The 223639-nt window shown below is 65.0% G+C and carries 223 protein-coding genes and 1 tRNA gene (1 of these 224 cut by a window edge); 114 read left to right on the top strand and 110 right to left on the bottom strand.

The window, feature by feature from the left end; genetic code table 11:
• The 21 genes from ftsH to DFR40_RS06490 form a co-directional block, all read left to right on the top strand.
• On the top strand, positions 1 to 1775 hold the 3' portion of the coding sequence (gene ftsH / locus DFR40_RS06590) for an ATP-dependent zinc metalloprotease FtsH (RefSeq protein ID WP_121457686.1). It extends 106 nt beyond the left edge of the window; only the last 1775 of its 1881 coding nucleotides appear in the window; its start codon lies off the left edge, out of view; it ends in the stop codon at positions 1773 to 1775.
• Positions 1776 to 1820: 45 nt separating this feature from the next.
• A complete protein-coding gene (folP, locus tag DFR40_RS06585) occupies positions 1821 to 2651 on the top strand; it encodes a dihydropteroate synthase (RefSeq protein ID WP_121457685.1) in 831 nt (276 codons plus the stop codon).
• A gap of 22 nt (positions 2652 to 2673) precedes the next feature.
• Positions 2674 to 4029, top strand: a complete 1356-nt coding sequence (gene glmM / locus DFR40_RS06580; protein WP_121457684.1) for a phosphoglucosamine mutase — start codon at positions 2674 to 2676, stop codon at positions 4027 to 4029.
• Between the two features lie 75 nt (positions 4030 to 4104).
• The gene (tpiA, locus tag DFR40_RS06575) at positions 4105 to 4854 is read left to right on the top strand and encodes a triose-phosphate isomerase (RefSeq protein WP_121457683.1); all 750 of its coding nucleotides are present in this window, start codon (positions 4105 to 4107) and stop codon (positions 4852 to 4854) included.
• 12 nt (positions 4855 to 4866) lie between these two features.
• Positions 4867 to 5238, top strand: a complete 372-nt coding sequence (secG, locus tag DFR40_RS06570; protein WP_121457682.1) for a preprotein translocase subunit SecG — start codon at positions 4867 to 4869, stop codon at positions 5236 to 5238.
• Between the two features lie 52 nt (positions 5239 to 5290).
• Positions 5291 to 5375 (top strand) — tRNA-Leu (locus tag DFR40_RS06565).
• Between the two features lie 64 nt (positions 5376 to 5439).
• Entirely contained in the window at positions 5440 to 5814 is a 375-nt protein-coding gene (ndhC, locus tag DFR40_RS06560) for an NADH-quinone oxidoreductase subunit A (protein ID WP_076094849.1), read from the top strand.
• Between the two features lie 9 nt (positions 5815 to 5823).
• The gene (locus tag DFR40_RS06555; RefSeq protein WP_121457681.1) at positions 5824 to 6300 is read left to right on the top strand and encodes a NuoB/complex I 20 kDa subunit family protein; all 477 of its coding nucleotides are present in this window, start codon (positions 5824 to 5826) and stop codon (positions 6298 to 6300) included.
• An 18-nt stretch (positions 6301 to 6318) separates the two neighbouring features.
• Positions 6319 to 6924, top strand: coding sequence for an NADH-quinone oxidoreductase subunit C (locus DFR40_RS06550; protein WP_121457680.1), 606 nt, complete (start codon positions 6319 to 6321; stop codon positions 6922 to 6924).
• Positions 6917 to 8170 carry an NADH-quinone oxidoreductase subunit D gene (locus DFR40_RS06545; RefSeq protein ID WP_121457679.1) on the top strand — a complete coding sequence of 418 codons (1254 nt, stop codon included), beginning with the start codon at positions 6917 to 6919 and terminating at the stop codon, positions 8168 to 8170. The genes DFR40_RS06550 and DFR40_RS06545 overlap by 8 nt, the downstream gene beginning before the upstream one ends.
• Entirely contained in the window at positions 8170 to 8643 is a 474-nt protein-coding gene (gene nuoE, locus DFR40_RS06540) for an NADH-quinone oxidoreductase subunit NuoE (protein WP_121457678.1), read from the top strand. Before DFR40_RS06545 ends, nuoE begins: the two co-directional genes overlap by 1 nt.
• Positions 8643 to 9971, top strand: coding sequence for an NADH-quinone oxidoreductase subunit NuoF (gene nuoF, locus DFR40_RS06535; protein ID WP_245985621.1), 1329 nt, complete (start codon positions 8643 to 8645; stop codon positions 9969 to 9971). The genes nuoE and nuoF overlap by 1 nt, the downstream gene beginning before the upstream one ends.
• A 44-nt stretch (positions 9972 to 10015) precedes the next feature.
• Positions 10016 to 12349 (top strand): NADH-quinone oxidoreductase subunit NuoG, encoded by a 2334-nt coding sequence (nuoG, locus tag DFR40_RS06530; protein WP_121457677.1) that lies wholly within the window; start codon positions 10016 to 10018, stop codon positions 12347 to 12349.
• Positions 12350 to 13399, top strand: a complete 1050-nt coding sequence (nuoH, locus tag DFR40_RS06525) for an NADH-quinone oxidoreductase subunit NuoH (RefSeq protein WP_121457676.1) — start codon at positions 12350 to 12352, stop codon at positions 13397 to 13399.
• Between the two features lie 10 nt (positions 13400 to 13409).
• Positions 13410 to 13898 (top strand): NADH-quinone oxidoreductase subunit NuoI, encoded by a 489-nt coding sequence (gene nuoI / locus DFR40_RS06520; protein ID WP_121457675.1) that lies wholly within the window; start codon positions 13410 to 13412, stop codon positions 13896 to 13898.
• A 12-nt stretch (positions 13899 to 13910) separates the two neighbouring features.
• Entirely contained in the window at positions 13911 to 14507 is a 597-nt protein-coding gene (locus DFR40_RS06515) for an NADH-quinone oxidoreductase subunit J (RefSeq protein ID WP_121457674.1), read from the top strand.
• Between the two features lie 12 nt (positions 14508 to 14519).
• Positions 14520 to 14831 (top strand): NADH-quinone oxidoreductase subunit NuoK, encoded by a 312-nt coding sequence (gene nuoK, locus DFR40_RS06510; protein ID WP_028994591.1) that lies wholly within the window; start codon positions 14520 to 14522, stop codon positions 14829 to 14831.
• Positions 14831 to 16852 (top strand): NADH-quinone oxidoreductase subunit L, encoded by a 2022-nt coding sequence (nuoL, locus tag DFR40_RS06505; RefSeq protein WP_121457673.1) that lies wholly within the window; start codon positions 14831 to 14833, stop codon positions 16850 to 16852. Before nuoK ends, nuoL begins: the two co-directional genes overlap by 1 nt.
• Positions 16853 to 16884: 32 nt before the next feature.
• On the top strand, positions 16885 to 18369 hold the full coding sequence (locus DFR40_RS06500; RefSeq protein ID WP_121457672.1) for an NADH-quinone oxidoreductase subunit M: 1485 nt from the start codon (positions 16885 to 16887) through the stop codon (positions 18367 to 18369).
• A gap of 12 nt (positions 18370 to 18381) precedes the next feature.
• Positions 18382 to 19860 (top strand): NADH-quinone oxidoreductase subunit NuoN, encoded by a 1479-nt coding sequence (gene nuoN / locus DFR40_RS06495; RefSeq protein WP_121457671.1) that lies wholly within the window; start codon positions 18382 to 18384, stop codon positions 19858 to 19860.
• 63 nt (positions 19861 to 19923) lie between these two features.
• Positions 19924 to 20463, top strand: a complete 540-nt coding sequence (locus DFR40_RS06490; RefSeq protein ID WP_121457670.1) for an NUDIX domain-containing protein — start codon at positions 19924 to 19926, stop codon at positions 20461 to 20463.
• 61 nt (positions 20464 to 20524) lie between these two features.
• Here the strand turns inward: DFR40_RS06490 and DFR40_RS06485 are convergent, their stop codons facing one another.
• The 5 genes from DFR40_RS06485 to DFR40_RS06465 all read right to left on the bottom strand — a co-directional run bounded on the left by DFR40_RS06485 (position 20525) and on the right by DFR40_RS06465 (position 25454).
• Positions 20525 to 20710 carry a hypothetical protein gene (locus DFR40_RS06485; protein WP_121457669.1) on the bottom strand — a complete coding sequence of 62 codons (186 nt, stop codon included), beginning with the start codon at positions 20708 to 20710 and terminating at the stop codon, positions 20525 to 20527.
• A gap of 262 nt (positions 20711 to 20972) precedes the next feature.
• Positions 20973 to 22406, bottom strand: coding sequence for an ATP-binding protein (locus DFR40_RS06480; protein ID WP_121457668.1), 1434 nt, complete (start codon positions 22404 to 22406; stop codon positions 20973 to 20975).
• Positions 22393 to 23097 carry a winged helix-turn-helix domain-containing protein gene (locus DFR40_RS06475; protein WP_121457667.1) on the bottom strand — a complete coding sequence of 235 codons (705 nt, stop codon included), beginning with the start codon at positions 23095 to 23097 and terminating at the stop codon, positions 22393 to 22395. The genes DFR40_RS06480 and DFR40_RS06475 overlap by 14 nt, the downstream gene beginning before the upstream one ends.
• Positions 23098 to 23106: 9 nt before the next feature.
• Complete coding sequence (locus DFR40_RS06470) at positions 23107 to 23328, bottom strand: hypothetical protein (protein ID WP_121457666.1); 222 nt, start codon at positions 23326 to 23328, stop codon at positions 23107 to 23109.
• Positions 23325 to 25454 carry a putative bifunctional diguanylate cyclase/phosphodiesterase gene (locus DFR40_RS06465; RefSeq protein WP_147431294.1) on the bottom strand — a complete coding sequence of 710 codons (2130 nt, stop codon included), beginning with the start codon at positions 25452 to 25454 and terminating at the stop codon, positions 23325 to 23327. Before DFR40_RS06465 ends, DFR40_RS06470 begins: the two co-directional genes overlap by 4 nt.
• A 134-nt stretch (positions 25455 to 25588) precedes the next feature.
• Here DFR40_RS06465 and DFR40_RS06460 point away from each other — a divergent pair, with 134 nt between their 5' ends.
• Positions 25589 to 26089, top strand: coding sequence for a disulfide bond formation protein B (locus DFR40_RS06460; RefSeq protein ID WP_121457892.1), 501 nt, complete (start codon positions 25589 to 25591; stop codon positions 26087 to 26089).
• Positions 26090 to 26148: 59 nt separating this feature from the next.
• Here DFR40_RS06460 and rpmG read toward each other — a convergent pair whose 3' ends face one another.
• From rpmG to radC, 3 genes are all read right to left on the bottom strand, one after another.
• On the bottom strand, positions 26149 to 26319 hold the full coding sequence (rpmG, locus tag DFR40_RS06455) for a 50S ribosomal protein L33 (protein WP_028994601.1): 171 nt from the start codon (positions 26317 to 26319) through the stop codon (positions 26149 to 26151).
• Between the two features lie 17 nt (positions 26320 to 26336).
• A complete protein-coding gene (gene rpmB / locus DFR40_RS06450; RefSeq protein ID WP_121457664.1) occupies positions 26337 to 26570 on the bottom strand; it encodes a 50S ribosomal protein L28 in 234 nt (77 codons plus the stop codon).
• A gap of 78 nt (positions 26571 to 26648) precedes the next feature.
• The gene (radC, locus tag DFR40_RS06445; RefSeq protein WP_121457663.1) at positions 26649 to 27329 is read right to left on the bottom strand and encodes a RadC family protein; all 681 of its coding nucleotides are present in this window, start codon (positions 27327 to 27329) and stop codon (positions 26649 to 26651) included.
• Between the two features lie 50 nt (positions 27330 to 27379).
• Between radC and coaBC the strand changes: the two genes are divergently transcribed.
• The 3 genes from coaBC (at position 27380) to DFR40_RS06430 (ending at position 29700) form a co-directional block, all read left to right on the top strand.
• On the top strand, positions 27380 to 28570 hold the full coding sequence (coaBC, locus tag DFR40_RS06440; RefSeq protein WP_121457662.1) for a bifunctional phosphopantothenoylcysteine decarboxylase/phosphopantothenate--cysteine ligase CoaBC: 1191 nt from the start codon (positions 27380 to 27382) through the stop codon (positions 28568 to 28570).
• Complete coding sequence (gene dut, locus DFR40_RS06435) at positions 28570 to 29019, top strand: dUTP diphosphatase (protein ID WP_121457661.1); 450 nt, start codon at positions 28570 to 28572, stop codon at positions 29017 to 29019. Before coaBC ends, dut begins: the two co-directional genes overlap by 1 nt.
• Positions 29020 to 29094: 75 nt before the next feature.
• Positions 29095 to 29700 (top strand): c-type cytochrome, encoded by a 606-nt coding sequence (locus tag DFR40_RS06430; RefSeq protein ID WP_121457660.1) that lies wholly within the window; start codon positions 29095 to 29097, stop codon positions 29698 to 29700.
• Positions 29701 to 29758: 58 nt separating this feature from the next.
• Here DFR40_RS06430 and DFR40_RS06425 read toward each other — a convergent pair whose 3' ends face one another.
• Together DFR40_RS06425 and DFR40_RS06420 are read right to left on the bottom strand one after the other, a co-directional pair.
• Positions 29759 to 31036 carry an FCSD flavin-binding domain-containing protein gene (locus DFR40_RS06425; RefSeq protein ID WP_211329742.1) on the bottom strand — a complete coding sequence of 426 codons (1278 nt, stop codon included), beginning with the start codon at positions 31034 to 31036 and terminating at the stop codon, positions 29759 to 29761.
• Positions 31037 to 31048: 12 nt separating this feature from the next.
• Positions 31049 to 31354: a c-type cytochrome gene (locus tag DFR40_RS06420; protein WP_121457659.1), complete on the bottom strand. Its 306-nt coding sequence runs from the start codon at positions 31352 to 31354 to the stop codon at positions 31049 to 31051.
• A 206-nt stretch (positions 31355 to 31560) separates the two neighbouring features.
• Here DFR40_RS06420 and DFR40_RS06415 point away from each other — a divergent pair, with 206 nt between their 5' ends.
• From DFR40_RS06415 to DFR40_RS06365, 11 genes are all read left to right on the top strand, one after another.
• Positions 31561 to 31896 carry an ArsR/SmtB family transcription factor gene (locus DFR40_RS06415; protein ID WP_121457658.1) on the top strand — a complete coding sequence of 112 codons (336 nt, stop codon included), beginning with the start codon at positions 31561 to 31563 and terminating at the stop codon, positions 31894 to 31896.
• Positions 31897 to 31922: 26 nt separating this feature from the next.
• Positions 31923 to 33269: a sulfite dehydrogenase gene (gene soxC, locus DFR40_RS06410; RefSeq protein ID WP_121457657.1), complete on the top strand. Its 1347-nt coding sequence runs from the start codon at positions 31923 to 31925 to the stop codon at positions 33267 to 33269.
• Positions 33253 to 34044 carry a c-type cytochrome gene (locus DFR40_RS06405; RefSeq protein ID WP_121457656.1) on the top strand — a complete coding sequence of 264 codons (792 nt, stop codon included), beginning with the start codon at positions 33253 to 33255 and terminating at the stop codon, positions 34042 to 34044. Before soxC ends, DFR40_RS06405 begins: the two co-directional genes overlap by 17 nt.
• Positions 34045 to 34069: 25 nt before the next feature.
• On the top strand, positions 34070 to 34537 hold the full coding sequence (soxY, locus tag DFR40_RS06400) for a thiosulfate oxidation carrier protein SoxY (protein ID WP_121457655.1): 468 nt from the start codon (positions 34070 to 34072) through the stop codon (positions 34535 to 34537).
• A gap of 36 nt (positions 34538 to 34573) precedes the next feature.
• The gene (gene soxZ, locus DFR40_RS06395; RefSeq protein ID WP_245985620.1) at positions 34574 to 34888 is read left to right on the top strand and encodes a thiosulfate oxidation carrier complex protein SoxZ; all 315 of its coding nucleotides are present in this window, start codon (positions 34574 to 34576) and stop codon (positions 34886 to 34888) included.
• A 106-nt stretch (positions 34889 to 34994) separates the two neighbouring features.
• Positions 34995 to 35801, top strand: coding sequence for a sulfur oxidation c-type cytochrome SoxA (gene soxA, locus DFR40_RS06390; protein ID WP_245985619.1), 807 nt, complete (start codon positions 34995 to 34997; stop codon positions 35799 to 35801).
• A 10-nt stretch (positions 35802 to 35811) separates the two neighbouring features.
• Positions 35812 to 36417, top strand: coding sequence for a sulfur oxidation c-type cytochrome SoxX (soxX, locus tag DFR40_RS06385; RefSeq protein ID WP_121457654.1), 606 nt, complete (start codon positions 35812 to 35814; stop codon positions 36415 to 36417).
• Positions 36418 to 36476: 59 nt separating this feature from the next.
• Positions 36477 to 38198 carry a thiosulfohydrolase SoxB gene (gene soxB, locus DFR40_RS06380; RefSeq protein WP_121457653.1) on the top strand — a complete coding sequence of 574 codons (1722 nt, stop codon included), beginning with the start codon at positions 36477 to 36479 and terminating at the stop codon, positions 38196 to 38198.
• A complete protein-coding gene (locus DFR40_RS06375; protein ID WP_121457652.1) occupies positions 38198 to 38806 on the top strand; it encodes a rhodanese-like domain-containing protein in 609 nt (202 codons plus the stop codon). Before soxB ends, DFR40_RS06375 begins: the two co-directional genes overlap by 1 nt.
• Positions 38807 to 38919: 113 nt before the next feature.
• Entirely contained in the window at positions 38920 to 40272 is a 1353-nt protein-coding gene (locus tag DFR40_RS06370; protein ID WP_121457651.1) for an NAD(P)/FAD-dependent oxidoreductase, read from the top strand.
• 18 nt (positions 40273 to 40290) lie between these two features.
• Complete coding sequence (locus tag DFR40_RS06365; protein WP_121457650.1) at positions 40291 to 40638, top strand: DUF5368 domain-containing protein; 348 nt, start codon at positions 40291 to 40293, stop codon at positions 40636 to 40638.
• Positions 40639 to 40642: 4 nt separating this feature from the next.
• On the opposite strand, the gene DFR40_RS06360 is transcribed toward DFR40_RS06365, so the two are convergent.
• The 6 genes from DFR40_RS06360 to aceK form a co-directional block, all read right to left on the bottom strand.
• Positions 40643 to 41701: a YeeE/YedE family protein gene (locus DFR40_RS06360; protein WP_121457649.1), complete on the bottom strand. Its 1059-nt coding sequence runs from the start codon at positions 41699 to 41701 to the stop codon at positions 40643 to 40645.
• 55 nt (positions 41702 to 41756) lie between these two features.
• The gene (locus DFR40_RS17480; RefSeq protein ID WP_281270058.1) at positions 41757 to 42986 is read right to left on the bottom strand and encodes a methyl-accepting chemotaxis protein; all 1230 of its coding nucleotides are present in this window, start codon (positions 42984 to 42986) and stop codon (positions 41757 to 41759) included.
• A 75-nt stretch (positions 42987 to 43061) separates the two neighbouring features.
• The gene (locus DFR40_RS06350; protein ID WP_121457647.1) at positions 43062 to 44432 is read right to left on the bottom strand and encodes an NAD(P)(+) transhydrogenase (Re/Si-specific) subunit beta; all 1371 of its coding nucleotides are present in this window, start codon (positions 44430 to 44432) and stop codon (positions 43062 to 43064) included.
• A gap of 2 nt (positions 44433 to 44434) precedes the next feature.
• Positions 44435 to 44716: an NAD(P) transhydrogenase subunit alpha part 2 gene (locus DFR40_RS06345; protein WP_211329741.1), complete on the bottom strand. Its 282-nt coding sequence runs from the start codon at positions 44714 to 44716 to the stop codon at positions 44435 to 44437.
• Positions 44716 to 45843 (bottom strand): NAD(P) transhydrogenase subunit alpha, encoded by a 1128-nt coding sequence (locus DFR40_RS06340; RefSeq protein ID WP_121457646.1) that lies wholly within the window; start codon positions 45841 to 45843, stop codon positions 44716 to 44718. The genes DFR40_RS06345 and DFR40_RS06340 overlap by 1 nt, the downstream gene beginning before the upstream one ends.
• Positions 45844 to 46010: 167 nt before the next feature.
• Entirely contained in the window at positions 46011 to 47789 is a 1779-nt protein-coding gene (gene aceK / locus DFR40_RS06335) for a bifunctional isocitrate dehydrogenase kinase/phosphatase (RefSeq protein ID WP_121457645.1), read from the bottom strand.
• A gap of 197 nt (positions 47790 to 47986) precedes the next feature.
• On the opposite strand from aceK, the gene DFR40_RS06330 reads away from it, so the two are divergent.
• From DFR40_RS06330 to DFR40_RS06310, 5 genes are all read left to right on the top strand, one after another.
• Positions 47987 to 50224 carry an NADP-dependent isocitrate dehydrogenase gene (locus DFR40_RS06330; RefSeq protein WP_121457644.1) on the top strand — a complete coding sequence of 746 codons (2238 nt, stop codon included), beginning with the start codon at positions 47987 to 47989 and terminating at the stop codon, positions 50222 to 50224.
• A gap of 192 nt (positions 50225 to 50416) precedes the next feature.
• Positions 50417 to 51658, top strand: a complete 1242-nt coding sequence (gene icd / locus DFR40_RS06325) for an NADP-dependent isocitrate dehydrogenase (protein WP_121457643.1) — start codon at positions 50417 to 50419, stop codon at positions 51656 to 51658.
• Positions 51659 to 51720: 62 nt separating this feature from the next.
• A complete protein-coding gene (locus tag DFR40_RS06320) occupies positions 51721 to 51981 on the top strand; it encodes a hypothetical protein (protein ID WP_211329740.1) in 261 nt (86 codons plus the stop codon).
• Positions 51982 to 51999: 18 nt separating this feature from the next.
• On the top strand, positions 52000 to 52800 hold the full coding sequence (gene murI / locus DFR40_RS06315) for a glutamate racemase (RefSeq protein WP_121457641.1): 801 nt from the start codon (positions 52000 to 52002) through the stop codon (positions 52798 to 52800).
• Positions 52790 to 53989: a CaiB/BaiF CoA transferase family protein gene (locus tag DFR40_RS06310; protein ID WP_121457640.1), complete on the top strand. Its 1200-nt coding sequence runs from the start codon at positions 52790 to 52792 to the stop codon at positions 53987 to 53989. The genes murI and DFR40_RS06310 overlap by 11 nt, the downstream gene beginning before the upstream one ends.
• Here DFR40_RS06310 and DFR40_RS06305 read toward each other — a convergent pair.
• Positions 53986 to 55614: a methyl-accepting chemotaxis protein gene (locus DFR40_RS06305; RefSeq protein ID WP_121457639.1), complete on the bottom strand. Its 1629-nt coding sequence runs from the start codon at positions 55612 to 55614 to the stop codon at positions 53986 to 53988. The two genes, DFR40_RS06310 and DFR40_RS06305, sit on opposite strands and share 4 nt — an antisense overlap.
• A gap of 111 nt (positions 55615 to 55725) precedes the next feature.
• On the bottom strand, positions 55726 to 56259 hold the full coding sequence (locus DFR40_RS06300; RefSeq protein ID WP_121457638.1) for a TonB family protein: 534 nt from the start codon (positions 56257 to 56259) through the stop codon (positions 55726 to 55728).
• 38 nt (positions 56260 to 56297) lie between these two features.
• On the opposite strand from DFR40_RS06300, the gene DFR40_RS06295 reads away from it, so the two are divergent.
• Both DFR40_RS06295 and DFR40_RS06290 read left to right on the top strand, forming a co-directional pair.
• Positions 56298 to 57341 carry an ankyrin repeat domain-containing protein gene (locus DFR40_RS06295; RefSeq protein WP_121457637.1) on the top strand — a complete coding sequence of 348 codons (1044 nt, stop codon included), beginning with the start codon at positions 56298 to 56300 and terminating at the stop codon, positions 57339 to 57341.
• A 64-nt stretch (positions 57342 to 57405) separates the two neighbouring features.
• Complete coding sequence (locus DFR40_RS06290; protein ID WP_121457636.1) at positions 57406 to 57735, top strand: hypothetical protein; 330 nt, start codon at positions 57406 to 57408, stop codon at positions 57733 to 57735.
• Here DFR40_RS06290 and DFR40_RS06285 read toward each other — a convergent pair.
• From DFR40_RS06285 to DFR40_RS06255, 7 genes are all read right to left on the bottom strand, one after another.
• Positions 57722 to 58345, bottom strand: a complete 624-nt coding sequence (locus tag DFR40_RS06285) for a response regulator transcription factor (protein ID WP_121457635.1) — start codon at positions 58343 to 58345, stop codon at positions 57722 to 57724. The genes DFR40_RS06290 and DFR40_RS06285 overlap by 14 nt on opposite strands.
• Complete coding sequence (locus DFR40_RS06280) at positions 58338 to 60698, bottom strand: PAS domain S-box protein (protein WP_121457887.1); 2361 nt, start codon at positions 60696 to 60698, stop codon at positions 58338 to 58340. The genes DFR40_RS06285 and DFR40_RS06280 overlap by 8 nt, the downstream gene beginning before the upstream one ends.
• Before the next feature lie 48 nt (positions 60699 to 60746).
• Positions 60747 to 61472: an LrgB family protein gene (locus DFR40_RS06275; RefSeq protein ID WP_121457634.1), complete on the bottom strand. Its 726-nt coding sequence runs from the start codon at positions 61470 to 61472 to the stop codon at positions 60747 to 60749.
• Entirely contained in the window at positions 61469 to 61819 is a 351-nt protein-coding gene (locus DFR40_RS06270) for a CidA/LrgA family protein (RefSeq protein WP_121457633.1), read from the bottom strand. The genes DFR40_RS06275 and DFR40_RS06270 overlap by 4 nt, the downstream gene beginning before the upstream one ends.
• A 95-nt stretch (positions 61820 to 61914) precedes the next feature.
• Complete coding sequence (locus tag DFR40_RS06265) at positions 61915 to 63777, bottom strand: sensor domain-containing diguanylate cyclase (RefSeq protein WP_121457632.1); 1863 nt, start codon at positions 63775 to 63777, stop codon at positions 61915 to 61917.
• A gap of 220 nt (positions 63778 to 63997) precedes the next feature.
• Entirely contained in the window at positions 63998 to 65596 is a 1599-nt protein-coding gene (aceB, locus tag DFR40_RS06260) for a malate synthase A (protein WP_121457631.1), read from the bottom strand.
• A 38-nt stretch (positions 65597 to 65634) separates the two neighbouring features.
• Positions 65635 to 66342: a haloacid dehalogenase type II gene (locus DFR40_RS06255; RefSeq protein ID WP_245985618.1), complete on the bottom strand. Its 708-nt coding sequence runs from the start codon at positions 66340 to 66342 to the stop codon at positions 65635 to 65637.
• A 75-nt stretch (positions 66343 to 66417) separates the two neighbouring features.
• Between DFR40_RS06255 and DFR40_RS06250 the strand changes: the two genes are divergently transcribed.
• Both DFR40_RS06250 and DFR40_RS06245 read left to right on the top strand, forming a co-directional pair.
• Positions 66418 to 67320 carry a LysR family transcriptional regulator gene (locus DFR40_RS06250; protein WP_121457630.1) on the top strand — a complete coding sequence of 301 codons (903 nt, stop codon included), beginning with the start codon at positions 66418 to 66420 and terminating at the stop codon, positions 67318 to 67320.
• Positions 67321 to 67327: 7 nt separating this feature from the next.
• Positions 67328 to 67681 (top strand): YbaN family protein, encoded by a 354-nt coding sequence (locus DFR40_RS06245; RefSeq protein ID WP_121457629.1) that lies wholly within the window; start codon positions 67328 to 67330, stop codon positions 67679 to 67681.
• On the opposite strand, the gene DFR40_RS06240 is transcribed toward DFR40_RS06245, so the two are convergent.
• The 3 genes from DFR40_RS06240 to aceA all read right to left on the bottom strand — a co-directional run bounded on the left by DFR40_RS06240 (position 67644) and on the right by aceA (position 70682).
• Positions 67644 to 68867 (bottom strand): GGDEF domain-containing protein, encoded by a 1224-nt coding sequence (locus DFR40_RS06240; RefSeq protein WP_121457628.1) that lies wholly within the window; start codon positions 68865 to 68867, stop codon positions 67644 to 67646. The two genes, DFR40_RS06245 and DFR40_RS06240, sit on opposite strands and share 38 nt — an antisense overlap.
• A 128-nt stretch (positions 68868 to 68995) precedes the next feature.
• The gene (locus DFR40_RS06235) at positions 68996 to 69223 is read right to left on the bottom strand and encodes an HP1242/YdcH family protein (protein ID WP_121457627.1); all 228 of its coding nucleotides are present in this window, start codon (positions 69221 to 69223) and stop codon (positions 68996 to 68998) included.
• A 148-nt stretch (positions 69224 to 69371) separates the two neighbouring features.
• The gene (gene aceA, locus DFR40_RS06230) at positions 69372 to 70682 is read right to left on the bottom strand and encodes an isocitrate lyase (protein WP_121457626.1); all 1311 of its coding nucleotides are present in this window, start codon (positions 70680 to 70682) and stop codon (positions 69372 to 69374) included.
• 303 nt (positions 70683 to 70985) lie between these two features.
• Between aceA and DFR40_RS06225 the strand changes: the two genes are divergently transcribed.
• A complete protein-coding gene (locus DFR40_RS06225) occupies positions 70986 to 72782 on the top strand; it encodes a methyl-accepting chemotaxis protein (RefSeq protein ID WP_121457625.1) in 1797 nt (598 codons plus the stop codon).
• 61 nt (positions 72783 to 72843) lie between these two features.
• Here DFR40_RS06225 and rraA read toward each other — a convergent pair whose 3' ends face one another.
• The 3 genes from rraA to clpS all read right to left on the bottom strand — a co-directional run bounded on the left by rraA (position 72844) and on the right by clpS (position 75970).
• Positions 72844 to 73335, bottom strand: coding sequence for a ribonuclease E activity regulator RraA (gene rraA, locus DFR40_RS06220; protein WP_121457624.1), 492 nt, complete (start codon positions 73333 to 73335; stop codon positions 72844 to 72846).
• 65 nt (positions 73336 to 73400) lie between these two features.
• The gene (clpA, locus tag DFR40_RS06215; RefSeq protein WP_121457623.1) at positions 73401 to 75662 is read right to left on the bottom strand and encodes an ATP-dependent Clp protease ATP-binding subunit ClpA; all 2262 of its coding nucleotides are present in this window, start codon (positions 75660 to 75662) and stop codon (positions 73401 to 73403) included.
• Positions 75662 to 75970 (bottom strand): ATP-dependent Clp protease adapter ClpS, encoded by a 309-nt coding sequence (clpS, locus tag DFR40_RS06210; RefSeq protein WP_121457622.1) that lies wholly within the window; start codon positions 75968 to 75970, stop codon positions 75662 to 75664. The genes clpA and clpS overlap by 1 nt, the downstream gene beginning before the upstream one ends.
• Before the next feature lie 272 nt (positions 75971 to 76242).
• On the opposite strand from clpS, the gene DFR40_RS06205 reads away from it, so the two are divergent.
• On the top strand, positions 76243 to 76446 hold the full coding sequence (locus tag DFR40_RS06205; protein WP_028994647.1) for a cold-shock protein: 204 nt from the start codon (positions 76243 to 76245) through the stop codon (positions 76444 to 76446).
• A 69-nt stretch (positions 76447 to 76515) separates the two neighbouring features.
• Here DFR40_RS06205 and soxZ (DFR40_RS06200) read toward each other — a convergent pair whose 3' ends face one another.
• Genes soxZ (DFR40_RS06200) through moaC form a run of 3 tightly spaced genes read right to left on the bottom strand, consistent with a single transcriptional unit; the run spans position 76516 to position 77799 of the window.
• Entirely contained in the window at positions 76516 to 76827 is a 312-nt protein-coding gene (gene soxZ, locus DFR40_RS06200) for a thiosulfate oxidation carrier complex protein SoxZ (RefSeq protein WP_121457621.1), read from the bottom strand.
• A 1-nt stretch (position 76828) separates the two neighbouring features.
• Positions 76829 to 77305, bottom strand: a complete 477-nt coding sequence (soxY, locus tag DFR40_RS06195) for a thiosulfate oxidation carrier protein SoxY (protein WP_121457620.1) — start codon at positions 77303 to 77305, stop codon at positions 76829 to 76831.
• 11 nt (positions 77306 to 77316) lie between these two features.
• Positions 77317 to 77799, bottom strand: coding sequence for a cyclic pyranopterin monophosphate synthase MoaC (gene moaC / locus DFR40_RS06190; RefSeq protein WP_121457619.1), 483 nt, complete (start codon positions 77797 to 77799; stop codon positions 77317 to 77319).
• Positions 77800 to 77865: 66 nt separating this feature from the next.
• On the opposite strand from moaC, the gene DFR40_RS06185 reads away from it, so the two are divergent.
• The 3 genes from DFR40_RS06185 to pabB are packed head-to-tail and all read left to right on the top strand — an operon-like array spanning position 77866 to position 81322.
• Positions 77866 to 79314: a beta-barrel assembly-enhancing protease gene (locus DFR40_RS06185; protein ID WP_121457618.1), complete on the top strand. Its 1449-nt coding sequence runs from the start codon at positions 77866 to 77868 to the stop codon at positions 79312 to 79314.
• A 38-nt stretch (positions 79315 to 79352) separates the two neighbouring features.
• Complete coding sequence (locus DFR40_RS06180) at positions 79353 to 79580, top strand: sulfurtransferase TusA family protein (RefSeq protein WP_121457617.1); 228 nt, start codon at positions 79353 to 79355, stop codon at positions 79578 to 79580.
• Complete coding sequence (gene pabB / locus DFR40_RS17355; RefSeq protein ID WP_342767610.1) at positions 79577 to 81322, top strand: aminodeoxychorismate synthase component I; 1746 nt, start codon at positions 79577 to 79579, stop codon at positions 81320 to 81322. Before DFR40_RS06180 ends, pabB begins: the two co-directional genes overlap by 4 nt.
• A 37-nt stretch (positions 81323 to 81359) precedes the next feature.
• On the opposite strand, the gene DFR40_RS06170 is transcribed toward pabB, so the two are convergent.
• The 5 genes from DFR40_RS06170 to DFR40_RS06150 all read right to left on the bottom strand — a co-directional run bounded on the left by DFR40_RS06170 (position 81360) and on the right by DFR40_RS06150 (position 87144).
• Entirely contained in the window at positions 81360 to 81848 is a 489-nt protein-coding gene (locus tag DFR40_RS06170; RefSeq protein WP_121457615.1) for a hypothetical protein, read from the bottom strand.
• Positions 81848 to 84802, bottom strand: coding sequence for a valine--tRNA ligase (locus DFR40_RS06165; RefSeq protein ID WP_121457614.1), 2955 nt, complete (start codon positions 84800 to 84802; stop codon positions 81848 to 81850). The genes DFR40_RS06170 and DFR40_RS06165 overlap by 1 nt, the downstream gene beginning before the upstream one ends.
• A 65-nt stretch (positions 84803 to 84867) precedes the next feature.
• On the bottom strand, positions 84868 to 85221 hold the full coding sequence (locus tag DFR40_RS06160) for a hypothetical protein (protein WP_121457613.1): 354 nt from the start codon (positions 85219 to 85221) through the stop codon (positions 84868 to 84870).
• Between the two features lie 7 nt (positions 85222 to 85228).
• The gene (locus tag DFR40_RS06155) at positions 85229 to 85651 is read right to left on the bottom strand and encodes a DNA polymerase III subunit chi (RefSeq protein WP_121457612.1); all 423 of its coding nucleotides are present in this window, start codon (positions 85649 to 85651) and stop codon (positions 85229 to 85231) included.
• Entirely contained in the window at positions 85648 to 87144 is a 1497-nt protein-coding gene (locus DFR40_RS06150) for a leucyl aminopeptidase (RefSeq protein WP_121457611.1), read from the bottom strand. Before DFR40_RS06150 ends, DFR40_RS06155 begins: the two co-directional genes overlap by 4 nt.
• Before the next feature lie 72 nt (positions 87145 to 87216).
• On the opposite strand from DFR40_RS06150, the gene lptF reads away from it, so the two are divergent.
• Together lptF and lptG are read left to right on the top strand one after the other, a co-directional pair.
• Positions 87217 to 88302 carry an LPS export ABC transporter permease LptF gene (gene lptF, locus DFR40_RS06145; RefSeq protein ID WP_121457610.1) on the top strand — a complete coding sequence of 362 codons (1086 nt, stop codon included), beginning with the start codon at positions 87217 to 87219 and terminating at the stop codon, positions 88300 to 88302.
• Complete coding sequence (gene lptG, locus DFR40_RS06140) at positions 88299 to 89387, top strand: LPS export ABC transporter permease LptG (RefSeq protein ID WP_121457609.1); 1089 nt, start codon at positions 88299 to 88301, stop codon at positions 89385 to 89387. Before lptF ends, lptG begins: the two co-directional genes overlap by 4 nt.
• Here lptG and DFR40_RS06135 read toward each other — a convergent pair.
• From DFR40_RS06135 to DFR40_RS06120, 4 genes are read right to left on the bottom strand one after another with little or no spacing between them, the layout of a single operon-like run.
• Complete coding sequence (locus DFR40_RS06135) at positions 89337 to 89801, bottom strand: RDD family protein (protein WP_121457608.1); 465 nt, start codon at positions 89799 to 89801, stop codon at positions 89337 to 89339. The genes lptG and DFR40_RS06135 overlap by 51 nt on opposite strands.
• Before the next feature lie 15 nt (positions 89802 to 89816).
• Positions 89817 to 90329: a DUF3106 domain-containing protein gene (locus tag DFR40_RS06130; RefSeq protein ID WP_121457607.1), complete on the bottom strand. Its 513-nt coding sequence runs from the start codon at positions 90327 to 90329 to the stop codon at positions 89817 to 89819.
• Positions 90299 to 90682 carry a DUF3619 family protein gene (locus DFR40_RS06125; protein WP_170160169.1) on the bottom strand — a complete coding sequence of 128 codons (384 nt, stop codon included), beginning with the start codon at positions 90680 to 90682 and terminating at the stop codon, positions 90299 to 90301. Before DFR40_RS06125 ends, DFR40_RS06130 begins: the two co-directional genes overlap by 31 nt.
• 5 nt (positions 90683 to 90687) lie before the next feature.
• The gene (locus DFR40_RS06120) at positions 90688 to 91248 is read right to left on the bottom strand and encodes an RNA polymerase sigma factor (RefSeq protein WP_121457605.1); all 561 of its coding nucleotides are present in this window, start codon (positions 91246 to 91248) and stop codon (positions 90688 to 90690) included.
• 119 nt (positions 91249 to 91367) lie between these two features.
• On the opposite strand from DFR40_RS06120, the gene ilvB reads away from it, so the two are divergent.
• From ilvB to DFR40_RS06095, 5 genes are all read left to right on the top strand, one after another.
• Positions 91368 to 93068: a biosynthetic-type acetolactate synthase large subunit gene (ilvB, locus tag DFR40_RS06115; RefSeq protein ID WP_121457604.1), complete on the top strand. Its 1701-nt coding sequence runs from the start codon at positions 91368 to 91370 to the stop codon at positions 93066 to 93068.
• 18 nt (positions 93069 to 93086) lie between these two features.
• The gene (ilvN, locus tag DFR40_RS06110; protein ID WP_076095010.1) at positions 93087 to 93578 is read left to right on the top strand and encodes an acetolactate synthase small subunit; all 492 of its coding nucleotides are present in this window, start codon (positions 93087 to 93089) and stop codon (positions 93576 to 93578) included.
• 25 nt (positions 93579 to 93603) lie between these two features.
• The gene (ilvC, locus tag DFR40_RS06105; RefSeq protein ID WP_121457603.1) at positions 93604 to 94620 is read left to right on the top strand and encodes a ketol-acid reductoisomerase; all 1017 of its coding nucleotides are present in this window, start codon (positions 93604 to 93606) and stop codon (positions 94618 to 94620) included.
• Positions 94621 to 94800: 180 nt separating this feature from the next.
• Positions 94801 to 95553 (top strand): CDP-diacylglycerol--serine O-phosphatidyltransferase, encoded by a 753-nt coding sequence (gene pssA, locus DFR40_RS06100; protein WP_121457602.1) that lies wholly within the window; start codon positions 94801 to 94803, stop codon positions 95551 to 95553.
• 15 nt (positions 95554 to 95568) lie between these two features.
• Positions 95569 to 97116, top strand: coding sequence for a 2-isopropylmalate synthase (locus DFR40_RS06095; protein WP_121457601.1), 1548 nt, complete (start codon positions 95569 to 95571; stop codon positions 97114 to 97116).
• A 45-nt stretch (positions 97117 to 97161) separates the two neighbouring features.
• On the opposite strand, the gene DFR40_RS06090 is transcribed toward DFR40_RS06095, so the two are convergent.
• Together DFR40_RS06090 and DFR40_RS06085 are read right to left on the bottom strand one after the other, a co-directional pair.
• The gene (locus DFR40_RS06090; RefSeq protein ID WP_121457600.1) at positions 97162 to 97512 is read right to left on the bottom strand and encodes a DUF2069 domain-containing protein; all 351 of its coding nucleotides are present in this window, start codon (positions 97510 to 97512) and stop codon (positions 97162 to 97164) included.
• A gap of 64 nt (positions 97513 to 97576) precedes the next feature.
• The gene (locus tag DFR40_RS06085; protein ID WP_121457599.1) at positions 97577 to 99088 is read right to left on the bottom strand and encodes a hypothetical protein; all 1512 of its coding nucleotides are present in this window, start codon (positions 99086 to 99088) and stop codon (positions 97577 to 97579) included.
• A gap of 148 nt (positions 99089 to 99236) precedes the next feature.
• Between DFR40_RS06085 and rpsP the strand changes: the two genes are divergently transcribed.
• The 4 genes from rpsP to rplS are packed head-to-tail and all read left to right on the top strand — an operon-like array spanning position 99237 to position 101169.
• Positions 99237 to 99488 carry a 30S ribosomal protein S16 gene (gene rpsP, locus DFR40_RS06080; RefSeq protein WP_121457598.1) on the top strand — a complete coding sequence of 84 codons (252 nt, stop codon included), beginning with the start codon at positions 99237 to 99239 and terminating at the stop codon, positions 99486 to 99488.
• Positions 99489 to 99501: 13 nt separating this feature from the next.
• Positions 99502 to 100014, top strand: a complete 513-nt coding sequence (gene rimM, locus DFR40_RS06075; protein ID WP_217350402.1) for a ribosome maturation factor RimM — start codon at positions 99502 to 99504, stop codon at positions 100012 to 100014.
• The gene (gene trmD / locus DFR40_RS06070) at positions 100011 to 100775 is read left to right on the top strand and encodes a tRNA (guanosine(37)-N1)-methyltransferase TrmD (RefSeq protein ID WP_281270057.1); all 765 of its coding nucleotides are present in this window, start codon (positions 100011 to 100013) and stop codon (positions 100773 to 100775) included. The genes rimM and trmD overlap by 4 nt, the downstream gene beginning before the upstream one ends.
• A gap of 22 nt (positions 100776 to 100797) precedes the next feature.
• Positions 100798 to 101169: a 50S ribosomal protein L19 gene (gene rplS / locus DFR40_RS06065; RefSeq protein ID WP_121457597.1), complete on the top strand. Its 372-nt coding sequence runs from the start codon at positions 100798 to 100800 to the stop codon at positions 101167 to 101169.
• 128 nt (positions 101170 to 101297) lie between these two features.
• On the opposite strand, the gene folE2 is transcribed toward rplS, so the two are convergent.
• The 4 genes from folE2 to xseB are packed head-to-tail and all read right to left on the bottom strand — an operon-like array spanning position 101298 to position 105074.
• Positions 101298 to 102092 carry a GTP cyclohydrolase FolE2 gene (folE2, locus tag DFR40_RS06060; RefSeq protein WP_121457596.1) on the bottom strand — a complete coding sequence of 265 codons (795 nt, stop codon included), beginning with the start codon at positions 102090 to 102092 and terminating at the stop codon, positions 101298 to 101300.
• Positions 102089 to 103975, bottom strand: coding sequence for a 1-deoxy-D-xylulose-5-phosphate synthase (gene dxs, locus DFR40_RS06055; RefSeq protein ID WP_121457595.1), 1887 nt, complete (start codon positions 103973 to 103975; stop codon positions 102089 to 102091). The genes folE2 and dxs overlap by 4 nt, the downstream gene beginning before the upstream one ends.
• Before the next feature lie 2 nt (positions 103976 to 103977).
• Positions 103978 to 104838 (bottom strand): polyprenyl synthetase family protein, encoded by an 861-nt coding sequence (locus tag DFR40_RS06050; RefSeq protein WP_121457883.1) that lies wholly within the window; start codon positions 104836 to 104838, stop codon positions 103978 to 103980.
• A gap of 20 nt (positions 104839 to 104858) precedes the next feature.
• Complete coding sequence (gene xseB / locus DFR40_RS06045; RefSeq protein WP_245985617.1) at positions 104859 to 105074, bottom strand: exodeoxyribonuclease VII small subunit; 216 nt, start codon at positions 105072 to 105074, stop codon at positions 104859 to 104861.
• A 126-nt stretch (positions 105075 to 105200) separates the two neighbouring features.
• On the opposite strand from xseB, the gene DFR40_RS06040 reads away from it, so the two are divergent.
• From DFR40_RS06040 to DFR40_RS06025, 4 genes are all read left to right on the top strand, one after another.
• Positions 105201 to 106337, top strand: a complete 1137-nt coding sequence (locus tag DFR40_RS06040) for an aromatic ring-hydroxylating oxygenase subunit alpha (RefSeq protein WP_121457594.1) — start codon at positions 105201 to 105203, stop codon at positions 106335 to 106337.
• Positions 106338 to 106444: 107 nt separating this feature from the next.
• Positions 106445 to 107296 (top strand): DMT family transporter, encoded by an 852-nt coding sequence (locus DFR40_RS06035; protein WP_121457593.1) that lies wholly within the window; start codon positions 106445 to 106447, stop codon positions 107294 to 107296.
• A gap of 30 nt (positions 107297 to 107326) precedes the next feature.
• Positions 107327 to 107677 (top strand): SpoIIAA family protein, encoded by a 351-nt coding sequence (locus DFR40_RS06030; protein WP_121457592.1) that lies wholly within the window; start codon positions 107327 to 107329, stop codon positions 107675 to 107677.
• The gene (locus DFR40_RS06025) at positions 107674 to 108510 is read left to right on the top strand and encodes a sulfurtransferase (RefSeq protein WP_245985616.1); all 837 of its coding nucleotides are present in this window, start codon (positions 107674 to 107676) and stop codon (positions 108508 to 108510) included. Before DFR40_RS06030 ends, DFR40_RS06025 begins: the two co-directional genes overlap by 4 nt.
• 7 nt (positions 108511 to 108517) lie before the next feature.
• Here the strand turns inward: DFR40_RS06025 and DFR40_RS06020 are convergent, their stop codons facing one another.
• Positions 108518 to 109606: an EAL domain-containing protein gene (locus tag DFR40_RS06020; RefSeq protein WP_121457590.1), complete on the bottom strand. Its 1089-nt coding sequence runs from the start codon at positions 109604 to 109606 to the stop codon at positions 108518 to 108520.
• A gap of 52 nt (positions 109607 to 109658) precedes the next feature.
• Entirely contained in the window at positions 109659 to 110723 is a 1065-nt protein-coding gene (gene queG / locus DFR40_RS06015; protein ID WP_121457589.1) for a tRNA epoxyqueuosine(34) reductase QueG, read from the bottom strand.
• On the opposite strand from queG, the gene tsaE reads away from it, so the two are divergent.
• The 3 genes from tsaE to DFR40_RS06000 are packed head-to-tail and all read left to right on the top strand — an operon-like array spanning position 110718 to position 113142.
• Positions 110718 to 111233 carry a tRNA (adenosine(37)-N6)-threonylcarbamoyltransferase complex ATPase subunit type 1 TsaE gene (gene tsaE, locus DFR40_RS06010; RefSeq protein ID WP_121457588.1) on the top strand — a complete coding sequence of 172 codons (516 nt, stop codon included), beginning with the start codon at positions 110718 to 110720 and terminating at the stop codon, positions 111231 to 111233. The two genes, queG and tsaE, sit on opposite strands and share 6 nt — an antisense overlap.
• Complete coding sequence (locus DFR40_RS06005; protein WP_121457587.1) at positions 111167 to 112480, top strand: N-acetylmuramoyl-L-alanine amidase; 1314 nt, start codon at positions 111167 to 111169, stop codon at positions 112478 to 112480. Before tsaE ends, DFR40_RS06005 begins: the two co-directional genes overlap by 67 nt.
• Complete coding sequence (locus DFR40_RS06000) at positions 112480 to 113142, top strand: hypothetical protein (protein WP_121457586.1); 663 nt, start codon at positions 112480 to 112482, stop codon at positions 113140 to 113142. The genes DFR40_RS06005 and DFR40_RS06000 overlap by 1 nt, the downstream gene beginning before the upstream one ends.
• Here DFR40_RS06000 and DFR40_RS16930 read toward each other — a convergent pair.
• Complete coding sequence (locus DFR40_RS16930) at positions 113139 to 114182, bottom strand: GGDEF domain-containing protein (RefSeq protein WP_170160168.1); 1044 nt, start codon at positions 114180 to 114182, stop codon at positions 113139 to 113141. The two genes, DFR40_RS06000 and DFR40_RS16930, sit on opposite strands and share 4 nt — an antisense overlap.
• A 129-nt stretch (positions 114183 to 114311) precedes the next feature.
• Between DFR40_RS16930 and DFR40_RS16925 the strand changes: the two genes are divergently transcribed.
• The 12 genes from DFR40_RS16925 (at position 114312) to rpsT (ending at position 126616) form a co-directional block, all read left to right on the top strand.
• The gene (locus DFR40_RS16925) at positions 114312 to 115232 is read left to right on the top strand and encodes a bifunctional riboflavin kinase/FAD synthetase (protein WP_147431292.1); all 921 of its coding nucleotides are present in this window, start codon (positions 114312 to 114314) and stop codon (positions 115230 to 115232) included.
• Positions 115233 to 115241: 9 nt separating this feature from the next.
• Positions 115242 to 118058: an isoleucine--tRNA ligase gene (gene ileS / locus DFR40_RS05990; protein WP_121457584.1), complete on the top strand. Its 2817-nt coding sequence runs from the start codon at positions 115242 to 115244 to the stop codon at positions 118056 to 118058.
• Positions 118051 to 118527 (top strand): signal peptidase II, encoded by a 477-nt coding sequence (gene lspA, locus DFR40_RS05985; protein ID WP_121457583.1) that lies wholly within the window; start codon positions 118051 to 118053, stop codon positions 118525 to 118527. Before ileS ends, lspA begins: the two co-directional genes overlap by 8 nt.
• Before the next feature lie 2 nt (positions 118528 to 118529).
• Positions 118530 to 118961 (top strand): FKBP-type peptidyl-prolyl cis-trans isomerase, encoded by a 432-nt coding sequence (locus tag DFR40_RS05980; protein ID WP_121457582.1) that lies wholly within the window; start codon positions 118530 to 118532, stop codon positions 118959 to 118961.
• Positions 118961 to 119884 carry a 4-hydroxy-3-methylbut-2-enyl diphosphate reductase gene (gene ispH, locus DFR40_RS05975; protein WP_121457581.1) on the top strand — a complete coding sequence of 308 codons (924 nt, stop codon included), beginning with the start codon at positions 118961 to 118963 and terminating at the stop codon, positions 119882 to 119884. The genes DFR40_RS05980 and ispH overlap by 1 nt, the downstream gene beginning before the upstream one ends.
• Positions 119885 to 120039: 155 nt before the next feature.
• Positions 120040 to 123480, top strand: a complete 3441-nt coding sequence (locus tag DFR40_RS05970) for a pilus assembly protein (protein WP_121457881.1) — start codon at positions 120040 to 120042, stop codon at positions 123478 to 123480.
• Positions 123480 to 123986: a GspH/FimT family pseudopilin gene (locus DFR40_RS05965; RefSeq protein ID WP_121457580.1), complete on the top strand. Its 507-nt coding sequence runs from the start codon at positions 123480 to 123482 to the stop codon at positions 123984 to 123986. Before DFR40_RS05970 ends, DFR40_RS05965 begins: the two co-directional genes overlap by 1 nt.
• Positions 123987 to 123996: 10 nt before the next feature.
• Positions 123997 to 124521, top strand: a complete 525-nt coding sequence (gene pilV, locus DFR40_RS05960; RefSeq protein WP_121457579.1) for a type IV pilus modification protein PilV — start codon at positions 123997 to 123999, stop codon at positions 124519 to 124521.
• The gene (locus DFR40_RS05955; RefSeq protein ID WP_170160167.1) at positions 124521 to 125324 is read left to right on the top strand and encodes a PilW family protein; all 804 of its coding nucleotides are present in this window, start codon (positions 124521 to 124523) and stop codon (positions 125322 to 125324) included. The genes pilV and DFR40_RS05955 overlap by 1 nt, the downstream gene beginning before the upstream one ends.
• Before the next feature lie 10 nt (positions 125325 to 125334).
• On the top strand, positions 125335 to 125835 hold the full coding sequence (locus DFR40_RS05950; protein ID WP_170160166.1) for a pilus assembly PilX family protein: 501 nt from the start codon (positions 125335 to 125337) through the stop codon (positions 125833 to 125835).
• 25 nt (positions 125836 to 125860) lie between these two features.
• Positions 125861 to 126274 carry a type IV pilin protein gene (locus tag DFR40_RS17475; protein WP_121457576.1) on the top strand — a complete coding sequence of 138 codons (414 nt, stop codon included), beginning with the start codon at positions 125861 to 125863 and terminating at the stop codon, positions 126272 to 126274.
• A 66-nt stretch (positions 126275 to 126340) separates the two neighbouring features.
• Positions 126341 to 126616, top strand: a complete 276-nt coding sequence (gene rpsT / locus DFR40_RS05940) for a 30S ribosomal protein S20 (RefSeq protein ID WP_121457575.1) — start codon at positions 126341 to 126343, stop codon at positions 126614 to 126616.
• Positions 126617 to 126701: 85 nt separating this feature from the next.
• Here the strand turns inward: rpsT and DFR40_RS05935 are convergent, their stop codons facing one another.
• The 8 genes from DFR40_RS05935 to DFR40_RS17470 all read right to left on the bottom strand — a co-directional run bounded on the left by DFR40_RS05935 (position 126702) and on the right by DFR40_RS17470 (position 135006).
• Complete coding sequence (locus tag DFR40_RS05935; RefSeq protein WP_121457574.1) at positions 126702 to 127001, bottom strand: DUF3579 domain-containing protein; 300 nt, start codon at positions 126999 to 127001, stop codon at positions 126702 to 126704.
• Positions 127002 to 127188: 187 nt separating this feature from the next.
• The gene (locus DFR40_RS05930) at positions 127189 to 130083 is read right to left on the bottom strand and encodes an adenosylcobalamin-dependent ribonucleoside-diphosphate reductase (RefSeq protein WP_121457573.1); all 2895 of its coding nucleotides are present in this window, start codon (positions 130081 to 130083) and stop codon (positions 127189 to 127191) included.
• 200 nt (positions 130084 to 130283) lie between these two features.
• A complete protein-coding gene (locus DFR40_RS05925) occupies positions 130284 to 131474 on the bottom strand; it encodes an acetate/propionate family kinase (protein WP_121457572.1) in 1191 nt (396 codons plus the stop codon).
• Entirely contained in the window at positions 131471 to 132889 is a 1419-nt protein-coding gene (locus DFR40_RS05920) for a bifunctional enoyl-CoA hydratase/phosphate acetyltransferase (protein WP_121457571.1), read from the bottom strand. Before DFR40_RS05920 ends, DFR40_RS05925 begins: the two co-directional genes overlap by 4 nt.
• A gap of 28 nt (positions 132890 to 132917) precedes the next feature.
• The gene (locus tag DFR40_RS05915) at positions 132918 to 133400 is read right to left on the bottom strand and encodes a hypothetical protein (RefSeq protein ID WP_121457570.1); all 483 of its coding nucleotides are present in this window, start codon (positions 133398 to 133400) and stop codon (positions 132918 to 132920) included.
• Positions 133401 to 133431: 31 nt separating this feature from the next.
• Positions 133432 to 134010 (bottom strand): hypothetical protein, encoded by a 579-nt coding sequence (locus DFR40_RS05910; protein ID WP_121457569.1) that lies wholly within the window; start codon positions 134008 to 134010, stop codon positions 133432 to 133434.
• Positions 134011 to 134095: 85 nt separating this feature from the next.
• Positions 134096 to 134884, bottom strand: a complete 789-nt coding sequence (gene fabI / locus DFR40_RS05905) for an enoyl-ACP reductase FabI (RefSeq protein WP_121457880.1) — start codon at positions 134882 to 134884, stop codon at positions 134096 to 134098.
• Positions 134881 to 135006, bottom strand: coding sequence for a hypothetical protein (locus tag DFR40_RS17470; RefSeq protein ID WP_281270056.1), 126 nt, complete (start codon positions 135004 to 135006; stop codon positions 134881 to 134883). The genes fabI and DFR40_RS17470 overlap by 4 nt, the downstream gene beginning before the upstream one ends.
• A gap of 286 nt (positions 135007 to 135292) precedes the next feature.
• Here DFR40_RS17470 and DFR40_RS05900 point away from each other — a divergent pair, with 286 nt between their 5' ends.
• The 5 genes from DFR40_RS05900 to DFR40_RS05880 are packed head-to-tail and all read left to right on the top strand — an operon-like array spanning position 135293 to position 140359.
• Positions 135293 to 137089, top strand: a complete 1797-nt coding sequence (locus tag DFR40_RS05900) for an NAD(P)H-dependent oxidoreductase subunit E (RefSeq protein WP_245985615.1) — start codon at positions 135293 to 135295, stop codon at positions 137087 to 137089.
• Positions 137086 to 137847 carry a 2Fe-2S iron-sulfur cluster-binding protein gene (locus tag DFR40_RS05895; RefSeq protein ID WP_121457567.1) on the top strand — a complete coding sequence of 254 codons (762 nt, stop codon included), beginning with the start codon at positions 137086 to 137088 and terminating at the stop codon, positions 137845 to 137847. The genes DFR40_RS05900 and DFR40_RS05895 overlap by 4 nt, the downstream gene beginning before the upstream one ends.
• Entirely contained in the window at positions 137844 to 138395 is a 552-nt protein-coding gene (locus DFR40_RS05890; RefSeq protein WP_121457566.1) for an NADH-quinone oxidoreductase subunit B family protein, read from the top strand. The genes DFR40_RS05895 and DFR40_RS05890 overlap by 4 nt, the downstream gene beginning before the upstream one ends.
• 12 nt (positions 138396 to 138407) lie before the next feature.
• Positions 138408 to 139874 (top strand): Ni/Fe hydrogenase subunit alpha, encoded by a 1467-nt coding sequence (locus tag DFR40_RS05885; RefSeq protein WP_121457565.1) that lies wholly within the window; start codon positions 138408 to 138410, stop codon positions 139872 to 139874.
• The gene (locus DFR40_RS05880; protein WP_121457564.1) at positions 139871 to 140359 is read left to right on the top strand and encodes a hydrogenase maturation protease; all 489 of its coding nucleotides are present in this window, start codon (positions 139871 to 139873) and stop codon (positions 140357 to 140359) included. The genes DFR40_RS05885 and DFR40_RS05880 overlap by 4 nt, the downstream gene beginning before the upstream one ends.
• Here the strand turns inward: DFR40_RS05880 and DFR40_RS05875 are convergent.
• The gene (locus tag DFR40_RS05875; RefSeq protein ID WP_147431291.1) at positions 140356 to 142938 is read right to left on the bottom strand and encodes an ATP-binding protein; all 2583 of its coding nucleotides are present in this window, start codon (positions 142936 to 142938) and stop codon (positions 140356 to 140358) included. The two genes, DFR40_RS05880 and DFR40_RS05875, sit on opposite strands and share 4 nt — an antisense overlap.
• Positions 142939 to 142995: 57 nt before the next feature.
• On the bottom strand, positions 142996 to 143439 hold the full coding sequence (locus DFR40_RS05870; RefSeq protein WP_121457562.1) for a universal stress protein: 444 nt from the start codon (positions 143437 to 143439) through the stop codon (positions 142996 to 142998).
• A gap of 83 nt (positions 143440 to 143522) precedes the next feature.
• Here DFR40_RS05870 and DFR40_RS05865 point away from each other — a divergent pair, with 83 nt between their 5' ends.
• The 8 genes from DFR40_RS05865 (at position 143523) to DFR40_RS05830 (ending at position 150531) form a co-directional block, all read left to right on the top strand.
• The gene (locus tag DFR40_RS05865) at positions 143523 to 144935 is read left to right on the top strand and encodes an MBL fold metallo-hydrolase RNA specificity domain-containing protein (protein WP_121457561.1); all 1413 of its coding nucleotides are present in this window, start codon (positions 143523 to 143525) and stop codon (positions 144933 to 144935) included.
• 33 nt (positions 144936 to 144968) lie between these two features.
• Positions 144969 to 146714: a PHA/PHB synthase family protein gene (locus DFR40_RS05860; RefSeq protein ID WP_121457560.1), complete on the top strand. Its 1746-nt coding sequence runs from the start codon at positions 144969 to 144971 to the stop codon at positions 146712 to 146714.
• The gene (locus DFR40_RS05855) at positions 146711 to 147331 is read left to right on the top strand and encodes a chemotaxis protein (RefSeq protein WP_121457559.1); all 621 of its coding nucleotides are present in this window, start codon (positions 146711 to 146713) and stop codon (positions 147329 to 147331) included. Before DFR40_RS05860 ends, DFR40_RS05855 begins: the two co-directional genes overlap by 4 nt.
• A gap of 13 nt (positions 147332 to 147344) precedes the next feature.
• On the top strand, positions 147345 to 148085 hold the full coding sequence (locus DFR40_RS05850; RefSeq protein ID WP_121457558.1) for an oxygen-binding di-iron domain-containing protein: 741 nt from the start codon (positions 147345 to 147347) through the stop codon (positions 148083 to 148085).
• 90 nt (positions 148086 to 148175) lie between these two features.
• Entirely contained in the window at positions 148176 to 148619 is a 444-nt protein-coding gene (locus DFR40_RS05845; RefSeq protein ID WP_121457557.1) for a hemerythrin domain-containing protein, read from the top strand.
• The gene (locus DFR40_RS05840; RefSeq protein ID WP_121457556.1) at positions 148619 to 148843 is read left to right on the top strand and encodes a DUF2249 domain-containing protein; all 225 of its coding nucleotides are present in this window, start codon (positions 148619 to 148621) and stop codon (positions 148841 to 148843) included. The genes DFR40_RS05845 and DFR40_RS05840 overlap by 1 nt, the downstream gene beginning before the upstream one ends.
• A 9-nt stretch (positions 148844 to 148852) precedes the next feature.
• Positions 148853 to 150154, top strand: a complete 1302-nt coding sequence (locus DFR40_RS05835; RefSeq protein WP_121457555.1) for a hypothetical protein — start codon at positions 148853 to 148855, stop codon at positions 150152 to 150154.
• The gene (locus tag DFR40_RS05830) at positions 150151 to 150531 is read left to right on the top strand and encodes a SirB2 family protein (protein WP_121457554.1); all 381 of its coding nucleotides are present in this window, start codon (positions 150151 to 150153) and stop codon (positions 150529 to 150531) included. The genes DFR40_RS05835 and DFR40_RS05830 overlap by 4 nt, the downstream gene beginning before the upstream one ends.
• Here the strand turns inward: DFR40_RS05830 and gdhA are convergent.
• Positions 150528 to 151871, bottom strand: a complete 1344-nt coding sequence (gene gdhA / locus DFR40_RS05825; protein ID WP_121457553.1) for an NADP-specific glutamate dehydrogenase — start codon at positions 151869 to 151871, stop codon at positions 150528 to 150530. The two genes, DFR40_RS05830 and gdhA, sit on opposite strands and share 4 nt — an antisense overlap.
• A gap of 28 nt (positions 151872 to 151899) precedes the next feature.
• On the bottom strand, positions 151900 to 152274 hold the full coding sequence (gene rnk, locus DFR40_RS05820; protein ID WP_121457552.1) for a nucleoside diphosphate kinase regulator: 375 nt from the start codon (positions 152272 to 152274) through the stop codon (positions 151900 to 151902).
• A gap of 137 nt (positions 152275 to 152411) precedes the next feature.
• Between rnk and DFR40_RS05815 the strand changes: the two genes are divergently transcribed.
• The gene (locus tag DFR40_RS05815; RefSeq protein WP_121457551.1) at positions 152412 to 153347 is read left to right on the top strand and encodes a LysR family transcriptional regulator; all 936 of its coding nucleotides are present in this window, start codon (positions 152412 to 152414) and stop codon (positions 153345 to 153347) included.
• Positions 153348 to 153359: 12 nt separating this feature from the next.
• On the opposite strand, the gene fnr is transcribed toward DFR40_RS05815, so the two are convergent.
• Positions 153360 to 154103 carry a fumarate/nitrate reduction transcriptional regulator Fnr gene (fnr, locus tag DFR40_RS05810; protein WP_121457550.1) on the bottom strand — a complete coding sequence of 248 codons (744 nt, stop codon included), beginning with the start codon at positions 154101 to 154103 and terminating at the stop codon, positions 153360 to 153362.
• Positions 154104 to 154188: 85 nt separating this feature from the next.
• On the opposite strand from fnr, the gene hemN reads away from it, so the two are divergent.
• The 13 genes from hemN (at position 154189) to DFR40_RS05745 (ending at position 168477) form a co-directional block, all read left to right on the top strand.
• Positions 154189 to 155592, top strand: a complete 1404-nt coding sequence (gene hemN, locus DFR40_RS05805) for an oxygen-independent coproporphyrinogen III oxidase (RefSeq protein ID WP_121457549.1) — start codon at positions 154189 to 154191, stop codon at positions 155590 to 155592.
• A gap of 73 nt (positions 155593 to 155665) precedes the next feature.
• Complete coding sequence (locus tag DFR40_RS05800) at positions 155666 to 156337, top strand: sulfite exporter TauE/SafE family protein (protein ID WP_121457548.1); 672 nt, start codon at positions 155666 to 155668, stop codon at positions 156335 to 156337.
• Position 156338: 1 nt separating this feature from the next.
• Entirely contained in the window at positions 156339 to 158546 is a 2208-nt protein-coding gene (locus DFR40_RS05795; protein WP_121457547.1) for a heavy metal translocating P-type ATPase, read from the top strand.
• Positions 158543 to 160234, top strand: a complete 1692-nt coding sequence (locus DFR40_RS05790; protein ID WP_121457546.1) for a putative bifunctional diguanylate cyclase/phosphodiesterase — start codon at positions 158543 to 158545, stop codon at positions 160232 to 160234. Before DFR40_RS05795 ends, DFR40_RS05790 begins: the two co-directional genes overlap by 4 nt.
• Before the next feature lie 3 nt (positions 160235 to 160237).
• A complete protein-coding gene (locus tag DFR40_RS05785) occupies positions 160238 to 160444 on the top strand; it encodes a heavy-metal-associated domain-containing protein (protein ID WP_121457545.1) in 207 nt (68 codons plus the stop codon).
• A gap of 9 nt (positions 160445 to 160453) precedes the next feature.
• Positions 160454 to 160738, top strand: coding sequence for a hypothetical protein (locus tag DFR40_RS05780; RefSeq protein ID WP_121457544.1), 285 nt, complete (start codon positions 160454 to 160456; stop codon positions 160736 to 160738).
• Positions 160739 to 160840: 102 nt separating this feature from the next.
• On the top strand, positions 160841 to 161515 hold the full coding sequence (locus DFR40_RS05775) for a PepSY-associated TM helix domain-containing protein (RefSeq protein WP_211329739.1): 675 nt from the start codon (positions 160841 to 160843) through the stop codon (positions 161513 to 161515).
• 22 nt (positions 161516 to 161537) lie between these two features.
• Positions 161538 to 162050 carry a DUF2271 domain-containing protein gene (locus DFR40_RS05770; RefSeq protein WP_121457543.1) on the top strand — a complete coding sequence of 171 codons (513 nt, stop codon included), beginning with the start codon at positions 161538 to 161540 and terminating at the stop codon, positions 162048 to 162050.
• A gap of 23 nt (positions 162051 to 162073) precedes the next feature.
• On the top strand, positions 162074 to 162877 hold the full coding sequence (locus DFR40_RS05765; RefSeq protein ID WP_121457542.1) for a DUF4198 domain-containing protein: 804 nt from the start codon (positions 162074 to 162076) through the stop codon (positions 162875 to 162877).
• A 6-nt stretch (positions 162878 to 162883) separates the two neighbouring features.
• Positions 162884 to 164242 (top strand): sulfite reductase subunit alpha, encoded by a 1359-nt coding sequence (locus DFR40_RS05760; RefSeq protein WP_121457541.1) that lies wholly within the window; start codon positions 162884 to 162886, stop codon positions 164240 to 164242.
• Positions 164243 to 164419: 177 nt separating this feature from the next.
• Positions 164420 to 166642, top strand: a complete 2223-nt coding sequence (locus DFR40_RS05755) for a catecholate siderophore receptor Fiu (protein WP_121457878.1) — start codon at positions 164420 to 164422, stop codon at positions 166640 to 166642.
• A 66-nt stretch (positions 166643 to 166708) separates the two neighbouring features.
• Complete coding sequence (locus DFR40_RS05750; protein ID WP_121457540.1) at positions 166709 to 167386, top strand: Fe2+-dependent dioxygenase; 678 nt, start codon at positions 166709 to 166711, stop codon at positions 167384 to 167386.
• Positions 167383 to 168477, top strand: coding sequence for an alpha-hydroxy acid oxidase (locus DFR40_RS05745; RefSeq protein WP_121457539.1), 1095 nt, complete (start codon positions 167383 to 167385; stop codon positions 168475 to 168477). Before DFR40_RS05750 ends, DFR40_RS05745 begins: the two co-directional genes overlap by 4 nt.
• Before the next feature lie 13 nt (positions 168478 to 168490).
• Here the strand turns inward: DFR40_RS05745 and DFR40_RS05740 are convergent, their stop codons facing one another.
• From DFR40_RS05740 to DFR40_RS05630, 23 genes are all read right to left on the bottom strand, one after another.
• A complete protein-coding gene (locus tag DFR40_RS05740) occupies positions 168491 to 168694 on the bottom strand; it encodes a (2Fe-2S)-binding protein (RefSeq protein ID WP_121457538.1) in 204 nt (67 codons plus the stop codon).
• A gap of 216 nt (positions 168695 to 168910) precedes the next feature.
• Positions 168911 to 169393, bottom strand: a complete 483-nt coding sequence (bfr, locus tag DFR40_RS05735; RefSeq protein ID WP_121457537.1) for a bacterioferritin — start codon at positions 169391 to 169393, stop codon at positions 168911 to 168913.
• A gap of 10 nt (positions 169394 to 169403) precedes the next feature.
• The gene (bfr, locus tag DFR40_RS05730) at positions 169404 to 169889 is read right to left on the bottom strand and encodes a bacterioferritin (protein WP_121457536.1); all 486 of its coding nucleotides are present in this window, start codon (positions 169887 to 169889) and stop codon (positions 169404 to 169406) included.
• A gap of 128 nt (positions 169890 to 170017) precedes the next feature.
• Positions 170018 to 170218: a hypothetical protein gene (locus DFR40_RS05725; protein WP_121457535.1), complete on the bottom strand. Its 201-nt coding sequence runs from the start codon at positions 170216 to 170218 to the stop codon at positions 170018 to 170020.
• Positions 170215 to 171330, bottom strand: a complete 1116-nt coding sequence (locus DFR40_RS05720) for a PepSY-associated TM helix domain-containing protein (protein WP_121457534.1) — start codon at positions 171328 to 171330, stop codon at positions 170215 to 170217. The genes DFR40_RS05725 and DFR40_RS05720 overlap by 4 nt, the downstream gene beginning before the upstream one ends.
• Entirely contained in the window at positions 171330 to 173765 is a 2436-nt protein-coding gene (locus DFR40_RS05715) for a TonB-dependent receptor (protein ID WP_121457533.1), read from the bottom strand. The genes DFR40_RS05720 and DFR40_RS05715 overlap by 1 nt, the downstream gene beginning before the upstream one ends.
• 82 nt (positions 173766 to 173847) lie before the next feature.
• Positions 173848 to 174789: a FecR domain-containing protein gene (locus DFR40_RS05710; RefSeq protein WP_121457532.1), complete on the bottom strand. Its 942-nt coding sequence runs from the start codon at positions 174787 to 174789 to the stop codon at positions 173848 to 173850.
• The gene (locus tag DFR40_RS05705; protein WP_121457531.1) at positions 174786 to 175292 is read right to left on the bottom strand and encodes a sigma-70 family RNA polymerase sigma factor; all 507 of its coding nucleotides are present in this window, start codon (positions 175290 to 175292) and stop codon (positions 174786 to 174788) included. Before DFR40_RS05705 ends, DFR40_RS05710 begins: the two co-directional genes overlap by 4 nt.
• Positions 175293 to 175430: 138 nt before the next feature.
• The gene (locus tag DFR40_RS05700) at positions 175431 to 178163 is read right to left on the bottom strand and encodes an insulinase family protein (RefSeq protein WP_121457530.1); all 2733 of its coding nucleotides are present in this window, start codon (positions 178161 to 178163) and stop codon (positions 175431 to 175433) included.
• Positions 178163 to 179251 (bottom strand): cytochrome-c peroxidase, encoded by a 1089-nt coding sequence (locus DFR40_RS05695; RefSeq protein WP_121457529.1) that lies wholly within the window; start codon positions 179249 to 179251, stop codon positions 178163 to 178165. Before DFR40_RS05695 ends, DFR40_RS05700 begins: the two co-directional genes overlap by 1 nt.
• A 55-nt stretch (positions 179252 to 179306) precedes the next feature.
• Positions 179307 to 182159 (bottom strand): TonB-dependent receptor, encoded by a 2853-nt coding sequence (locus DFR40_RS05690; protein WP_121457528.1) that lies wholly within the window; start codon positions 182157 to 182159, stop codon positions 179307 to 179309.
• Positions 182160 to 182316: 157 nt separating this feature from the next.
• Positions 182317 to 183312, bottom strand: a complete 996-nt coding sequence (locus DFR40_RS05685; RefSeq protein WP_121457527.1) for a FecR family protein — start codon at positions 183310 to 183312, stop codon at positions 182317 to 182319.
• Positions 183309 to 183821, bottom strand: a complete 513-nt coding sequence (locus DFR40_RS05680; protein WP_121457526.1) for a sigma-70 family RNA polymerase sigma factor — start codon at positions 183819 to 183821, stop codon at positions 183309 to 183311. Before DFR40_RS05680 ends, DFR40_RS05685 begins: the two co-directional genes overlap by 4 nt.
• Positions 183822 to 183840: 19 nt before the next feature.
• Complete coding sequence (locus DFR40_RS05675; protein WP_121457525.1) at positions 183841 to 184083, bottom strand: ferrous iron transport protein A; 243 nt, start codon at positions 184081 to 184083, stop codon at positions 183841 to 183843.
• 7 nt (positions 184084 to 184090) lie between these two features.
• Positions 184091 to 186037, bottom strand: a complete 1947-nt coding sequence (gene feoB / locus DFR40_RS05670) for a ferrous iron transport protein B (RefSeq protein ID WP_121457524.1) — start codon at positions 186035 to 186037, stop codon at positions 184091 to 184093.
• Between the two features lie 12 nt (positions 186038 to 186049).
• On the bottom strand, positions 186050 to 186547 hold the full coding sequence (locus tag DFR40_RS05665) for a TlpA family protein disulfide reductase (protein WP_121457523.1): 498 nt from the start codon (positions 186545 to 186547) through the stop codon (positions 186050 to 186052).
• On the bottom strand, positions 186547 to 188676 hold the full coding sequence (locus DFR40_RS05660; protein WP_121457522.1) for a TonB-dependent receptor plug domain-containing protein: 2130 nt from the start codon (positions 188674 to 188676) through the stop codon (positions 186547 to 186549). Before DFR40_RS05660 ends, DFR40_RS05665 begins: the two co-directional genes overlap by 1 nt.
• Positions 188677 to 188708: 32 nt before the next feature.
• A complete protein-coding gene (locus DFR40_RS05655; protein ID WP_121457521.1) occupies positions 188709 to 189131 on the bottom strand; it encodes an ExbD/TolR family protein in 423 nt (140 codons plus the stop codon).
• A 1-nt stretch (position 189132) separates the two neighbouring features.
• Complete coding sequence (locus DFR40_RS05650; protein ID WP_121457520.1) at positions 189133 to 189879, bottom strand: MotA/TolQ/ExbB proton channel family protein; 747 nt, start codon at positions 189877 to 189879, stop codon at positions 189133 to 189135.
• 1 nt (position 189880) lies between these two features.
• Entirely contained in the window at positions 189881 to 190525 is a 645-nt protein-coding gene (locus DFR40_RS05645) for an energy transducer TonB (protein ID WP_121457877.1), read from the bottom strand.
• A 101-nt stretch (positions 190526 to 190626) separates the two neighbouring features.
• Complete coding sequence (hemP, locus tag DFR40_RS05640) at positions 190627 to 190803, bottom strand: hemin uptake protein HemP (protein ID WP_121457519.1); 177 nt, start codon at positions 190801 to 190803, stop codon at positions 190627 to 190629.
• Positions 190804 to 190896: 93 nt separating this feature from the next.
• A complete protein-coding gene (locus DFR40_RS17555) occupies positions 190897 to 191193 on the bottom strand; it encodes a DUF2325 domain-containing protein (protein WP_425453937.1) in 297 nt (98 codons plus the stop codon).
• A 1107-nt stretch (positions 191194 to 192300) separates the two neighbouring features.
• Positions 192301 to 193266, bottom strand: coding sequence for a helix-turn-helix transcriptional regulator (locus tag DFR40_RS05630; RefSeq protein WP_121457517.1), 966 nt, complete (start codon positions 193264 to 193266; stop codon positions 192301 to 192303).
• 113 nt (positions 193267 to 193379) lie between these two features.
• Between DFR40_RS05630 and DFR40_RS05625 the strand changes: the two genes are divergently transcribed.
• From DFR40_RS05625 to DFR40_RS05605, 5 genes are read left to right on the top strand one after another with little or no spacing between them, the layout of a single operon-like run.
• On the top strand, positions 193380 to 195578 hold the full coding sequence (locus tag DFR40_RS05625; RefSeq protein ID WP_211329737.1) for a TonB-dependent siderophore receptor: 2199 nt from the start codon (positions 193380 to 193382) through the stop codon (positions 195576 to 195578).
• Complete coding sequence (locus DFR40_RS05620; RefSeq protein WP_121457515.1) at positions 195578 to 196510, top strand: alpha/beta hydrolase; 933 nt, start codon at positions 195578 to 195580, stop codon at positions 196508 to 196510. Before DFR40_RS05625 ends, DFR40_RS05620 begins: the two co-directional genes overlap by 1 nt.
• 31 nt (positions 196511 to 196541) lie before the next feature.
• On the top strand, positions 196542 to 196826 hold the full coding sequence (locus DFR40_RS05615) for a hypothetical protein (RefSeq protein ID WP_121457514.1): 285 nt from the start codon (positions 196542 to 196544) through the stop codon (positions 196824 to 196826).
• Entirely contained in the window at positions 196823 to 197125 is a 303-nt protein-coding gene (locus DFR40_RS05610) for a hypothetical protein (RefSeq protein WP_121457513.1), read from the top strand. The genes DFR40_RS05615 and DFR40_RS05610 overlap by 4 nt, the downstream gene beginning before the upstream one ends.
• 4 nt (positions 197126 to 197129) lie before the next feature.
• A complete protein-coding gene (locus DFR40_RS05605; protein WP_121457512.1) occupies positions 197130 to 198755 on the top strand; it encodes a PepSY-associated TM helix domain-containing protein in 1626 nt (541 codons plus the stop codon).
• Here DFR40_RS05605 and DFR40_RS05600 read toward each other — a convergent pair.
• The 22 genes from DFR40_RS05600 to DFR40_RS05495 all read right to left on the bottom strand — a co-directional run bounded on the left by DFR40_RS05600 (position 198689) and on the right by DFR40_RS05495 (position 222512).
• On the bottom strand, positions 198689 to 199903 hold the full coding sequence (locus DFR40_RS05600) for an NnrS family protein (RefSeq protein WP_121457511.1): 1215 nt from the start codon (positions 199901 to 199903) through the stop codon (positions 198689 to 198691). The two genes, DFR40_RS05605 and DFR40_RS05600, sit on opposite strands and share 67 nt — an antisense overlap.
• Positions 199900 to 200595: an ABC transporter ATP-binding protein gene (locus DFR40_RS05595; protein ID WP_245985614.1), complete on the bottom strand. Its 696-nt coding sequence runs from the start codon at positions 200593 to 200595 to the stop codon at positions 199900 to 199902. Before DFR40_RS05595 ends, DFR40_RS05600 begins: the two co-directional genes overlap by 4 nt.
• 38 nt (positions 200596 to 200633) lie before the next feature.
• Positions 200634 to 201437, bottom strand: a complete 804-nt coding sequence (locus tag DFR40_RS05590; RefSeq protein WP_121457510.1) for an ABC transporter permease — start codon at positions 201435 to 201437, stop codon at positions 200634 to 200636.
• Positions 201434 to 202417: an ABC transporter substrate-binding protein gene (locus DFR40_RS05585; protein WP_121457509.1), complete on the bottom strand. Its 984-nt coding sequence runs from the start codon at positions 202415 to 202417 to the stop codon at positions 201434 to 201436. The genes DFR40_RS05590 and DFR40_RS05585 overlap by 4 nt, the downstream gene beginning before the upstream one ends.
• Positions 202417 to 204474 (bottom strand): TonB-dependent receptor, encoded by a 2058-nt coding sequence (locus tag DFR40_RS05580; protein ID WP_121457508.1) that lies wholly within the window; start codon positions 204472 to 204474, stop codon positions 202417 to 202419. Before DFR40_RS05580 ends, DFR40_RS05585 begins: the two co-directional genes overlap by 1 nt.
• A 246-nt stretch (positions 204475 to 204720) precedes the next feature.
• Entirely contained in the window at positions 204721 to 205155 is a 435-nt protein-coding gene (locus DFR40_RS05575; protein WP_121457507.1) for a hypothetical protein, read from the bottom strand.
• Complete coding sequence (locus DFR40_RS05570) at positions 205139 to 205342, bottom strand: hypothetical protein (protein ID WP_121457506.1); 204 nt, start codon at positions 205340 to 205342, stop codon at positions 205139 to 205141. The genes DFR40_RS05575 and DFR40_RS05570 overlap by 17 nt, the downstream gene beginning before the upstream one ends.
• A 253-nt stretch (positions 205343 to 205595) precedes the next feature.
• Positions 205596 to 205826 carry a hemin uptake protein HemP gene (hemP, locus tag DFR40_RS05565; RefSeq protein WP_121457505.1) on the bottom strand — a complete coding sequence of 77 codons (231 nt, stop codon included), beginning with the start codon at positions 205824 to 205826 and terminating at the stop codon, positions 205596 to 205598.
• A gap of 20 nt (positions 205827 to 205846) precedes the next feature.
• Complete coding sequence (gene rpsD / locus DFR40_RS05560) at positions 205847 to 206464, bottom strand: 30S ribosomal protein S4 (RefSeq protein ID WP_121457504.1); 618 nt, start codon at positions 206462 to 206464, stop codon at positions 205847 to 205849.
• 18 nt (positions 206465 to 206482) lie between these two features.
• Positions 206483 to 206749 carry a hypothetical protein gene (locus DFR40_RS05555; RefSeq protein WP_245985613.1) on the bottom strand — a complete coding sequence of 89 codons (267 nt, stop codon included), beginning with the start codon at positions 206747 to 206749 and terminating at the stop codon, positions 206483 to 206485.
• A 127-nt stretch (positions 206750 to 206876) separates the two neighbouring features.
• A complete protein-coding gene (locus DFR40_RS05550) occupies positions 206877 to 207647 on the bottom strand; it encodes an EAL domain-containing protein (protein ID WP_121457503.1) in 771 nt (256 codons plus the stop codon).
• An 18-nt stretch (positions 207648 to 207665) separates the two neighbouring features.
• Complete coding sequence (locus tag DFR40_RS05545; protein WP_211329735.1) at positions 207666 to 207995, bottom strand: DUF2149 domain-containing protein; 330 nt, start codon at positions 207993 to 207995, stop codon at positions 207666 to 207668.
• The gene (locus tag DFR40_RS05540; RefSeq protein ID WP_121457502.1) at positions 207992 to 208474 is read right to left on the bottom strand and encodes a MotA/TolQ/ExbB proton channel family protein; all 483 of its coding nucleotides are present in this window, start codon (positions 208472 to 208474) and stop codon (positions 207992 to 207994) included. Before DFR40_RS05540 ends, DFR40_RS05545 begins: the two co-directional genes overlap by 4 nt.
• 33 nt (positions 208475 to 208507) lie before the next feature.
• Positions 208508 to 210631: a TonB-dependent receptor plug domain-containing protein gene (locus DFR40_RS05535; RefSeq protein ID WP_121457501.1), complete on the bottom strand. Its 2124-nt coding sequence runs from the start codon at positions 210629 to 210631 to the stop codon at positions 208508 to 208510.
• Positions 210628 to 214551, bottom strand: coding sequence for a cobaltochelatase subunit CobN (gene cobN / locus DFR40_RS05530; RefSeq protein WP_121457500.1), 3924 nt, complete (start codon positions 214549 to 214551; stop codon positions 210628 to 210630). Before cobN ends, DFR40_RS05535 begins: the two co-directional genes overlap by 4 nt.
• A gap of 35 nt (positions 214552 to 214586) precedes the next feature.
• Positions 214587 to 215549: a ChaN family lipoprotein gene (locus tag DFR40_RS05525; RefSeq protein ID WP_121457499.1), complete on the bottom strand. Its 963-nt coding sequence runs from the start codon at positions 215547 to 215549 to the stop codon at positions 214587 to 214589.
• A gap of 55 nt (positions 215550 to 215604) precedes the next feature.
• Entirely contained in the window at positions 215605 to 217884 is a 2280-nt protein-coding gene (locus tag DFR40_RS05520) for a TonB-dependent hemoglobin/transferrin/lactoferrin family receptor (protein ID WP_121457498.1), read from the bottom strand.
• Positions 217885 to 218072: 188 nt separating this feature from the next.
• The gene (locus tag DFR40_RS05515; protein ID WP_121457497.1) at positions 218073 to 219893 is read right to left on the bottom strand and encodes a DEAD/DEAH box helicase; all 1821 of its coding nucleotides are present in this window, start codon (positions 219891 to 219893) and stop codon (positions 218073 to 218075) included.
• A 192-nt stretch (positions 219894 to 220085) separates the two neighbouring features.
• Positions 220086 to 220880 carry a ferritin-like domain-containing protein gene (locus DFR40_RS05510; protein ID WP_121457496.1) on the bottom strand — a complete coding sequence of 265 codons (795 nt, stop codon included), beginning with the start codon at positions 220878 to 220880 and terminating at the stop codon, positions 220086 to 220088.
• Positions 220877 to 221923, bottom strand: a complete 1047-nt coding sequence (locus DFR40_RS05505) for an aldo/keto reductase (RefSeq protein WP_121457495.1) — start codon at positions 221921 to 221923, stop codon at positions 220877 to 220879. The genes DFR40_RS05510 and DFR40_RS05505 overlap by 4 nt, the downstream gene beginning before the upstream one ends.
• 30 nt (positions 221924 to 221953) lie before the next feature.
• Entirely contained in the window at positions 221954 to 222277 is a 324-nt protein-coding gene (locus tag DFR40_RS05500) for a hypothetical protein (protein WP_121457494.1), read from the bottom strand.
• Positions 222278 to 222290: 13 nt separating this feature from the next.
• A complete protein-coding gene (locus DFR40_RS05495; protein WP_121457493.1) occupies positions 222291 to 222512 on the bottom strand; it encodes a YdcH family protein in 222 nt (73 codons plus the stop codon).
• A 67-nt stretch (positions 222513 to 222579) separates the two neighbouring features.
• Between DFR40_RS05495 and DFR40_RS05490 the strand changes: the two genes are divergently transcribed.
• Entirely contained in the window at positions 222580 to 222888 is a 309-nt protein-coding gene (locus tag DFR40_RS05490) for a hypothetical protein (RefSeq protein ID WP_121457492.1), read from the top strand.
• On the top strand, positions 222888 to 223445 hold the full coding sequence (gene greB, locus DFR40_RS05485) for a transcription elongation factor GreB (RefSeq protein WP_121457491.1): 558 nt from the start codon (positions 222888 to 222890) through the stop codon (positions 223443 to 223445). Before DFR40_RS05490 ends, greB begins: the two co-directional genes overlap by 1 nt.
• Positions 223446 to 223639 lie beyond the last annotated feature (194 nt).

Below are 223639 nucleotides of genomic sequence, written 5' to 3'. Positions count from 1 at the left end.
AGTATTCGCAGTTTCTCGAGGAAGTGAAGCAGGGGCGAATTTCCAAGGTGGTCATGGAAGGCCGCACGCTGAAAGCAACCACCAACGACGGCAAGCGCATCACCAGTTACGCACCGCCCGACCTGTGGCTGGTTTCCGACCTGCTCAAGTACGACGTCAAGATCGAGGCCAAGCCGGAAGAAGAGCCGTCCTTCCTGATGAACATCTTCGTCAGCTGGTTCCCGATGCTGCTGCTGATCGGCGTCTGGGTCTTCTTCATGCGCCAGATGCAGGGCGGCGGCAAGGGCGGCGCCTTCTCCTTCGGCAAGTCGAAGGCTCGGATGATGGACGAAGCCCAGAACACCATCACCTTCGCCGATGTTGCCGGTTGCGACGAGGCCAAGGAGGAAGTCCAGGAACTGGTCGACTTCCTGCGCGATCCCTCCAAATTCCAGAAGCTCGGCGGGCGGATTCCGAAGGGCGTGCTGATGGTCGGCAACCCGGGGACCGGCAAGACCCTGCTGGCCAAGGCGATCGCCGGCGAGGCCAAGGTCCCGTTCTTCTCGATTTCCGGTTCCGACTTCGTCGAAATGTTCGTCGGTGTCGGCGCTGCGCGTGTCCGCGACATGTTCGAAAATGCCAAGAAGCACGCCCCCTGCATCATCTTCATCGATGAAATCGACGCCGTTGGTCGCCATCGCGGCGCCGGCCTCGGTGGTGGCAACGATGAACGGGAGCAGACGCTGAACCAGTTGCTGGTCGAGATGGACGGCTTCGAGGGTCACTCGGGCATCATCGTCATCGCCGCCACCAACCGCCCGGACATCCTCGACCCGGCACTGCTGCGCCCGGGCCGCTTCGACCGCCAGGTCGTGGTGCCGCTGCCGGACATCCGCGGTCGCGAGGAAATCCTCAAGGTGCACATGCGCAAGGTGCCGATTGCCGGCGACATCAAGGCCGATATCATCGCCCGCGGTACCCCCGGTTTCTCCGGTGCCGACCTGGCCAACCTGGTCAATGAAGCCGCGCTGTTCGCGGCCCGTGCCAGCAAGCGGCTGGTGGACATGGAAGACTTCGAGAAGGCCAAGGACAAGATCATGATGGGGGCCGAGCGCCGCAGCATGGTGATGACCGAGGAAGAGAAGATGAACACGGCCTACCACGAGTCCGGTCACGCCGTCGTCGCCAAGCTGGTGCCGAAGTCCGATCCGGTACACAAGGTCACCATCATTCCGCGCGGTCGCGCCCTCGGTCTGACCATGCAGTTGCCCGAGCAGGACCGCTACGCCTACGACAAGCAGTACCTGCTGTCGCGCATCGCCGTCCTCTTCGGCGGGCGCATTGCCGAAGAGCTGTTCATGGACCAGATGACCACCGGTGCCTCGAACGACTTCGAGCGCGCCACCGCGATGGCACGTGACATGGTCACCCGCTACGGCATGTCCGATCTCGGGGTGATGGTTTACGGCGAGAACGAGGGTGAAGTTTTCCTCGGTCGCTCGGTGACCCAGCACAAGAACGTGTCGGAAGCGACGATGCAGAAGGTCGATGCCGAGATCCGCCGCATCCTCGACGAGCAGTACGCGCTGGCGCGCCGCCTGCTTGAGGAGAATCGCGACAAGGTCGAGGCCATGACCAAGGCGCTGCTCGACTGGGAAACCATCGATGCCGAGCAGATCGACGACATCATGGACGGCAAGCCGCCGCGTCCGCCGAAGCCGTCGCAAAGCCTGTCGCGTCCGAACCCACCGGGCGAGAAGCCCGGTGCCGAGCCGAGCGCCCCGGCGACGGCCTGAGCCTGAAACCAGGATAGCCGGGAGTTCTCTCCCGGCTTTTTTCATATGCAAAGCATTCAATGTGGAAAATTTCGCCTGTCGACCGAGCGTCCGCTGGTCATGGGCATCGTCAACCTGACGCCCGACTCGTTTTCGGGTGACGGGCGCGGCGGCGATATCGTTGCTGCCATCGCGCATGCCCGGCGACAGTTGGCGGCCGGTGCCGACATCCTCGACATCGGCGCCGAATCGACCCGACCCGGCGCCCAGCCGACGCCGGAGGACGAAGAGCTGCGGCGCCTGTTGCCGGTGCTTGCCGAAATCACCACCTGGGGGGTGCCGGTCTCGGTCGACACCTACAAGCCGGCGGTGATGCGGGCGGCGCTGGCGGCCGGTGCGAGCATGATCAACGACATCGCCGGCCTGGCCTCGGCGGAATCGCTGGCGGCCGTCGCCGACAGCGACTGCGGTCTGTGTCTCATGCACATGCAGGGGCGGCCGCGCGACATGCAGCAGGCGCCGGTTTATGGCGACGTCGTTGGCGAGGTTGCCGGTTGGCTGGCGGCAGCGGTTGAGCGATGCCAGGCGGCGGGTATTGCGCGCGAGCGCATCGTCCTCGATCCGGGATTCGGTTTTGGCAAGACGCTGGCGCACAATTTGGCCCTTTTTCGCGGGTTGACCGCAAAAGTCTGGTCCGGGCTGCCGCTGCTGGTCGGTGTCTCGCGCAAGACGATGCTCGGTCAGATCACCGGCCGTCCGGTCGAGGCCAGGCAGGCGGCGAGCGTCGCCGCGGCGTTGCTGGCGGCCCAGCGCGGTGCTGCCATCCTGCGCGTGCACGACGTTGCCGAGACCCGGGATGCACTGGCCGTGTGGGCGGCGATCGAAGACGCAAAATGAGCGGCATATCAGGGAGAGTGAAATGAGTAGAAAATATTTCGGCACCGATGGCGTGCGCGGCCGGGTCGGTCAATCGCCGATCACCCCGGAATTCGTCATGCGTCTTGGCTATTCGGCCGGCAAGGTGCTTTTGCAGCGCAACACGATGCCGGCCGGCGAACGGCCCAGCGTGCTGATCGGAAAGGACACCCGGGTTTCCGGCTACATGCTCGAATCGGCCCTGGAGGCCGGCTTCTCCGCGGCCGGCGTCGATGTCTGCCTGGTCGGGCCGATGCCGACGCCGGCGATTGCCTACCTGACCCGGGCGCTGCGCCTGCAGGCCGGAATCGTCATCTCGGCCTCGCACAACCCCTATTACGATAACGGAATCAAGTTCTTCTCGGCGCAGGGCACCAAGTTGCCGGACGAGGTTGAGCAGGAGATCGAGGCTGGTATCGATCGCGAGATCGTCTGCGTCGGGTCGGCAGAGCTCGGGCGGGCGCGGCGCATTGACGATGCGCGCGGGCGCTACATCGAATTCTGCAAGAGTACCTTCCCCAACGAACTCGACCTGCGCGGCCTGAAGATCGTCGTCGATTGCGCCCACGGCGCGGCCTATCACATTGCCCCGGATGTCTTCCACGAACTCGGAGCCGAGGTGGTCAGCATCGGCGTCCAGCCGAACGGGCTGAACATCAACGACGCAGTCGGCGCCACCGCGCCGCTGGCGTTGCGCGATGCGGTGCTGGCGCAGCGCGCCGATCTCGGCATCGCTCTCGATGGCGATGCCGATCGCATTCAGATGGTCGATGCCGCCGGTAATCTCTACGACGGTGACCAGTTGCTGCTGGCGATCGTCCGCAGCCGGGCGCGCAAGGCGCCGGTCCAGGGCGTGGTCGGGACCTTGATGAGCAATCTGGCGCTTGAACACGCCCTCGCCGACCTGAAAATTCCTTTCGCCCGGGCTGCGGTCGGTGACCGTTATGTGGTCGAGATGCTGCACCGGAATGGCTGGCTGTTTGGCGGCGAAAATTCCGGTCATATCCTGGCGCTGGATCGGCACTCGACTGGCGACGGCATCATTGCCGGTCTGCAGGTGCTGGCGGCGATGCGTGAGGCGGCTTGTGACCTGCGTACGCTGCTTGGAGCCCTGGTGCTCTACCCGCAGAAGCTGATCAACGTTCCGGTGGCCAAGGGCTTTGTCTGGCAGGACTGCCCGGCGATCCAGGCGGCCCGCGAGGCGGTCGAGGCGCGCCTGCTCGGGCGTGGTCGGGTGCTGCTACGTCCATCGGGCACCGAGCCGTTGCTGCGGGTGATGGTCGAAGGTGGTGATGCGGCCGAAGTCGCCGCTGCAGCCGAGGAAATCGCTGCCGCGGTTCGTGCTGCGGTTGCTGCTTGAAGCCGCTCGAGCATTGACCTCGGCTTGCCGCGCTGGCTATAATCCTTCGGTTTTTCCTTCGGAATCATCGCGCTCATGCGTCGCAAGCTCGTCGCCGGAAACTGGAAGATGCACGGCAGTCTCGACTTCAATGCCGGGCTGGTCGGGCGTCTGCGCGACGGTATCGGCGAAGTGGCGTGCGATGTCTTCGTCTGTCCGCCGTTTCCTTATCTAGCCCAGCTGCAGCAATTGCTGGCTGGGTCGGAGATCGGTCTCGGGGCCCAGAATGCCAGCGAGCAGCAGCAGGGCGCGTTCACCGGCGAGGTGTCGCTGGCGATGCTCCGCGATTTTGGTTGCCGCTACGTCCTGCTTGGGCATTCCGAGCGGCGTACCCTGTATGGTGAGTCGGATGCGCTGGTCGCCGCCAAGTTCGAAGCGGCCTTGGCGGCCGGGCTGGTCCCGGTGTTGTGCGTCGGCGAAACCTTGGCCGAGCGCGAAGCGGGGCTGACCGAGACGGTGGTTTTTCGCCAGTTGCGTGCGGTATTCGAGCGGGTTAGTGTCAAGGCGATGGCTGCTGCTTTGCTGGCTTATGAGCCGGTCTGGGCGATTGGCACTGGCGTGACTGCGACCCCGGTGCAGGCGCAGGCGGTGCATGCGGCGATTCGTGGTTTTGTCGGTGCTGGTGATGCCGCGGTGGCCGAGGGAGTGCGTATTCTGTACGGTGGCAGCGTCAAGCCGCAGAATGCGGAGGAGTTGTTTGGGCAGCCGGATATCGATGGTGGTTTGATCGGTGGAGCTGCGCTCGTAGCAGATGATTTTTTGGCGATTTGTCGCGCCGCAAACTGATAGGCATACAAAATGAACTGGTTGTTTTCCGTGGTTTTGACGGTCCATATCCTGGTGGCGCTGGCCATCATTGGTCTTGTGCTGATGCAGCACGGCAAGGGGGCGGACATGGGGGCGGCTTTCGGTAGCGGTGCCTCGGGCAGTCTTTTTGGTGCCTCCGGTTCCGCCAACTTCCTCAGTCGGACGACCGGAATTCTTGCTGCCGTCTTCTTTGCGACCAGTCTCTCGCTGGCCTACATTGCGTCGGAAAAGCCAAAAACGTCTGGCAGTCTGATGCAGGATTCGGTACAATCTCAGCCTGTTTCGCCGGCCGTTCAGGCTGGTGGCGAGGCGTCGAATGTTCCGGCTGGTGCGGGTTCCAAGGCGCAAGACGTACCTAAGTAACGCAAGGCGGCCGGCCCGGCATGAATCCCTCGCCGGGTGGGTCAAAAGAAGTGCCGACGTGGTGAAATTGGTAGACACGCTATCTTGAGGGGGTAGTGGCGCAAGCTGTGCGAGTTCGAGTCTCGCCGTCGGCACCAAAAATAACTGGGCTGCTCGTCGCAATCCGACTGCCCGTATAAAAAACTGACAACTTGGCGGCGGATTATGGAAGCTTACTTTCCGATCCTGATGTTCGTGCTCGTGGGGGTTGCTGTCGGCGTCCTGCCGGTTGCAATGGGCTTCATGCTCGCTCCGCGTCGCCCGGACCCTGAAAAGCTCTCGCCCTATGAATGTGGCTTCGAGGCTTTTGAAGATGCGCGCATGAAATTCGATGTGCGCTATTACCTGGTTGCGATCCTTTTCATCCTGTTCGATCTCGAAATCGCCTTCCTCGTGCCGTGGGCGACCGTCTTCTCGGACATGGTGGCCATCGATTCGCTCAAGGTCTTCGGTTTTGTCGAAATGTTGATCTTCATGGGCATTCTTGCGCTGGGCGACATCTACGCCTGGGCCAAGGGTGCGCTCGAGTGGGAATGAGGGCGTTAAATGGCAATCGAGGGAATTCTTCAGGAGGGCTTTGTCACCACCACGGCTGACAAGCTCATCAACTACATGCGCACCGGCTCGATGTGGCCGATGACTTTTGGTCTGGCCTGCTGTGCGGTCGAAATGATCCATGCCGGCTGTTCGCGTTACGACCTCGATCGTTTCGGTGTCGTCTTTCGCCCGAGTCCGCGCCAGTCCGATGTGATGATCGTTGCCGGAACGCTGACCAACAAGATGGCGCCGGCTTTGCGCAAGGTGTACGACCAGATGGCGGAACCGCGCTGGGTCATCTCCATGGGCTCCTGTGCCAACGGCGGCGGCTACTACCACTATTCGTATTCCGTCGTGCGCGGCTGTGATCGCATCGTTCCGGTCGATATCTACGTCCCGGGCTGTCCGCCGACGGCCGAGGCGCTGCTCTACGGGATCATTCAGCTGCAGAACAAGATCCGCCGCACCAACACCATTGCCCGCTAACTTTCGAGGCTGATCCCTATGTCTGCCAAGCTGGAAACGCTTAGCCAAAAATTGCAGGATCGTTTCGGGGACAAGCTGCTGTCGAAAAAGCTTGCCCTGGGCGAGTTGACCGTGGAAGTCGCCGCGGCCGATTACTTTTCGTTGATGCAGTCGCTGCGTGACGAGGTCGATTTTTCCTTCGAGGAGTTGATCGACCTCTGTGGCGTCGATTATTCCACTTACGGCGATGGCGCATGGCAGGGCAAACGTTTTGCCGCCGTCGTGCATCTTCTGTCGATTGCCCACAACGTTCGCCTGCGCGTCCGCGTTTTTGCCGACAGCGACGAGTTCCCTGCGGTCGATTCTGTGACGTCGCTATGGACCAGTGCCAACTGGTTCGAACGCGAAGCCTTCGATCTCTATGGCATCGCTTTCATTGGGCATGAAGACCTGCGCCGCATCCTCACCGACTACGGTTTCATCGGCCATCCTTTCCGCAAGGATTTCCCGATTTCCGGGCATGTCGAGATGCGCTACGACCCGGATCAAGGACGGGTGGTCTATCAGCCCGTTACCATCGAACCGCGTGAAAACACGCCGCGCATCGTCCGCGAAGATACCTACGGGGACCCGGCTCATGGCTGATATTCGCAATTACACCCTCAACTTCGGTCCGCAGCATCCGGCGGCCCACGGCGTTCTGCGCCTGGTGCTGGAAATGGACGGCGAAGTCGTCCAGCGCGCCGACCCGCACATCGGCCTGCTGCACCGGGCGACCGAAAAGCTTGCCGAAACCCGGACCTGGGTCCAGTCGGTGCCGTACATGGATCGCCTCGACTACGTGTCGACGATGTGCAACGAGCACGCCTACTGTCTTGGTGTGGAAAAACTCCTGCAACTCGAAGTGCCGGAGCGTGGCAAGTACATCCGCACGATGTTTGACGAAGTCACCCGCATCCTCAATCACTTGTTGTGGATCGGCTGTCACGCCCTCGACGTCGGCGCGATGACCATGGCGCTGTACACCTTCCGCGAACGCGAGGATCTGATGGACGCCTACGAGGCAGTCTGCGGCGCGCGCCTGCATGCGGCCTACTACCGTCCCGGTGGCGTCTATCGCGACCTGCCTGACCGGATGCCGCAGTACCGCGAGTCCACCTGGACCAGCGCCAAGAAGGCCAAGGAACTCAACGACAATCGCAGCGGCTCGCTGCTCGATTTCCTCGAAGATTTCACCGAGCGTTTCCCGAAATACCATGCCGAATACCACACGCTGCTGACCGACAACCGGATCTGGAAGCAGCGTCTGGTTCATGTCGGCATCGTCAGTCCGGAGCGGGCCATGCAACTCGGCTTCACCGGCGCGATGTTGCGCGGCTCGGGAATTGCCTGGGATCTGCGCAAGAAGCAGCCCTACGCAGCCTACGACAAGGTCGACTTCGATGTGCCGGTTGGGGTCAATGGCGACAGCTATGACCGCTACCTGGTGCGGATGGAGGAAATGCTCCAGTCGAACCGCATCATCAAGCAGTGCATCGCCTGGCTGCGTGCCAATCCGGGGCCGGTCATCACCGATAATCACAAGGTGGCGCCGCCGAACCGCGAGGCGATGAAATCGAACATGGAAGAACTGATCCACCACTTCAAGCTGTTCACCGAAGGCATACACGTGCCGCCGGGCGAGGCTTATGCGGCGATCGAGCATCCCAAGGGCGAGTTCGGTATCTACTTCGTCTCCGATGGGGCCAACAAGCCGTACCGAATGAAGATCCGGGCCCCCGGCTTCGCTCATCTGGCCGCGATGGATGAAATGGCCAATGGTCACATGCTGGCCGATGTCGTCACGATCATCGGCTCCCAGGATATCGTTTTTGGCGAGATTGACCGCTGATGTTCTCCTCCGAAACCCTAGACAAGTTCGCCCGCGAGGTCGCCAAGTACCCTGCGGATCAGAAGCAGTCGGCCGTCATGGCCTGCCTGGCGCATGCCCAGGAGGAAAAGGGCTGGTTGCCGGCTGAGGCGATCGAGGCCGTGGCCAACTATCTCGGCATGCCGCCGATCGCGGCTTACGAGGTGGCTTCCTTCTACAACATGTACGACCTCAAGCCGCTCGGCAAGTACAAGATCACGGTCTGCACCAACCTGCCGTGCGCGCTGTCCGGTGGCTATCACGCCGGCGAGTACCTGCAGCAGAAGCTGGGCATCGGCTACAACGAGACGACAGCCGACGGCAAGTTCACGCTCAAGGAAGGCGAATGCATGGGCGCCTGCGGCGATGCGCCGGTATTCATCGTCAATAACCGCTCGATGTGCAGCCACATGCATCCGGAACAGATCGACAAGCTCCTCGAGGAGTGCAAATAATGGCCATGATGGGGGCAATCAATCCGGTCCTGATGGCCGGCCTGAATGGTGACGATGGCTGGCGTCTCAAGGATTATGTCGCTCGCGGCGGCTACGAGCAGCTCAAGCGCATCCTGCAGACCGGCCTGACCCAGGAAGACGTCATCGGCGAAGTCAAGAAGTCGGTGCTGCGCGGTCGCGGCGGGGCCGGTTTCCCGACCGGGCTCAAGTGGTCGTTCATGCCGCGCTCCTTCCCCGGCGACAAGTACGTCGTCTGCAATACCGACGAAGGCGAGCCGGGAACCTTCAAGGATCGCGACATCATGCGCTACAACCCGCATGCGGTCATCGAAGGGATGATCATCGCCGGTTTTGCGATGGGGGCCAGTCGCGGTTACAACTATGTGCACGGCGAAATCTGGGAAATCTACAAACGCTTCGAGGAAGCTCTCGACGAAGCCCGTGCCGCCGGTTTCCTTGGTCAGAACATCCTGGGAACTTCGTTCGGTTTCGAATTGTTCGCACATCATGGTTACGGCGCCTATATCTGTGGCGAAGAAACCGCCTTGCTCGAATCGATCGAAGGCAAGAAGGGGCAGCCGCGCTTCAAGCCGCCTTTCCCGGCTTCGTTCGGCCTCTATGGCAAACCGACGACGATCAACAACACCGAAACCTTCGCCTCGATCCCCTTCATCCTGAAGATGGGTGGCGAGGAGTTCCTCAACCTGGGCAAGCCGAACAACGGCGGCACCAAGCTGTTCTCGGTGTCCGGCCACGTCAATCGTCCGGGCAACTACGAGATTCCGCTTGGTACCTCCTTTGCCCAACTGCTTGAAATGTGCGGCGGCATGCGTGGCGGTCGCAAGCTCAAGGCGGTGATTCCCGGTGGTTCGTCGGCGCCCGTTCTGCCGGCCGACGTGATCATGGATTGCACCATGGATTACGACTCGATCAGCAAGGCAGGGTCGATGCTGGGTTCCGGCGCCGTCATCGTGATGGACGAAACCGTCTGCATGGTCAAGGCGCTCGAGCGTCTATCCTTCTTCTATCACGAAGAGTCCTGCGGACAATGCACGCCCTGCCGCGAGGGGACTGCCTGGATGTACAAGGTGGTGCATCGCATCGAAAACGGCCTGGGCAAGCCCGAGGATCTCGATCTGCTCAACAGCGTGCTCGGCAATATCGCCGGCCGGACCATCTGTGCGCTCGGCGATGCTGCGGCCTTCCCGGTGCAGAGCTTCATCAAGCACTTCCGGGGTGAATTCGAGCATCACATCGATCACAAGACCTGTCTGGTCCCGAAGGATGTTCAGTGGGCCGGTAGCGGTTTCCACAAGATTCCGGCCTGACACGGTTGCAGATTAGTTAAGAAAACTGGCTACAAGGTAGCGACATGCTAGAAATCGAAATCGACGGCAAGAAAGCGCAAGTGCCCGACGGCAGCACGGTGATGGATGCCGCGCAACAGTTGGGCGTCTACATCCCGCACTTCTGCTACCACAAGAAATTGTCCATCGCCGCCAACTGCCGGATGTGTCTCGTCCAGGTCGAAAAGGCGCCGAAACCGTTGCCTGCCTGTGCGACGCCGGTGACCAACGGGATGAAGGTGTTTACGCACTCCGATCTGGCGGTCAAGGCCCAGAAGGGTGTGATGGAGTTCCTCCTGATCAATCACCCGCTCGACTGTCCGGTCTGCGATCAGGGCGGCGAGTGCCAGTTGCAGGACATGTCGGTTGGCTACGGCCCGATGAAGAGCCGTTATACCGAGGAAAAGCATGTTGTTTTCCACAAGGACGTAGGTCCGCTGATCTCGATGCAGGAGATGAGCCGTTGCATCCACTGCACCCGTTGCGTGCGCTTCGGCCAGGAGATCGCCGGGGTCATGGAACTCGGCATGGCGAACCGCAACATGCACTCCGAAATCATGACTTTCGTCGGTCGCACGGTCGACTCCGAATTGTCCGGAAATATGATCGACCTGTGCCCGGTCGGCGCGTTGACCTCGAAGCCTTTCCGCTACACCGCCCGTTCTTGGGAGTTGCAGCGGCGCAAATCGGTCAGCCCGCATGATTCGGTGGGGGCCAATCTGGTCGTCCAGGTCAAGCACGACAACGTGATGCGCGTACTGCCCCGGGAAAACGAGGCAGTGAACGAATGCTGGATTTCCGACAAGGAACGTTTCGCTTACCAGGCGCTCAATTCCGAGGCTCGCCTGACCAGGCCGATGGTCAAGCAGGGCGGCGAATGGCGTGAGGTCGAGTGGAATGTCGCGCTCGATTACGTCGCCCATGGTCTCAAGGATGTCGCCCGCGAGCACGGCGGTGATGCTGTCGCTGCGCTGGCTGCACAATCTTCGACGGTCGAGGAACTTTATCTGCTGGGCAAGGTGATGAAGGGCCTGGGCAGCGGCAATGTGGACTTCCGTCCCCGCCAGGCTGATTTCGGCACCGATTTCAAGCGCGCCGGCACGCCGTGGCTGGGCATGCGCTTGGCCGATATCAAGGATCTCGATGCTGCGTTGGTCGTCGGTTCCTTCCTGCGCAAGGATCATCCGCTGATCGCCCAGCGCCTGCGCCAGGCCGCCAAGAAATTCACCAAGGTGAGCATGCTTTCGGTGACGGCCGATGACCAGCTGATCAACCTGCATGCCAGCCTGAGCGTCGCACCATCGCAGTTGGTGTTCGCGCTGGCGGGCGTGGTCAAGGCTGCGGCTTTGGCCAAGGGGCTGGCCGTGCCGGACGGACTGGAGGCGGTCGCCGTCTGCGAGACAGCCCAGCGTATCGCGACAAGCTTGCTGGCTGGCGAAAAGCGCGCAGTATTCCTTGGCAACGTCGCCACCCAGTCTGCCGATGCAACCCAGTTGCACCTGCTGGCACTCGAGCTTGGCCGTTTGACCGGTGCCAGCGTCGGCTTCCTGGGTGAGGGCGCCAACACCGTCGGCGCCCATCTGGCCTGGGCTTTGCCGAATGGGGCCAACGCTCGCCAGATGTTCGCCCAGCCGCGCAAGGCTTATGTCCTGATGGGGGTTGAGCCGGAATTCGATTGTGCCAATCCGCAACAGGCGCTGGCAGCCCTGAAACAGGCGGCGCTGGTTGTCTACATGTCGGCATTCAAGCACGATCCGGCGCTCGAATATGCTGACGTGATGCTGCCGATCGCGCCTTATACCGAGACTTCGGGGACTTTCGTCAGCACCGAGGGGCGCATTCAATCCTTCAACGGCGTCGTCAAGGCGCGTGGCGAAACCCGTCCGGCCTGGAAGATCCTGCGTGTGCTCGGCAATGTCCTCAATTTTGCAGGCTTCGACTATCAGTCGAGCGAAGAAATCCGCGACGCAGTGCTTGGGCAGTCCGGTGAATTCGCAAGCGGCCTGAGCAATGACCTTGGCGGTCTGGTGCTGGCCATGCCGGCACAGCCGGCAGCGGGTTTGCAGCGCATTGCCGATGTGCCGATTCACTTTGCCGATCCGATGGCCCGACGTGCGCCTGCGCTGCAGCAGACGGCGGATGCGCGTCCGCCGGCACTGCGCGCCAGTGCCGGCACGCTGGCAGCGCTCGGCCTCGCGGCCGGCGGTCAGGCCCGTGTGCGCCAGGGCGATGGTGTTGCCGTGCTCGACGTGCAACAGGACGATAACGTGCCGGCCGACTGCGTACGCGTCGCCGCTGCCCATCCGACCACCGCCCAACTCGGCGAGATGTTCGGCGAGATCACCGTGGAGCGTGCATAAATGGACGCAGTGATGAATTTCGGACAAGGGATTTTCGGCGGCGCCTGGATCGCCGTCTGGACCCTGCTCAAGATCGTGCTGATCGTCGCACCGCTGATGCTTGGCGTTGCCTACCTGACCTATTTCGAGCGCAAGGTGATCGGTTTCATGCAGCAGCGCATCGGGCCGAACAGGGTTGGGCCTTTGGGCCTGATCCAGCCGATTGCCGATGGCCTGAAGCTGTTGCTCAAGGAAATCATTGTCCCCAGCGGTTCAAGCAAGGCGGTTTTCATCATTGCCCCGATGCTGGCCATCGCACCGGCGCTGGCAGCCTGGGCGGTCGTGCCTTTCACTGACACGCTGGTGCTGGCCAACATCGATGCCAGTCTGCTCTACATCCTGGCGATCACCTCGATGGGCGTTTATGGCGTGATCCTCTCCGGTTGGGCGTCGAACTCCAAATACGCCTTCCTCGGGGCGATGCGCTCGGCGGCGCAGATGGTCTCCTACGAAATCGCCATGGGTTTCGCCCTGATCACCGTGCTGATGATCGCAGGCAGCCTGAATTTCGTCGAAATCGTCAACGGCCAGAACAAGGGCATGTTTGCCGACATGGGGCTCGGCTTCCTGTCTTGGAACTGGCTGCCGCTGCTGCCGATGTTCCTGGTGTACCTGATTTCCGGGACGGCAGAACTGAACCGTGCGCCCTTTGACATCGCCGAGGGCGAGTCGGAAATCGTTGCCGGCTTCCACGTCGAGTATTCGGGCATGGCCTTCGCGCTGTTCTTCCTGGCCGAGTACGCCAACATGATCCTGGTTGCCGCACTGACCTCGATCCTGTTCCTCGGTGGCTGGCTGTCGCCGGTGGGTTTCCTGCCCGACGGCATCTGGTGGATGTTCGCGAAGATGTCCTTCGTGCTCTTCCTGTTCCTGTGGTTCCGCGCCACCTTCCCCCGCTATCGCTACGACCTGCTGATGCGCCTTGGCTGGAAGGTCTTCCTGCCGCTGTGTTTCTTCTGGGTCATCATCGTCGGCGTGTGGATGATCACCCCGCTGAACATCTGGAATTGAGGAGAGAAGAATGGGTTCGATGAAGGAAGTCTTCAACAGCCTCTTCCTCAAGGAGCTGCTGAAAGGCATGTCGGTGACGGGCAAGTATTTCTTCGCCCGCAAGATCACTGTCCAGTATCCGGAAGAAAAGACACCCCAGTCCTTCCGTTTCCGTGGCCTGCATGCCTTGCGCCGCTACGACAACGGCGAGGAACGCTGCATTGCCTGCAAATTGTGCGAGGCGATCTGTCCGGCCATGGCCATCACCATCGAGGCAGAGCCGCGCGACGACGGTTCGCGCCGGACGACGCGCTACGATATCGATCTGACCAAATGCATCTTCTGCGGTTTCTGCGAGGAGGCCTGCCCGGTCGACGCCATCGTCGAGACGCGCATTTTCGAATATCACGGCGAAAAGCGCGGTGATCTCTACTACACCAAGCAGATGCTGCTGGCCAACGGTGATCGCTACGAAAAGCAGATCGCTGAAGACCGCGCACTCGATGCGCCCTACCGCTGACAGGTGCCTGTAATGGATTTTCAGACCGCAGTCTTTTTCTTTCTCTCGGCGATCCTGATCTTCGCCGCCCTGCGCGTGATCACCGCCCGCAACCCGGTCTATGCCGCGTTGCACCTGATGCTCGCCTTCTTCACCACAGGCGGTATCTGGCTGATGCTGCAGGCCGAGTTTCTGGCGATCGCGCTGATCGTCGTCTATGTCGGCGCGGTGATGGTGCTCTTCCTGTTCGTCGTGATGATGCTCGACATCAATATCGACCGCATTCGCGAGGGGTTCTGGCGTTACCTGCCGCTGGGTGCAGTGCTCGGCCTGCTGATGGTTCTTGAAATGGGGCTGGTGCTTGGCAGCAAGTATTTCCAGGTACCGCTCGCCGAAGCGACGGTTCCCGCAGGTGTATCGAACACCCGTGAAATCGGCGCGCTACTGGTCACCGATTACGTCCTGCCGTTCGAGCTTGCCGCGGTGATCCTCCTAGTTGGCATGATCGCCGCCGTGGTTCTGACCTTCCGCGGGGTCAAGAAATCGAAGATATCGAATCCGAACACGCAGGTTTTCGTCAAGGCCAAGGATCGCATCCGCGTCCTGCAGATGCCTGTTGAAAAAGATTAATCCGGGGCGCCCATGCTGACACTTTCCCTTTCGCACTTCCTGATCCTCGGCGCGATCCTCTTCGCGATCGCCGTGGTCGGCATCTTCCTCAACCGGAAGAACCTGATCGTGCTGCTGATGGCTATCGAACTGATGCTGCTTGCGGTCAACATGAATTTCGTGGCGTTTTCCCACTTCCTCGGCGATCTCTCCGGGCAGGTCTTCGTCTTCTTCATCCTCGCCGTCGCGGCAGCCGAGGCAGCCATCGGTCTGGCCATCCTGATCGTGCTGTTCCGCAACCTCAAGAGCATCCATGTGGATGACCTGGGCAGCCTGAAGGGTTAATCATGGACATGCAAAAACTCTATCTGCTGATTCCGCTGGCGCCGCTGTTCGGCGCCATGATCGCCGGTCTGTTCTGTCGGGTCATTCCGCGCTGGCTTGCCCACACGGCGACGATCGCGGGTGTTGCCATCGCCTTCGCTGCGTCGGTCGTGGTCTTTCAGGACGTGATGGCCGGCAACACCTTCAACGGAACGGTCTACACCTGGATGACTTCCGGCGACTACATCTTTGAAGTCGGTTTCCTGATCGATACGCTGACTGCGACGATGATGCTGGTCGTCACCTTCGTCTCGCTGATGGTGCACATCTACACGATCGGCTACATGCAAGAAGATCCCGGCTACAACCGTTTCTTCAGCTACATCTCGCTGTTCACCTTCTCGATGCTGATGCTGGTGATGGCCAACAACTTCATGCAACTGTTCTTCGGTTGGGAAGCGGTCGGCCTGGTCTCCTACCTGCTGATCGGCTTCTGGTACACGCGGCCGACGGCGATTTTCGCCAACATGAAGGCCTTCCTGGTCAATCGCGTCGGCGACTTCGGCTTCATCCTTGGCATTGGTCTGGTGCTGGCCCACTTCGGTTCGCTCGATTACGCCACCGTCTTCGAGAAGGCGCCCGGGTTTGCCAGCGCAACGATCAACCTCTGGGGCGATCAGCAATGGTCGCTGATGACGGTTACCTGCATCTGCCTGTTCATCGGTGCCATGGGCAAGTCGGCCCAGGTCCCGTTACATGTCTGGCTGCCCGACTCGATGGAAGGTCCGACCCCGATCTCGGCGCTAATTCACGCCGCGACCATGGTTACCGCCGGCATCTTCATGGTCTCGCGGATGTCGCCACTGTTCGAATTGTCGACGACCGCGCTGTCCTTCGTCATCGTCATCGGCGCGATCACGGCCCTGTTCATGGGTTTCCTCGGCATCATCCAGAACGACATCAAGCGCGTCGTCGCCTACTCGACGCTGTCGCAACTCGGCTACATGACCGTTGCGCTCGGTGCGTCGGCCTATTCGGTGGCGATCTTCCACCTGATGACGCACGCCTTCTTCAAGGCGTTGCTGTTCCTCGCAGCCGGCTCGGTGATCATCGGCATGCATCATGATCAGGACATCCGCAACATGGGTGGTCTGCGCAAGTACATGCCGATCACCTGGATCACTTCCCTGATCGGTTCGCTGGCCCTGATCGGCACGCCTTTCCTGGCTGGCTTCTATTCCAAGGATTCGATCATCGAGGCCGTCAAGTTCTCCAGCATCCCGGGCGCCGGTTTCGCTTATTTTGCCGTACTGGCCGGCGTTTTCGTCACCGCCTTCTATTCCTTCCGGATGTATTTCCTAGTGTTCCATGGTGAGGAGCGTTTTGGCAAGGACGATCACGGTCACGACGCACACCATGATGATGACCACGGCGACCACCATCATGGGCTGGCACCGGGTCAGAAGCCGCACGAAACGCCATGGGTGGTCACCCTGCCGCTGGTGTTGCTGGCCATCCCCTCGGTAATCATCGGTTACATCGGTATCGGTCCGATGGTGGCAGGCGATTACTTCAAGGGGGTCATCCATGTCGATGCCGCTGCGCATCCGGCGCTGTCGCACTTCCTCGAGCACTTCCATGGCGCTGCCGCGATGGGCCTGCACGCATTCTCGACGCCGCCGTTCTACCTGGCGCTCGCCGGTGTGGTGTTGTCCTGGTTCTTCTACATGAAGCGTCCGGACATCCCGGCCGCCATCCAGCGACGCTTTGCCGCGGTCAACACGCTGCTCGAGAACAAGTACTACTTCGACAAGATCAACGAATTCGTTTTCGCCGGCGGAGCCCGTGTCCTTGGCAAGGCGCTGTGGCGAGGCGGTGACATCGGGATCATCGACGGCCTGATCGTCAATGGCTCGGCCAGGCTGGTCGGCTGGGTGGCTACAGTCAGCCGCATGTTCCAGACCGGTTACGTTTATCACTACGCCTTCACGATGATCATCGGCCTGCTGGTCCTGATGACCTTGTGGATCAACCGCGCATAGCCTGAATAGCTCGCAGAAAAGCAAGGAATAACATGTCTAATTACCCGCTGCTATCTCTCGCCATCTGGGTTCCCATCGTCGCAGGCGGCATCGTCCTGCTGACCGGTGGCGACCGCAATGCGCCCCTGGCCAGGATGCTCGCCCTGATCGGTGCGGTCCTCGGTTTCCTCGTCACCATCCCGTTGTGGACGGGCTTCGACGTTACCCATGGCGGCATGCAGTTCGTCGAACTGCATGGCTGGATCCCCCGCTTCAACATCAACTACCACCTTGGGGTCGACGGCATTTCGATGCTCTTCGTCCTGCTCAATGCCTTCATCACGATCATCGTCGTGGCGGCCGGCTGGGAAGTGATCCAGAACAAGGTTGCCCAGTACATGGCGGCCTTCCTGATCATGTCGGGCTTGATGAACGGCATCTTCAGCTCGCTCGATGGCATCCTGTTCTATGTCTTCTTCGAAGCTTCGCTGATTCCCCTTTACCTGATCATCGGCGTGTGGGGCGGCGCCAACCGCGTGTACGCGGCGTTCAAGTTCTTCCTCTACACGCTGTTCGGTTCGCTGCTCTTTCTGGTCGCCCAGATGTACCTCTTCTTCCAGTCGGGGGGAAGTTTCTCGATCCTCGACTGGCACAAGCTTCCGATCGAACTGGGACCGCAGATCTGGATTTTCCTGGCTTTCCTCATCGCTTTTGCGGTGAAGGTGCCGATGTGGCCGGTGCACACCTGGTTGCCGGATGCCCACGTCGAAGCGCCGACCGGCGGTTCGATCGTTCTTGCCGCCATCGGCCTCAAGCTTGGCGCCTACGGTTTCCTGCGCTTCTCGCTGCCGATCGTGCCCGATGCTGCCCAGGAACTGGCTGGTCTGGTCATCGCGCTGTCGCTGATCGCCGTCGTCTATATCGGTTTTGTTGCCCTGGTCCAGGCTGACATGAAAAAACTGGTTGCCTATTCGTCGATCGCACACATGGGGTTCGTGACGCTGGGCTTCTTCATGTTCAGCCCGCTGGCGATCGAAGGGGCGCTGGTCCAGATGATCTCGCACGGTTTCGTTTCCGGCGCGATGTTCTTCTGCATCGGGGTCATGTACGACCGCGTGCATAGCCGCCAGATTGCCGACTACGGCGGTGTGGTCAACACGATGCCGAAGTTCGCAGCGCTGTTCATGCTGTTCTCGATGGCCAATGCCGGTCTGCCGGCCACTTCCGGTTTCGTTGGCGAGTTCATGGTCATTCTGGCTGCCGTCAAGTTCAATTTCTGGGTCGCCTTCCTGGCCGCGACGTCGCTGATCCTCGGGGCCGCCTACTCGCTGTGGATGTACAAGCGGGTGATCTTCGGCGACGTCGCCAACAAGCACGTCGAGGAACTGAGCGACGTCAATGGCCGCGAGTTCCTGATTCTCGCCGTTCTCGCCTTGTGCACCCTGTGGATGGGCCTCCACCCGCAGCCTTTCACCGATGTCATGCACGCCTCGGTCAACGACCTGCTGCGTCACGTGGCCGTCAGCAAGATTCAATAAACGGTAGCCGACATGTTCGACAATTTCGTTATCCCTGACTTCCTGCCCGCCGCGCCGGAGATTTTCCTGGCGACGATGGCGATGGCCATCCTGATGATCGATCTGTTCATCAAGGACAGCCGGCGTACCGTTACCTTCGTGCTGGCGCAGGCCACCCTGGTCGCTTGTGCCGCGATCCAGGTATTCACTAGCACCGGTGAGATCACCTACACCTTCAGCAACATGTTCGTCGATGACATGATGGCGGACCTGCTGAAGCTGTTCGTCTACATGACCATGGTCATCGTCCTCTTCTACTCGCGCGCCTATCTGTTCGAACGCCCGAACATGAACAAGGGCGAGTACTACGTATTGGCACTGTTTGCGACACTGGGCATGCTGGTGATGATCTCGGCCAACAACTTCGTGACCGTCTATGTCGGTCTCGAACTGCTGTCGCTGTCGCTGTATGCGATGGTTGCGATGAATCGCGACTCGCTGGCCTCGACCGAAGCTGCAATGAAGTATTTCGTGCTTGGCGCACTGGCTTCCGGGATGCTGCTCTACGGCATGTCGATGATCTACGGTGCCACCGGTACCCTGGAAATCACCGAGCTTGCCGAGGCGCTCTACAACGGGGAAAACAATCGTACGGTGCTGGTCTTCGGCCTGGTGTTCCTGGTCTCCGGTCTGGCGTTCAAGCTCGGTGTCGTTCCGTTCCACATGTGGATTCCCGACGTTTACCATGGTGCCCCGACCCCGGTCACCTTGCTCATCGGTTCGGCTCCGAAGCTGGCTGCTTTCGCGCTGGTGATGCGCCTGCTGGTCAGTGGTCTGATCACCCTGGCGCAGGACTGGCAGCAAATGCTGATCATCCTGTCGGTGCTGTCGATGGCGGTCGGCAACCTGGCTGCCATCGCCCAGACCAACCTCAAGCGCATGCTCGCCTACTCGGCGATCTCGCACATGGGCTTCATGCTGCTCGGCATCGTCACCGGTGTCGTCAGCGGTGACGCCCGTTATGCACTCAACGCCTACAGCTCGGCGATGTTCTATGTGATCGCCTATGTCCTGATGACGACCTGCGGTTTCGGCGTGATCCTGATGATGTCGAAGGCTGGTTTCGAGGCCGACAACCTCGATGACTACAAGGGTTTGAACAAGCGCAGCCCGTGGTTTGCCGGCGTGATGCTGATCGTGATGTTCTCGATGGCGGGGGTGCCGCCGTTCATCGGCTTCTTCGCCAAGTTCTCGGTGCTCCAGGCCGTCGTCGCTTCGGGGCAGATCTGGTTGGCGATCGTCGCCGTCGTGTTCTCGCTGATCGGCGCCTTCTACTACCTGCGCGTCGTCAAACTGATGTACTTCGATGCACCGCAGGATGACTCCGTGATCGTCGCCCCCAATCACATCCGCATCCTGCTCTCGGCCAACGGGCTTGCCGTCGCAGCACTGGGACTGGCGCCGCAAGTGATCATGTCGCTTTGTGCCTACGCTTTGTTGCGTTCGCTCTGATCGCCCCGGATCAATTTGAAAACGCCCCGCCAAGTCGGGGCGTTTTTGCATGAGGAGAGATAAATGTCCGACGATTCCCATCTGCGCGAAGCGGAAATTGCTTCCGAATCGGTTTTCGACGGAGTCCTGCTCAAGGTTCGCCGCGACAGCGTGCGTCTACCCGACGGCAATACCTCGCTGCGCGAATACATCCGGCATCCCGGGGCGGTTGTCGTCCTGGCTTTCCTGCCCAACGGCAATCTGCTGTTCGAGCGACAGTTCAGATATCCCCTGCGCCAGGTATTTCTCGAACTGCCCGCCGGCAAGATCGATTCCGGTGAAGCCCTGATCGATACTGCCCAGCGCGAGTTGCGCGAGGAAACGGGTTACCTTGCCGACACCTGGGAGCACCTGGGGGTGATGCACCCGTGCATCGGCTATTCCGATGAGCGGATCGAGATTTTTCGCGCCACCGACTTGCACGGCCTCGGTGCCCAGGAACTCGATCACAACGAGTTCCTTGAACTGATTGAATTGTCTCCTGAAGCGGCGCGGCAAGCCGTGTTCGATGGGCGGATTACCGACGCCAAGACGATCACGGCGCTGTACTGGCTGACGCGATAGGTAAAAAAAAAGCCCGCCGGCAGGCGGGCAAGACTTCGAACGGTGGGTTCGAGGGAGGGATTCAGTGTTGCTGTCGCTTGCGTCGCATCCGGTAGCGCCGGATGGCAAGGATGGCGATGCCGCTCGCTGCAGCCAGCGACAGCGGTAGCAGGAGGCCGGCTCGACCTTCGGTCAGCCATTGAAAGCCGGTTACGCCGAGAAATACGGCAAGGCTTTCGCTGACCGGCAGGTCGTCGGGCAGGGACATCAGCGACGGTCGCCGTTGCGTACGGGAATGGTTGCCAGGCGCGGCTCCGGGGCCGGCATCAGCTCAAGCAGGTAGGCGCGGGCGGCGGCCAGGAATTCCTTGATATTTTTTTCGATCATCATCTTCTCCTCTTGTTCTGACGGTTGCGTTGTCATGGGAGTCATTCTAGGGATGCATGCGGCGCATGACTGTTGCGTGTGCGTTGCCTGCAGGTAACGCGCTGCAAGCTTCCCTGACGATCTGTAACGACGGCGCTGGGAGCTTACTGGTGGGCGCGCCAGCACAGCGTGAAGCGGGCGCCGCCCAATGGCGAATTGCCGGCGAAAGCGGTGCCGCCGTGCAGTTCCAGGACGCGGCGGGCAATCGCCAGGCCAAGCCCATAGCCGCCGGTCGAACGGTCGCGCGAACGATCGAGCCGGGTGAAGGCGGAGAAGATGTGTTCGCGCTCTTCGGGAGGAATGCCGATGCCGTCGTCGTCGACGTGGATCGACAGCTGCTCGCCGATCAGTTCGGCGCTGACGCGGATGTCCTTGCTGGCATACTTGAAGGCGTTGCGCAGCAGGTTGCGCAGGGCGTAGGGCATGGCCTTGCGGTCGAGATCGACGCACAGGTTTTCCGGCAGTTCGCTGGTGTCGACCGTGACATTCAGCTGGCGTCCGAGCAGGCGCACGCTATCGACCTCGTCGGCCAGCCATTCGGCGAAACGGACGCTGGAAAAGTGTGCTTCCGGTGCTTCCCGCTCGAAGCGGGCATAGGTCAGGCTGGTGTCGATCAGTTGGTCGAGTTCGTCCAGGTCGCCTTCCATCATTGCCCACAGGCGTTGTCTTTCGGACAGTTCGGAGGTTTCGGAAAGCATCTCGAGGGCGAAGCGCATGCGGGCGATCGGGGTGCGCAACTCGTGCGAGATGCCGCAGGAGAGCTCGCGGTGCGTCGCCAGCAACTGGCGCACACGCTCGGTCATGCTGTTCAGCGTGTCGGCCAGCGGCGCGAAAAGTTGCGTCTGGACCGCAGGCGCCGGTGCATCGAAATTGCCGTCGCCGAGATGGCGTGCCGTCTGGCGCAGGCTTTCGAGGTCGCGCCAGACCGGGCGTACCCAGAACCACAGGGCGATGGCGAAGATCACCCCGATCAGGCTCCAGGTCAGCAGGCGCAGACGCAGGTCGAGCGGCAGTCGCTCATCGCTTTCCGGGTTGCGGCTGGCCGACAGCGGGCCGACGACGAGCACCTTGCTGGTCGTGCCGAGGCGGTGGTACATGACGTCGTGATCGTGGGCGATGGCGATATCGCCAGCATCGAGTTTTTCGACCTGGGCGCTGGTCAGGCGGACATCGAGCGTGCGCCGCTCGACGATGCCGAGACGGTAGTAGAACTTGCCGTCGATCTCCTTGATCTTGCTTTCCCACTGTCGTCGCGGGTAACGGAACAGTTCATCCTCGATCAGCGTGATCGTGCCGCGCATGAAACGCCGGGCGTAATCGTCGGTGATGCCTTGCTGGGCGGTCGAGATGATGAAGTCGGCGATGAAGGCGATGGCCACGAAGGAGCCCATCGCCAGCAGGTAGAAGTTGAGGAACAGCTTGGACAGGCTGTAGCGGCCGCCGCGCCAGCGCGGCAACGAGACCCGGAAGAGCGAGCGGGCCAGTCCCTGGCGGCCGGGTTTGCCGGCCTCGCCGGTGTCCGGCTCAGTTCCAGTCATGCTTGCTGAACAGGTAGCCCTTGCCGCGTACGGTCTTGATCCGCGTCGGGTTCTCCGGATCGTCGTTGAGTTTCTTGCGCAGCCGCGAGATGCGGGCGTCGATCGAGCGGTCGAGGCCGTCGAAGCCGATGCCGCGCAGTTCCTGGAGCAGGTCGTCGCGTGACAGGACGTTGCCGGCATGGCTGGCGAGCAGCCAGAGCAGGTCGAACTCGGCGGTGGTCAGGTCGATCGGCTGGCCGTTCAGGGTCGCCGTGCGGGTCGCCTGGCTGATCCGGAACTGGCCGAAGACCTGCGAGTCGCTGTCGCCGGCGTCGTTGTCGCCGGCCGCCGGCAGGCGGCGGAGCAGGGCCTTGATCCGGGCCAGCAGGACGCGCGGCTGGACTGGCTTGGCAATGTAGTCGTCGGCGCCGAGTTCGAGGCCGAGAATCTGGTCGAAATCCTCGTCACGGGCAGTGAGCATCAGGATCACGCCGCGGTATTGCTGGCGCACGGCGCGGCAGACCTCGAAGCCGTCCTTGCCCGGCAGCATCACGTCGAGGATGACGAGGTCGGGGTGTTCGGCGAGGATGCGGGCCTCGGCGCTGTCGCCACGCGGTTCGATGCTGACGCTGAGGTCGTTGCGCGTGAGGTACTCGGCCGTCAGCCCGGCCAGGCGTTCGTCGTCTTCGACAAGCAGGATACGGGTAGTCATGGCCGCAGTTTAGCGAGGCGGGCGGCGGCGGTCCAGTGGCGCTGCCGACTCGCCGCTGACGATCAGCCCCTGGCCGTTGGCCAGGGCGATCACCAGCGATTCCTGCGCGCCGCGCCGGCAGCGGTAGATGTGGGTGCCGTCGCTGGCTTCGGCGGCGAGGATTTCCTGCTCGGCGAGGTGGGCCGCAAGTCGTTCACGGTCGACCAGCAAATATTGCAGTTTTTGCTTCATCCGCGTTCCAGGTCGGCGAGCGAGCGCGCTTGCCGGAGCATCAGCGTGAACTCCTCGACCGGCACCGGCCGGCTGAAATAGTAACCCTGCAGTTCGTCGCAGCCGAACTCGCGCAACAGGTCGAGCTGCGCCGGGCACTCGACGCCTTCGGCGATGACCTTGATGCCGAGCTTGTGCGCCATGGCGATGACGGCGTGGGCGATTGCCGCGTCGTCGCCGTCCTGGTGGATGTCGCGAACGAAACTGCGGTCGATCTTCAGAGTGTCGATCGGGAAGCGCTTCAGGTAGGACAGGCTCGAGTAGCCGGTGCCGAAATCGTCGAGCGAGATCGTCGCGCCCAGCGCCTTGAGTTCGCGCAGGGTGTCGAGCGTGTTCTCGACATCGTGCATGACCATGCTCTCGGTCAGTTCGAATGCCAGCAGCCGCCCTTCCACGCCGGTTTCGTCGAGAACCTCGCGGATGCAGGCGGAGAGATCGTCCTGGCGGAACTGGCGGGCCGACAGGTTGAGCGATATCTTGATCGGCGGCAGGCCGCTGGCCTGCCAGTCGCGGATGTCGGTGCAGACGCGGCGCAGCACCAGCTGGCCGAGCGGGATGATCAGGCCGGTGTCCTCGGCGAGCGGGATGAATTCGCCCGGCTGGATCATTCCGATGCGCGGATGGCTCCAGCGGACCAGCGCCTCGGCACCGACGATCGCGCCGCTGCCGAGGTCCACCAGCGGCTGGTAGTAGACCTGCAGTTCGTCGCGCTCGAGGGCGCGGCGCAGGTTGCCTTCCATGTCGAGGCGGTCGATCGCCATGTGCGTCATTTCCGGCGTGTAGAAGCGGTAGTTGTTGCGGCCGTGCTCCTTGACCCGGTACATCGCGACGTCGGCATTGCGCAGCAGGATTTCGCCGTGGTCGCCGTCGCGCGGGTAGAGCGCGGCGCCGACCGAGGCGGTGACGAAGATCTCCTTGCCTTCCATGATGAAGGGCTGGTTGAGCGAGCGCAGGATCTTGCCGGCGACGATCGACAGGTCGTCGGCCGACTGCAGGCGGCCGATGACTACGACGAACTCGTCGCCGCCGAGACGGGCGACGGTGTCGGTGTCGCGCACCGTCTGGCTGAGGCGATGGGCGACCGACTTGAGCAGTTCGTTGGCCGGCGAATGACCGAAGCCGTCGTTGATCAGCTTGAAGCGGTCGAGATCGAGCAGCAGCACGCCGACCATCAGGTTGTCGGCGCGCGCCTGGGCCAGCGCCTGGGCGATCCGGTCGTTGAGCAGGTTGCGGTTGGCCAGGCCGGTCAGGGCGTCGTGGTTGGCGTGGAACTCGAGTTGCTGCTCGTAGCTGATGCGTTCGCTGACGTCGTTGAGGATGCTGACGAAATGCGTCGTCATGCTGCCGCTCTCGTCGCGCACCGGGGCGATGAACAGTTCGTTCCAGAACAGCGAGCCGTCCTTGCGGTAGTTGCGCAGGATCGCATGCGCTTCGCGCCGGCTGCGCAGGGCTTCGCGGATGGTGCCGAGACCGCGCTGGTTGAGGTCGTCGCGGACGAGGAAGCGGCCGCTTTCACCGATCACCTCCTCGGCCGAGTAACCGGTGATCCGCTCGAAAGCCGGATTGACATAGACGATCGGGTGGTCGAGCTGGGTCGACGACGTGATCATCACCCCGTTCAGGCTCGACTCGAGGGCCCGCGACAGCTGGCGCAGGCTCGACTGGAGCTGGTCGTTGGCGGCCGTCTGGCGAAGATCATGAAGCGTTTCGCCGATATTCTTGGCGATGATGTCGAGGGCGATCCGCTCCTCGGCGGTGAAATCGGCGTCGCCATCGACCGCCAGTTCGCCCACCGGATGCGCACTCGCATCGAGGCCCAGGCTCAGCTTGGCCGAGGCTGGCTGAGCGCGGTTTTTGCTGTTTTTTGCCGGTTGACCGTCAATGCCGTGTTCGGCCACACCTTGCCAGCCGCCTGCCGGCAGGGCCAGTCGGATCTTGGCGCTGCGATAGCCGCCGAACTCGACGAGCAGGCGGCACTGCTGCTGCAGCATCGTCGCTTCGTCGACGCAGGCCAGGCGCTGGCGGTTGCTGGCGGCGAGCAACTCCAGCACGCGCGCGAGGGGCGGCGGGCAGTGTGGATCGGGCAAGGATTGTCTCCGGGTATTGTTGGCCGCTGGGCGGCTTTTTTTGACATTCTGCCGGGCGGGGTTACGATCTTGCAAGGTTTTTGTGGCGCATTGGCCGCTACCGCCGTTTTTGGAGATTGTGGATGTTCCGGATCATGACCAAGTGTTTCTCGTATTTTCCTGTCCGTGCCTGGTTCTCGGCGCTGAGTGCCGGCACCTTCGGCGTTGCTGCTGCCGGCATGCAGTTGCAGCAGTTGCTGTCGCTTTCCCCTTGTCCTTACTGCATCTTCCAGCGTCTGCTTTATCTGGTGATCGGTGCGCTGGCGCTGGCCGGCTTCCTGTTGCCGGTTGCCGCGCCATTGTGGGCCGGCCTGATTCTGCTGCTGGCCTTGGGGGGCTTCGGGGTCGCTGCCTACCAGACCTGGATGCAGGCTTATCCCGACCTGGCGCCGGAATGCGGTTTCACCGATCCGGACCTGGTCGAGCGCCTGGTCGATCTGCTTGGCATGCAGTGGCCGTCGCTGTTCCTGGCCACCGGCTTTTGCTCGAGCAAGGAGTGGGTCTTCCTGGGCTTGTCGATGGCCAACTGGTCGATGCTGTTGTTCGCCGGTATCGCCGTCTACGCACTGATGCTGCTGCGTCGGCCGGCCGCCTGATCTGTCAGGCGAAAAAACAAAACCCGCCGGAAGGCGGGTTTTTGTCGGGAGGCTGAAGCTTACTTCAGCTTCACTTCCTTGTAGGCCACATGCTTGCGGGCCTTCGGGTCGTACTTCATGAATTCCAGCTTCTCGGGCGTCGTGCGCTTGTTCTTCGAAGTGGTATAGAAGTGACCGGTACCCGCGGTGGATTCCAGCTTGATTTTTTCGCGACCGCCTTTGCTAGCCATTTGTCAGTTCCTCTTGATTAGATTTCGCCGCGGGCGCGCAGGTCGGACAGGACGGCATCGATGCCGTTCTTGTCGATCAGGCGCAGGCCGGCGTTGGAAACGCGCAGGCGGACGAAGCGGTTTTCGCTTTCAACCCAGAAGCGGCGATACTGCAGATTCGGCAGGAAGCGGCGCTTCGTTTTGTTATTGGCGTGGGAAACGTTGTTCCCAACCATCGGGCCTTTACCCGTTACTTGGCAGACTCGCGCCATGATGGTGCTCCAGAATTTGCTAGAAGAAAGCCCGCGATTTTATCCGGAAGGCCTTCATTGATCAAGTGTTTTTTGTCGTCAGATCAGGCCGCGTTCAGCGAACGAGAGTGGCAGGGCGTTTCCGGCGACGATGAAGTGATCCAGCAATTTTACATCAATCATCGCCAGCGCCTGCTTGAGATTTTCAGTCAGCGATTCGTCGGCGCGCGAGGGCTCGGCGACGCCGGAGGGGTGGTTGTGGGCCAGGATGACGGCAGCGGCGTTGCGCTGCAGCGCGGTCTTGACCACTTCGCGTGGATAGACGGCAGTCTGGGTCAGTGTGCCGGTAAACAGTATGTCGCTGGCGAGCAGGCGGTTCTGCGCGTCGAGCCAGAGGGCCATGAAGACCTCCTGCGGACGGTGCGCCAACTGCAGGCGCAGCCAGTCGCGGACCTTGCCCGGTGAGCAGAAGTTGTCGCGTTCGGTCATTTCCTCGGCCAGTGCCCGCCGGGCCAGTTCAAAGCTGGCCTTGAGCTGGACAGCCTTGGCCGTGCCGATGCCCGGCACCGTGGCGATCTGCGCAATCGAGGCCCCAACCAGCGGCGCCAGGCGGTCGCCGTGGTGGCGCAACAGGTCGCGGGCGAGGTCCACCGCGCTTTTGCCGCGGATGCCGACACGCAGGTAGATGGCCAGCAACTCGGCATCGGACAGCGCTTCGGCGCCATGTGCCAGCAGGCGTTCGCGCGGCCGTTCGCCGCTGGGCCAGTCGGTGATCGCCATGGCGCCGTCTCCAGTAGAATGTGACGACTGCAACTTTAGCGAAAATGACGATGGAATTGAATGGCAAGCGCATCGTGCTCGGCGTGACTGGCGGCATTGCCGCTTACAAGGCGGCGGAGCTGCTTCGCCTGCTGGTTCGCCAGGGGGCTGACGTACAGGTGGCGATGACCGCCGGCGCAACCCGTTTCGTCACCGCGACGACCTTCCAGGCCCTGTCGGGCAAGCCGGTTTATGTTGACCAGTGGGACGAGCGGATGCCGAACGCGATGGCGCACATCGACCTGTCGCGCCAGGCCGACCTGATCGTTGTTGCGCCGGCTTCAGCCGATTTCCTGGCGCGCATCGCCAACGGCCTGGCCGACGATCTTCTGGCGACCATGGTCCTGGCCCGCGATTGCCCGTTGCTGGTGGCGCCGGCGATGAACCGCCAGATGTGGGAAAACCCCGCGACGCAACGCAATATCGCCTGTCTGGCCGGCGACGGCATCGGCATCCTTGGTCCGGCCAGCGGCGTCCAGGCTTGCGGCGAGACGGGGCCCGGTCGGATGCTCGAGCCCGAGGAACTGCTCGAGGCCGTGGTCGATTTCTTCGTGCCCAAGCTGCTCGCCGGGCGCCGGGTGCTGATCACTGCCGGGCCGACCTTCGAGGCGATCGATCCGGTGCGCGGCATCACCAACCTGTCGTCCGGGCGCATGGGTTATGCCGTCGCCCGGGCGGCGCGGCAGGCGGGGGCTGCCGTGACGCTGGTTTCCGGCCCGGTCGGTTTTTCGTCGCCGCAAGGCGTCGACCGTGTCAATGTGCGCAGTGCGCTCGACATGCACGCGGCGGTGATGAGCCGGGCTGCGTCGGCCGACATCTTCATTGCTGTCGCCGCAGTCGCCGACTACCGCGTCGCCAATGCCGCCGAGCACAAATTGAAGAAAGACCAGGGCGGGGTGCCGGCGATCGAACTGATCGAGAACCCGGACATCCTGGCCGAGGTCGCTGCCCTGAGCGACGGGCCCTTCTGTGTCGGTTTCGCGGCCGAGAGCCGTAATCTCGAGGATTACGCGCAGGCCAAGCGGCGGCGCAAGAATATCCCGTTGATCGCCGGCAACCTGATCCAGGACGGCTTCGGCGGCGACGACAACCGGCTGGTGCTGTTCGACGACAGCGGCAGCCATCCTCTTCCGCCGGCCGGCAAGGACGTGCTCGCCCGGCAACTGATCGAACATATCGCCAAACTCACAGGAACGCACTAATGCACCGCATCGACGTCAAGATTCTCGACTCCCGTCTCAAGGACAATCCGCCGCATTACGCGACGCCCGGCTCGGCTGGTCTCGACCTGCGCGCCTGCCTCGAGGCACCGCTCGAACTGGCGCCCGGCCAGACGGTGCTGGTACCGACCGGCATGGCCATCCATCTGGCTGACCCCGGCCTGGCGGCGATGATCCTGCCGCGCTCGGGGCTCGGTCACAAGCACGGGATCGTGCTCGGCAACCTGGTCGGCCTGATCGACAGCGATTACCAGGGGCAGTTGATGGTTTCGATGTGGAATCGGGGCCAGGCGGCGTTCACCATCGCCCCGCTCGAGCGGATCGCCCAGTTGGTCGTCGTGCCGGTGCTGCAGGTCGGTTTCAACGTGGTCGACGAATTTTCCGCCAGCGACCGGGGTGAGGGCGGCTTCGGCAGTACCGGGCACGCCTGAGCGGCGCAAGCCCGGCGTAAGCAATTCATGATTTAATGATTTTCTCGGGTTGATCACGATAACGGGGGAGACATCATGAATAGATTGATCGCCGGGCTGGCGTTGGCGACAGCCTGTATTTCGCCGCTGCAGGCGGCCGACAAGGTCGACCTGGCGCGGGCCGAGGAGATCGTTTCCGGGCGCTGCTTCCTGTGCCACGGCATGCAGGGCGAGGCGGCCAGTGCCGTTTTTCCGCGTCTGGCCGGCCAGCACTGGGAGTACATCGCCAAACAGCTGTCGGATTTCAAGTCCGGCAAGCGCAAGAGCGAGACGATGAAACCGCAGGTGGAAGACCTGCAGCCGGCCGAAATGAAGGCGCTGGGCATGTTCTTCCAGGGCAAGCAGGTGCCCGGACGGGAAATCCGCGATGCCGATCTGCTCGCCGTCGGCAAGTACATCTTCCAGCGCGGCAACCAGTTCAGCGGTCTGCCCGCCTGCGCCAGCTGCCACGGCCCGCAGGGCCACGGCACCCCCCTGCTGCCGCGTCTCGCCGGCCAGCACCCGCGCTATACCGAGGAACAGATCAAGCAGTTCAATACCCGCGAACGGACCAACGACAATGCGGTCATGCACACCGTCGCTTCCAAGCTCAGCGAGCTTGAGACGCACGCCGTTGCCGCTTACATCGCGACGCTTGACTGAGGCCTGAAGCAATAAAAAAAGGCCGCCAGCAAGGCGGCCTTTTTGCTGTCGTCGGCAATCAGGCGAGCATGTCGGCCCAGATGTTCCTGGCCCAGCCAAGTGCTGCCTTGCCTTCCAGTTCGTTGCGTGCGGCCGAGACGCCGCCGGCACCCTTGACCGGCTGGACCAGCTTGGTCGCCGTGTCGTACTGGTGGATCGAGGCGACGTGGATGGCGTTCTTCGCATCGACGAAGCTGTAGCAGGTGTTCATCACCACCGGTGCCGGATTTGGCTCCTCGCCGGCGAGCAGGTTGATGATCGCCGCTGCCGCGAGCTTGCCGTGCTGGTTGGCCATGTGCCCGGATTTCGGCATCGTCGGTGCCGGGAAAATGGCGTCGCCGATCACATGCACGCTCGGCGTGCCGGTCGATTCCATCGACAGCCAGTTGATGTCCACCCAGCGGTTGTTGATCAGTTTGAGGCCGGACTGGCTGGCGATGTTGCCGGCGCGGTGTGGCGGGATCACGTTGAGCACGTCGGCCTTGAACTTGTCGAACTCGAGGATGGCGGTGTTGCTGGCCACGTCGACGTCCTTGACCTCGCTGTTCGGCCTGTACTCGATCTGGTCCTTGTAGAGGTCGGCCCAGGCCTTGACGAACAGTCCCTTCTTCGACTGCACGTCCTCGTTGGCATCGAGGATGACGACCCGCGACTTGGGCTTGTTCTTCTTGAAGTAATCGGCGACCAGGCAGGCGCGCTCGTAGGGGCCGGGCGGGCAGCGGTAGGGCGCCTTGGGAATGGCGATGGCGAAGACGCCGCCGTCCTTCATCGACTCGAGTTGCTGGCGCAGCGCCACCGTCTGCGGGCCGGCCTTCCAGGCGTGCAGGATCTTCTGTTGGGCAGCGGCATTGTCGAGTCCGGGAATCTGGTCGAACATGAAATCGACCCCGGGCGAGAGCACGATGCGGTCGTAGCTCAGGCTGCCACCCTTGGCCAGCTTGACGCTCCGCTTGACGGCGTCGAGCGCGACCACGTCGTCCTGGATCACGCGCACGCCCCACTTGCTCTGCAGGTTGTCGTAGCTGACCGTGATGTCTTCCATGGTCTTGGTGCCGCCGATCACCAGGTTGGAGATCGGGCAGGAAATGAAGCTCGGGTTGCGTTCGACCAGGGTGACCTGGACGCTGCCCTGGCTCCACATGCGCAGGTATTTGGCGACAGTGGCGCCACCGTAGCCGCCGCCGACCACGACGACATGGCCACCGGCCTTGTTGCCGGCGGCGCAGCCGTAAAGCGAGGCCATCGTGCCGGCTGCCGCGCCGATCTTGAGGAAATCGCGTCGTTTCATCAGCATCATTTTCGTCTCCCCTTATTTCTGTGCCGCGTAGTAGTCGGCAATCAGCGTCAGCTGCGCTTCGGTATAGCCCTTGGCGATCTGGTGCATGATCGATGCCGGCTTGTCGCCGCTCTTGAAGTCGGCCAGCTTCTGCAGCAGGTTGGCCTTGCTTTCGCCGGCCAGCGAGCTCATGCCGGAACCGGGAACGGCCTTGCCGTTGGTGCCATGGCAGTTGGCGCAGGTAGCCGCAAGATTGCGGCCGAGATTGGCATCGGCGGCACCGGCGGTGCTGGCAGCCGCCAGCAGGCAGAGCGCAGCGGCGTGGGTGAATGCTTTCATCGAGACTTCTCCTTCCTCTGGGTTTGTCCGTTCGTGTGACCGTTATCGATCGGCTTCCGGCCTGATTTTATGGGAATGTGGCCGGTTGCGCAGTGCAAGGGTATAGCAGTTTTCCGGGAAACACATGCTGCGTCGCAACAATATTAGTTGTTGACTATATAAATACTCAGTTATACATTGTTGTTGACCTAGATCAAAAAAACGACATGGACGAGACAAGCCAAGTATTCGAGCAAGTGGCGCACTACTTCAGCCTGCTGGCTGATCCGACGCGCCTGCGCATCCTTTCCTGCCTGTGCGGCGAGGAGCGTCCCGTCCATGAGGTCGTCGATCAGGTCGGCCTGACGCAGGCGAACATCTCGCGCCACCTGAACATCCTCTACCGCGCCGGCGTCGTTGGCCGGCGGCGTGAGGGCAGTTCGGTCTACTACCGCGTCGTCGACCCGAATTTCGTCGATATCTGCAGGACCGTCAGCATCACGGTGGCCAGCCGTGACATTGGCGAGCACCTGGGGATAACGACCACGCCTGGCAGTCAGTGAATAAATCGAACGGAGGGGACAAGCTTATGGGTGATCTATCGAAACAGCCGGGGCGTCTGCGACCTGCGCCGGAGAGTTTTCTCAGCGAGGCGCAGGTCAAGGCGGTCGCCGCCGGACGGCGTGATTTCCTGCGCAAGAGCTTCATTGCCGCCGGTGCGGCACTGGCGGCGCCGGTTGCGGCCCGCGCCGGCGAGGGCGATCCGGCCATCCTCAATCTGCCGGACTGGTCGAAGACGCTGGGCATGCCGGTGGCGATGAATCCTTACGGGCAGCCGTCGAAATACGAGAGCCAGTTATTGCGTCGCGAATCGCCGGGACTGACCCGGGTCGGCCAGGCCTCGGTGTCGTTCACGCCATTGCAGGGGTTGTTCGGGATCATCACTCCCTCCGGCCTGCATTTCGAGCGTCATCACCAGGGCTGGCACGATGTCGATCCGGCGGTGCACCGACTGATGATCAATGCTTCCGATCCGGCCTTCCTGAAGCAGCCGAAGGTGTACACGATGGACGACCTGATGCGCCTGCCGTCGGTGTCGCGCATCCATTTCATCGAATGTGGTGCCAATACCGGCCTCGAGTGGGGCAACGTCGCCGTGCCGACCGTCCAGTACACCCACGGCATGCTGTCCTGCTCGGAGTTCACCGGGGTGCCGCTGCGTCTGCTGCTCGAGGATTGCGGTGTCGATTACAAGAAAGCGCGTTTCGTGCTCGCCGAAGGCGCCGACGGCTCGTCGATGACGCGGACGATTCCGATGGAGATGGTCGAGAACGGCGAGGTTTTCGTCGCCTACGGCATGAACGGCGAGATGCTGCGGCCGGAAAACGGCTATCCCCTGCGTCTGGTGGTGCCCGGCGTGCAGGGAGTCTCCTGGGTCAAGTGGCTGCGCCGCATCGAGGTTGGCGACAAGCCCTGGGCGACCAAGGACGAAGCGGTGCATTACATCGACCTGATGCCGGATGGCCTGCACCGCCAATACACCTCGATCCAGGAATGCAAGTCGGTGATCACCACGCCGTCCGGCGGTCAGCGTCTTCTGGAGAAGGGGTTCTACAACGTCTCCGGGATTGCCTGGTCGGGGCGCGGCAAAATCACCCGTGTCGACGTGTCGACCGATGGTGGCATCAACTGGCAGCCGGCACGCATCGAAGGACCTGTGCAGAACAAGGCGCTGACCCGCTTCAACATGAACTGGGTCTGGGACGGCAAGCCGGCGATGCTGCAGTCGCGGGCGGTCGACGAAACCGGTTATGTGCAGCCGTCCTACGGGCAGTTGCGCGCAGTGCGCGGCTCGAAATCGATCTATCACAACAACGCCATCCAGACGTGGAAGGTTGCCGAAAGCGGGGAGATCAGCAATGTCCAGGTTCTCTAAACCGATTTGCTTCGTGGTGCTGGCCGCGCTTGCCGGCAGTGCCCTGGCCTTCGAAGGCTACAAGGGGGTCGGGCGTCCGGCGACGGCGGCCGAGGTCAAGGCCTGGGACATCGATGTCCGCCCGGATTTCAAGGGCCTGCCCGCCGGGTCGGGCAAGGTGGCTGACGGCAACGACCTGTTCGAGAACAAGTGCGCCTCGTGCCATGGTTCCTTCGGCGAGTCGAACGAGGTGTTCACGCCCTTGATCGGCGGCACGACCAAGGACGACATCAAGGCCGGCCGGGTTGGCGGCTACCTCACCGACAGCATCCCGCAGCGCACCACCTTCACCAAGGTGGCGACGATCTCGACGCTGTGGGACTACATTTATCGGGCGATGCCCTGGACCGAGCCGAAATCCTTGAAGCCGGACGAGGTCTACGCGATCCTTGCCTACTTCCTGAATCTGGCGGAGATCGTTCCGGAGGACTTCGTGTTGTCCGACAAGAACATCGCCGAAGTCCAGAAACTGATGCCCAACCGCAACGGCATGACCACCGACCACGGCCTGTGGCCGGGGGCGCCGGCGGCCAGGGGCGGGATCGGCAACGGCGGCCGGCCGGATGTGCGGAACGTCGCCTGCATGAAGGACTGCAAGAAGGAAGTCAAAGTCGGTTCGGTGCTGCCCGGGTACGCCCGCACGGCACACGGCAACCTGGAAGAGCAGAACCGTACGTTCGGCCCGGTCCGCGGCGTTCGCACCGTGGACCAGCCGGCGGACAAGACCGGGCATTGAACCCCATTTCACCAGAGGAGAAATCATGAACAAGCAACGTCGCAACGTCCTGAAAACCGGTACCGGTGCCGCCGTCCTCGGCGCCCTGGCTGCCGCCGGCCTGATCGCGCCGGGGATTGCCCTGGCCGACTGGAACAAGGCGGCTTTCGAGGCCAAGAGCATGGCCGATACGCTGAAAGCCCTGGGCGCGACCCAGCCGGCCGACAGCAAGGATGTCCAGCTGACCGGCCCGGACATTGCCGAAAACGGCGCCGTGGTGCCGGTGGGCGTGACCTCGGCGATCGCCGGCACGACGATGATCGCGATCCTGATCGACAAGAACCCGAACGCGCTGGCCGGCAGCTTCAAGTTGCCCGAGGGCACCGAGGCGAATGTCCAGACCCGGGTCAAGATGGGTCAGACCTCGAACGTTTACGCGCTGGTCAAGGCCGGCGACAAGTTCTACATGGCGACCAAGGAAATCAAGGTCACCCTCGGCGGCTGCGGCGGCTGAGCGGTCATCAACTACACGAATTCAAGGAGATATCTTATGGCAACCAAGCCCATGCGCATCCGCGCCGCAGTCAAGGACGGCGTCACCGAAGTCAAGGCGCTGATCGCCCACGAAATGGAAACCGGCCAGCGCAAGGACGCCAACGGCGCCGTCATCCCGGCGTGGTTCATCACCGAACTGACCGCGACGCACAACGGCAAGCTGGTCCTGTCGTCGGAGTTCGGCACCGCGATCTCGAAGAATCCCTACCTGGCTTTCCGCTTCAAGGGCGGCGCCGCCGGCGACAAGGTCGCGATTTCCTGGAAGGACAACAAGGGCGAATCGCGCACCGACGAAGCCGCGATCGCCTGACCGGCATCGACCGTCTCGGGGGCGTCCTGGGAGGGGCGCTTCCGCTACCGGACAGACGGCGCCAGACCGTATCCGGTTGCAGCACCACAACATGGAGGAGTACATGGTGAACCCACAGAAATCCATCCGCCTGGCCCTGCTTGCCGGCCTGGCGGTCGTGCCGCTGGCCCAGGCCGGCGACGAACTGCTCGACGGCATCAACGCCTACCGCGAGGCGCTGGCCGACGGCAACCCCTCGGAACTGGTCGCGGCCGAGGGCGAAGAGCTCTGGAAAATGCCGCGCGGACCGAAAAACGCCTCGCTCGAGCAGTGCGACCTCGGCCTCGGTCCGGGCGTGATCAAGGGCGCTTCGGCCCAGTTGCCGCGTTTCTTCAAGGACACCGGCAAGGTCCAGGACCTGGAGACGCGCCTGATGACCTGCATGGAAACCCTGCAGGGCATCGATCCCCAGGCCGTGGTCAAGGCTGGCTGGCTGAAGGGCGAGAAGGAAAAGATGGCGGCGCTGGTCGCCTACGTCGTCACTGCGTCGAACGGTCACAAGATCCGCATCGACATGCGTCCGCCCGAAATGAAGAAGATGTACGAGATGGGCAAGCTGGCTTTCTATTACCGCACCGGGCCGATGGACTTCTCCTGCGCGACCTGTCACGGCGACCAGGGCAAGCGCATCCGCATGCAGGAGCTGCCCGACCTGCGCACCCAGGCAGGCGCCGCCTCTGGCTGGGGCAGCTGGCCCGCCTACCGGGTCTCGAACGGCCAGTTCTGGACCATGCAGCATCGTCTCAACGACTGCTTCCGGCAGCAGCGGACCGCCGAGCCGATCTACGGCTCCGACGCGACCATCGCCCTGTCCGTCTATCTGGCGGCGACCGCCAACGGCGGCAAGGTCGTGACCCCCGGTATCAAGCGCTGAGGAGGCGAACATGAAAAAGATCAGCACGCTGGCGTTCTGCCTGTTCGCCATGCCGGCCGCCTGGGCCGGCAGCGAGGACACCTACGCCGAGTTCAAGGCGATGATGGACCGTTCGTTCAAGACGACCGGCATCGCCGCCAAGCATCGCATGTACCAACTCGACTTCCAGAAGGCCTGCTCTCAGGACAAGCAGCCGGCGAAGGCGGAGATGGCGCGGATCGAGGCCGAGCAGTTGAAGACCATCCGCTATCCGGCCGACGGCAAGTACTTCGGCAACTGGAAGGAGGGCGAGAAGATCGCCGTCAGCGGCCGTGGCCTGACCTGGACCGACAAGACGCCGCACGACAACGGCGGTGGTTGCTACAACTGCCACCAGATGAGCCATCACGAGGTCTCCTACGGGACGATCGGGCCCAGCCTGCTCGAATACGGCAAGCTGCGCGGCAACGCCGACGATGTCGTCCGCTACACCTGGGGCAAGATCTATAACGCGAAGGCCTTCAACGCCTGCAGCAACATGCCCCGCAACGGCGACGCCGAGATTCTCACCGAGCAGCAGATCAAGGATCTGATGGCCTTCCTGTTCGATCCCGCGTCGCCGGTCAACAAGAAATGACGCTTGCGTGAACCTGCCCGGCCGGCGCCGTCCGGCCGGGTTTTCCTGAAGGATCCCCCATGAGCATGAATCGTCGCGAGTTTCTCCAGGTCATGGCTGTCGCCGCGGCCGGCGGCATGACCCTGCACAGCGATTTCGCCCGCGCCGAGAAAGGCGCCGCCCGGCTGTACGACCTGCCCCGCTTCGGCAACGTCAGCCTGCTGCACATCACCGACTGCCACGCGCAGCTGCAGCCGATCTATTTCCGCGAGCCGAGCGTCAACCTCGGTTTCGGCGAACAGTTCGGCAAGGTGCCGCACCTGGTCGGCGAGCACCTGCTCAGGCATTTCGGCTTCAAGCCGAACAGCCTGGAGGCGCATGCCTACAGCTACCTCGATTTCGCCCGGGCGGCCGAAACCTACGGCAAGGTCGGCGGCTTCGCCCACCTGGCGACGCTGGTCAAGCGTATCCGGGGGAGCCGTCCGGGAGCGCTGCTGCTCGACGGCGGCGACACCTGGCAGGGGTCCGGCACCGCCTTGTGGACCAACGCGCAGGACATGGTCGATGCCTGCAAGGCGCTCGGCGTCAATGTGATGACGCTGCACTGGGAAGCGACCTACGGCGAGGAGCGGGTCAAGGAAATCGAGGAGAAGGATTTCGCCGGTGTCGTCGATATCGTCGCCCAGAACGTCAAGACCACCGATTTCGGCGATCCGGTGTTCAAGCCCTACGTGATCAAGAACATCAACGGTGTGCCGGTGGCCATCGTCGGCCAGGCCTTTCCCTACACGCCGATCGCCAACCCGCGCTGGCAGGTGCCGAACTGGAGCTACGGCATCCAGGAGGAGAACATGCAGGCAGTGGTCGACGAGGCCCGCGCCAAGGGCGCCCAGGTCGTCGTCGTGCTGTCGCACAACGGCATGGATGTCGACCTCAAGATGGCCTCGCGCATCCGCGGCATCGACGCGATCATGGGTGGCCACACCCACGACGGCATGCCGGCGCCGGTGGTGGTGAAGAATGCCGGCGGCCAGACGCTGGTGACCAATGCCGGCTCCAACGGCAAGTATCTCGGCGTGCTCGACTTCGATGTCAGGAACGGCAAGATCGCCGGCTACCGCTACAAGCTGCTGCCGGTGTTCGCCAACCTGCTGCCGGCCGATCCGGCGATGCAGGCGCTGATCGACAAGGTCCGCGCGCCTTACCTCGACAAGCTCAACGAGAAGCTGGCGGTGACCGAGGGCCTGCTCTACCGCCGCGGCAACTTCAACGGCACCTTCGACCAGGTCATCGTCGACGCGCTGATCAAGGAGAAGGATGCCGAGATCGCCTTCTCCCCGGGTTTCCGCTGGGGCACCTCGCTGCTCCCGGGGCAGCCGATCCTGATGGAGCACGTGCTCGACCAGACGGCGATCACCTACCCGTGGACGACGGTGACGCAGATGAGCGGCGAGATGATCAAGACCGTCCTCGAAGACGTCTGCGACAACCTCTTCAATCCCGATCCCTACTACCAGCAGGGCGGCGACATGGTCCGCGTCGGCGGCCTGCAATACACCTGCAATCCGGCCGCCAAAGCCGGCCAGCGGATCAGCAACATGATGTTGCACGGTCGACTGCTCGATCCTGGCAAAAACTACAAGGTCGCCGGCTGGGCGCCGGTTTCCGAGGAAGCGAAGAACGCCGGCGAGCCGGTCTGGGAACTGGTTGCCCGTTACCTGCGCGACGTCCGCACGCTGAAGCCGGTCGAACTGAACATGCCGAAGCTGATCGGCGCCGACAACAATCCGGGGATCGCTTGATGAAACCACGTCAATTTGCCGCCGGCCTGGCCTTCTGCCTTGCCGCCACCGCTTTCGCCGCCGACTGGGCGCCAGGCACGGTCGACTGGCAGAAACTGCCGGAAATCAAGCAGACCCGGCTGGCGCTCTACCTGACCCCGCAGCAGGCCCATGACATGAAAGTCGCCAACCCGAGGGGCGTCGCGCTGTTCGACGTGCGCACCCGGGCCGAGGCCATGTACGTCGGCATGGCCGCCGGCGTCGACGCGCTGGTGCCCTTCGTCGAGCACCAGGAAATCATGACCGACTGGGACGACAAGCGGACGATGTACAAGCTCGAGCCGAACCAGGACTTCGTCGCCGAGATCGGTCGGCGCCTGCAGGAGATGGGGCTCGAGCGCACGGCGCCGGTGATCCTGATCTGCCGCTCCGGCGACCGCAGCTCGAAGGCCGCCGACCGCCTGCAGGCGGCCGGGTACACGCAGGTGTACAGCGTTCCCGAAGGTTTCGAGGGCGACCGCGCCGAGAGCGGTGCGAAGAAAGGGCAGCGCACGGTCAACGGCTGGAAGAACGCGGAATTGCCGTGGAGCTACAAGCTCGACAAGGCAAAGATGTATTTTCCGCGCTGAGCGGGGCAGAAGCGGCGAGGGGCCGCTTTTTCGGGTCTTGATATTAAGTATGTGCTAATTTTTTAATACAGCCGGCGCTCGTTCGTTCGCCGGTGCAATCAGGGAGGAAGACCATGGATCACCAGACACTTGCCAAGATTGTCGACGACGCCGGCCGCCAGGGGCTGAACCGGCGCTCGTTCCTGCGCCTCGGCGCCGCTGGCGCCGGCAGCCTGCTGCTGACGCCGGCCAGCGCACGGGCGGCGACGAAGACCAGATCGTCGGCGCGCATCGTCATCGCCGGTGCCGGCGCCGCCGGCCTGGCGGCCGCCTCGCACCTGGCGGCCCGCCTCGAGGGCGCCAGCATCACGCTGGTCGACGCACGCAAGGAGCATTTCTACCAACCCGGCTTCACGCTGGTCGCCGCCGGCATCAAGCCGATGTCCTACGTCGTCTCGGCGACGCGCGACTACCTGCCGGCCGGCGTCGAGCTGATCGAGGAAGCCGTTGCCGAGTTCGATCCCGAGGGCAACAAGCTGGTCACCGCCAGCGGCAAGCCGGTGCCCTACGACTACCTGATCGTCGCCACCGGCCTCAAGCTCGACTATGCCGCGATCGCCGGCATGGAAGTCGAGCAGATCGGCAACAACGGCCTCGGCAGCATCTACCACAGCCCGGCCAAGGCCGAGGCCACCTGGCGGGCGATGTCGAATTTCGCCGACACCGGCGGCGTCGGCGTCTTCCTCCGGCCGGGCACCGAGATGAAGTGCGCCGGCGCGCCGCTGAAATACACCTTCATCACCGACGACTACCTGCGTCGCCGCGGCAACCGCGGCAAGGCCGAACTGGTCTACAACGCCAACAACAAGGCGCTGTTCAGCGTGCCCATCGTCCATGAGAAGGTCCGCATGCTGTTCGAGGATCGCGGCGTCAAGGTCAATTACGAGCGCATCCTCGAGTCGGTGGATATCGGCCGCAAGCTGGCCGTGTTCAAGACGCCGATCGGCCCGGTCGAGCTGCAATACGACTTCATCAACGTGATCCCGCCGATGCGCGCCCCCGACCCGGTGCGCAACAGCCCGCTGCGCTGGCAGGAAGGCGGCTGGGCCAACGATGGCTGGATTGAGGTGGACAAGCACAACCTCCGTCACAAGCGTTTCGCCAACGTGTTCGCGCTCGGCGACGTCGCCGGTGTGCCCAAGGGCAAGACCGCCGCCAGCGTCAAATGGCAGGTGCCGGTGGCCGTCGATCACCTGCTGGCGAGCATCGAGGGGCGCGAATCGAGCGCGCATTACGGCGGCTACACCTCGTGCCCGCTGATTACCCGCCTCGGCCAGGCGATGCTGGTCGAGTTCGACTACAAGGACAACCTGGTCCCGTCCTTCCCCGGCGTCATCGCACCGCTCGAGGAGTTGTGGATCAGCTGGGTGATGAAGACGATGGCGCTGAAGCCGACCTACATCAGCATGCTGCGCGGCCGCGCCTGATTTCGGAGGAATGGAAAAATGAAAGAACTCGATCCGCTGGTCTTCCTGGCCGTTTTCCAGGAAATGCTCGGTCCCTTGCTGTGGCTGATGATCCTGGTCATCGTCGTCGGCACCGCGGCCTTCGTCGCCCTGCTGCTCAAGGAACGGACGATCAATTCGAAGCGCCTGGTACGCGCCGAGTTCGCCGGCCTCGCTGGCGGCGTGCTCGCCCTGGTGCTGATGGCCAAGGTCTCGTCGTCGGGATTCACCGATGCCGGCGGTCCGGCCGACTGGTTCCTGATCGCGCTGGTCTTCGGCCTCGGCCTGGCCGGCACGGCGATCCTGGTGTACACAGTGCTCGGCTGGCGGCAGCCGGCCAAGTCCTGAGCCTTCAGGGCCGGTGCCGGGGGCGGTCGAGCAGCGCGTCGGCCAGGCCGGCCCCGGCCCACATGCCGATCAGCGCCAGCCAGGCGGTGAGCGCGAAGATCGCCGCGCCCGAGACGCCGGCGCCGACCGCGCAGCCGCCGGCGAGCATGCCGCCGAAGCCCATGTACAGCGCGCCGGCGATGTAGCGGCGCATGCTCTGGCCGTCCTTGAAGCCTTCCAGCTTGAGTTCCTTGCCCCACAGCGCGGCGAGGAAGGAGCCGAGGACCACGCCGGGGACCAGGCCGATGTCGAAATCCCACGGCTGGCCGGGCGGCGACAGCACCAGCATCAGGACATCGGCGGAGGGGCCGGTGAAACTCAGGCTCTGCACCGGCAGCACGGCATCGAAGGCCTGGCTGCCGATCCGGTAGGTGACCAGCCAGGCGAGCGCGACGCTGAGGCCGACGCCGATGGCGCCGCTCCATTCGCGCACGGTCAACCGTGCCCGGCGGGCAAAAACCACGGCCGCGAGCAGCCAGGCCAGGCCGAACAGGAGCCCGCCGAGGTGGCCGAGATGGGCGCTGGCGAGCAGGTCGCGGCCGCCGCCGTCGATCGTCCACAATCCCGACAGCCACAGGCGCAGCGGCGACAGCAGGCCGTTCAGCGAGGCCTGGGCGGTGACCGCGAAGACCAGTCCGGTGAGCAGCGCGCGCAGGTTGCCGTTGGCCGCGAGCACGAGCATCCGCGACGAGCAGCCGCGGGCCAGGATCATGCCGGTGCCGAACAGCAGGCCGCCGATCAGCGCCCCGGACAGGCTGCCGCGCGCCGAGAGCTGGCGGGCCTGGGAGACGTCGAGCCAGTCGGCGAGGATCGCGGCCTGGGTGGCGCAGAGCGCGGCGGCGAAGGCGAACAGCCAGATCGCCAGGCGGCCGCCGTCCTCGCGCCGCCAGAAGGCGACCACTGCCGAACGCAGGCAGAAGCGCGAGCGTTGGGCGAAGATGCCGAAGGCGATCCCGATCAGCAGGCCGGCAACGGCGATCACCGTCTTGTCGCCGAAGCTTTCGAGGAGTTCGCCGAAGTCCATGATTTATTGCCGGATCTTGCGGTCGACCGTCAGATTCGGGCAATTCCGCATGGCGTCAGAACAGTTCGATGTCGCCGCCGCTGTCGCTGCCGGCGTGACTGTGACTGAGGCTGCGCTGGCGCAGCGCGTCCGACTTGACGTGCGAGTCGACGAGCAGTTCGACCAGGCGCTGGCTGCGCTTGCGGAAACGCTGGATGCCGTCGCTCTCGCCCTGGTCGTTGTGCAGGCTGAGGAAGGCGTGCATGTAGGTGCCGACATGCTCGGTGCGCTGGCCGATGCGGGCGATCATCTGGGTGACGATGTCCTCGAACTGCATCGCCATCACGCCTTCCTGGGTCAGGTCGCGCATCCGCTCGGTGATCGCGGTGATGCTGGCCGAGTGCTGGCGGGCCTTGTCGGTGAGGTCGATCAGTTCGTTGCCGAGTTCGCTCAGGGTGGCCCGCGAACGGTCGGCGACGCTGAGGTCGATCTGGCTGGCGGCCTCGACGCGCTGGCCGACGTCGCGCAGCGAGTCGAGGATGTCGTTGAGGGCGCTGCGGATGTCGATGTTGAATTCGCCGGTACGCGCCGCCAGCGTGCGTACCTCGTCGGCAACCACGGCGAAGCCGCGGCCGGCCTCGCCGGCGCGGGCCGCCTCGATCGCCGCGTTGAGGGCGAGCAGGTCGGTCTGCTTGGTGATCCCGGAAATGTCGTTGAGCGTGCCGGTGATGCGCGCGACCTTGTCCTGCATCTGGCCGAAGCTCTCGGCCACGCCCTGGCTGGTGCCGCGCAGTTGTTCCATCTTGCCGACGAACTCGGCGATCAGCGCGTTGGTCTCGTCGAAGAAGCGCTTCAGGCCGGCCTGTTCGGCGGCGTGACTGTCGTCGGAGCCGGTCATGCTGAGCATTTCCTCGATCAGCGAACGCAGGATCTCGCGCTGGTCGTTGGATTGCGATTCGAGGCCGGTCAGGCTGCCGTAGAGGCTGACCACCGAGTCGCGGATCAGCTTCTGCGCATCGTGCATCTCCTGTTCCAGCGACGAGAACTGCAGCTCGGCGTGGGCCATCGCCTCGTTGGAGAGCACGTGGTACTCGGACATGACGCTGGTCAGTTCATTGACGTAGCCTTTCTGCCGCGATTTCCAGCGTTCACGCTCGCGGATCGAGAACAGGCTGGCGACCACCAGCAGCACCGCGAGCACGCCGAACCAGTGCGTCGGCACCGGGGCGCCCGACAGCGACCAGGTCCACAGGATCAGCGCGAGCAGGGCGCAGCCCCGGGTCAGGAAATCGTCGATTCTTTTCATTGTGTTGCTTACGGACAGGCGGCAATCCCGCATTGTAAGGGGACTGCCGCCCGGCCGATTCTGCGCTGGATCAAATCAGCCCATGCTTTTCAGGTGCTGGATGATCTCGCCGGCCATCGGCTGCGCGTCGCCGTAGAGCATGCGGCAGTTGTCGGTGTAGAACAGCGCGTTCTCGACGCCCGAATAGCCGGTGCCCTTGCCGCGCTTGATGACGATGACGTTCTGCGCCTTGTCGGCGTCGAGGATGGGCATGCCGTAGATCGGGCTGGCCTTGTCGGTGCGCGCGCTCGGATTGACCACGTCGTTGGCGCCGATGACCAGCGCAACGTCGGCCTGGCCGAACTCGGCGTTGATTTCCTCGAGGTCGAAGATCTTGTCGTAGGGCACGCCGGCCTCGGCCAGCAAGACGTTCATGTGGCCCGGCATGCGGCCCGCCACCGGGTGGATGGCGAACTTCACCTCGACCCCGGCTTCCTCGAGGATCGAGGTCATCTCCCAGACCTTGTGCTGGGCGTGGGCGACGGCCATGCCGTAGCCGGGGACGATGATCACCTTGGCGGCATAGCGCATCATCGCTGCCGCGTCGATGGCGCCGACTTCCTTCATCGTGCCGCTGATCGCCTCGCCCGGCCCGCTCGCCACCATCGGCGTGAACAGGATGTTCGACAGCGGCCGGTTCATCGCCTTGGCCATCAGCTGCGTCAGCAGCGTGCCGGCAGCGCCGACGACGATGCCGGCGATGATCAGAGCCGGATTGCCCAGCACGTAGCCCTCGAAACCGACCGCCAGGCCGGTGAAGGCGTTGAACAGCGAGATCACCACCGGCATGTCGGCGCCGCCGATCGGCAGCGTGACGACCAGGCCGAGAACCAGCGCGACGACGAAGAAGGCGATCACCAGTTCCGGTTGCTGCGGCGCCAGGCCGATCACGGCCAGGCCGAGGCCGAGCGAAAGCAGCGCCAGGAGCACGTTGACCGCATTCTGGGCGGGCAGCCGCCAGGCTTTCTTGAGCACGCCCTGGAGCTTGGCCCAGGCGACGCAGGAGCCGGTGAACGAGACCGCGCCGATCAGCGCGCCGAGCGTCGCCAGCGTCGTCGCCACCAGGCCGTGGGCGTCGCCCTTGGCGAACTCGACGGCAGCGATCGCCGCCGCGGCGCCGCCGCCCATGCCGTTGTAGATGGCGACCATCTGCGGCATGTCGGTCATCTTGACCTTCTGCGCCGAGAGCCAGGCACCGCCGCCGCCGATGGCCAGCGCCAGGGCGATCAGGGCGAGGTTCTGCAGGCCGGGGATGAGGAAGGTGGCAGCGATCGCCAGCAGCATGCCGTAGCCGGCGACGACGATGCCGCGGCGGGCCGAGGCCGGCGAGCTCATGCCCTTGAGGCCGACGATGAAGAGCAGCGCGCCGCCGAACCAGGCGCCTTGAACGTAGAGCGGGAGCGTCATGGTCAGCCTTCCTTCTTCTTGAACATGCCGAGCATGCGCTCGGTGACGACGTAGCCGCCGGCCGCGTTGGCCGCGCCGAGGGCCACGGCGAAGAAGCCGATGGCCTGCTGCAGCGGCGTCTCGGCCAGGCCGAGGACGATCATCGCGCCGACGACGACGATGCCGTGGATGAAGTTGGAACCGGACATCAGCGGCGTGTGCAGGATCACCGGTACCTTGGCGATGATCTCGTAGCCGGTGAAGGCGGCGAGCATGAAGATGTAGAGTGCGAGCATGCCGTCCATCAGGCGTCTCCCATGACTTGTTTGACCAGGGTGTGGACCGTCGCGCCATCGCGACAGAGCAGCGTGCCGGCGACGATCTCGTCGGACCAGTCGATCGCCAGCGTGCCGTCCTTGATCCACGGCGAGAGGAAGTTGTAGAGGTTCTTGGCGTACAGCTCGGAGGCGTGGGTCGGCATCCGCGACGGCAGGTTGAGCGGGCCGTGGATGTTCACGTCGTTGGCGACGACATGTTCGCCGGGCTGGGTCAGGGCGCAGTTGCCGCCCGATTCGGCGGCCATGTCGACGATGATCGCGCCGTATTTCATGCGCCCGACCATCTCGTTGGTGATGATCACCGGCGCCCGCTTGCCCGGGATCGCCGCGGTGGTGATCACGACGTCGGCCTGGGCCACGGCCTTGGCCAGCTTCTCGGCCTGGGCCGCCTTTTCCTCGGCCGACAGTTCGCGGGCGTAGCCGCCGGCACCGTCGGCGGAAACGCCGGTATCGACGAACTTGGCGCCGAGCGATTCGATCTGCTCGCGCGCCGCGGCACGCACGTCGTAGGCCTCGACCATGGCGCCGAGCCGCTTGCAGGTGGCGATCGCCTGCAGGCCGGCGACGCCGGCGCCGATGACGAGCACGCGCGCCGGGCGGATGGTGCCGGCGGCGGTGGTCAGCATCGGGAAGAACTTGGTACACCGGGCGGCGGCGATCAGGCCGCACTGGTAGCCGGCGCAGGAACCCTGCGACGACAGCGCGTCCATGCTCTGGGCGCGCGAGACGCGCGGCAGCAGTTCGAGGGCGAAGGCGGTGATGCGCCTGGCATTGAGCGCGGCCAGCCGTTCCTTCGATTCGTAGGGTTTGAGCAGGCCGATCAGCAGCGCGCCCTCGGGTAGCGCGGCGATCTCCGCCGGCGACGGCGGCGTCACGCGCAGGATGACGTCGGCGCCGGCGTAGGTCTCGGCCAGGCCGGGGGCGAAATCGACGCCGACGTAGTCCGGGTCGAGGAAGTGGCTCTGCACGCCGGCGCTCTGCTCCATCCGGAGCCGGGCGCCGAGGGCGGCGAATTTCTTGGCTGTCTCGGGAACCAGTGCCGTCCGGCATTCGCCGTCGGCGGTTTCCCGGGCTGTCGCCAGGGTTAGCGGCATGTCGTTCTCCTGAATCAGGTTTATTGTTGAATTAAGTTTCGCGGGGAAAGATAAGGGATTCTTGATGACGTATCAGTCAGGATTTCTGATTGAAAGATCAGCGATTCCTTAACGCTGGCAGGGTTTTTCGGCGAATCTGACGGTAGACCGTCAGATTTTCCGGTTTTTCAGCCACCCCCAGCATCCGGCGGGTTGTGCGCGAAGCGCAGCGATTCCGGGTAGGGATAGAAGTCTTCGACGTGGCCGGCCCGGATCTTCGCCTGGGCGTCCTGCCAGAACGCCGGGGTGAGCAGGTCCTTGTGGTGCTTCATGAACAGCTTGCGCACCTGCGGCGAGCCGAGCAGGAAGGTGGCGAATTCTTCCGGGAAGACGTCGCCGCGCCGCACCGGGTACCACACCTCGCCCGACATCTCGGTCTCGAAATCCGGTGCCGGCGGGATCTGGCGGAAGTTGATGTCGGTCATGTATTCGATCTCGTCGTAGTCGTAGAAGACGACGCGGCCGTAGCGGGTGACGCCGAAGTTCTTCCACAGCATGTCGCCGGGGAAGATGTTGGCCTGCGCCAGTTCGCGGATGGCGCTGCCGTATTCGCGGATGGCGTGTTCGAGACCGTCGAGGTTGTTCGACTTGTCCATCCGCTCGAGATGGATGTTGAGCGGTTCCATCCGCCGCTCGATGTAGAGGTGCTTGATGATCAGCTGCTCACCGTCGATCTCGAATTTCGACGGGGCGAGCCGGCGCAGTTCGTCGAGGACCTCGTCGTCGAAGCGTTTCAACGGGAACATCACGTTGGAGAACTCGAGCGTGTCGGCCATCCGGCCGACCCGGTCGACCTGCTTGACCATCAGGAACTTGCGCTTGACGGTGGCCTGGTCCATTTCCTTGGAGCTGCCGAAGACATCCTTGATGATCTTGAAGACGTAGGGGAAGGAGGGCAGCGTGAACACCAGCATGACCAGGCCGCGGATACCCGGCGCCATGATGAAATGGTCCTGCGAGTGGTGCAGGTGGTAGATGAAGTCGCGGAAGAACATCGTCTTCCCCTGCTTGCCCAGGCCGAGCATGATGTACAGCTCGGAGCGCGGCTTGTTGGGCAGGATCGAGCGGAGGAACTGGACGTAGCCGGAGGGTACCTCCATGTCGACCATGAAGTAGGCGCGCGACAGCGAGAAGAGGATGCCGATGCGCCAGGCATCGAGCAGCACTGTGTCGAGATGGAGCTTGCCGTCGGCGTCGTGGAGCACGGGAATCGCGAACGGGTACTCGTGCACGCCGTTGATCGCCTTGCCGATGATGTAGGCGGCCTTGTTGCGGTAGAAGGCCGAGGCCAGCACCTGGATCTGGAAATTCACCTCGCGCTGCGGCATCTCGTGCAGGTGGCGGCGGATCGCGTGGTAAACATGGTTGACGTCGCGCTCGAGGTCGGCGAACGGCCGCTGCCAGTGGAAATCGCCGACGATCTCGCGGATCGTCCCGCGCAGGCCATCGGCCTCGGCGTAGTAGCTGCGGTAGGTGGCGTCCTCGTCGCCCTCGAGGTTCTCGGTCGAGATGGTCGGGCGGACGAAGAGGAAATCGTTGTGGAAGTAGGTCCGGTGCAGGATCTTGGTCGTCACCGAATTGAAGAAGGTTTCGGCCAGCTCGGGCTGCTTGTGGTTGAGCAGGAGTCCGATGTAGAGCAGCTTGACCTGCTGCCAGGTGGCGTCGTCGAGGTTCTGCGCGTCGAACTCGCTGCGCAGGCGGTCGACGCATTCGTCGACGCGGTCGTCGTAGAAGCGGATGCGCTCCTTGACCGCCCGGTGCACGCCCGGCCAGTCGCCGTTTTCGAAACGCGTCCTGGCCTCGCGACAGGTCTGGCGGAACAGCCGGTAGTGGCGATTGAAGCCCTGGATCAGCGCCAGCGCGATCTGGTGGGCATTCGTGCCATAGATGCCGACCGCAATCTTCATTGTCATGTCTCCCGGTGGTGCGCGGATTCTAGCACCGGCCCCCCGCCAAACCGCGCCGCTTCGCGATGTGAAACCGCGTTTCACCGGTTGACCGATGGCGTCGCGTTGCGGATACTCCCGAGGCTTTGTAAGCACCGCGCAAGGGTGTCGGCGTATCGTCCGACTCGCATATCAAAAACCATCTCCAAGGGGTTAGCATGTCCGCAGGCAAGTCCAAGATCATCTACACGCTCACCGACGAGGCGCCGCTGCTGGCGACTTGTGCCTTCCTCCCGATCATCCGCAGCTTCACCGGACCGGCCGGGATCGAGATCGAGAAGGCTGACATCTCGGTGTCCGCGCGCGTCATCGCCGAATTCCCCGAATTCCTGCGCGAGGATCAGCGCCTTCCCAACACCCTCGCCGAGCTGGGCAAGAAATGCCTGCTGCCCGAGACCAACATCATCAAGCTGCCGAACATCTCGGCCTCGGTGGCGCAGCTGAAGGCCTGCATCAAGGAACTCCAGGACAAGGGCTACGCCATTCCCGACTATCCGGAGAACCCGACCACCGACGCGGAAAAGGCACTCAAGGCGCGCTTCGGCAAGTGCCTCGGCTCGGCCGTCAACCCGGTCCTGCGCGAGGGCAACTCGGATCGCCGCGCCCCGGGCGCCGTCAAGAATTACGCCAAGAAGAACCCGCATTCGATGGGCGAGTGGAAGCAGTGGTCGCAGACCCATGTCTCGCACATGCACCACGGCGACTTCTACCACGGCGAAAAGTCGATGACCCTCGACAAGGCCCGTCGCGTGCGCATGGAACTGATCGCCAAGGGCGGCAAGATCACCATCCTCAAGCCGGAAGTGAAGCTGCTCGAAGGCGAGATCATCGACTCGATGTTCATGAGCAAGAAGGCGCTCTGCGACTTCTACGAAAAGGAACTGGAAGACTGCCGCCAGGCCGGCATCCTCTTCTCGCTGCACGTCAAGGCGACGATGATGAAGGTCTCGCACCCGATCGTCTTCGGCCACTGCGTCAAGATCTACTACAAGGAAGCCTTCGAGAAGCACGCCCGGACCTTCGAGGAACTGGGCATCAACGTCAATAACGGCATGGTCGACCTCTACGAGAAGATCAAGACCCTGCCGGAATCGAAGCGCGACGAGATCATCCGCGACCTGCACGCCTGCCAGGAACACCGTCCGCGCCTGGCGATGGTCGATTCGGCCAAGGGCATCACCAACTTCCACTCGCCGAACGACATCATCGTCGACGCCTCGATGCCGGCGATGATCCGCCAGGGCGGCAAGATGTGGGGCGCCGACGGCAAGCAGTACGATGCCAAGGCCGTCATGCCGGAGTCGACCTTCGCCCGCATCTACCAGGAGATGATCAACTTCTGCAAGTGGCACGGCAACTTCGACCCGCGCACCATGGGCACGGTCCCGAACGTCGGCCTGATGGCCCAGCAGGCCGAGGAATACGGCTCGCACGACAAGACCTTCGAAATCGCCGAAGACGGCATCGCCAACATCGTCGACCTCGACTCCGGCGAAGTCCTGCTCACCCAGAACGTCGAGCAGGGCGACATCTGGCGCATGTGCCAGGTCAAGGACGCACCGATCCGCGACTGGGTCAAGCTGGCTGTCACCCGCGCCCGGAACTCCGGCATGCCGGCGGTGTTCTGGCTCGACCCCTACCGTCCGCACGAGAACGAACTGATCAAGAAGGTCGAGAAGTACCTCAAGGACTACGACACCAGCGGCCTCGAGATCCGGATCATGAGCCAGGTCCGCGCCATGCGCTTCACGCTCGAGCGCGTCGCCCGCGGCCTCGACACGATTTCGGTGACCGGCAACATCCTGCGCGACTACCTGACCGACCTGTTCCCGATCATGGAACTGGGCACCTCGGCCAAGATGCTGTCGATCGTGCCGCTGATGAACGGCGGCGGCATGTACGAAACCGGTGCCGGCGGCTCGGCGCCGAAGCATGTGCAGCAGCTGACCCAGGAAAACCACCTGCGCTGGGATTCGCTCGGCGAGTTCCTGGCCCTGGCGGTGTCGCTGGAAGAACTCGGCATCAAGGAAAACAACGCCCGCGCCAAGCTGCTCGCCAAGACGCTCGACGCCGCCACCGGCAAGCTGCTCGACAACAACAAGTCGCCGTCGCCGAAGACCGGTGAGCTCGACAATCGCGGCTCGCAGTTCTACCTGGCCATGTACTGGGCCCAGGAACTGGCAGCGCAGAAGGACGACGTCGAACTGGCCGCCCACTTCGCCAAGCTGGCCAAGACGCTGGCCGACAACGAAGCGCAGATCGTTGCCGAAATGAAGACGGTCCAGGGCAAGCCGGTGGACATCGGCGGCTACTACAAGGCCGATCCGGAGAAGACCAAGCTGGTGATGCGGCCGAGCCCGACCTTCAACGCCGCGCTCAAGGCCATCGGCGCCTGAGTCCTCGCCACTCCAGGCCTGCAGGCCCGGCCGACCGGTTTCCGGTCGCCCGGGCCTTTTTGCTGGCGGCTGACACCGTCCGGGCTTTTGCCGCATAATCGTTCCGCCGCCGCCGGCCAGCGCGGAGCAGCGGCCCCGCTAGGGGGAGACCCGACGCCGATGCGTCACCGATAACAAGCAAGGAGTGTGGATATGGCTTCTCACATCAAGATTCCGCCCGCCGGGGCCAGGATCGTTCCCGGGCAGCCGGTGCCGGACAATCCGATCATTCCCTTCATCGAGGGCGACGGCATCGGCATCGACATCACGCCGGTCATGATCAAGGTCATCGATGCGGCGGTCGACAAGGCCTACGGCGGAAAAAGGAAGATCCACTGGATGGAGGTCTATGCCGGCGAGAAGTCGACGCGCATCTACGGACCGGACGAATGGCTGCCGCAGGAAACCTTCGCCGCGCTGAAGGAATACGCGGTCTCGATCAAGGGGCCGATGACGACGCCGGTCGGCGGCGGCATCCGCTCGCTCAACGTGGCCCTGCGTCAGGAGCTCGATCTCTACCAGTGCGTCCGCCCGGTACGCTACTTCAAGGGCGTGCCCAGCCCGCTCAAGCACCCGGAACTGACCGACATGGTCATTTTCCGCGAGAACACCGAGGACATCTACGCCGGCGTCGAATGGGCGGCAGGCTCGGAAGGTGTGCACAAGGTCGTCGATTTCCTGGTCAAGGAAATGGGCGTGCGCAAGATCCGCTTCCCCGAAAGCTCTGGCATCGGCATCAAGCCGGTCTCGATCGAGGGGACCGAACGGCTGGTCCGGGCGGCGCTGCAGTACGCCGTGGACAACGACCGCAAGTCGGTGACCATCGTGCACAAGGGCAACATCATGAAATTCACCGAGGGCCTGTTCCGCGACATCGGTTACAAGGTCGCCCAGGAGGAATTCGGTGCGCAGCCGATCGACGGCGGCCCGTGGTGCCATTTCACCAATCCGAAGAGCGGCCGCGAGATCACCGTCAAGGACTCGATCGCCGACGCCTTCCTGCAGCAGATCCTGCTGCGCCCGGCCGAGTACGACGTGATCGCCACCACCAATCTCAACGGCGACTACATTTCCGATGCCCTCGCTGCCCAGGTCGGCGGCATCGGCATCGCGCCCGGGGCCAACATTTCCGACCGCTATGCCTGTTTCGAGGCGACTCACGGCACGGCGCCGAAGTATGCCGGCCTCGACAAGGTCAATCCGGGGTCGCTGATCCTTTCGGCCGAGATGATGTTGCGTCACCTCGGCTGGAAGGAGGCGGCCGACCTGGTGATCAAGGCGATGGAAGCGGCCATCGGCGACAAGAAGGTGACCTACGATTTCGCCCGCCTGATGGATGGCGCCGACGAGCTGTCGTGCTCCGACTTCGGCGATGCGATGATCGCCCGGATGTAGCTTTTTCCGTTGTTCCCCCCGCTGCCGCGGGGGATTTTCATGTCATGCACAAGGAGATTTCAATGAACAAGATGATTGCCCTCGGTCTGTCCTGCCTGTTCGCCAGCTCGCTGGCCATTGCCGCCCCGGTCGATTGCGAGGCGCAGGCGCTGAGCAAGGATGGCAAGCCGCTGGCCGGCGCCGCCAAGACCGCCTCGATCAAGAAGTGCGAGCGCGAGAACAAGGCCGCCAGCTGCGAGGCCCGCGCCATCGACAAGAACGGCAAGCCGCTCGCCGGTGCGGCGAAGAATTCCTTCGTCAAGAAGTGCGAAGCCGAGAAATAAGGACCCCGCCGTCGTTTCGTGAGTCATTCCCAACCTGTTGCTGTCTTTGATTCCGGCCTCGGCGGTCTGACCGTGCTGCGCGCCTTGCGCGGTCGACTGCCGCAGGAGGACTTTTTCTACTTTGCCGACACCCGCTTCCTGCCCTACGGCGACCGCAGCGAGGCCTTCCTGCGCGAGCGCGGCGTGGCCATCGCCGAGGCGCTGGTGCGGCGTGGTGCCAAGGCGCTGGTGATCGCCTGCAATACGGCGACCGCGGCAGCAGCCGAGGCCATCCGGGCGGCGGTTGCCTTGCCCATCGTCGCCCTCGAGCCGGGCGTCAAGCCGGCCGCGGCGGCCAGCCGCAGCGGCACCATCGGCGTCCTGGCAACCACGCGGACCTTGAGCAGCGAGCGCTTCCGGCGCCTGGTCGGCAATCACGCCGGCGGTGCCCGGGTGATCGCCCAGGCCTGTCCGGGGCTGGCCGAGACGATCGAACGCGAAGGTCCCGACGGCCCGTCCGTCGGCACCCTGCTCGACGGTTTCGTGGCACCGCTGGCGGCTGCCGGCGCCGACGTCGTCGTCCTCGGCTGCACGCATTACCCCTGGGTCGCCGGCGATATCGCCCGCCGCCTGCCGGCCGGCGTCAGCCTGCTCGATACCGGCGAGGCGGTGGCCCGCCAGCTCGAACGGCTGCTGCTCGCCAGCCGCCTGCAGGGCGGCGGCAGCGGCCGGCTGACGGTGGCGACCAGCGGCTCGCCGGGCAGCGTGTCGACCACGGTCGACCGCCTCTGGGGCGAACATTTGCCGGTCGAACACTGGGAGCCGCACGATGTCCGCTAGCCCGAAACCGCTCGCCGGCCTGCGCGTCGTCGAGCTCGGGACGCTCATTGCCGGTCCCTTCTGCACGCGGATCATGGGCGAGTTCGGGGCCGAGGTGATCAAGGTCGAAGCGCCCGACGGCGGCGATCCGCTGCGCAAGTGGCGCAAGCTGCACGGCGACACTTCATTGTGGTGGTACGTGCAGGCGCGCAACAAGAAATCGGTGACGGCCAACCTGAAGCATCCGGACGGCCGTGATTTCGTCCGCCAGCTGATTGCCGGCGCCGACATCCTGGTCGAGAACTTCCGGCCGGGTGTGCTCGAGAAGCTGGGCCTCGGCTGGGAACAGCTCCAGGCCGACAATCCCGGGCTGGTCATGGTCCGCCTCTCGGGCTTCGGCCAGAGCGGGCCCTACCGCGAGCAGCCGGGTTTTGGCGCGGTCGGCGAGGCGATGGGCGGGTTGCGCTACGTCACCGGTTTTCCCGACCGGCCGCCGGTGCGTACCGGCATCTCGATCGGCGATTCGATCGCCGCGTTGTGGGGGGCCGTCGGTGCGCTGATGGCGCTGCGCCACAAGGAGGTCAACGGTGGTGCCGGGCAGGTCGTCGATGTCGCGCTGTATGAAGCGGTGTTCGCGATGATGGAGTCGCTGGTGCCCGAGTTCGACATCGGCGGCTTCGTGCGCGAACGCACCGGCAACATCATGCCCGGGATCACCCCGTCGAGCACGCACACCACCCGCGACGGCAAGCATGTCACCATCGGTGCCAACGGCGACGCGATCTTCCGCCGCTTCATGCGCGCCATCGGCCGTTGCGATCTCGCCGACGATCCGGGGCTGGCCGATAACGCCGGTCGCGATGCACGGCGCGACGAACTCTACGCGGTGATCGACGCCTGGTGCGCCGGGCGCGACGAAGCCGAGGTGCTGGCGGTGCTGGCGCAGGCCGAGGTGCCGTCGTCGCGCGTCTATTCGGCGGTCGACATGTTCGCCGACCCGCAATTCATCGCCCGCCGGATGTTCCGTTCGGCGACATTGCCCGACGGGAAGACGTTCCGGATGCCGGGCATCGTGCCGTTGCTTTCGGCGACGCCGGGGGATATCGGATGGATCGGGCCGGAGCTCGGCGAACACACCGATGCGGTGCTCGCCGAGCTCGGCTATGCGCCGGCCCGCATCGCCGCGATGCGGGCGGCCGGCGCGGTCTAGACGCGGAAGCGGCTGATCAGCTGCTTCAGGCTGACGGCGATGTCCTGCAGCTGGTGCGCGGTGGTTGCCGTGCCGCGGATGGTGTCGCTGGTCTCCTCGACCATGTTGGCGATCTGCTCGACGCGTTGGGCGATCGAGGTGCTGGCGGTGCTCTGCTCCTTGGTCGCGTCGGCGACCTCGCCGATCCGGCCGAGCGTGCGGCGGGCGCCTTCCTCGATCTCGCGCAGCGATTCCGACGCCGAGGCGGCCAGCTCGACGCCCTGCTGAACTTCCGGCAGCGCGGCATTCATCGCTTCGACGGCACCGACGGTGTCGCCCTGGATGCCGACGATCATCTGCTCGATCTCGGTCGTCGCCAGCGAAGTCCGTTCGGCCAGCTTGCGCACCTCGTCGGCGACGACGGCGAAGCCGCGCCCCTGTTCGCCGGCACGGGCGGCCTCGATGGCGGCGTTGAGGGCGAGCAGGTTGGTCTGGCCGGCGATGTCCTTGATCACGTTGGCGATGCTCGAAACCTGCTTGGCGCGTTCCTCGAGGGCGTGGATGCGGTTCGAGGCGTCGGCGACGGTGTCGGCGATCTGCTGGATCGCCTGCGCCGCCTGTTCGACCCGGGCCGACCCCTGGCCGGACAGCTCGACGGCAGCGATCGAATCCTGCGAGGTGTCGCGGGCGCTGTCGGAAATGTGGTTGGAACTGACCGTCAACTGCTCGATTGCCGCCGCCATCGCCGACGTCGCATCCGATTGCTGCTCGGCGGCGCGCGCGACATCGTCGGAGGCGCTGGTGATCTGCTCGGCGTTGCTGACCAGGCGGTTGGCGTCGCTGTTGATCTCGGTGACCATCTGGCGCAGCGCGCCGACCATGCCGCCGAGCGCGTGCAGCAGGCTGCCGGCCTGTGCCCGGTCGATGTTCGCGGTGAGATCGCCGCCGGCGACGCGTTCCATGATCTCGGTCGCGGTCCTGGGTTCGCCGCCGAGCTGGGTGAGCACGCTGCGGCTGACCAGGAAACCGAAGAAGACCAGCGCCGCGAGCAGGCCGGCGGAGATGCCGCCGAGCAGCCAGGCGCTCTTGCGGTATTCCTTGTCCACATCGTCGATGTAGATGCCGGTGCCGATGATCCAGTCCCACGGCGTGAACAGCGTCGTGTAGCCGAGCTTGGGTTCGGCTACCTTCTGACCGGCGCGCGGGAACCAGTAGTCGACGAAACCGCCGCCGGCCTTGGCGGCAGCGACCAGTTCGCGAATGATGTACTTGCCCTGGGTGTCCTGCAGGTCGAGCTTTTGCTGGCCTTCCATCTTCGGATTGCCGCCGTGCAGGAAATAGAGGCCCTGGCTGTCGAAGCCGAAGTAGTAGTCGTCCTCGCCATAGCGCAGGCCGCGCAGGCTGTCGCGCGCCGCCGCCTTGGCCGCTTCCTCGGAAAGCTTGCCGCTGGCGGCCAGCTGGTGGTGATGCTTGACGATGCCGACGGCGACGTCGACCAGGTCGCGGGTTTTCTGCTTGCGGTCCTCGAGCATGCTGTCCTTCAACTGGAACAGCGCAACCAGACAGAGGACGATCAGGCCGACCAGCGTCAGGCCGACCAGGAGTTGCATGCGGGTGGCGACCCGCAGGTTGGCTAATGCGCCCATCTTCTCTCTCCCCGTGAAGAATGTTATTCGCCACGACAGAATATCAGCGAATCAGCAAACCATGATACCCGGAACCGGGTAGTTTGTGAATTTTGATTATTTTGATATTTTCTAGCGCTGCAAACGGAAGCGCACCGGCAGCAGGGTTTCGCTCGGTGCGCCGGCCGGCAGCGTGCGCAGGCGGCGCACGGCGCGCAGCGCCGCCTCGTCGAGCAGGGCGTGGCCGCTGCCGGCCTCGACGCGGGCGGCAGCGACGTTGCCCTCGGCATCGAGCAACAGCAGGACCAGGACTTCGCCCTCGAGGCCCTGGCGGATCGCTGCCTCGGGATAGAACAGGCCGTCGCGCTGCTGTTCGGCAAATTGCTCGCGGATCGCCTGGGTCCAGGTTTTTGCCGTTTTTTTACGGTCGACCGTCGAATTCACCGGTTTTTCCGGTGTCGCGGCCGGCGCCCTGGCTTTTGCCGGCGGTTCCGGCAGCAGCAACTCGGCCTGGGCCACCGGCGCCGGCGGCGGTGTCAGGCGCGCCTGCAGCGGCGCGGCCGGCGGCCGCGGCAAGGGGCTGCGGCCGGCGAACAGGCCGGCGGCGAAGGGTAGTGCGTGGAGCAGCGCGGACAGCCCGAAGGCGACGGCGAGCGGTCGCGACATGAGAGAATGGACGCTGTTTGGTGAAGGCAAGGACGGTAATGAACGAAGCGCTCAGGAAGTTCGGTGCGGCAATGATAATCGCGATGGGCCTGGTCTGCCCGGCGCAGGCGCAATGGTGGTCGGGCGGCGAGGTTCGTCTGCCCGATCCGGTGACCTTCGTCAACCAGATGGAACTGGGCGACCTGAAGCTCGCCACGGCCTGGCTCGATGCCGGCCTGCCGCCGGATTTCATGGGCAGCCGTACCGGGACCGGCCTGATGATCGGCGCCTGGGAGGGCAACACCGCGCTGATGCGCTTGTTCATCTCGCGCGGCGCCGAGATCGACCAGGTCAACGCCAACGGCGAGTCGGCCCTGGCCCTGGCGGCCTGGCGCGGCCAGATGGAGGCGGTGCAATGGCTGGTCGAGCGTGGTGCCCGGATCAACGCCGGCGACCGCCAGTGGTCGCCGCTGCATTACGCGGTCTTCGGCGGCCACGAAGCGGTCGCCGACTACCTGATGGCGCGCGGCGCCGACATCGAGGCGCTCACCACCAACGGCTCGAGCGCCCTGATGCTGGCTGTCTACGAAGGGCGCGAGGGCTTGGCGCGCAAGCTGATCGAGAAGGGTGCCCGGCGCGACGTGCGCAACGACTGGGGCGACGGGGCGCTGGAGTGGGCGATGCGCGGCAACCGCCTGAACCTGGCGCGGATGGTCAGCAATCCCGAAGAATTCAACATCGCGGTCAGCCAGCCGAAGGAAAAATGGGGGCCGCCGCAACGCTCGCTGGCGATGAGCAAGGAACTCGAATCGCTGCTGGCGATGCGACGCACGCTCGAGGAACGCAAGATGTCCACCGAGACGATCGACCGCCGCATCGCCGCCGAACGTGTGCGCCTGGTCCGCGAGCAGGTCGACCGGCCGCCGGCGCAGCGGGCCACGACGCTCGAGGTGACGGCCAGCCGCGGCAAGCCGGCCGAGCAGTCGGTGCGGGTCCTGCGCGAGGGCGGCGAGGCGCCGGCCGGCAAGCAGTACAAGGTGCCGCCGGCGACCTATTTCGGTACGCCGAAGATGCCGCCGAAAGGGCCGGTGCGCAATTACTGAGCGATTGCCAAGGGCCGCCCCCTCGGGCAGACTGGCGGCCAACGATGATCCTGGAGTGACGGCCATGCTGTATGTTCAACGCGACGCGCAGGGGCGGATCTGCGAACTGCATCCGACCCCGGTCGGCAGCGCCGACGAGGCGCGCATGGCCGACGATCCGGAAGTCCTCCAGTTCATCCACGAACGCTGGCGGCAGAATGAACTGAGCGAGCTCGACCGGGATTTCGTCCGGGTCATCGAGGACACCATCGAACTGCTGATCGCCAAGGGCGTCATCCTGTTCACCGACCTGCCGCCGAAGGTCCAGGAAAAGCTGCTGCGGCGCAAGGAAGTCCGTCAGCTGACGGCGTTCGGCGGCCGCCTCGGCGGCGGCGACGACATCATTCCGCTGTAGAGGTCTGCATCACCGCGCGCACCAGCTCGGCCAGCGTGCGCGCGCCCATCTTGTCCATCACCCGGGCGCGGTGCGCCTCGACGGTCTTCATGCTGATCTCGAGTTCGTCGGCGATCTGCTTGTTGAGCTTGCCTTCGACGACCAGGTTCATCACTTCGCGTTCGCGCTGAGTCAGTTGCTCGAGGCGCTGGGTGATCGCGTCGGCGCGCTTGCGCCGGCTGGCGTTCTGGCAGTCCACGGCGAGCGCGCGGCGGATGCGGCCGAGCAGGTCCTCGTTGTGGAAGGGTTTCTCGATGAAGTCGCAGGCACCGCGCTGCAGCGCAGCGACCGCCATGGGCACGTCGCCGTGCCCGGTGACGAAGATCACCGGCAGCGCCGAACCGCGATCGGCGAGGTGTTCGTGCAGCTCGAGGCCGCTCATTTCAGGCATCCGCACGTCGAGCACCAGGCAGCCACGCATGCCGTCGTGGTGGGCGGCGAGGAAATGCTCGCCGGATTCGAAGCAGGCCACCGCATAGCCTTCGCCCTCGAGCAGCCATTGCATCGAGTCGCGCATCGCCTCGTCGTCGTCGACGACGTAGATCACCTGTTGTTGTTCGGCTTCACTCATCGTGTTCATCCTTGTTTTCCTGGGGGACGGTGAAATGGAAGGCGGTGCCGCCCTCGCGGCGGCGCTCGACCCACAGCCGGCCCTGGTGGAATTCTATGATGGATCGGCAGATCGGCAGGCCGATTCCCATGCCGTCCGGCTTGGTCGTGAAGAAGGGGGTGAAGATCCGGTCGAGGTCTTCGTCGGCCAGGCCGTGGCCGCGGTCGGTGACGACCACCTCGAGCGTGCGCGCGTCCTTGCTGCGCGCGCTGATGGTCAGCCGTCGCTGTTCCGGGGGCAGCCCGGTCATCGCCTCGATGCCGTTCTTGACCAGGTTGAGCAGCACCTGTTCGATCATGATGCGGTCGACGACGATGCGCGGCAGGTTTTCCGGGACGTCGACGAACAGCTGCGTGCTGTTGCGCTGCGCCTCGATGTCGGCAAAGGCGCGCGCCTCGTCGATCAGTTCGGGCAGGCCGACCGGTTGCCGGAAGGGCTCGCCCTTCTTGACCATGTCGCGCATCCGGCGAATGATCTTGCCGGCCCGTTCGGCCTGTTCCGAGGCCTTCTGCATCGCCGCCAGCAGGTCCTCGATCTGGTAGTTGCCGGCCTGCATGCGCTTGACGCAGCCGGCGCAGTAGTTGGCGATCGCCGACAGCGGCTGGTTCAGCTCGTGGGCCAGCGACGAGGCCATCTCGCCCATGGTGATCAGCCGCGAGGTCTGGTCGAGGCGCTTCTGCTGCTGCAGGTTGACCTCCTCGATGCGCTTGCGGTCGGTGATGTCGGCGGCGATCTGGACCTTGACGGTGCGTCCGTCGACCCAGCGGATGGCGCGCTCGTGCAGGTGGTACCAGTGGCCGGACAGCTGGTGGCGGATTTCGCCGTCGAACAGTTCGCAGGGCAGGTCGGCGGCCTTCAGCGATTGCGGATCGCAGTTCAGCTCGTCCGGGTCGGGGCGGCAGGCTTCGGTGATCACCGCCGAGTCGCGGCCGATCGTGTCGAAGCCGAAGATGTTCTGGAAGGCGCGGTTGGCGAACAGGATTTCGCCGCTGGCCAGATCGGCCACGTGCACCGCCGAGTCGAGGCCGTCGATCACCGTCTCGAAGCGCTCCTGGGCGCGTTCGAGTTCCTGGCGCGCCCGGCGCGGCTCGGTGATGTCGTTCATCGAGGCCATCCAGCCGATCTGGCGGCCCTGGGTGTCGATCAGCGGCGAGAAGTAGAGGCGGACGTCGAAACGTTCGCCGCTCTTGCGCATGATCCGCATCTCGAAGCCGCTGGCCGGCGCCTTGCCGGCCAGGGCCGTGTCGATGTTCCACTGCAGCCGCTCGAACTCCTCGGGCGGCCAGTAGGGATAGGGGGGGCGGATGCCGACCAGCTCGCTCTCGTCGAAACCGGTCATCCGGCAGAAGGCCGAATTGACGAAGGTGATCCGGCCGTCGAGGTCGATCGCGCGCAGGCCGGTGATCAGCGATTGCGACATCGCCTGGCGGAAGGCGTAGGCGGCGCGCAGCTGCTCCTCGGTCTCGGCCCGGCGGCGGGCGTGGCGGCGCAACTGGAGCAGCGTCACCGAGGTGATCGCGGTGAGGACGACGATCAGCAGCGTCGGCAGTACCGTCAGCCAGACATTGCTGCCACGGTAGGCGACGATCTCGAGGCCGAGGCGGTTGTTCGGCAGGTTCAGCGTGATCCGCCCGGAAATCTGCCGGTCGCTCGGCTTGACCGAGGTGTTGCTGTATACCAGCCGCTGCTGCGGATCGATCACGGCGAGGCTGTAGCGGGTCGTGAATGCCGTCGGCAGCGACGCGCGCAGCAGGGTTTCCAGCGACTGCAGGGCGACGAAGGCGCCGATGTCGGCGCTGCCGCGGCGGACCGGGACGATGATGTCGTGCAGCGGCTTGAGGTCGTGGTCGGGGTAGTCGCCGGAGACCACCTCGCGACGGATGCGCAGCGCCTCCTGCAGCGCCGTCCAGCGGACGCCGGCGAGCCGTTCGCCGACGAAGGTGGCGGTCGACTCGTTGGGGGCGACCCATTCGACGTAGCCCTCGGTGTCGACCCAGATGATCGCCTGGATCTCCGGGTTTTCGCTGACGTACTTGCTGGCCTTGACCTGGAAGGTCTCGTAGTCGAGCTGCATGAACTCCTGCTCGCGGCCGAGCTCGCCGAGGAAGTCGAGGTGGTTGAAGAGGCGGTTCTCGAGCGTCCGCTCGGCCCAGTGCATGTCGCCCTCGAGGGCCGATTTCGCGGTGTCGTGCTCGCGCCACTGGAGCAGGCCGGTGATCACCAGCATGGCCAGTGCGAAGATGCCGACGGCCAGATAGGGCGCGTTCCACAACCAGGGCTGGCGCGGCGTCGGGGCAAGAAGCGTGGGGAACATGACGGGATTCTTGGCCCCCGGCCGCGGATCGGCCATTGGTAGTTACCCTTACTTGACCAGCCAGCCGGCGATGGCTGGCAGCAGCAGCGCGGTGAGCAGGCCGTTGAGGCCCATCGCCAGCGCCGCGAAGGCACCGGTCTGCTCACTCACCTGGAAGGCGCGGGCGGTGCCGATGCCGTGGGCGGCGACGCCGAGCGCGAAGCCGCGCACCGCCGGATCGTGTACCCGCGCCAGCGACAGCACCTTGCCGCCGGCAATGGCGCCGAGCACGCCGGTGCAGATGACGAGGACGGCGGTCAACGAGGGCAGGCCGCCGATGCGCTCGGCGATGCCCATGGCGATCGGCGTGGTCACCGATTTCGGTGCCAGCGACGCCTGCGTCGCCGGGCTGGCGTCGAGCAGGCGGGCGATCAGCACTGCCGAGGCGATCGCCGTCGCGCTGCCGGCGAGCAGGCCGGCGGAAATCGGCAACAGCAGGCTGCGCACCCGGCGGAACTGCGTGTACAGCGGCACGGCCAGCGCCACCGTGGCCGGACCGAGGAGGAAATGCACGAACTGGGCGCCGGCAAAGTAGGTTTCGTAGGATGTTGCGGTCAACTGCAGTAAACCGACCAAAATGGCCACCGCGACGAGCACCGGGTTGGCCAGCGGATGGGCGCCGCTGCGCTGGTACAGCGCATGCGCCGCCTGGTAGGCGAGCAGGGTCACGGTCAGGCCGAGCAGCGGCGACGCCGACAGATAGACCCAGATCTCGCCGAACGGCTGCGTGCTCATGCGTCGCCGCCACCGAAACGGCGGCACCACTGCATCGTCCATGCGGTCACCAGCAAGGTCGCCAGCGTGCTCAGGACCAGTGCCAGCAGCAGCGCCAGCCATTCGTCGCCGACCCGCGCCAGGTGCAGGACGATGCCGGTGCCGGCCGGGACGAAAAGCAGCGAGAGGTGGCCGAGCAGCGTCTGGCTGGTCGTCTTCAGTTCGTCGCCGGGGCCGCCGCGGGCGAGCAGCAGGCAGAAGAGCAGCAGCATGCCGGCGACCGGGCCGGGCACCGGCAGTTGCAGCCAGCGCACGCAAACTTCGCCGGCGAGCTGGCAGAGCAGCAGGGTGGTGAGGGCGGCGAGCATGGCGGTCCTTGATGGCAAACAGGAACGCCAGTTTATTTTCGCCTTTTCCTTTTGTTAATGCGCTGAAAAGGCGAATGATCTTTTACTTCAGATCATCAATAGTCTTCGTTGTTCGACCACATCTCCGGCGTGAACCGGATCACCCGGTTGCGCCCGGTTTCCTTGGCCTGGTACAGCGCGATGTCGGCGAACTTGACCGCCTGCCAGAAAGTCGAGCTGTCGCCGGGGAAGTCGGCGATGCCGATCGAGATAGTTTTCTTGAGCACGGTCGAACCGATCTGGATCTTCAGTGCCTCGACCTCGGTGCGGATCTTCTCGGCGATGACGCAGGCCTGCTCGGCGGTACTGTCGAGCAGCACGATCAGGAACTCCTCGCCGCCGTAGCGGATGACCAGGTCGGAGGCGCGCACCGATTGCTTGAGGACGGTGGACAGCGCCTTGATCACCGCATCGCCGGCGTCGTGGCCGTAGGTGTCGTTGACCATCTTGAAGTAGTCGAGGTCGAGCATCAGCACCGCCGCATGGGCGCGCTTGCGCTGGACGCCGGCGACCAGCGTCTCGACGTATTCCTCGAGGAAGCGGCGGTTGTTCAGCCCGGTCATCGGGTCGCGCAGCGTCGAGTCGCGCAGGCTTTCCATCAGCCGCTTGGTCTCGAGCACCGGGGCCGTTTCGCGCAGGTAGACCTGGAGCAGCGGCGCGCATTCGTGCAGCTTGTTTTCCTCGTCCGGCGTGCACACGATCTGGACGATGCTGCCGACGGCGCCCGACTGGATGATCGGGAAACAGACATGGCGGCGCTCGCCGGCTTCGGCCGGCGGCTGGAAGGCGTAGCAGATGCCGGGGTTGTCGATGCTGTCGACGACGTGGCCGGTGCGGCGGACCCGGCAGGCTTCCGGGCGGACCAGGATTTCCGGGTCGCACCAGCGGCAGCCGTCGGCGGCTTCGCCGTCGACGATGATGCTCTTCATCTGTTTCTTGTTGCTGGCGATCTCGTAGAGCGAGAACTCGCCCCGGCCGAACTCCTGCTGCAGCGTCGTGGACAGGCGCTGGTAGATTTCCGACTTGGTTTCGTCTTCCTCGATCGCCTGCTTGAAGTGCGAGGCCTTGGACAGCCCGTCGACCATGTCGATAGTCGCCGTCAGCAGGTTCTCGCCTGGCGTCGCCGGGCGTTCGGTGAGGCGGGCGACGCTCATGCCGATGCGGTTGAGGCCGTTGTCGAGGAAGCGCAGCAGGCGGTTCATGTCGTTGGCGATCTGGCCGATCTCGTCGTTGGTCTGCTGCTCGACGTGGGCCTTGAAGTCGCCGTCGAGGGCGCGCTGGACGGCGTGCTCGACCGCCGTCGCGGTTTCCGAGATCGGGCGCAGCAGGCGGCGCAGCAGCAGCACCAGCAGCAGCGCGAACAGCGCCACCGCGCCGGTGATCCCGGCGACCGTCCACAAGGCCTTGTCGCGCAGGCCGTCGATCGACATGGTCATGGTCACCGCGCCGAGCACGCTGCCCTCGCTGACCTGGTGGCATTGCAGGCAGTTCGGCGTGCCGTGCGAGGTGGCGATGTAGGGAATGGTGCCGCGGAACATCGTCTCGCCGTCTTCCTCGAAAATCTCGAAGGTGGCGCGGCCGCCGGCCATCACCTGGCGCTCGATGGCGTCCGGGCGGCTTTCCATGTTCAGGCCCTGGCCGAACTGGCGCTCGAGTTCCGGCGAGCGGACGACGCGCGCCGAGCGCAGCCCCTGGACCTCGAGCATGCGCTTGAGGAAGCTCTCGCGGCGGTCGATGACGCCGTTGATCATCGATTCGGTGAGGTGGACGCGGACGACCTCGCCGGCGGTGCGGATGTGCTCGGTCGCCGAGGCGATCGAGAAACTGCGGAAGGCGTAGAGGCTGATCGCGACCAGCACCGCCATCAGCGTCACGGCGATGGCGATGAAGAACAGGGTGACCTTGGTGTTGAGATTCACGATGACCTTGCGGCAACAGGGTTACGGAAGTGCGTCATTATGTCCGAGGGGTAGGGGCTGACAAAGGTCATAGGAGAAATCCGAGGATCAATCTGCGCTTTTGTTGATCAAGGTCAATAATTTGGCGTCTTTTCTGCGGCGTGTTTGGCGAATCTGCGGTCAAAAAAAACGCCGGGCTGCCCCGGCGTTTTTGCGTGTTTTGCGCGGTCGACCGTCAGACTCAGGCCATTGCCTCGTACAGCGGCAGGGTCAGGAACTCCGGGTAATCCGGGGTCAGCGACATGCGGTCGAAGATCTCTGCGGCCTGGTCGTAGGTCGCGGTGGCTTCGCCCTGGGCGGTGACGGTGGCCTTCACCTTGGCCAGTTCCTCGGCGATCATCGGGCGGACCATCTCGACAGTGACCTTGCGGCCGTCGTCGAGGATGCCCTTCGGCGACACCACCCACTGCCAGACTTGCGAGCGGGAGATTTCGGCGGTGGCGGCGTCTTCCATAAGGTTGTGGATGGGCACGCAGCCGTTGCCGGCCAGCCAGGAACCGAGGTAGTGGATGCCGACGTTGATGTTGTTGCGCAGGCCGGCTTCGGTGATCGGGGTGGTCGGCTGGAAGTCGAGCCACTGGGCCGGGCCGAAGTTGCCGGAGACCTGCTTCTCGAACTGGTTCGGGCGGTCGCCGAGGACCTTGACGAACTCTTCCATGGCGATCGGCACCAGGCCCGGGTGGGCCACCCAGCCGCCGTCGAAGCCGTCGTTGGCGTCGCGGGTCTTGTCGTGGCGGATGCCGGCCAGGGCCTTTTCGTTGGCCACCGGGTCGTTCTTGATCGGGATCAGGGCCGACATGCCGCCCATCGCCGGGGCGCCGCGCTTGTGGCAGGCCTGGACGAGGGCCAGGGCATAGCCGCGCATGAAGGGCACTTCCATGGTGATGGCAGAGCGCTGGGCCAGGCAGAAGTCCTTGTTCTTCTTGAACTTCTTGATGCAGGAGAAGATGTAGTCCCAGCGACCGGCGTTGAGGCCGGCGGAGTGGTTGCGCAGTTCGTACAGGATTTCTTCCATCTCGAAGGTGGCGAGGATGGTTTCGACCAGCACGGTGGCCTTGATCGTGCCTTGCGGCAGGCCGACGTGGTCCTGGGCCATGACGAAGATGTCGTTCCACAGGCGGGCTTCGAGGTGGCTTTCCATCTTCGGCAGGTAGTAGAACGGGCCGGCGCCGCGGGCGATCTGTTCCTTGGCGTTGTGGAAGAAGACCAGTGCGAAGTCGAAAATGCCGCCGGAAACGCGTTGACCGTCAACCAGCACGTGCTTTTCGTCGAGGTGCCAGCCGCGCGGACGGATCTGCAGGGTGGCGATCTTGTCGTTGAGCTTGTATTCCTTGCCGGCTTCGTTCTTGAACGACAGTTCGCGGCGGATCGCCTTGTACAGGTTCACCTGGCCCTGGATCTGGTTTTCCCAGTTCGGGCTGTTGGAATCCTCGAAGTCGGTCATGTAGGAGTCGGCGCCGGAGTTGAAGGCGTTGATGATCATCTTGGCCTCGACCGGGCCGGTGATTTCAACGCGACGGCATTGCAGCGCGGCCGGCACCGGCGCGACCTTCCAGTCGCCGTTGCGGATGTGCGCGGTTTCCGGCAGGAAGTCCGGCATTTCGCCGGCGTCGATGCGGGCCTGGCGCTCGACGCGGGCCTTGAGCAGTTCCTGGCGGCGGGCCTCGAAGGCGCGGTGCAGCTTGGCGACGAATTCGAGCGCTTCGGTGCTGAGGATGGATTCCCATTCGGGCTTGATCGGGGCGGTGATTTGCACGCCGGCGGGCAGGTTGAGGCTCATGCTGTCTCCTGGAAGGTTGAGGGTTGACTGGAAAATGGTCAGCCGCGCAGTCCGCCGACCCAGGCGAGCAGGTCGGTCAGTTCGCGGCCGCTGGCATGCGGGGTGGCGTCGAGGACTTCCGCTGGCTGGTCGTTGCGGTTCACCCAGAAGGTGGTGAAGCCGAACCAGGTCGCGGCGCAGGCGTCCCAGGCGTTGGCCGAGACGAAGAGGATTTCGGTTTTGGGCAACTGGAAGGCGTCGACCGCCAACTGGTAGACCTCGGGCGCCGTCTTGAATTTGTGCACACTGTCGGCCGACAGGATGTGCGCGAACAGGTGGCCCATGTCGTTGTACTTGACCGCGATGTCGAGCATCGCGTGCGTGCCGTTGGACAGGATGGCCAGCGGCAGGCCCATCGCCCGCAGCGCTTCCAGCGTCGCGATGTTCTCGGGGAAGGGGCGCAGGCAGGCGTACTGGTTCATCAGGTGCTGGCGCTGGCTGTCGCTCATCGGCAAGGCCAGTGTCCGGGTGGCGTAGACCAGCGCGTCGCGGGTGACGTCCCAGAAGGTCTTGAACTGGCCGCTCATCGTCCGGATGCGCGTGTATTCGACCTGCTTCGCCCGCCACAACTGCGTCAGCGGCCGTCCCTGGCCGGGAAAATATTCCTCGGCCAGCGCTTCCATGCAGTAGACGTCGAACAGGGTCGCATAAGCGTCGAATGCGATCGCCTTGATCGGCGGGACGGTTTCCTGATTGATCATGGTCATGGAGTTTATTGTTACCAATAAGATAAGATAAGCGGCAAAACGGGCGTTTATTCTTTTACTTGAAGTAAAGAATCAATGGATACTTTCAAGCAGATTTCAGCCTTTGTAAACGTTGCCACGCGCGGCAGCCTGTCGGCCGCCGCCCGCATCGAAGGGGTCACGCCGGCGATCATCGGGCGCCGCCTCGATGCGCTGGAGGGGCGTCTCGGCGTCAAGCTGCTGATCCGGACGACGCGCAAGCTGACGCTGACCTTCGAAGGCCAGGCCTTTCTCGAGGATTGCCAGAAGGTGCTCAACGACCTGGCCAATGCCGAAGCCGCGGTATCGCTCGGCGGCGTGCAGGCGAGCGGCTACCTGAAGGTATCGGCGCCGGCCGGCTTCGGCCGCCAGCACGTGGCGCCGCTGGTTGGCGAATTCATGGGCGCCAACCCGGAGGTGCGGGTCAATCTCAATCTTTCCGATCGCCTGGTCGACCTGATCAACGAGAACATCGACTGCGCCATCCGCATCGGCGAGCTGACCGACTCCAGCCTGGTCAGCGTCCGCCTTGGCGAGATGCGCCGCATGGTCGTCGCCAGCCCGGCCTACCTGGTGGCCCACGGGGTGCCGCGGACGCCGGCCGATCTCGCCGCTCACAATTGCCTGTCGCTCGGCCAGCAGCGCGGCTGGGTGTTCCGCGATCCGGCCAGCGGCGAGGTGCAGACGCTGAAAGTCGGCGGCAATTTTGAATGCAACGACGGTGCGGTGCTGCATGAATGGGCGCTGGCCGGGCGTGGGCTGGCCTGGCGCTCGCTGTGGGAGGTCGGCGGCGACCTGCGCGAAGGCCGGCTGACCTCGGTCCTCGATGCCTGGCAGGCTCCGCCGATGGGCATCTACGCGGTATTCCCGCAACGTCGCCACCTGCCGCTGCGGGTCCGCCTGTTCATCGATCTGCTCAAGGACCACTACGGTCGGCCGAGCTACTGGGAACGGCGGTGAAAAACGCATGAAAAAACCGGTTTACCGTGCACTTGGCATCTGCTCGGTGGCACTCGGGCTGATCGGTGTCGTCCTGCCGCTGCTGCCGACGACGCCCTTCCTGATCCTTGCCGCCTATTTCTTTGCCCGCTCTCACCCGGAATGGGAGGCCCGCCTGCTCGCCCACCCGACCGCCGGCCCGGCGATTCGCGCCTGGCGCGAGCGTGGGGCGATTCCACTGCTCGGCAAGCGCCTGGCCACGCTGATGCTGGCGAGCAGCGCGCTGTTCGGCTGGTACGCGCTGCCCGGCGACTGGCGCTATCTGCCGGGAGCGATCGGGATGATCACGCTGTTGTGGATGTGGTCGCGGCCGTCGAGCTGATTTCCGCCGCCGGCGTCAGCGTCAGGCAGCTGCCGTCGGGCCAGACGACCGCATCGCGGCCTTGCTGCTTGGCCGCGTACATGCGCAGGTCGGCGCGCTGGATCAGGTTTTCCCAGCTGCCGGCCGCCGGCTCGGCACTGCTTGCGACACCGATCGAGGCGGTCAGCGGCTGGCCGTCCGGGCGTTCGCCGAGCCCGCCCTGGCGCAGGCGCTGGAGCAGCGCCGGCACTTTTTCCACCGGGGTGTCCGGCAGTGCCGCAACGAACTCCTCGCCGCCCCAGCGGATCAGGATGTCGCTGCGGCGCAGGCCGGCACGGACACTGTCGGCCAGCTGGCGCAGGCAGCGGTCGCCGGCCTCGTGGCCGTAGCGATCGTTGATGCTCTTGAAGCGGTCGAGGTCGAAGAAGGCCAGCGTCAGCGACTTGCCGCTCATGTGGTTGAGCCGGAACAGCAGCTTCAGCGCTTCCTCTCCCGATTGCCGGGTGTAGGCCCCGGTCAGCGGGTCGTGCATGGCGCGTACGACGAGCGTCGCCATGTAGTGGCACTGGCTCATCCCGGAGAACATCGCGACGCCGAGCATCATCACCATGAACCAGAGCGTGCCGCCGTACTGGGCCAGGGTCAGCGGCTGCTCGATCAGCAGTGCGCTGCCGAGGCCGAGGCCGATCACCGGTAGCGCGAAGAGCAGGGCTTCCAGTGCGGTCAGCGGAAAGATCGCCAGGCCGCCGAGGACGACGGTTGGCAGGTAGGCGTAGAGCTGGGCCACCAGTTGCTGGGCGTGGGTGGTGCTGGCACGGGCGAGCAGGTCGGCGGAGAGCAGGTGGAACAGCGACGGAACCAGCAGCAGCAGGAGCAGGGCAGCCAGCGCCTGGGTGTAGGGTCGGGTCAGCGACGCTTCGCGCGGCCAGGCGAGCGCAGCGAAGATGGCGGCCGAGAGCAGGCGCAGGCCGATCAGCTGGAAAGCCGTGTCGAGGTCGAAGACGATCAGATCGACGATGGCGCACAGCGGCACCAGGATCGCGAACAGCCCGGCGATCAGCTGGACCCGGGCCATGATCACCGAGGCCGCGTGGCGCCGCAGTTCGGCGCTGCGGCCGGCCGGGGTCAGCATGTCGACGATCTGGCCGCCGCTCAGTTGCGAGGGGGCGAGGATGTTGTCGCAGATCTTGCGCCAGAGACTGTGCACCGGTTTCTTTCCTGTCAGCGTAGGTCGCGCATTATCGCTGGCAGCGACGTCAGCGGATATTGATCTTTGTCGGTTGACATGAAAAAACCGCACCGGTTCGGGTGCGGTTTTTGCGGCGCCAGGTGGCTTCAGGCGGTCTGGGCGGCCTGGGCCTTGCGCAGGACTTCGTAGAGTTCGTCCTTGAGCGCCAGCTTTTCCTTCTTCAGCACTTCGATTTCAACCGGGGTACCCGGTTCGACGTGGCTTTCCATGTTCTTGATCTTCTGGTCGAGCTCGTTGTGCTTGTCGAACAGGTTCAGGAAGTGACGGTCCGTGGTCTTCAATTGGGTGATCAGGTCACGGTATTCGGGAAACATGATGCTCTCCTGTGTTGGTGTTATCGGGTCGACTCCATTCTACGCCCGCCGTGGAAAAGCGGCGCCACCCGGCCATGAAAAAGCCCGCCCCTCGTGAGGGCGGGCCTTTAAGAGTGCCGCGGATGTTGCGGCAATCGTAAGCGGTCGCTTAGTGGAACTGTTCTTCTTCGGTCGAGCCGGTGAGGGCCTTGACCGAGGAGGAGCCGCCCTGGATGACGGTGGTCACTTCGTCGAAGTAGCCGGTACCGACTTCCTGCTGGTGCGACACGAAGGTGTAGCCTTGTTCGCGAGCGGCGAATTCCGGCTCCTGAACCATTTCCACGTAGTGCTTCATGCCTTCGCCGCGAGCGTAGGCGTGGGCGAACTTGAACGTGTTGTACCAATTGACGTGGATGCCGGCCAGCGTGATGAACTGGTACTTGTAGCCCAGCGCCGACAGTTCTTCCTGGAAGGAGGCGATCTGCGAGTCGTTGAGGTTCTTCTTCCAGTTGAAGGACGGCGAGCAGTTGTAGGACAGCAGCTTGCCCGGGCAGGCGGCCTGAACGGCCTGGGCGAATTCGCGGGCGAAGCCGATGTCGGGCACGCCGGTTTCGCACCAGACGAGGTCAGCGTACGGGGCGTAGGCAACGCCGCGGGAGATCGACTGCTCGAGGCCGTTACGGACGCGGTAGAAGCCTTCCTGGGTGCGCTCGCCGGTCAGGAACGGCTTGTCGTTCTCGTCGTAGTCGGAGGTGATCAGGTTGGCGGCTTCGGCATCGGTACGGGCCAGGATCAGCGTCGGAACGCCCATGACGTCAGCGGCGAAACGCGCGGAGATCAGCTTTTCGACGGCTTCGCGGGTCGGCACCAGGACCTTGCCGCCCATGTGGCCGCACTTCTTGGCGGCAGCCAGCTGGTCTTCGAAGTGCACACCGGCGGCGCCGGCGGCGATCATGTTCTTCATCAGTTCGAAGGCGTTGAGCACGCCGCCGAAACCGGCTTCCGCGTCGGCGACGATCGGCAGGAAGTAGTCGATGAATTCCTTGTCGCCCGGATTGACGCCACGCGACCACTGGATTTCGTCAGCGCGCTTGAAGGTGTTGTTGATGCGGCGAACCATGGTCGGCACGGAGTCGTAGGCGTACAGCGACTGGTCCGGGTACATGGTTTCCGAGGTGTTGCCGTCGGCGGCGACTTGCCAGCCCGACAGATACACGGCTTCCAGGCCGGCCTTGGCCTGTTGCATGGCTTGACCGGCGGTGATCGCGCCGAAAGCATTCACGTAGCCCTTCTTGGCGCCGCCGTTGACCTTTTCCCAGAGAACCTTGGCACCGCGCTGGGCCAGGGTGTATTCCGGCTGCAGGGAGCCGCGCAGACGGACGACGTCGGCAGCGGTATAGCCGCGCTTGACGTTCTTCCAACGGGGGTTTTCGGCCCAGTCCTTTTCCAGGGCGGCGATTTGCTGTTCGCGAGTGCTCATGTCTGTTCCTTAAAAGTTGGGTTGGGTAATCAGCTTGTTGCGCCGAAACGTTTGGCGTTGGGCGATGTCGGAAAGTATAGAGAGAATCGTGCACGGCAGCAACACTCTTATATAAGACATAAGACAAAATGTTTTTCAATGAAAACATTGTTTTATACGCTTTGTTTCACGATGTAAAACGCGATTCGCGTCCGTGAAATGCAGTGCAGCATTTTTCGCCGGTGGATTTCTTGATCTGACCCCTTGACCTGCCGGAGTAACGCGGTTTGAATCCGACAAATTTAAAAAATTCGGGTGGATAGTATGGAATTCATCAAGCGGCTCTACGACTGGAACGAGCGGACCTTCTGGAACTCGCTGACCAAGAAGCTGATGAGCTTCCTGCTGCTGTTCTTCATCGATCTCGGCTACCTCGCCATCTACGTGCACCAGAAGCGGATGATCGCCGACGAACTGGCGCGGGCCGGCAGTTCGCCCGAACTGCTGCAGCGCATTGGCGACAGCCTCGACCACGGCCTGACGCTGATGATCGTGCTGACCGTGCTTGCCTTGTGCTGGAACGTGCTGCAGATCCTCTACATCCGTTACCTGATCCTGCGCCCGGTGCGCATGATCGCCACCATCTTCGACGAGATCGGCCGCGGTGAGGGCGACTTCTCGCGCAACCTGCCGACCATCACCCACGACGAACTGCGCTCGCTGGCCGAGGCCTACAACCGCTTCGCCGACAAGATGCGCGAGATCATCAGCGAAGTCCGCAAGATGAGCGTCAATATCGCCCGCGAGGCCGTCGTCGTCAGGCGTTCGGTCGGCGCCACGGCGCAGCGTGCCGACCAGCAGGGCGAGATCGCCAACTCGGTGTTTGCCGCGAGCAGCGAGGCGGTGCAGGCGATCCAGGAGGTGTCGTCGTCGACCGAGATGATCTCGCATTCCACCGACAGCAACCTGGCGACCGCGCGCAACTCGCTGGGCGAAATGCAGGAGATCGTGGCCAAGGTCCAGTTGGTCAGCGACAAGCTGCACCGCTTCAACGATACCGTCGGCCACCTCGCCGAGCGTTCCGACAGCATCCGGCAGATCGCCGGCCTGATCAAGGACATCGCCGACCAGACCAATCTGCTCGCGCTCAACGCGGCGATCGAGGCGGCGCGCGCCGGCGAGATGGGGCGCGGCTTCGCCGTCGTCGCCGACGAAGTGCGCAAGCTGGCCGAGCGGGTCAACGTGGCGACCCAGGAAATCACCGTCAACATCGGCGGCATGATCGACCTGGTCCGCGACACCCAGCGCGAGAACGAGGTCATCAACGCCGACATCCGCCAGACGCGCGCGGTGGTCGAGCGCTCGTCCGGCGAATTCCAGCAGATGGTCGGCAACTTCGAGCGGACCGGCGACCAGTTGAACCAGATTGCGACGGCGATGGAGGAACTGACGGCGACCAACGCCCAGGTGCACGATTCGGTCCGTCAGGTGCATGAACTGTCGGTCGAAGTCGCCGGCAGCATGCAGGATTCCGGGCAGACCACCGAGATGCTGAGCAAGGCCACCGAGAGCGTCCAGGAACTGGTCTCGCGCTTCAAGATCGGCCGCGGTGCCTTCGACGAGAACGTCGACAAGGCCCGCCTGTTCCGCGATCAGATTCAGGACAAGCTGGCGGCGCTGGCGGCTAGCGGCGTCGATATCTGGGACCAGAACTACCGGCCGCAGCCGAATACCAGCCCGCAGAAGTACGAGGTGAGCTACTGCGCCGCTTTCGAGCAGCAGGTCCAGCCGATCTTCGAAAGTGCGCTCGCCAGCCTGCGCGGCGGCGTCTATGCGCTGATCGTGGACAACCGCGGCTACGGCGCGATCCACAACCAGAAGTACTCGCGGCCGCTGACCGGCAACTACCAGGCCGACCTGGTCGGCAACCGCACGCGACGCATCTGGGACGACGTCACCGGCCAGCGCGGCGCGAAGAACACCCAGCCCTTGCTGGTCCAGACCTACGCTCGCGATACCGGCGAGATCCTCTCCGAGATCAACATGCCGGTGATCGTCGGCGGCCGCCACTGGGGGACCGTCCGCGTCGGCTGCGAGAGCGCGGTGCTGCTCGAGATCTGAGGGCGTTCACGGTCGACCGGCAGAAATCGGCAAAAACCGGGGCGCGCCCCGGTTTTTCATTTCAGCACAGCGGCCGGCTGGCGACCAGTACGCCGTCCTCGTCGGCGTAAAGCCATTCGCCGGGCGCGAAGCTGACGCCGCCGAAACTCAGCTTCAGGTTGCGCTCGCCGACGCCTTTCTTGACGGTCTTCTGCGGGTGCGTATCGAGCGCCCGCACACCGATGTCGATGCCGTTGATGTCGGCCGAGTCGCGGATGCAGCCATAGACGACGACGCCCTCCCAGCCATTCTTGTGGGCGAGGATCGCCAGCTGGTCGCCGACCAGCGCGCAGCGCAGCGAACCGCCGCCGTCGATGACCAGGACCTTGCCGTGGCCGGGCTCGTTGAAGATTTCGCGGACCAGCGTGTTGTCCTCGAAGATCTTGAGCGTGACGATCTCGCCGGCGAAGGCGGCGCGGCCACCGTAGCGCTTGAACATCGGCGCGACGACGCGCACCGCGCTGCCCAGTTCGGCTTCGTACTGGTCGCAGAGGTCAGGGGTCTTGAACTGCATGGGGATGTCTCCGGAATGAAAAAAGCCGTGCAATCTTGCACGGCTTTGCGTTGGGCAGGCAATCCTCAGACGACGACTTCGGCTTTTTCTTCCTCGAAGTCGAGGCGGATTTTTCCGTCCCCGTCGAGGTCGACCGTGACCTTGCCGCCACTGGCCAGGCGTCCGAACAGCAACTCGTCGGCCAGCGCCGAGCGGATCGTGTCCTGGATCAGCCGGGCCATCGGCCGCGCGCCCATGAGCGGATCGAAACCCTTGGCGGCGAGCATTTCCTTGACCGCGTCGCTGAAGTGCGCCTCGACCTTCTTCTCGTGCAGCTGTTCTTCGAGCTGCATCAGGAACTTGTCGACGACGCGCAGGATGATCTCGTGGTCGAGCGGGCGGAAGGAAATTGTGGCGTCGAGCCGGTTGCGGAACTCGGGCGTGAACAGCCGCTTGATCTCGGCCATCTCGTCGCCGGCTTCCTTGCTCGCGGTGAAGCCCATCGACGACTTCTGCAGGTCGGCGGCGCCGGCGTTGGTGGTCATGATGATGACGACGTTGCGGAAGTCGGCCTTGCGGCCGTTGTTGTCGGTCAGCGTGCCGTGGTCCATGACCTGGAGCAGGATGTTGAAGATGTCCGGGTGCGCCTTCTCGATTTCGTCGAGGAGCAGCACGCAGTAGGGCTTCTTGGTGATCGCTTCGGTCAGCAGGCCGCCCTGGTCGAAGCCGACGTAGCCCGGGGGGGCGCCGATCAGCCGGGAGACGGCGTGGCGTTCCATGTACTCGGACATGTCGAAGCGCTGCAGTTCGACACCCAGGCAGTAGGCCAGCTGCTTGGCAACCTCGGTCTTGCCGACGCCGGTCGGGCCGGAGAAGAGGAAGGAGCCGATCGGCTTGCCCGGATTGCCGAGACCGGAGCGGGCCATCTTGATCGCCTTGGCCAGCGCGTCGATGGCCTTGTCCTGGCCGAAGACGGTGGCCTTCAGGTCGCGGTCGAGGTTCTTCAGCGCGCCGCGGTCGTCCATCGAGACATGCTGCGACGGAATGCGGGCGATCTTGGCGACGATTTCCTCGATGTCGGTCTTGCCGATCGTCTTCTTCTGCTTCGACTTGGGCAGGATGCGCTGGGCCGCGCCAGCCTCGTCGATGACGTCGATCGCCTTGTCCGGCAGGTGGCGGTCGGTGATGTAGCGCGACGACAATTCGACTGCCGACGAAATCGCCGTGGTCGAGTACTTGATCCCGTGGTGCGCCTCGAAGCGCGCCTTCAGGCCCTTGAGGATCTCGATCGTTTCGGCGACCGAGGGCTCATTGACGTCGATCTTCTGGAAACGCCGCGACAGCGCGCTGTCCTTCTCGAAGATGCCGCGGAACTCGGTGTAGGTGGTGGCGCCAATGCACTTCAGCTGGCCCGACGAGAGCGCCGGCTTCAACAGGTTGGAGGCGTCGAGCGTGCCGCCCGAGGCCGAGCCGGCCCCGATCAGCGTGTGGATCTCGTCGATGAACAGGATCGCGTTCGGGTTGTCCTGCAGCGCCTTGAGGACGCCCTTCAGGCGCTGTTCGAAATCGCCGCGGTACTTGGTGCCGGCGAGCAGCGAACCCATGTCCAGCGAATAGACGTTGGCCTGCGCCAGGATCTCCGGGACGTCACCCTCGACCACCTTGCGCGCCAGGCCTTCGGCGATCGCCGTCTTGCCGACGCCGGCCTCGCCGACCAGCAGCGGGTTGTTCTTGCGCCGGCGGCAGAGGGTCTGGATGACCCGCTCGAGCTCCTTGTCGCGGCCGATCAGCGGGTCGATCTTGCCCTGCAGCGCGAGCGCGTTGAGGTTGATCGTGTATTGCTCGAGCGGACCGGCCTCGGCCTTCTCGCCTTCGGTCTCGACCTCGCCCTCCGGTGTCGCCTTCTGCTGTTGCGGTACCTTGCTGATGCCGTGCGAGATGTAATTGACCACGTCGAGCCGGGTGACGCCCTGCTTCTGCAGGAAGTACACGGCGTGCGAGTCCTTCTCGCCGTAGATCGCGATCAGCACGTTGGCGCCGTTGACCTCCTTCTTGCCGGACGACTGCACGTGCAGGATGGCGCGCTGGATGACGCGCTGGAAACCGAGCGTCGGCTGGGTGTCGATGTCGTCCTCGCCGGCGACCGTCGGCGTGTGTTCGTTGATGAAGTTGTTGAGGTCCTTGCGCAGGACATCCGGTTTGGCGCCGCAGGCGCGCAGTGCGTCGGCCGCCGACGGATTGTCGATCAGCGCGAGCAGGAGGTGTTCGACGGTGATGAACTCGTGGCGCTTCTGGCGCGCCTCGACGAAGGCCATGTGCAGGCTGACTTCGAGTTCCTGGGCAATCATCAGTTTTCCTCCATGATGCAGGCGAGCGGGTGTTGATGTTGGCGGGCGTATGCCGAGACTTGTTCCACCTTGGTCGCTGCGATGTCTCGCGGGAAAACCCCGCAGGTGCCGCGACCGTCGTTGTGAACTTTGAGCATGATTCGCGTCGCTTGTTCAGTGTCCAACGAAAAAAAACGCTGCAGAACGGTGATGACGAAATCCATCGGCGTGTAATCGTCGTTCAGCAACACCACCTTGTACATCCGCGGCGGCTGCAGCCTGCTTCGCAGGGCCTCCAGTTGTCCGCCTTCCTGAATCTTCGTAGCCATGCGTTCGATTCTATACAGTCCGTCCCAATCTGCAACCACGCTAGCTTCTGCCGGTGGCCGCATTCCTGCACCAGACCAAGCAATTCCCTTGCCCGTGGATTGCTGCGCTGCGGCATTCAAATTTGTTGACGGAAAAATTCAACTGGCGTAAAAAACGGCTGTGTTTGGATTCACGCTGCATCACGGGTACCACGCGTGCCGGGTCGTTGAGCTCAAACAGGGAGTCGGGGAGACCCGGAAATTCGTTAGCTTTTTGTAGGAAAGTAGCAAACATGGCAATCGGTACTGTCAAGTGGTTCAATGATTCCAAGGGCTTCGGTTTCATCACGCCCGATGATGGCAGCGAAGACCTCTTCGCGCATTTCTCCGCCATCAACATGAATGGCTTCAAGACCCTGAAGGAAGGCGAAAAGGTTTCCTTCGAAGTGGTGCAAGGCCCGAAGGGCAAGCAAGCTTCCAACATCCAGCGCGCCTGATCCGCGGATAGCCGGAAAGCAAAAAGCCCGTCGTTTCGACGGGCTTTTTTTCGTTGACCGTGCGCGCTGTCAGGCGACCGTTATCTCGTCCTGGCGCTGGGCGCCGGTGTTGTCGGTCCAATGCACCGACAGCTTGTCGCCGACCTTGACGTTGCGCGCCTTGAACGCGAACAGCGGATTCTTCGAGACCGAGGTGTTCAACTGGCCGTCGATCAGCGGCTGGCCGTTGAGGCGGACGGCAAAGGTCTGGATGAAATGCACGGCCACGGCCTTGCCGCCTTCGTCGCGGCGTTGCCCGGTTTCCATCGGGTGCTGCATGAGTACGCGGATGTCGGCGATGTCGCCCTGGATTTGTACGCGGATTCGACTGGCTTCGCTCATTTCAACCTCCACAGCCACCGAGGGTGACCTTGATTTCGCGGAATGCGACATGCGTCCGGCCATCGGCACCACGGGCGATGGCGCGGACGCGGGTGGTCTCGGCCAGCTTCAGCTGGATCCGCGCGTAGGGCAGGGCGTTGCCGGAAAAGCTGATCTCGGCGCACAGGGGCATCGGGTTCTTGTCGGCGAGAAGCAGCAGGCTGCGCGTGTTGGCCAGGTTGCTGAGGATGTCGACCTCAACCTTGGCACCGTTCTCGGCGATTTCCGGGGCGCTGATGACGATGTCGCGGGTCTCGGTGCTGCCGGCGATGTTCAGATGCTTGAGCGCGTCGGCCGAGCTGCGCGCGGCGAAGGCCTCGCGTTTCCAGGCGTCGGCGGCGAAGACCCGGCCGGGGGCGAGCAGGCCGCTGGCGAGCAGCGGCAGCAGGAGGCCGGCGGATGCGCCGCCGCGCAGGAGGTGTCTGCGGAGTTCGTTCATGGTGGTCCCTGTCAGTTGCCTTGCCAGTGTCCCGACTTGCCGCCCAGTTTCTCGATCAGGCGGACGTTGTCGATGCGCATGCCGCGATCGACGGCCTTGCACATGTCGTAGATGGTGAGCAGGCCGACCGAAGCGGCGGTCAGCGCTTCCATCTCGATACCGGTACGGCCGTGGCATTCGGCGGTCACCGTGCAATGGACGGCGCTGGCGGCGTCGTCGATGGTGAATTCGGCGGCGACCCGGGTCAGTGCCAGCGGATGGCAGAGCGGGATCAGCTCGCCGGTGCGCTTGGCGGCCTGGATCGCGGCGATGCGGGCGATGCCGAGGACGTCGCCTTTCTTCGCCGAACCGTCGCGGATCAGGGCCAGGGTGGCCGGCTGCATCGTGATGCTGCCGGCGGCACGGGCCAGGCGGGCGGTTTCGGGCTTGCTGCCGACGTCGACCATGTGGGCCTGGCCGGCGCTGTCGAAATGGGTCAGGGGGGAATCGGTCACGGTGGCTTACGGTTGGTTACGAAGTGCCCGGCAGTCGGCCGGGAAGGCTGCGCTATCATAGCATCCATGCTTCTGACCCGACGCCTCCCCGCTTTCCTGCTGGCCGCGCTGCTGGCGGTTCCGCCTGCCGGCGCGCAGAACCTGCCGGAACTCGGCGAGGTCTCGAGCGACGATCTTTCGGTGCTGACGGAGAAACGCATCGGCCAGCAGATCATGCAGGAAATCCGCCTGCGCGAAGCCAGCTATCTCGACGACTACGACGTCGAAGCCTATCTCAACCAGCTCGGCGGCCGGCTTGCCGGCTTCAGCCAGGATCCCGGCTTCGGCTTCGAGTTCTTCGCGATCAACGATCCGAGCATCAACGCCTTTGCCATGCCGGGCGGCTACATCGGCGTCCATACCGGCCTGTTGCTGGCGGCCCAGAGCGAATCCGAACTCGCCGGCGTGCTCGCCCACGAGCTGTCGCACGTGACCCAGCGCCACATCGCCCGCCAGTTGTTCCAGTCGAAGCGGATCGGCATCGCCTCGATGGTCGCGATGGGGCTCGGCCTGCTGGCTGCCCGGTCGAACTCGCAGGCGGCCAGCGCCGCGATCGCCACCGCCCAGGCCGGCGCGATTTCGGCGCAGCTTGCCTATTCGCGCGATTTCGAGCGCGAATCCGACCGCCTCGGTTTCGAGATGCTCGGCAAGGCCGGCTTCGACGAGCGCGGCATGGCCCTGTTCTTCGAGCGCCTGCGCCAGTCGGTGCGGCTCTACGAGAACAACGCCACCGCCTACCTGCGCACCCACCCGCTGACCACCGAGCGGCTTTCCGACATGCAGAACCGCGAGCAGGGGCTGGGTTACCGGCAGGTGCCGGACAGTCTCGAGTTCCATCTGGTCCGGGCGCGTCTGCGGGCGATGCAGGGGCGGCCGGCCGATGCGGTCAAGGAGATGGCGGCGCAGCTTGCCGAGCGCAAGTTCGCGGCCGAGGCGGCGGCGCGCTACGGCCTGGCCTATGCGTATTTCCGGGCGCGCGACTGGCCGGCGGCGCAGCGCGAGATCGACGCCGCACGCGGGCTCGGCCAGCCGGCGGCGATGCTCGAGCGGCTGGCGGCCGACGTCCGCGTCGCCCAGGGCAAGGCCGACGAAGGCCTGCGCCTGTACCGCGAGGCGATTGCCCGTTACCCGCTGAACAAGGCGCTGGTGCATGGCTATGCCGATGCCTTGCTGGAAAGCCGCCGTTTCCGCGAGGCGCTGCGTTTTGTCGACCAGCAGCTGGCAAGCAGCGCCACCGACATCCGCCTGCATCGCCAGCGCGGCGCTGCCTATGCCGGTCTGGGCCGGCAGGCGATGCAGCACCGTGCGCTGGCCGAGGTTTTCGCGCTGCAGGGGCAGACCGCCGGCGCCATCGAGCAGCTGGAGATTGCCCGCCGTGCCGGCGATGCCGATTTCTACGAAATGTCGTCGATCGACGCCCGCATGCGTGAGCTGAAGCTGCAGCGCCTCGAGGAACTCAAGGAAAAACGCAATTGAGGGTAAAATCGCCGGCTCGACCTCACTCTTGAACGACCATGGAATTTCACCGCGAACTCGACGTAAAGGGGCTGAACTGCCCGCTGCCCATCCTGCGCACCAAGAAGACCCTGGCCGAGATGGAATCCGGGCAGGTGCTGCGCGTGCTGGCGACCGATCCCGGCTCGCTCAAGGATTTTCCCGCCTTCGCCAAGCAGACCGGCAACGAACTGCTTGAGCAGCGCGAGGAAGAGCGCGTCTTCGAGTATTTCCTGAAGCGCAAATAAGCACCGGATTCACCGCGTTTTTCGAAGATCGGCGGGCGCCTGCGGGCGAACCCGCCGCTTGGCATTTCGCCGGCCATTTTTCGCTGCTGACGGCCGTCGACCGTGACAGCCTCGACGCGGCGCTGGCCGAACTGGAGCGGCTGCCGGCGTGGACCGTCGTCGCGCTCGATTACGAACTCGGCTACCTGCTCGAGCCGCGCTCGGCGCCGCCGGGCTGGCAGCCGGACGGGCGGCCGCTGGCGCGTTTCTGGCGTTTCCGTGAATGCCGGCAGCTCGACGGTGCTGCCGCCGAGGCCTGGCTGGCCGACCAGGCGCCGGGCTTGCCGGCCGGCGTCGGCGGCTGGCGCGAGACGCTCGACGCGGCGGCCTACCATGTTGCGGTCGACCGCATCCAGTCGCTGATTGCCGCCGGTGACTGCTACCAGGTGAATTTCACCTTCCCGGTCGATTTCGACTGGTTCGGCACCCCCATCGATCTCTACGCCCGGCTGCGCCAGCGGCAGCCGGTGCGCTACGGCGGCTTCGTCGGCGACGCCGGCGCCGGCATCGTCTCGTTGTCGCCCGAGCTGTTCGTCGAGCGCCGCGGCGACCGCCTGCGGACCCGGCCGATGAAGGGCACCGCGCCGCTGGCCGAGCCGCCGCAGGCGCTGCGCGATTCGGTCAAGGATCGTGCCGAGAACCTGATGATCGTCGATCTCCTGCGCAACGACCTCGGCCGCGTCGCCGCCGGCGGCAGCGTCCGCGTCGATCGCCTGTTCGACATCGAGGATTACCCGACGGTGCGCCAGATGGTCTCCGAGATCTCGGCCGAGGTTCCCGGCCGGCGCTTCGCCGAAATCCTGGCGGCGCTGTTTCCCTGTGGTTCGATCACCGGCGCGCCGAAGATCCGCGCCATGCAGATCATCGGAGAGCTGGAGCCGGCGGCGCGCGGCATCTATACCGGCGCCTTCGGCTGGCTGGCGCCGGACGGCGATTTCCGCCTCAACGTCGCCATCCGCACGCTCGCGCTCGAGGCCGGCGGGCGCGGCCGCATGGGCGTCGGCAGCGGCATCGTCGCCGATTCGCAGGCGGCCGCCGAATGGGCCGAATGCCGGCTCAAGAGCGGTTTCCTGCGCGGCTGCGAGCCCGGCCTGCGGCTGATCGAGACGCTGCGCCGCGAAGGCGGCATCTATCCGATGTGGGCCGGTCACCTGGCGCGCCTGCGCCGGTCGGCCGAGTGGTTCGGTTTTGCCCTCGACGAGCAGGCGCTCTGCCGCGAGCTGGCCGGCCAGCCGGCTGGCGGTGCCTGGCGGGTGCGGCTGACGCTCGGGCGCGACGGCGATCTCGAAGTCGCTTCCTTCCCGCTCGAGGCGACGCCGCCGACGCGCCAGCAGGCGCTGCTGGCGGCAACCCGGATCGCTGCCGATGATCCGCTGCGCCGCCACAAGACGACGGCCCGGGCCGACTACGACGCGGCCCTGCGCGATCTGCCGGCGGGCTGTTTCGACGTGATCTTCCTCAACCAGCGCGGCGAGGTGGCCGAAGGCGCGCGCAGCAACGTCTTTGTCGAGCGCGACGGCGTCCTGTTGACGCCGCCGGTGAGCAGCGGTGCCTTGCCCGGCGTGCTGCGCGCCAGCTTGCTGGCGAGCGGCCGGGCGCGCGAGGCGGTGTTGTCGCCGGCCGATCTGGCCGATGGCTTCTGGCTGGGCAACGCGCTGCGCGGCCTGGTTCCCGTCGACTTGCGGCCGGACGGCGAAATTTAGGCGAATCTGACGGTCGACCGTCAAATCCGGGGATTTTTCAGCCGGCAGCCTGGCGCCGCTTGTTCAGGTAGAGCAGGGCGAGCGAGACGAGGGCGCCGAGCAGCGCGTAGAGGAAGACCTTGCCGCCGATTTCCTGGTATTCGACGAGTACCGGCGTCTCGTTGTCGATCCGGTAGCGCACCGTGGTCTGGAAGTTCCAGGCCGAGGCCTTGACCTGCATGCCGCCGGGCAGCGTTTTCCACTGCACGTTGATCATCTCGTAGGCGGTTTCGCCGCTTTCCTCGGCGGGAAGCAGCGAGCTCACCCGGCCGTCGGCGCGGGCGGCGGCCAGCTGGCCGACCGGGACGGCGCAGGTCTGGCCGTCGGCGCAGCGCACGGCGATCGGGTAGTCGGGCAGCCATGCGCCGCCCTTCTGCCACGGCCACAGCATGAACAGCCCGAGGCCCCAGAGCCAGACCAGCACGCAGAACACCATCAGCGCGCTGAAGATCGCCGAGAAGCGTTCGCTGTGCTGCGGCGCGCCCATCAGCCGAGCTTCGCCAGTTGCGGCTTGAGTTTTTCCAGGGTGGCCGTGAACTCGGCGACGCGCTGGCGCTCCTGGTCGATCACCGCGGCCGGGGCGCGGGCAACGAAGCTCTCGTTGGACAGCTTGCCCTGGGCGATCGAGATCAGTTTTTCCAGCTTCTCGATTTCCTTGGCCAGGCGGATCTTCTCGGCAGCGACGTCGATCTCGACCTTGAGCATCAGCCGGGTTTCGCCGACGACGGCAACCGGCGCCATCGCGTCTTCCGGCATGTCGGCGACGATCTGGACTTCGGAAAGCTTGGCCAGGGCGGCCAGGATCGGGGCGAACTCGGCGATTTCCTCGCCGCCGCCGGCAACCAGCAGCGGCGTCCGTTGCGCCGGCGACAGGCCCATCTCGCCGCGCAGGTTGCGGCAGGCGTAGGCCAGCGCCTTGAGGCGCTCGACCTTGGCTTCGGAAGCCGGGTCGAGGCGCGCCAGGTCGGCACGCGGGTAGGCGGCGAGCATGATCGAGTCGTGCGTCTTGCGACCGGCGATCGGCGCCACGGTCTGCCACAGTTCCTCGGTGACGAAGGGGATCAGCGGATGGGCCAGGCGCAGGATGGCTTCCAGCGTGCGGATCAGGGTCCGGCGGGCGCCGCGCTGCTGGGCCTCGTTGCCGGTCTGGATCTCGACCTTGGCGATTTCCAGGTACCAGTCGCAGAACTCGTCCCAGACGAACTTGTAGATGGCCTGGGCGATCAGGTCGAAGCGGTAGTCGACGAAGTGGCGCTCGACTTCCTGCTCGACGCGCTGCAGCTGGCTGACGATCCAGCGGTCGGCGAAGCTGAAGGCGAGGCGCGCTTCGCCCTCGGGCACGGCGCAGGCGCCGCCCGCCAGTTGCTGGTGGTCGAGCGCCAGGTCGTGGCCTTCGACGTTCATCAGCACGAAGCGGGTGGCGTTCCACAGCTTGTTGCAGAAATTGCGGTAGCCGTCGCAGCGATTCAGGTCGAACTTGATGTCGCGGCCGGGCGAGGCGAGCGAGGCGAAGGTGAAGCGCAGCGCGTCGGTACCGAAGGCCGGGATGCCTTCCGGGAATTCCTTCTTCGTCTTCTTGGCGATGCTCTCGGCCTGCTTCGGGTTCATCAGGCCGAAGGTGCGCTTTTCGACCAGCGCGTCGACGCCGATGCCGTCGATCAGGTCGATCGGGTCGAGCACGTTGCCCTTCGACTTGGACATTTTCTGGCCTTCGCCGTCGCGGATCAGGCCATGCACATAGACGTGCTTGAACGGGATCTTGCCGGTGATCTGCTTGGTCATCATGACCATGCGCGCGACCCAGAAGAAGATGATGTCGAAGCCGGTGACCAGCACCGACGACGGCAGATATTGCTTGAGCAGCGGGTTGGCGGCGTCGACGGCTGCGTCGCCGGTCCAGTCCAGCGTCGAGAACGGCCACAGGGCGGACGAGAACCAGGTGTCGAGGACGTCCTCGTCGCGGCTCAGGGCGCCGGTGTAGCCCGACTTGACGGCGGCGGCGCGGGCTTCTTCCTCGCTGTGGGCGACGAAGGTCTCGCCGTTCTCGCCGTACCACGCCGGAATCTGGTGGCCCCACCACAGTTGGCGCGAGATGCACCAGTCCTGGATGTTGTTCAGCCACTGGTTGTAGGTGTTCACCCAGTTTTCCGGGTAGAACTTGATCTCGCCGGAATGGACAACCTCAAGCGCCTTTTCCGTGATCGACTTGCCGTCGTCGCCCGGCTTGGACATGGCGACAAACCACTGGTCGGTCAGCATCGGCTCGATGACGACGCCGGTGCGGTCGCCGCGCGGCACCTTGAGCTTGTGCTTGTCGACCTTGACCAAGTAGCCACCCTTTTCGAGGTCGTCCACAATTAGGTTCCGAGCCTCGAAGCGGTCCTTTCCAACGTAGGCGTCCGGAATTGCTTCAAGAATTTCCATGACTGCATAGCTCGGGGCTTGGTGAGCGACCCTGGTTTCGCCAACTGGAATCCTGGCTTGACCAAAAGCTTCACGGACTTGGCGCGCTTGGGGGAATTGATTCGTTTCAATCTTTCCATCCAGCGTCAAAATCGATGCCATAGGCAGGTTGTGGCGCTGGCCGACCGCGTAGTCGTTGAAGTCGTGCGCCGGCGTCACCTTGACGCAGCCGGTGCCGAATTCGAGATCGACGTAGGAATCGGCGATGATCGGGATTTCGCGGCCGGTCAGCGGCAGCTTCACCAGCTTGCCGATCATGTGCTTGTAACGTTCGTCTTCCGGATGCACCATCACCGCGGTGTCGCCGAGCATGGTTTCCGGGCGCGTCGTGGCGACGACCAGGCTATCCGAGCCGTCGGCCAGCGGATAGCGGATCTGCCACATGAAGCCGTCTTCTTCCTCCTGCACGACTTCCAGGTCGGAAACGGCCGTGTGCAGCTTCGGGTCCCAGTTCACCAGGCGCTTGCCGCGGTAGATCAGGCCTTCGTTGTAGAGGCGGACGAAGGTTTCGGTGACGACCTTGTTCAAGCCGGCATCCATCGTGAAGCGCTCGCGCGTCCAGTCCGGGCTGGTGCCCATGCGGCGCATCTGGCGGGTGATCGTGCCGCCCGAGTATTCCTTCCATTCCCAGACCTTTTCCAGGAACTTCTCGCGGCCGAGGTCGTGGCGCGAAATGCCCTGCGCGTCGAGCTGGCGCTCGACGACGATCTGGGTGGCGATGCCGGCGTGGTCGGTGCCCGGCTGCCACAGCGTGTTGTGGCCGCGCATCCGGTAGTAGCGGGTGAGCGCGTCCATGATCGTCTGGTTGAAGCCGTGACCCATGTGCAGCGTGCCGGTGACGTTGGGTGGCGGCAGCTGGATGCAGAAATTGTCGGTCTTGTTGCGGTCGACGCCGGCCGCGAAGTAATTTCTGGTTTCCCACTCGGGATACCAGCGACGTTCGATATCGGCGGGTTCGAAGGCTTTGGCGAGTTCCATGGACTTGGCGGAGAAAGGGGAAAACCGGCAATTATACCGGAGCCGCCAGCGCCTTCGCCGGGCGTTCAGTCGCGCTTGTTGCGGGCTTCCTGTTCGCCGAGCAGTTCGCTGACGGTCGACGCGACGATTCGGGGAATTTCCGCCAGCAGGCGGGCTTCGATGCGCCGGCCGAGTTCCTCGGCGAGGGCTTCGCCCCAGGCGGTGTCGAGCGTCGCCGCTGGGGTTGCCGGATCGGCCGCAGGCGTCGGCGTCGCAGGCGTGTCGGTCGCCGCCGGTTGCGGTGCGACATCGACGAGCACCGGGATGTCGTCGTCGATGTCGATGGCGTCGGTCAGGACCGGGACTTCCTCGCTGTCGCCCGCGGCCAGGTGGCGGCGTTGCATCAGGGCGTCGGCGCGGGCGAGGATGGGGCTGGGCATGGCCGGGTCAGCGGTCGCTGAGGTCGAAATAGCGGACTTCGCAGCCGAGCGACTTGTACTGGTGTACGCGCTCGCGGGCGGCCTGGCGTTCGTCGTCGGCCTGGCCGACCACCTCGATCAGGCTGGCAAAGCGTTCGAAACCTTGGGGAATGGCGTTGCCCAGGTTCATCAGGCGCTCGCCGCCGGCATCGGCGGCGAGCCGCTCGGCGATCAGGATCGGCGTTTCGGCGGCGAGCGGCGAGTCGGCCCGGCAATGCGGGATGAAGCTGAGCTGGTCGCGCGTCCACAGCAGGCGGTCGATGCTCTCGGCGACCGGTTTGTCCGGCGCATAGACCAGCAGCGGCTTGCGCTTGGCCCAGGCGCCGCCGATCAGCGCGCAGGCGGCGGCAATGCGGTCGGAGGCGCCGTGGTAGAAGAAAACCTGGGTCAATCGAGCTGTCCCGCGCGTTGCATCACGAAATGCGTCAGCAGCGGCACCGGCCGCCCGGTCGCCCCCTTGTCCTTGCCGGAGGTCCAGGCGGTGCCGGCGATGTCGAGGTGGGCCCAGTCGTATTTCTTGGTGAAGCGTGCCAGGAAGCAGGCGGCACTGATCGCCCCGCCCCAGCGGCCGCCGATGTTGGCCATGTCGGCGAAGGGGCTTTTCAGGAGATCCTGGTAATCGTCCCACAGCGGCATCTGCCAGGCGCGGTCGCCGGTTTCCTCGCCGGCCTCGAGCAGGTCGCGGGCAAGCCCGTCCTTGTTGGCAAACAAGCCGCTGGCGACATTGCCGAGGGCGACGACGCAGGCACCGGTGAGGGTGGCGACGTCGATGACGACTTCGGGATCGAAGCGTTCGGCGTAGGTCAGCGCGTCGCAGAGGATCAGCCGGCCTTCGGCGTCGGTGTTGAGGATCTCGATGGTCTGGCCGGACATCGAGGTGACGATGTCGCCCGGACGGGTGGCGTTGCCGTCGGGCATGTTCTCGGTCGCCGGCACGATTACCGTCAGGTTGATCGGCAGAGCCATCGCGGCCACGGCCTTGAGCGTACCGAGCACGCTGGCAGCGCCGCACATGTCGTATTTCATTTCGTCCATCTCGGCGCCCGGCTTGAGCGAGATGCCGCCGGTGTCGAAAGTGACGCCCTTGCCGACCAGGACGAGCGGGCGCGCCGACTTGCCGCCTCCCCGGTAGTGCAGCACGATCAGCCGCGGCGGCTGGGTCGCGCCGCGGGCGACGGCGAGCAACGAGTGCATGCCGAGTTCGGCCATCTCGTCGCGGCCGAGGATCTCGCAGTCGAGGCCGAATTCACCGGCCAGCGCCTGCGCCTGCTCAGCCAGGTAGGTCGGGTGGCAGATGTTGGGCGGCAGGTTGCCGAGGTCGCGCGTCAGCGCGATCCCTTCGCCGATGGCTATGCCCTGCTTCAGGGCGGTTTCGGCGGTCGCCAGCTCGTTGCGGCGCTCGACGATCAGCGTCAGCCGGCGCAGCGGGCGACGGGCATCATCCTGCTTGCTCTTGAACTGGTCGAAGCGGTATTGCGCGGTCAGTGCGTTCAGCGCCGCCTGGCGGATGCGCCAGGCGATGCTGCGCTTGCGCACGGTGATTTCGGTGAGGAACAGCGCCGCATCCTGGGTGCCGGTGTCGGCCAGCGCCTTGATCGCGTGACGGACGGCGGCACTGTAATCCTTCTCGCGGAATTCCTTTTCCTTGCCCAGGCCAACCAGCAGCACGCGGTCGCAGAGGGTGCCGGGCAGATTGTGCAGCAGCAGCGAGGTGCCAGCCTTGCCGTTCAGGTCGCCGCGTCGCAGGATGTCGCTGATCTGGCCGCCGCTGGCGTTGTCGAGCAGTTCGGCGGCCAGGCTGAGGCGGCGGTGCTCGAAGATTCCGACAATGACGCAGCCACAACGCTGCTTTTCCGGGCTTCCGCTTTTTATGCTAAATTCCACGCGCTGCTCCTGTCCCAGGGAAATATCGGCATCCCGTGGATTATCCACGTATTTTTTCGGTTTCGTCAAAGCATGATATTCGAGCGTGCCGCACGGCGCGAATTCGCCCAGGCAGCAGCTGGCATCAGCGTTGTCCTGCTGGCCATCGTCCTCTCCGTCCAGTTGATCCGCCTGCTCAAGGATGCTGCCGGCGGCTCGCTTGCGCCCGAGGGGGTGCTGGCGATGCTGGCTTTTGCGGCGGTGCGTTTCTTACCCATGCTGCTGACGCTGACGCTGTTCGTCGCCGTCCTGTTGTCGCTGTCGCGGATGTACCGCGACTCCGAAATGGTGGTCTGGCTGTCCAGTGGCATGCCGCTGACCCGCTGGTTGCGTCCGGTGCTGCGCTTCGCGATGCCGATCGTCATCGCCGTCGCTGCCCTGTCGCTGGTGCTTTCGCCCTGGGCCAACCTGGCGCAGGGCAATTTCGAGGCGGCATTGTCGGCGCGTTCCGAACTGTCCTCGGTGGCGGCAGGTGCCTTCAAGGAAGTACGCGGCGGTCGCCAGGTCTATTTCGTCGAGCGCATGGACGACAAGGCCGGGCGTATCGGCAACGTTTTCATCGCCTCGATGCAGGAAGGCAAGCTCGGGGTTGTCGTCTCCGATGCCGGTGGTGTCGAGGTGCGCGAAAACGGCGATCGTTTCCTGGTCCTCGAGAGCGGCCGGCGTTACGAGGTCGAGCCGGGGAGCGCTGCCTTCCGGGTGATGGACTTTGCCCGCTACGCGGTGCGCACCGAGGATGGCGATGCCCGTCCCATCCGTCAGATTCCACGGCGTGTCCCACTCCTCGACCTGGTTTCGATGCCTGAACCCGAGATGCGTGGCGAACTGCTCGGTCGCATCGCCATCCCGATATCGGCGGTGATTCTTGCCCTGCTGGCGATTCCGCTTTCCTACGTCAATCCGCGTGCCGGGCGCTCGGCCAACCTGCTGATCGCGATCATCGTCTATGCGATCTACAGCAATCTGATCTCGATCTCGCAGGCCTGGGTTACCGGCGACAAGTTGCCGTTTGCAGTCGGCCTGCTGCTGCCGCATCTGGTCATGTTGTTGCCGCTGCTGATCCTCTTCCGCGGCCGGTTGACCGGTTCGTTCATCTGGCAGAAAAGGCGGGTGGCATGATTTTCCGGGGCAATATCCACCAGCGCTACCTGGTACGTGAAACCTTGATGGCGATCGCCCTGGTGCTGCTTGCCTTCGTCGCCCTGTTCAGTTTCTTCGATTTCGTCGAGGAGTTGCGCAGTGTCGGTCGCGGACGCTACGACGCGATGGCGGCGGCGCTCTTCGTTGTCTTCTCGTTGCCCGGGCTGATCTACGAACTGATTCCGGTGGCCTGTCTGATCGGCACGCTGTACGCCCTGGCGACGCTGGCGCGGCATTCGGAAATCACGGTTTTGCGTGCATCCGGATTGTCGACCGGGCAATTGCTGACCACCCTTTACCGGGCGGCGGCGGCGCTGGTCCTGGTCACCTTTCTGGTCGGCGAACTGCTGGTGCCGGTTGCCGACCGCTACGAGCAGGAACTGAAAGCCGAAGCCCTGAACAAAACCTTTGCCCAGCAGGGTTTCCTCAGCGGCATCTGGGTCAAGGATGGGCGGAATTTCATCAATATTCGCAACGCGATCAGCGAGAGCTATCTGGAGAATGTCCGCATCTACAGTTTCGACGACCAGAATGCCTTGCAGTCAGTCGTCGAGGCCAAGGCGGCGGCGTTTGCCGAACGCAAGGGCTGGTTGATGAGCGAGGTGGTCAGGACGACCCTGGCCGGCGAGCGGGCGAGCGTCGAGCGTCTGGAAAGCGATGTCTGGCAGTCGTCGATCACGCCCGACCTGCTTTCGGTACTGATGGTGGCGCCGGAGCGGATGTCGCTCTACGACCTGTTCGGCTATACGCGTCACCTGTCGGATAACCGGCAGAGTACCGAGCGCTACGAGATCGCCATCTGGAAGAAAATCTTCTATCCGCTGGCTTCCCTGGTCATGGTCACGCTTGCCTTGCCGTTCGGTTACTCGCACGACCGGGTTGGCGGCGTCAGCCTCAAGATATTCGGCGGTGTCATGCTCGGCATCGCCTTCTATGCGCTCAACGGGCTGTTTTCCAATCTCGGCGTGATCAATGCCTGGCCGCCTTTCGCCAGCGCGGCCGCGCCATCGGCGCTATTTCTTCTGGCGGCCGGCGTGCTGATCTGGTGGGTCGAGCGGCGCTGAGTCGAGGACCCGGATGATGCGCGTACCGGCGATCCGGTCATGCAGGAACTGCCCTTCGCGGTCGAACAACGCCCACCAGATGCCGATGCCGAACAGCAGCAGGCTCGGCCAGGCAGCCATGTAGCGCAGCACTGCCTGCAGCGGTCGCAGCGGGCCGCCGGCGCTGTCAACGACGCGCAGCTTCCAGGTCTTCATCGGCAGGGTCTGTCCTCCGTGCAGCCAGCACCAGCCGAAATAGGCGAGAAGGACAAGAAACACGTGCAGCCACTGCAACCGGCCGGCGGGGTGGAAGCCGAAACCCTGCAGGATGGTTTGTGGAAACAGGAAAAATGCCAGCAGGATGGCGAAGACGACGAGGCTCTCGTAGAGCATCGCACCCAGGCGGCGGCCGAGGCTGGAGGAATCTTGAATCATCGGGTCGGGGCCGGCTTAGCGGGCGGCAGAGGCGGGTTCGTCGCTGTTCGCTGATTCCGGCGCAGGTGGCGGGGCGAGAAGGATAGCCGATTTGTGCCGCTCGCGAACACCCTGCTTGTCCTGATCGGGCAGGTTCTCGTAGGCCGACCATTTTTTCTTGATCGTTTCTTTCCTGGCTTCCGGCAGGTGTTTGATTCCCCGGTAGTTCTCGCGCGCTTTGGCGCGTTGCTCGGGGGTCAGACGTACCCAGTCGCGCATGCGCTTCTGGACGCGCTCCTTCTCTGTTCGGGTCATCGACGGGTAGCGTTCTGCCGTCATCAGCCACTGCTTGCGGCGGACGTGTTCCATGTGCGGCCACTCATCGGCCAGCGGTGCCAGGATTTTCTTTTGCCCTGGTTTCAGGGCTGTCCATTCCGGTTGCGGCGGTGTGCCAAGTACAGCCGTCGTTGGCGGCGTTGCCACCGTTGGCAGGGCGAATGCCAGCAGCAGGCCGAGCGCTAGTCGTCCGAGGAATCGTCGATCAACCATTCGAGGAGTTCCTTGTCGAGCAGGGCATCGGGCGGCAATTCGTCGGTCAGCAGCGCGTGGTCGGTTTCGGTAACTTCGCTGACATAGCGTTCGCCGTGCCAGTAGAACGAAAGCCACATGCCGAGCAGCAGCGCGCCGACTGCCAGCAGTTGACGCAAGCCGCCGCCATGTCCGAACGTCAGGCCTGTGCCACCATGGTTACCGAGGGCCAGCAGTCGCTGCTCCGGCGATTTCTGCTTGCTCAGCGCCAGGTGGCGGGCGGCCTCGAGCCGGCGCGCCGAGGCCGGTGCGATATCCTTCAGGCCATGGTCGAGGGCCAGTTTCAGCCGGTAGGCCTGTCTTTCTTCGTCCATTGCAGTCATAGTCTGATCCCCTTGGCTGCCAGTGCAGCAGCCAGCGTATGTGTTGCCCGCGAGCAGTGAGTCTTGACGCTTCCTTCGGAGCACCCCATGGCGATGGCTGTCTCGGCGACGTCCATTTCTTCCCAGTAACGCATGACGAAAGCCTCGCGTTGACGCGGTGGCAGTTTTTTCAGTTCGCCCTCGATCAGCGCCAGCGTCCGGCTTTGCAGCAGTTCGCTTTCGGGCGTCCAGGCCGGGCCCAGTGCCTGTGTTGCCTGCAGGATTTCGAGCGGGTCCTGGTCGTCGTCATCGGAAGCGAAAGCCGAGAGCGCTGTGGTCCAGAGCGCCCGGACCTTGCTGCGCCGATAAAAATCGCGGATGGTGTTTTGCAGAATCCGCTGAAAGAGCATCGGAAACTCTTCGGCCGGGCGGTCGCCGTACTTCTCCGCCAGTTTCATCATCGAATCCTGAACGATGTCGAGGGCAGCTTCTTCGTCGCGTACCGCGTAGATCGCCTGCTTGAATGCGCGGCGCTCGATGGTTTCGAGGAAGGCGGAGAGCTGGTGCGGTGCGGCCAGGACGGTGCTTTCGGCAGAGGAAGCGGGCGAGGGTGGGGGCGAGGGAGAAACCTTGACCGCCCCGGGGGCTGTCGATTATGGTTACGCCCTTTTAGGTTAACAGCTTTTTGGGCTCGAGTATGATGATCAGCGGTGCGGAAATTGTAATCAGGTGCCTGCAGGAAGAAAAGGTTGACTGTGTTTTCGGATACCCCGGCGGTTCCGTGCTGCACATTTACGATGCCCTTTTCAAGCAGGATGAGGTCAAGCACATCCTGGTCCGTCACGAGCAGGCTGCGGTCCATGCCGCCGATGCCTATTCCCGCTCGTCGCAACGGGTCGGCGTCGCCCTGGTGACCTCCGGTCCGGGCGTCACCAACACGGTGACCGGTATTGCCACCGCCTACATGGATTCGATTCCGATGGTCGTGCTCTGCGGTCAGGTTCCGACTGCCTACATCGGCCAGGATGCCTTCCAGGAGTGCGATACGGTCGGCATCACCCGGCCGTGCGTGAAGCACAATTTCCTGGTCAAGGATGTCAAGGATCTGGCGATCACGATCAAGAAGGCCTTCCACATCGCCGCAACCGGTCGTCCTGGTCCTGTCGTCGTCGATATTCCGAAGGACATCACGGCGCAGATGTGCGAATTCGACTACCCGAAGACGATCCAGATGCGTTCGTACAATCCGGTCGTCAAGGGACATCTCGGCCAGATCAAGAAGGCCGTGCAGATGCTGCAGGAAGCCAAGCGGCCGATCATCTACACCGGCGGTGGCGTGATCCTCTCCGATGCAGCCGACAAGCTGACGCAACTGGCCCGCAAGCTCGATTTTCCGGTGACCAACACGCTGATGGGTCTGGGCGGCTACCCCGCGACCGACCGCCAGTTCGTCGGCATGCTGGGCATGCACGGCACCTTCGAAGCCAACAATGCGATGCACTATGCCGACGTGATCCTGGCCGTTGGTGCCCGCTTCGACGACCGCGTCATCGGCAACCCTGAACACTTCGGTAGCGAGAAGCGCCGCGTCATCCATATCGACATCGATCCGTCGTCGATCTCCAAGCGCGTCAAGGTCGACGTGCCGATCGTTGGCAATGTCCCGGATGTCCTCGACGAAATGCTCAAGCTGCTCGACGCCGGTTGCAAGACCGATCCGGAAGTCGCCGACTGGTGGAAGCAGATCGACGAATGGCGCGGACGCAAGTCGCTGGCCTATCGCCAGTCGAATCACATCATGCCGCAGTTCGTCGTCGAGAAACTCTACGAAGTGACCGGTGGCGATGCCTTCATCACCTCCGACGTCGGTCAGCACCAGATGTTCGCCGCGCAGTACTACAAGTTCGACAAGCCGCGTCGCTGGATCAATTCCGGCGGTCTGGGCACCATGGGCGTCGGCCTGCCGTACGGCATGGGGGTGCTGATGGCCAATCCGGACGCGCAGGTTGCCTGCGTCACTGGCGAAGGTTCGATCCAGATGTGCATCCAGGAAATGTCGACCTGCAAGCAGTACGGTCTGCCGGTCAAGATCATCAACCTGAACAACGGCATGCTCGGCATGGTTCGCCAGTGGCAGGAGATGTTCTACTCGAAGCGTTATTCGCAATCCTACGTCACCTCGTTGCCCGACTTCGTCAAGCTGGCCGAGGCCTATGGCCACGTCGGCATGCGCATCGAGAAGCCGGAAGACGTCGAGCCGGCGTTGCGCAAGGCCTTCACCGAGCACAAGGACGACCTGGTCTTCATGGATTTCATCATCGACCCGGGTGCCAACGTCTTCCCGATGGTCGCTGCCGGCAAGGGTCTGACCGAAATGATCCTGGCCGAAGAACTGTAAGCAGGTAAGGAACAGAACATGCGACACATCATTTCCATCCTGATCGAAAACGAATCGGGCGCCTTGTCCCGAGTCGCCGGCCTGTTCTCGGCCCGCGGCTACAATATCGAATCGCTGACCGTGGCACCGACGGAAGATCCCTCGCTGTCCCGGATGACCATCCTGACCTCCGGCTCCGACGAGGTGCTCGAGCAGATCACGAAACAGCTCAACAAGCTGGTCGATGTCGTCAAGGTGGTCGATCTCTCCGAGGCCGCGCATGTCGAGCGCGAGCTGATGCTGATCAAGGTCCGGGCGACCGGCAAGGATCGCGAAGAGATGAAGCGGATGGCCGATATCTTCCGCGGCCGCATCATCGATGTCACCGAGTCGACCTATGTCATCGAGCTGACCGGGGCGAGCACCAAGCTCGATTCCTTCATCGCCGGCCTCGACGCTGGCCTGATTCTCGAAACCGTCCGTACCGGTGTCTGTGGCATCGGTCGTGGCGATCGTATTCTCAAAGTCTGATTACTGCTTTTCACAAGAGGGATTCATGAAAGTTTATTACGACAAGGACGCCGACCTCTCCCTGATCAAGGGCAAGAACGTCACCATCGTTGGCTACGGCTCGCAAGGCCACGCCCACGCCCAGAACCTGCGCGACTCCGGCGTCAACGTCACGGTCGGCCTGCGCAAGAGCGGTGCTTCCTGGGCCAAGGCCGAAGGCGCCGGTCTCAAGGTTGCCGAGGTCAAGGACGCCGTCGCTGCTGCCGACCTCGTCATGATCCTGCTGCCGGACGAGAACATCCCCGAGGTCTACAAGAACGACGTCGAGCCGAACATCAAGCAGGGCGCGACCCTGGCTTTCGCCCACGGCTTCAACGTGCATTACAACCAGGTCGTGCCGCGTGCCGACCTCGACGTGATCATGGTCGCCCCCAAGGGCCCCGGCCACACCGTGCGTTCCGAGTACCTGAAGGGCGGCGGCGTGCCGTCGCTGATCGCCATCTACCAGGACAAGTCCGGCAAGGCCAAGGACATCGCCCTGTCCTACGCTGCTGCCAACGGCGGCACCAAGGGTGGCGTGATCGAGACCAACTTCCGCGAAGAAACCGAAACCGACCTGTTCGGTGAGCAGGCGGTTCTCTGCGGTGGCGCCGTCGAGCTGGTCAAGATGGGCTTCGAGACCCTGGTCGAAGCCGGCTACGCGCCGGAAATGGCCTACTTCGAGTGCCTGCACGAGCTGAAGCTGATCGTCGACCTGATGTACGAAGGCGGCATCGCCAACATGAACTACTCGATCTCGAACAACGCCGAGTACGGTGAGTACGTGACCGGTCCGGAAGTCATCAACGAGCAGTCGCGCGAAGCCATGCGCAACGCCCTGAAGCGCATCCAGACCGGCGAGTACGCCAAGATGTTCATCCTCGAGGGCCGTACCAACTACCCGAGCATGACGGCGCGTCGTCGCCTGAACGCCGTCCATCCGATCGAGACGGTCGGTGGCCAGCTGCGCGACATGATGCCGTGGATCAAGAAGAACAAGCTGGTCGACCAATCCAAGAACTAAGGTTGGCGCTGGCTCCACGGGGCGTCGTTGCCCGGGCTTGCCGTACTGAGGTACTGGCTTCGCCCGCGCACCTGGCTCCGTGTTCGCTTTGACGCTTTGGGCGGTGTAGGTAACTGCACCGCCCGAATTGTTTGTGGGAAGGGTGTATCCTTGCACCGTTCCAGCTTTTCCTTGCTGCCCATGACCGAACTCAAACCTCGCAAAGCCCTGTTCAATCCTGAAGTCAAACGGCGCGGCATCTACCTGCTGCCCAACCTGTTCACCACGGCGGCGCTGTTCGCCGGCTTCTTCGCCATCGTGCAGGCGATGCAGGGCGATTTCGAGCGGGCGGCGATGGCGATCTTCATCGCCATGGTCCTCGATGGCCTCGACGGCCGCGTTGCCCGCCTGACCAATACGCAGTCGGCCTTCGGAGCGGAATACGATTCGCTGTCGGACATGGTCAGCTTCGGCGCCGCGCCGGCGCTGGTGATGTACGAATGGGCGCTGCGCGATCTCGGCCGGCTCGGCTGGATCGCCGCCTTCATCTATTGCGTTGGCGCGGCCCTGCGCCTGGCGCGCTTCAATACGACGCTGGAGGTGATGGACAAGCGCTTCTTTCAGGGCTTGCCGTCGCCGGCTGCCGCGGCGCTGGTTGCCGGTCTGGTCTGGGTGATGATCGTCGCCGGCGTGCCCGGTGAGGATGTCCGCTGGCTGGCCTGCGTGCTGACCATCTTTGCCGGCGTGACGATGATCTCGAACATCCGCTACTACAGCTTCAAGGATGTGAATCTGAAGAAGAGCGTGCCTTTCTTCGCCATTGCCGCGATCGCCCTGGTTTTCGCGCTGGTCGCCTACAGCCCGGAGATCGCCCTGTTCGGTTTCTTCGTCGTCTATGGTTTGTCCGGCTATGTGCTGGCCGCTGTCGGCCTGCTCAAGCGCAAGGCCCAGTAATTTCCGGAGTCGTCCATGAGCAAGCAGCATCTCGTCATTTTCGATACCACCCTGCGCGACGGCGAACAAAGCCCCGGCGCTTCGATGACCCGCGAGGAGAAGATCCGCGTCGCCCGCCAGCTCGAGAAGATGCGCGTCGACGTGATCGAGGCCGGCTTTGCCGCTGCCTCGCCCGGCGACTTCGAATCGATCCAGGCGATCGCTCAGGCGATCAAGGATTCGACGGTCTGTTCGCTGGCCCGCGCCAGCGAGAACGACATTGCCCGCTCCGGCGAGGCGATCCGCCCGGCCAAGTCCGGGCGCATCCACACCTTCATCGCGACCAGCCCGATCCACATGGAGAAGAAGCTGCGCATGAGCCCCGACCAGGTGGTCGAGCAGGCGGTCAGGGCGATCGGCTGGGCGCGGCAGTATACCGATGACGTCGAGTTCTCGGCCGAGGACGCCGGGCGTTCGGAAATCGACTTCCTGTGCCGCATCTTCGAAGCGGTGATCAAGGCCGGCGCGAAGACGATCAACGTGCCCGACACGGTCGGCTACAACATTCCCTCGCAGTACGCCGAAACCATGCGCCAGCTGATCGAGCGTGTGCCGAACTCGGACAAGGTGGTGTGGTCGGTGCACTGTCACAACGACCTCGGCCTGGCCGTGTCCAATTCGCTGGCTGCCGTGCTGGCCGGTGCCCGCCAGGTCGAATGCACGATCAACGGCCTCGGTGAACGCGCCGGCAACGCCGCGCTCGAAGAAATCGTCATGGCCGTGCGTACCCGTGCCGACGTCTTCCCGGTCGAGACGCGCATCGACACGACGCAGATCGTCGCTGCCTCCAAGCTGGTTTCGCAGATCACCGGTTACCCGGTGCAGCCGAACAAGGCCGTCGTCGGCGCCAATGCCTTTGCGCACGAGTCCGGCATCCACCAGGACGGCGTGCTCAAGCATCGCGAGACCTACGAGATCATGCGCGCCCAGGATGTCGGCTGGACGCAGAACAAGCTGGTGCTCGGCAAGCATTCCGGGCGCAATGCCTTCAAGTCGCGGCTGGTCGAGCTCGGCATCGAACTCGACAGCGACGAGGCGCTCAATGCTGCCTTCGCCCGTTTCAAGGAGCTGGCCGACCGCAAGCACGAGATTTTCGACGAGGACCTGCACGCGCTGGTCTCCGACGAGGTCGTGACGCCGGAGCAGGAGCATTACAAGCTGGTCTATTCGCGGGTCACCTCGGAAACCGGCGAGATGCCGCAGGCGACGGTCATCCTCAACGTCGGCGGCGTCGAGCAGAAGGCCGAGGCCAGCGGCGGCGGGCCGGTCGATGCGACCTTCAAGGCGATCGAAAGCATTGCCGGCAGCGGTGCCGAGTTGCTGCTTTACTCGGTCAATGCGATCACCACCGGCACCGATGCCCAGGGCGAGGTGACCACGCGCCTGGCCAAGGGCGGCCGCATCGTCAATGGCAACGGGGCCGATACCGACATCGTCATCGCCTCGGCGCGTTCCTACCTGAATGCGCTGAACAAGCTCGAATCGACGCTCGACAAGGTGCGCGCCCAGGGCGACGACATCTGAACCGGCGGGATGCGTGAAAAGCCGCGCCCGTGAGCGCGGCTTTTTTCATTTTTGCCCGGAAATGCGGGTCGACCGTATGAACATCACTGCGCCGGCGAAGACGACGATGGCGAGCAGCGTCTCGCCTACCGCCAGCCACTGCGACAGGCCGTGGTCGCTGCTTGCCCGGGTCAGGCCCTCGAGCAGGTAGAGCTGGATCAGCAGGGACAGCCACTTGTAGGTGTAGCGCTTGCCGCGCAGGATGCCGAACAGCGGCGCCAGCAGCACGACCGCCTTCAGCGTCAGCCAGGAGCCGCCCGGGCGCAGCGGCGCCAGCCAGGCCTCCCAGGCCAGGCAGAGGAAGATCAGGGCGATCAGCGCGATGCTGGTCAGGTTCTGGTAGAAGCGGGCGTTCACGGTCGACTCGGTGGCGGGGCGAAAAATGCCGGCGGCTGCCGGCGTCGCGATTATACGTGCCGCCTCATTCCTCGTCCGGTCGCATCGAGAAGATCTCGACCGAACTGGTCTGTTCGTCGATGCCGGTGGTCCGGACTTCGCGGATGGCCAGGTTGTCCTGCTCGACGAGCAGGACGATGCGCCGGCTGTTTTCGCCGAGCAGGCCGGGCGGCACGACCAGCGACTGGCTGCTGCGCAAAGGCGGCGTCTCCGGCAGGATCAGCGCGGCCACCTTGCCGGCGCCGAGGTTGTACGGCTGGGCGACCTGGGCGACGACCGCGCGCGAGGCGAGCAGCTGCAGGCCGACCTCGATGTGCTCGGGGTTCTCCGAGATCGCCCAGCGCACGATGCAGACGTGCCAGTGGGCGTCGCGGGCGATGTGCTCGTCCTGCGGCTGGATGGCGACGATGTCGCCGACCCGCAGCTGGGTCGTGTTGCCGGCCATGTGCATCAGCGCGAAACCGTCGGGGCTTTCGTTGGTGACCATCCATTCGCTGAGGTCGGTCGCTTCGTCGGGGTGGCGCAGCAGGTGGCAGAGCGTGCCCAGGCCGGCGCACAGGCGGGCCCGGTACGATTGGCGACGGCGCGAGAACTTGCGCTTGGCCGGCTGGCCCCAGAGCTTTTCCAGGCGGCGGAGTACGCCGATGCCGGCGCGGCTGCCGGCAAATTCCGGCAGGCCCAGACTTTCCGGTGTGCTGCCGCTGCCCAGGGCCTGGCGCAGGCCGGCAACGTGGGCGGCGATTCCGGCGCAGGAGAAGTACAGCGGCTGGATGTCGTCGCCCGGCGAGCGGCGGACCTGGGCGTGCGCCGGGAAGTCGCGGTCGAGATCGATCCAGAAGGCGCTCGCGGCAGGGCCCGCCGGTGTCGGGCTGAAGGCGAGCTGGCAGGGGCTGCCTTCAACCAGGGTGTTGATGAACTCCAGTTCGTCCGACGAAAAGGATGCCGGCTGCGCGATCGCCGTCAGCAGGATGTTGCCGTAGAGGCGTTCGATGCTGGCCGACTGGCGCGGGCCCTCGGCGCTCTCCAGGCCGAGCCGGCGGGCGGTGCGGAAGGCCGAGTGCAACTGCTGCCAGAGCCCGGGCCGGGGCGGCGAGGCGATCAGGTGGTGGATGTGGATCTGCCAGGCGATCGACAGCATCGCCCGGCGCAGCGAGATCTGCGGCGTGCTGCCGGCGGCCTGGGTATCCGGGTCGTAGAGTACGGCCAGGGTATTGAAATAATCCTGGGTCAGCGTTTCCAGCAATTCGAGGAGCAGGCGCACGCGCTGCCGGGTCTTGCGCGAGATGGGCAGTGACAGTTCGTTCAGGCGCGGCAGTTCGCTGCGCACGATTTCCTCGGCGTGGGCGTAGAGCAGGTCGAGCAACTTGACCCGCTGGCTGGTCGATACCGCCGCCTCGCGCAGGTAGAGGACCTGGCGCAGCAGCTCCTCGGTGTCTTCGGCGCTGGAGCGGCCGTGGGCGAGCGCCAGCCATTCGAGAATGCTCTTGATGCTGCCTTCGTTTTGGGCGGAATTGTTGTTTTGTGAAGATTTGCTCATGATTTTGAGAGAATAGCAAAAAAAGCCAGCGGCCCCCATCCTCGGCCGTTTCGCACCCTCTTCACCGGTCGTCCGGGTAAGTGGCTTGTTTTTTATCGATTTACAGATATAATCTCGCGTCTTTTTCCCAGCTAACGAAAGTATTCCAATGGTTGTTATCCGTCTTGCCCGTGGTGGCGCCAAGAAGCGCCCGTTCTACAGCATGGTCGTTACCGATTCCCGTAACCGTCGCGACGGCCGTTTCGTCGAGCGCATCGGCTTCTACAACCCGGTTGCTTCCGGCGCCGCCGAAACCCTGCGCATTGCTGCCGACCGCCTGGCCTACTGGCTGGAGCAGGGCGCCCAGCTGTCGCCGACGGCTGCCCGCCTGGTCAAGCAGAACGCCAAGCAGGCCGCCTGAGACCCTGTCGGCCTTGACCGGTAGCGACATCGTCGTCCTCGGACGGCTGGCCGAGCCTTACGGCATCCGTGGCTGGCTCCGTCTGCATGTGTTCGGCGACGATCCGCTGGCCTGGCGCGAAATCGCCGCCTGGCAGATCGGCAAGGAAGGTGGTCCGTGGCGTGCAATCGGCCTGAACGGGCTGAAGGCGCACGGCGACGGCATCGTCGTCGCGCTTGCCGGCGTCGATGACCGGACCGCGGCCGAAGCCCTCAAGGGCATGCTGATCGGGGCGGCGCGCGACGCGCTGCCGGCGACCGGCGATGACGAGTTCTACTGGGCCGACCTGGTCGGCCTCGCAGTCGTCAATGAAGCAGGCGAGACGCTCGGCACCGTTGCCGGGCTGCTCGAGACCGGTGCCAACGATGTGTTGCGCGTGGTTGCCGGGGACGGCACCGAACGGCTGCTGCCTTTTGTCGAGGCGGTGGTGCTGGCGGTGGAGAAGGAAGCAGGGCGCATTCGCGTCGCGTGGGGCAGCGACTGGTGATCCGGTTCGACTGCGTGAGCATCTTCCCGGAGATGTTCGCCGCCGTGACGCAAAGCGGTATTACCCGACGGGCGCTGGAAGAAGGGCGCTGGGCCTGGCAAGGCTGGAATCCTCGGGATTTCGCCGAAAACGCGTGGCGCCGCGTCGATGATCGCCCCTTCGGTGGCGGGCCGGGCATGCTGATGCAGCCGGGGCCGCTGGAAAAGGCGATTGCCGCCGCCAAGGCGCGGCAGCGGGAAGCGGGCCTGGCGGCGAGCCGGGTCATCTACCTGTCGCCGCAGGGCAAGCCGCTGACCCATCAGCGGGTGATGCAGCTGGCGAGCGGCGAGGCAGGATTGATCCTGCTCTGCGGTCGCTATGAAGGAATTGACGAGCGTCTGATCGAGCGCTGCGTCGATGAGGAAATTTCGATCGGGGATTTCGTGCTCTCCGGGGGCGAATTGCCGGCGATGGTGCTGATCGATGCCGTCGTCCGCCAGTTGCCCGGGGTGCTCGGCGATGCCGCTTCGGCGGTGGAAGATTCGTTTGTCGGTGGTTTGCTGGATTGTCCGCACTACACCCGTCCCGAGGTTTACGAGGGAATGCCGGTGCCCGAGGTGCTGATCTCCGGCGATCACAAGAAAATTCGTCGCTGGCGGCTCAAGCAGTCGCTGGCGCGGACCCGGAAGCGTCGCCCGGATTTGCTGGCGCACCGCAGTCTGACTGCGGAGGAAACGCAACTCCTCACGGAAATTTCCGGAGAGGAGCAATGCGGTGAGTAATGTTTTACAAGAAGGATCTCACATGAACCTGATTCAACAGCTGGAACAAGAAGAAATCGCCCGCCTGGGCAAGACCATTCCCGACTTCGCGCCGGGCGACACCGTCGTCGTCCAGGTGAAGGTCAAGGAAGGCAACCGCGAGCGTCTGCAGGCTTACGAAGGCGTCGTCATCGCCAAGCGCAACCGCGGCCTGAACTCGAATTTCATCGTCCGCAAGATCTCTTCCGGCGAAGGCGTCGAGCGTACCTTCCAGACCTATTCGCCGCTGGTCGCGTCGATCGAGGTCAAGCGCCGCGGTGACGTCCGTCGCGCCAAGCTGTACTACCTCCGCGACCGTTCGGGCAAGTCCGCTCGGATCAAGGAAAAGCTGCCGGCGAAGAAGGCTTCTGCCTGATCCGCGAAAAGCAGGAAACACAAAAAAGGGGCTGCGGCCCCTTTTTTTTCGTCCGGCGAAATCGGTGGCAATAAAAAAGGAGGCGTCGGCCTCCTTTTTTGCGGGAATCTGACGGTCGACCGTCAGATTCAGGCGTTTTTCTTGTCGCGCTCGATCAGGGCGTAGGCCGAGTGGTTGTGGATCGATTCGAAGTTCTCCGACTCGACCACGTAGCTGTCGATGCGGGCCTCGGCGTTGAGGCGGGCGGCGACGTCGCGGACCATGTCCTCGACGAACTTCGGGTTGTCGTAGGCGCGTTCGGTGACGTACTTCTCGTCGGGGCGCTTGAGCAGGCCGTAGAGCTCGCAGGAAGCCTCGGCTTCAACCAGCTGGACGAGTTCCTCGATCCACATGAAGTCGTTGGTGCGGGCGGTGACGGTGACGTGCGAGCGCTGGTTGTGGGCGCCGCGCTCGGAAATCTTCTTCGAGCAGGGGCACAGGCTGGTGACCGGGACGACGACCTTGACCGAGGTCACGATCTCACCGCCGCTGATGTCGCCGATGAAGGTGACGTCGTAGTCGAGCAGGCTCTGGACGCCGGAAACCGGTGCCGTCTTGTTGATGAAGAAGGGGAAGTTCATCTCGATGTGACCTGTTTCGGCCTCGAGGCGGACGATCATGTCCTGCAGCATGGCCGGGAAGTTCTCGACCGAGATCTCGCGTTCGTGCGAGTTCAGGATCTCGACGAAGCGGGACATGTGGGTGCCCTTGAAGTTGTGCGGCAGGCCGACGTACATGTTGAACGTGGCGATGGTGTGCTGGATGCCGACCGACTTGTCCTGGACCTTGATCGGGTGGCGGATCGACTTGATGCCGACCTTGTTGATCGCGATCTGGCGCGTGTCGGCGGAGCTTTGTACGTCGGGAATGCTGGTGGCGGTCATGGTCTGCTGTTCTGTCGGGATTCTGTCTGGTTGGGTTGGGTCAGGCGCTCGCGCACACTGCGCACGATGCCTTCCTTGTCGAGGCCGAGCTCGGCGAGGAGCTGACCTTGTTCGCCATGATCGACGAAGCGATCCGGCAGGCCGAGACGCAGCACGGCCACGTTCAACCCGCGTTCGCCGAGCACCCGCTCGATTTCCGAGCCGGCGCCGCCGATCACGGCATTCTCTTCGATGCTGACGAGCAGCGAATGGTTCCCGGCCAGCTCGACGATCAGGTCGATATCGAGCGGCTTGACGAAGCGCATGTTGACGACGGTCGCGTCGAGCGTCTCGCCGGCGGCTTCGGCGGCGGCGACCAGGCTGCCGAAGGCGAGCAGGGCGACGCCCTGGCCGCGGCGGCGGATTTCGCCCTTGCCCAGCGGCAGCGTGTCGAGCTCGCCTGATGGCTGCGCGCCGCAGCCGCTGCCGCGCGGATAGCGGACCAGGCTCGGCCCGGGATGGGCGAAGGCGGTGCTCAGCAGGCGCCGGCATTCGGCCTCGTCGGCCGGTGCCATGACCACCAGGTTCGGAATGCAGGCAGCGAACGACAGGTCGAAGGTGCCGTGGTGGGTCGGGCCGTCGGCACCGACCAGGCCGCCGCGGTCGACGGCGAAGACGACCGGCAGGTTCTGCAGCGCGACGTCGTGGATCAGCTGGTCGTAGGCGCGCTGGAGGAAGGTCGAATAGATCGCGACGACCGGTTTCAGGCCTTCGCAGGCGAGCCCGGCGGCGAAAGTGACGGCGTGCTGCTCGGCGATCCCGACATCGTAGTAGCGGTCGGCGAATTCGCTGGCGAAGCGGACCATGCCGGAACCTTCGCGCATGGCCGGGGTGATCGCCACCAGGCGCGAATCGGCGCGGGCCATGTCGCACAGCCAGTCGCCGAAGACCTGGGTGTAGGTCAGCTTGCCGCCGGATTTGCCGCTGGCGATGCCCTGGTCGGCCGAGAACTTGCCGACGCCGTGGTAGAGGATGGGGTCGCTTTCCGCCAGCTTGTAGCCCTGGCCCTTCTTGGTGATCACGTGCAGGAACTTGGGGCCCTTGAGCTTCTTCAGGTTCTCCAGCGTCGGGATCAGTGCGTCGAGGTCGTGGCCGTCGATCGGGCCGTAGTAATGGAAGCCGAACTCCTCGAACAGCGTGCCCGGGGCGATCATGCCCTTGACGTGCTCCTCGGCGCGGCGTGCCAGTTCGAGCAGCGGCGGCGCGAAACCGAGCATGTGGCGGCCGGCTTCGCGGGCGGCGTTGTAGGTCTTGCTCGAGGTCAGCCGGGTCAGGATGTGGTTGAGCGCGCCGACCGGCGGCGAGATCGACATCTCGTTGTCGTTGAGGATGACCAGCATGTCGGCGTCGGCGACGCCGGCGTTGTTCATTGCCTCGAAAGCCATGCCGGCCGACATCGCGCCGTCGCCGATGACGGCGACGACCTTGCGCCCCTCGCCCTTGTGCTTGGCGGCCAGGGCCATGCCCAGGGCGGCCGAGATCGAGGTCGACGAGTGGCCGACGCCGAAGGTGTCGTAGTCGCTCTCGCAGCGCTTGGGGAAACCGGCGATGCCGTGGCGCATGCGCAGCTTGCCCATGCCGGCGCGGCGGCCGGTGAGGATCTTGTGCGGGTAGCACTGATGGCCGACATCCCAGACCAGGCGGTCGGCCGGGGTGTCGTAGACGGCGTGCAGGGCGATCGTCAGCTCGACCGTGCCGAGGTTGGACGACAGGTGGCCGCCGGTCTGCGAGACCGATTCGATCAGGAATTCGCGCAGTTCGCCGGCGAGCTGGACCAGCTGCTTGCGGTCCAGCCGGCGCAGGTCGGCCGGGCTGTCGATGGTTTCCAGCAGCGATTGGCTCATGGTCAGAATTGGCGGTGGCAGATGAAATCGGCCAGCGCGGTCAGGCGGCTGGCGCGTTCGCCGAAGATGGACAGCGCCGACAGGGCTTCGGTTCGCAACGCCTCGGCGTAGGCCCGGGCGCGTTCGAGACCGAGCAGGGCGACATAGGTAGGCTTGTCGGCGGCTTCGTCCTTGCCGGCGGTCTTGCCGAGGGTGGCGGTGCTGGCGGTGCAGTCGAGGATGTCGTCCACGACCTGGAAGAGCAGGCCGGCGCGCTTGGCAAAACGGTCGAGCTGCTTGCGTTCGTCGGCCGACAGCGGCGTCCCGGCGAGGGCGCCGAGCAGGACCGCGGCGCGGATCAGGGCGCCGGTCTTGAGCGCGTGCATCAGTTCGAGTTCGGCCTGTTCGAGGGGCTTGCCGACCGAAGCCAGGTCGATTGCCTGGCCGCCGGCCATGCCGCACGAACCGCTGGCGTGGGCGAGCAGGGCGATCATCTCGAGCTGGCGCTCGCCGAGCGGCTGGCTGGCGAGCAGTTCGAAGGCCAGCGTCTGCAGGCTGTCGCCGACCAGCAGCGCGGTCGGCTCGTCGAATTCGACATGACAGGTCGGCCGGCCGCGGCGCAGCACGTCGTCGTCCATGCACGGCAGGTCGTCGTGCACCAGCGAATAGGTATGGATCAGCTCGACTGCGCAGGCGACCACGTCGAGGCGCGCCGGATCGGCGCCGGTCAGTTCGCCGGCGGCGTGTGCGAGCAGCGGGCGGACGCGCTTGCCGCCGGCCAGCGTCGCGTAGCGCATGGCTTCATGCAGGCGTTGCGGGATGCTGTCGGCGCAGGGCAGGTGGCAGGCCAGCGCGGCCTCGGTGCGGGCCTGGGTGGCGGCCATCCATTCGGCGAAGGGCGTGCTCACTGGTTCTCCAGGGTGTTGCGGTCGACATCGCGGATCTCGCCATTTTCGATGATCCGGATCTGTTCCTCGGCCTGCGCCAGCTGCTGCTGGCAGTGGCGGATCAGCGCCATGCCGCGCTGGTGGGCGGCGATCGAGGCTTCCAGTTCGAGCTGGCCGCCTTCCATGCCGGAGACGATGGCCTCGAGTTCAGCCACTGCGGTCTCGAATTTCATGTCGGCAATCGGCGTCTGGTCCATGAGCATCCGGGTTCGGGGAAACGCGTGAAAATACTCCATCCGGGGTATTTCGGTCAAATTCGGGTAAAATCAACGTCCTTTTTAACCCGCTGGAGGCTTGGAATGTCCGACATGGCGACGTCGTCCCGGTTGGCGCCCGCAGTTTCCCAACTGCCGGTGGACTGGTATTTCGATGAACGGATTCACGCGCTGGAGAAGAAACTCATCTTCGATGCCGGTCCGGGCTATGTCGGTCACCAGTTGATGGCCCCCACGGGTGGTGACTATCGCACGCTCGAGTGGAAGGATCACGGCCAGATGCTGCTCAACGGCGGCTCGGTCGGGCCGAATGCCGGCCTGTGGCAGATGTCGAACGTCTGCCGGCATCGCCAGGCGATCATGCTGCAAGGTTCGGGCAAGCTCGAAGGGCCGGTGGTCTGCCCAATCCATCGCTGGACCTATGAGCAGTCGGGCGAGCTGATCGGGGCGCCGCATTTCCCGCAGAATCCCTGCCTGAACCTCGACAAGGTCAGGCTGGAGAACTGGAACGGCCTGCTCTTCAAGGGCCCGCGTTCGGCCAATGCCGACCTGGCCGGCATGAACGTCGCCCGCGACCTCGATTTCACCGGCTACAAGCTCGACCACGTCGAGATGCACGAGTGCAACTACAACTGGAAGACCTTCATCGAGGTCTATCTGGAGGACTACCACGTCGTGCCCTACCACCCGGGCCTGGGCAATTTCGTCACCTGCGACGACCTGACCTGGCAGTTCGGCGACTGGTACTCGGTGCAGAAGGTCGGCATCACCTCGTTGATGAAGGACTCCACCTCGTCTGCCTACAACCGCTGGCAGAAGGTCGTCCGCGAGTACTACGGCGACCGTGGCGAGACGCCGCCGCAGGGCGCCATCTGGCTGACCTACTACCCGAACATCATGGTCGAGTGGTATCCGCACGTGCTGGTCGTGTCGACGCTGATCCCGATGGGCGTGGACAAGACGATGAACGTCGTCGAGTTCTACTACCCCGAGGAAATCGTCGATTTCGAGCGCGAGTTCATCGAGGCCGAACGCGCCGCCTACATGGAAACCGCGATCGAGGACGACGACATCGGCGAGCGCATGGACCGCGGCCGCAAGGCGCTGCTGGCCGCAGGCAAGAATGAGGTCGGTCCGTACCAGAGCCCGATGGAGGACGGCATGCAGCACTTCCACGAGTTCTACCGCCGGATCATGCAGAAGGAGATCGAGGCGCGCTGAGCGTTTTTGGCCTTTTTCGACGGTTGACCGTCAGACGCGGGGCGCCGGGCCAGACCGCCGCCCCGTTTTTTCGTCCCGCATTCCTTCTTCCTCCGAGTGTTCCGCCCATGCAATCCCTGTGGATGATCGTCGCCAGTTTCCTGTTTGCCTGCATGGGCGTCTGCGTCAAGCTTGCTGCCGCCAGCCATTCGGCGGTCGAGATCACCTTCTGGCGCAGCTTCCTGTCCTTGCTGCTGATGTTCGCCCTGGTCCGCCTGCGCGGCGTGCCGCTGCGCACCCCGCACTGGCGCTGGCATGTGTCGCGCGGCGTGGTCGGCTTCGTCGCGCTGTTCGCCTATTTCTATGCGATCACGCTGCTGCCGCTGGCGACCGCGGTGACGCTCAACTACACCTCGGCGATCTTCCTCGCGCTCTACCTGGCGCTGGCCGGCTGGCGGATGCGCACCGGCATGCTCGGCGCGCTCGCCGTCGGGCTGGCCGGCGTCGTCCTGCTGCTGCGCCCGACCTTCCACGCCGAGCAGTTGTTCGGCGGTCTGGTCGGGCTGGCCTCCGGCGTGCTTGCCGCGGGCGCCTATTTCAGCGTGCGCGAACTCGGCGCGCGCGGCGAACCGGAAACCCGCACGGTTTTTTACTTCGCCCTGGTGTCGACCGTCTGTGCCGGTGTCTGGCTGGTTTTCGACGAGATGCGCCCGGTCGACCGTGACAGCGGCCTGCTGCTGCTCGGCGTCGCCGGCTTCGCGACCTTCGCCCAGCTGGCGATGACCCGCGCCTACTCGCGCGGCAAGACTCTGATGTCGGCGGCGCTGGCCTACAGCACGGTGATCTTCTCCAGCCTCGCCGGCGTGCTGTTCTGGGGCGAGGTGCTGCCGGCATCGGCGTGGGCGGCGATCGGCCTGATCGTGCTGTCGGGCATTGCGGCGACGCATTTTTCGCGTGCCAGCCCGGTGGCGCAGGATTAAACTGGCCGTAAAACAACAAAGGAGCAAGCCATGATCGTCATCGACCACAAGAACCACCGCGTCAATGTTTCCGTGTTCGGCGAATTCACGCTGGCCGACTACCGGGAGTTCGAGGAAGTCGTCAATTACAAGATCAAGTTCGAAGGCCCGGTCGACCTTTTCTTCGACCTGACCAAGATGGGCACGCTGACGCTCGACGTCGCCTGGGAGGAAGTCAAGTTCTCGCGCGCCCACGCCAACGATTTCAACCGCATCGCCGTCGTCACCGACAGCGAATGGGTGACCTGGAGCGCCTGGATCTCGCAGACCTTCGTCAATGCCGACGTCCAGGTCTTCGACGAGGCGGCCGACGCCGATGCCTGGCTGGAGGAAGAGGCTTGAGCCTGGGGACGCTGGCCAGCGTCGACCAGTTGCGCGCCGGGCTCGATGCCGGCTGGTGCGTCGTCGATGTCCGCCACCAGTTGCTCGATACCGGCTACGGCGAGCGGGCCTACGCCGAGTCGCACATTCCCGGTGCCGTCTTCCTGCATTGCGACCGCGACCTGTCGGCACCGCTGAACGGCCGCAACGGTCGCCATCCCCTGCCCGAGCCGGCGCTGCTGGCGGCGCGCCTGGGGGCCATCGGCATCGCGCCGGCGACCCAGGTCGTCGTCTATGACGATGCCCAGGGCATGATCGCCGGCCGCCTCTGGTGGCTGCTTCGCTGGCTCGGCCACGACGCCGTCGCCGTCCTCGACGGCGGCTGGCAGGCCTGGCTCGCCGCCGGCGGTCCGGTCGATGCCGTGGTGCCGGCGCCGACGCCGGCGACCTTCGTGGCGCAGCAGCGCGATCTGACGGTCGACGCCGGTTTCGTGCAGGAAATGCTCGGCGCGTCGTCGCTGTGCCTGGTCGACGGCCGCGCCGCCGACCGCTTCCGCGGCGAGAACGAGACGATCGATCCGGTCGGCGGCCACATCCCCGGCGCGATCAACCGCTTCTTCCGCGACAACCTCGCCGCCGACGGCCGCTTCAAGCCGGCCGCCGAACTTGCCGCCGAGTGGCGCCGGCTGCTCGCCGGCCGTTCGCCGGCGCAGGTCGTGCACTATTGCGGCTCCGGTGTTTCCGCCTGCCACAACCTGCTGGCGATGGAAATCGCCGGTCTGCCCGGTTCCCGCCTCTACGGCGGCTCGTGGAGCGAATGGTGCGCCGACCCGCAGCGGCCGGTCGCCCGCTGAAGCGGGCCTAATCCGCGAAAGCGTCTTCGAGTGCCAGCGGCCGGCCGTAGAGCCAGCCCTGGCCGAGTTCGATGGCGCAGTCGGCGAGCGCCGCATGCTGGCTTTCGCTTTCCACGCCCTCGGCCAGCACTTGCGCGCCGAGCGCATGCAACTGGCCGACCGTGCGCCGGATCGCCTCGACGAAGGGATCGCCGCGTCCGGCGTTGCGGATCACCGTGATGCACAGCTTGACGATGTCCGGACGCAGGATTTCGACCGTGCCCAGGTCGGCGAAGCCGCAGCCGGTGTCGTCGAGGGCGATGCGCAGGCCGAGCTGGCGCAGGCGGCCGACGGCGCTGCGCAGGTCTTCGGCGGCGTCGAGCGGCAGGTGTTCGGTCAGTTCGACGACGACGTCGCTGCGTCCGGCCAGCGGCAGCGTGTCGGCGGCACAGGCGAGCGCCGCCGGGCCGAGGTTGATGCTGAGAAACTGGCCGGCAGCCAGCCGGCCGGCGGTGCGTTCGAGGGCCAGCCGGGCGCAGGTCAGTTCGGCGGCCAGCCCGAGGCCGGCCGCGTGGGCGGCGGCGAACAGGCGGTCGGGGCGGGCCAGCGGCGAATCCTGCGGGCCGCGCGAGAGGGCCTCGTAGCCGAGCAGGCGGCGGTCGCGCAGGTTGATGATCGGTTGGACGACGGTGCGGATGGCGTCGCCGGCGAGCAGCCGTTCGATTTCGTCGCTTGCGTTGTCGTCCGTCGGTGCCGGGGCGATCGCGGTGTCGCCGCTGCGGCAATGCAGGCGGGCCGGCAGGCGCATGCCGGTGCCGCTGCCGAAGATGGCGCCGAGTGTTTCCGGCAGCAGCTGCCGGCCGGCCGTCGCGATGCTGGCCAGTGTTTCGGCCGGGTCGCCGATGCCGGCAGCGAGCGCGAATTCGAATTGCCAGCAGGCTTGCGCCGGATCGTGCTCGCGGCCGGTGATCGTGTGCCGGGCCAGCAGGCGCTCGGCCAGGGCGGTGGCGGCACTGCCGAAGTCGGCTAGGGCGCGGGTGCTGGCGTCGTCGCCAAAAATTTCGCGGAGGCGTCGGGGTTCGTCGATGGCAATGACGAGGCAGGCGTTTTCGGGCATGGCAGGGTGTTTCGATGGGTCTATCAGCGAGCGCTGATGATAACCGCTGGCTTCAGTCGGCGGCAGCCTGTTTGCGCTCGAGTCGGGCCAGCGCCCAGGCGACGTGTTCGCGGACAAGCGGCGAGGGATCGTCGGCTCGCATTTTCAGTGCCTGCAGCGCGTCGACCGTGCACGGTCCGTTGCCGAGGCCGACGGCGATGTTGCGCAGCCAGCGTTCGTGGCCGATGCGGCGGATCGGATTGCCGGCCAGGCGGTCGTCGAACTGCTGCTCGGTCCAGGCGAACAGGGTCACCAGCGAAGCCGAGTCGAGTCCGTGGCGCGGCGCGAATTCGCGGTCACCGAGTTGGGCGAAGCGGTTCCACGGGCAGCAGCTCTGGCAGTCGTCACAGCCGTAGATGCGGTTGCCGAGCAGCGGCCGGAATTCTTCGGGAATGGCGCCGGCGAGTTCGATCGTCAGGTAGGAAATGCAGCGCCGCGCGTCCACCACGTAAGGGGCGACGATGGCGCCGGTCGGGCAGGCGTCGAGGCAGGCGCGACAGGAGCCGCAGTGCTCGTCGACCGGCGCGTCGGGCGGTAGCGGCAGGTCGCAGTAGATTTCGCCAAGGAAGCGCCACGAGCCCTGGCGCGAGAGCAGCAGCGTGTGCTTGCCGCGCCAGCCGATTCCCGCCTGGCGCGCGTATTCGACCTCCATCACCGGCGCCGAGTCGGAAAAGACGCGGTAGCCGTAGGGGCCGGCCAGTTCGCCGATGGCGCTGGCCAGCTTCTGCAGTCGACCGCGTACCACCTTGTGGTAGTCGCGACCCTGGGCGTAGCGCGAGATCGCCGCCTGGCCGGGGGCATCGGCCGATTTCGCATGCGGCAGATAGTCGACCGCCGCCGAGATGACGGTGAGCGTGCCCGGCTGCAGCAGCTGCGGGTCGGCGCGCAGTTCGGCGTGGCGCGCCATATAATCCATCTCCCCGTGCATGCCGGCGGCCAGCCATGCACGCAGGCGGTCGACCGCCGCGCCCGGTTCGGCGCGGGCGATCCCGATCTCGGCAAAGCCGAGTCCGCGGCCGAGTTCGCGAATGCGCGCCTTGAGCGCCGCAATGTCCACAGTGGAGTCCTGATCATGCATAGCCCGGATGTTACCGCCGTTTTCGATCTGCCCGACGAGGCGGCGACCCAGCGTCTCGGCGCCGACCTCGCGCTGGCGCTGCAACCGGGCCTGGTGATCTACCTCGAGGGCGACCTCGGCGCCGGCAAGACGACGCTGGCGCGGGCACTGATCCGGGCGCTCGGCCATGCCGGCCCGGTCAAGAGTCCGACCTATGCCTTGGTTGAAGTTTACGTGGTTTCGAGTTTATACTTGTATCACTTTGATTTTTATCGCTTCGAGTCACCAGAGGAGTTCCTCGATGCGGGGTTTGGCGAATATTTCAACGACGCTTCCGTCTGCCTGGTCGAATGGCCGGACAAGGCTGCCGGCTGCGTGCCTCCGCCCGATCTCCGCCTGGGGTTGCGCGCTGCCGCGTCGGCACGCGTCGCCGAACTCGCAGCAGCGTCCGCAAGGGGGGCGTCATGCCTGAAGACACTCGCCTCGATCCGAGCCGCCGGCGGCTCCTCCGTTACGCCGGTTCCGCACTAGTCCTCTCGGTCACACCGCTGAGCAGCCACGCTGCCAACCGGCCGGCGATCATCGCCGTGCGCATCTGGCCGGCCGAGGATTACACCCGGGTGACGCTGGAGCACGACGCGCCGCTCAAGTTCAACCACTTCACCGTCGAAGGGCCCGATCGTCTGGTCGTCGACATTGAAGGCGTCGAGTTCAACAGCGTCCTCGAGAGTCTCGCCGGCAAGGTCGCCGACAATGACCCCTACATCAAGCTGCTGCGCGCCGGCCGCTTCAAGCCGGGCGTCGTTCGCCTGGTCATGGAGCTGAAGACGCGGGTCGCGCCGCAGGTCTTCTCGCTGGCGCCGGTCGGCGAGTACGGCCATCGGCTGGTCCTTGACGTCTATCCCGAAAACCCGGTCGATCCCCTGATGGCCTTGCTCGAAGGGCGCAAGGAAGCAGTCGAGCCGCTCAAGCTCGACCAGGAACTGGCGGCCGGCAAGGACGCCAAGGCGCCGGCCGAGACGCCGACCGCCAAGCGCCCGGGCAAGGCGGTGGTCGAGCGGATGGTGACGATCATGCTCGATCCCGGTCATGGCGGCGAGGACCCCGGCGCGGTCGGCAAGCGCGGAACCTACGAGAAGAACGTGACGCTGGCGATCGCCCGCCGGCTGAAGGCACGCATTGATGCCGAACCGAACATGCGCGCGGTGCTCACGCGCGACGGCGATTTCTTCGTGCCGTTGCAGATGCGCGTGCAGAAAGCGCGGCGCATCCAGGCCGACCTCTTCCTGTCGATTCATGCCGACGCCTGGATCAAGCCAGACGCGCGCGGTTCGTCGGTGTTCGTGCTTTCCGAGAAGGGAGCTTCGAGTACCCAGGCGCGCCTGCTGGCGCAGAAGGAAAACAGCGCCGACCTGATCGGCGGCGTCAACCTGGCCAAGACCAAGGACGTCTTCCTTGCCCGTACGCTGCTCGACCTGTCGCAGACGGCGACGATCAACGACAGCCTGAAACTGGGCAAGTACCTGCTCGGCGAGATCGGTTCGATCAACCACCTGCACAAGGCCAGCGTCGAGCAAGCCGGTTTTGCCGTGCTCAAGGCGCCGGACATCCCGTCGGCGCTGATCGAGACCGCTTTCATCTCGAATCCGGAAGAAGAGCTGCGGCTCAAGGATGAGGCCTACCAGGACCAGATGGCCGAAGCGCTGATGCGCGGCATTCGTCAGTACTTCATCAAGCATCCGCCCGGTCCGAAGGCGCGCATGGCGAGCATCGGCTGATGCACGAGCGGCTGCGCAGCGAACTGCGACGCCTGAATTTCGTCGCCGGCGAAACGGCTGACGACGCGGTACGGGCCTTGCGCATCGATTTTCCGCGCGCCGCCGACTGGCCGGCGGTGGCCGCTCTGCTCGACCGTCTGTGCGGTGAACTGGATTTGCCGGTGCCGGCAGTCTCGGTTGGCGGGGAAGGTGGCTACAGTCTCTGGCTGGCGCTGGCCGAGGCGCAACCGCTGGCGGCGGCCACCGATTTTCTTGCTGCCGTGCAGCCGTGGCTGAGCGAATTGCCGGCCGAGCGCTACCGCTTGCGGGTCCTGCAAGGCGCTGACGCGATTCCGGAAGTCCCGGCGCGGCAGGCCAACGGCCGCTGGTCGGCGTTCATCGATCCGGGCATGGGCAGCATGTTCGTCGACGAACCGGGGCTGGAAATTGCGCCGAACATGGCCCGCCAGGCCGACATGCTGGCGGCGCTGCGGCCGATTGCCAGCGCCGATTTCCGGCGCATTGCCGGCGGTCGCGTCGAGTTGCCGGCGACGCCGGTTGCAGCGCCGCTTGCCCTGGTCGATCCGCGCACATTCCTGATGGCGGTGATGAACGATCCGGCAGTGGCCATCGGCGATCGCATCCGTGCCGCGCAGGTATTGCTCGCCGCTCCGCCGGCCTAGAAAAGTTCGACTTCGCCCTTGGCGATCTCGCGCGCGGCCAGGCTGCCGTTCTCGATCAGCGTTTCGTAGCAGGCGACCTGGTTGCGGCCGTTGCGTTTGGCGTAATAGAGCGCTTCGTCGGCGCGTTCGATGACGTCGGTTGGCGTGTCGCAGGCATGCAGGCGGCTGAAGCCGATACTGATGCTGACGTGGCCGACGCGGCTGAACAGGTTTTTCTCGACATCGGCGCGAAAGCGCTCCAGCGTCGCCGCCGCCGATTGCCGGTCGGTCGGCTGCAGCAGGGCAACAAACTCCTCGCCGCCGAAACGGAACAACTGGTCGTCGAAGCGGAAACTCTGGCGCATCACCTGAGCCAGCATGATCAGGACTTCATCGCCGATCAGGTGGCCGAACTGATCGTTGATCCGCTTGAAATGGTCGATGTCGCAGACGGCCAGCCAGTGGCTGCTGTTCGGTGCCAGCGTGCGCCGGGCGTAGCTCGGGTCGTTGCCGACCATTTCGTCCGAGGCGGCCTGGCCGAGCAGTTCGAACAGGTGCTTGTCGAAGGTCTTGCGGCTCGACAGGCCGGTCAGCGTGTCTGCCTCGCCGTAGTCGAGCAGGGCGATGTGGTTGCCGAAATATTCGATCAGCCCCATCAGCGTCACCCGCCGGTCGGCCGAGAACTCGTCGGAGAGCGTGAGATCGACGAAATAGACGGGCTCGTCGAGGCGAACGACGGGAAAGACGATGCGGTGCGAACCGTCGTCGAGAAAATCGATGACCGCCGACAGTTCCTTGCGGCACTGCTTGAGCAGCGGATCGCGATCGATCGGCTGGCAGAAATGGTGGTCGGGCAGGTAGGCATTGCGCAGGAAGTGTCCCTGCGGGCCATAGCCGGCACAGGCGAAGGCGACGGCCTTGCGCTTGCCCGTGTAGCAGCGGTGGATGGTCAGGCGCTGCGGGGAAAAGAGGTCCATCAGGGCATCGACCATTGCCGAATTGATTTCGGTCCGGTCGCGACGGGCCGAGATTCTGACGACATGGTTGATCAGGCTGAGCATGGCGGAGTGCGCTTGACGTTTTTGCCAGATTATAGCGACAGCCTTTCCGGCAAGGGGCTGTTTTTTCGTGGATTTGGCCGGAATTTCAGGGTGTCCCGGTATAATCGCGCTTTTTTGCAGCAGCATCCGATGCGCGTTTTTCGCGGTTATTCCCGTCCTGTTCCGGCACCGGTCGCACTGGCCATCGGCAATTTCGATGGCGTGCATCTGGGGCATGCCGCGCTGATCGCCCGGCTGGTCGCCGTCGCCGGCAGCAGCGGCGTGGTCCCGACGGTGCTCAGCTTCGAGCCGCATCCGCGCGAGTTCTTCGCGCCGGCATCGGCGCCGGCGCGGCTCAGTACCTTTCGCGAAAAGCTCGAACTGCTGGCCGAGAGCGGCGTCGCCCAGGCGATGATCTGCCCGTTCAACCGGGCTTTTGCCGCGCTGAGTGCCGAACAGTTCATCGAGGCAGTGCTGGTGCGCGGGCTGCAGGTCAGGCACCTGGTGATCGGCGACGATTTCCGTTTCGGGCGTGGGCGGCTCGGTGATTTTGCCTTGCTGCAGGCCGCCGGCGAGCGCCACGGCTTCACCGTCGAGGCGATGGGCAGCGTCGTCGTCGATGGCGAGCGGGTCTCCAGTTCCGGCGTGCGCCGGGCACTGGCCGACGGCGACATGGCGCATGCAGCGAAGCTGCTCGGGCGTCCGTACATGATGGACGGCCAGGTCGGGCACGGCCAGAAGCTCGGCCGCCAGCTCGGTTTCGCCACGGCCAACCTGCGCATCAAGCACAACCCGCTGCCGATGACCGGCGTCTTCGCCGTCGAGGTTGCCGGCCTCGGCGATAAGCCCTTGCCCGGCGTCGCCAACCTCGGCGTCCGGCCGACTGTCGGCGGTACGCGGCCGCTGCTGGAAGTGCATCTGTTCGATTTCGATCGCGACATCTACGGCGCCCACATTTCGGTGCGTTTCGTGCACAAGCTGCGCGACGAGCAACGTTTTCCCAATTTCGACGCCCTCAAGGCGCAGATCGCGGCCGATGCCGCGGCGGCGCGGGCTTTCTTCAAGCGGTGAGCAAGCAAAATGGCTGATTACAAAGATACGCTGAACCTTCCCGACACCCCGTTCCCGATGCGCGGCGACTTGCCCAAGCGCGAGCCGCAATGGGTCGCCCAGTGGCAGGAGAAGCAGCTCTACCGGAAGATCCGCGAAATCTGCGCCGGCCGGCCGAAATTCATCCTGCACGACGGCCCGCCGTATGCCAACGGCGACATCCATATCGGTCACGCGGTCAACAAGGTGTTGAAGGACATCATCGTCCGTTCGAAGACGCTGGCCGGTTTCGATGCGCCCTATGTGCCCGGCTGGGACTGCCACGGCATGCCGATCGAGATCCAGATCGAGAAGACGCACGGCAAGAACATCCCGCGCGAGCAGGTGCAGAAACTGGCGCGCGCCTACGCCGGCGAGCAGATCGAGCGCCAGAAGAAGGATTTCATCCGCCTGGGCGTGCTCGGCGAATGGGACAACCCGTACAAGACGATGAACTTCAAGACCGAGGCCGACGAGATCCGCGCCCTCGGCGCGATGGTCAAGCGCGGTTTCGTCTATCGCGGCCTGAAGCCGGTGAACTGGTGTTTCGATTGCGGTTCGGCGCTGGCCGAGGCGGAAGTCGAATACCAGGACAAGAAGTCGCCGGCGATCGACGTCGCCTTCGCCGCCGCCGAGCGCGACAAGCTGGCGGCAGCCTTCGGCCTCAAGGAATTGCCGGCCGGTGAAGCCTACGCAGTGATCTGGACGACGACGCCGTGGACCATTCCGGGCAACCAGGCGCTCAATGCCCATCCGGAAATCACCTATCACCTGGTGCAGACCGAAAGGGGTTGCCTGATCCTCGCCGCCGATCTGCAGGAAGCCTGTCTGACCCGCTACGGCCTCACCGGCACCACCGTTGCCGCCTGTAAAGGCGCGGCGCTGGAGCGCATCGCCTTCCGCCATCCGCTCTACGACCGCCTGTCGCCGGTCTTCCTCGGCGACTACGTGACGCTCGACGCCGGTACCGGCATCGTCCACTCGGCGCCGGCCTACGGTCTGGAGGACTTCCAGTCGTGCAAGAACTACGGCATGCACAACGAGCAGATCCTGACGCCGGTGCAGGGCGACGGCACCTTTGCCGCCGACCTGCCGTTCTTCGGCGGCATGAACGTTTGGAAGGCCAACCCGGTGATCGTCGAGAAACTGTCCGAAGTCGGCGCGCTGCTCAAGCACGCGACCATCGAGCACAGCTACATGCACTGCTGGCGCCACAAGACGCCGCTGATCTACCGCGCCACCAGCCAGTGGTTCGTGCGCATGGATGCGCCGGATGTCGACAGCCAGGGCGTCGCCGCCACCGAGCCGGCGGGCCACACGCTGCGCGAAGCCGCGCTGCAGGGCGTCGAGGACACCGCCTTCTATCCGGCCTGGGGCAAGAACCGCCTGCACGCGATGATCGCCAACCGCCCCGACTGGTGCATCTCGCGCCAGCGCAACTGGGGCGTGCCGCTGCCGTTCTTCACGCATAAGGCGACCGGCGAGCTGCACCCGAACACGCTGGAGTTGATGGAAGCCGTGGCCAAGCGTGTCGAGCAGGGCGGCATCGAAGCGTGGACGCAACTCGACGCCGCCGAACTGCTCGGCGCTGACGCCGCCGACTACGTCAAGACCACCGACATCCTCGACGTCTGGTTCGATTCCGGCACGACGCACATGAGCGTGATGCGCGGCTCGCACGGCAACCAGCTGGGCTGGCCGGCCGACCTCTACCTGGAAGGCTCGGACCAGCACCGCGGCTGGTTCCATTCCTCGCTCCTGACCGGCGCCGCGATCGACGGCCGGGCACCGTACAAGGCGCTGCTGACGCACGGCTTCGTCGTCGACGGCAAGGGCCACAAGATGTCGAAGTCCAAAGGCAATGTCATCGCGCCGCAGCAGGTCTCGGACAAGATGGGCGCCGACATCCTGCGCCTGTGGGTGGCGTCCACCGATTACTCGGGCGAGCTGACCATTTCCGACGAGATCCTCAAGCGCGTCGTCGAGGGCTATCGCCGCATCCGCAACACGCTGCGCTTCCTGCTCGCCAATATTTCCGATTTCGACGCGTCGACCGCAACATTGCCGGTCGAGCAGTGGCTGGAGATCGACCGCTACGCGCTGGCACTGACCCGCCAGCTGCAGCAGACCTGCCAGGGCGAATACGAGCGCTTCGAGTTCCACCGCGTCGTTCAGGCGTTGCAGACCTTCTGCTCGGAAGACCTTGGCGGCTTCTATCTCGACATCCTCAAGGACCGCCTGTACACCACGGCACCCAAGTCGGTCGCCCGCCGTTCGGCGCAATCGGCGCTGTGGCACATCACCCAGGCCTTCGTCCGCCTGCTGGCACCGATCACCGCCTTCACCGCCGAGGAAGTCTGGGCGGTGCTGACCGGCGACGCCGACGACTCGGTGATGTTCCAGCAATGGCATCAGCTGCCGGTGCAGTCCGGCGAGGCCGAGCTGCTGGCCAAGTGGGCGATCGTTCGCGAAGTGCGCAACGACGTGACCAAGGCCCTGGAAGCCCGCCGCGAAGCCGGCGAGATCGGCGCCGCGCTGCAGGCGGCGGTCGAGATCCGCTGTGCCGGCGACAAGTTCGCGGCGCTGTCGGCGCTTGGCGACGACCTGAAATTCGTCTTCATCTGCTCGTCGACCGTGGTCGTCGAGTCGGCTGAGGAGTCGGTCACGGCGACGCCGCTGGCGCACGCCAAATGCGAACGCTGCTGGCACGTGCGCGAGGATGTCGGCGCCGATCCGGCACACCCCGGCCTGTGCGGTCGTTGCGTCAGCAACCTGCACGGCGACGGCGAGGCACGCACGCATGCCTAAGGCGCAGCACTGGTATCTCCTGGCGGCGCTGATCGTGGTCCTCGACCAGGTCAGCAAATGGGTGGTCCTCGGCGCCATTGCGCCGGGCGAGGTGATCTACGTCGCGCCGTTCTGGAACTGGGTGCTGACCTTCAACCCGGGCGCCGCGTTCAGCTTCCTCGCGGACCAGCCGGGCTGGCAGCGCTGGTTCTTCACCCTGCTGGCGCTCGCGGTTTCCGCCTGGATCGCCGTCGAGCTGAAGAGGCATCCGCAGCCGAAGCGGATGGCGCTGGCGCTGACGCTGGTGATGGGCGGGGCGCTCGGCAACGTCATCGACCGCGTGCGCTTCGGGGCCGTCGTCGATTTCATCCAGTGGCACGCCGCCGGTCTCTACTGGCCGGCCTTCAACATCGCCGATTCGGCGATCAGCATCGGCGCGGTTTTGCTGGTTTTTGCGTCGTTGACCGTCAAAGACAAGAAAGAAGACTGAAAATGAGCAGCACCGTCCGCCCCGACAGCTACCTGACCCTGCACTACCGGATTACCGCGCTCGACGGCGAGGAATTCCTGTCCACCTTCGACATGAGCCCGGCGACACTGCAGATGGGCAGCGGTCAACTCGCCGAAAACCTCGAAAACGTGCTGCTCGGCCTGAATGCCGGCGAGCACTACGTCTTCGAGCTGGAGCCGGAACAGGCCTTCGGCGTGCATAACGAACGCCTGGTCGAGCGCATCGCCCGCAACGGCCTGCCCGCCGGCATGGAACTCAAGGAGAATTCGGTCGTCGAATTCACCGCGCCCAACGGCGCGACCTTTGCCGGTTTCCTGCGCGAGCTCGACGAAAGCAGCGCCCTGTTCGACTTCAACCACCCGATGGCGGGCAAGACGATCCGTTTCGAGGTGAAAATCATCGGAATCATGTAATGCAGGTCATCCTTGCCAATCCCCGCGGCTTCTGCGCCGGCGTCGAACGTGCCATCGCCATCGTCGAGCGTGCGCTGGAACGTTTCGGGGCGCCGATCTACGTCCGCCACGAGGTCGTGCATAACAAGTTCGTCTGCGACGATCTGCGCGCCAAGGGGGCCGTCTTCATCGAGGAACTCGCCGAGGCGCCGGCCGGCAGCACGGTGATCTTCAGCGCCCACGGCGTTTCACGGGCGGTTCGTGACGAGGCCGAGCAGCGCGGCTTGAAGATTTTCGACGCCACCTGCCCGCTGGTCACCAAGGTGCACCTGGAGGTCGGGCGCATGCGCAAGGGTGAGCGCGAGATCGTCATGATCGGCCACAAGGGCCACCCCGAGGTCGAAGGGACGATGGGGCAGAGCGACGGTGGCATGTACCTGGTCGAAACCGTCGACGACGTCGCCCAACTGCAGGTCCGCCTGCCCGAACAGCTTTCCTACGTGACCCAGACGACGCTGTCGATGGACGACGCCCGCCGCGTCATCGACGCCCTGCGCCAGCGCTTCCCGGCGATCCAGGGGCCGAAGAAGGACGATATCTGCTATGCCACGCAGAACCGCCAGGACGCGGTCAAGGCTTTGGCCGAACAGTGCGATCTGGTCGTCGTCGTCGGCAGTCCGAACAGCTCGAATTCGCGCCGGCTGAAGGAAGTCGCCGCCGGCCGCGGCATCGATGCCTACCTGATCGACAGTGCTGCCGAAATCGACGAATCCTGGCTCGTCGGTAAACGGCAGATCGGCGTCACCGCCGGCGCCTCGGCCCCGGAAATTCTTGTCCAGCAGGTGGTCGACCGTCTACGCGAACTGACCGGTGCACAGGTAGGACAACTCGCTGGCGTCGAGGAAGGCGTGTCCTTCGCCTTGCCGAGGGAATTGGCTGGCTAGCTGCGCTGCTTAGACAACTGACCGTTGGTGCGCTTGATTTATCCACCGGTCAGCTAGAGGACTGCGGCAGAGATGGTCCGGCGTATAGTGCATTCGTGGAATCTTGCTGACTTGGCCGTTGAATTTGCCAATGTCGTTCTCAAAGGAGTCTTGCGATGCGACGCAATCCCCGTCTGAAACAGTCCTATCTGGCCTTGCTTTTGGCGTTTCCTAATGCGCTTGCCTCGGTTTATGCCGCAGAACCATATCCGGCGCTGCCGCCTGCCATGTCAACTGCGGTGACGCCGAACATCATGCTCTATATCGATACTTCTGCCAGTATGTTGCAGAATGAATCGAATCAGTGGATGTGGCTGAACATCTGTAATCTTCGATCCCAGCCTGGATCATATCGTTATCGAACTTATTCCGGAGGCTGGTGGAGTGGTTGGACGAATTGGTCTTCAGCTAGCGGTAACGAAGAAGGGTTGTGGAGTCTGTGTGTTAATGGCACGCGTTTCCAAATAGATCGAAGTTTGACCATCGGTGGTGTTTACGAATACAACAGCGGTTCCGCTTACCGCAATGCAATTGACGCAACGGCCTCGACCAAAATGAGCGTCGCCAAACGAGTTGCTGTCAATTTGATAGACCAGAACAGGCATTTGCGATTCGGTTTGTTTTCTTTCCAGGATCAGGCGGCAAGTATTGGCGATGATGAGCGGGGGCAGGCTGCCGTGATGCGCAGTCCGATTCGCGAGGTTGCCAGCGATACTGAACGTAATGCCTTGGTTAACGCGATTAATGCCATCAACGGAAGAACTGCAACGCCGCTCGGTGAAGGGCTGCTGGAAATCGCTCAGTATTTCAAGGGAGGTCCATCTCTATATGGATTGAGCTATGGCTCGAGTAATCCTGGCTGGAATAACACCACCAAGAGATATGTCAGCCCTGTTCAGTATCGTTGCCAGAAAAATTTCACTATCGTCATTACTGATGGTGATGCAACGGATGACCAGAACTTACCAGGTTCTGGTCAGAAGGGAGGGGATGACAACGCAACGATTTCTTCCATTTCCTATACCGCACGTAACGAAAGCGGTGGTGCGGTGAGTAAATCTTTTTCGATATGCAAGAGTGCTTCAAGCACCGCTGATGACGGGTTCAATGTGACTTGTCCTGCGACGTATGAATCGGACGGCAGTAGTCGAGATTTTGGTTCTGATTCAAATCGACCAGCTGCTCTGCGCGATGTAGCGATGTATGCGTATCGAGCGGATTTGAGGGAAGGGGGAACGGATCTCGACAGCAAGAGTTTTGATGATCCGAAGTTTGCCCTGCAGAACATGTATACCTATACGGTTGGCTATAAGGTGGCCAATCAGGTTTTGCCTTCGGCTGCCAAAGCAGGCGGTGGAAAATATTACAGCGCCGATAATGAAACTCAACTTATGAACTCGCTAAACAATGCGATATCGAGTATCGGCGACATCACGTCAAATGCAGGGGGTATTGCAACGACTGGGGATGTGATTTCCTCTGGGAATAAGGTTTTTCAGCCGGTTTTTAATCCCAAGGGGTGGTATGGTGAATTGCGCTGTTTTGAGTTGTCTACGACATTGGGAAGCAGTACCAGTTTAGGGACTGCCTGCTCTCCTGCTAAAGCGCTGATTCCCTCTTCTGGACGCTCAGTGTTAACGAATAAAGTAGCGGCCTCGGGGGCTGTGACTCCCTTCTATTTTACCACGGCCAACAAAACTAACATGACTGCCGTTCAGTTAAGTGCGCTCGGTAGCGATTCTACTTCGCGAGATAACCTCATAAAGTTCATTCTCGGGGATGAAACAATTTCTGGTTTTCGTCGCCGCACAAATGGTTTGCTTGGGGATATCATTGGTGGGCGTCCTTTAACGGTAACCGCGCCAACTGGCTATTCCAATGATGGAACGTACGAGACTTTCAAAAATACCCATGCTCAGCGGGGAATGGTTTTTGTCGGAGCGAATGACGGCATGCTGCATGGTTTCAACATTGCTTCGATGAATGAAATCATGGGCTATATCCCGTCCCAGGTGTACCCACGCCTTGCTGCATTGAAAGAGACGGACTATGGGCAATCTGCCGGGACGCCTCATGTCTATCATGTGAATGGTCCTCTGCGTCAGGCAGATGTCAAACTAGGTTCAAATTGGACAACTTTGCTGGTGGGAGGGTTGGCTCAAGGTGGGCAAGGATATTTTGCACTTGATGTAAGTTCTGAGTCGGTCGCTAAAACAACTGATGCAGTGAAATGGGAGTGGTCTGACGCGATTACCGAGGGGGCTCAAATGGGGTATTCCTTTGGGGCTCCTATTATCTACAACGTACGTACATCGGCGACTACAGCCGTTCCCGCTGTGATTTTTGCCAATGGCTACGAGAACGACTTTGATGACACGGTGACGGGGGGGCAGAAAACCACTTCCAAAAGTTCTGCTCTTTATGTAGTTCGCGCCAGCGATGGTGTTTTACTTAAGAAAATTGTATTACCTGCGGGTAGCCAAGGGCTGTCTTCTCCAGCAGGTGTTGATTTTGGCCAGGATGGTGTTCTGGATTATGTTTATGCTGGTGATGTCAATGGAAATCTTTGGCGCTTCGATCTGACGTCAAGCAATCCAGCCAGCTTTAATTTCTCGTCGTCCCCAATATTTGTTGCTACTGATGCTTTGGGAAACCGTCAGCCGATCATTCAGAGGCCGGCGATAACACCAGTAAATGCAGGGGATGGTACAGCGTTGGGAAATTTGGTGTTGTTTGGCACCGGGAAGCTTTTGGTCGAGGCTGATCGTTCGGATACGAAAGTTCAGAGTTTTTATGCTGTTCTGGACGACATGACTTCAGCACCAGGAACGATTCAGAGGATGCAGTTGCTGCCGCGTACCATTGTCGCTACTGCGAGTGTTTCTGAGACAGGAAAGCGCGCGGGGACTTATCGAAAAATATCAACGGAAGCGCTTGATTTGACGTCGGATACAAATACCAAAAAAGGTTGGTATCTCGATTTCCCGGAAAGTACTGAACGTTTGGTGAGTTCGCCGTTATTACTAACGGATAAGCTTTTGTTTGGCACAGGAATACCTGCTGCAGACGAGAAGTGTGTTCCGGGAGGGAAGGGCTGGGTAATGGGGTTGAATCCCCTAACAGGCTCGGTAACAGCGAGCAATACCGGAAGGCAGTACAGTTTTCTGGATATAAAGCTTGATGGTGTATCTACCGATGCAGATAAGGTTGCATTTTCTGGAGGAACGGCATTTGTAAGTGGTTTTTCTACGGATGGGATTCCGACAGAATTGAGCTATATCTCGCAATCCACAAGAACTTCCGACCCAGGTACTACTGGTTCGCTTGGCGATGCAGGGGCCTCGATTGCGATGCAGGAAGCAAATTCGATGTCCGTGTATACCGGTAATGCCGCTTCTGGAACTTCGACAGGGAGGTCGATTGGACGGCCCGTACAGAATGGAAAAGGCAAGATCATCACCTGTGTCCAAGGACAGGCTGGTTGTTTGAGTGATACAGGTTTGCCTTCTTCTGCTGGGGTCAAGATAGAAACAACACTCTGGCGGGAAATCAAGTGATGACCAGATGGCGCATGATTGGGCAGGGGGCGGGCTTTTCCTTGCCGGAATTGGTGATCGTATTGGCAATTGTGGCGATTGTCATGCTCGTCGGGGTACCGGGTATGATCAATTTGAATCGTGACGCCAAATTGTCCGCACAGACCGATCAGATCGTTGCTCTTCTGAGTATGGCGCGTCAGGAAGCCATAAAGCAGCGGAGAGCTTTTGTTGTATGTCCGGCCACAACTCCGGATACCGCAACGGCTTGTTCGACTTCAGCCTCCGATTGGTCATCGGGGATTCTGGTTATGGATGGCAATACGGTTTTTCGTCGAATGCCAATTTCATCCGATGTGACGCTGACCTATGCCCAGACAACGATTAATTTTGCCGGAACATTGGGTAGTGTTGCAGCGGCAGCCACCATCAATTTGTGCTCTCCGGGGCGTTATCAGCAGCAGATCGCAGTGACGGTTTCAGGGCGCGCTGCCAAGCGGGTTAATACAGGAACCAGGTGCACATGAGGGCGAAGGAATGAAATCACAGCACGGTATGTCTCTCATAGAAGTGATGGTTGCCGTCGCCATACTAGGTTCGGGGCTGTTGGGGCTTGCCGCGATGCAAGGGCGTGCCTTGGCGCAGGTTCAGAGCGCACACTATCGGAGTGTGGCAGCTGATTTGGCGGCGGATCTGGGAGATCGGATTAGGGCAAACCGCTCTCCGTTTATCGTCATGGAAGCAGGTGCGTTGCACGCTTCGTTCGCTTTGCCCCCAAATTTTGCGAACTGCAGTCAGTCTACAGGGAGTCCTGCCTCCGTTACTTGCACGCCTCAGAGCGGTGGCCGGCAGAGCTACCGGGTTGCTGCCGAGATGGGGGAGTGGAATAGCGCTCTGCGCGAACAATTGCCAAATGGTCGCTTCACTCTGCAGTCAGTGGCTGCATCTAACGTGGCTAACACCCCCGGCTCGGGGTTGCTGCGTTATACCCTGACCATTACTTGGGCCGATGACCGGAAGTCGGCATCCCCTGATTTCAGTTACGTAACGGTGATCGAATGATGAGCAACCAGCTTCGGCAATCGGGTCTGACTTTGGTCGAGTTGATGGTGGGGATGTTGATAGCGTTGGTGGCGTTATCGGCTGGCGGAGCACTTTACCTGAGCTCTTCGCAGGCGAACAGAATGCTGCAAATGCAGAACCGATTAACGGAGGATGGGCGTTTTGTTCTGCAGATGATCCAGCGCGCGGTGGCTCAGGCTGGTTTTCGTAATGCGCCAGGTGAAGCTAGGGGGGTTGGGAATGCATATCTTGCGGCAACCTCGACGACATCCTTTACCGTTGGTTTTCAGGCGGACAATAGCTCTATGCTTGGTTGCACCGGAGCTGTTATTGCCGGCACGGGGAATCAGTCTTTGGTAATCGAACGGAATGGCAGTTGCTTGCAGTGTCGAAGTGCAGGGAGCGCACCAACCTGCCCCGCGCCAACGGATGTAAATACAGCCGTGGATTGGGTCGGCCCTTTTCCGAACGGGGGCGGTTTAGGTAGTGAAGTGGTCGATTTTCAAGTCTTGTATGGTATTGATACCGGCCCCAATCCGACTGCGCCAGAGATTAGTTGCGGTGCCGAAACCCGTGATTGTGTAGTTGACAGTTACGTCAGTGCATTACCGAATGGGGTGACAATTGATCAGGTTATGGCATTGCAAATCTGTTTGATTCTGCGCTCAGAGAACATTGCACCGGAGATGGGGAGTAAGGCTGCGGTTGCGAACTGCGCCCGCAATGGAACAATCAACGGATCGGCGACTGATAACAGGCTCTATCGGACTTTCCGGACAACGACGCAACTGCGAAATTTCTGAGGTGTTAGTCATGAACAGATTGCAGGGAGGGTTTGCCCTTGTTTTTTCGATGATGGTATTAGCGATTCTGACTGCAATCGTGATTGGTTCGGTAAGGTCTACTGTCTCCGGGGAGCGTGCCTCAGGTAGTCATATGGATCGTACTGCAGCATTTCAGGCGGCCGAACAAGCATTGATTCAAGGCAAGTCGTTGCTAATGGAGAATGCAGACACTTGTTTGACCGGTTGTGCAATTGCTTCCGACAAGTCAGCTTCGGCGTCGACTGCTCAAACGGCTTTCGCATCGGTGAATGCTTGGAGCGATGCAAACAAGATTGATGCCACATTGGCGTCCGGGCAGAATGGCTCTGCAGCTTATAGAATTGTCCAATTGTCCTCGGGAAGTCTTACCAGTCCAGCAACAGGGACAGCGCGTTCGGATTGTATTCCGTATAGTGTGATGGGACGGGGGGTCGGAGTAGCGGGTGGTGTTGTCGTCTTGCAGACGGTCGTTTGGGTGTGCCCGGTTTGATCTGGGCGGTTTTGAGAGCAAAATCATGAAGACAGTCAGTACTAAGAAATTGCGCGGCTTTACCCTGATTGAGTTGATGCTTGTTGTCGCTATTCTCGGAATTTTGGCGGCGGTCGCTTTGCCGGCCTACAACAGCTATCTCGTCAAATCGCGGCGTACTGATGCGCAAAGGATTCTTGTTGAATATAGCCAGTCGATGGAGCGTTATTTCACAGCTAACGGCCGTTATGCGACGGCTGCTGGAGGTACGACTTGCGGTGGTACTGCGCCAGCAACTCAGCAGGGCTTGCCCTACGCGATTTCTTGTGCGGTCAATGCTGGTACCGGGGTGTTTACTGTGACTGCAACCGTGACTTCTGGAAGTAGCCAAGCCGCCGATGGGAACTTGACGCTCGACAGTACTGGTGCACGTTCGCCTGCTGCAAAATGGAAGAATTGACTATTGTTTTTTTGTTTCTTGTGGTAGAATCGCCGGCTTAATTCAACACTAATCTGGATTTTATTCATGGCCAACAGCGCACAAGCCCGCAAGCGCGCACGTCAAGCTGACAAGCAGCGCGCCCACAACGCAAGCCTGCGTTCGACCCTGCGTACCGCGATCAAGAGCGTGCGCAAGGCGATCGTCGCCGGCGACAAAGCCGCCGCCCAGAGCGTCTTTCAGCAGTCCGTTTCGGTGATCGACCGGATCGCCGACAAGCAGATCGTTCACAAAAACGCCGTGGCTCGCACCAAGAGCCGTCTGTCCGCCCAGATCAAGGCGCTGGGTGTTGCTGCTGCCTGATCAAGCCAGCTGATCCCGTAAAAATGGCGCCTGCGGGCGCCTTTTTTGTTTTTGCCGGAATTTTGCGGTCGACCGCAAAATTCCCTTATTTTCTGTCGTCCAGCGAGCAGACGCCGTCGATGATCTGCAGGTCGTTGTCCTGGGCGAAGTTGAGCATGAAACGGTAGGCCATCGGTTCAATTTCGCCGAGCCGGCCATCGACGAAAACCGCCTTGTCGCCGTTGAAGTCGCCCGGGCCGACGTAGGGTGAGTACTTCATCTTGCGTTCCGCACCGAAGGCCGACATCACGCCGCAGAGGCGCTCGGCCCAGTCGCTCGGGCGAAATTTCCTGCCTTCCCTGGTGACGCCGATGATGATGAAGGTGGTCGATTCTTGAGTTGTCATTGTGTACTCTGCGCTTATGGGTATGCGACCTTGCGTGTCGCTGCATTCTAGCAGAAGCGGGTGGTCTTACCATAATTGCTAAACTTGGCGAACAGCCCCGCAGGCTGTCCTCGCCGGGTTTTCCGGACATGAAAAAGGCCCATCGACCGGCGTGGTCGATGGGCCTTTTTGCGGGTTTTCCTGCCGATCAGCCGCAGGTGCCGACGGCGCCGCAGGCGGTGCAGAAATCGCAGCCGTCCTTGCGGATCATCGTGTGGTTGCCGCATTCGCCGCACAGCTTGCCCTGGGTCGGCAGCACCTTGTTGCTGGTGGTGTCTTCGGGCGCTTCGAGAATGCCCATCTGCTGCAGCGGGAAGCCTGCCTCGTCGAGCACGCCGAGCATCGCGTAGCGGTGGATGATCAACTGGGCAATGTAGGCCACCGTGGACGGCCAGGTCTGCTGCTTGCGCGAGCCGGGGACGAAGGCCATGAAATCGCCGAGCGGCTCGGAATAGTCGAGCAGCTTGCGCAGCTTCATGCCGATCCAGGCCGGGTCGATCACGCGCATGTCGAGCGAGAGCAGCTTGCACAGGCCGTCGAGGGCGCGCGGGTAGTTGCCCGAGAGCCACATCGAGTAGGGGCGGGTGACGCCGTCGGGCAGGGTGATTTCCTTCAGGCCGAGGACGAAGTCCTCGCCGGTCGAGGGATTGTTTACATCGACGGTCCAGGACAGCGTGCCGTCGGTGCCGGTCTTCGGTTCCTTGGTCGAGAACAGCGCATCCTTGACCGGCGTCGGGCCGTCATGGCCGAGTGCGCCGAGTTGTTCGACACGCCAGTGGATGACCTGGGCCATCGCCGAGACGACGGACGGCATGCGCTTCTTTTCGCCGTGCGGGGGCATGTGCATTTCGAAGGCATCGCCCGGCGTCTTGGCCAGGGCTTCGAGCTTCATTTCCAGCCAGCCGTGGTCGTTGGCCCGCATGTCCATCGACAGCGTCTTGGCGACGGCGCCGAGGCCGCGCGGTTCGGCCGGGCCGTTGGCCCAGACTTCGAACGGCCAGGCGTGGCCTTCCTGCTCGACGTGACCGACGAAGAGCGCGAACTTGCCGATCGGCGAGTCGACCATGTAGGTCCAGCACAGGTTGCCTTCCGGCAGGCTCGGGCGGCCCGGCCAGCGCAGGCTGGAGAGCACCGGTGCCGGCAGGTTCTTGATCGACAGGCGACGGTTGGCGTCGGAGACGAAATCCTGCGGCGACTTGCTGTCGTCGCTCGGCGCAGCTTCCTTGGTCGGTTCGACCGACAGGACCGAGCCGAGGACGCTGTTCGGGCGGTAGGTGGCCAGGCCCTTGAGGCCGGCCTTCCAGGCCTGCATGTAGAGATCCTGGAAGTCTTCGTACGGATAGTCGGCGGGGACGTTGACCGTCTTCGAGATCGAGGTGTCGATGTACGGCGCGACGGCGGCAACCATGTCGGCGTGGGCCTTGGCCGAGATTTCCAGGGCCGTCACGAAGTAATCCGGCAGCTTGCTGACGTCGCCACCCTGATGCTTGTACAGGCGCCAGGCGTAATCCTCGACCGAGTATTCCTTGATCGTGCCGTCCTGCATCCGCTTCTTGCGGTTATAGGTCCAGGAGAACGGCGGCTCGATGCCGTTCGAGGCGTTGTCGGCGAAGGCCAGCGAAATGGTGCCGGTCGGCGCGATCGACAGCAGGTGGGAGTTGCGCAGGCCATGCTTGCGGATTTCCGCCTTGACCTCGGCCGGCAGGCGCGAGGCGAAGTTGCCGCCGGACAGGTAGAGCTCGGCGTTGAACAGCGGGAAGGCGCCGCGTTCCTTGGCCATCTCGACCGAGTACAGGTAGGCGGTGTCGCGCATGAACTCGCTGATCCGCGAGGCCATGGCGCGTGCTTCGGTCTTGTCGTAGCGCAGGCGGAGCATCGCCAGGGCGTCGCCGAGGCCGGTGAAGCCGAGGCCGACGCGGCGCTTGTTGGCGGCTTCCTGGGCCTGGCGCTCGAGCGGCCAGTGGGTCGCATCGAGGACGTTGTCGAGCATCCGGGTGGACACACGGACGACTTCGGCGAAGGCGTCGAAATCGAAACTGGCGGCGTCGGAGAAGGCGTCGCGGACGAACAGCGTCAGGTTGATCGAGCCGAGGCAGCAGCAGCCGTAGGGCGGCAGCGGTTGTTCCGCGCAGGGGTTGGTGGCCTCGATCACTTCGCAGTAATTGAGGTTGTTGTCCTTGTTCATCCGGTCGAGGAACAGGATGCCCGGTTCGGCGTGGTCGTAGGTGGACTTCATCACCTGATCCCACAGGTCACGGGCGCGCACCTTGCGGTAGACCCAGGTGCCGTCGTCGCGCTGGTAGGCGCCGGCCGACTTCATGTCGGCGTTGGGCTCGGCGCGGTGGGCCAGCTCGACATCGCCGTCGGTGTCGACGGCTTCCATGAAGGCGTCGGTGACGCCGATCGAGATGTTGAAGTTGGTCAGGTCGCCCTTGTCCTTGGCGTGGATGAATTCCTCGATATCCGGATGGTCGCAGCGCAGCACGCCCATCTGGGCACCGCGGCGGGCGCCGGCGGATTCGACGGTTTCGCAGGAGCGGTCGAAGACGCGCATGTACGAGACCGGGCCGGAAGCACGCGATTGCGTGCCCTTGACGCGGGCGCCCTGCGGCCGGATCGAGGAGAAGTCGTAACCGACGCCGCCCCCGCGGCGCATGGTTTCGGCGGCCTGGGCCAGCGCAGTGTAGATGCCGGGGCGGCCATCGACGTTCTCGACGATCGAATCGCCGACCGGCTGCACGAAGCAGTTGATCAGCGTCGCCTGCAGGTCGGTGCCGGCGGCGGAGTTGATCCGGCCGGCGGGGATGAAGCCGTTTTCCTGGGCCCACAGGAACTTGCCTTCCCAGTGGGCGCGGTCGGCTTCCTGCTCGACCTGGGCGAGCGCCCAGGCGACGCGCTTGCGCACGTCGTGGACATTGGTTTCCTTGCCCTTCGCGTACTTTTCAACAAGCACCTCGCCGGAGATTTCCTGCTCCGGCAGCGGGGCGAATTGCGGCGGCGCTGGAATGTCGGTCAGTGACAGCTGCTCGGCGATTTTGCTCATTGAAGACTCCTCTCTGCAGATCTTGTAGGGTTGCTGGCTGGGGAGGGAATCTACTAGATATAGTGGGTGGCGGCAATACGTTGACTACATGCAGTGTTTTCTGCATCGCCGGAAAGTGCCGTCGTCATGCCCCGGAAAAGCCCGAAAAAACAAGGCCCCGCCAACTTTCGCCGGCGGGGCCGAGGGGCAAAAAAGATTTGTTAAAGGGCCAACAGCGTTTGTGCGTGGTGGGCCATCATCCACTCCTCGTTGGTCGGGACGACCAGGACGTCGACGTTGCTGTTGCCGGCGCTGATGACCACGTCGTGGCGGGCATTGGCTTCCGGATTGACGCGGATGCCCAGCCATTCCGCCTGCAGGCAGACGCGGCGGCGAACCTCGGCAGCATGTTCGCCGATGCCGCCGGTGAACACCAGGGCGTCGATGCCGCCGGCTGCGGCGGCGAGCGAGCCGAGTTCGCGGGCGATGCGGTAGCAGAACAGGTCGACCGCCTCGCGGGCTTCCGGCTTGCTGCTCGCCAGCAGCGTGCGCATGTCCTGGCTGATGCCGGAGACGCCGAGCAGGCCGGATTCCTTGTAGAGGATGCGGGTCATGTCCTTGACCGAGAGCCCCTTGGTTTCCATCAGGTGGAGGACCAGGCCGGGGTCGAGGTTGCCGCAGCGGGTACCCATCATCAGACCGTCGATGGTCGAGAAGCCGAGCGTCGTCGCGACGCATTTGCGGTTGACCATCGCCGCCATGCTGGCGCCGTTGCCGAGGTGGGCGACGACGACACGGCCGTCGGCACGGTGCGAATGCTGCGGCAGCGCCCGCGCGATGTACTCGTAGGACAGGCCGTGGAAGCCGTAGCGCTTGATGCCTTCTGCGGTCAACGCCCGTGGCAGGCCAAAAAGCTGGGCCACTTCCGGCTGGCTGCGGTGGAAGGCAGTGTCGAAGCAGGCCACTTGCGGCACTTCCGGCAGCAGCGCCTGCAGGGCCTTGATCCCGGCGACGTTGTGCGGTTCGTGCAGCGGCGCCAGCGGGATGAAGCTTTCGAGGTGGCCGAGCACCGTCTCGTCGACGACGATCGGCGCCGAGTAGCGGTCGCCGCCGTGTACCACGCGATGACCGACGCTGACGATCTGCCAGCCGGTGTAGGTGGCGAGGAACCACTGCAGCATCGCATCGAGCGCCTGCGTGTGGCTGACTGCTTCGCCGACGATGGCCTGGTCGGCGATGCGCTCGCCGGCGCGGTTCTTGGCGACCAGCTTGGTGGCGTTGGTGCCGATCCCGTCGATCTGGCCGGAGACCTCGGCTTCGGGCGAGATTGGGTGGGCGAGCGGGAACAGGGCGAACTTGATCGACGACGATCCGGCATTGATGGTCAGGATGCCTTGCTTGGTGTGGCTCATGCGTTTTCCTTGGCGCGTTTGGCGTGGGCGACCAGGGCGGCGATCACGCAGGACGCGGTACGCGTCTCGGCCGTGTCGGCGCGGCTGGTCAGGACGATGGGAACCTTGGTGCCGAGCACGATGCCGGCGGTCAGCGCGTTGGCCAGGTATTCGAGCTGCTTGGCCACCATGTTGCCGGATTCGAGGTCGGGCACGACGAGGATTTCGGCATGGCCGGCGACGGCCGACTTGATGCCCTTGGTCTTGGCGGCGACGATCGAGACCGCGTTGTCGAAGGCGAGCGGGCCGTCGAGGATGCCGCCCTTGATCTGGCCGCGGTCGGCCATCTTGCACAGCGCCGCCGCGTGCAACGTCGATTCGATTTTCGGATTGACCGTCTCGACCGCCGACAGGATCGCCACCTTGGGTTCGGGAATGCCGAGCACGTGGGCGAGGTCGATGGCGTTCTGGATGATGTCGACCTTCTCTTCCAGGGTCGGTGCGATGTTGATCGCCGCGTCGGTGATCAGCAGCGGCCGGTGGTAGGTCGGCACGTCCATCAGGAAGACGTGGCTGATCCGGCGGTTGGTGCGCAGGCCGTTGGCGCGGGCGACGACCTCGCTCATCAGCTCGTCGGTGTGCAGGCTGCCCTTCATCAACGCCTCGGCATCGCCGGTCTTGACCAGCGATACGGCGAGCGCCGCCGAGTCATGGCTGTGCGCGGCATTGACGATGCGGATGCCGGACAGGTCGATGCGGAATTCCTCGGCGACGGCACGGATCTTGTTCTCCGGGCCGACCAGGATGGGTTCGATGATCCCGGCCTGGAACGCCTGCACCGGTCCCTTCAGCGATTCCAGATCGCACGGGTGGGCGACTGCGGTGGGAATCGGCTCCAGCCCTTTCACCCGCGACAGCAGCTGGGTGTAGCGGGCGTGCTTGTCGTCGATGTGGATGGCCGGCAGATGGCCTTCCTGCAGTTGCGAGACCTTCTCGGTCGGTGCCAGGACCTCGGCGGTGCCGCGCACCACCGGCAGGCCTTCCTGGTTGGTGCATACGCAGTCGAACAGGATGTGCTGGTTGTGATCGAACTTCTGGCGGACGGTGACGGTGATGACGATGCGGTCGCCGATGGTCACCGGCCGGGCGAAATGCAGCGACTGGTCGACCAGGATCGTGCCCGGCCCGGGAAACTGCGTCGCCAGCACGGTCGAGATCAGCGAGCCGCTCCACATGCCGTGGGCGATGGCTTCGCGGAACATGCCGCTTTCCGAGTACTTCGGGTCGATCGTCGCCGGATTGACGTCGCCGGTCAGGATCGCGAACAGCTTGACGTCTTCCGGCATCAGCGTGCGCGTCAGGCTGGCGCTGTCGCCGACGGCGATCTCGGCGTAGGTCTTGTTGGTGAGATAGCGGGCTTCGCTGGTCTCGGACATGGTGGGCTCCCTGGGATGAGGAATGGGCTCAGGCCCGGGCGGCGTTGCGGCGTTCGCGCGCAGCGTCCGGCGTCGGGACGTCGATGGAAATTTCGGGGTGCAGCGCCTGCAGCGTGTCCACCACCCACGGGTTGGCTTCGTAGGTGAATTCGCGGGCTTCCAGCGGGGCGCCGGAAACGGCCTCGACGAACAGCGCGACTGCCGCCGAGCGGCTGACGCCGTACTCGCAATGGACCATCATCGACAAGGCGAAGGGCGCCGCCTGGATTTCGCGGACGAAGGCGTCGATCTGGCGGGCCATCGTGCGGTCGAACAGGCCGGGCAGCGTCGGCTGGAATTCGTCGGCCGGCACCGCGTCGAAGAAGGAGAGGCGCAGCACATGGCGGAACAGCGGGTCGAGCCGCGCTTCCGGGGTGGTCGGATCGGTGATCGAGATCACCGCCATGTAGGGGTTGCCCTGCAGCGATTCGGCGAGCTTGCGCGAGGTGTAGAAGACGTGGTTGATGGTCATTTGACGGTCGACCGGCAAAAAAGGCGATTTTTCATTCCATGAAGACCGGGTCGGAAAAGACCAGCGTGCCATCCTTGCGCATCATCAGGTTGTCGGCCTTGATCAGGTCGGGCAGGGCGCCGTATTCGCCGGAGAAGGTTTCCAGTGCCTGCAGCGACTCGCGCACGGTATCGGCCCAGCCCATCGGTGTCGCGGTGAGGTGGTGCAGGGCGATCCGGCCCATGTCCTGGGCCAGGTTGCGCCACATCATGCAGGCATCGAAATAGGCGGTCGAGATCTTGGTCGCGACCTCGGCCGTTTCGCCGCTGCCAGGCAGCGGATAGAGACGCTCGACCTCGACGATGTGGAAGGGAAAGCCGCGGCTGGAGCGGCCGGCCGTCCCGTGGTCGGCGAAGACGATCGGAAAATGGCGGCCGGTCGGGCGGTCCGGCGCCGTGTAGTAAGCATAGTCGGTCGGCGAGGAGAGGATCTTGAAGACCCGTTCCTGGCCGTCGACGGTGTCGCCTTCGACGACGATGGTGCTCTCGCCGCGCCCGATCTCCCGCCTGCCCTTGAGCAGCGGATGATCGGGGACGGGGTCGGGAATGATCGTGGCGGGGTTGTCGGCCATGAGCTTCTCCTCGGCGGGACGAAAGTTCTGCCAGCCTAGGGCAGGTCAGGGCCGGACGCCTTGACCTGCGGCAAGGGAAGGCGAATCAGGCGACGATGTGGGCGCCGGCGTCGACGTAGATCGTCTGCCCGGTCATCCCCGAGGAGCCCGAGGTGCACAGGAAGGCGGTCAGGGCGCCGACTTCGTCGATGGTCACGGTGCGACCGAGCGGCGCCTTCTGGGCGTCGGAATCGAGCAGGTTGTTGAAGTTGGCGATGCCGGAAGCCGCCCGCGTCATGATCGGGCCGGGCGATACGGCGAAGACGCGGATGCCCTTGGGGCCGAGGTCGTAGGCCATGTAGCGGACGGCCGATTCGAGCGCCGCCTTGATGATGCCCATGACGCCGTAGTTGCGCACGACGCGCTCGGCGCCGAGGTAGGACATGGTGATCAGCGAACCGCCGTGGGCCATCAGCGGCTCGAGCGCCTTGGCCATGCGCAGGAAGCTGTGGCAGGAGACGTTCATCGCCGAATCGAAGCCGGCTTCGGAGGCGTCGATGACGCGGCCGTGCAGGTCGTCGGCGTTGCAGAAGGCCATCGAATGGACGGCGAAGTCGATTTCGCCGAAGGCCTCGCCGCATTGGGCGATGACGCCTTCGAGACTGCCTTCCTCGGCAACGTCGAGCTTGAGGAACAGCTTGGCACCGAGCGCCTCGGCCAGCGGCTGGGTGTACTTGGCGGTCTTTTCGTTCTGGTAGGTGATGGCGATTTCGCCGCCGAGGGCGACGATTGCCTTGGCGACCGCGTAGGCGATCGACTTGTCGTTGGCGATGCCGGTGATCAGGCCCTTCTTGCCGGCGAGCGGGAGGGCGGCGGAGGCGGTGGTGGAGTTCATGCTGCTTCCTTGCGAAGTTGTTTGGAAAAATTCGGTCTGCTGCTGCATTGCACCATTTGCGCCAGATTATCACGTTTCCGGCAGCGCAGCGGCATGGTCAGGCGAGCGCCAGTTTCCAGCATGTGCATTTCCGTTTTGTGATGCGGAAAACATGGCTTTTTCCCGGTGCCGGCGCGAGGTTTCGGGGAGCGCCTGGTGCTGCCTTGTAACACTGTTGCTGTAGTGCACAAAAAATGCCATCGGCGTTGCTGTCGTGTGGGGATAAACCCTATCGTTTTCAAGGTCTTGTGCGTGTTTTCGGGTTTTCTTTCAGAAAGGTTTCCGGATGGCATTTTGTTGACCCAGCGCAAATTGTCCTGTCGGCAAACCACTAAAGTACTGGGGTCTTTCTGCCTGGGGATGCCAACCGTGTTCGTCTCTACCGAGCTTGCCAACCTGATCGAGCCCATCTTGTTACGACATCGTGCGCGCCCCGATCGCCTGGTCCAGATCCTGCGCGAAGTCCAGGAAGTGGCCGATTTCATTTCCGACGAAACCGCCGCCTGGCTGGCCGAGCGCCTGCGCATCTCGTATGCGCAGGTGAAGAGCACGCGCGATTTCTACGCCTTTTTCTATCGCGAGAACCGGGGGCGCTACCGGATTCTGTTCTCGGACAACATCACCGACCGGATGGCCGGCAACCAGGCATTGTTCGAGCACATGCTCAAGCGCCTGCGCCTGGAACCGGGCAAGGTTTCGGATGACGGCCTGGTCAGTGTCGATTACACCTCGTGCACCGGGATGTGCGACCAGGGGCCGGCGATTCTGGTCAACAACCGGACGATCACCCGGATGACGCCGCGCCGGGTCGACGAGATCTGCGACCTCGTCCGCGGCAAGGTGCCGCTCAGCCAGTGGCCGGCCGAGTTCTTCGTCGTCGAGGACAACATCCATCGCGCCGACATGCTGCTCGGCACGCCGCACGAACCCGGCAAGGCGGTACACGCGGCGATTGCCCGCGGTCGTGACGGCATGCTCGGCGAAATGAAACTGTCGAACCTGCGCGGGCGCGGCGGCGCCGGCTTCACCACGGCAGTGAAGTGGGATGCCTGTCGCAACGCGAACGGCGACACCCGCTACATCGTCTGCAATGCCGACGAAGGCGAACCAGGTACCTTCAAGGACCGCGTGCTGCTGCAGTCGTACGCCGGCCGCGTCTTCGAGGGCATGGCCATCGCCGCCTACGTGGTCGGTGCCAGCCAGGGCTTTCTCTACCTGCGCGGCGAATACCTCTACCTGCTGCCGCAACTCGAAGCCTACCTCGCCGGGATGCGCAGCGCCGGCCTGCTCGGGCGCAGCATCGGCGGCGTCGCCGGCTTCGATTTCGACATCGAGATCCACCTCGGTGCCGGCGCCTATGTCTGCGGCGAGGAAACGGCGCTGATCGAATCGCTCGAGGGCAAGGCCGGACGCCCCCGGGTGCGTCCGCCTTTCCCGGTGACCTCGGGCTACATGGGCCAGCCGACCGTGGTCAACAACGTCGAGACCCTGTCCAAGGTGACCGAGATCGCGATCCACGGCGGGGCCTGGTACGAGGCGATCGGCACCAAGCAGTCGACCGGGACCAAGATCCTGTCGGTTTCCGGCGATTGCGAGCGGCCTGGCCTCTACGAGTACGCCTTCGGCGTGCGCATCGCCCAGGTGCTCGAGGATTGCGGCGCCCAGGAAGCGATCGCCGTCCAGATCAGTGGCGCTTCCGGTGTCTGCCTGTCGGAGCGCGAGTTCGGCCGGCGCATCGCCTTCGAGGATGTCCCCACCGCCGGTTCGTTCATGATTTTCGGCAAGCAGCGCGACATGTTCGAGGTCGCCCGCAATTTCTCGCATTTCTTCGCCCATGAGTCCTGCGGCTTCTGTACGCCGTGCCGGGTCGGCACCAGCCTGCTCAAGAACATCATGGACAAGATCGCCGACGGCCGCGGTACCCAGTACGAGATGAACGAATTGCTGCGCCTGCAGCAGGTGCTCAAGCCCGGCAGTCATTGCGGTCTCGGCCAGACGGCCGGCAACGCGGTCGCCGATACCGTGCAGAAGTTCCGCCCGGCGTATGAGCGCCGGCTGGCCGAAACCGATTTCGTGCCGGCCTTCGATCTCGACGCGGCCCTGGCCCGCGCCCGTGAACTGACCGGCCGCGACGACGCGGCCGCCCACCTCGGAGAGGAAGCATGAGCGACATCAGCAGCGCCAACAGCTTTTCCATCGACGGCCAGCGCATCGCCTTCACGCCCGGCCAGACCATCCTCGAGGCGGCGCTCGCCGCCGGCGTCTATATTCCGCACCTCTGCCACCATCCGGAGCTGACCCCGCACGGCAGTTGCAAGCTGTGCACGGTCGTGGTCAACGGCCGCAACGGTTCGGCCTGCACCCAGAAAGCGATGCCGGGGATCGAGGTCGAGAACAACTCGCCGGCCCTCAACGACCGCCGCCGGGTGTTGCTGCAGATGCTTTTCGTCGAGGGCAACCACTTCTGCCCCGGCTGCGAGAAGAGCGGCAACTGCCAGCTGCAGGCCCTGGCCTACGATCTCGAGATGCTGACCCCGCACTTCCGCCACGCTTTTCCGGCGCGTCCGGTCGATACCACGCATCCCGACGTCTGGCTCGACCTCAACCGCTGCGTGATGTGCGAGTTGTGCGTCCGCGCCAGCCGCGACCTCGACGGCAAGTCGGTGTTCATGCTCGCCGGCCGGGGCGCCGAGTCGAGGATCGTCGTCAATTCGCCGAGCGGATTGCTCGGCGACAGCGAACTGTCGATCGACGACCGTGCCGCGCACGTCTGTCCAGTCGGCGCGATCCTGCCCAAGCGGGTCGGCTACGCGGTGCCGATCGGCCAGCGCCAGTTCGACGCGGCGCCGATCAGCCGGCAGGTCGATTATCTGGCCCGGCGACACATTCCGATCGTTCCGGTGACCGAGGAGCTCGTCAAATGAATGCACCGCTGACCCCGCGCAAGTTGCGCGTCGCCACCGCTTCGCTGTCCGGCTGCTTCGGCTGCCACATGTCCTTCCTCGACATCGACGAGCGCCTGCTCGAACTCGCCGCACTGGTCGATTTCGACCGTTCGCCGATCACCGACATCAAGCATTGCAGCCAGCGTTGCGACGTCGCGCTGGTCGAGGGCGGTGTCTGCAACGCCGAGAACGTCCATGTCCTGCGCGAGCTGCGCGCCAATTCGAAGATGGTCGTTGCCCTCGGCGCCTGCGCGGTCAATGGCGGTCTGCCGGCGCAGCGCAACCATCTCGACGTCGGCCAGTGCCTGCAGCAGGTCTATCGCACGCCGGACGGCTCGACCGCGATCCCGAACGACCCGGAGCTGCCGCTGCTGCTCGACAAGGTCTATCCGATCAACGAGATCGTCCGTGTCGATTACTTCCTGCCCGGCTGTCCGCCCTCCGGCGACACCATCTGGAAGTTCATGACCGACCTGCTGACCGGGCGCACGCCCCGGATCGAGCATCCCCTGCTCAAATTCGACTGAACGGAGTCCCCCATGTTCGAACTGGAAACTGCCGCCCATCCCGAAACCCTGCGCCGGGTCGCGATCGATCCGGTGACCCGGGTCGAGGGCCACGGCAAGGTCACGCTGCTGCTCGACCAGGACAACAAGATCCACCAGGTCCGCCTGCACATCGTCGAGTTCCGCGGCTTCGAAGTCTTCATCGAAGGCCGTCCTTACTGGGAGGTGCCGGTCACCGTCCAGCGCCTGTGCGGCATCTGCCCGGTCAGCCACCAGCTGGCGGCGGTCAAGGCGATGGACCTGATCGCCGGTTACGGTCAACTCACCGCGACGGCCGAAAAGCTGCGCCGGCTGCTGCATTACGGCCAGATCGTGCAGTCGCACGCGGTGCATTTCTACCACCTGGCCTCGCCCGACCTGCTGCTCGGTTTCGACAGCGACCTCACCCGCCGCAACATCGTCGGCGTCGCCCTCGATTTTCCCGAGATCGCCAAGCAGGGCGTCTTGCTGCGCAAGTTCGGCCAGGAAGTGATCCGCCATGTTGCCGGCAAGCGCGTGCATGGCACCGGCGCCATCCCGGGCGGGGTGAACAAGGCGCTGAGCGTCGCCGAACGCGACGAAATGGCGCGCGACATCGACCAGATGATCGTCTGGACGCAGGGCGCGATCGACATGGTGCGCCGGCTGCACGAGACCAATCCCGGCTTCTACAACGTTTTCGGCGATACCCCGGCGAGCATGATGGGCCTGGTCCGCGCCGACGGCGCGCTCGATTTCTACCATGGTGCCCTGCGCGCGGTCGATGCCGCCGGACGGACGATTTTCGACCAGGTCGACTACGCCGACTACCAGCAGGTGCTGCAGGAAGAGATCAAGCCGTGGAGCTACATGAAGTTCCCGCACATCCGCAGCCTGGGCGCCGACGACGGCTGGTACAAGGTCGGCCCGCTGGCCCGCGTGCAGGCGGCGAGCTATCTGGCGACGCCGCTGGCCGAGGCCGAGCGGCTGAAGATGCTGGCGCTGGGCAACGGCAAGCCGGTGCATGGCACGCTGGTCTACCACTGGGCACGGCTGATCGAGATCCTGCATGCCGCCGAGATGATCCGCGACCTGCTCCACGATAACGACATCCTCGGCCATGACCTGATGGCCGACCGCGGCACCCGCCGGCCGGAAGCGGTCGGCGTCATCGAGGCGCCGCGCGGCACGCTGTTCCACCACTACCGCGTCAATGAAGACGATCAGGTCACCTACTGCAACCTGATCGTGTCGACGACCAACAACAACCAGGCGATGAACGAGTCGATCCGTACCGTCGCCCGCCAGTATCTCGACGGGCGCGAGCTGACCGAAGGCCTGCTCAACCACATCGAGTGCGCGATCCGTGCCTACGATCCCTGCCTGTCCTGCGCCACGCACGCGCTCGGCAAGATGCCGATGACCGTCGAGCTGGTCGATGCCGACGGCGCCCTGGTCGATCGCATGAGTCGCGGCGGGTGAGCGCGCCGGTCGTCGTGTTCGCCGTCGGCAACCCGAGCCGCGGCGATGATGCGATCGGTCCGCTGCTTTGCGGTCGACTCGCCGAATGGCTGAAAAACCGGGGGCGCGAAGCCGAAGTCGAGCTGATCGAGGATTTCCAGCTCAACATCGAGCACGCCCTCGACCTCGAGGGGCGCAGCCTGGCGCTGTTCATCGACGCTGCGGTCAACCAGCCGCAGGCGGTGGTTTTTCGCCAAATCGGGCCGTCGACCGTGATCACCCATTCGACGCACGCGCTACCGCCGGAGGCGGTGCTCCAGGTCTATCGCCAGACCGAAGGCCGCGAGCCGCCGCCGGCCTTCACCCTGGCCGTGCGCGGCGAGGCCTTCGCGCTCGGCCAGCCGCCGGGGGCCGGCGCCGAGGCGGCGATGGACGAGGCCATGCTCTGTCTCGTCCGCTTGCTCGCCAATCCCCGTCTCGATGCCTGGCAGGCGCTCGCCGCCTAGTTTTCGGCCGGCCCCGCCGGCAGCGTGAACCAGAAGGTCGAGCCTTCGCCGGCGACGCTGTCGACGCCGATTTCGCCACCCATCATCTCGACCAGCCGGCGGCTGATCGACAAGCCCAGCCCGGTGCCGCCGAAACGCCGGGTGGTCGAGCCGTCGCCCTGGAAGAACGGCTCGAACAGGCGCGCCATCTGCTGCGCCGGGATGCCGATGCCGCTGTCGCTGACCGTGAAGCGCAACTGGTCGCCGCTGATGCTGACGGTCAGTGCGACATGGCCGTGGTCGGTGAACTTGATCGCGTTGCCGATCAGGTTGTTGAGCACCTGACGCAGCCGGCCGGGATCGCCGTACACCGTTGCGCCGCCGGCGGGCGCCAGCGTCCAGGTGAAGTCCAGTTGTTTCTCGGCGGCGAGCACGGCCAGCAGGTCGCAGGTCTGGCGCAGCAGCCTGTCGAGGTCGAAGGCGATCCGCTCGACGCGCAGCTTGCCGGCTTCGATCTTCGAGAAGTCGAGGATGTCGTTGATCACCACCAGCAAGCTGTTGGCGCTCTGCCGGACGGTTTCCGCGCATTCGCGCTGATCGCCGGCCAGCGGCGTGGTCAGCAGCAGTTCGGTCATGCCGATGATGCCGTTCATCGGCGTGCGCAACTCGTGGCTCATGTTGGCCAGGAACTCGCTCTTGGCCCGACTGGCCGCCGCGGCCTCGGCGAGCGCCTGATGCTCGGCGGCGAGTGCCCGGGCATTGGCGATCGCCAGTGCGAACAGGCCGCCGATCTGCTGCAGGGTATCGAGCCGGATCGGCGAGCGCGGCGGCCGGGCGACGCTGGGCAGGCAGAGGACGCCGAGTGCGTCGTCGCCGAGACGCAGCGGCACCAGGTAGTGACCGTGGCCGGTTGGCGTGCAGTCGTCGATGACGACGACCTTGTCGCCGGCCTGCCGGCACGGCAACGGGGATGCATCGCCGGCTTCGTGGCAGTCGGGCAGGTTGCCGTCCGGCGTGTGCAGCAGGATGCGGCCACGCCGCCGGTCTTGTTCGCCGAGCATGCCGCGCATGCTGCCGAGTATGGCCAGTGCCTCGCTGAAGCGCTCGGCCAGTGGCCGTCGGGTTTCCTGGAGGATGCGGGCGATCGCGAACTTGGCTTCGGCCCCCTCGCGAGCATCGAATTCGGCGGCTTCTCGTTCGTGGCGGACGGTGATGTCGGTGGCCGCGCCCCGATAGCCGAGGAAATCGCCCTTGCCGTCGAACACCGGGACGCCGCTGGAGGCCAGCCAGATCACCCGTCCGTCGGGCAGACGGGCCTGGTACTCGAAGCGATGAAAGGGACGGCGTGCCTCGAGATCGGCAAAATGGGCCTGCATCCGTGCCTGTTCCTCCAGCGTTGCCATCGCCATCACTTCCGGTCGCGACTTGCCGAGGAATTCGCCGGGTTCGACGCCAAGCAGGCTGGCGGCGTTGTCGGAGAAGAAGGTGAAGCGCAGCGCGCTGTCGGTTTCCCAGAACCACCAGTCGGAACTGGTCGAGAAGATGTCGCGGAAGCGTTGTTCGTTCTCTTCCAGGGAGCCGTGCGCGGCCTGCAGTCGCTGCTCGATCGCCCGTGTCCGGCGCGATAGCGCCAGGCCGAGCAGCAGGGCCAGGGTACTGGCGGCGGCAAACGCCAACAGCGACTTGTGCCGGCCGTCGGTTCGCTCGGCGGTGACCTCGCGCAGGACGGCCAGCGAGGCGATCGCCCGGTGGTCTATGTCGGGTAGCGGCAACAGGGTTGCCGACCAGATGCGACCGCTGTCTTCGAAGGCAAAGACAGTCTCGGGGTCCCCGGCCGGTTGCGCGTTCCAGCGCTCGGACAGGGCCGCGGGAAGACCCGGTCTACGGCGGTAGAGGATGGCGATGTTCGGCTCCTCGTTCCATTCGCCGCTGAAATCGAGGAGTTGCTTGCCGGTATTGAAGGCCTGCTCGTCAATGTGGCGCTTGTCGATGGCGGCGATGACGTCGACGGCGAGGGCTTTTTCGATTTCGCCGGAGAAGCGCTCGACATCGACGCCAAGCTCGATGTAGCCGATCAGTTGGCCATCGTCGATCCACGGCTGGATGTGGCGTAGCGTGTAGGTGGCGCGGGCGCCGAGCTCAAGGGCGTTGGCAGGCTTGCCGGTGGCGATCGCCTGGTCGAGGGCGCGATGCTTGACGATGCCGCCGCGGCGCTGCGGCGCATGCACCCGGAGCACAGCCTGCCGGTCGGGGCCGATGAAGTACCAGTGGGTGATGCCGAATTCCGCCCGCAACGCCGCCAGGCGCGGCTGGCTGGCGGCCAGCAGACGGTCGCGATCGCCGTTGCGGAAGGCCTCGCGCAACGCCGGCGTGGCGGCGATTTCGCGGGCGAACCAGTCGAGGTGGCGAATGTGCTCGCCTTCAAGGCGCTGCCAGGCTTTCCTGACCTGCTCGCCGGCCTGGCGGGTGGTGGCCTGTTCGAGTCGGTCGAGATGGTGGTGGAAACCGGCGCTGAAGACGACGACCAGCGCCAGCAGCGCCAGACTGACAGGGAGCAGAATCTGGCGCCGGAAGCGGAAACTGGAGCGGGGAGATGCCATCAGCGGGAGCGGCGGCCGGGCCGCGGAAACGACGGGGCCGGCCGGCGGCCCGGACAATCAACGATAGACGAGTACCGGGACCTTGGAGTGGGTCAGCACCTTGTTTGTCTCGCTGCCGAGCAGGAAGCCGCTGATCCCGCGGCGTCCGTGCGAGGCCATGAAGATCAGGTCGCAGCCGGCGTCTTCGGCAGCCTTGATGATCGCTTCGTAGGGTACGTCGCTGGTTGCCGAGGCGGTGCTGCAGGCGACACCGGCGGCCTGGCACCAGCCGGCGACCTCGTCGAGGAACTGGCTGGCCTGCTGCTCGGCCATTTCGGTGAATTTCTCCGGCGTCGTCGGGTCGATCAGGGCACCTTCGCCGAAGTAGGCGATCGGGTATTCCGGCTTGGCGTAAAAAGCGGTGATCCGGGCGCCGGCTTCGGCGGCGAAGGCGACGGCGCGTTGCGCGGTGGCTCGCGAGAGCTCTGAACCATCGGTCGGGACGAGAATGTGCTTGAACATGCTTTACCTCCTGAAATGGTCTGCTGGCGTTGATTTCCGCCTTGTTGAGGTTCATGCTACGCCAAGTCCGGAGGATTTCAAACATGCGACTTGGCTTTTTCGGCGCAGCCGGCGAGGTGACCGGCTCCTGCACCCTGGTGGATACCGGCGAGTATCGCTTCCTGGTCGATTGCGGCATGTTCCAGGGCGGCGCCGAGGCGCGGCGCAAGAACGAAGGCGCCCTCGATTTCGGTTTCGACGTGCGACGCCTCGATTTCGTGCTGCTGACCCACGCCCACATCGATCATTCCGGTTTGCTGCCGCGTCTGGCGATGCTCGGTTTCCGCGGCCCGGTCTATGCGACCCGGGCGACCCGGGCGCTGATCGAGGTGCTGCTGCCCGATGCCGCCCACATCCAGGAAAAGGAAGCCGAATGGCAGTTGCGCAACCGGCGTCGGCGTGGTCGCAGCGAGCGCGGCATCCAGCCGCCGCTGTACACCGTCGCGCAGGCGCTGGCCGCGCTGAAACTGGTGCATCCGGTCGACTACGGCCAGCATCTGCGGCCGGCCGAGGGCATCGAGGTCTGCTTCCATGACGCCGGTCACATCCTCGGCTCGGCGGCGCTCGAGATTTCGGTCAAATCTGGCGGTCGACCGCGAAAACTGGTGTTTTCCGGCGATCTCGGGATGTCCGGCCGGCCCTTGCTGAACGACCCGGAAAAGCCGCCGGCGCTGGCCGACGCGGTGCTCATCGAATCGACCTACGGCAATCGCCTGCACCGTCCGGTCGCCGAGACCGAGGACGAGATCGTCGCCGCCTTCCGGCGGACCTGGGCGGCCGGTGGCAATGTCGTGATCCCGGCCTTCGCCGTCGGGCGGACCCAGGAAATCCTCTACCTGCTGACCGACCTGGTCCGCCAGGGACGGCTCGAGCCCTTGAAGATCTACGTCGATTCGCCGATGGCCAACGCCGCGACGCGGATCACCCTCGAACACGACTACCTGCTCGACGCGCCGACCCGCGAACTGATCGCCTGGCAGGCAGCGCATCCGCACAAGGTCAATGTCGAATTCGTCGCCGACGTCGAGCGTTCGCGGCAGCTCAACGACATCCGCCACGGGGCGGTGATCGTCTCGGCCTCGGGCATGTGCGACGCCGGGCGGATCAAGTACCACCTGCGCGAGAACCTGCGGCGCAGCGAATGCACGATCCTGATCGCCGGCTTCCAGGCTGCCGGGACGCTTGGCCGGCGCCTGGTCGATGGTGCCCGGCTGGTGCGCATCTTCGGCGAGACGGTGCCGGTGCGGGCGAAAATCTGTACGGTCGGCGGTCTCTCGGCGCATGCCGACCAGGCGGCGCTGCTCGACTGGCTGGCCGGTTTCCGCAAGCCGCCGGGGCAGCTTTTCGTGGTGCACGGCGAGGCCTCGGCGTCGGCTGATTTTGCGCAGGCGGTCCACGAGCGTTTCGGCTGGACGCAGGTACATCTGCCGCAACCCGGCAGCTTCGTCACGCTGTAAGATATCGTCATCAAATCGACCGGAGATAGCCCGATGCCCGCAAGTTCAGCCAAGCACGACACCCTCGACCTTTCCAGCCTGAGCCCGGCGGAGTCCCTGGGCAAGGCGGTCAGCCAGGCGATCGATCCGTTCGGCGCGACCACCTCGCTGCTCAATGCCCAGATGGCCTGGCTGATGCATCCGCAGGAACTGGCCCGCGCCGTCAGCGCGCTGTCCGGCGACCTGTTCGCGCTGCAGGCCCACGTTGCCCGACGGGCCATGGGCATCGCTTCCGACGACGTGATCCAGCCGCACGCCGACGATGCCCGCTTCGCCGATCCGGTGTGGACCGATTCGGCCTCGTGGGACATCGTCAAGGAGTGGTATCTGGCCTTCACCCACCGTCTGCAGGACATGGCTTTCGAAACCCCGGGGCTGTCCGACAAGGAACGCCGGCGGGCGGCCTTCTGGTTCCGCAAGTGGCTGAACGCGGTGGCGCCGACCAATTTCTTCTGGTCGAACCCGGCCGCCATCGAGCGCTGCGTCGCGACCCAGGGCGAGAGCCTGCGCCAGGGCTGGGCCAACCTGCAGCGCGACATCGCCGCCAAGAACATCCAGATGGTCGAACCCGACGCCTTCGTCGTCGGCAAGGACCTGGCGACGACGCCGGGCAAGGTGATCTTCCGCAACCGCTTGGTCGAGCTGATCCATTACGCGCCGACCACCGACAAGGTGCGGGCAATGCCGATCGTCATCGTCACGCCGTGGATCAACAAGTTCTACATTCTTGATTTGAATGCCAAGAAGAGCCTGGTCAAGTACCTGACCGGGCAGGGCTTCTCGGTCTTCATCACCAGCTGGAAGAATCCCGACGAGACGATGCGCGACGTCCGGTTCGACGACTACCTGCTCGAGGGCGTCAACGAGGTGGTGCGTGTCGCCGGCGAGTTCTGCCGGCAGCCGCAGGTGCATCTGGTCGGCTACTGCATCGGCGGCACCCTGGTGTCGACCTACATGGCCTGGGCCAACAAGCGCTTCACTGCGGACCAGATGCCGGTCGCGCACTGGACCCTGTTCACCACGCTGACCGATTTCTCGCATCCAGGCGACATCGACGTCTTCATCGACGAAAGCTGCGTCGCCGCGCTCGAGGAAAAGATGGCCAAGACCGGCTATCTCGACGGCAACGACATGATGACCTCGTTCCGGCTGTTGCGCTCGAACAGCCTGATCTGGAGCTACTGGGTGCATAGCTACCTGCTCGGCGAATCGCTGCCGCCGTTCGACGTGCTCTTCTGGAACTGCGATTCGACGCGCATGCCGCAGGCGATGCACAGCTACTACCTGCGCGAGATGTACCTCAACAACAACCTGATCAAGCGCGACCGGCTCAGCATCGCCGGCGAACCGATCGATCTCGACCGCATCGTCCAGCCGCTCTACGCGGTGACCGCCGAGGACGACCACATTGCGCCGTGGAAGCAGTGCTACCGGATCCGCAAGTACGTCAATGTCAAGGCGCCGGTGCGTTTCGTGCTGTCGACCTCGGGGCACATCCTCGGCATCGTCAATCCGCCGGTCAATCCGCCCAAGCGGGCCTACTGGATCGCCGAGCCGGAGCGCAACGAGCACTGGGAGCACTGGCTCGAACGTGCCGACCGCAAGCCGGGAACCTGGTGGGACGACTGGACCGCCTGGCTGCACCAGCGGACCGGCGACGAAGTCGAGGCCTACCCGGCAAGCAACCGCAAGTTCCCGGCGCTGGCTGACGCGCCGGGTACCTACGTGCTCGAAAAATGAGCCTGCCGGTGTCGTCGACCGTCAACGGGCAGGCGCCGCAGGCCGGCGCCGACCTGTTGCGCATCGTCCGCATCAACGAGGAAATCAAGGCCGTCGTCCGGGTTTCGCTGCGCATCAACATCATGGCGCTCAATGCGATCTTCCTGGCCAAACGGGCGGGTACGGCGGCCCTCGGGTTCGGCGTGCTGTCGAACGAGCTGCGCGTCTTCTCGCAGGATCTGCGCAGCAGCATGGGGGCGCTGGGCGAGCTGATCCACCGTTGCGTCACCGAGGTCTCGGTGGTGCTGCAGGACATCCGCCACCTGTGTCTGCTCGAGGCCGCCGCCGGTACTTCGCCGGTGCCGGCGCTGGCGGCCGTCGTCCGCCGTCGCGAGGCGCTCGGGGCCGAGCATCGCGAACGCCTCGCCGGTTTGCGCCGGCAGTTGCAGCGGGCACTCGAGGATGCCTTCCAGCTGGTCGAGCTGGGGGGCGTGCTGGCCAAGTCGGCGAAGATCGAGGCAGCCTACGGCCAGGGTTTCGCGCTGCCGCTGGCGCAGGTTTCGGGGGAGTTCGACGGGGTCGTCGAGGAAATACGCAGTTCGCTGCAGGCGCTGCAGCGGTCCGATTTTTTCAGATAGAGCCGGGGGGCGGGTGAAGAAGACCAGTACCATTTTCCAGGATGGCGACCACAAGTGGGTGGCCATCGTCCGCGATCCGGCGCGTCCCGGTCACCTGATCGATACCAACGAATATCTGGTGACGCACGGCGGCGCCGGCATGCTGCTCGATCCGGGCGGTGCCGAGGTCTTCCCGGCAGTTTTCTCGGCGCTCTCGGGCGAGTTTGATCCGTCGGCGCTGCGTGCGATCTTCGCCTCGCACCAGGACCCCGACATCTGCTCGTCGCTGGCCCTGTGGCTCGAGTTCAACCCGGGCATGCGCTGCTATGTCAGCTGGCTGTGGGCCAGCTTCATCCCGCATTTCGGCGGTAACGCCGAGACCTTCGTGGCGATTCCCGACACCGGCATCGACATCGCGCTCGACGGCCTGGTCTTGCAGGCCGTGCCGGCGCATTACCTGCATTCCTCGGGCAATTTCCACCTCTACGACCGTCAGGCCAGGATCCTGTTTTCCGGCGACGTCGGCGCGGCCTTGCTGCCGGCTGGCGAGGAGGGGCTCTTCGTCGACGATTTCGATCGCCACATCCGCCACGCCGAGGGCTTCCACCGGCGCTGGATGGGCTCGAACGAGGCCAAGCGCAGCTGGTGCGAGCGGGTCGCCCGGATGGACATCGACATGCTCTGCCCGCAGCACGGGGCGATCTATCGTGGTGCCGACGTGCAGCGCTTCATCAACTGGTTCGACGAACTGAGGGTCGGCGTGCTCGCCAACTGAGATTCCCGGGCGGCTTTGATGCCCATCAATGCGAGCCGGGTGGAGCGAAGCAGAAAATGCTGATACACCTCAACCCCGTCGAGACCCCAAATGACCATTCGAGATTTCATGCTGGAGGATCATCGCCACTGCGATGACCTGTTTGCCGCCGCCGAGCAATCCGCCGGCGACGGCGACCTGGTGGCGGCCAGGCTGGCTTTCGGCCAGTTCCGCGATGCCGTTCTGCGCCATTTCACTGGTGAGGAGGCGACGCTGTTTCCAGCCTTCGAGGAACGCACCGGCATGCGCATGGGGCCGACCCAGGTGATGCGGATGGAGCACGAGCAGATGCGGGCGCTGATGGATGCAGCGGTCGACGCCCTGGAAAGTGGAAAAACCGAGGATTTCCTCGGCCAGGCCGACAGCCTGCTGATCACCATGCAGCAGCACAACATGAAGGAAGAAAACGTGCTCTATCCGATGTGCGACCAGCAGCTCGGCGACGCCGCCGGGGCCCTGGTCGAGCGCCTGCGCAGCGAACTCGAGGCCGCCTGATGGACTTTCCCGCCGAACGCACGGTCGATGCCCGCTACATGGAGCCGCCGCAGCCTTTCGTGGCGACGATGGAAATGCTCGATACGCTGCAGCCGGGCGAGGAAATGCTTCTGCTGCTCTATCGCGAGCCGCATCCGCTGTATCGCGTGCTGCAGCAGAACGGGCATCGCTGGCAGAGCGAACTGCTGGCCGACGGAACCTTCGCCATCCGCATCACCTGCTGAGCGCCCGCCATGCAGGCCCTGCTGTCCTTCGAACAGAGCCCGCCGCTGGCGGCGCCGCTGCGTTTCTTCCTCAGCGCGCCGCTGTTCGTCGTGCTCGCCGGCGTGCTGCTGGTCGTCGATGGCGGGGCGCTGCTCGGCTCGCGCTGGTCGCCGGCGACGCTGGCAGCCACCCACCTGTTGACGATCGGCTTCATGCTCCAGGTGATGCTCGGTGCGCTGATCCAGATCCTGCCGGTGGTGGCCGGCGCCAATCTGGCGCGGCCGGCGCTGGTCGCGGCGCTGGTCCACCCGGCGATCAATCTCGGTGCGCTGGCGATGGCTGCCGGCTTCCTGTTCGCCGAGGCACGCTGGCTGCAGCTGGCTGCGGCGTTGCTCGGCCTCGGCCTGGCGGTTTTTCTCGGTGTCGCCGGGCGGGCAGTGTTCCGGGTACCGTCGACCAGTCCGAGCATCCGTGGCCTGAAGCTGGCGCTGCTGGCCCTGGCGGCGACCGTCGGCAGCGGCCTGTTCATGCTGCTGGTGCTCGCCGGCGGCTGGCCGGTGGCCTTGCCCGGACTGGCCAACCTGCACGCCGGCTGGGGGCTGGCCGGCTGGGCCGGCGTCCTGCTCGCCGCGGTCGCTTATGTGGTGGTGCCGATGTTCCAGCTGACGCCGGGCTATCCGGCCCGTCCGGCGTGGTGGTTTCCGCCGGCGACGCTGGCGGCGCTGTTGCTGTCCACGCTGGCGGTGGTGGTCGACGCCGGCTGGCTGAACCTGATCGGCCGCTTGTTGCTCGCCCTCGTGGCCCTGGCATTCATCGCGCAGACACTGAAACTCCAGGTGGGGCGTCGCCGGGCCCGGCCCGATGCGACTTTCCGCTACTGGCAGCTGGGCTTGGGCGCGACGCTGGCGGCGCTGCTGATGCTGATCGTCGAGACGCTGCTGCCGGCCGGCGTCGTCCTGCCCGCCGAATGGACGGTGCTGCTTGGCGTGCTGGTGCTGGTCGGCGGCTTCCTGCCGTTCATCATCGGCATGCTCTACAAGATCGTGCCTTTCCTGCTGTGGTTCGACCTGCAGCATCGCTCGCTGCCGGGCAAGGCGGTGCCGGCAATGAACAAGCTGCTCGACGAGCCGCGCATGCGCGGGCAGCTGCACAGCTTTTTTGTCGCTTTTGCGTTGTCGACCGTCAGCGTCGCCGCGCCGGCCTGGCTGGCCATACCCGCCGGCCTGGCGCTGATCGTCGCCGGCGCCTGGCTGGCCCACAACCTGCTGCGCGCGGTGCTGCGCCACCGGGACTTCCGTCGTGCCGGCGAAACGGCGAAGATGCCGGCATGAGCTATCTGGCGATCAAACACCTGCATCTGAGCTGTGTCGTTCTTTCCGGCCTCGGCTTCGCCCTACGCGCAACCTGGATGTGGCGCGCTTCGCCCTTGCTCCAGCACCCGCTGGCGCGGCGCCTGCCGCACATCATCGACAGCCTGTTGCTGGGCAGCGCGCTGACGCTGGCCTGGCTCAGCGGCCAGTATCCCTTCGTCGAAGGCTGGCTGACCGCCAAGGTCCTTGGCCTGCTCGTCTATATCGGTTGCGGCACGATCGCCCTCAAGCGCGGGCGGACCCCGTCGATCCGCCGGCACTTCGTGCTGCTGGCCGGACTCAGCTACGCCTACATCGTCGGCGTCGCGCTGACCCGGCAACCGGCCATCTTCTTCTAGACGACGCCTTGCGCCAGCATCGCGTCGGCGACCTTGACGAAGCCGGCGACGTTGGCGCCATCGACGTAGCTGACCTTGCCTTCGGCATTGCGCCCGTAGCGCAGGCAGGTTTCGTGGATGTCGATCATGATCTGGTGCAGGCGGGCGTCCACTTCCTCGCGCGGCCAGGACAGGCGCATCGCGTTCTGGCTCATCTCCAGGCCCGAGGTGGCGACGCCGCCGGCATTGCTGGCCTTGCCCGGGGCGTAGAGCACGTCGCTGTGCTCGAACAGCTTCACTGCCTCGGCTGTCGACGGCATGTTGGCGCCTTCGGCGATGCAGCGCACGCCGTTGGCGAGCAAGGCGCGGGCGTCGGCGGCGTCGAGTTCGTTCTGCGTCGCGCAGGGCAGGGCGACGTCGACCGGCACCCGCCAGGGTTTTTCGCCAGGCAGGAAGGTGGCGCCGACGCGCGCGGCGTAGTCGCTGACGCGGCCGTAGCGGTGGTTCTTGACGTCCATCAGTTCGGCCAGCTTGTCGGTGCTGAAGCCGTCCTCATCAACGACGGTGCCGCTTGAATCGGAGACGGTGACGACGCGGGCGCCGAGCGCCATCGCCTTCTCGACCGCATACTGGGCGACGTTGCCGGCACCGGAAACGCTGACGCGCAGGCCGTCGAAGCTGCTGCCGCGCTGCTTGAGCATCTCCTCGGCGAAATAGACGGTGCCATAGCCGGTCGCCTCCGGGCGGATCAGCGAGCCGCCGAAGCTCAGGCCCTTGCCGGTGAACACGCAGTCGGCGCGGTTGGATAGCTTCTTCATCATGCCGGCCATGAAGCCGACCTCGCGGCCGCCGACGCCGATGTCGCCGGCCGGTACGTCGGTGTCGCTGCCGATGTGGCGGAACAGTTCGCTGACGAAAGCCTGGCAGAAGCGCATCACCTCACCCGGGCTGCGGCCTTTCGGGTCGAAATCGGAGCCGCCCTTGCCGCCGCCCATCGGCAGCGTCGTCAGTGCATTCTTGAAGGTCTGCTCGAAGGCGAGGAATTTCAGGATCGACAGGTTTACCGAGGGGTGGAAGCGGATGCCGCCCTTGTACGGACCGATCGCCGACGAATGCTGGATGCGGTAGCCCCGATTGACGCGGACCTCGCCGTGATCGTCCACCCAGGAAACACGGAACATCACCACCCGCTCCGGCTCGACCAGGCGGTCGAGCAGGCCGTGCTCGGCGTAGCGGGGGTTGTCCTGGATGAATGGCCAGAGGCTTTCGATGACTTCGGCGACGGCCTGGTGAAACTCGGGTTGCCCGGGGTTTCGTGCGGCAACATGTTGGTTGAATTCTGCGAATGACTTGTAGCGCACGCTGCGGGCTCCCTTGGTTCCTTGTTGATCAGTGTGGTGCGGTCGAGGCCGGCTGGATGACTTCGACCACGGTCAGCCGGCGGGTGCTGCCGCCGGGGAAATCCCAGTCGATTTCATGGCCGACGCCGAGGCCGATCAGCGCGGCGCCGACCGGGGCAAAGACGGATACCTTGCCGGCACCCGGGGCGGCTTCGTCGGGAAAGACGATCTCGACCTCGCGGCTGTTGCCGGTTTCGTGTTCGGTGTAGCGCACGCGCGAACCCATCGTGACGATATCGGGATTCATTGATTCGTCAGGAATAACAATGGCGCGCTCAAGCTCCGCGCGCAGATCCGGGGGCGGCTGGATGGACATCAGGCGGACGAAATCGCTCTCGCTGATGATCAAGTTAGTCTGTTGCATTTAAAGGATATTTTCTGGTTCGTGTTTGGCGCTGCCAAGCAAATGGATCGATCGTCGATCTTAGTGGTTGGACCGGTGCTTGATAAGTCGGCTGGATTGAATAAAACTGTTTCCATATTGGAAACAGTGGAGAGGCCGTGCACGATATCAATGACATGCTGCTCTTTGCCCAGGTCGTCAAGGCGCGCAGTTTTTCCGGCGCGGCCGCCCGTTTGGGGATTTCGAAGTCGCGGGTTAGCAAGTCGGTGGCGCGACTCGAGGCGACGCTCGGGGTCCGGCTGCTGCAGCGGAGCACGCGCCGGCTCAGTCTGACCGAGGTCGGCGAGGCCTACTTCGAACACTGCGAACGTATTGCCGACGAACTGGCCCGCGCCGACAGCACCATCGGCAGCCTGCACCAGACGCCGCGCGGGCGGCTGCGCTTCAGTGCGCCGGTTGCCTTCAGCACCCTGCACGTGGCCCCGGCTCTCGCCGATTTCATGCTCCAGTACCCCGAGTTGTCGGTGGACATGACGATCAGCGATCGTCTGGTCAACCTGGTCGATGAGGGTTACGACCTGGCCCTGCGCATCGCCCCGGAGCCTGGCGGCAACCTGGTTGCCCGTCGCCTGGCGCCGATCCGCCGGAAAATCTGCGCCAGCCCGGCCTATCTTGCCCGCTGGGGCGTGCCTGAGCTGCCGGAAGATCTCGCACGGCACAACTGCCTCGACTATACCTATCTGACCACGCAGGGTTTCTGGCATCTGCAGGGGCCGGCCGGCGACATCTCGGTGCCGGTGTCGGGGAGCTTGCGCATCAACGACGATGAGGCGCTGTCGCAGGCGGTACTGGGTGGGCTGGGGCTGGCGCTGCTGCCGACCTTCATCATCGGCAGCGAGTTGCAGGCGGGGCGACTGGTCGAAGTCCTGCCGGGTTATGTGCCGGTCGAGCGTTTCATCTACGCGGTGCACCTGCCGAACCGGCACCTGCCATTGAAAGTCAGGGCCTTCATCGACTTCCTGCTACGCCGGTTCGGCGACGAACCCTACTGGGACCAGCCTGGCGAACGCCTGTGGCTGGGCCTGAGTCGCTGACGCCGGCGGCGCTCAGGCGCGGTGGTTCATCAGGGCCTTGAGGCCGCTGACGTTGAGGATGCGGATGTGCTTCTGCTGGACCGCGATGTAGCCTTCCTCCTGGAACTTCGAGAAGGCGCGGGAGACGGTTTCAAGCTTGAGACCGAGGTAGCTGCCGATTTCCTCGCGCGTCATCCGCAGGTAGAACTCGGCGTGCGAGAAGCCGCGCGCCGTGAAGCGCTGCGACAGGTTGAGCAGGAAGGCGGCAAGGCGCTCCTCGGCGCGCATCGTGCCGAGCAGCATCATGACGCCGTGGTCGCGGACGATCTCGCGGCTCATCACCTTGTGGAAATGATGCTGCAGGTTGTGAATTTCGCGCGACAGGCTCTCCAGGCGGGAGAAGGGGATCGCGCAGATCTCGCTGTCCTCGAGTGCGATCGCGTTACAGGTGTGGTGTTCGGTGCTGATGCCATCGAGACCGAGCAGTTCGCCGGCCATCTGGAAGCCGGTCACCTGGTCGCGGCCGTCTTCGAGCAGCACGTCGGTCTTGAAGAAACCGCTGCGGATCGCGTAGATTGCGTCGAAAGGCTCGCCGGCGCGGTACAGGTGGTCGCCACGCTTGATCCGGCGGCGAGTCGAAATCAGGTCGTCGAGCCGTTCCAGTTCCTCAAGGCTGAGGCCGAACGGCAGGCAGAGTTCGCGCAGGTTGCAGTTGGAACAGGCCGTCTTGATGACGGACAGCGAAATCTCCTGATTCAGCGGGATAGTATTGGGCATTCGCAACCTGCGTCGGCTTGATCCATGTCAACCGGAAAAACGATCCATCCCCACATAATCGAACCTAAACTTGGCGCTATGTTAAATGAATTTCGCAACTGAAAACCTCGTCTTCGATCCACAGATCATCCGCCGTTTTGACGTCAACGGACCTCGCTACACGTCCTATCCAACCGCCGACCGTTTCGTCGAGGCCTTTGACGCCGAGGCTGCCGCACTCTGGCTCGGCAAGCGCAACATCGGCGGAATCAGCCGACCGCTGTCATTATACTTCCACATCCCTTTCTGCAACACCATCTGTTATTACTGCGCCTGCAACAAGATCATCACCAAGGATCATGGCCGCAGCGCCAAGTACCTGAAGTATCTCGGCAAGGAGCTGGCGCTGCAGAGCGCCGCCCTCGAGGGCAAGGATGGCGAGCACGAGGTGATCCAGCTGCACTGGGGCGGCGGTACGCCGACCTTCCTGTCGCACGACGAGATGCGCCAGTTGATGGCCGAGACGCGCAGGCATTTCAGGTTGCTCGACGGTGGCGAGTACTCGATCGAGGTTGATCCGCGCAAGGTTGACACCGAAACCGTGGCCTTGCTCGGCGAGCTCGGTTTCAACCGGATGAGCGTCGGTGTCCAGGATTTCGACGAGCGCGTGCAGATCGCGGTCAATCGCGTGCAAAGCGAGGAAGAGACTGCCAACGTGATCCGCGCGGCGCGCGCCAACGGCTTCAAGTCGGTGTCGGTGGACCTGATCTACGGCCTGCCGCATCAGAGCGTGATGGGCTTCAACCGGACCCTGGAACGGGTCCTGGCGATGGATCCCGACCGCCTGTCGATCTACAACTACGCCCACCTGCCGGGGCTGTTCAAGCCGCAGCGGCGGATTGCCGATGCCGACCTGCCGACGCCGGAAGCGCGCCTGCAGATTCTGGCGCTGGCGATCAAGAAGCTGACCGATGCCGGCTACGTCTTCATCGGCATGGACCATTTCGCCAAGCCCGACGACGAGCTTGCGGTTGCCCAGCGCCAGGGCCGGCTGCATCGCAACTTCCAGGGTTATTCGACCTATGCCGACTGCGACATGCTGTCCTTCGGCATTTCCTCGATCAGCAAGGTCGGGCCGACCTACTACCAGAACGTCAAGACCCTCGACGAGTACTACGATCGGCTCGACGCGCCGATGCTGCCGGTCAATCGCGGCATCGAGCTGAACGCCGACGACATCCTGCGGCGTTCGATCATCCAGGCGCTGATGTGCCATTTCGAGCTGTCGATCGAGAGCATCGAAAGCGCGCACCTGATCGACTTCCACAAGTATTTCGCGGCGGAAATCGAGGATTTGCGCGAGATGGAGCGGGGCGGCCTGCTCAAGATCGAGCGTGACTGGATTACCGTGTTGCCGCCGGGTCGGATGCTGGTCCGCGTCATTTCGATGGCCTTCGACCGCTACCTGCGGGCCGACCGTCAGCGGACGCGTTACTCGAAGGTGATCTGAGACGGGTTCCGGGGCGACGGCGGCCGGGTTACACTGTCCGCTGTTCGTTGTATTGGCCGCCTTGGCTTGATCCATGCCCGATTCCGGCTTTTTCGCGTTGTTCCTCGTCGGCCTCCTTGGCGGCACGCATTGTGTCGGCATGTGCGGCGGCATTGTCGGCGCCCTGGCCATGGGCGGAGCTTCCCGCTGGTCGATGCATCTCGCCTACAATGCCGGGCGCATCCTTTCCTATGCCGCAGCCGGCGCCCTTGCCGGTGCCCTCGGGGCTGCCAGTCTCGGCCTCGAAGGCCAGGTGCCGGCACGCCTGCTCCTCTATCTGCTGGCCAACCTGATGCTGATCGCGCTCGGCTGCTACCTGCTCGGTGCGACGCGCGCGCTGGCGTTCACCGAACGCGCCGGCCAGGCGCTGTGGCGTCGCGTGCAGCCGCTGACCCGGCGCTTCCTGCCGGCGACGACGGTGCGCCAGGCTTTTCCGCTCGGTCTGCTGTGGGGCTGGTTGCCCTGCGGTCTGGTTTACAGTGCGCTGGCCAGCGCCTTGTCGGCTGGTTCGGCAGCGCGCGGTGCCGCACTGATGCTGGCTTTCGGCCTGGGCACGCTGCCCAACCTGCTGCTGGCCGGCATCGTCCTCGCCCGTCTCAACGAATTCGTCCGCCGGCCGTCGGTGCGCATCCTGTCCGGGCTGCTGGTCCTGGGTTTTGGCGTGTACGGGTTGTTCGGCCTTGGCCACCTGATCGAAGGAAGCTGACATGAACTCCAGCGACAACGCGGAAAACGCCGAACAGGTCGTCGAATTCGCGATCGGCGGCATGACCTGCGCGGCCTGCTCGACGCGTCTCGAGAAGGTGCTCAACCGCCAGGCCGGGATGCAGGCCAACGTCAATCTTGCCGCCGAGCGGGCCCGCGTGCGCCTGAGCGGCGTCGGTCCGGAGGCGGTGATCGCGGCGGTGGCCAAGGCCGGTTTCTCGGCGGCGCTGGTCGATGCCGGGACGCGAGAGCGCGAAAAAGCCGAAAAAATGCGGGTTTACCGTCAGGAGGTGCGTCTTTTCGCGATTGCCGTCGCCCTGACCCTGCCGCTGGTCGCGCAGATGCTGTGGATGTTCGGCGATGGCGGCCACGCCAGCGAATTGCCGCGCTGGCTGCAGTTCCTGCTGGCGACGCCGGTGCAGTTCTGGATCGGCTGGCGTTTCTACGACGGTGCCTGGAAGGCGCTGCGCGGCGGCGGCGCCAACATGGATGTGCTGGTCGCGCTCGGTACCAGCATGGCCTGGGGTTTCTCGACCGTGGTCACGATGCTCGACCTGCATCACCAGCATGTCTATTTCGAGGGCGGCGCCGCGGTGATCACCCTGGTCCTGCTCGGCAAGCTGCTCGAAGCACGGGCCAAGGCCCGTACCTCGGAGGCGATCGAGGCGCTGATCCGCCTGCAGCCGAAGACGGCGCGCGTCGAGCGCGACGACGCCTGGGTCGAGCTGCCGGTCGATGCGCTGATGCCGGGCGACATCTTCCTGGTCCGTCCGGGCGAGAACGTGCCGGTCGATGGCGAGGTCGTCGATGGTGAGTCGAGCGTGGACGAGGCGATGCTCACCGGCGAGAGCATGCCGGTCGGCAAGGCTGCCGGCGACCGCGTCTTCGCGGCCACGGCCAACGCGCGCGGCGCCTTGCGCTGCCGTGCCACCGGGGTCGGCGAGCAGACCCTGCTCGCCGGCATCATCCGCCTGGTCGGCGAGGCGCAAGGGTCGAAGGCGCCGGTGCAGCGGCTGGCCGACAGGATTTCCGGCATCTTCGTACCGGTGGTGTGCACCATCGCCCTGGCCACTTTCGTCGGCTGGTGGTGGTTCTCCGGCGATTTCGCGACGGCGCTGGTCAATGCCGTCGCCGTGCTGGTCATCGCCTGTCCGTGCGCGCTCGGTCTGGCAACGCCGACGGCGATCATGGTCGGCACCGGCCAGGGGGCGCGGGCCGGCATCCTGGTGCGCAATGCCGAGGCGCTCGAACGGGCCGAGAAGATCGGTGTCCTGGCGCTCGACAAGACCGGCACGCTGACGCGCGGCGAGCCGCAGGTCACCGACGTGGTGGCGCCGGCCCTCGGTCGCGACGCCGCCCTGCGGCTGGCGGCGGCGCTCGAGCAGCAGTCCGAGCATCCGCTGGCGCGGGCGGTGGTGGCCGCGAATTTGACGGTCGACCTGCCGGCGGCGGCAAATTTCACGGCGACGCCCGGCCACGGGGTCGCCGGCGTCGTCGATGGGCGCAGTCTGCGCCTCGGCGCGCCGGCCTGGTTCGGGCTGGCCGGCGAGGCGACGGTGCAGGTACTGCAGGCGGCCGGCAAGACGGTGATCGTGCTCGCCGACGCCGAGGCGGCGGCCGGCGAATGGCTGGCGCTGATCGCCATCGCTGACGCCCTGCGCCCGACCTCGCGCGCCGCCGTCGCGCAGTTGCGCGCGCGCGGCATCCGCGTGGTCATGCTGACCGGCGACAATGCCGCGACGGCAGCGGCGATCGCCGCCCTGGCCGGCATCGACGAGTTCCGCGCCGGCATCCTGCCGGGCGACAAGGCGCTGACGGTCAACGCCCTGAAAAACGAAAAAACGCTGGTCGCGATGGTCGGCGACGGCATCAACGACGCCCCGGCCCTGGCCGCCGCCGACGTCGGCTTCGCCATCGGTGCCGGCTCCGACGCGGCGATCGAGGCCGCCGACCTGACGCTGATCCGCAGCGACCTGCTCGGTGTCGTCGACGCCATCTCGCTGTCGGCGGCGACGCTCGGCAAGATTCGCCAGAACCTGTTCTTCGCCTTCATCTACAACGTCCTCGGCATTCCGCTGGCGGCCTTCGGCTTCCTCAACCCGGTGGTCGCCGGCGCGGCGATGGCGATGAGTTCGGTCTCGGTCGTCTCCAACTCGCTGCTCCTGCGGCGCTGGCGGCCGGCCCGCCAGGCAGTGACGGAGCGCGGATGAGCGAAGTCCTCGATGACGGCACCAACCTGTTCCAGGCGACGATGGAAGCCGCCCAGGTCGGCATCTTCGTCATGGGCGAAGGACGCTTCATCTACGTCAACCCGTTCATGCGCGCGCTGTTCGGCTACAGCGAGGAAGAATTCCAGACCACCGTCGGTCCCTACGAACTGGTCGTCGCCGAAGAGCATCCGATCGTCGACCAGCAACTGGCCCGGCGCGCCGCCGGCATTCCCGGCCAGGCCTACGAACTGACCGGGCGGCGCAAGGACGGCTCGACCTTCACCATGTCGGTCCTTGGCATGCCGGCGCGCTTTGGCAAGCTGTCGGTATCGGTCGGCACGGTGCTCGACGTCACCGACCGCAAGGCGGCCGAGTCGCGCATCCGCGAGCTGGCCGATTTCGATCCGCTGACCGGCCTGCCCAACCGCCGCCTGCTGCACGACCGGGTCGAGCAGATGATCGCCGCCGCCGAGCGCGAAGGCGGTTCGGCCGCCCTGATGTTCCTCGACATCGACCATTTCAAGCGGGTCAACGATTCGCTCGGCCACAGCGTCGGCGACGAACTGCTGTGCGCGCTGGCCCAGCGTTACGCCGGTGTCGTGCGCAAGGTCGATACGCTGGCCCGGCTCGGCGGCGACGAGTTCATCGTGCTGCTGCCGGAGGTCACGGCAGCGGCGGCGGCCGATGTCGCCCGCCGGGTGCTCGAGATCGCGGCGGCGCCGTTTTCGGTCGGCGGCCATGCGCTGACGATCACGCCGTCGATCGGCATCAGCCTCTATCCGCAGGATGGCAAGGACATCGACACCCTGCTCAAGAATGCCGACACGGCGATGTACAAGGCCAAGGACCTGGGCCGCAACACCTTCCAGTTCTACTCGTCCGAGATGAACATGGCGACGCTCGAGCGGCTGATGATGGAAAGCAACCTGCGCCATGCGTTGACCGCCAGCGAGTTCGAGCTGCACTACCAGCCGCTGGTCAGCCTGGCCAACGGCGAGATCGTCGGCGTCGAGGCGCTGATCCGCTGGCGCCACCCCGATCTCGGGGTGATCATGCCGGATCGCTTCATCTCGGTCGCCGAGGATACCGGGATGATCAACCCGATCGGCGACTGGGTGCTGTTCGAGGCCTGCCGCCAGGCCCAGGCGTGGATCGACGAGGGGCTGGCGCTGCAGACGATGGCGGTGAACGTCGCGCCGGTGCAGTTCCGCCAGGCCGGTTTCGTCGAGATGGTCGCCGGCGCGCTCGGCACCACCGGCCTCGCCGCCGAACGCCTGGAACTCGAACTGACCGAGCGCACGGTGATGCACGACGCCGAATTCACGCTCGGCACGCTGTCGGCGCTCAACCGCATGGGCGTCAGCCTGTCGCTCGACGATTTCGGCACCGGCTATTCCTCGCTGGCCTACCTGAAGCGTTTTCCGGTCGGCAAGCTGAAGATCGACCGCTCCTTCATCATGGACCTGGAGCGCGACGCCGACGACCGCGCGATTGCCTCGACCATCGTCAGCATGGGGCGCAACCTGCGCCTGACCGTGCTTGCCGAGGGCGTCGAGACCGCCGAGCAATTGACCCTGTTGCGCAGCATGGGCTGCGGCATGGTTCAGGGCTATTATTTCAGCCGTCCGGTCGACGCCTTGCGGATGACCGAATTGCTGCGCAGCCAACCTTTCCTTCACGAGAACTGAAGCATGGAAACCACTTCGATCAAGATCGGCGGCATGAGCTGCCAGGGATGCGTCAGGAACATCGGCGGCGTGCTCGGCGCGCTGCCCGGCGTCGCCAGCGCCGAGGTTTCGCTGGAGGCGGCGCAGGCCACGGTCAGCTTCGATCCGCAGCAGGTCGGCCGGGCCGACTTGCTGGCCGCGATCGAGGATGCGGGTTTCGACGCCGAATAGGCGCCCGCGGTGAGCCAGCACGACGCTCGTGAATGCTGGCTGCTGGCCTCGCTCGCCGAGGCCGATGCGCCGGCTCGTCTGCCCGGGCTGCTGCGCTGCCTCGGTGGCGTGTGTCGGGTCGAGAGCGGCGGGAGTGGCGCGGTGCAGGAACTGCTCGCCGCACAGGCCATCGACTGTCCGGTGCTGGTCGATGAGCCGCCGCTGATCGTCGTCGCTTTTGCTGGCGGCAGCCTGGTGGCGGTGCTGACCATGTTGCTGCAGGCCGGCTGCAGTGATTTTCACCGCCTGGCCTAGGCGGTCGCGGCCGGGCAGAGTGTCAGCAAATGTAAAAATTGGTTGTTGATAAGCATTATCAACAATAGAATCGTTGTCCTTTAGCAACGATTCATTTCTGCCGTGCCCCTTTCCGCAAAAACCGGCCAGTCGCCGTCCGCCGCGTCCGCACCCACGATCGACCAGGCCACGCGCCGCAGTCGCTGGCTCAAGCAACTGCACAGCTGGCACTGGATCAGTTCGGCGATTTGCCTGGTCGGCATGCTGCTCTTCGCACTGACCGGCATCACCCTCAACCACGCCGGCGAAATCGAGGCGGCGCCGCAGCGCCACAGCGTCGTTGGCCAGTTGCCGGCGGCCGAACTCGCCGCTGTCGTGCAAATCGCCGACCAGGCGCAGGCAGCGCCGTTGCCGGCGAGTCTGCGGCAGTGGCTGGTGACGACCCGGGCGCTGGCCGTGCCGGACCTGCCGGCCGAATGGTCGGCCGACGAAGTCTATCTGGCCCTGCCGCGGCCCGGCGGCGATGCCTGGCTGCGCATCGACACCGGCAGCGGCGAATTCGAATACGAAGTCACCGACCGTGGCTGGATTTCCTATTTCAACGACCTGCACAAGGGGCGCCACACCGGCACCGCCTGGCGCTGGTTCATCGACCTGTTCGCCGTTGCCTGCCTGGTCTTCTCGATCAGCGGCCTGCTCATTCTCAAGCTGCACGCCGTGCATCGCCCGGCAATCTGGCCGGTGGTCGGTCTCGGCGCGGTACTGCCGGCGCTGCTGGCGATCCTCTTCATCCACTAAGTCCGTCCAAGGAGTTAACCGCATGCGTCAACTGCTGCCCCTGGCATTCTCCGCCATCGTCGCCGCACCGGCACTGGCCGCCGAGATCAAGCTCGACATCGAGGTGCCGCGCCTCAGCGTCGCCGAGTATCACCGGCCCTATGTCGCCGTCTGGGTCGAGCGTCCGGACAACAGCGTCGCCGCCAATCTCGCCGTCTGGTACGACGGCAAGCTGAAGAACGCCGAAGGCACCAAGTGGTTGAAGGACATGCGCCAGTGGTGGCGGCGCATCGGCCGCGAACTCGAGGTGCCGATCGACGGCGTGACCAGCGCGACGCGGGCACCCGGCCTGCACAGCCTGACCTTCGCCGAGGGCAAGGCGCCGCTGGCCAAGCTGCCGCCCGGCGAATACAAGCTGCAGGTCGAAGCCGCCCGCGAGGCCGGTGGCCGCGAACTGCTCAGCCTGCCGTTCCAGTGGCCGCCGCAGAAGGCGACCGTGCTCACCGCCCAGGGCCAGCATGAGCTGGGCAAGCTGAATTTCGAACTGAAACCGTGACCCCAACCCGCAAGGAGATTCCCATGCAAAAAGGATTGAAGTTTGTCGCCGCCGTCGTCGCCAGCCTCGGCTTGCAACAGGCGCAGGCCCACGACATCTGGCTGGAACCGTCGTCGACGGTGCTTTCCAAGGCCGGCTACATCACCGTCGCGGCGGCTGCCGGCAACGACAAGTTCGTGTACAACCACGCCCCCCTGCGCGGCCTCGAGCATCTCGCCGCGGTCGCCCCGGACGGCAGCAAGGTGGCGCCGGAGAACTTCATGCAGGGCAAGCTGCGCAGCGTGCTCGACCTGAACCTGGCCCAAACCGGCACCTACCGCCTGACGATGGCCAGCGGCGGCGTCATGGCCAGCTGGAAGGAGGGCGGCGAGAGCAAGCGTTTCCGCGGCAACGCCGAGGCCTTCGCCAAGAACGTTCCGGCGGGGGCCGAGGATCTCAAGGTCAGCGAATCGCTCGGCCGCCTGGAAACCTTCGTCACCGTCGGCAAGCCGACGCCGCTGACGGCGACCGGTGTCGGCCTGGAAATGGTCCCGCTGACCCACCCGAACGATCTGGTCGCCGGCGAGGTCGCGGTCTTCCGTTTCGACCTCGAGGGCAAGCCGGCCAAGGACCTCGAGGTCGTACTGGTGCGCGGCGGCAGCCGTTATCGTGACCAGAAGGAGGAGATCAAGCTGAAGACCGATGCCGAGGGGAAAATCTCGGTGAAATGGCCGCAGCCCGGCCTCTACTGGCTCGACGTCGATGCACAGGACGCGAAGACGACGGTCAAGCAGGCCAAGGAACGCCGCCTGTCCTACGTGGCGACGCTGGAAGTCCTGCCGCAGTAAGCAGCGATGCCGTTTTCGATCGACCCGGCCCGCGGGCTGGCTGCTGCTGGCGTGCTTGCCGCCTACGCCGGGCTGTGCGCCGGCGTCTGGTGGCGTGAACGGCGGCGGCAGGCGGCGCGACGCGGCAGCGGCGGTGCCGGGGCCGGCCTGCTGGTGGCCTACGCCAGCCAGACCGGCTTCGCCGAGGAACTGGCCGGTGAAGCGCTGGCGGTTTTCACCGCTGCCGGCATCGCCGCCGAAATTTGCCCGCTCGGCGAGGTTGACCGTCAACGTCTGCTGCGCAGCCGCCAGGTGCTGTTCATCGTCGCCACCGCCGGCGAGGGTGATCCGCCCGACAGCGCCCTGCAATTCGCGCGCAGCCTGCTCGGCCAGCGGCTGCCGCTCGGCGACCTGCACTATGGCTTGCTCGCGCTCGGCGACAGCGACTACCGCCAATTCTGCGGCTTCGGTCGGCTGCTCGGGCGCTGGCTCGAGGCATGCGGCGCGACACCGCTGTTCGCGCCGATCGAGGTCGACCGTGCGGCGCCAGCGGCCCTCGCCAGCTGGCGCCAGCAGTTGGCGCACCTGGCCGGCACTGCCGACGTTCCCGACTGGCAGGCCCCGGCCTTTGCCGACTGGCAACTGCTTGCGCGCCGCCAGCTGAACCCCGGCAGCACCGGCGCGCCGCTCTTTCATCTCGAATTTGCCCCGGCCGGTGGCCAGCCATTGCCCGACTGGCAGGCCGGCGACCTGGCCCAGGTGCTGGCGCCGGGCGACCCGTCGCGGCCGCGCGATTACTCGCTTGCCTCGATTCCGGGCGACGGTCGCGTGCATCTGCTGGTCCGCCTGCAGCGCGACGCCGACGGCCGCAGCGGCGTCGCCTCGGGCTGGCTGTGCGAACAGCTGGCACCCGGCCAGTGCGCCGCGCTGCGCCTGCGTCCGCACCGCAACTTCCGGCTCGGCGACAACGCCGGGCGGCCGTTGATCCTGATCGGCAGCGGCTCCGGCATGGCCGGCCTGCGCGCCCACCTGCGCGCCCGGGCGGCAGCCGGCGACGGGCGCAACTGGCTGATCTTCGGCGAGCGCAATGCCGCCACCGATTTCCTCTACCGTGACGAGATCGCCGCCTGGCAGCAGGCCGACCTGATCGTCCGTGCCGACTTCGCCTTTTCCCGCGATCAGTCGGAGAAAATCTACGTTCAGGACTGCCTGCTGCGGGCGGCCGACAGCCTGCGCGACTGGGTTGCCGGCGGCGCCGCGATCTATGTCTGCGGCAGCGCCCGGGGCATGGGGGCGGCGGTCGACGCCGCCATGACGACAATTTTCGGTGCCGAACAACGTGCCGTCCTGCTCGGGGAGGGGCGCTACCGGCGCGACATCTACTAGACCGGTGTTGCGGAATTGACACAGGTGTTGCTAATTTGTTGCTATTTGTTGCGAGTGCTTATGAGAATTGTTACCATATAGCAGTAACAATTCCTAGCCAGCCATCCGTATCGCCCTGTCCGCCGGGGTCTGGAACGCCAGCCAACTTTCCTTACCCGCAACAACAGGATGGCGTTCATGACCAAGATCCGCAGCCGTAAACACCCCGCTCCCTCGCATCTCCTCGTCCTGATGGCCGCCGCGCTGCCGGTTGCCGCGCATGCCCAGGAAGCCGAAAAGACGCTGCCGGCGACGACCGTCAAGGCCGATGCCGAAGTCAGCTACAAGGCCGAACGCTCGGCCAGCACCAAATTCACCCAGCCGCTGGTCGATACGCCGCAGACGATCCAGGTGATCAAGAAGGAAATGCTCCAGGAGCAAGGCGCCGCGACCCTGATGGATGCGTTGCGCAACACGCCGGGAATCACCATGCAGCTCGGCGAGAACGGCAATACCTCGGCTGGCGACACTTTCCAGATGCGCGGCTTCTCGACGCAGACCTCGACTTTCGTCGACGGCATCCGCGATCTCGGCGCGGTCACCCGCGACGTCTTCAACCTCGAGCAGGTCGAGGTGGTCAAGGGGCCGGCCGGCAGCGACATCGGTCGCGGTTCGCAATCCGGCTACATCAACCTGATTTCCAAGCTGCCGCAGGCCGAGAACATCAATTCGGCGTCGCTCTCGCTTGGCACCGAGGACTACAAGCGGGTCACCGCCGACCTCAACCGTCAGCTGGCCGAAGGCGTCGCGCTGCGCCTGAACGTGATGGCCCAGGATTCCGACGTCGCCGGTCGCGACCATGTGCATAACAAGAGCATCGGCTTCGCGCCGTCGATCGCCTTCGGCCTGAACTCGCCGACCCGCTTCTATCTTTACTCGCAGCACGTGCGTCAGGACAACGTCCCGGACGGCGGCATCCCGACGATCGGGATGAAGGGTTTCTTCAACGCCACCGCGGAAGTCCGCGCGGCCGGCAAGGTCGACCGCGAGAACTTCTACGGCAGCAAGCACGACTATGAAAAAGTCGAGGCTGACATGGCCACTGCCAAGTTCGAACATGATCTGGGCAGCGACACCACCGTCCGCAACGTCTTCCGTTTGGGCCGTTCGAAGATGGACCGGATACTGACCGGGATCAACACCATCACTGCGGTGACGCCGGCCGATCCGTCGACCTGGACGCTCAGCCGTTCGCGGCAGCGGATCGACCAGGTGAACGAGATCGTCGCCAACCAGACCAGCCTGAACACCGCCTTCAGCACCGGTTTCATCAAGCATGAACTGTCGGCCGGGCTGGAACTCATGTACGAGCGGCAGAAAGCGCTCGGTTTCTCGACCACCGGCCTGACCGTCACGGCCGCCAACCTGTATCACCCGGATGCCGACGTCAGCCTGGCCAAGCCGTACAAGACCGGGGCCTATACCGACGGCAACACCAAGACAGCCGCTGCCTATGTCTTCGATACGCTGAAGCTGAATGAAAGCTGGCAACTCAATGCCGGACTGCGTTTCGAGCATTTCAAGACGAACACCGACGCCAAGACGCTGACTGGCGGTGTCCTGGTGCCGAGCAAGGGCGGGCTTTCCGACAACCTGTTCAGCTGGAAGGTCGGTGCACTCTACAAACCGGCCAGCAACGGCAGCATCTACGCCGCCTATGCCAAGTCGCTGACGCCGCCGGGCAGCGGCAATTTTGCGCTGTCGACGGATACGGACAACCAGCAGAACGCGGCGATGGATCCGCAGGAGACGATCAACGTCGAGCTCGGGACCAAGTGGGAGCTGCTCGACAAGCGTCTCAGCCTGAGCGCGGCGGTCTATCGTACCGACAACGACAAGCAGGTCAGCTACGACGTCGATAGCGCCAGCTACTTCCAGGAAGGCAAGACCCGGGTCGAGGGGGTCGAGCTGGCGGCGGTCGGCCAGCTGACCAACTTCTGGCAGGTCTCCGCCGGCATCGCCAAGATGAAGACCAAGCAGATCGATCAGGCTAGCCGCAACAGTTCCGGTGTGGTTAGCGAAAGCACCGGCGTGCGCTGGTCGCCGGAGCTGACGGCAACCTTGTGGACTTCCTACACGCTCGGCGATCTCACCCTCGGCGGTGGCAGCCGCTACGTTTCCGAACAGAAGCGGGTGATCACCGCCGGGACGCCGGCAACGCCGCCGAACATGCCGAAGATCCAGTCTTACTGGGTGACCGACCTGATGGCGGCGTACAAGATGAGCAAGAACCTCAACCTGCGGCTGAACGTCTATAACGTGTTCGACAAGGAGTACATCGCCATGCTCAACAACAGCGGGGCGCGGATGAACCTGGGAGCGCCGCGCACGGCGGTCCTGTCCGCGGAACTGCAGTTCTGAGCGCTCGCGAAGCGAATGGAAACCCGCCACCCGGCGGGTTTTCGCATTGAAAGAAAGGAAAGACCGATGTTGTTGCATGTGCCGGAAGTTCTCAGCAAGGCGGAAGTCGCGGCGATCCGCGCCCGTCTCGATCAGGCGGGTTGGGTCAGCGGCCTGCAGACCTCGGGGGCGCAGGCCGCCGGCTGCAAGCAGAACCTCCAGCTGTCGGTCGATTCGCCGCTGTTCGGCGAGCTCTCGCGGCAGGTCGCCGAGGGCCTGCAGCGGCATCCGCTGTTCGTCGCCGCCGCCTTGCCCAAGCACGTGCTGCCGCCGATGTTCAACCGCTACCAGGACGGCGGCCACTACGGCAACCATATCGACAACGCGATCCAGACCGACCGCTTCACTGGCCGGAAGATCCGCACCGACGTCTCGACCACGGTCTTCCTCAGCGAGCCGGAGGAATACGAGGGCGGCGAACTGATCGCCGAGGACAGCTACGGCTGCCACGAGGTCAAGCTGGCGGCCGGCGACGCCATCGTCTATCCGTCCACCAGCCTGCATCGCGTCGAGCCGGTGACCGGCGGCGTCCGCGTTGCTTCCTTCCTGTGGACGCAGAGCCTGGTCCGCGATGCCTGGCGGCGGGCGATGCTCTTCGATCTCGACATGACCATCCTCAAGCTGCGCAGCCAGCTCGGCGACAGCGCCGAGGTCGTCGCGCTGACCGGCCACTATCACAAGCTGTTGCAGCAATGGGCGGAATGAGCCCGTTGCCGCCGCTCGCGGCGATTCCGCACGACCTGGTGGCCGCCTGCGACTACGAGCAGCGGGCGCGTGCGCATCTCGACGACAATGCCTGGGCCTACCTGCAAGGGGCGGCGGCCGACGAGCTGACGGCGGCGGCCAACGTCGACGCCTTCCGCCGTCGCCGGCTGCTGCCGCGGGTGCTGCGCGACCTGCGCCATGGCCAGACGCGTTGCCGGCTGTTCGGCGACGAATTCGAGCATCCCTTGCTGCTGGCGCCGCTCGCCTACCAGCGCTTGTTCCACCCGGCCGGCGAACTGGCCAGTGCGCTGGCCGCCGGCGTGATGGGTGGCGGCATGGCGGTGAGCACGCTGGCGACCTGCATGCTCGAGGAGATCGCCAGCCAGGGGCAGCGCCCGCTATGGTTCCAGCTGTACTGGCAGGGCGAGCGCGAGCGTTCGCTGGCGCTGGTCCGGCGCGCCGAGGCGGCCGGTTACCGGGCGCTGGTGGTGACCGTCGATGCGCCGCTGTCGGGCATCCGCAACCGCGAGCAGCGGGCCGCCTTCCGGTTGCCGCCGGGGATCGCCGCGGTCAACCTCGACGCGACCCCGGAAATCAGCGCGACGGCCGGCGGCAGCCCGATCTTCGCCGGCCTGATGGGGCTGGCGCCGACCTGGGACGACATCGCCTGGCTGCGTGCGCGCACCCGGCTGCCGCTGCTGCTCAAGGGCATCCTCCACGTCGACGATGGCCGCCTGGCGCGCGACCTCGGTGCCGATGGCATCGTCGTCTCGAATCATGGCGGCCGCGTCCTCGACACGACGCCGGCCACGCTCGATCTGCTGCCGGCCTTTCGTGCCGCGCTCGGCGACCGGTTCACGCTGCTGGTCGATGGCGGCATCCGGCGCGGCAGCGACGTCTTCAAGGCAATCGCCGGCGGCGCCGACGCGGTGATGATCGGCCGCCCCTACGCGCATGCGCTGGCGGTGGCCGGTGCGCTCGGTGTCGCGCATCTGCTGAAGTTGCTGCGTGAGGAACTGGAGGCCTGCATGGCCCTGTGCGGCTGCGCCGACCTGGCCTCGATCGACGCCGGCTATCTTTGCCCCGGCTGAGGTGCAGGCGGCCTCAGGCCGCCATGCGCACGACCTTGCCCGGCTTGGCCTGGTGGCCGTGTACTTCCTTCAGGCATTCGTGCGCGCAGGAGGCGCAACGGCCGCAGTCGCGGGTGACGCCGAGGTCGCGGCGTAGGTCCTTGAGCGTTCGCGCGCCACTTTGCGCGGCTTCGCGGATCTGGCGATCGGTGACGGCCTGGCAGACGCAAACGTACATGGTGGCTCCGGAATTGGAAGTAATGCGAACAATTTGCATTCTATTGACTTGAGAATGAATGTCAATAGCGATCTGCAAGCTTGTCGCGTTTTCGACAAAATTTCACGGTCGACCGTTGATTTGCAAGAAAAATGCCCGCAGCGAGCGGGCGGGCGGCGGACGAAAAAAAAACCGCGGCCTCGGCCGCGGTCTGTGCTCTCGGGGGCGTCGGGCGGATCAGCCTTCGCCCGGCTCCATGTGCGCCTGCAGGTAGTTCGGCAGGGTCACGTCGGCGATCAGGCTGTGCTGGGTTTCCAGCCAGTCGATGGCCTCCTCGCAGTGTTCGAGCAGGTCTTCGAGCAGTTCGCGGCTGACGTAGTCCTGGAGCTCCTCGCACAGCGCGATGGCCTCGATCAGCAGCGGGCGCTGGATGGTCTGCTCGTACTTCAGGTCGCCCTGCAGGCATTCGACGACGTTCTCGCCGATCATCAGCTTGCCGAGGTTCTGCAGGTTGGGCAGGCCTTCGAGGAAGAGGATGCGTTCGATCAGCTCGTCGGCTTCCTTCATCACCCGGATCGACTGCTTGTACTGGTAGTCGTTGAGCTTTTCCAGGCCCCAGTTGCGGAACATGCGGGCGTGCAGGAAATACTGGTTGATCGAGGTCAGCTCGTTCTTGAGGACCTTGTTGAGGATGTCGATGACCTTCTTGTCGCCTTTCATGTCGCGCTCCTCAGGCCGGGCTGCCCGAGCCCATCTGGCTCTGCAGGTAGTTGGGCAGGCCGACCAGGTCGATCAGGCGCAGCTGCTTCTCGAGGAAGTAGGCGTGGTCGACCTCGGTGTCTTCCAGTTGCGTCTGCAGCATGTCGCGGGAGACGTAGTCCTGGGCCTTCTCGCAGGCAGCGATGGCCTTCTTGAGGTCGCCATCGACCTTGTATTCGACGGCGAGGTCGGCCTTGAGCATGTCCGGGACGGTCTTGCCGACCTTCAGCGGTTCGCGCTTGGTCAGGTCCGGCTTGCCCTCGAGGAAGAGGATGCGCTGGATCAGCGCGCGGGCATGCTGGCGCTCGTGGTCGGATTCGTGGATCGACTTCTCGGCCAGTTCGTTGAGACCCATGTCGGCGTACATCTCGCCGTGGATCAGGTACTGGTCGACGGCGGTGAGTTCGCCGGCCAGCAGTTCATTGAGGATGTCGATGATCTTCTTGTCGCCCTTCATGGCATTTCTCCGGAAAGTGGGGGTGGCTGGCTGGCGTGTCGCGGCTGGCTTGCCTCGGTCCGCATTGTAGGGGCTAGGACCGGGGATTTGAAGCTTTGTTCCCGAAAAAATCCTTTAATAACAAGGAATTACGAACTGTTCTCATTTGTGTTGTCAGGCGTTTTCGGCCGGCGCAGGCTGTAGACCGTCGACATCGCCACCACCAGGCCGAGCGCCAGCCACGACAGGAAGTCGCCGAGACCGTCGGCGAGCAGCGCCGCGAGCAGGCCGGCACAGCTCGCCAGGGCGAGCAGCAGGGGCATCCGCCAGATCCGCCAGGCGCGCTTCATGGCCGTGCTCCGCGCCGGCCGCGGGCCAGCCAGAGGTAGAGTCCGCTGCCGATGACGACGATGGCGAGCAGGTCGAGCGCGGCCCACAGGATTTTCAGCGGCAGGCCGCCGTAGTCACCGAAATGCAGCGGCTGCGACAGCTGGAACAGGGTCACGTACCAGGGCCGGGCGGCGGCCTGCAGGACCTCGCCGCTGGCCGGGTCGACCAGCAGCGCCTGGCGCAGTTTTGCGGTCAACGGCGTTTCACCGCGCAAAATCACCGCGTAGTGTTGCGGCGTGCTGAGCAGCGTTCCCGGCCAGGCGACCATGTCCACCTGCATCCCCGGTGCAGCCTGGCGGGCGCGGGCGATCGCCTGCTCGACGCTGCCGTCGTGGCCGGCGTCGCCGGCCAGCAGCGTGCTGCCGCGGCCGCCGGCCAGCTGCTGCATCTGTTCCTGCTGCCAGGCCTTGAGGATCAGGTCGCCGAGCGTGTTGACGACGCCGGTGGCGCCGACCACCAGCAGCCAGACCAGCGTCGCGATGCCGATCAGGTTGTGCAGGTCGAGCCAGCGAATGCGCGGCCCGCGCTGGCGGCGGACGCAGCCGAACTCGAGCTTGCGCATGAAGGGCGCGTAGAGGACGGCGCCGGAAACCAGCGAGACGAGCAGCAGGCAACCCATGCCGCCGAGGAAGAGCTTGCCGGCCAGGCCGGCGTAAAGGTCGACGTGCAGGCGGTACATCAGCGCCATGACGCCGCTGCCGAAGTCGGGCTGGCCGAGAATCTCCCCGGTGTGGCCGTCGACCGCGACGAGGACGGCGTTCCGCTCGTCGCTGGCGACGTCGCGGTCGAGCTTGGCGTACCACAGCCCGGGGTCATCCTCTTCGGCGAACAGGTAGAGCGGCACCAGCCCGGGGTGCGCCGCCAGCGCCGCGGCAACGACGCGGTCGGCGCCGGCCGGGCGGGCATCGGCGGCAAGCGGCGCGGCGGCGAAATGCTCGCCGGCCAGCTCGTCGATCTCGTGCGAGAAGACCAGCGGCAGGCCGGTCAGGCAGAGCAGCAGCATGAACAGCGTGCAGATCAGGCTGGACCACTTGTGGATCCAGCCCCAGGTGCGCAGCGAATGCGGCGACATCAGAAGTCGACGGTGGCGCTGAGCGTGAACGTGCGCGGCGTGCCGAGGACCAGGTAGCCGTAGCCCGGGTAGCCGCCGGTCGAGGCCCAGTAGTTGCGGTCGGTGGCGTTGTCGAGGCGGGCGCGGAAGGTGACGACCTGGTCGTTGATCGCCGTCGTGTACCGGGCGCCGAGGTCGAGGCGCGTCCAGGCCGGGACCTTCAGGGTATTGGCGGCGTCGGCATACTGGGTCGAGGTGTACACGGTGCGCCCGGTCAGCGTCAGGCCGCGGACGCCGGGAACATCCCATTCGACGCCGACGTTGGCCTGACTGCGCGGCACGCCGACGGCGCGGTTGCCCTTGAGGGTGGCATCGTGGCTGCTGGTGATCTCGGCGTCGAGCAGGGTCAGGCCGCCGAGCACGCGGACCCCGCGCACCGGCTCGCCGAAGACCGAGAACTCGATGCCGCGGTTGCGCTGTTCGCCGCCGTCGACGAACAGGCTGGCGGCATTGAGCATGCCGAAGGGCTTGAGCGTCGAGAACACCGCGACGCCGCCGCCGATCCGCCCGCCGTCGTACTTGAGGCCGATTTCCTTCTGCTTGATCACGCGCGGCGACAGCACGTGGCCGACGTTGGTCGCGTTCCACGGCGCGCTGTCGCCGGCCGTCAGGCCTTCGATGTAGTTGGCGTAGACCGAGAGCTGCGGTTGCAGGCGGACGACCAGGCCGGCCATCGGCGTGACCACCGACTTTTTGTAGCGGGTCGCCTCGGCGCCGCTGCTGTAGTCGTAGGTGCGGTTGTCCATTTTCTGGTGGCGGGCGCCCAGGGTCAGGCGGACGCGGTCGTCGGCAAAAGCCAGGGTGTCGGCCAGCGCGACCGAGTTGCTGCGGTTGCGCACGGTGGTCAGCGGATCGGCGTAGTTGCCGGTGGCGTTGACGATCGCCGGCATGGCGACCGGGCTCGGCCGGTAGAGGTTGCCCAGGACGTCGCCGGCGAAGCCGTTGGCGTTCCAGTCGGAAGCCCGCCAGGCGTTCTTCGAGCGCAGCTCGTAGGTGGCGGCCGAGACGACCACGGTGTGGCCGACCGGGCCGGTGGCGAAGTGCGTGCGCAGACCGGCTTCGCCGGTCTGCACGCGGTCTTCGCGGATGTTGTCGAAACGGTAGGCGTTGGTTGCGCCGGCGGCGTTGGCGGTCGGGTTGGCGAGGACGTTTTCCTCTTCGCCGTTGCGCTGGCCGGCGGCGATCCAGGCGAGCGTGCGCTCGCTCAGGTCGACTTCGGCGCGGGCGGTGGCGAACAGCGAGCGCTCCTTGGCGAAGGTCCACGGCTGGGCGAAATTGCTGTCGGCGTCGGGCGCCTTGGGAATGGCGCCGTTCGGCGTGACGCTCGGGCGCGGTGCGTCGATCCGGTGGTTCTGGTAGCCGGCGTCGGCGGAGACGCGGAAGCGGTCGCCGCGATAGTCGACGCCGACGGCGAGCAGGTCGAGCTGGCGCTTTTCGTCGTCGACGGTGCTTTCGCCGTCGCGGTGGGCGGCGTTGATGCGCAGCCCGAAGCGGTCGTCGGGGCCGAAGCGGCGGGCCAGGTCGGCGGCGACGTTGTACTGGCCGCCATGGTCGATGCCGACGGTGAACTGGTTGAGCGGATCGGCCGGCGCCCGCTTGGGCAGCGCGTTGACCGTGCCGCCGGCGCCGAAGCCGGAGACCGTGCCGACGCCGCCGTTGATGAAGGAGCTGGCGCCGCGGAAGATCTCGACCCGCTCGAGCAGCTCGGCGGCGACGTACTGGCGCGGCAGGACGCCGTAGAGGCCGTTGTAGGTCATGTCATCGGAAGGCACCGGGAAGCCGCGCATCACGTACAGCTCCTGGAAGTTGCCGAAGCCGCGGGCGAGGCGCACGGTGGGGTCGTTCTGGACGACGTCGGCGACGCTCTTCGCCTGCTGGTCCTGCATCAGCTGGCTGGTGTAGGCGGTGGTGCTGAACGGCGTTTCCATGATGTCCTGGTTGCCGAGCACGCCGACGCGGCTGCCGCGGGCGACCTGGTTGCCGGCGTAGTTGGCGGCCAGGCCGGCCGCCGAGGCGTCGGCGCTGGCCTGGACGACGACCGCCGACAGCGTCTTCTCGCCGGCAGTCCGGATCAGCCAGCCGCCGTCGTCCTGGCGCACCGCCTGCAGGCCGCTGCCCTCGAGCAGCTGCCGGAAGCCTTCGCCGACCGTGTAGCTGCCCTGCAGGCCGGCGCTCTGCCGGCCCGCCGCTAGTGCCGGGTCGAAGCCGAGGACGACGCCGGCTTCGGCGGCGAAGCGGGTCAGCGCCGGGCCGAGGGCGCCGGCCGGAATGCTGTAGCCTTGCGCGGCCTGGGCCAGCGCCGTGGCCGGCATGACGAAGGCGCCGGCGGCCAGGCTGCCGAGCGCGAGGTGGATGGCCAGCGCGGCGGGGCGCAGGCGGGTGACGGAAGCGTGCATGGTGGGTTTTCCTTGGCAGGGTGTTGATGTGCTTTCACCCGCATTGCCAAGCGAGATCGAAAAAAGTACAGCGCCCCGGCGATTATTTGCGCGCCTGCAGCCGGTCGCCGTCGGCGCCGCGCACCAGCGTCACCGGCAGGGCGCCGGTCAGCGTCGCCAGGGCGCGCTCGTCGTCGGCGAGCGGGAAGACGCCGGAGATGCGCAGCTCGGCGATGTCGTCGGCGCAATGCAGCGGCGTCGTCCGGTAGCGCCCGAGACGGGCGGTGAACTCGGCCAGGCGCATGGCGTTGGCGACGAGCAGGCCGCGGTGCCAGCTGCGGTCGATGTCGTCGACCGTCTGCCGCAGGCGGATGCCGTCGCGGTCGAAACGGGCGGCCTCGCCGGCGCCGAGGATCGGCGCATCGCTGCTGGCGGCGGCGTGGATGGCGACGCGCTGGTCGAGCACGGCGACGCGGGTCTGGCCGGCCAGCTGCTCGACGGTGAAGCGGGTGCCGAGCGCGCGGATGCGGCCTTCGGCGGTTTCGACGATGAACGGCCGGGCGAGCTTGTCGGTGGCGGTTTCGATCAGGATCTGGCCGCGGCGCAGCCGGATCAGCCGCGTTTTTGCCGAAAAATCGAGGTCGACCGTGGAATCGGTGTCGAGCTGCAGGCGGCTGCCGTCGGCCAGCCGGGTTTCGCGCTGCTCGCCGACCGCGGTGCGCAGGTCGGCCGAATGGTCGCTGTGGCGATAGCCGAGCCAGCCGGCGCCGCCCAGGGTGAGCAGGGCGGCCAGCTGGCCGACGAAGCGGCGTCGTGCCGGCGGCTGGCGCAGGGCCTGGGCGGCCGCCTGCGCCTGGGCGGCGGGCAGGCCGGAGAGGCGGGCGACGCTGGCTTCGGCGCGCTGCCAGGCCAGGCGATGACTGGGATGGGCGTTGAGCCAGCCGTGCCAGCGGCAGCGATCCTCGTCGCTGGCTTCGCCGGAAGCGAGCAGGACGAACCACTCGGCGGCCTGGGCCAGCGTGCGCCGGTCGGGCGGTGTGTTCATGCTTCCGCGATGCCCATGCAGTGGGTCATCGCCTGGAGCATGTATTTCTTCACCATGCTCAGCGAGACGCCCAGCCGTTCGGCGATCTCGGCGTACTTGAGGCCTTCCAGCTGGGACATCAGGAAAGCCTGGCGGGCCTTGGTCGGCAGGCCGTCGAGCAGGGCGTCGATGGCGAGCAGGCTGTCCAGGATCAAGGCCCGCTCTTCCGGGGATGGGGCGGTTGCCGCCGGCTGGGCGGCCAGCGCCGCGAGGTAGGCGCGCTCGAGATCGCGGCGGCGGACGTGATTGACCATCAGGCCGTGGGCGATCGTGGTCAGGAAGGCGCGCGGCTCGCGCAGCTCGAGTTCGGCCGGCGGCCGGGCGAGCAGGCGGAGGAAGGTGTCCTGGGCCAGGTCGGCGGCGTCTTCCCGGCAGCCGAGCTTGCGCCGCAACCAGCCGTGCAGCCAGCCGTGGTGCTCGCTGTAGAGCGTGTGCAGCGGATCGGAAGGGGCAGCCAGGGCCACGGGGGAACTCCGGGGAAACGGGGGCGCTGGCTGGATCGCGGGTGGCGATTTGGCTTGCTAATCAATAATGGTTCTTATTTTCCAGATTGGCGCCGGCTTCGTCAATCGCCGTTTTTGCTTGTTTTCGACGGTCGACCGTCAATGTTGCGGATTTTCCACGCCTCCCTGCTGCCCCTTGCCGATCGCCCAGACCAGCGGTGCCCGGCCGAGATGGCGACGCAGCGCGGCATTGACCTCGGCCGCGGTGAGCGTCGCCAGGCGCGCGTCGCGGGCGGCGTCCCAGGCCGCGTCGCGGCCGGTCTGCAGCATTGCCGCCAGGCGTTCGGCGTAGGTGGTTTCGGCCTGCACCGCGCGGCGCCGGTCTTCCTGCCAGCGGGCGATGCCGGCGGCGACTTCCGTTGCGTCGAAGCCGCCGACGAGCGCCCGCGCCAGTTCTGCGCGGAGGATCTCGCGGGCGCGCTCGGCCTGGTCGCTGGCGACGCTGGCGGTGATTGTCAGGCGGGCGCGGGCGTCAAAGGGAGTGGCCGCGAGGGCAGCATTGACGCTGTAGGCCAGGCCTTCCTGCTCGCGCACACGTACGCGCAGGCGGCTGCTGGCGTCGCCGCCGAGCAGGCGGACGGCGAGCGCCAGGGGCAGGTAATCGTCGTCGTCGTCGCGCAGCGGCAGCAGGCTCAGGCCGACCACCTCGGCGTTCGGGAAAGGCCCCAGCGCGACCACGATGGCCTCGCTGTCCACCTGCGCCGGCGCTGTCGGCTGGGCGATCCGGGCGTAGGGCAGGGGGGCGGGCGGCAAGCTTTGCAAGCGCTGCCAGATGCCCTCGACCGCGGCTTCGTCGAGGTCGCCGACGGCGGCGATGCGCAATTGCGAACGGCCGCCGAAATCGGCGATGCAGCGACGCACGTCGTCGAGCCCGAGGGCGCGTAGTTCGGCCAGTTGCTCGGCCACCGGGCGCGGCCGGCCGGGGTGTTCGGGTGGATAGTTGTCGAAGCGCAGCATGGCCTGCTGCGCTGCCAGCTGGCCCGGGTGTTTCAGGCTGGCTTCGAGGCTGGCGATCTCCAGCGCCCGGATGCGTTCGAAGGCGGCTTCCGGCAGCGCCGGCTGGCGGCGCACCGCGAGCAGCAAGTCGAGCGCCTGGGCCAGCTTGGCCGGCGGCGCGCTCAGGCTGATCCGGCCGAGGCTCTGGCTGGCCTGCGCCTGCAGCGTGGCAAGCTGACGCCCGAGTTCGCTGCGGGCGATGCCGGCGCCGCCTTCGCCGAGCAGGCTGCCGGCGATCCGGCAGGCAGCCTGGCGACCGCGCAGCGATTCGCCGTCGCCGAAATCGTTGGCGATCAGCAGCCGTGCCCGGCCATCCTGGGTCCGCCGCGAAATCAGCGCGGCTTTGGCCGACGGGTCGGCCAGCGGGACGACGACGGTGGCGGCAGCGAGCTCGGCCGGCGACGCCGGTAGCGGGTCGATGGCCAGCGTCGGCAGCGGCCAGTCGCGCTGGCCGTGGGCCTCGACCAGCGTCCGTCCGGGTACTGCCGGCGGCGGTGCCGGCGTGCGCGGCGGCGCTCCGTGGTGGAGCAGGACTTCGGCCGGGGCAACACCGGCGATCCAGTGGCGCAGCGCGGCGTTGATTTCATCCAGCGTCAACGCGGCGACGATGTCGCGCTCGACGAAGAACAGCCGCCAGTCGCCGGCGACTTCGGCCGCCGAGAGGGCGTTGGCGGTGGTCTCGGGGGAAAGCCGGGCGCGCTCGAACTGGCGCTGGCGGCTGTTGCGTACCCGCTTGAGCTGGGCGGCGTCGATGCCGTCGCGGGCGAACTGGTCGACCGCCGTGCGCAAGGCGGCGGCCAGCGTCGCCGCGTCGGCGTCCTGGCCGTGGCTGGCGTTGGCGATCAGCAGCGAGTATTCGGGGCGGTCCTGGATGGCGCAGGAGACGCCGAGGGCCAGGCGTTTCTCGTCGACCAGCGTCCGCCGCAGGCTGCCCCAGCTGTCGGCACACAGCGCCGGCAGCGCCAGGTCGACGGCCAGCGTCTGGCGGTCGCTGGCGCCAGGCAGCAGCCAGGCCGCGGCGGCGACGGTGCTGCCGCTTTCGCGGTGGATTTCGGCGCGCTGGCGCAGGCGTTCGCCGTCTTCGCGGGTCCATGTGGCCGGCGGCGGGCCGGGCGGGTTTTTGGCCGGCGCGAACAGTTGACCGACCAGGTCGAGGACGCGCGGCGCGTCGAACTTGCCGGTGACGATCAGGACCGCGTTGTCCGGCCGGTAATGGCGGCGATGGAAAGCCTGCAGCGCGGCGAAGGGGGCGTTCTCGATGTCGCTGCGGGCGCCGATGGTCGGCCGCCCGTAGCCATGCCAGAAGAAACTCTGGCGCTGCAGTGCGCGGGCGACCAGGCTGCCCGGGTTGTTGTCGTTGCGTTCGAGTTCGTTGCGCACGACGGTCATCTCGCTGGCCAGATCGGCGGCGCTGAAGGTCGGTCGCAGGAAGCGGTCGGCCTCGATGCGGATCGCCGCGTCGACCTTGTCGGGGTCGGCGCGCACGGTCTCGAAGTAATTGGTGCGATCGGTGTTGGTCGTGCCGTTCCAGGTCGCGCCCAGGGCCGTCAGTGCCTGCTTGAGGTCGCGGTGGCGGCCGGCGCCCTTGAACAGCATGTGCTCGAGCAGGTGAGCCATGCCGGTCTCGCCGTAGCCTTCGTGTTTGCTGCCGGTCTTGACCAGCAGTTCGACGCGCGCCGTCGCGGCGTCGGGGAAGGGCGCCAGGATCAGGCGAAAGCCGTTGTCCAGCCGGTACGACGAAAAACCGCCGGCGCTCGCCTCGGGCTGCCAGGGCGTGCCCGCGGCCAGCGCCGGCAGCGCGGCGAGGGCCGCCGCGAAGAGGAACAGGCGGCGCATCACAGCGTCTTCAGGAAGGCTTCGAGCGCCTGCAGCTCGCGTTCGTCGAGCTTGAGCGGCTTGACCAGCGGCGACGTGACCGGGAAGCGCGGGTCCTTGGCCTGTGCGGCGTTGGCTGGCTTGGGGTGGAACATGCCGGCGTTGTACATGTTGACGATGCCGCGCAGCGAGCCGAACAGGCCGTTGTGCATCCACGGGCCGCTGCGCGAGACGTTGCGCAGCGTCGGCGTGCGGAACTTGCCGACGTCCTCGTTCTTGCCGGTGACCTTGTAGCGGCCGAGATCCTCGTACTTGCGCCCGAAATAGGTCAGGCCGAGGTTGTGGAAGTCGTTGTCGTTCAGCGCCGGGCCGTTGTGGCAGGTCATGCAGCGGGCCTTGGTGCGGAACAGGTGGAGGCCGAGCAGTTGCTTGTCGTCGAGCGCCTTGTTGTTGCCTTCCAGAAAGGCGTCGAAGGCGGTGCGCTCCGGCGCCAGCGTGCGCTGGTAGGCGGCGAGCGCGCCCTGGATGCGTGCCAGCGTCACCGCGCCGTCGCCCCAGGCAGCGGCGAATTCCTCGGCGTAACCGGGGATCGCCGCCAGCTTGGCCGGCAGTTCCTTGAGTTCCATCGCCATCTCGGCCGGGTCGGCGATCGGGCCGAGGGCCTGGTGTTCCAGCGTCGGTGCGCGGCCGTCCCAGAACAGGCTGCTGGCTCCGGCGACGCCGACCAGCGCCGGCGCATTGCGCCGCCCCAGGCGACCTTCGTGGCCGGGCGTCACCGCCAGCGTATCGGCGTAGGCGTGCTGCGGGCGATGGCAGGAGGCGCAGGCGATCTTGCCCGAAGCCGAGAGCGCCGGGTCGAAGAAAAGCCGGATGCCGAGCTTGAGCATCGGATAGGGCAGCGTCGATGGCAGATCGGGCGCTTGCGCCGCCGCCATCTCCCGCCAGGCGACCTGGCCCTCGACCTGCGGCGCCGGCCATTCGGCCAGCGGCCGCGCGTAGGCCTGGCGCAGGCAGGCCGGGTCACGACCGTCGAGTGGCTGCCGGCAATCGCTGGCCGCCGAGGCGAGGAACGGCAGGCCGAGGAAGATCAGGGGGAGGATTTTTTTCATGGTGTCAGGGAGCGGGGGGTGCCGGCGCTTGCGGCCGGCACCCCGGTTTCCATATTTAGAAGCGGTAACCGAGTTCGACCCAGAACTGGCGGCCGATTTCGTAGGTGGGAATGGTGCTGCTGCTGACGCTGCTTTGGGCAACAGAAGCCTTGTTGAGAACGTTGAACACGTCCAGATTGACGAAGAAAGCTTGATCACGCGTGATCGGGTATTCCCAGCCAAGTCGTAGATCCCAGGTCAGAGCTGGCTTGTATTTGCGTTCTTCCCAGACGGCAATTTGTACCCCGTTATGGAAGACCCCCGAGGTGTTGGCCGATGCAACTTGACCAACTGCCTTGTATGCAGCGCGATAGCGCAGGAAATTCGACCAGGTCAGATGCCACTGCGGAACTCTGGTAACGGTGCTTAGACGCAGGGTCCACGGCCGGTTGAAATTTTCCGCCGGTCGGTCGGTATAGCGGATCACACTCCCCTTGTATTGGATATAAGGGTTGGTCACGTAGTCATCGGTGTCGCTATCGATGTAGTCCGGTGCGTTGCTTTTGCTTTGCCACCAGTCCAGCGCTAGCTGTCCCGTGGTTCTGGTGCCAAGCCAGCTGAATTCTTCAATTGGGGTTACGGTCAGAGAAATGATGTCAGTCTCACTCTTGCCGCCGTTTGTGTAGGTTGTGTAGCTGCTCGAAAGATTTGAAGGGTCGGTCGAAGGTTGCCCGATGCTGCTACCTTTGGCCTGGATGATCTGATCTTTGCCTTGGCGGTGCACATACTTCAGGCGGTAGTTGAATCCCAACCACTGCTGTTCTATACCGGCCATCAGTTCGTCGTCGTAAGGGACGTCGAGTTCATTGAACTTCATGTTGTCCGCGGCCCTTGTGCCTACCGTCCATGCACTATCAACCGTGTTCCGCTGTTCGCTGTTGTAACGCAGTCGGTTGCGTCCTTCACGTAGCCGTAAACCGGTGATGTTGCGACCATAGTAGCGATTGACGCCGGCATTCAGGATAGTCGTGCTGTCGGCGAACAAGTCGTACTTGATGGCCAATCTCGGGGCGACAGTGGTTGTTTTGGTGTAATCGTCACCGTCGACCCGCACTCCGGGACGCAAGGAAAGGCGACCGATTTCCAGGTCGTCCTGCAACCATGCACCCCATTGGGTGACGTTAAAATCGAATTCCCCGATGGCAAAGCGGGTGCGTCGCGTCAGGAGCTGACCTGGCCATCCGTTGACTGTGGTTCCCAGCGAACAGGCGTCGACGACGACACCGCTGCTGTTGGTGCAGGTTGCGGTGGAAACAGGGGTTGTGTAGGTGCTGTTTTCGGTCAGGCGCTTGTAGTTGACCTGCTGGTGAGAAAACTCGAAACCACTCTGGATGTTGTGTTGCATGCCGAGCATGCTGAAAGCTTTCCAGTCCCCCGTGGCTTTGTAGCGCCAGGTTTTTTGCTGCTGTTCAATGTCGCCGTAGCCTCCTTCCAGGCTACTGGTGCTCGCACTGTTTCCAACGCCCCAGAATTTCGTCGAAGATTTTCGCCAGGTGTACCAGTCGTCGAATTCCGAGTCACGAGATTGATCGAGTTCGCTGTACGAAAGATTCTGATTGAGTTTGAGAATGTCGCCATCCCATTTGGCAACCAGACCAAGCAGTTTTCCGCCGTTGCGCGTTTCAAAGGATGAGTTGGCGGCGTTGCCTCGCCAATAGGTGTTCTGTTCCGGAGCATGGGTGATGCTGCCTTCCAGATCCAGTCGGCTGATCGGTTTCCAGAATGCCTTGAGATAGTAATTGTCGATAGAACGTTCCTGGTCCCGCTTTTGCAATCCCATGCTGGTAACGTTGTTTGATGAATAGAAACTCGTGGGAATGATCGAGCGTTTCTGCGAGATATTTGCCATCAGACCGAAGTTTTCAGTCAAATGTCCTTCCACTGTGGCACGTAAAATCGTTTTCTCGAATTCCGGTTGGTCGAAGTGCGAGGAGGAATTCTCGAATTCCTGCAACTGCCGTTTGTCAATGTGATACTTCGTCCAAGCGGAGCGGGACATCTGGTAGGAAATCTTTCCGCGTAATTCCTTGCTTGGCTTGCGTGTGTTTGCCTCGACAACCCCGCCATTGAATTGTCCGTAAGCAGCAGGCACGTTGCTGTCATATACGGTGATGCTTTCAAGCAGATCGGTATCCAGAGCCAAACCCTGGCTTTGGCCGGGAACGTCGGAGAGAGAATTGATCCTTGACTCGGTTCGTTCGCCAGGATCGATGTCGTTATTGAAGTTTGCACCGTCAACAATGAAAGCGTTCTGGTAATACTTGGCACCATTAATGCTGATGTCAGCCGGTGCGATTTCGCCCGGGGTCTTGCTACTCTGCTGTTTGTTGTCGAACTGGATGTTCGGGACTGTCTTCAGCAAGCTGGTGATGTCTCCGTTGCCGGCAGGCATCGCTTCAATGGTTTTTCTGCTGATGACAGTCATGCCGAGCGGCTCGCGCTGATCAACCACGATGACCGGCGCAAGCTGTGCTTCGCTAGCACTGCCAGCTGACAGGTCGACGTTCTTCGGCAGCGCCACCAGGATGTAGCCGGAAGGCGTGCGGGCGACACCGTAGCCGGTGTTGCGCAGCAGCGCCGTGAAACCGGCGTCGATCGCGTAGTTGCCCTTGAGTCCTTCGCTGTTGAGGCCCTTGAGCTTTTCGGCGTCGATCGCCAGCGCGACGCCGGATTGCACCGCGAAGCGGTTGAGGGCGGCGTCGAGCGGGCCGGCCGGGATGTCGTAGTGGCGGCTGGCCTGGGCGTGGGCGAGCGGCGTGACGGCGGCGGCCAGGGTCGCGGTCAACGCCAGGTGGGTGAGGAAAACCAGCGGCTTCAGGCGGGTGCGCAGTCGGCCGGGGCGGGTCGGGGTGTTGGTCGGTCTTGTCATCGTCGGCATCCATTGGGGTTGGCGAGCCCGGGCGGGCAGGGACGAGTACCGGAACTGGCTGGCGCGACTATGGATGCTGCGTGGCTACCCAATCTCGTCTTTCATGGGTATTGACGGACGAGATCGCGAAAGCGGAACTGTCCGGGCAAAAAAATATTCAGCGGGTTTTCGGGTGATCGACGACGACCAGGTAGGGCGTCAGCGTGCGGATGCGCAGGCCGGGGAAGTTGTTGATCAGCAGTTGCAGGGCGCGGTCGGTGTCGTCGAGCGGCAGCACCGCGGAAACGTGCAGGCCGGCGAGCGCCGCCGCGTCGTAGCGGAGCAGGCCCGGGCGGTGCCGGGCGAGCTGGTCGAGGACGTTGCCCAGCGGCTCGTTGCGGACGACCAGCTGGTGCCGCTGCCAGGCGGTTTCGAGTAGTTCGCCGTCGACCGTGGCCAGTTCGCCGGCGTCGCCGCTGGTGAAGCGCAGGCGCTGGCCGGCGCCGACGACGAGCGGCCGGGGCTGGCCGTCGATGCTGACCTCGACGCGCGACTCGATCATGCTGAGCACGGTCGCGTCGGCCTCGCGGCTGACCAGGAAGCGCGTGCCCAGCGCGCGGATGCTGCCGTGCGCGGTGCTGACCACGAAGGGGCGGTCGCGGTCGGGGGCGACATCGACCAGGATTTCGCCGCGCAGCAGCGCGATGGTCCGGGTTTTTGCGTCGAATTCGAGGTCGACCGCGGAATTGCCGTTGAGCGACAGCCGGCTGCCGTCGGCCAGCGTGCGTTCGGCCCATTCGCCGCTGCCGGTGCGCAGGTCGGCGAGCAGCACCGGTGCCGGCGTCGAATGCAGCGCCAGCCAGGCCGGCAGCAGCAGGGCGGCGCCCAGGGCGAGGGCGGCGCCGATGCGGCGCGGCGTTCGCCGCAGCCGGGCGGCGCGTAGCGCCTGCCGGGCCGGGGCCTGGCTGCCGTTGTCGCGGATATGGTCGAGGCGGCCGAGCAGCGCCTCGAGGCGGGCGGCGGCTGCGGCGTGGCGCGGATCGGCCTGTTTCCAGGCGGCGAAGCCGGATTCGGCGGCGCGCCGTTCGCCGGGTTCGTCGGCGGAAAGCCGGACGATCCAGTCGGCGGCCTGTTCGGCCAGCGTTTCCGGGGTTTCTTCGAGGCGCCGGTTCATGTCGGTTCGGCCGGGGCGCAGGCAACCAGGCACTGCACCAGGTACTTGCGCACCATGCGCGGACCGACGCCGAGGCGTTCGCCGATCTCGGCGTGCGTCAGTCCGTCCAGGTAATGCAGCAGGAAGGCTTCGCCGGCCTTCGCCGGGACCGCCTCGAGGGCAGCGGCGATCTGCGCCAGCGCCTCGGCGGCGAGCAATTGTTCTTCCGGCGAGGCGAAGCCGGCGAGCGGGTCGGCCAGCGCCGCCAGTTCGTTGAGCCAGGCCTGCTCGACGGCGTGGCGGCGGGCCCGGTCGATGATCAGGCGGTTGGCCGTGGTGGTCAGCCAGGCGCGCGGTTCGCACAGCGCGAGCAGCGCGTCGCGCGAGCCGATCAGGCGGAGGAAGGTGTCCTGGGCGACGTCGGCGGCGTGCTCCGGGCAGCCGAGCTTGCGCCGCAGCCAGCCGTGCAGCCAGCCGTGGTGGCTGGCGTACAGCTGGTGCAGCGGATCCGGGCTGGCGGCGGCGGACATCGCGGACGGCGCCCGGGGCTCAGCTGACGACCCAGATGTGGCGGGCGACCGCGTGTTCGAGCGCGAGCTCGACCTGGTCGGCGAGGATCACCGTCATCGGCTTTTGCTGGAGCACCTTGACCGACTGCGTTTCGGCCAGGCCGTAGGCGGTCAGCTGTTCGCGCTGGAGCGGGTCGATCTCGTCGCCCAGGCCGGCGAGGCGGACTTCGCTGCCGGGTGCGATGAAGGCGAGGGGAAGGCGGGCTTCGTTGTGTTGGCTCATGGTCGTCTTACCAGAGGGCGCGCAGGGCGAGGTTGAACAGGCCGCCGATGAAGAAGGCGAAGGGAACGATGACCGCGACCATCGCCAGGGCCGTCTTCATGCCGCGTTCCTTGACCATCATCAGCAGGCTGGCGAAGCAGGGAATGAACAGCGTGATCGTGATCATGCCGACCACGGCCTGGATCGGGTCGAGCGCGTCGGCCATGACGAACAGGCCGGTAGCGCCGAAGTCGCGGCGCAGGAAGCCCATGACGAAGGCGGCCGAGGCTTCCTTGGGCAGGCCGAGCCAGCCGCTGACCAGCGGTTCGCCGGCTTCGATGATGGCCGGCAGGACGCCGATCTTGTCGAGCGCGAACATCAGGAAGGTGCCGATCAGGAACAGCGGGATGACTTCGATCAGGTACCACTTGAGGCGGCCGGCGGTTTTCTTGACGACGTTGCCGGCGATCGGCAGGCGCATCGGCGGCAGCTCGGTGACCAGCGGGATGCGCCGGCCGGGGATCAGCTTGGCGGCGAGGAAACCGGCGAGCAGCAGGACGCCGACCATGGCCAGGGCCCAGATGAGCACGGCCGAGAAGGAAACGCCGCCGAGCATGCCGAGGACGACGCCGAGCTGGGCCGAGCAGGGAATCGCCAGCGCCAGCAGGAAGACGGTGATCAGGCGTTCGCGCGGCGAATGCAGGATGCGCGTGGTCAGCGTCGCCATCGTCACGCAGCCGAGGCCGAGGACCATCGGCAACACGGCGCGGCCGTTGAGGCCGATCATCGCGAACAGGCGGTTGGCGATCACCGACAGGCGCGGCAGGTAGCCCGAATCCTCGAGCACGCCGAAGGCGATGAAGAAGGTGGTGACGATCGGCAGGATCAGCGCCAGCGCGTAGGTCATACCCATCGTCCACAGGCCGTAGTCGCCGACCAGCAGTTCGCTGATCAGGCCTTCGCCGAACCAGCCCTGGACCAGGCCGGTGAAGCCGGGGTTGAGGATGCCTTCGAAGAGGTCTTCCTCGAGCAGGCCGACCAGCGTCGTCGCGCCGAAGACGCCGACGAACTGGTACACCGCGTAGAGCACGGCGAGCAGGATGGGAATGCCCCACAGCGGATGGACGACGGCCTGGCCGATGCGCTGCGAGAGCAGCGGGCTGCTGTTGACGGCGCGGCGGGTGACGGTGGCGGCCAGTGCGTCGGCGGCCTCGGTGCGCTCTCGGGCGAGCAGGCCGGGCAGATCGCCCGGTGCACGGTCGACGGCATTTTTGCGCAGATTTTCGAGTTGACCGTAAGCGTCGCCGGCGTGTTCGCGCAGCCAGCCTTCGACTTCGCTGTCGTTGCCGAGGAAGAGGATGGCCAGGCCGCGTGCGGCCAGGCGCGGGTGCGGCGCGTGTTCGGTGATGGCGGCGGCGAGCGCCTCGATGTCGGTCTCGCGCGCCGGGTCGTAGCGCAGCATGCGGTCGGCGACGCCGGCGCGGGCGACGCTGCCGGTCAGTTCGCCGATGCCTTCGCCGCCGGTGGCGACGGTGGCCAGCACCGGGATCGCCAGTTGTTCGGCGAGCGCCGGGATGTCCACGGTGACGCCGCGCGCGGTTGCCTCGTCGTGCATGTTCAGGGCCAGCACCATCGGCACGCCGAGTTCGGCCAGCAGCGCGGTCAAGGTCAGCGTCCGGCGCAGGTTCTTGGCGTCGCCGACCTGGACCAGGCAGCGGCTCGATTCGTTGAGCAGCGCGCGCATGGTCGCCCGCTCGTCGTCGCTGCGCGACGGCAGCGCGAGCACGCCCGGGGTGTCGAGCAGCGCCGCCTGCGGGTCGAAGCGGGCGCTGGCGCGGGTGACTTCGACGGTGGTCCCGGGATAGTTCGAGACATTCACGTAGGCGCCGGTCAGGCGGTGGAAGAGGACGGACTTGCCGACGTTGGGGTGGCCGACCAGCAGGATGGCGTTGGCGGTGGTGGCGGTGGCGTTCATGGACCTCCCGGTTCAGGTTTTGCTGCAGTTGGCCAGCGCTTCGGCCAGCCAGCGGCGGTTGATTTCACCGGTGTGCTGCGCGCAGGCGCGGCGACCGGTGTCGAGGATGACGGTATGCGGCAGGGCGCCGGCGCGGTTGCCGAAGCGGGCGAGCAGCCCGCGCGGTTCGCCGGGACCGTGCAAGGAGAGCAGCGGCGGCTGCAGCGCCGCCTGGATGGCGGCCGGTGCGGCGGCGGTTTCGGCCGGGCGCTGCAGGGCGACGGTGATCACGCGCACCTGGCCGGCGCGGGCGAGGGCGGCAAGCTCGGGCATTTCGCGGACGCAGGGCGGGCAGTCGGCGCGCCAGAAGTTGACCACCGTCGGCAGCGCCGGCAGCGCGGCCAGGGTGACGAAGCGGTGGCCGTCGGAGAGTTCGAAGTCGAGCGGCATTTTTGCGGTCGACGGGCCGTCGACCGCAAAAACCGCCGGGGTCAGGGTGAGCAGGGCGAGGAGCAGCAGCGACCGGGGCATCACAAGGCGAACTTGACGCCGCCGTAGACGAAGCGTCCGCGGTTCGGGCCCCAGATCTGGGTGACGTCGATGGCGCCGTCGCGGTCCACCCAGAGCATGCTTTCCTTGTCCGACTGCTTGAAGTCGGTCAGGTTGTCGACGCCGAGGAACAGCGACCAGCGCTTGTCGAGCCGGTACTCGCCGCGCAGGTCGACGGTCCAGTAGGACGGACTCTTGTCCATCTTGCGCGTGCCGTCGAAGTTGTAGCGTGGATTGTTGGCGTAGTCGTAGAACTTCTTCAGGTCCATCGGGCCGGTCCAGGTGCCGCGCGCCATCGCCGACCAGGGACCGCTCTCGTAGTCGAGGCGCAGGTAGGCGCGGGCTTCCGGGCGGGCGAAGGCGAGCGTGCCGGCTTCGCTGAAGTGGTAGCTGAAGCGTTCGGCGGCGACGGTGGTTTCCAGCGTCGGCGTCAGCTTGTAGGTGACGGTGAGGTCGCCGCCGACGACGGTGACCGGTTTCCTGGCCGAGGTGAACACGGTGATCGGCAGGCCGCTGAGCGGATCGGTGGCGCCCGAATCGAGCAGCGCCATGTTCTTGATCCGGTTGTAGTTCAGCGAGCCGACCCAGGCCAGCCGGTCGCCGGCGTAGGACAGCGCGTAGGAGGCGTTGTCCGAGATCTCGGCTTCCTTGATCTCGCGGACGATGCGCGAGGTGTCGAGGATGCCGTGGTCCTGCTCGAAGAACGAGGTCGGGGCGCGGAAGCCGCGGCCCAGCGCGAAGCGGCTGTTGAGCTCGTGGCTGTGGTTCCAGAGCAGGTTGACGCGCGGGCTGGTGATGCCGCCGAAGACGTTGTGGTCGTCGTAGCGGACCGAGGCATTGACCTCGACGTCGCCGTCGAGGAAGGCGTGGTAAGCCTGCAGGAAGAGGCCGGGCGTCTTGTACTCGTAGTTGTCGATGCCGTTGTTCGGCGTGCCGTTGGCCATCGCGCCGCGGCTCTTCAGATCCTCGTAGCGGTAGGTGACGCCGCCGGTCACCAGCGTCGCGCCGATCGGCTGCTGGGTGCTGGCCTCGAGGTAGTACTGGGTCTGCTTGGCCTTGTAGATCGAGTGCTCGTAGTACGAGTCCTGCTTGTGCCTGGCCAGGCCGACGGCCAGGCGCAGGGTGCCGTCGCCGAGCTTGCGCGTGGCACTGGAGACGAACTGCTGGCGGTCGGTGAAGATGATTTCCGACATCCCGCCGAGGCCGTCGTTGTAATTGACGAAGCTGTCGTCGCCGGTGCCGACGACGCCGTCGGCGCCGACCGCGACCCAGCCGGCGTCGCTCGGCGAGCCGTTCTTGCCGCGGCTCCAGCGGAAGGGATTGCCGGTCTCGTCGGCCTTGACCTTCGAATAGTTGTCGCCCATGGCGCCACCCATGCGCTTCTCGTCGACGATGTCGAGGCGGCCGCGGATGTCGAAGCCGCCGATGTCGTCGAGGAAGAAGCCGACGCCGCCGAGCTTGCGCTGGTAGCCGGTGTATTCGGAAACCTTGTTGCCGTCGGCGTCGACGGTGTCGTGGGTGTTGTAGTTGAGGTTGGCGGTGAGGGCGCCGCCGTCGAACACGCGGGCACCGAAGAGGTCGGTGTTGCGGTGGCCGTACGAGCCGAATTGCTGAACGGCCTTGAATTCATGCGCGGCCGGCCGGCGGGTGACCATGTTCACCGAGCCGGCCAGCGCTTCCGGGGCGATCAGGCTGGTGCCGGCGCCGCGCGAGATGTCGATGCGTTCGACGCCGCCGAGACTGACGCTGTCCAGCCCGTAGGCGGCGGAAACCGACGAGAAGATCGGGATGCCGTCGATCAGCAGCGTCGTGTAGCGGCCCGGCAGGTTGTTCAGCACGACGTTGCGCACGTTGCAGATCGAGCACTCGGTCTGCACCGAGATGCCCGGGCGCTTGTCGAGGGCTTCGGTGAGCATCGTCGCCCCGGTCTTTTCCAGTTCGCGCGCACCGAGCGACTCGGTGGCGATGATCTCGTCGCGCAGCACCGGCCTGGCGCCGACGCTCTTGCCGGAATTGACGGTGATCTCGCCCAGTTGCTTGTCGGCCAGCGCCGGCCCGGCAAAGGCCAGCAGGACCGCCAGACTGAGCGGCTTCGGATCGAAACCTTGCATGCTGAACTCCCTGATTTTATGAATTTTTGTGCTTAGTGGCTGTCGCCCGGCTGGGTCACGAAGCCGATCTTGCCGATCCCCGCCCGGCGTGCCGTGCTCATCGTCTCGGCGACGCTTTCGTAACGGCTGTCGCGATCGGCCTTGAGGTGCAGCTCGACGTTGGCGTCCTGGCCGACGGCATCGCGGAAACGGGTTTCCAGCGTTGCCGCATCGACCGGTTCGCTGCCGACGAAGACCTTGTTGTCGGCGGTGATCGCGACCTGCAGCGTCATCGGCTTTTCCGGCGTCGGCGTGCTCGAGGCACGCGGCAGGTCGACCTTGACCGAGTGGGTCATCAGCGGCGCGGTGATCATGAAGATGATCAGCAGGACCAGCATCACGTCGACCAGCGGCGTCATGTTGATCTCGGCCGTCGGCATCTGGCTGCCGGTGCCGTTGAAGCTGCCCATGGCCATGTTATGCGGCCTCCGTCGCGGCGCGGGCGCGCATCGGGTGGATCTGGGCGCTGTTGGCGACCAGCGGCTTGCCGACGGTGAAGAAGGCGTGCAGGTCGTGGGCGAAGGCGTCGAGGTCGGCGAGGATGACGCGATTGACGCGGGTGAAGGTGTTGTAGGCGAAGACGGCCGGCAGGGCGACGGCGAGGCCGGCGGCGGTCATGATCAGGGCTTCGCCGACCGGGCCGGCGATCTTCTCGAGGGCAGCCTGGCCGGTCATGCCGATCGCCACCAGCGCGTGGTAGATGCCCCAGACGGTACCGAACAGGCCGACGAAGGGCGCCGTGGCACCGGTCGTGGCGAGGAAGGTGAGACCGTTTTCCATGCCGGCCTGGGTGGTCGACAGTTGCTGGCGCAGGGCGCGTTCCATCTGCTCGGCCGGGTCGAAATGCGAGGCGAGGCGGCCGGTGACCGTTTCGCAGTCATGGTTGCAGCAGTTGGCTTGCGTCGCCAGCTGGGCGTAGGGGCTGTCCTCGCCGGCTTCGCGCAGCTTCTCGATGCCTTCGCCGACGCTGCTGGCGGCCCAGAAAGCGCCGACGGCTTTGGCTGCCTTGCGCAGGCGCCACCAGTCCCAGGCCTTGGCCAGGATCAGGTACCAGCTGGCGATCGACATGACCACGATGAGCACGGCGACCGTGTGCGAGACGGTGTCGCCCTGGGCCCACAGGTGGGCGAGACCGAAGGCGTTTTCTTGAACGGTTTCCTGCATGCTATTGCTCCAGTTTGAAAATGATGGGAACCAGGACCCAGCTCTGGATGGCGGTGTCGCCACGTTTGGCCGGTATGAACTTCCAGTTGCGCACGGTCTTCAGCGCCGATTCGTCGAGGCGGCTGCTGCCGGACGTCGTGCGGACCTCGACCGAATCGGCCGTGCCTTGCGGATTGACGGAAACGCGCAGGATCACCTTGCCTTCTTCGCCCATCCGGCGCGACAGCGGCGGGTAGGGCGGCGGCGGGTTGCGCAGGTAGTCGGCGTCGAAACGTGCCTGGCTGACCGCCGGCGGGGCCGGGGGCGCCGGCGGGGCGGGTTCGGCGACTTGCGGCGGCGCGGTCGGCGCGCTTTCGGCCGGGGCGGTGCTGCTGGTGGTTTCGAGTTGCGGTGCCGGTGCCTTCGGCTGCGGCACCGGCTTGCGCTTGACCGGCTCGGGCGGTGCCATCGGCAGCGGCTTGGCCTGCGGTTCGGCCTCGACTTCGGGGGCCGGCAGCAGATCGACGATCAGCGGCATTTCCATGATCTGCGGGGCGATCGTCTTGGCCGCCAGGGCCAGCAGGACGATGCCGACGTGCAGCCCGATGACGATGCCGAGCAGGCCGCTGCGTTGCGTGGTGGAGGGTTGTGACAGTGTGTAGCTCATGGCGATCATCAGGTGGTGTCCCGAGCACGCCGAAAAAACCCTTGGCTTGCTGGCTTGTGGCGCGCTGGCTACGGGAACAGGTCTTACAACGGAGAGAAAAACTATTTGGTCAGGATCAACTTGTTCTCGCGGGTCACGCGCAGCAGGTAGCGCTGGCCCGCATGTTCGATTTCGACGGTGCTGGCCCCCTGCAGTATCTGTCCGCTATCGAGCCGGGGCAGGTTGCCGGCCGCCGGGGGCGGGCTGGCTGATGGCACGGATTTGGGCTGGCTGTTCATGGTTCTGTGTTGTGTGTTGCACGAGGTTGTTACAGATTGTATCTAAACAAGAACGATTGTCAATAACATTCGTCTTTAAATCGTGAAGTAGGGTTAATTTTCTTCCGCGCAGGCGGCGCTGATCATCCGGCCGAAGCTGGAAACGCCGGCGTTGCGGACGAACAGGCAGCGCTTGCCGGTGCGCTTGCACTGTTCCTTGACCCGCCAGTAGGCGTTGTGGCTGATGCAGCCGGCCTGGCAGATGACCAGGTCGGCGGCGGCAAGGACGCCGTCGATGCGGTGCAGGCTTTCCTCGAGCCCGCCGTCGTGGTGCAGGAAGCGGCCGCCGGACTGCTCGACCAGCTGGCGGTAGGCGTCGATCGCCCCGGAGCGGCCGCCGACGCAGAGCACGCTCTTGCCGGAGAGCGTTTCCGGTGCGCAATCGGCGTCGACCGTCAGCGTCTCGTCGCTGCCTTCCTGGGCAAGCAGCTGGTTGATCGTCTCCTCGGCGTGGCGCAGGCGCTGGCGCAGATGCCAGATCTCGGTCTCCTGCTGCTCGGCCCGGGCGCTCAGCGCGGTGCTGCGGGCCTCGGCGTCGGTGGCCCGGCGCAGCAGGCCGTGGCGATCCTTGAGGTCGGGCAGGCTGGCGCGCAACTGGTCGAGCTGGCCGGTGAGCGCAGCGATCGTGGCGTCGCGGCCGGCCAGTTCGGCGCGCAGGTCGACGATGCGCTGGCCGAGGCCCTGCGTCTCGCTCGATTTCTCGCTGCGCAGGGCTTCGTTTTCCTGGCGCGCCTTGTCGAGTTGGCGGCGCAGTTCGCGGTTGTCTTCCTTGAGCGCCTTGAGCGCCTTCAGGTCGGCCCGGGTGCCGGTGCCGATCTGGTGCTGGATCATGTGGATGTCGCCATAGACCGCGTGTTCGAGTGTCGAGTCGCAGGCCGGGTGGCTCCAGGTCGCCCACAGCGCGGCCGGGATTTCGCTGCCGCTTGCCGTCGCCTCCTGCCACAGGGCCTGCAGTGCGGCCGTGTCCTTGGCTGCGGCGAAGCGGCGGATGGTCGGCTGGTAGCGCTTCTCGAGCTGCTTTTGCAGCAATTCCGAGAGTTGACCGCGAGATTCGCAGGCGCCGACGGCGGTGGTGTGCAGCACGAAGTCGGTGGTGTCGGGCGGGAAGTGCATGACCTTCTTCATCAGGCTGCGCAGTTCGGCGACGTCGAAGCAGGTGCCGATCACCGGGCAGTGGAACTTGTGCGCGATCTCCCACAGCTTGCGCCGTCGCGTCACCTGCGGCGTTGCCGGCAAGGCCGCAGGGGCGGCATTGAGCATCGATTCGAACAGCTGCAGCGGGCGCCGTGTCGGGGTGAAGGCGCCGCCGGCGACGTGGTAGGGGAAATCGGACATGGCGTGGACTCCTGCAAAAAAACCTGGCTGGCTCGCCGGACTCCCGGTTGTGCTGGCTAAACGAGAATCATTGTTATTTATTCGCGCGGCACTGTCAAGCGAAATATGCCGATCGTCTGCCGGCTAGAGCCGGCTGCGGAAATACTTCGGCGGCTGGCCGAAATGCCGGCGGAAAGCGGTCGAGAAATTGGCCTGGCTGGTGTAGCCGGCGATTTCGGCGGCCCGGGCGACGCTGACGCCGTCGCGCTGGAGGGCGGCGGCGGCGCGTTCGAGGCGGCGCTGGCGCAGGTAGTCGAAGATCGTGCAGGCAAAAGCCTGGCGAAAATGCTGCTGCAGCGTCGTCGCGTTGCAACCCATCTGCTGGGCGATCCCATGCATGTCCAGGCGGTCGGCGGCACCGCTGTCGAGCAGGCGGCGCAGGCGGCAGATGCGCCGGTAATGCGTCGGCGCCAGTCCGTGGTCCTGACTGAATTCTTTTGACAGGAGTTGGGCAAAGGCGTCGCCGATGATATCCAGGCAATGTCCCTCCATGGCCAGGCGCACAAGTGGATCCTCGGCGTCGCCGGGGCGCAGGAGTTGTTCGACGGCAGCCAGCGTGCGTTGCGAAGGCGACCAGGCGAGCTGGCCGAGGTGGCGGCCGGGCAGTCGTCCGGCCAGGCCGGCTTCGTCCATCCAGGTGGGTGACAGGGTGATCACCACCATCCTTTCGCGGGTGCCGGCAATGCTGCTGCGCGTGAACCGAACCGGTCGTGCCAGTGTCAGCACGGTGGCCACCGGTTGCGCCGCGTCGCCGTCGCCGGCGTCAAGGTCGAGCAGTTGTCCGTCCAGTCTGACCCGGGCATTGCCTTCCAGTTTGACGATCACCTTGGTGCCTGCCGGCATCAGTGCGTAGGCCGTATTCAGGTTGCACAAATGGACGATGTCGGTGCATTGCAGGCCAAGTCCGCCGCGCAGCCCGGTCTGGAAGAAGACGCCGTCGAGCAGTTCGCTGCGTGCCGGCTTGTAGGGAATGGCGAAGCCTTCGCCGATGCGCCGGAAGAGGTAATCGGCGTCGATGACCGGAAGCGGGGTTTTCTTTACGGCAAACATTTTTCTTGCGCGGGCAAAAGTTCGGGGGGCAATCCTTTGCAATACTACGGTCTTTTGTTGCAAATGGTAACAAGTCGCAACATCAATATCATCAATATATATTGAGAAAATCCATGAAATCTCGCGTTGACCGTATCCGCCTCAAACCCCTGTGTGTCGCCGTGCTGGCGGCGTTTCCCCTGGTTGTCATGGCGCAGGACGGGGGCGATGGCGAGGCCAAGATGCTCGGTTCGGTAACGGTCAATGCCTACCAGGCGACGAAACAGACTTCCGGGGCAACCAAGACCGATACACCAGTGGCCGAGACTGCCCAGTCGGTGTCGGTGATCGCTCGCGAGGAAATGGACGCCCGTGGTGTCCGCAACCTGAACGACGCGATGCGCTATGTCGCCGGCGTGGCGCTGGAAAGCACCGGCATCGACAACCGCGTCGATGATTTCAGTATCCGTGGTTTCGATGCCGGCAGCTGGGGCAACAACGTCACCATTGACGGCATGCGGGCGCCGCAGGGCAGCCAGTGGAACCGGACCATGATCGACAGCTGGAACCTCGAACGGATCGAGGTGCTGAAGGGGCCGGCGGCGGTGATGTACGGTCAGGTCGCGCCCGGTGGCATGGTCAACCAGGTGAGCAAGACGCCGAACCGCGAGCGCGAACGCATCCTGCGTCTGGGCATCGACGGCCACGGTCAGTACAACGCTGCCTTCGATCTTGGCGCCGGCTCGGCCGACGATCGCCATCTCTTCCGCCTGGTCGGGCTGGTCCGTCAGGGGGACACCCAGATCAAGCACACCGAGGAAGACCACTCCTTCATTGCTCCCAGCTATACCTTCCAGGTTTCCGATGCGACGAAACTGACCCTGCTCGGCCTTTACCAGCGCGATCATGGCGGATCGACCTACCAGTTCCTGCCGATGGCCGGCACGCTGGTGCCGACGCAGTACGGGCGGATCAAGAACAACAGCTTCATCGGCGAACCCGACTGGAATACCTACAACCGGACGATCTGGACCGCCGGCTACCAGTTCGAGCACGCCTTCAACGATCACTGGAAATTGAGCCAGAGTGCGCGCCTGACCGACGTCCAGTCGCTGTTCCGGACGGTCGTCACCAACGGCGCACTGAATGCCGACGGGCGCACGCAGAACCGCCGTGCGGTCTGGGGCGAGGGCGATTCGCGCGGCTATACCGTCGATACCCGCTTGACCGGCAAGTTCTCGACCGGTCCGCTCGCGCACACCTTGCTGACTGGTGTTGACTGGCAGAAGGCCGATTGGACCGGGGCCCGTGGTGCGATGAACAATCCTGGCGCGATCGACATCTTCAATCCGGTGTACAGCCACTTCACGCCGGTGACGACCAGCATCACCTATCTGGGGGGCGTTAACCGGCAGACCGGTTTCTACCTTCAGGACCAGATTGCCGTCGACAAATGGCGGCTGACGCTCGGTGGCCGCTACGACTGGGCCAAGGACGATACCTGGACACAGGCGTATACGGTGGCCACCAATACCTGGGGCGCGCGGACGCCGACTCAGGTCGATAGCGAGGCCTTCACCCGCAACGCCGGCCTGCTGTATGTCGCCGACAACGGTTTTGCGCCCTACGTCAGCTTTGCCGAATCCTTCCAGCCGTCGGCGACCAATGCCAACATGAGTTTCGGGGGCAAGCCTTTCGATCCGGTGACCGGCGAACAATGGGAAATCGGCGTCAAGTATCAGCCCAAGGCGATCGACGGTCTGGTCACCTTGTCGGTCTATGACTTGCGCCAGCAGAACATCCTGGTCAACGATCCCGATCCGACCCACAACACTTGTGGCAGCGGTGCCAGTCAGTGCCAGGTTCAGGATGGCGAAAGCCGTGTCCGCGGCATCGAACTCGAGGGGCGGGTCACTTTGGCCCGGGGATTCAGCGTCATCGGTGCGATTTCCCGGATGGATTCGGAAGTGATTCGCAGCACCACCGGTTTGCGCGGCAAGGAACTGGCCCGGGTACCGGACAAGACTGCCTCGCTGTGGGCCGACTATACCTTCCACAATGCCGCGCTGGCCGGCCTCAGTGTGGCCGCCGGGGTGCGCTACAACGGCAGGAGCTACGGCGACAGTGCCAATGCCTACCGGATTCCCTCGTTCACCCTGTGGGACGCCGCGATCCGCTACGTCATCGGCCGTGACAGCAAGCTGCCGGTGCAGCTTGCGCTCAACGTCAGCAACCTGACCGACAAGCAGTACATCTCGACCTGTGGCACGGTTGCGTCCTGCTACTACGGTACCGGCCGTACCGTGAATGCGACGGCGACCTTCAGCTGGTGATGCGCCGCCTCCTGTCCTGTCTGTTGTCGGTGGCGTTGCTGATGCTGCAACCCGTTGCCGCCCAGCCGAACCTGGCGCAGCGAATCGGCACCACGCTGGCCGATACCGGCGTTCCCGGCTATCGTTTTGCCACGTTGCGCCTGTCGTCGGCCGATGGCGAGCGGCATTACCGCCTGCGCGTCGCGTTGCCGACCGGGCCGGCGCCGGCCGGTGGTCATCCGGTGGCCTGGCTGCTCGATGGCAACGCTGCGCTGATGGATGTCGGCGCCGCCACGCTGAGCGAACTGGCCCGCCGGCCCGCTGCGCCAGTGATCGTCTTTGTCGCCCACGACAACGATCTGCGCATCGACGGCGCTGCCCGCGCTTTCGACTACACGCCGCGCCGGCCGGGCGGCGACGCAGCCCAGCGCGATCCGCTGGGCAGCCGCCGCAACGGCGGCGCCGATGCTTTTCTCGACCTGATCACGACGCAGGCAATGCCGCAGGTGGCGGCGCTGGCGCCGGTCGATCCGGCGCGCCAGGCCCTGTGGGGGCATTCGTACGGCGGTGTCTTCGTCCTCCATGCCTTGTTCACCCGACCGCAGGCCTTTGCCGACTATGGCGCAGCCGATCCTTCGCTGTGGTGGGGTGACGGTCAGTTGGCGCGCGAGGAAGCTGCGGCTGCCGCCTGGTCCGCCAGGACCCGGCTGCGGCTGTGGCTGGGGGCCGGCGCCGGGGAGCGCCAGCCGCCAGCCGGTCGCGATGCCGCTCGCCTTGAAATCATGCAAAGGGCCCGCCAGAGCGCGCCGCCGGACGCAGCCCCGGCCCTTGCCGCAAGGCTGCGTCACCGCGGACTGGCGGTCGAGGTTCTCGATTTGCCCGGGCTGTCGCATGGGCAGACGCTGGGAGCCTCGCTGCCACCTTTCCTGTTCGGGCTGACGCAAGGCGAATGACGATTTCCTGCCATTTCAAGGATAGCGATCGATGAATCTCTGGTTGTTCACGCTTGCAGCGCTGGCCGGCATAGCCGGCGGCTGGCTGTTCTACCTTGCCGCGCCACAACAGCTGTGGCGGGTTTCCCCGCGCCGGCCGGGGCCGGCGCTGCTGTGGTCGGGGGCCGCGGCTGTGCTGGTTTCGCTGCTCTTGTTGCTGGCGACGATGGGCGCGATGGCGGCGGTCGCCACCTGGCTGACCCTGTTGATGCTGGTCGGCACGCTGGCGCCGTTTCTCGGGGCATGGCGAGCACATCGTCGACGGAGCCGGGCATGACGTCGCCTCGCCATCGCCTCGACAGCGCCGACTGGTTCGGCAAGACCGCTGCCGGCCTGGTGCTGGGTTTTTCGCTGGCGCTTGCCGTCAGCGGCCTGTGCGCCTGGTTGACGCCTGGCGGCATCGCCGGCGGCAACGGCAAGATCCAGTTCGTCATGTGGTTGATTGCCCCGCTGTGGGCCGGCGTGCTGTGCTTTGTCTTCCTCTTTCGCGACAGCCGGCGCGCCTGGTGCTGGCTGGCGGTCGCGAACCTCCTCGCCTTCGGCCTGCTCGCCGGGGTCCGCGGTCTGTTGGGATGATCCGATGAAAATTCGCAACGACGTCATCAAGGTGTACAAGGATGTACACATCTGGGTCGGCATCCTCAGCGGGCTGATGCTGTTCATCGCCTTCTACGCCGGCGCCATCACGATGTTCGAGAAACCGCTCGAACGCTGGGCAACGCCGCCTTCGTCGCTGGCCGCGCCGCCGCCGCTGGCAGGTGCCGAGGTCTTGCTGCAGGCGGTGCTTGCCGAGCATCCGCAGGCGGCGAAGAACTACCTGATCGTCGTCGAGCCGACGGTCGATGCGCCGGCCCGGGTGATCTGGCGCGAGCCGGGCAAGAGCCGCCGGCAGTTCACCGAATTCGGCGCCAGCTTCGCCGACGACGGCAGCCTGCAGGTCGAGCAGCTGCGCAAGGCGCCGGTTGCCCAACTGGTCGACACGCTGCACCAGCTGGTCGGCCTGCCTTTTCCCGATGCGCTGGCCCGTCCGATCATGGGCGCGGTGGCGCTGCTCTACGCGGTTGCGCTGGTCTCCGGGCTGATCATCTTCCTGCCGACGCTGGCCAAGGACCTGCTGGCCATGCGCATCGGCCACAACATCAAGCGCTTGTGGATGGACGTGCATAACGCGCTGGGGGTGGTCAGCCTGCCTTTCCATGTCGTCATGGCGCTGACCTGCGTGGTCTTCGCTTTCCACGACGAGTTCTACGACGTGCAGGGGGCCGTGGTCTATGAGCAGGGCGTTCCCTGGCAGCGCGAAACCCCGCCGGGGCCGCCGACGCCGGACGCCAGGCCGCTGCCGGCAGTCGAACTGCTGCGTCTGGCGCATGTCCAGCAGCCCGGTTTCGAGGTCTTCAATTTCAGTTTCAAGCAGGCCGGCGGCCAGCTCGAAGCCAGCATCACCGGCCTCGACACGCGCTACGGCACGCGCGCCCGCACCTATGCCAGCACGCACCTGAATCCCTATACCGGCGAAATCGATCCGCACGACCTGCCCGGCCAGATGGAGCCGTGGGATGCCGCGGTCAACACCTTCTTCATGCTGCATTTCGGCAGCTTCGGCGGCAATCCGGTGCGCTGGCTCTACCTGCTGCTCGGCCTGGCCGGCGCCTTGCTGTTCTATACCGGGAACCTGCTCTGGATCGAATCGCGACGGCGCAAGCAGCGTGCCGATGGCGTGCCCGAGCAGACGCGCTCGGCGCGGGTGCTCGGCAGCCTGACCGTTGGCGTTTCGCTCGGCTGTGTCGTCGGCATTTCGGCGACCCTGGCGGCGACCAAGTGGCTGCCGCAGCGGGTCGATAACCTGGCGGCGTGGCACGAAGGCATCTACTACGCGGTGTTCGTCGCCGCCGTCGCCTGGGCTTTCGTGCGCGGCGCGCCGCGCGCCGCCGTCGAACTGCTCCGCCTGGCGGCCCTGGCTACCTTGCTGATTCCGTTGAGCAGCCTGGCTGGCGTCTGGGGCATCGGCGGCGCCTGGCACCATCCGGGCATGGGCTTCATCGTTGATCTGACGGCCTTGGCCGCAGTCCCGGTTTTCCTGGCGATTGCCGCCTACACCCGGCGACGCATGTGCGCCGGCCATACCGACAGCGTCTGGGCTCAGCCGGCCTCGTCGCAGCCCTTGCCGCCGTCCGGCCGCGGGCCGGCGAGCGCCTGCCAGGAGTAAAGCAGGTAGACGCTCCAGCCGACCAACCACAGCGCTGCTGCGCTGTGCAGCAGCGGCAGGTAGGCGGTGGCGAAGGCGGGCAGGCTGGCGGCGGCACGCAGCAGGCCGGCCCCGAGCAGCAGCGCGGCGGCGCCGGGCAGCCAGCGGCGGTGGTCGAGGCCGTGGCCGCTGTGCAGGCGGCCGGCGACGCTCATCACGATCAGGATCGATAGCGCCATCGCCCCGGCCAGCAGCAGGTGGTGGCCGGCGCTGTTCCAGTTGCCGCCAGTCAGCAGGCCGAGGCCGATCAGCGCGTAGCCGAGCGCCATTGCCCAGTACACCAGGTAGGGAATGAGCACCCAGCGCTGCCATAGCGCCCGGCCGACGTGCCAGTCGTTGAGCAGGTTTAGGATGGCCGCGGCGGCGGCGAGCGCCAGCCAGCCGGCGACGGCGTTGCCGGGCAGGAAGAACTCGGCGGCCGAGAACAGGCCGATGGCGAAGATCGCCAGCTTGCGCCGCGGCGGCCGGGCGAGGTAGGGCGCGGCGATGCCGCCCTGGCGTTCGAGCACGTCGTTGACCAGGCGCATCGAGATGCGCGACAGGGCGATGACGATGAGCATCATCATCAGGCCGACGCCGAGCAGCAGCCAGGCCATTGCGTCGCCGCCGCGCCACAGCGCCAGGTAGAAACCGGCATGGATCACGGTCAACGCCGCCAGCGCATGAAAAAACGCCAGGTGGCGGCGGCTCGGCTGGCGCCACAGCGGGCCGGCGATGCGGGCGGTGAGCAGGGCCAGGAAGGCGAGGTCGCAGAGCGCTGCCGGCAGCACGCCGAGCCAGCCGGCGAGCAGGTAGCAGAGGCGGCCGCCGGCCCACAGGCCGAGCAATAGCTGCACGGTTCTGCGGTCGACCGCCGGCGTGCCGGTGAATTCGATGATCGCGGTCAGCAGGAAGCCGGCGATCGAGGCGCCGGCAAAGCCGAAGAGCATCTCGTGGGCGTGCCAGACGACGGCGCCGCCGGGCAGTTCGGGCAGCGGCAGCAGGCCGGCCAGCGCGCCCAGCCACCAGACCATGGCAACGACGGCGTGGCCGGCGGTGAGCAGGAAGAAGGGGCGGAAGGCGCACAGCCACAAGTTGACGGTCAACGCGGAAAAACGGGCGATTTTCATGCGCCCTCCAGCGGCGGCAGCGCGAAGGCGGCGCGGATCTCCGGCCAGCGGATGAACTCGGCGGTACGGGCGAAGACCCAGGCCTCGTCGCGGGCGGCGACCGGGGTATCGACCCGGTGCTCGGCGACGATCCGCCCCGGGCTGCCGCTCATCACCAGGATGCGGTCGGCCAGACGGACGGCTTCCATCAGGTCGTGGGTGATCATCAGCACGGCGCTGCCGTGCGCCGCGCGCTCGCCGGCGAGCAGCGCGTAGAGCTCGCTCTTGAGGCCGATGTCGAGCGCCGAAAAGGCCTCGTCGAGCAGCAGCAGGTCGGGCGCGACGGCGAAGGCGCGGGCCAGCGCGGCGCGGCTCTGCATGCCGCCGGAGAGGGCGCCCGGGTACTTCGCCAGGTCGTCGGCGGTCAGGCCCATGCGCGTGGCCAGCCCGGCCGCCTGGCGGTCGCGCTCGGCACGGCCGACGCCGCGCGCCTTGAGGCCGAGGCCGATGTTGGCGAGCGTGCGTTTCCACGGCAGCAGGCGCGGTTGCTGGAACATCATCGCCGGCCGCGCGAAGCTGCTGGCGATCGTGCCTTCCCACGGCGTCAGCAAGCCGGCGGCGAGGTTGAGCAGGGTCGTCTTGCCGCAGCCGGAGGGGCCGACCAGCGCCACCGCCTCGCCTTCGCCGACGTTCAGTTCGATGTCCTCGAGCACGCGCTGGTAGCCGAAACGGTGGTTCAGCGCGGAAATGGTCAGTTGCTTGATGATGCGAACTCCCGCCAGGATTCGACGCGGCGCTTGAGCGGTTCGAGCAGCAGGTACTCGATCGCCAGCAGCGTGCCGACCAGGGCGACGATCCAGGCCATCGACGCGGCCGTGTCTAGGTGGCTGCGCGAGACCGCCAGCGCGGCGCCGATGCCGTCCTCGGTGGACAGCAACTCGGCCATGACGACGATCTTCCACGACATGCCGAGCGCCGAAATCCACGCCGGGAAGAGATAGGAAACGACGTGCGGCAGATAGACGTCGGTCAGCTTCATCCAGGTCGACAGCCCGAACATCCGGGCGACTTCCTTCAGCTGCCCGTCGAGCGTGCGCGTGCCCTGCATGGCGCCGACGAAGATGATCGGGAAGCAGGCGATGAAGACGGTGAACACCGGCGTCCCGTCGCCGGCGCCGAACCACAGCAGGGCGAGGATCAGCCAGGCGATCGGCGGCATGCCGACGAGCACGGTGATGATCGGCCGGGCCATCATCGAGGCGGTCAGCGAGACGCCGGCGGCCAGCCCGAGCAGGCTGCCGACGCCAACCGAGAGGGCGAAGCCGGCCAGCGCCCGGCGCGCCGTGACGGCGATTTCCGGCCCGGCGGCGCCGCTGGCGAACAGGCCGTGCAGCGTGCCGAGGGCTTCGATCGGCGTCGGCAGGATCAGCGGCCCGAGCTGTTGCGCGGTCAGTTCCCAAATAGCGAGAAAAATGCCCAGGCTGGCCAGCGAGCCCCAGCCGCTCCACAGGTAGTGGCCGGTTGCCGCCAGCCAGTCGCCGGCCGCGCGTTTCATGGGCCGTAGAAGGCGTCGTCGGGCAGTTTGCCGCCGACCAGCGCCGGGTTCTCGCCGTGCAGGCGTTCGAGGAAGAATTGCAGCTCGGCGCGCGCGGCGGCGATCGGCACATGGCGCATCTGGCTGACCGCCAGCGAATCGGCGACGGCTTCCGGGCTGAGCAGGTCGATGCGTTTGGCGACCATCTCGCCGCAAGCCATGGCGTTCTTCTGGCACCAGGCCAGCGATTTTTCGTAGGCCGCCATGATTTTTGCCTGCAGATCGCGGTCGACCGTGGACCGTCCGATGGCGACGATGCCGGCCTGCGGGATGCGTGCCTCGCGCTGGTACAGGCGCCCCCATTCCTGTTGCAGGTCGACGCTGCGGTGCAGTTCGGGCGCAATGACGCTGATCGGGAAGGATTTCGTCTTGCGCAGCGCCATCGACACCGCCGGCTCGGCGAGCAGCGCGTGGTCGACGCGACGGGTGACCAGCAGCTGCATCGCGTCGAGCGGCGAGGCGACGTAGCGCAGGCGGAAGTCCTTTCTGGCGTCGAGGCCCTGGCGGGCGGCAATCAGGCTGAAGACGATGTCGGGCATGTCGGCGCGGAAGGGCATGGCGATTTCCTTGCCGCGGAAATCGGCCAGCGTCTTTGCCTGGCCGTCGCGCGACACCATCCACAGCACGCCCCAGGTCGAGATGTTGAGCAGGCGCAGCTTGACGCCGCGGTTGTAGAGATTGGCGGCGACGTTGCTCGGCATCGCGACGAAATCGGCCTGGCCGCCGAGGGCGAGCACGCGCAGCTGGTCGGGGTCCTTCCAGACGCGGAACTCGACCTTGTCGGCGAGATCCTTCAAGGCGCCGCTGTCGATCATGTGGATCAGCGGCGTCGACACCGAGGCCGGCGGACCGGCGAGCACCAGTGAAGGCAGCCGGCCCGCCGCCAAGGCCGGTGTCGCCAGCGCAAGCACCGTCAGCAGGGCGGCGAACCGGCGGCGCATCAGAAGCTCCCGCGCCAGGCGAGCTGGACGCTGCGGCCCGGGGCCTTGATCTCGTTGCCGGAGACGCCTTCGGTCAGGTGCTCGTGGTAGGTCTTGTCGGCCAGGTTCTTGACGGCGAAGCGCAGGCTCTGGTCCTTGGCGAACTGCCAGGTTGCACCGAGGTCGGCGGTGACGAAGCCGGCCGTGCGGTTTTCCGTGCCGCGGGTGAATTGCGTGGCGACGCGATCCTGTTCGTCGACCAGGCGCAGCGTGAAGTCGGCCTTGACGCCGGGCAGCACGCCGCCGATCCAGCCGAGCGAAATCTCGTCGGCCGGCATCTGGAACAGCGGTTCGTTCAGATCGTCGTTGTCGCCGCGGATGCGCGAGTAGCCGGCGTTCAGCCAGTGGCCGCCGGCGACCTGCCAGGCGACCCTGGCTTCGACGCCCTTGATCGTCGCGCTGCCGAGGTTGACCGTCTTCTTGCAGTTGCCCGCGTTGGCCGCGCCGCAAGCGGCGGTGGCGGCGGCGCCGGTGAGGATCTGGCCGGTGATGTAATTGTCGATGCGGTTGAAAAACGCCGAAATCTGGTAGTTGACCGTGGACGTCGCGCCCTTGAGGCCGAGCTCGAACTGGTCGGCCTTTTCCGATTCGACTTCCGGGCTGCCGGCGTAGAAATAGCCGTCGCCGCGCAGACCCGACTCGTAGCGCTCGCGCATGCCCGGCGCGCGGAAGGCGCGGGCGACGCTGGCGTAGGGACGCAGCAGCGGGGCCACTTCATAGACCGCGCCGAGGCTGCCGGAGAAGGCGGTTTCCTTCTTGCCGAGGCCGCTGGTGCGGGCGCCGTTGCCCATGCTGGCGGCGTCGCCCTCGACGCTGTCCCAGCGCAGGCCGGCGAGCAGGTTGAGCTGGCCGAAGCGCATGTCGTCCTGCAGGTAGAGCCCGAGGGCGCGGATTTCGGCGTGCTGGAAGGGATTGTTGGCGGTCAGCGTGGTGAAGGGCGCGCCGGTCGCCATGTAGCGGTCGGGGTTGCCGGTCATCTTCCAGGCATTCGCGCCGAACGACAGCAGATGCTGCGGATGCGCCAGCCAGTCGGCCTTGGCGTCGATGCCGTCGGTGCGGAAGGTGACCGTGTTGGTGACGATGTCGCGCTGCAGCGTGTTGCCGTAGCTGTAGATGCTGCGCTCCATTTCCTGGCGGTAGGCGCGCAGGTCGACATTGACCGGCGCGGCGCCGTCGCCCTGGCGCTGGTAGCCGATCTCGTAAAGGCGGCGTTCCTGCTGCGGCGAATGCACCGTGGTGCTGCCGACCAGCGGGCTGGCGTGGGGGCGCGTCGAACCCGGGTACCAGACGTCCTCGTCGCGATGATGCTGCGCCGAGACGCGCAGCTGCTGCCGGTTGTCGATGCGGAAGCGGTACTGGCCGATGAAGGCGTCGGAATCGTAAGCGGTACGGTCGACCTTGCCTTTGGGCGAGTCGTAGTCGTTGATGCGGGCGAGCGAGGCGCCGAGCATCAGCGCGTGGTCGCCCTGGCTGGCGTTGACCACGGCCGTGCCGCGCCAGCCTTCGCTGGCGCTGTCGTAGCTGGCGCCGGCCTTGAGGCCGATACCGGGGGTGAATTTTGCCTGCGGCATCAGCACGTTGATCGCGCCGCCGAGCGCGCCGGTACCGTAGAGCACCGAGGCGCCGCCCTTGACCACTTCGACGCGCTCGGCCAGGCCGAGGGTCATGAACGAGGCGACGGCGCCGGCCGGCTGCGCCGAATTGAAGCGCATGCCATCAACCAGCAGCACCGTGCTTTCCTTGCCGAGACCGCGGATCACCGGGTTCTGGCCCTGCGCGCTGTCGTTCGAGATGGCGATGCCGGGCTCGCCGCGCAGCGCGTCGCCGACGTTGGCGGCGCCGCGCCGGGCAATTTCGTCGGCGTCGAGAGTGGTCGTCGAGATCGGCGTCTCGAGGTCGGCCGAGGCATAGCCCTTGGCGCTGACGTTGACCGCGGAAAGTGTCGTTTCTTGGGCGTTGACCGTCGCATGGGCGCAGAGCAGCGCCAGGGCGAGCGGGGTGAGGCGGGGCAGGTCCATCGAAGGCTCCAGGGTTGGGGCTGGCTGGCGTCGTGCTGGCTTGCCGGTGGAAATCGGCGTCAATGCTAACAAACGAGAATAATTCGTAATTTGATTTGCCTCAAAATTACTTAGAATATGATCGTATGCTTATAAAAAGAACGACGCGCCGCCCTCGGCGCATGCACCGATGACGACGGCAGGTGATGGGGAGTTTTACGGTCGACGCCGCCGCTGGGCAAAAAACCGGCGGCGCCTGGGCGTCGTTCAGTTGAGCGTGTCGGCGGCCTGCGTGCAGAGGCGCAGCGCCAGGCTGTCGCGTTCGCGGGCGAGGCGCTCGCACTCGCGGTGGGCGGCGCAGATCGTCTTGTCGAGGTGCCAGACGCGTTGCGCCGACTCGACCAGGCGGGCGTTGGCCTCCTTGAGTTCCATCAGCTGGCGGCCGAGTTCGATGATCGCCTGGCCGGACTCGAAGGCGCCGATGCGCGCGGCCTGCTCGGCGCAGTGCTGTTCCAGCGCGGCGATGCGCTTGTCGAGCTCGATGCTGCGGTTGGCATGCATCGTGATCATCCGCTTCTGGCTGCTGCGCGCTTGGCGCAGGGCCTGGCGCAGGCCGGTGTTTTCCTTTTCCAGCTCGGCGGCGCGGAGCGCGTCGTCGGGTTCGCGCTCGATCAGGCCACGGTTCTCAAGCGGCGCAAGCATGGCGGTTCTCCTGGTTGCCGAGGCGCTGGCTGGCACGTTCGCAGAGGCGGCGCGTTTCGTCGTCGATCTCGAGGTCGCAGAGATGGTCGAGCAGCCGCGCCGCGTTCAGCGCCGAGTGCCGGCAGCCGGTTTCTTCGTGGATCAGCAGCAGGCTCAGCGTCGCTGCCCAAAGTTCGCTGTTCGGCATCGGCGGCTCCTCAGACGGTTCCGACGGCGATCACGAGCCAGAGCAGCAGGCCGGCGACGGCGGTGTTGATCAGCAGACTGTTCATCTGACACCTCACTTGATTGAGAACTGTTCTCAATATACCGCAGGATAGGACAAAGTCAAACGGGAATTACTTTTATTTACTGATCGAGAGGTGGAGGGCGCCGGCGTGTGATCGGCGCCCTCCGTGGAGCAGGCGGGGTCAGCGACCTGCTCCTGTTGCCCGGCTTGCCTACTTGGTCAGGATCAGCTTGTCCTGGCGGGTGATGCGCAGGCGGTACTCGCTGCCGCAGTGGCGGATGAAGATCTCGCTGGCGTTGCCGAACAGCGAGCGGCTGGAAATGCACAGCTCCGGCCGGCCGGCTTCGCTGTCGGCGGCCGGCGCCGGCTTGTCGCGATTCAGGCGCAGCGTGCCGCGCGGGCCGTTGGCGTGAAGGAAGGGAATACGCAGGGTTTGTTCCATGATGCGCTCCTCGGAAGGGCTTACATGCGGGTGGCGTAGTATTCGACGACGCGCTGCAGGTCGAGCGGGAAGGGGGCGGAATCGCCGTCCGGCAAGTGGGTCAGGCGGGCGGTCTGGGTGGTGCCGTCAAGGCTGATCCATTCCGGGCGCTCGAGCGCCGGATCCTCGAGTGTGGCGCGGACCAGGTCGATCTTGCGGCCGGCTTCGGTCGGCCCGAAGGCGTCGCCGATGCGCAGGCGGATCGACGGGATCGTCACCCGCTTGCCGTTGAGCTGGAAATGGCCGTGGCTGACCAGCTGGCGGGCAGCCGGGATGGTCGGGGCGAAGCCGGCGCGGAAAACCATGTTGTCGAGGCGGCGTTCGAGCAGCTCGACCAGCTTGCCCCCGGTGGCGCCGCGATGCTTCTTGGCGTCGGCGACGGCGCGCCGCAACTGGCGTTCGGTCAGGCCGTAGTTGTAGCGCAGTTTCTGCTTTTCCATCAGTTGCAGACCGAATTCGGACTTGCGCGCGGCGACCTTGCGGGCGCCGTGCTGGCCGGGCGGCTGGGCGCGCTCCTGCATCGACTTGCGCGACAGACCCGGCAGATCGACGCCGAGCGCACGCAGGACCTTGAGACGGGGACCGGTGTAACGGGACATGGGTTTCTCTCTTTGTTTTCAGTGGGTTTGGCAACCTGGCGCAGCCAGGGGGTAGCAATCGACCGGGACAGAGGCCGGGTGGCAATGCACCGCTTCCCAGCCGCCGAGCACTTCCTGCAGCGTGCTGCGCAGGTAGGGATTGAGCCCGTCCTCGTCGGCGACACAGCGCAGATGAGCGCGCAGCGCCTCGGTCTTGTGGAAGGTGGCACCGCGCAGCGCGGACGAGGACAGCAGGTGGATGACCGCAGCCAGGCGGAGTTCGAGAGGCATGTCGGTGTTTTCCATGAGGCGCTCCAGTCGATTCGGGAAACTGGCTGGCTCACCGGAAACGCGGCTGGCTGGCTGATGAATGCGAATTATTCTTAGTTAACGCTTGCGTGTCAACTGTTTCATGCCATCCGGGCAGTTGGGCTCAGGCAGCTAGGCGGGTGCTGCCGGTGCGCGGCGGGCAGCCGCGGCGGATGAAGCGATCGCGGAAGAGGTAGCCCTGAACCAGGTCGAAGCCGAACTGGCGGGCCAGTGCCAGGTGTTCCTGGGTCTCGACGCCTTCGAGCACTGTGCGCAGGCCGAGGTCGCTGGCCTGCGCGAGCACCCAGGTCATGATCACGCGCTGCTTGGCGCTCAGTTCGCCGGCCAGCCAGCTGCGGTCGAACTTGACATAGCGGGCGTGCATCAGCGCGGCGTAGGAAATCAGGCCGCGCGACGAGGACAGGTCGTCGATCGCCAGGTCGATCTTCTCGGCGTCGAGTTCGCCCATCATTCGTTCCGCACGGTCGACGTCCTGCAGGTGCAGGTTTTCGATGACCTCGACGACCAGCCGGCTGCGCTGCTGGCGCAGCATCGGCAGGAAGACGTTGGCACCGTTCTCGTCGTAGCCGGCGGCATAGCTGTCGGGGTCGAGATTGACGAAGAGCAGGCCGTGCGCCGGCGCCTCGGCGAGTTGCAAGCGCGTGGTCTCGAGCTCGGCGTGGAGCAGCAGTAGCGGGTTGTCGTGCAGCGTCTCAAAGACCAGGTTGGGCGGCAGGAACTCGCCGCGCTCGTCGATGAAGCGGGCCAAGGCTTCGTGGCAAAGGCTTTCACCGTCGCGGGTCGATACCAGTGGCTGGTATTCGACGGCGAAGCGGCGACTGGTCAGGCATTCAAGGATGCGGTGCGGGTGGGGGCGGGCGAGGGAAACTGGCATGCTGTCCTGGTGGCTGGGTTACTGGGCGGGCGCGGTTTCCGGCACGTAGACCATGGAACCGTCCTTCATCTTGTAGGCGACGCCGGCCTTCTCGCCGTCACCGCCGCCGATTTCGCCGCTCGCCTTGTATTTCTCGATCTTCTCGCCCTTTTTGACCAGCACTTCCATGGTCGGCTTGCCGGCGTCGGTGATCACCGTCACGTCCTGCTTGTTGAAGGGATTGATCAGCGGGTTCTTGGCGACGGTGATGAGCAGCGCGGCGATGATCACCAGGAAGATGTCGATCAGGTTGACCACCGACAGGATCGGATCCTCGGTCTCCGGCTCGTGCAGCAGCTTCAGGCTCATGCCGCCACCCCACGCAGCGCCTGGATTTCGAGGATTTCCTCGGCCAGCCAGCGGCGCCGGACGTTGACCACCCAGTAGGTGATCGACGCCGCGATCAGCGCCAGGATCACCGCCGAGAAGGCGATCGTCAGGTTGTTCGAGACCTCGGCGAGGTTGCCGTCGGAGAGCGACTTGAGCGCCGGTCCCATCGGGATCATCGTCGCCACCAGGCCGAGCATCGGCGTTACCCGGCTGGCGATGCGCGGATTTTCCAGCGCCTTGTGCGCGAGCACGTCGAGTTGGTCGTCGGAGAGCGTCGGTCGGGCGCGGAACTGGGCGACCAGCGGTCGCCCGTGGCCGCTGCGGCGGCGCCAGGCGAGGACGAGGAATTCGCCGAGCACCCAGAAGGCGTACAGGAAGAGGGCGGCGATCAGCGCCAGCGTCGGCAGCAGGAAGAGCTGCGAGATCTGGTACATGGTCAGTTCGACAAGATTGGACATGGGGTCTCCGTGCGGTGGGTGAATGGGGGCGGCTTACCACTTGCCTTCGAGCGACAGCAGCAGCGTGCGCTGGCCGCGCTCGTCGCCGGCCAGCCGCCAGTCGTCGGCGCTGGCGGTGAACGTGGCGATGCGGCGGGTGTCGGCGCGCAGCAGGTTCTGCGCGTCGAGGCGCAGGTTCAGCTGCGGCGTCAGTCGCCGGGTCAGGTAGAGGTCAAGCAGGGTTTTCGGGCGTTGGCGGGTGCTCGTCTCGCCGGGAATGTCGGTGCGCACGCGGCCTTGCTGTGTCAGGCGGAAGCCGGCGCTGGCCTGCCACGCCGGCAGCGCCTGGTCGACGCCGAGGGTGAACTGGTAGCGCGGCAGTTCGCGGGCGTCGCGGGTCAGGCCGAGGCGCTCATCGTCGACACGGGCTTTCGGCAGCGTCAGGTGGCTGCGCAGCGCGGCGCCTTTCCAGCCGAGGCGGTCGGTCTTCAGCTTGGCGTCGAGTTCCAGCCCCCAGTGGCGGGCCGTGCCCTCGTTGTAGGGGCGCTCGACCCAGCGCGTGCCTTCGAGCTGCGTGCGGCGTTCGATGAAATCCTCGGTGCGGCGCAGGTAAAGGTTGGCGCCGACGATGCCGAGGTCGCCGGGCAGGCGTTTTTCCAGCGCCGCTTCCCAGTTGAGGTTGCGCTCGGCCTCGAGGCTGCCGTTGCCGGCGCGGTCGGGTTCGAGCGGGCTGTTGCTGCCGGTGGCGCGCACGGTCAACCCCGAGATTTCGTCGATTTTCGGCGCCTTGATGCCGGCGCCGATTGAGGAGCGCAAGATCAGGTCGGGTGCGATCTCGAAGCGCGCCGCCAGCGACGGCGCCAACTGGCTGGCCGATTGGGCACGGCCGTCGGCGGTGAGCGCGATGTGTTCGCCGCGCAGGCCGCCGGTCAGCGTCAGTTTGTCGCCCAGCGGCGCCTCGTGCTGCAGCCAGGCGCTCCATTGTTTCGACGTCGCCGCATGGTCGCTGCGCAGCGCGCCGGCACCGGTGATGCGCTGCCTTTCCTCGCGCCGGTGCCAGCTCTGTTCGAGACCGGCGGAAAACAGGCCGTTGCCGATGCCACGGTCGACGCGCACGGCGGAGGAAAATTCGTTTTCGTCACGGCGGATCGCCTCGTCGGCCCGCGTTGTCGCGCCGAGCGCATCGCGCCAGCGGCGCGCGGTGTCGCTGCGGCGCTCGCCGTCGAGTAGTGCGACGCGGCCGGAAAGCTTGCCGAAGGCGAACTTGCGCTCGCCTTCGAGACGCAGGCGCAGCAGCGTCATCGCGCTGTCCTCGCGGTCGCGGCGGCCGCCATCGTCGGCCAGCCCGCTGCCGGCGAGCGGATCGGCGTAGGCCAGGCGGTCGACCTCGGTACTGCGTTCGCCGCGGTTGTGGTAGAGGCTGGGCCACAACGTCAGCGTGCCGGCATCGTCGCGCCAGGTCAGGCGCGGCGAAAGGATGAATTCGTCGAGCGTGTAGGCGCCGCGCTCGCGCTCGATTTCCCAGGCCGTGCGCATGCCGGCGGTCGACGCCTGGCGGACGGTCTTTTTGTCGGTGGGCATGCCGTGGTGGTTGATCGACAGCGGCAAGGTCCAGGAAAAGGCCTTGTCGCCGCCGCCCAGGCTGGCGCTGAGCTGGCCGTTGGCTTCGTCGCCGCGGGTGCCGGCGGCAACGCGCAGCGAGGTCGAGGCAGTGCTCGGACGCGCTTTCTTCATGATCAGGTTGACGGTGATCGCGGCGCCGCCGCCGTGTTCGGCCGAGGCGCCGCGCAGGATCTCGATGCGCTCGAGTTCGCCGGACGGCAGTCGGCCGACCGCGGTCAGCGCGTAGCGGGCGTTGGCGCTCGGGCGTTCGCCGTCGACCAGGAACTGCACCGCGTCGCGGCCCATGCCGCGGGCGTTGGCGGCCGGGCCGCCGTCACCGCTGTGGTTGCCGGCGTCGATGCCGGGCAGCTTGCGAATCACCTCGTTGACGGTCAACCCCCCCAGGGCCTCGATTTCCGCGCGCTCGATGACGGTTTTCTGGGTTGCCGCGGCGAGCCTTTCATCGATCGCGTCGCCGCTTGCGGTGACGGTGATCGTCTCCAGCGTCCGCGTCTCGTCGGCCAGTGCCGGCAGCGCCGCCAGGGTCAGCGCGAGCAGGCCCAGATGCCGGCTCATGCCGGCCTCCGCCAGGCCGAGGCGGCGCCGCCGAGGCCGGCCAGGAGCAGCAGGCCGGCGCCGAACAGCGCCAGGGGTGGTGCCGCCGGCGCCTTGATTTCGACCTTCTGCAGCAGCATGCCCTGGATCGGCGGCGGCGCTGCCGGTTCGGGCGGTGGCGCCAGGTCGGCGGCGCTTTGCGGGCGGCTCGCGCTGGGGGCCGGGCGCGGCGCGGCGGCGCTACCGAAGCCGGCAGCGACGAATTTCTCGAAGGCGGCGTTGTCGCTCCGGACGTCGAAGCGGCGGGCCAGATCGTTGTAGCGTTCCTTCAATTCGGCGACCGTCTTCGCGTCGGCTTGCCAGTAGCCGTGGCGGGCCATTTCCAGCATCTTCTCCATGGTCTGCGCCAGCGCGTGCGGGTTGTTCTTCTCGAACCAGTCCTTCAGGCCGAGCTGGTGCTTGTCGCGGACATAGACATCGACGAACTCCTGCCACTGGTCGTCGCGGACGATTTCGCGGGCGACCGTGGTCCAGCCGGTGAAGTTGTTCATCGAGTCGAGCACCTGCAGGGTGCCGGAATAGCCTTCGGCGATCAGCCCCTTGATGTAGCCGGGGTGGAAGTTGCGGGTGGCGAGTTCCTTGGCCAGGAATTTGTCGGCGCCTTCGACCTTGCCGGCGCCGCTGCCGCGCAGGTTGGCGATGTACAGTTCCGGCGCCTTGCCGTCGAGATAACGAACGGCGCTGCCGATGCCGCCGAGGTACTGGAAGGGGTCGTCGGTGGTGAGCATGCCGTAGAGGTTGGAGCTGCGCGACAGTACGGCGCCCTCGGTGCCCTTGAGGTGCTCGGCGTAGAGGTTGACGTCTTCGCCGCCGACGGTGCCCTTGCTGCCCCAGCTCGATTCGTCGCTGCCGAAGGCGTACTGCATGTTGCGCAGGTAGAGCTGGGCCAGCTTGCGGTCGCCTTCGGCCTTGCTTTTCCAGGTGTCGGTGGCCAGCGCCGCGTCGTCCAGCCCGGTGCCGTAGCGGCCGGAGGCGTTGGAGAAGATGCGTGTTTCCGCCGCCCGTTGTGCGGCCGCTTCCGGCACGCCGCGCTGCTTGAGGCTGGCGGCGATGCGCTGGCTGTTGGCGTATACCGGGTTGTCGGCTTCGTTGGCGCGGGCGGCGAGTTCGGCCGCCTTGGCCAGTTGCTTCATGGCGTTCGGGAAGTGGTCGCGGTACAGGCCGGTGGCCGAGAGGACGACGTCGACGCGGGCGCGCCCGAGCTGTTCGCGCGGGATCAGCCTGACGTCGATGACCCGGCCGCCGGCGTCCCATACCGGCTCGACGCCCATCGCCGCCAGCGCCTGCGCTTCGAGCAGCCCCTGGTGGCGCATGGTTTCCACCGACCACAGCGTGAATGTCAGCTTCTTCGGCGCCCGCCCGGTCTTGGCGCGGTGCGCGGCGATCAGCGCGGCGGCGGCTTCCTTGCCGGCCTCCCAGGCTTGTTTGGTGGGCACCCGCGACGGGTCGAAGCCGTAGAGGTTGCGCCCGGTCGGCAGGGCGTCCGGATTCTTGATCGGGTCGCCGCCGTAGGAGGTCGGGATGTGGCGGCCGGCCAGCGCCGCCAGCAGGCGGTCCATCTCGCCGGCGGCGCCGAGGTCGGCGTACCATTTGCGACCCTGTTCGAGCTGGCCTTTCAGCTTATTGTCGGCGACCACCGGCTGGCCGTCGATGAAGGCGCGTAGCAGGCGCCAGGCCGGCGTTTCGGCGCTCTTCTCATAATCGCCGACGAAGGCTTCGTCGAGGTCTTGGTCGGGCACGCCGGTCGCCTTGGCGGCGGCTTCCCAGAACGGTTTGCCGAGCATCAGGAGGACGGTGCCGAGGCGGAATTTTTCGGCCGGCGCCGTGCCCAGCGTGTGCAGGCCGAGCGGCTGCGCGGTCTGCGCCAGTTCGTGCAAGTGGCTGTGCAGTTCGTCGACGAAGCCGCGCAGGTCGGCAGCGATGCGCTGCTCGTCCCAGCCCATGTCCTTGTCGATGCGTTCCTTTTTTACCCTTTTCAGCAGGTCGACCGCAATTTTCTCCTTCACCGCGCCTTCGTCCTGGCGCTGCCAGTCGTGCAGCAGGTCGTGGATTTCATTGAGCGTGCCGTGCAGGCCGGCCGGTGCGAACGGCGGTGTCTGGTGGGTGATGTTGACGGCACGGCCGCGGCGCTTGGTCTGCAGCGCCTCGCCGATGTTGTCGACGATGTAGGGATAGATCACCGGCACATCGCCGATGGCGGCCAGCGGGTAGTCGCCGACCGGCAGGCCGCGCTCCTTGCCGGGCAGCCATTCCTGCGAGCCGTGCGTGCCGTAGTGCACGATGGCGTCGGCCTTGAACTGCTCGCGCACCCACAGGTAGTGCGCCATGTAGTAGTGCGAGGGCGCCGCCACCGACGAGTGGTAGAGCGCCTTTTCCTTGTCCTCCCAGCGCTCGCCGCGCGGCGCCTGGGGCGAGAAGACGATCTTGCCGACCGGATAGCGCGGGATCACGAAGTAGGCTTCGCCACGGTCGACGACGACCATCGACGATTTTTCCGGTTGCCCCCAGCGGGCGAGCATCTCCGCGCGCTGCTGCGCCGGCTGACGGTCGAACCAGGCGCGGTAGGCCTTCACCGGCAGGCGTTCGGCGAGCCCGTCGCGCAGCAGCCCGGCGAGTTCGCCGTCGCGGTAGAAGGGGGCGAGCAGGCGCTGCAGGTTGTTGATCAGCAGGATTTCCTCGTCCGCCCGCACATCGTAGCCCGCCTGTTGCATCGCCTTGAGCATGGCTTCGATGCTGCGCGGCACGTTGAGGTAGGAGGCCGACAGGTTCTTTTCGCCCGGCGGATAGTTCCAGTACAGCATCGCCACCTTCTTGTCGGCGTTGGCCAGGCGCTGCAGGCGAACCAGCTTGAGCGCCTTGTTGACGACGGCGGCGGTCTGCTCGGGAAAAACGACGACCTGACCGTCCTTGCCGGCGGCGTTGGTGATGATTGCGTCGATGATGCCGGCGTATTCGCCCTGCGACAGGTAGAAGGGGACGTCGATCATCGGTAGGCCCTGCGCGTCGGCCCGCCAGGCGGCCTCGTCGCCGCGCCGGTAGGCGAGCGCCTGGAGCACCGGAATGCCGAGCTTTTCCAGTTCCTTGCGCCAGCCTTCGGGGTTGAGAATGATCTGGGTGTTGATCAGCGTGTCGGCGACCGGCTTGCCGGCAACGGTGAGCATCGGCGCATGCGGCGTCATCACGCCGGCGTAGTACGGCAGGGCGATGGCGCCGCCGGCTTCGATGCGGGCGATCAGGTCGTCGATGAAGGCGGTCTGCTCGGCGCCGATGTAGATCTGGTGGAAGGCAATCGCCACCGTCGGCGGCCGCTTTTCAAGGTCGATGCCGCGCCAGCGGAAATACTCGGCCGGCGTCGCGAATACCTGGTTGGGGGCTTGCGGGTGGTAGACGGCGTCTTCCGGGAAGACGAATGGCGGCGCCACCTTCGGCGCCGGCTGGCCGCGCAGTTCGGCGGCGAGGGTGGCGAAGAAACCGTCGAAATTGGCGCGCCCGCCGTTGGTGTAATAGGCGTGCAGGCGTTCGGCCTGCGTCTGGGTGAACCCGGCGGCGAGCGGGCCATTGTCGCGCATCCAGATGTGCCGGGTATTCAGCCGGGCCAGTGGTTTTTCCAGCCGGCGCCTGACCGCGTCCTGCATGTGGCTGCGGCCGGCGTCGAAGATCACCGCGTCGCGTCCGTCGAACAGCGTGTCCGCCTTCTCCGGTGCGATCCGCTCGGCGAAATGGGCGTCCACGGTCAACCCGTATTTCTGGGCAATTTCCGCGATCACCTTGAACTTGCCCGGCGGCACCGGCGACGTGGCGACAAACAGGATGTTCCCGGCGACCGCCTGGCCGCTGCAGAAGAGAAGGGCGGAAAGAAGGAGGGCGCGTAGCTCGCTCATGGGCACCTGGCTGGGCTGTCGGGAAGTGAACGGGGTCAGGCGGCCGGTGCCGTCTGTGGCTTGGGGAAATCCAGGCAGGGATCGCGGCGCTCGGCCGGCTCGGTGATCCACAGGTAATCGAAACGGCTGGCCAGTGCGGCGGCTTGTGCGGCGTTGGCAGTGTCGCTTTCGAGGAAGCCGATGGCGACACGCCGGCGTCCCGGCTGCTGGCGTTCGAGCAGGACCGGGATGCCGTAATCGCGGCGGACATGGCCGTTGCCGGCGAGCAGGATGACCGGGTGGCCGCTGTTCAGGGCGGTGCCGATGGCCAGGCTCATCGCTGCGTCGCGGGCGCGTTGAGCCAGACTCAGGCCGGGAATCAACGTGGCCGGTAGCTGGCCGCAGTGGCTGTCGAGCAGATCGCGCTCTAGCGTTTGCCGGGCGTTGGCGTCGAGTGGGGCGTCGGCGATCGCCGCGGCAACGTCGGCGGGCAGTGCGTCGGCGCCCCGCTTGACGATGTCGCGGGCAAGCTGGCGCGGGATGTTGCCGCCGTGCAGCGTGCCGCCGGTACGGCGGGCTGCCTCGAACAGCGCTTGGTGTACCGGCCAGCGCCAGTTGCCGGCATCGAAGCCGGCGCTTTCGAGATCGGCGAGCAGGGGGCCGTTGCCGCTGGCCTGCCGGCCGTGCTCGAGGTGCTCGGCGACGATTGCCGGCCGGGTTGCTGCCAGTTTCTCGAGCAGCCAGGCCCGGGCGGCATGGTGATGCGGGTTGTCGTGCAGTTCGCCGAGCAGGATCAGGTCGTGCCCGGCGAGACGCTGCAGCAGCACTTCACGTCCGATCGCCTGGCCGTCGGCCGTGGCCACGATGCGTTCGCTGGCGGCGGCTGTGCCGGGGCCAAGCAGGCAGGCGGCGAGCAGCGCGCCGGCCCGGGAAAGACGCTGGAGAAAAATGCGTCCCGATGACGGTCGACCGTCATCGGGACGCATTTTTCCCGGATTGTTGCACAGCGGTGCCGGCATGATGCCTCCCTGAAAAGGAAAAGGCCGGCGCTTGCAGCAGCGCCGGCCGCTGGGGTCAGAAATCGGCTTGCAGCGACAGGCGGAAATTACGCCCCGGCTGGGTGAAGAAGTCGGGGTTGGTGTCGGTTGCGGCCGTGGTCAGGCCGACGTGGCGGGTATCGCCCCACAGCCAGTATTTCTTGTCGAACAGGTTGTTGACCGAACCGACGATGCGCGTGTTCCGGGACAGACGGTACCAGGCGGTCAGGTCGGTGACGCCATAGCCGGCCGGACGGTAGTACTGCGTGGTGGTGTTGCCCAGGCTGCTGCGGGACTTGGCCTTGGCCAGGCGCAGGCGGCCTTCGGCCCCCCAGTCGCCGACGGTGTACTGGACGCCGAGGCTGGCACGTAGCGGTTCGATGCTGGTCAGGCCGGCGTTGGTATCCTCGTCCTTGCCGCGGGCGTAGGACAGCGATCCGTCGATTTGCCACTGCTCGGTCAGGCGGTAGGCGCCGCGCAGGTCGGCGCCGTAGATACGGACCTTGGCCAGGTTCTGGTACTGCGAGGTGCCGAAGGCGGCGCCCGCGACGCACGCCGGGTTGGTCGGGCAGTCGAGGCTCTCCAGGCTGATGAAGTCCTTGTAGCGATTGTCGTAGACGGAGAACTGGAAGGACGCGCGGGCGGTGCGGCCGCGCACGCCCAGTTCGACGCCGACGCTGGTTTCCGGTTTGAGGTCGGGGTTGGAAGCGACGGCGTAGCTCTGGGCCTGGTTGAAGAAGGCGTAGTTGACGTCCTTGTAGTTCGGCGCCCGGAAACCACCAGCGATCTGGCCGTAGGCGCTGAGCATCGGGTCGACCTGCCATTGCACACCGAGTTTCGGCGATACATGGCTCCAGGTGGCGCCCGGCGGCTGGCCAACGCCCTTCCAGTCGGCATCGTTGTCGGGCTTGAGCTTGGTCCGGTCGTAGCGAATGCCGGGGGTCAGCGTCAGACGGTTGGCGAACAGGCCGATCTCGTCCTGGATGAAGACGCCGAGCTTGTCGGTCTTGCCGTCGGGGAAGTCATGCACCGTATCGGCATCGCCGCCCGGGTTCGGCACCTTGATGCCGGCACGGAGCGCGTAGTTGTTGCGCTCGGTGGCTACCGACTGCCGCATCAGGTCGAAGCCGTAGCTGAGGATGTGCGTGCTGGCGCCGACGCTGAAGCTCGAATCCAGCTGCACGTTGACCGCGGTATCGGTCTGGGCGAACTCGAAAACCTGCCAGATGTCGCAGGTGTTGGCCCCGACACCGGTTGCCGAGCAGCCGGAGAGGCCGCTGAACGAGGTGTTGCTGCGCTGCTGGAAGTTGTCGTTTTCGGTTGTCGAGCGCTGGTGCGAGAGGCGCGCCGCGAGCCGGTCGTAGAAAGCATTGGCCGGCTTGTGCTCGTACTCGATGCTGCCGCGCAGGCGCCGGCTTTCGTCGTTGCCGCTCATCGTCTCGACCCGGCGCAGGCCGTAGGGGATGAGCAGAATGTCGGCGTCGGTCTGCGTTTGCCGGCCTTCCACGGTGGTCGTGACGCGGTGGCCGCTTGCCGGCCGCAGCACGAGCTTGGCGATCGCGCCCTTGTCGTCGTTGTCGAGATGGTTCGGCTTGCTGCGGGTGTTCGAGTTGTGGTTGCCGTTGACGCTGCTGTGCCGGCTGCCGTTGCTGCCCATGTTCTCGGTCTCCTTGCTGGCGCCCTGGGAGTAACCGAACAGGAAGTCCGCCACTTCGCCGCGCCAGGCGCCGATCAGCGTCCCGGTGAAACCGCGGTTGGCGCTGCTGTAGCTGGCCTTGGCGCGGGCGCCGAAGGCGGCGCCGTGGCGGGCAATGTCTTCCGGGTTGAGGGTCAGGTAGCCGACCAGGCCGCCGAGGGCGTCCGAGCCGTAGAGGCTGGAGGCCGGGCCGCGGACGATTTCGACGCGGCGCAGGAAATCGGGCATGACTCCGATCGGGGCGCTCGAGGTGTAGTTGGTCGGGCCGCCGAAGTCCAGGTGATCAGACATGCGCACGCCGTCGATGGTCGACACCACACGGTTGTCCTCCATGCCGCGGATATTGACCCGGGTCGCGCCGTGGCGGCGCAAGTCGCGCGCCATGACGACGTCGGTTTCATCGCGGAAGAGGTCGGCGTCGTCGATTGGCAGGGCGCGGTCGAGCTGTTCGCGATTGATGCTGGTAACGGTGGTCGTCATGCTGTCGACGCTGGTTTCGCGGCGGTTGGCGGTGACGATGGTTTCGCCGAGGGTGTTGTCGGCGAAGGCGGGGAGCGGCGGGAAGGCGCAGAAAAGCGCCAACGGAATGGCGCGCAAGCCGTACAGGGCTGAGCGATGCATGGAACCTCCAGTCAAGTTGATCTTCGAACTCGCTGGCTGGCGCTACATCGTGGCTGGCTCGCTAAATGAGAATCGCTATTGTTACATAGGCAACTTCAAGCAGAAAGCAATTTCGCCCGGCATGGGCATCGGTGTTGTTTTTTTGCCGAACAGACTGGCGGCGCCATTGCGGCGCCGCCATCTTGCTGTTAGCGGTCGGCGAAGGGCTTCTTCTTGAACTTGCGTTCGCCGCTGAAACCGCCACCCGGACGGCCTTCGTCGGGGCGCAGGTTGATCGGCACGCCGCGCACGCGGGTGCGCTTCAGGGCGTTGGCTGCTTCTGCGGGCATGCCGGCGGGCAGCTCGACCGTGCTCGATTCCTCGTAGAGGCCGATGCGGCCGATAAAGCGGCTTTCGATGCCGGCTTCGTTGGCGATCGCGCCGACGATGTCGCGCACTTCGACGCCGTGCTCACGACCGACATCGATGCGGTAGCGCACCATGTCGCCGGCCGGTGCCGGGCGCGCCGGACGCTCGCTGCGCGGCGGACGGTCCTCGAAGCGCGGGCGTTCGCTACGTTCGCCACGGTCTTCAAAGCGCGGGCGTTCGCCGCGATCCTCGAAGCGCGGCTTGCGCTCGCGGTCGCCAAAGCTGGCCGGACGGCGGTCATCGCCACGGTCCTCGCGGAAAGGCCGGGGCGCCGGGTCTTCGCCGGCGATCTGCAGCGGCTTGCCTTCCTGGGCCATCATCGCCAGCGCGGCAGCGACTTCCTCGGCGCTGACATCCTTTTCCTCGCACAGTTGCGAGACGATGTTGGCGAAGAAATCGAGGCCTTCGGCATCGAGTACCTCGGCCACCTTGGCCTTGAAGTCGGCGACGCGCTTGTTGGTCACGTCGGCGCGGCTGGGCAGCGTCAGCGGTGCGATCGGCTGGCGGGTGGCGCGCTCGATGGTGCGCAGCATGCGGATTTCACGCGGGGCGACGAAGAGGATGGCGTTGCCGGTGCGGCCGGCGCGGCCGGTGCGGCCGATGCGGTGCACGTAGGCTTCGGTGTCGTACGGAATGTCGTAGTTGACGACGTGGCTGACGCGCGGCACGTCGATGCCACGGGCAGCGACGTCGGTGGCGATGACGATGTCGAGCGCACCGGACTTCAACTGGTCGATGACGCGTTCGCGCATCTGCTGGTTGAGGTCGCCGTTCAGGGCGGCGGCGGCGTAACCGCGGGCGTTCAGCTTGTCGGCGAGTTCGACGGTGGCGGTCTTGGTGCGCACGAAGATGATGGCGGCGTCGAAATCGTCCTCGACTTCGAGGATGCGGGTCAGCGCGTCGAGCTTGTGCATGCCGGAGACCTGCCAGTACACCTGGCGAATGGCGGCGACGGTTGCGGTAGCGGCCTTGATCTTGATCTCGCGCGGTTCGACCAGGTATTTCTGGGCGACGCGGCGGATCTGTTCCGGCATCGTTGCCGAGAACAGCGCGGTCTGGTGCTGTTCCGGCGTGTGTTCGAGAATCCATTCGACGTCGTCGATGAAGCCCATGCGCAGCATTTCGTCGGCTTCGTCGAGGACCAGCGTCTTCAGGTGGTCGAGGTTGAGCGTCTTGCGCTCGAGGTGGTCCATGACCCGGCCCGGCGTGCCGACGATGACGTGGGCGCCGCGCGCCAGCTGCTTCAACTGGATGGTGTAGCTCTGGCCGCCGTAGATCGGCAGCACGTGGAAGCCGGGCAGGTTCTTGGCGTAGCTCTGCAGGGCTTCGGCGACCTGGATCGCCAGCTCACGCGTCGGCGTCAGGATCAGCGCCTGCGGCTTGCTCACCTTGATGTCGATGGTTTCCATCAAGGGCAGGGCGAAGGCGGCGGTCTTGCCGGTGCCGGTCTGGGCCATGCCGAGGATGTCGTGGCCATCGAGCAGGATGGGAATGCACTGGGCCTGGATCGGGGAGGGGGTTTCGTAACCGATTTCGCTCAGGGTCTTGAGCAGGGATTCGCTCAAGCCGAGTTCGGCAAAGCTGTCGACGGTAGACGTCATGATGCTGTTCCTTTCCGCGCTGCCGGTTCGCGACGGGCAGCGGTATTCGCCCGAATCGCGGGCGGCCTGGGTGACCCCGACGCAGCCATGCCGGGGAAGAAATCAATGGGGTGAATCCTGCACAAGAACTGAAAAACCGGGGGCTGCTCGGAGTTACTGCGGGCGATGCATCAACGCATTGAACTGATTATTCTACCTTTTTTTTGCCAGCGCCGCCAGTTCGGCGGCGCTGAAACCGGCCTGCAGGCGGGCCGCTTCGTTCATCGGCGTTGGCGGACGCGGTGCCTTGTAGGCGATCAGCAACTCGCGGTAGGCATTTTCGGGGTCAACGCCGCGTTGACCGCAAAATTCGCGGAACCAGCGGTCGCCGAGGCCGACGTGGCCGATTTCGTCGCGCAGGATGATGTCGAGGGCGCGGGCGCTCGCCGCGTCGCCGTTTTCGGCCAGGCGGCGCTGGATCGGCGGCGTCGCGTCGAGGCCGCGCGCTTCGAGCAGGCGCGGCACCAGCGCCATGCGGGCGAGCGGGGCGGCGGCGGTTTTCTCGGCCATTTCCCAGAGGCCGGCGTGGGCCGGGAAGTCGCCGTAGTCGTGGCCGTAGCTGGCCAGTCGTTTGCGCAGCAGCGAGAAATGCGCCGCCTCTTCGGCGGCGACGCCGATCCAGTCGGCGTAGTAGGCCTGCGGCAGGCCGCGGAAGCGGGCGGCGTGGTCGAGCGCCAGGTTGATCGCGGTGAATTCGATATGGACGATCGCGTGCAGCAGCCGGGCGCGTCCTTCCGGCGTGGTCGGGCTGCGCTGCGGCACGGCTTTTGGTGGCACGATCTCGGGCCGTGCCGGTCTGCCGCAGTGCAGTTCGACCGGTGTCGTGTCGCGCCAGTCGAGCCGGCCGGCGCGCCAGTCGGCGTCGACGCTGACGGTCAACGCCAGTTTTTGATCGATTTCCGTGGCGGCCAGCGCCTCCGCCAGGCGGGCGAACAGCGATGCGCTCATGGTGCCGGATTGGTATAGCGCAGGTGGATTGCGTCGATCGCTGCGAGCAGGTCGGCGTGCATTGGCGTCAGCGTTGCCGGCAGGGTTTCCTTGAGTTGTGCCAGCGACGAGGCGCCGATGATGGTGCTGGCGACGAACCAGCGCGAGCGGACGAAGCCGAGTGCCAGTTGCGTCGGCGTCAGGCCGTGGCTGCGCGCCAGTTCGGCATAGGCGGCGACGGCCGGGGCGACGTTCGGTTTGGCGTAGCGCTGGCCGAAATTCGGCCATTGCGTCAGCCGCCCGGCTGCCGTCGGGTTGTCCAGGTATTTGCCGCTGAGGTGGCCGAAGGCCAGCGGCGAGTAGGCGAGCAGGCCGACTTGCTGGCGGTGGCAGGTTTCGGCCAGCGCCGTTTCGTAGGTCCGGTTGAGCAGGCTGTAGGCATTCTGCGTCGAGACGATGCGCGGCAGACCGAATTCGTCGGCGAGCCGGGTGAACTCCATGATTCCCCAGGGGTGCTCGTTGGAGACCGCGACGTGGCGCAGCTTGCCTTCGCCGACCAGTTCGGCGAGCGCTTCCAGCTGGGCGCGGATCGGCGTGCAGTCGCGCTCCTTGTCGGGCTCGTACTGCCATTGCCCGAACATCGGCTGGTTGCGCTCCGGCCAGTGCAATTGATAGAGGTCGATGTAGTCGGTCTGCAGGCGCTGCAGCGAGCCTTCGACGGCGGCGCGGATGTTGGCGCGGTCGATTGCCAGCGGGCCGCCGCGGATCCAGTCGAGGTTGCGGCTGGGGCCGGCGACCTTGGTGGCGACGATGATCTTTTCCCGCACCTGCCGCTTGAGCCAGCGGCCGACGATGCTTTCCGAGGCGCCGCAGGTTTCGGCGCGGGCCGGTACCGCATACATCTCGGCGGTGTCGAGGAAATTGATGCCGTGCGCCAGCGCGTAATCGAGTTGGGCGTGGGCATCGGCTTCGTCGGTCTGCTCGCCGAAGGTCATCGTGCCCAGACAGATTTCGGGAACGCTCAGTACGCTGCGGCCGAGCGGGCGATTCTTGAACAGGCTCATCGGTGTTGGCTCCGGAAAATCGGGTTGAATTCAGGGTTGACCGCAAAGTACGCCATAAATCAGCACATGGCGTTCGAGGATGGGGTCGAAACTGGCCGGCACGATCGCCAGCCGGTGTGTGTCGGCCGCCGGGCAGTGGTGCCGGACCCAGTTGCCGGCAGCGTCGTGGGCGCTGGCGAAATCGGGGAACAGTGCCTGCAGTGCCGGGCTGCGTACGGGCAGGAAGTCGCCGCTGTTGCGGTCGAGCAGGCGATCGGTGTCGAGCATCTGGACCGCATAGCCCTCGGCCGGGCGGCGCAACGGCAGGTGGGCGATGTCGAAAGGATCGCCGAAGGCGTTGTCGGGGAAGTGCACTATATATAGAGGGTCAGGCGGGAATGTCGGGAACCAGCATCTGTTCGAGCAGCAGGATGCGATCCTTGAGAGCCAGCTTGCGTTTCTTCAGTCGCCGGATCAGCAGTTCGTCCGGCGGCGGGTTTTCGATCAGGTGCAGGATCACCTGGTCGAGGTCGCGATGCTCGACCTGCAGTTCATTCAGTTGCAGGCGGATGTCGCTGAGCTCGGTATCGGTCAGCGGGCGGAGGGCCATGGGGTGCTCCTGACAGCATTTGGGGTTTTGCTTAGAATAACCGAACCAATAACAGGAGGAGAACAGAATGCAACACCACATCATCGTCTCGTTCGGCAAGGACGCCGAATTCGAATTCCGCCTCGCCGGCGCCGGTGCGGCCGACGAGGCGCGTCAGTGGTTCGACCGCGAGTTCGTCAATCTCGAATGCGACGTCGCCACGCCGACCGGCAAGATCCTCGCCGTCGACCGTATCCTCAGTGTCGCCAAGTATGCCGGTAGCGACCGTTTCCGAGATCAACCGGCCTGGGGCGAACAGTTCGCCAGGCATACCGCCGCCATCCTCGGCCGCGACCTGATCCGTGTCGATGTCGAGCAGTACAGCATCGGTTATTGATGAACAAGGCCTTCGTCAGGGAAAGCGACGGAGAGGATGACGAGGCGCTGCAACCGGCCCTGCGCATCCCCGCGGGGGCGCGCAACTACATCACCCCGGCCGGTCATGCCCGGCTCAAGGATGAACTCGAGCATCTGGTCAAGCGCGAGCGACCGCATGTTGTCGAGATCGTCGCCTGGGCGGCGTCGAATGGCGACCGCTCGGAAAACGGCGACTATATATATGGCAAGCGTCGCCTGCGCGAGATCGATCGGCGCATCCGCTTCCTGAGCAAGCGCCTGGATATCGCCGAAGTCGTCGATCCGCTACGTCAGGGTGACAACGACCAGGTCTTCTTCGGGGCAACGGTAACCATTGGCGAAGCCGATGGCAGTGAACATACCTACAGGATCGTCGGTATCGACGAGGCCGACGCATCGGCCGGGCGCATCAGCTGGATATCTCCGCTGGCGCGCGCGCTGATCAAGTCGAGGGAAGGTGACAGCATTCGTTTCCAGAGCCCGGTCGGCGTTCGGGAAATCGATATCCTGGAAGTGCGTTACGAAACGATTGCGTGAAATTTTCAAAATTCAGTTGACGAGTTTTGTGGTGCGTGTAGAATGCGCACCTTCCTTGCAGCGACGGGGTTTCCGGCGGTGTGAGGCAGGCGGTGAGGTGAAAGAAATTTTGCTGAAGTGCTTGACGGAAGTGAGTGAGTGGTACATAATCTCGCTTCTCTGCTGCAGACGAATCGAACGAGACGGCGCGGCGA

Source organism: Azonexus fungiphilus, assembly GCF_003634965.1.
Taxonomy (GTDB): Bacteria; Pseudomonadota; Gammaproteobacteria; order Burkholderiales; family Rhodocyclaceae; genus Azonexus; species Azonexus fungiphilus.
The sequence above is the reverse complement of the archived record's forward strand: the minus strand, read 5'-3'. Positions and strand labels throughout refer to the sequence as shown.

Coding starts and splice junctions, on each gene's coding strand:
- folP (WP_121457685.1), top strand. CDS start 1,821: ATGCAAAGCATTCAATGTGGAAAATTTCGCCTGTCGACCGAGCGTCCG.
- glmM (WP_121457684.1), top strand. CDS start 2,674: ATGAGTAGAAAATATTTCGGCACCGATGGCGTGCGCGGCCGGGTCGGT.
- tpiA (WP_121457683.1), top strand. CDS start 4,105: ATGCGTCGCAAGCTCGTCGCCGGAAACTGGAAGATGCACGGCAGTCTC.
- secG (WP_121457682.1), top strand. CDS start 4,867: ATGAACTGGTTGTTTTCCGTGGTTTTGACGGTCCATATCCTGGTGGCG.
- DFR40_RS06555 (WP_121457681.1), top strand. CDS start 5,824: ATGGCAATCGAGGGAATTCTTCAGGAGGGCTTTGTCACCACCACGGCT.
- DFR40_RS06550 (WP_121457680.1), top strand. CDS start 6,319: ATGTCTGCCAAGCTGGAAACGCTTAGCCAAAAATTGCAGGATCGTTTC.
- DFR40_RS06545 (WP_121457679.1), top strand. CDS start 6,917: ATGGCTGATATTCGCAATTACACCCTCAACTTCGGTCCGCAGCATCCG.
- nuoE (WP_121457678.1), top strand. CDS start 8,170: ATGTTCTCCTCCGAAACCCTAGACAAGTTCGCCCGCGAGGTCGCCAAG.
- nuoF (WP_245985621.1), top strand. CDS start 8,643: ATGGCCATGATGGGGGCAATCAATCCGGTCCTGATGGCCGGCCTGAAT.
- nuoG (WP_121457677.1), top strand. CDS start 10,016: ATGCTAGAAATCGAAATCGACGGCAAGAAAGCGCAAGTGCCCGACGGC.
- nuoH (WP_121457676.1), top strand. CDS start 12,350: ATGGACGCAGTGATGAATTTCGGACAAGGGATTTTCGGCGGCGCCTGG.
- nuoI (WP_121457675.1), top strand. CDS start 13,410: ATGGGTTCGATGAAGGAAGTCTTCAACAGCCTCTTCCTCAAGGAGCTG.
- DFR40_RS06515 (WP_121457674.1), top strand. CDS start 13,911: ATGGATTTTCAGACCGCAGTCTTTTTCTTTCTCTCGGCGATCCTGATC.
- nuoK (WP_028994591.1), top strand. CDS start 14,520: ATGCTGACACTTTCCCTTTCGCACTTCCTGATCCTCGGCGCGATCCTC.
- DFR40_RS06500 (WP_121457672.1), top strand. CDS start 16,885: ATGTCTAATTACCCGCTGCTATCTCTCGCCATCTGGGTTCCCATCGTC.
- nuoN (WP_121457671.1), top strand. CDS start 18,382: ATGTTCGACAATTTCGTTATCCCTGACTTCCTGCCCGCCGCGCCGGAG.
- DFR40_RS06490 (WP_121457670.1), top strand. CDS start 19,924: ATGTCCGACGATTCCCATCTGCGCGAAGCGGAAATTGCTTCCGAATCG.
- DFR40_RS06485 (WP_121457669.1), bottom strand. CDS start 20,710: ATGTCCCTGCCCGACGACCTGCCGGTCAGCGAAAGCCTTGCCGTATTT.
- DFR40_RS06480 (WP_121457668.1), bottom strand. CDS start 22,406: ATGACTGGAACTGAGCCGGACACCGGCGAGGCCGGCAAACCCGGCCGC.
- DFR40_RS06475 (WP_121457667.1), bottom strand. CDS start 23,097: ATGACTACCCGTATCCTGCTTGTCGAAGACGACGAACGCCTGGCCGGG.
- DFR40_RS06470 (WP_121457666.1), bottom strand. CDS start 23,328: ATGAAGCAAAAACTGCAATATTTGCTGGTCGACCGTGAACGACTTGCG.
- DFR40_RS06460 (WP_121457892.1), top strand. CDS start 25,589: ATGACCAAGTGTTTCTCGTATTTTCCTGTCCGTGCCTGGTTCTCGGCG.
- rpmG (WP_028994601.1), bottom strand. CDS start 26,319: ATGGCTAGCAAAGGCGGTCGCGAAAAAATCAAGCTGGAATCCACCGCG.
- rpmB (WP_121457664.1), bottom strand. CDS start 26,570: ATGGCGCGAGTCTGCCAAGTAACGGGTAAAGGCCCGATGGTTGGGAAC.
- radC (WP_121457663.1), bottom strand. CDS start 27,329: ATGGCGATCACCGACTGGCCCAGCGGCGAACGGCCGCGCGAACGCCTG.
- coaBC (WP_121457662.1), top strand. CDS start 27,380: ATGGAATTGAATGGCAAGCGCATCGTGCTCGGCGTGACTGGCGGCATT.
- dut (WP_121457661.1), top strand. CDS start 28,570: ATGCACCGCATCGACGTCAAGATTCTCGACTCCCGTCTCAAGGACAAT.
- DFR40_RS06430 (WP_121457660.1), top strand. CDS start 29,095: ATGAATAGATTGATCGCCGGGCTGGCGTTGGCGACAGCCTGTATTTCG.
- DFR40_RS06425 (WP_211329742.1), bottom strand. CDS start 31,036: ATGATGCTGATGAAACGACGCGATTTCCTCAAGATCGGCGCGGCAGCC.
- DFR40_RS06420 (WP_121457659.1), bottom strand. CDS start 31,354: ATGAAAGCATTCACCCACGCCGCTGCGCTCTGCCTGCTGGCGGCTGCC.
- DFR40_RS06415 (WP_121457658.1), top strand. CDS start 31,561: ATGGACGAGACAAGCCAAGTATTCGAGCAAGTGGCGCACTACTTCAGC.
- soxC (WP_121457657.1), top strand. CDS start 31,923: ATGGGTGATCTATCGAAACAGCCGGGGCGTCTGCGACCTGCGCCGGAG.
- DFR40_RS06405 (WP_121457656.1), top strand. CDS start 33,253: ATGTCCAGGTTCTCTAAACCGATTTGCTTCGTGGTGCTGGCCGCGCTT.
- soxY (WP_121457655.1), top strand. CDS start 34,070: ATGAACAAGCAACGTCGCAACGTCCTGAAAACCGGTACCGGTGCCGCC.
- soxZ (WP_245985620.1), top strand. CDS start 34,574: ATGGCAACCAAGCCCATGCGCATCCGCGCCGCAGTCAAGGACGGCGTC.
- soxX (WP_121457654.1), top strand. CDS start 35,812: ATGAAAAAGATCAGCACGCTGGCGTTCTGCCTGTTCGCCATGCCGGCC.
- soxB (WP_121457653.1), top strand. CDS start 36,477: ATGAGCATGAATCGTCGCGAGTTTCTCCAGGTCATGGCTGTCGCCGCG.
- DFR40_RS06375 (WP_121457652.1), top strand. CDS start 38,198: ATGAAACCACGTCAATTTGCCGCCGGCCTGGCCTTCTGCCTTGCCGCC.
- DFR40_RS06370 (WP_121457651.1), top strand. CDS start 38,920: ATGGATCACCAGACACTTGCCAAGATTGTCGACGACGCCGGCCGCCAG.
- DFR40_RS06365 (WP_121457650.1), top strand. CDS start 40,291: ATGAAAGAACTCGATCCGCTGGTCTTCCTGGCCGTTTTCCAGGAAATG.
- DFR40_RS06360 (WP_121457649.1), bottom strand. CDS start 41,701: ATGGACTTCGGCGAACTCCTCGAAAGCTTCGGCGACAAGACGGTGATC.
- DFR40_RS17480 (WP_281270058.1), bottom strand. CDS start 42,986: ATGAAAAGAATCGACGATTTCCTGACCCGGGGCTGCGCCCTGCTCGCG.
- DFR40_RS06350 (WP_121457647.1), bottom strand. CDS start 44,432: ATGACGCTCCCGCTCTACGTTCAAGGCGCCTGGTTCGGCGGCGCGCTG.
- DFR40_RS06345 (WP_211329741.1), bottom strand. CDS start 44,716: ATGGACGGCATGCTCGCACTCTACATCTTCATGCTCGCCGCCTTCACC.
- DFR40_RS06340 (WP_121457646.1), bottom strand. CDS start 45,843: ATGCCGCTAACCCTGGCGACAGCCCGGGAAACCGCCGACGGCGAATGC.
- aceK (WP_121457645.1), bottom strand. CDS start 47,789: ATGAAGATTGCGGTCGGCATCTATGGCACGAATGCCCACCAGATCGCG.
- DFR40_RS06330 (WP_121457644.1), top strand. CDS start 47,987: ATGTCCGCAGGCAAGTCCAAGATCATCTACACGCTCACCGACGAGGCG.
- icd (WP_121457643.1), top strand. CDS start 50,417: ATGGCTTCTCACATCAAGATTCCGCCCGCCGGGGCCAGGATCGTTCCC.
- DFR40_RS06320 (WP_211329740.1), top strand. CDS start 51,721: ATGAACAAGATGATTGCCCTCGGTCTGTCCTGCCTGTTCGCCAGCTCG.
- DFR40_RS06310 (WP_121457640.1), top strand. CDS start 52,790: ATGTCCGCTAGCCCGAAACCGCTCGCCGGCCTGCGCGTCGTCGAGCTC.
- DFR40_RS06305 (WP_121457639.1), bottom strand. CDS start 55,614: ATGGGCGCATTAGCCAACCTGCGGGTCGCCACCCGCATGCAACTCCTG.
- DFR40_RS06300 (WP_121457638.1), bottom strand. CDS start 56,259: ATGTCGCGACCGCTCGCCGTCGCCTTCGGGCTGTCCGCGCTGCTCCAC.
- DFR40_RS06295 (WP_121457637.1), top strand. CDS start 56,298: ATGAACGAAGCGCTCAGGAAGTTCGGTGCGGCAATGATAATCGCGATG.
- DFR40_RS06290 (WP_121457636.1), top strand. CDS start 57,406: ATGCTGTATGTTCAACGCGACGCGCAGGGGCGGATCTGCGAACTGCAT.
- DFR40_RS06285 (WP_121457635.1), bottom strand. CDS start 58,345: ATGAGTGAAGCCGAACAACAACAGGTGATCTACGTCGTCGACGACGAC.
- DFR40_RS06280 (WP_121457887.1), bottom strand. CDS start 60,698: ATGTTCCCCACGCTTCTTGCCCCGACGCCGCGCCAGCCCTGGTTGTGG.
- DFR40_RS06275 (WP_121457634.1), bottom strand. CDS start 61,472: ATGAGCACGCAGCCGTTCGGCGAGATCTGGGTCTATCTGTCGGCGTCG.
- DFR40_RS06270 (WP_121457633.1), bottom strand. CDS start 61,819: ATGCTCGCCGCCCTCACCACCCTGCTGCTCTGCCAGCTCGCCGGCGAA.
- aceB (WP_121457631.1), bottom strand. CDS start 65,596: ATGAGCCTCAACCTGCCCGCCGGCGTGCAAATCACCGCCCCGATCAAG.
- DFR40_RS06255 (WP_245985618.1), bottom strand. CDS start 66,342: ATGACCATGATCAATCAGGAAACCGTCCCGCCGATCAAGGCGATCGCA.
- DFR40_RS06250 (WP_121457630.1), top strand. CDS start 66,418: ATGGATACTTTCAAGCAGATTTCAGCCTTTGTAAACGTTGCCACGCGC.
- DFR40_RS06245 (WP_121457629.1), top strand. CDS start 67,328: ATGAAAAAACCGGTTTACCGTGCACTTGGCATCTGCTCGGTGGCACTC.
- DFR40_RS06235 (WP_121457627.1), bottom strand. CDS start 69,223: ATGTTTCCCGAATACCGTGACCTGATCACCCAATTGAAGACCACGGAC.
- aceA (WP_121457626.1), bottom strand. CDS start 70,682: ATGAGCACTCGCGAACAGCAAATCGCCGCCCTGGAAAAGGACTGGGCC.
- DFR40_RS06225 (WP_121457625.1), top strand. CDS start 70,986: ATGGAATTCATCAAGCGGCTCTACGACTGGAACGAGCGGACCTTCTGG.
- rraA (WP_121457624.1), bottom strand. CDS start 73,335: ATGCAGTTCAAGACCCCTGACCTCTGCGACCAGTACGAAGCCGAACTG.
- clpA (WP_121457623.1), bottom strand. CDS start 75,662: ATGATTGCCCAGGAACTCGAAGTCAGCCTGCACATGGCCTTCGTCGAG.
- clpS (WP_121457622.1), bottom strand. CDS start 75,970: ATGGCTACGAAGATTCAGGAAGGCGGACAACTGGAGGCCCTGCGAAGC.
- DFR40_RS06205 (WP_028994647.1), top strand. CDS start 76,243: ATGGCAATCGGTACTGTCAAGTGGTTCAATGATTCCAAGGGCTTCGGT.
- soxZ (WP_121457621.1), bottom strand. CDS start 76,827: ATGAGCGAAGCCAGTCGAATCCGCGTACAAATCCAGGGCGACATCGCC.
- soxY (WP_121457620.1), bottom strand. CDS start 77,305: ATGAACGAACTCCGCAGACACCTCCTGCGCGGCGGCGCATCCGCCGGC.
- DFR40_RS06185 (WP_121457618.1), top strand. CDS start 77,866: ATGCTTCTGACCCGACGCCTCCCCGCTTTCCTGCTGGCCGCGCTGCTG.
- DFR40_RS06180 (WP_121457617.1), top strand. CDS start 79,353: ATGGAATTTCACCGCGAACTCGACGTAAAGGGGCTGAACTGCCCGCTG.
- DFR40_RS06170 (WP_121457615.1), bottom strand. CDS start 81,848: ATGGGCGCGCCGCAGCACAGCGAACGCTTCTCGGCGATCTTCAGCGCG.
- DFR40_RS06165 (WP_121457614.1), bottom strand. CDS start 84,802: ATGGAACTCGCCAAAGCCTTCGAACCCGCCGATATCGAACGTCGCTGG.
- DFR40_RS06160 (WP_121457613.1), bottom strand. CDS start 85,221: ATGCCCAGCCCCATCCTCGCCCGCGCCGACGCCCTGATGCAACGCCGC.
- lptF (WP_121457610.1), top strand. CDS start 87,217: ATGATATTCGAGCGTGCCGCACGGCGCGAATTCGCCCAGGCAGCAGCT.
- lptG (WP_121457609.1), top strand. CDS start 88,299: ATGATTTTCCGGGGCAATATCCACCAGCGCTACCTGGTACGTGAAACC.
- DFR40_RS06135 (WP_121457608.1), bottom strand. CDS start 89,801: ATGATTCAAGATTCCTCCAGCCTCGGCCGCCGCCTGGGTGCGATGCTC.
- DFR40_RS06130 (WP_121457607.1), bottom strand. CDS start 90,329: ATGGTTGATCGACGATTCCTCGGACGACTAGCGCTCGGCCTGCTGCTG.
- DFR40_RS06125 (WP_170160169.1), bottom strand. CDS start 90,682: ATGGACGAAGAAAGACAGGCCTACCGGCTGAAACTGGCCCTCGACCAT.
- ilvB (WP_121457604.1), top strand. CDS start 91,368: ATGATGATCAGCGGTGCGGAAATTGTAATCAGGTGCCTGCAGGAAGAA.
- ilvN (WP_076095010.1), top strand. CDS start 93,087: ATGCGACACATCATTTCCATCCTGATCGAAAACGAATCGGGCGCCTTG.
- ilvC (WP_121457603.1), top strand. CDS start 93,604: ATGAAAGTTTATTACGACAAGGACGCCGACCTCTCCCTGATCAAGGGC.
- pssA (WP_121457602.1), top strand. CDS start 94,801: ATGACCGAACTCAAACCTCGCAAAGCCCTGTTCAATCCTGAAGTCAAA.
- DFR40_RS06095 (WP_121457601.1), top strand. CDS start 95,569: ATGAGCAAGCAGCATCTCGTCATTTTCGATACCACCCTGCGCGACGGC.
- DFR40_RS06085 (WP_121457599.1), bottom strand. CDS start 99,088: ATGAGCAAATCTTCACAAAACAACAATTCCGCCCAAAACGAAGGCAGC.
- rpsP (WP_121457598.1), top strand. CDS start 99,237: ATGGTTGTTATCCGTCTTGCCCGTGGTGGCGCCAAGAAGCGCCCGTTC.
- rplS (WP_121457597.1), top strand. CDS start 100,798: ATGAACCTGATTCAACAGCTGGAACAAGAAGAAATCGCCCGCCTGGGC.
- folE2 (WP_121457596.1), bottom strand. CDS start 102,092: ATGACCGCCACCAGCATTCCCGACGTACAAAGCTCCGCCGACACGCGC.
- dxs (WP_121457595.1), bottom strand. CDS start 103,975: ATGAGCCAATCGCTGCTGGAAACCATCGACAGCCCGGCCGACCTGCGC.
- DFR40_RS06050 (WP_121457883.1), bottom strand. CDS start 104,838: ATGGCCGCCACCCAGGCCCGCACCGAGGCCGCGCTGGCCTGCCACCTG.
- xseB (WP_245985617.1), bottom strand. CDS start 105,074: ATGAAATTCGAGACCGCAGTGGCTGAACTCGAGGCCATCGTCTCCGGC.
- DFR40_RS06040 (WP_121457594.1), top strand. CDS start 105,201: ATGTCCGACATGGCGACGTCGTCCCGGTTGGCGCCCGCAGTTTCCCAA.
- DFR40_RS06035 (WP_121457593.1), top strand. CDS start 106,445: ATGCAATCCCTGTGGATGATCGTCGCCAGTTTCCTGTTTGCCTGCATG.
- DFR40_RS06030 (WP_121457592.1), top strand. CDS start 107,327: ATGATCGTCATCGACCACAAGAACCACCGCGTCAATGTTTCCGTGTTC.
- DFR40_RS06020 (WP_121457590.1), bottom strand. CDS start 109,606: ATGCCCGAAAACGCCTGCCTCGTCATTGCCATCGACGAACCCCGACGC.
- tsaE (WP_121457588.1), top strand. CDS start 110,718: ATGCATAGCCCGGATGTTACCGCCGTTTTCGATCTGCCCGACGAGGCG.
- queG (WP_121457589.1), bottom strand. CDS start 110,723: ATGCATGATCAGGACTCCACTGTGGACATTGCGGCGCTCAAGGCGCGC.
- DFR40_RS06005 (WP_121457587.1), top strand. CDS start 111,167: ATGCCTGAAGACACTCGCCTCGATCCGAGCCGCCGGCGGCTCCTCCGT.
- DFR40_RS06000 (WP_121457586.1), top strand. CDS start 112,480: ATGCACGAGCGGCTGCGCAGCGAACTGCGACGCCTGAATTTCGTCGCC.
- DFR40_RS16930 (WP_170160168.1), bottom strand. CDS start 114,182: ATGCTCAGCCTGATCAACCATGTCGTCAGAATCTCGGCCCGTCGCGAC.
- DFR40_RS16925 (WP_147431292.1), top strand. CDS start 114,312: ATGCGCGTTTTTCGCGGTTATTCCCGTCCTGTTCCGGCACCGGTCGCA.
- ileS (WP_121457584.1), top strand. CDS start 115,242: ATGGCTGATTACAAAGATACGCTGAACCTTCCCGACACCCCGTTCCCG.
- lspA (WP_121457583.1), top strand. CDS start 118,051: ATGCCTAAGGCGCAGCACTGGTATCTCCTGGCGGCGCTGATCGTGGTC.
- DFR40_RS05980 (WP_121457582.1), top strand. CDS start 118,530: ATGAGCAGCACCGTCCGCCCCGACAGCTACCTGACCCTGCACTACCGG.
- ispH (WP_121457581.1), top strand. CDS start 118,961: ATGCAGGTCATCCTTGCCAATCCCCGCGGCTTCTGCGCCGGCGTCGAA.
- DFR40_RS05970 (WP_121457881.1), top strand. CDS start 120,040: ATGCGACGCAATCCCCGTCTGAAACAGTCCTATCTGGCCTTGCTTTTG.
- DFR40_RS05965 (WP_121457580.1), top strand. CDS start 123,480: ATGACCAGATGGCGCATGATTGGGCAGGGGGCGGGCTTTTCCTTGCCG.
- pilV (WP_121457579.1), top strand. CDS start 123,997: ATGAAATCACAGCACGGTATGTCTCTCATAGAAGTGATGGTTGCCGTC.
- DFR40_RS05955 (WP_170160167.1), top strand. CDS start 124,521: ATGAGCAACCAGCTTCGGCAATCGGGTCTGACTTTGGTCGAGTTGATG.
- DFR40_RS05950 (WP_170160166.1), top strand. CDS start 125,335: ATGAACAGATTGCAGGGAGGGTTTGCCCTTGTTTTTTCGATGATGGTA.
- DFR40_RS17475 (WP_121457576.1), top strand. CDS start 125,861: ATGAAGACAGTCAGTACTAAGAAATTGCGCGGCTTTACCCTGATTGAG.
- rpsT (WP_121457575.1), top strand. CDS start 126,341: ATGGCCAACAGCGCACAAGCCCGCAAGCGCGCACGTCAAGCTGACAAG.
- DFR40_RS05935 (WP_121457574.1), bottom strand. CDS start 127,001: ATGACAACTCAAGAATCGACCACCTTCATCATCATCGGCGTCACCAGG.
- DFR40_RS05930 (WP_121457573.1), bottom strand. CDS start 130,083: ATGAGCAAAATCGCCGAGCAGCTGTCACTGACCGACATTCCAGCGCCG.
- DFR40_RS05925 (WP_121457572.1), bottom strand. CDS start 131,474: ATGAGCCACACCAAGCAAGGCATCCTGACCATCAATGCCGGATCGTCG.
- DFR40_RS05920 (WP_121457571.1), bottom strand. CDS start 132,889: ATGTCCGAGACCAGCGAAGCCCGCTATCTCACCAACAAGACCTACGCC.
- DFR40_RS05915 (WP_121457570.1), bottom strand. CDS start 133,400: ATGACCATCAACCACGTCTTCTACACCTCGCGCAAGCTCGCCGAATCG.
- DFR40_RS05910 (WP_121457569.1), bottom strand. CDS start 134,010: ATGGCCGACAACCCCGCCACGATCATTCCCGACCCCGTCCCCGATCAT.
- fabI (WP_121457880.1), bottom strand. CDS start 134,884: ATGAACTCCACCACCGCCTCCGCCGCCCTCCCGCTCGCCGGCAAGAAG.
- DFR40_RS17470 (WP_281270056.1), bottom strand. CDS start 135,006: ATGCTGGAAACTGGCGCTCGCCTGACCATGCCGCTGCGCTGCCGGAAA.
- DFR40_RS05895 (WP_121457567.1), top strand. CDS start 137,086: ATGAGCGACATCAGCAGCGCCAACAGCTTTTCCATCGACGGCCAGCGC.
- DFR40_RS05890 (WP_121457566.1), top strand. CDS start 137,844: ATGAATGCACCGCTGACCCCGCGCAAGTTGCGCGTCGCCACCGCTTCG.
- DFR40_RS05885 (WP_121457565.1), top strand. CDS start 138,408: ATGTTCGAACTGGAAACTGCCGCCCATCCCGAAACCCTGCGCCGGGTC.
- DFR40_RS05875 (WP_147431291.1), bottom strand. CDS start 142,938: ATGGCATCTCCCCGCTCCAGTTTCCGCTTCCGGCGCCAGATTCTGCTC.
- DFR40_RS05870 (WP_121457562.1), bottom strand. CDS start 143,439: ATGTTCAAGCACATTCTCGTCCCGACCGATGGTTCAGAGCTCTCGCGA.
- DFR40_RS05865 (WP_121457561.1), top strand. CDS start 143,523: ATGCGACTTGGCTTTTTCGGCGCAGCCGGCGAGGTGACCGGCTCCTGC.
- DFR40_RS05860 (WP_121457560.1), top strand. CDS start 144,969: ATGCCCGCAAGTTCAGCCAAGCACGACACCCTCGACCTTTCCAGCCTG.
- DFR40_RS05855 (WP_121457559.1), top strand. CDS start 146,711: ATGAGCCTGCCGGTGTCGTCGACCGTCAACGGGCAGGCGCCGCAGGCC.
- DFR40_RS05845 (WP_121457557.1), top strand. CDS start 148,176: ATGACCATTCGAGATTTCATGCTGGAGGATCATCGCCACTGCGATGAC.
- DFR40_RS05840 (WP_121457556.1), top strand. CDS start 148,619: ATGGACTTTCCCGCCGAACGCACGGTCGATGCCCGCTACATGGAGCCG.
- DFR40_RS05835 (WP_121457555.1), top strand. CDS start 148,853: ATGCAGGCCCTGCTGTCCTTCGAACAGAGCCCGCCGCTGGCGGCGCCG.
- DFR40_RS05830 (WP_121457554.1), top strand. CDS start 150,151: ATGAGCTATCTGGCGATCAAACACCTGCATCTGAGCTGTGTCGTTCTT.
- rnk (WP_121457552.1), bottom strand. CDS start 152,274: ATGCAACAGACTAACTTGATCATCAGCGAGAGCGATTTCGTCCGCCTG.
- fnr (WP_121457550.1), bottom strand. CDS start 154,103: ATGCCCAATACTATCCCGCTGAATCAGGAGATTTCGCTGTCCGTCATC.
- hemN (WP_121457549.1), top strand. CDS start 154,189: ATGAATTTCGCAACTGAAAACCTCGTCTTCGATCCACAGATCATCCGC.
- DFR40_RS05800 (WP_121457548.1), top strand. CDS start 155,666: ATGCCCGATTCCGGCTTTTTCGCGTTGTTCCTCGTCGGCCTCCTTGGC.
- DFR40_RS05795 (WP_121457547.1), top strand. CDS start 156,339: ATGAACTCCAGCGACAACGCGGAAAACGCCGAACAGGTCGTCGAATTC.
- DFR40_RS05790 (WP_121457546.1), top strand. CDS start 158,543: ATGAGCGAAGTCCTCGATGACGGCACCAACCTGTTCCAGGCGACGATG.
- DFR40_RS05785 (WP_121457545.1), top strand. CDS start 160,238: ATGGAAACCACTTCGATCAAGATCGGCGGCATGAGCTGCCAGGGATGC.
- DFR40_RS05770 (WP_121457543.1), top strand. CDS start 161,538: ATGCGTCAACTGCTGCCCCTGGCATTCTCCGCCATCGTCGCCGCACCG.
- DFR40_RS05765 (WP_121457542.1), top strand. CDS start 162,074: ATGCAAAAAGGATTGAAGTTTGTCGCCGCCGTCGTCGCCAGCCTCGGC.
- DFR40_RS05760 (WP_121457541.1), top strand. CDS start 162,884: ATGCCGTTTTCGATCGACCCGGCCCGCGGGCTGGCTGCTGCTGGCGTG.
- DFR40_RS05755 (WP_121457878.1), top strand. CDS start 164,420: ATGACCAAGATCCGCAGCCGTAAACACCCCGCTCCCTCGCATCTCCTC.
- DFR40_RS05750 (WP_121457540.1), top strand. CDS start 166,709: ATGTTGTTGCATGTGCCGGAAGTTCTCAGCAAGGCGGAAGTCGCGGCG.
- DFR40_RS05745 (WP_121457539.1), top strand. CDS start 167,383: ATGAGCCCGTTGCCGCCGCTCGCGGCGATTCCGCACGACCTGGTGGCC.
- DFR40_RS05740 (WP_121457538.1), bottom strand. CDS start 168,694: ATGTACGTTTGCGTCTGCCAGGCCGTCACCGATCGCCAGATCCGCGAA.
- bfr (WP_121457537.1), bottom strand. CDS start 169,393: ATGAAAGGCGACAAGAAGGTCATCGACATCCTCAACAAGGTCCTCAAG.
- bfr (WP_121457536.1), bottom strand. CDS start 169,889: ATGAAGGGCGACAAGAAGATCATCGACATCCTCAATGAACTGCTGGCC.
- DFR40_RS05725 (WP_121457535.1), bottom strand. CDS start 170,218: ATGAAGCGCGCCTGGCGGATCTGGCGGATGCCCCTGCTGCTCGCCCTG.
- DFR40_RS05720 (WP_121457534.1), bottom strand. CDS start 171,330: ATGTCGCCGCATTCGCTGCGCACCTGGGGCTGGATCCACAAGTGGTCC.
- DFR40_RS05715 (WP_121457533.1), bottom strand. CDS start 173,765: ATGCACGCTTCCGTCACCCGCCTGCGCCCCGCCGCGCTGGCCATCCAC.
- DFR40_RS05710 (WP_121457532.1), bottom strand. CDS start 174,789: ATGAACACACCGCCCGACCGGCGCACGCTGGCCCAGGCCGCCGAGTGG.
- DFR40_RS05700 (WP_121457530.1), bottom strand. CDS start 178,163: ATGCGCCGCCTGTTCCTCTTCGCGGCGGCCCTCGCCGCGCTGCCGGCG.
- DFR40_RS05695 (WP_121457529.1), bottom strand. CDS start 179,251: ATGAAAAAAATCCTCCCCCTGATCTTCCTCGGCCTGCCGTTCCTCGCC.
- DFR40_RS05690 (WP_121457528.1), bottom strand. CDS start 182,159: ATGACAAGACCGACCAACACCCCGACCCGCCCCGGCCGACTGCGCACC.
- DFR40_RS05685 (WP_121457527.1), bottom strand. CDS start 183,312: ATGAACCGGCGCCTCGAAGAAACCCCGGAAACGCTGGCCGAACAGGCC.
- DFR40_RS05680 (WP_121457526.1), bottom strand. CDS start 183,821: ATGTCCGCCGCCGCCAGCCCGGATCCGCTGCACCAGCTGTACGCCAGC.
- DFR40_RS05675 (WP_121457525.1), bottom strand. CDS start 184,083: ATGAGCCAACACAACGAAGCCCGCCTTCCCCTCGCCTTCATCGCACCC.
- feoB (WP_121457524.1), bottom strand. CDS start 186,037: ATGAACGCCACCGCCACCACCGCCAACGCCATCCTGCTGGTCGGCCAC.
- DFR40_RS05665 (WP_121457523.1), bottom strand. CDS start 186,547: ATGCCCCGGTCGCTGCTGCTCCTCGCCCTGCTCACCCTGACCCCGGCG.
- DFR40_RS05660 (WP_121457522.1), bottom strand. CDS start 188,676: ATGCAAGGTTTCGATCCGAAGCCGCTCAGTCTGGCGGTCCTGCTGGCC.
- DFR40_RS05655 (WP_121457521.1), bottom strand. CDS start 189,131: ATGGCCATGGGCAGCTTCAACGGCACCGGCAGCCAGATGCCGACGGCC.
- DFR40_RS05650 (WP_121457520.1), bottom strand. CDS start 189,879: ATGCAGGAAACCGTTCAAGAAAACGCCTTCGGTCTCGCCCACCTGTGG.
- DFR40_RS05645 (WP_121457877.1), bottom strand. CDS start 190,525: ATGAGCTACACACTGTCACAACCCTCCACCACGCAACGCAGCGGCCTG.
- hemP (WP_121457519.1), bottom strand. CDS start 190,803: ATGAACAGCCAGCCCAAATCCGTGCCATCAGCCAGCCCGCCCCCGGCG.
- DFR40_RS05630 (WP_121457517.1), bottom strand. CDS start 193,266: ATGTTTGCCGTAAAGAAAACCCCGCTTCCGGTCATCGACGCCGATTAC.
- DFR40_RS05625 (WP_211329737.1), top strand. CDS start 193,380: ATGAAATCTCGCGTTGACCGTATCCGCCTCAAACCCCTGTGTGTCGCC.
- DFR40_RS05620 (WP_121457515.1), top strand. CDS start 195,578: ATGCGCCGCCTCCTGTCCTGTCTGTTGTCGGTGGCGTTGCTGATGCTG.
- DFR40_RS05615 (WP_121457514.1), top strand. CDS start 196,542: ATGAATCTCTGGTTGTTCACGCTTGCAGCGCTGGCCGGCATAGCCGGC.
- DFR40_RS05610 (WP_121457513.1), top strand. CDS start 196,823: ATGACGTCGCCTCGCCATCGCCTCGACAGCGCCGACTGGTTCGGCAAG.
- DFR40_RS05605 (WP_121457512.1), top strand. CDS start 197,130: ATGAAAATTCGCAACGACGTCATCAAGGTGTACAAGGATGTACACATC.
- DFR40_RS05600 (WP_121457511.1), bottom strand. CDS start 199,903: ATGAAAATCGCCCGTTTTTCCGCGTTGACCGTCAACTTGTGGCTGTGC.
- DFR40_RS05590 (WP_121457510.1), bottom strand. CDS start 201,437: ATGAAACGCGCGGCCGGCGACTGGCTGGCGGCAACCGGCCACTACCTG.
- DFR40_RS05585 (WP_121457509.1), bottom strand. CDS start 202,417: ATGCGCCGCCGGTTCGCCGCCCTGCTGACGGTGCTTGCGCTGGCGACA.
- DFR40_RS05580 (WP_121457508.1), bottom strand. CDS start 204,474: ATGGACCTGCCCCGCCTCACCCCGCTCGCCCTGGCGCTGCTCTGCGCC.
- DFR40_RS05575 (WP_121457507.1), bottom strand. CDS start 205,155: ATGCTTGCGCCGCTTGAGAACCGTGGCCTGATCGAGCGCGAACCCGAC.
- DFR40_RS05570 (WP_121457506.1), bottom strand. CDS start 205,342: ATGCCGAACAGCGAACTTTGGGCAGCGACGCTGAGCCTGCTGCTGATC.
- hemP (WP_121457505.1), bottom strand. CDS start 205,826: ATGGAACAAACCCTGCGTATTCCCTTCCTTCACGCCAACGGCCCGCGC.
- rpsD (WP_121457504.1), bottom strand. CDS start 206,464: ATGTCCCGTTACACCGGTCCCCGTCTCAAGGTCCTGCGTGCGCTCGGC.
- DFR40_RS05555 (WP_245985613.1), bottom strand. CDS start 206,749: ATGGAAAACACCGACATGCCTCTCGAACTCCGCCTGGCTGCGGTCATC.
- DFR40_RS05550 (WP_121457503.1), bottom strand. CDS start 207,647: ATGCCAGTTTCCCTCGCCCGCCCCCACCCGCACCGCATCCTTGAATGC.
- DFR40_RS05545 (WP_211329735.1), bottom strand. CDS start 207,995: ATGAGCCTGAAGCTGCTGCACGAGCCGGAGACCGAGGATCCGATCCTG.
- DFR40_RS05540 (WP_121457502.1), bottom strand. CDS start 208,474: ATGTCCAATCTTGTCGAACTGACCATGTACCAGATCTCGCAGCTCTTC.
- DFR40_RS05535 (WP_121457501.1), bottom strand. CDS start 210,631: ATGAGCCGGCATCTGGGCCTGCTCGCGCTGACCCTGGCGGCGCTGCCG.
- cobN (WP_121457500.1), bottom strand. CDS start 214,551: ATGAGCGAGCTACGCGCCCTCCTTCTTTCCGCCCTTCTCTTCTGCAGC.
- DFR40_RS05525 (WP_121457499.1), bottom strand. CDS start 215,549: ATGCCGGCACCGCTGTGCAACAATCCGGGAAAAATGCGTCCCGATGAC.
- DFR40_RS05520 (WP_121457498.1), bottom strand. CDS start 217,884: ATGCATCGCTCAGCCCTGTACGGCTTGCGCGCCATTCCGTTGGCGCTT.
- DFR40_RS05515 (WP_121457497.1), bottom strand. CDS start 219,893: ATGACGTCTACCGTCGACAGCTTTGCCGAACTCGGCTTGAGCGAATCC.
- DFR40_RS05510 (WP_121457496.1), bottom strand. CDS start 220,880: ATGAGCGCATCGCTGTTCGCCCGCCTGGCGGAGGCGCTGGCCGCCACG.
- DFR40_RS05505 (WP_121457495.1), bottom strand. CDS start 221,923: ATGAGCCTGTTCAAGAATCGCCCGCTCGGCCGCAGCGTACTGAGCGTT.
- DFR40_RS05495 (WP_121457493.1), bottom strand. CDS start 222,512: ATGGCCCTCCGCCCGCTGACCGATACCGAGCTCAGCGACATCCGCCTG.
- DFR40_RS05490 (WP_121457492.1), top strand. CDS start 222,580: ATGCAACACCACATCATCGTCTCGTTCGGCAAGGACGCCGAATTCGAA.
- greB (WP_121457491.1), top strand. CDS start 222,888: ATGAACAAGGCCTTCGTCAGGGAAAGCGACGGAGAGGATGACGAGGCG.